This is a genomic window from Streptomyces sp. RGM 3693, assembly GCF_050471125.1.
Taxonomy (GTDB): Bacteria; Actinomycetota; Actinomycetes; order Streptomycetales; family Streptomycetaceae; genus Streptomyces.
The window spans coordinates 1,422,287-1,649,515 of the sequence record NZ_JBMPPQ010000003.1 but is presented as its reverse complement, the minus strand read 5'-3'; the positions used below and the strand labels follow the sequence as shown (position 1 = coordinate 1,649,515).

Annotated in this window: 201 protein-coding genes, 3 rRNA genes, 3 pseudogenes and 1 riboswitch (2 of these 208 only partly in view); of the genes and pseudogenes, 120 read left to right on the top strand and 87 right to left on the bottom strand. The window is 71.5% G+C overall.

The annotated features are described in order from the left end of the window. Together ACO0M4_RS35760 and ACO0M4_RS35755 are read right to left on the bottom strand one after the other, a co-directional pair. Positions 1 to 379, bottom strand: the beginning of a protein-coding gene (locus tag ACO0M4_RS35760; RefSeq protein ID WP_430375238.1) for a hypothetical protein. The gene continues 407 nt to the left of window position 1, outside the view; the window shows 379 of its 786 coding nt (coding positions 1-379); the start codon lies at positions 377 to 379; its stop codon lies beyond the left edge, outside the window. A 46-nt stretch (positions 380 to 425) separates the two neighbouring features. Further along, on the bottom strand, positions 426 to 1,025 hold the full coding sequence (locus ACO0M4_RS35755; RefSeq protein ID WP_430375237.1) for an RNA polymerase sigma factor: 600 nt from the start codon (positions 1,023 to 1,025) through the stop codon (positions 426 to 428). A gap of 366 nt (positions 1,026 to 1,391) precedes the next feature. Between ACO0M4_RS35755 and ACO0M4_RS35750 the strand changes: the two genes are divergently transcribed. Continuing rightward, entirely contained in the window at positions 1,392 to 2,210 is an 819-nt protein-coding gene (locus ACO0M4_RS35750; protein WP_430375236.1) for an SAM-dependent methyltransferase, read from the top strand. A 24-nt stretch (positions 2,211 to 2,234) separates the two neighbouring features. Here ACO0M4_RS35750 and dhaM read toward each other — a convergent pair whose 3' ends face one another. From dhaM to ACO0M4_RS35700, 10 genes are all read right to left on the bottom strand, one after another. Further along, positions 2,235 to 2,648, bottom strand: coding sequence for a dihydroxyacetone kinase phosphoryl donor subunit DhaM (gene dhaM, locus ACO0M4_RS35745; RefSeq protein WP_390017626.1), 414 nt, complete (start codon positions 2,646 to 2,648; stop codon positions 2,235 to 2,237). Then, positions 2,645 to 3,253, bottom strand: a complete 609-nt coding sequence (dhaL, locus tag ACO0M4_RS35740; protein ID WP_430375235.1) for a dihydroxyacetone kinase subunit DhaL — start codon at positions 3,251 to 3,253, stop codon at positions 2,645 to 2,647. Before dhaL ends, dhaM begins: the two co-directional genes overlap by 4 nt. Positions 3,254 to 3,306: 53 nt before the next feature. Beyond that, on the bottom strand, positions 3,307 to 4,299 hold the full coding sequence (gene dhaK / locus ACO0M4_RS35735; protein WP_430375234.1) for a dihydroxyacetone kinase subunit DhaK: 993 nt from the start codon (positions 4,297 to 4,299) through the stop codon (positions 3,307 to 3,309). A 413-nt stretch (positions 4,300 to 4,712) separates the two neighbouring features. Then, on the bottom strand, positions 4,713 to 5,306 hold the full coding sequence (locus tag ACO0M4_RS35730; protein WP_430375233.1) for a YbhB/YbcL family Raf kinase inhibitor-like protein: 594 nt from the start codon (positions 5,304 to 5,306) through the stop codon (positions 4,713 to 4,715). Positions 5,307 to 5,393: 87 nt separating this feature from the next. Continuing rightward, positions 5,394 to 7,241: a glycoside hydrolase family 15 protein gene (locus ACO0M4_RS35725; RefSeq protein WP_430375232.1), complete on the bottom strand. Its 1,848-nt coding sequence runs from the start codon at positions 7,239 to 7,241 to the stop codon at positions 5,394 to 5,396. A 285-nt stretch (positions 7,242 to 7,526) separates the two neighbouring features. Continuing rightward, entirely contained in the window at positions 7,527 to 8,204 is a 678-nt protein-coding gene (locus ACO0M4_RS35720) for a class I SAM-dependent methyltransferase (protein WP_430375231.1), read from the bottom strand. Next, positions 8,201 to 8,704, bottom strand: coding sequence for a hypothetical protein (locus ACO0M4_RS35715; RefSeq protein ID WP_430375230.1), 504 nt, complete (start codon positions 8,702 to 8,704; stop codon positions 8,201 to 8,203). Before ACO0M4_RS35715 ends, ACO0M4_RS35720 begins: the two co-directional genes overlap by 4 nt. 2 nt (positions 8,705 to 8,706) lie before the next feature. Continuing rightward, positions 8,707 to 10,140, bottom strand: a complete 1,434-nt coding sequence (locus tag ACO0M4_RS35710; protein WP_430375229.1) for a molybdopterin-dependent oxidoreductase — start codon at positions 10,138 to 10,140, stop codon at positions 8,707 to 8,709. 365 nt (positions 10,141 to 10,505) lie between these two features. Beyond that, positions 10,506 to 10,946: a DUF3224 domain-containing protein gene (locus ACO0M4_RS35705; RefSeq protein ID WP_430375228.1), complete on the bottom strand. Its 441-nt coding sequence runs from the start codon at positions 10,944 to 10,946 to the stop codon at positions 10,506 to 10,508. An 11-nt stretch (positions 10,947 to 10,957) separates the two neighbouring features. Then, positions 10,958 to 11,611 carry a TetR/AcrR family transcriptional regulator gene (locus ACO0M4_RS35700; protein ID WP_430375227.1) on the bottom strand — a complete coding sequence of 218 codons (654 nt, stop codon included), beginning with the start codon at positions 11,609 to 11,611 and terminating at the stop codon, positions 10,958 to 10,960. Between the two features lie 130 nt (positions 11,612 to 11,741). On the opposite strand from ACO0M4_RS35700, the gene ACO0M4_RS35695 reads away from it, so the two are divergent. Beyond that, entirely contained in the window at positions 11,742 to 12,704 is a 963-nt protein-coding gene (locus tag ACO0M4_RS35695) for an alpha/beta hydrolase (RefSeq protein WP_430375226.1), read from the top strand. Positions 12,705 to 12,881: 177 nt separating this feature from the next. On the opposite strand, the gene ACO0M4_RS35690 is transcribed toward ACO0M4_RS35695, so the two are convergent. After that, entirely contained in the window at positions 12,882 to 13,826 is a 945-nt protein-coding gene (locus ACO0M4_RS35690) for a LysR family transcriptional regulator (RefSeq protein WP_430375225.1), read from the bottom strand. An 89-nt stretch (positions 13,827 to 13,915) separates the two neighbouring features. Here ACO0M4_RS35690 and ACO0M4_RS35685 point away from each other — a divergent pair, with 89 nt between their 5' ends. Next, positions 13,916 to 14,836 (top strand): zinc-binding dehydrogenase, encoded by a 921-nt coding sequence (locus tag ACO0M4_RS35685; protein ID WP_430375223.1) that lies wholly within the window; start codon positions 13,916 to 13,918, stop codon positions 14,834 to 14,836. Next, complete coding sequence (locus tag ACO0M4_RS35680) at positions 14,833 to 15,825, top strand: alpha/beta hydrolase family protein (protein WP_430375222.1); 993 nt, start codon at positions 14,833 to 14,835, stop codon at positions 15,823 to 15,825. Before ACO0M4_RS35685 ends, ACO0M4_RS35680 begins: the two co-directional genes overlap by 4 nt. A 51-nt stretch (positions 15,826 to 15,876) precedes the next feature. Here ACO0M4_RS35680 and ACO0M4_RS35675 read toward each other — a convergent pair. Beyond that, positions 15,877 to 15,987 (bottom strand): annotated as a pseudogene (locus ACO0M4_RS35675) (helix-turn-helix domain-containing protein); the annotation flags it as partial. A 123-nt stretch (positions 15,988 to 16,110) separates the two neighbouring features. Beyond that, positions 16,111 to 17,304 (bottom strand): RNA-guided endonuclease InsQ/TnpB family protein, encoded by a 1,194-nt coding sequence (locus ACO0M4_RS35670; protein WP_430375221.1) that lies wholly within the window; start codon positions 17,302 to 17,304, stop codon positions 16,111 to 16,113. Positions 17,305 to 17,459: 155 nt separating this feature from the next. Between ACO0M4_RS35670 and ACO0M4_RS35665 the strand changes: the two genes are divergently transcribed. The 3 genes from ACO0M4_RS35665 to ACO0M4_RS35655 all read left to right on the top strand — a co-directional run bounded on the left by ACO0M4_RS35665 (position 17,460) and on the right by ACO0M4_RS35655 (position 21,009). Further along, positions 17,460 to 18,431, top strand: coding sequence for an alpha/beta fold hydrolase (locus tag ACO0M4_RS35665; RefSeq protein ID WP_430375219.1), 972 nt, complete (start codon positions 17,460 to 17,462; stop codon positions 18,429 to 18,431). A gap of 155 nt (positions 18,432 to 18,586) precedes the next feature. Continuing rightward, entirely contained in the window at positions 18,587 to 18,916 is a 330-nt protein-coding gene (locus ACO0M4_RS35660) for a HEAT repeat domain-containing protein (protein ID WP_430375218.1), read from the top strand. Between the two features lie 278 nt (positions 18,917 to 19,194). Further along, positions 19,195 to 21,009: a serine/threonine-protein kinase gene (locus tag ACO0M4_RS35655; protein WP_430375217.1), complete on the top strand. Its 1,815-nt coding sequence runs from the start codon at positions 19,195 to 19,197 to the stop codon at positions 21,007 to 21,009. A gap of 93 nt (positions 21,010 to 21,102) precedes the next feature. On the opposite strand, the gene ACO0M4_RS35650 is transcribed toward ACO0M4_RS35655, so the two are convergent. Beyond that, positions 21,103 to 22,131, bottom strand: coding sequence for an NADPH:quinone reductase (locus ACO0M4_RS35650; RefSeq protein ID WP_430375216.1), 1,029 nt, complete (start codon positions 22,129 to 22,131; stop codon positions 21,103 to 21,105). 187 nt (positions 22,132 to 22,318) lie between these two features. Between ACO0M4_RS35650 and ACO0M4_RS35645 the strand changes: the two genes are divergently transcribed. Then, positions 22,319 to 23,326, top strand: a complete 1,008-nt coding sequence (locus ACO0M4_RS35645) for an NADP-dependent oxidoreductase (protein WP_430375215.1) — start codon at positions 22,319 to 22,321, stop codon at positions 23,324 to 23,326. A 20-nt stretch (positions 23,327 to 23,346) separates the two neighbouring features. Here the strand turns inward: ACO0M4_RS35645 and ACO0M4_RS35640 are convergent, their stop codons facing one another. Continuing rightward, entirely contained in the window at positions 23,347 to 23,712 is a 366-nt protein-coding gene (locus ACO0M4_RS35640; protein ID WP_430375214.1) for a DUF6300 family protein, read from the bottom strand. Beyond that, positions 23,709 to 27,305 carry a DNA polymerase III subunit alpha gene (gene dnaE / locus ACO0M4_RS35635; RefSeq protein WP_430375213.1) on the bottom strand — a complete coding sequence of 1,199 codons (3,597 nt, stop codon included), beginning with the start codon at positions 27,303 to 27,305 and terminating at the stop codon, positions 23,709 to 23,711. Before dnaE ends, ACO0M4_RS35640 begins: the two co-directional genes overlap by 4 nt. A gap of 397 nt (positions 27,306 to 27,702) precedes the next feature. Here dnaE and ACO0M4_RS35630 point away from each other — a divergent pair, with 397 nt between their 5' ends. Beyond that, positions 27,703 to 28,650, top strand: a complete 948-nt coding sequence (locus ACO0M4_RS35630; RefSeq protein ID WP_430375212.1) for a LysR family transcriptional regulator — start codon at positions 27,703 to 27,705, stop codon at positions 28,648 to 28,650. Between the two features lie 283 nt (positions 28,651 to 28,933). After that, positions 28,934 to 29,530 carry a hypothetical protein gene (locus ACO0M4_RS35625; protein WP_430375211.1) on the top strand — a complete coding sequence of 199 codons (597 nt, stop codon included), beginning with the start codon at positions 28,934 to 28,936 and terminating at the stop codon, positions 29,528 to 29,530. Positions 29,531 to 29,661: 131 nt separating this feature from the next. Here the strand turns inward: ACO0M4_RS35625 and ACO0M4_RS35620 are convergent. From ACO0M4_RS35620 to ACO0M4_RS35610, 3 genes and pseudogenes are all read right to left on the bottom strand, one after another. Next, positions 29,662 to 29,949 (bottom strand): annotated as a pseudogene (locus ACO0M4_RS35620) (IS5/IS1182 family transposase); the annotation flags it as partial. A gap of 1 nt (position 29,950) precedes the next feature. Next, complete coding sequence (locus tag ACO0M4_RS35615) at positions 29,951 to 30,868, bottom strand: GNAT family N-acetyltransferase (protein WP_430375210.1); 918 nt, start codon at positions 30,866 to 30,868, stop codon at positions 29,951 to 29,953. 9 nt (positions 30,869 to 30,877) lie between these two features. Then, on the bottom strand, positions 30,878 to 31,408 hold the full coding sequence (locus tag ACO0M4_RS35610; protein WP_430375209.1) for a DNA-binding protein: 531 nt from the start codon (positions 31,406 to 31,408) through the stop codon (positions 30,878 to 30,880). 198 nt (positions 31,409 to 31,606) lie between these two features. Here ACO0M4_RS35610 and ACO0M4_RS35605 point away from each other — a divergent pair, with 198 nt between their 5' ends. Next, complete coding sequence (locus tag ACO0M4_RS35605; protein WP_430375208.1) at positions 31,607 to 32,176, top strand: Lrp/AsnC family transcriptional regulator; 570 nt, start codon at positions 31,607 to 31,609, stop codon at positions 32,174 to 32,176. Between the two features lie 195 nt (positions 32,177 to 32,371). Here ACO0M4_RS35605 and ACO0M4_RS35600 read toward each other — a convergent pair whose 3' ends face one another. Then, entirely contained in the window at positions 32,372 to 33,643 is a 1,272-nt protein-coding gene (locus ACO0M4_RS35600) for a LuxR C-terminal-related transcriptional regulator (protein ID WP_430375207.1), read from the bottom strand. A 399-nt stretch (positions 33,644 to 34,042) separates the two neighbouring features. Here ACO0M4_RS35600 and ACO0M4_RS35595 point away from each other — a divergent pair, with 399 nt between their 5' ends. Beyond that, complete coding sequence (locus ACO0M4_RS35595; protein ID WP_430375206.1) at positions 34,043 to 34,957, top strand: NADP-dependent oxidoreductase; 915 nt, start codon at positions 34,043 to 34,045, stop codon at positions 34,955 to 34,957. A 145-nt stretch (positions 34,958 to 35,102) separates the two neighbouring features. Then, the gene (locus ACO0M4_RS35590; RefSeq protein ID WP_430375205.1) at positions 35,103 to 36,710 is read left to right on the top strand and encodes an alpha/beta hydrolase; all 1,608 of its coding nucleotides are present in this window, start codon (positions 35,103 to 35,105) and stop codon (positions 36,708 to 36,710) included. Between the two features lie 34 nt (positions 36,711 to 36,744). Here ACO0M4_RS35590 and ACO0M4_RS35585 read toward each other — a convergent pair whose 3' ends face one another. The 3 genes from ACO0M4_RS35585 to ACO0M4_RS35575 form a co-directional block, all read right to left on the bottom strand. After that, positions 36,745 to 37,848 carry a Ku protein gene (locus ACO0M4_RS35585; protein ID WP_430375204.1) on the bottom strand — a complete coding sequence of 368 codons (1,104 nt, stop codon included), beginning with the start codon at positions 37,846 to 37,848 and terminating at the stop codon, positions 36,745 to 36,747. 198 nt (positions 37,849 to 38,046) lie between these two features. Further along, positions 38,047 to 40,473, bottom strand: a complete 2,427-nt coding sequence (locus tag ACO0M4_RS35580; protein WP_430375203.1) for a phosphoketolase family protein — start codon at positions 40,471 to 40,473, stop codon at positions 38,047 to 38,049. A 196-nt stretch (positions 40,474 to 40,669) separates the two neighbouring features. Continuing rightward, on the bottom strand, positions 40,670 to 40,924 hold the full coding sequence (locus ACO0M4_RS35575) for a DUF5133 domain-containing protein (protein ID WP_430375202.1): 255 nt from the start codon (positions 40,922 to 40,924) through the stop codon (positions 40,670 to 40,672). A gap of 535 nt (positions 40,925 to 41,459) precedes the next feature. Between ACO0M4_RS35575 and ACO0M4_RS35570 the strand changes: the two genes are divergently transcribed. The 6 genes from ACO0M4_RS35570 to ACO0M4_RS35545 all read left to right on the top strand — a co-directional run bounded on the left by ACO0M4_RS35570 (position 41,460) and on the right by ACO0M4_RS35545 (position 48,474). Beyond that, positions 41,460 to 42,635, top strand: coding sequence for an FAD-dependent oxidoreductase (locus ACO0M4_RS35570; RefSeq protein ID WP_430375201.1), 1,176 nt, complete (start codon positions 41,460 to 41,462; stop codon positions 42,633 to 42,635). A gap of 127 nt (positions 42,636 to 42,762) precedes the next feature. Beyond that, a complete protein-coding gene (locus tag ACO0M4_RS35565) occupies positions 42,763 to 43,527 on the top strand; it encodes a VOC family protein (RefSeq protein WP_430375200.1) in 765 nt (254 codons plus the stop codon). Between the two features lie 187 nt (positions 43,528 to 43,714). After that, positions 43,715 to 44,179: an SH3 domain-containing protein gene (locus tag ACO0M4_RS35560; protein WP_430375199.1), complete on the top strand. Its 465-nt coding sequence runs from the start codon at positions 43,715 to 43,717 to the stop codon at positions 44,177 to 44,179. Between the two features lie 218 nt (positions 44,180 to 44,397). Next, positions 44,398 to 45,588, top strand: coding sequence for an acyl-CoA dehydrogenase family protein (locus ACO0M4_RS35555; RefSeq protein WP_430375198.1), 1,191 nt, complete (start codon positions 44,398 to 44,400; stop codon positions 45,586 to 45,588). Between the two features lie 130 nt (positions 45,589 to 45,718). Further along, entirely contained in the window at positions 45,719 to 46,264 is a 546-nt protein-coding gene (locus ACO0M4_RS35550; protein ID WP_430375197.1) for a putative immunity protein, read from the top strand. A 221-nt stretch (positions 46,265 to 46,485) separates the two neighbouring features. Continuing rightward, a complete protein-coding gene (locus tag ACO0M4_RS35545) occupies positions 46,486 to 48,474 on the top strand; it encodes a protein kinase domain-containing protein (protein ID WP_430375196.1) in 1,989 nt (662 codons plus the stop codon). A gap of 32 nt (positions 48,475 to 48,506) precedes the next feature. Here the strand turns inward: ACO0M4_RS35545 and ACO0M4_RS35540 are convergent, their stop codons facing one another. Continuing rightward, positions 48,507 to 49,811, bottom strand: coding sequence for a glycoside hydrolase family 27 protein (locus ACO0M4_RS35540; protein WP_430375195.1), 1,305 nt, complete (start codon positions 49,809 to 49,811; stop codon positions 48,507 to 48,509). A 195-nt stretch (positions 49,812 to 50,006) separates the two neighbouring features. On the opposite strand from ACO0M4_RS35540, the gene ACO0M4_RS35535 reads away from it, so the two are divergent. The 7 genes from ACO0M4_RS35535 to ACO0M4_RS35505 all read left to right on the top strand — a co-directional run bounded on the left by ACO0M4_RS35535 (position 50,007) and on the right by ACO0M4_RS35505 (position 58,749). After that, positions 50,007 to 51,578: a phytoene desaturase family protein gene (locus ACO0M4_RS35535; RefSeq protein WP_430375194.1), complete on the top strand. Its 1,572-nt coding sequence runs from the start codon at positions 50,007 to 50,009 to the stop codon at positions 51,576 to 51,578. A 174-nt stretch (positions 51,579 to 51,752) separates the two neighbouring features. Beyond that, positions 51,753 to 52,856, top strand: a complete 1,104-nt coding sequence (locus tag ACO0M4_RS35530; RefSeq protein ID WP_430375193.1) for an NAD(P)H-dependent flavin oxidoreductase — start codon at positions 51,753 to 51,755, stop codon at positions 52,854 to 52,856. Positions 52,857 to 52,900: 44 nt separating this feature from the next. Then, on the top strand, positions 52,901 to 54,451 hold the full coding sequence (locus ACO0M4_RS35525) for an acyl-CoA synthetase (RefSeq protein WP_430375192.1): 1,551 nt from the start codon (positions 52,901 to 52,903) through the stop codon (positions 54,449 to 54,451). A gap of 209 nt (positions 54,452 to 54,660) precedes the next feature. After that, on the top strand, positions 54,661 to 55,212 hold the full coding sequence (locus ACO0M4_RS35520) for a hypothetical protein (RefSeq protein WP_430375191.1): 552 nt from the start codon (positions 54,661 to 54,663) through the stop codon (positions 55,210 to 55,212). Continuing rightward, a complete protein-coding gene (locus tag ACO0M4_RS35515; RefSeq protein WP_430375190.1) occupies positions 55,202 to 56,224 on the top strand; it encodes a tetratricopeptide repeat protein in 1,023 nt (340 codons plus the stop codon). The genes ACO0M4_RS35520 and ACO0M4_RS35515 overlap by 11 nt, the downstream gene beginning before the upstream one ends. Before the next feature lie 54 nt (positions 56,225 to 56,278). Next, positions 56,279 to 57,868, top strand: coding sequence for an acyl-CoA synthetase (locus ACO0M4_RS35510; protein WP_430375189.1), 1,590 nt, complete (start codon positions 56,279 to 56,281; stop codon positions 57,866 to 57,868). A gap of 80 nt (positions 57,869 to 57,948) precedes the next feature. Then, positions 57,949 to 58,749: a VOC family protein gene (locus tag ACO0M4_RS35505; protein WP_430375188.1), complete on the top strand. Its 801-nt coding sequence runs from the start codon at positions 57,949 to 57,951 to the stop codon at positions 58,747 to 58,749. Between the two features lie 2 nt (positions 58,750 to 58,751). Here ACO0M4_RS35505 and paaK read toward each other — a convergent pair whose 3' ends face one another. Next, positions 58,752 to 60,089 (bottom strand): phenylacetate--CoA ligase PaaK, encoded by a 1,338-nt coding sequence (paaK, locus tag ACO0M4_RS35500; protein WP_430375372.1) that lies wholly within the window; start codon positions 60,087 to 60,089, stop codon positions 58,752 to 58,754. A 121-nt stretch (positions 60,090 to 60,210) separates the two neighbouring features. On the opposite strand from paaK, the gene ACO0M4_RS35495 reads away from it, so the two are divergent. Genes ACO0M4_RS35495 through ACO0M4_RS35485 form a run of 3 tightly spaced genes read left to right on the top strand, consistent with a single transcriptional unit; the run spans position 60,211 to position 62,249 of the window. Further along, positions 60,211 to 60,909, top strand: a complete 699-nt coding sequence (locus ACO0M4_RS35495) for an alpha/beta fold hydrolase (protein ID WP_430375187.1) — start codon at positions 60,211 to 60,213, stop codon at positions 60,907 to 60,909. 44 nt (positions 60,910 to 60,953) lie between these two features. Then, positions 60,954 to 61,379: a Tn3 family transposase gene (locus ACO0M4_RS35490; protein WP_430375186.1), complete on the top strand. Its 426-nt coding sequence runs from the start codon at positions 60,954 to 60,956 to the stop codon at positions 61,377 to 61,379. A 9-nt stretch (positions 61,380 to 61,388) separates the two neighbouring features. Further along, entirely contained in the window at positions 61,389 to 62,249 is an 861-nt protein-coding gene (locus ACO0M4_RS35485; protein ID WP_430375185.1) for a class I SAM-dependent methyltransferase, read from the top strand. Between the two features lie 116 nt (positions 62,250 to 62,365). Here ACO0M4_RS35485 and ACO0M4_RS35480 read toward each other — a convergent pair whose 3' ends face one another. Then, the gene (locus tag ACO0M4_RS35480) at positions 62,366 to 62,875 is read right to left on the bottom strand and encodes a recombinase family protein (RefSeq protein ID WP_430375184.1); all 510 of its coding nucleotides are present in this window, start codon (positions 62,873 to 62,875) and stop codon (positions 62,366 to 62,368) included. Positions 62,876 to 63,229: 354 nt separating this feature from the next. Between ACO0M4_RS35480 and ACO0M4_RS35475 the strand changes: the two genes are divergently transcribed. After that, the gene (locus ACO0M4_RS35475) at positions 63,230 to 63,841 is read left to right on the top strand and encodes a chorismate mutase (RefSeq protein ID WP_430375370.1); all 612 of its coding nucleotides are present in this window, start codon (positions 63,230 to 63,232) and stop codon (positions 63,839 to 63,841) included. Here the strand turns inward: ACO0M4_RS35475 and ACO0M4_RS35470 are convergent. Continuing rightward, complete coding sequence (locus ACO0M4_RS35470; protein WP_430375183.1) at positions 63,838 to 63,969, bottom strand: hypothetical protein; 132 nt, start codon at positions 63,967 to 63,969, stop codon at positions 63,838 to 63,840. The genes ACO0M4_RS35475 and ACO0M4_RS35470 overlap by 4 nt on opposite strands. 15 nt (positions 63,970 to 63,984) lie before the next feature. After that, complete coding sequence (locus tag ACO0M4_RS35465; RefSeq protein ID WP_430375182.1) at positions 63,985 to 65,613, bottom strand: acyl-CoA synthetase; 1,629 nt, start codon at positions 65,611 to 65,613, stop codon at positions 63,985 to 63,987. Positions 65,614 to 65,776: 163 nt separating this feature from the next. On the opposite strand from ACO0M4_RS35465, the gene ACO0M4_RS35460 reads away from it, so the two are divergent. The 5 genes from ACO0M4_RS35460 (at position 65,777) to ACO0M4_RS35440 (ending at position 70,148) form a co-directional block, all read left to right on the top strand. Beyond that, positions 65,777 to 66,622 (top strand): crotonase/enoyl-CoA hydratase family protein, encoded by an 846-nt coding sequence (locus ACO0M4_RS35460; RefSeq protein WP_390017731.1) that lies wholly within the window; start codon positions 65,777 to 65,779, stop codon positions 66,620 to 66,622. A gap of 24 nt (positions 66,623 to 66,646) precedes the next feature. Further along, complete coding sequence (locus ACO0M4_RS35455; protein WP_430375181.1) at positions 66,647 to 67,594, top strand: Zn-ribbon domain-containing OB-fold protein; 948 nt, start codon at positions 66,647 to 66,649, stop codon at positions 67,592 to 67,594. Further along, positions 67,594 to 68,640, top strand: a complete 1,047-nt coding sequence (locus ACO0M4_RS35450) for a thiolase domain-containing protein (protein ID WP_430375180.1) — start codon at positions 67,594 to 67,596, stop codon at positions 68,638 to 68,640. Before ACO0M4_RS35455 ends, ACO0M4_RS35450 begins: the two co-directional genes overlap by 1 nt. Beyond that, entirely contained in the window at positions 68,637 to 69,818 is a 1,182-nt protein-coding gene (locus tag ACO0M4_RS35445; protein WP_430375179.1) for a thiolase domain-containing protein, read from the top strand. The genes ACO0M4_RS35450 and ACO0M4_RS35445 overlap by 4 nt, the downstream gene beginning before the upstream one ends. Before the next feature lie 87 nt (positions 69,819 to 69,905). After that, entirely contained in the window at positions 69,906 to 70,148 is a 243-nt protein-coding gene (locus ACO0M4_RS35440) for a DUF397 domain-containing protein (protein ID WP_430375178.1), read from the top strand. A 59-nt stretch (positions 70,149 to 70,207) separates the two neighbouring features. Here the strand turns inward: ACO0M4_RS35440 and ACO0M4_RS35435 are convergent, their stop codons facing one another. The 3 genes from ACO0M4_RS35435 to ACO0M4_RS35425 are packed head-to-tail and all read right to left on the bottom strand — an operon-like array spanning position 70,208 to position 72,341. Next, entirely contained in the window at positions 70,208 to 70,945 is a 738-nt protein-coding gene (locus ACO0M4_RS35435) for a leucine-rich repeat domain-containing protein (RefSeq protein WP_430375177.1), read from the bottom strand. Continuing rightward, positions 70,942 to 71,697, bottom strand: coding sequence for a maleylpyruvate isomerase family mycothiol-dependent enzyme (locus ACO0M4_RS35430; protein WP_430375175.1), 756 nt, complete (start codon positions 71,695 to 71,697; stop codon positions 70,942 to 70,944). The genes ACO0M4_RS35435 and ACO0M4_RS35430 overlap by 4 nt, the downstream gene beginning before the upstream one ends. After that, complete coding sequence (locus ACO0M4_RS35425; RefSeq protein WP_430375174.1) at positions 71,688 to 72,341, bottom strand: pyridoxine/pyridoxamine 5'-phosphate oxidase; 654 nt, start codon at positions 72,339 to 72,341, stop codon at positions 71,688 to 71,690. Before ACO0M4_RS35425 ends, ACO0M4_RS35430 begins: the two co-directional genes overlap by 10 nt. A gap of 50 nt (positions 72,342 to 72,391) precedes the next feature. Here ACO0M4_RS35425 and ACO0M4_RS35420 point away from each other — a divergent pair, with 50 nt between their 5' ends. Together ACO0M4_RS35420 and ACO0M4_RS35415 are read left to right on the top strand one after the other, a co-directional pair. Further along, complete coding sequence (locus ACO0M4_RS35420) at positions 72,392 to 72,997, top strand: CGNR zinc finger domain-containing protein (protein ID WP_430375173.1); 606 nt, start codon at positions 72,392 to 72,394, stop codon at positions 72,995 to 72,997. A 71-nt stretch (positions 72,998 to 73,068) separates the two neighbouring features. Beyond that, on the top strand, positions 73,069 to 73,569 hold the full coding sequence (locus tag ACO0M4_RS35415; protein ID WP_430375172.1) for a hypothetical protein: 501 nt from the start codon (positions 73,069 to 73,071) through the stop codon (positions 73,567 to 73,569). A 90-nt stretch (positions 73,570 to 73,659) separates the two neighbouring features. Here the strand turns inward: ACO0M4_RS35415 and ACO0M4_RS35410 are convergent, their stop codons facing one another. Together ACO0M4_RS35410 and ACO0M4_RS35405 are read right to left on the bottom strand one after the other, a co-directional pair. Next, complete coding sequence (locus ACO0M4_RS35410) at positions 73,660 to 75,672, bottom strand: N-acetylmuramoyl-L-alanine amidase (RefSeq protein ID WP_430375171.1); 2,013 nt, start codon at positions 75,670 to 75,672, stop codon at positions 73,660 to 73,662. A gap of 341 nt (positions 75,673 to 76,013) precedes the next feature. After that, positions 76,014 to 77,147 (bottom strand): phosphotransferase, encoded by a 1,134-nt coding sequence (locus tag ACO0M4_RS35405; RefSeq protein ID WP_430375170.1) that lies wholly within the window; start codon positions 77,145 to 77,147, stop codon positions 76,014 to 76,016. Between the two features lie 285 nt (positions 77,148 to 77,432). Here ACO0M4_RS35405 and ACO0M4_RS35400 point away from each other — a divergent pair, with 285 nt between their 5' ends. Beyond that, complete coding sequence (locus ACO0M4_RS35400; protein WP_430375169.1) at positions 77,433 to 78,959, top strand: DNA-binding protein NsdB; 1,527 nt, start codon at positions 77,433 to 77,435, stop codon at positions 78,957 to 78,959. A gap of 286 nt (positions 78,960 to 79,245) precedes the next feature. On the opposite strand, the gene ACO0M4_RS35395 is transcribed toward ACO0M4_RS35400, so the two are convergent. Continuing rightward, positions 79,246 to 80,712 carry a PP2C family protein-serine/threonine phosphatase gene (locus tag ACO0M4_RS35395; protein WP_430375168.1) on the bottom strand — a complete coding sequence of 489 codons (1,467 nt, stop codon included), beginning with the start codon at positions 80,710 to 80,712 and terminating at the stop codon, positions 79,246 to 79,248. A gap of 312 nt (positions 80,713 to 81,024) precedes the next feature. On the opposite strand from ACO0M4_RS35395, the gene ACO0M4_RS35390 reads away from it, so the two are divergent. From ACO0M4_RS35390 to ACO0M4_RS35370, 5 genes are all read left to right on the top strand, one after another. Further along, positions 81,025 to 82,449, top strand: a complete 1,425-nt coding sequence (locus ACO0M4_RS35390) for a HEAT repeat domain-containing protein (protein ID WP_430375167.1) — start codon at positions 81,025 to 81,027, stop codon at positions 82,447 to 82,449. Between the two features lie 110 nt (positions 82,450 to 82,559). Further along, entirely contained in the window at positions 82,560 to 83,693 is a 1,134-nt protein-coding gene (locus ACO0M4_RS35385; protein WP_430375166.1) for a glycosyltransferase family 4 protein, read from the top strand. Then, positions 83,690 to 84,925: a glycosyltransferase gene (locus ACO0M4_RS35380; RefSeq protein WP_430375165.1), complete on the top strand. Its 1,236-nt coding sequence runs from the start codon at positions 83,690 to 83,692 to the stop codon at positions 84,923 to 84,925. The genes ACO0M4_RS35385 and ACO0M4_RS35380 overlap by 4 nt, the downstream gene beginning before the upstream one ends. Continuing rightward, positions 84,922 to 85,782, top strand: coding sequence for an SGNH/GDSL hydrolase family protein (locus ACO0M4_RS35375; RefSeq protein ID WP_430375164.1), 861 nt, complete (start codon positions 84,922 to 84,924; stop codon positions 85,780 to 85,782). Before ACO0M4_RS35380 ends, ACO0M4_RS35375 begins: the two co-directional genes overlap by 4 nt. Next, a complete protein-coding gene (locus ACO0M4_RS35370; RefSeq protein ID WP_430375163.1) occupies positions 85,779 to 89,399 on the top strand; it encodes a hydantoinase B/oxoprolinase family protein in 3,621 nt (1,206 codons plus the stop codon). Before ACO0M4_RS35375 ends, ACO0M4_RS35370 begins: the two co-directional genes overlap by 4 nt. Before the next feature lie 60 nt (positions 89,400 to 89,459). Here ACO0M4_RS35370 and ACO0M4_RS35365 read toward each other — a convergent pair whose 3' ends face one another. From ACO0M4_RS35365 to ACO0M4_RS35350, 4 genes are read right to left on the bottom strand one after another with little or no spacing between them, the layout of a single operon-like run. Continuing rightward, positions 89,460 to 89,711, bottom strand: a complete 252-nt coding sequence (locus tag ACO0M4_RS35365) for a hypothetical protein (RefSeq protein ID WP_430375162.1) — start codon at positions 89,709 to 89,711, stop codon at positions 89,460 to 89,462. Beyond that, the gene (locus ACO0M4_RS35360) at positions 89,708 to 90,601 is read right to left on the bottom strand and encodes a biotin-dependent carboxyltransferase family protein (protein ID WP_430375161.1); all 894 of its coding nucleotides are present in this window, start codon (positions 90,599 to 90,601) and stop codon (positions 89,708 to 89,710) included. The genes ACO0M4_RS35365 and ACO0M4_RS35360 overlap by 4 nt, the downstream gene beginning before the upstream one ends. After that, entirely contained in the window at positions 90,598 to 91,284 is a 687-nt protein-coding gene (gene pxpB, locus ACO0M4_RS35355) for a 5-oxoprolinase subunit PxpB (RefSeq protein WP_430375369.1), read from the bottom strand. The genes ACO0M4_RS35360 and pxpB overlap by 4 nt, the downstream gene beginning before the upstream one ends. A gap of 56 nt (positions 91,285 to 91,340) precedes the next feature. Continuing rightward, a complete protein-coding gene (locus ACO0M4_RS35350) occupies positions 91,341 to 92,117 on the bottom strand; it encodes a LamB/YcsF family protein (RefSeq protein WP_430375160.1) in 777 nt (258 codons plus the stop codon). Positions 92,118 to 92,319: 202 nt separating this feature from the next. On the opposite strand from ACO0M4_RS35350, the gene ACO0M4_RS35345 reads away from it, so the two are divergent. The 7 genes from ACO0M4_RS35345 (at position 92,320) to ACO0M4_RS35315 (ending at position 103,052) form a co-directional block, all read left to right on the top strand. After that, a complete protein-coding gene (locus tag ACO0M4_RS35345; RefSeq protein WP_430375159.1) occupies positions 92,320 to 93,063 on the top strand; it encodes a GntR family transcriptional regulator in 744 nt (247 codons plus the stop codon). Between the two features lie 164 nt (positions 93,064 to 93,227). Next, positions 93,228 to 93,938, top strand: coding sequence for a DUF969 domain-containing protein (locus ACO0M4_RS35340; protein ID WP_430375158.1), 711 nt, complete (start codon positions 93,228 to 93,230; stop codon positions 93,936 to 93,938). Then, the gene (locus ACO0M4_RS35335; protein ID WP_430375157.1) at positions 93,935 to 94,903 is read left to right on the top strand and encodes a DUF979 domain-containing protein; all 969 of its coding nucleotides are present in this window, start codon (positions 93,935 to 93,937) and stop codon (positions 94,901 to 94,903) included. The genes ACO0M4_RS35340 and ACO0M4_RS35335 overlap by 4 nt, the downstream gene beginning before the upstream one ends. 46 nt (positions 94,904 to 94,949) lie before the next feature. Further along, complete coding sequence (gene pcp, locus ACO0M4_RS35330) at positions 94,950 to 95,612, top strand: pyroglutamyl-peptidase I (RefSeq protein WP_430375156.1); 663 nt, start codon at positions 94,950 to 94,952, stop codon at positions 95,610 to 95,612. A gap of 132 nt (positions 95,613 to 95,744) precedes the next feature. Beyond that, positions 95,745 to 97,283 carry a hypothetical protein gene (locus tag ACO0M4_RS35325; protein WP_430375155.1) on the top strand — a complete coding sequence of 513 codons (1,539 nt, stop codon included), beginning with the start codon at positions 95,745 to 95,747 and terminating at the stop codon, positions 97,281 to 97,283. Between the two features lie 94 nt (positions 97,284 to 97,377). Then, complete coding sequence (locus ACO0M4_RS35320; protein WP_430375154.1) at positions 97,378 to 98,316, top strand: hypothetical protein; 939 nt, start codon at positions 97,378 to 97,380, stop codon at positions 98,314 to 98,316. 62 nt (positions 98,317 to 98,378) lie between these two features. After that, the gene (locus tag ACO0M4_RS35315) at positions 98,379 to 103,052 is read left to right on the top strand and encodes a hypothetical protein (protein ID WP_430375153.1); all 4,674 of its coding nucleotides are present in this window, start codon (positions 98,379 to 98,381) and stop codon (positions 103,050 to 103,052) included. 49 nt (positions 103,053 to 103,101) lie between these two features. On the opposite strand, the gene ACO0M4_RS35310 is transcribed toward ACO0M4_RS35315, so the two are convergent. After that, a complete protein-coding gene (locus tag ACO0M4_RS35310) occupies positions 103,102 to 103,905 on the bottom strand; it encodes an IclR family transcriptional regulator (RefSeq protein WP_430375152.1) in 804 nt (267 codons plus the stop codon). Positions 103,906 to 104,067: 162 nt separating this feature from the next. Here ACO0M4_RS35310 and ACO0M4_RS35305 point away from each other — a divergent pair, with 162 nt between their 5' ends. Beyond that, a complete protein-coding gene (locus ACO0M4_RS35305) occupies positions 104,068 to 104,397 on the top strand; it encodes a bifunctional 3-phenylpropionate/cinnamic acid dioxygenase ferredoxin subunit (protein WP_390017800.1) in 330 nt (109 codons plus the stop codon). Positions 104,398 to 104,425: 28 nt separating this feature from the next. Here the strand turns inward: ACO0M4_RS35305 and ACO0M4_RS35300 are convergent, their stop codons facing one another. Next, the gene (locus tag ACO0M4_RS35300; protein WP_430375151.1) at positions 104,426 to 104,809 is read right to left on the bottom strand and encodes a hypothetical protein; all 384 of its coding nucleotides are present in this window, start codon (positions 104,807 to 104,809) and stop codon (positions 104,426 to 104,428) included. A gap of 372 nt (positions 104,810 to 105,181) precedes the next feature. On the opposite strand from ACO0M4_RS35300, the gene ACO0M4_RS35295 reads away from it, so the two are divergent. The 5 genes from ACO0M4_RS35295 (at position 105,182) to ACO0M4_RS35275 (ending at position 110,737) form a co-directional block, all read left to right on the top strand. After that, positions 105,182 to 107,965, top strand: coding sequence for a nitrate- and nitrite sensing domain-containing protein (locus ACO0M4_RS35295; RefSeq protein ID WP_430375150.1), 2,784 nt, complete (start codon positions 105,182 to 105,184; stop codon positions 107,963 to 107,965). Then, positions 107,962 to 108,387 carry a roadblock/LC7 domain-containing protein gene (locus ACO0M4_RS35290; protein ID WP_430375149.1) on the top strand — a complete coding sequence of 142 codons (426 nt, stop codon included), beginning with the start codon at positions 107,962 to 107,964 and terminating at the stop codon, positions 108,385 to 108,387. The genes ACO0M4_RS35295 and ACO0M4_RS35290 overlap by 4 nt, the downstream gene beginning before the upstream one ends. Before the next feature lie 31 nt (positions 108,388 to 108,418). After that, entirely contained in the window at positions 108,419 to 108,832 is a 414-nt protein-coding gene (locus tag ACO0M4_RS35285) for a DUF742 domain-containing protein (protein ID WP_430375148.1), read from the top strand. A gap of 202 nt (positions 108,833 to 109,034) precedes the next feature. Then, entirely contained in the window at positions 109,035 to 109,904 is an 870-nt protein-coding gene (locus tag ACO0M4_RS35280) for an alpha/beta fold hydrolase (protein ID WP_430375147.1), read from the top strand. 221 nt (positions 109,905 to 110,125) lie between these two features. Further along, complete coding sequence (locus tag ACO0M4_RS35275) at positions 110,126 to 110,737, top strand: GTP-binding protein (protein WP_430375368.1); 612 nt, start codon at positions 110,126 to 110,128, stop codon at positions 110,735 to 110,737. 143 nt (positions 110,738 to 110,880) lie between these two features. Here ACO0M4_RS35275 and glpK read toward each other — a convergent pair whose 3' ends face one another. From glpK to ACO0M4_RS35250, 5 genes are all read right to left on the bottom strand, one after another. After that, positions 110,881 to 112,440, bottom strand: a complete 1,560-nt coding sequence (gene glpK, locus ACO0M4_RS35270) for a glycerol kinase GlpK (protein WP_430375146.1) — start codon at positions 112,438 to 112,440, stop codon at positions 110,881 to 110,883. 84 nt (positions 112,441 to 112,524) lie between these two features. Next, positions 112,525 to 113,292 carry an MIP/aquaporin family protein gene (locus ACO0M4_RS35265; RefSeq protein WP_430375145.1) on the bottom strand — a complete coding sequence of 256 codons (768 nt, stop codon included), beginning with the start codon at positions 113,290 to 113,292 and terminating at the stop codon, positions 112,525 to 112,527. Between the two features lie 207 nt (positions 113,293 to 113,499). After that, the gene (locus ACO0M4_RS35260; protein WP_430375144.1) at positions 113,500 to 115,263 is read right to left on the bottom strand and encodes an EAL domain-containing protein; all 1,764 of its coding nucleotides are present in this window, start codon (positions 115,261 to 115,263) and stop codon (positions 113,500 to 113,502) included. A 180-nt stretch (positions 115,264 to 115,443) separates the two neighbouring features. Then, a complete protein-coding gene (locus tag ACO0M4_RS35255; protein WP_430375143.1) occupies positions 115,444 to 116,301 on the bottom strand; it encodes a M15 family metallopeptidase in 858 nt (285 codons plus the stop codon). Between the two features lie 108 nt (positions 116,302 to 116,409). Next, on the bottom strand, positions 116,410 to 118,896 hold the full coding sequence (locus ACO0M4_RS35250; protein WP_430375142.1) for a glycoside hydrolase family 31 protein: 2,487 nt from the start codon (positions 118,894 to 118,896) through the stop codon (positions 116,410 to 116,412). Between the two features lie 284 nt (positions 118,897 to 119,180). On the opposite strand from ACO0M4_RS35250, the gene ACO0M4_RS35245 reads away from it, so the two are divergent. Both ACO0M4_RS35245 and ACO0M4_RS35240 read left to right on the top strand, forming a co-directional pair. Then, positions 119,181 to 121,205 carry an acetoacetate--CoA ligase gene (locus ACO0M4_RS35245; protein WP_430375141.1) on the top strand — a complete coding sequence of 675 codons (2,025 nt, stop codon included), beginning with the start codon at positions 119,181 to 119,183 and terminating at the stop codon, positions 121,203 to 121,205. 144 nt (positions 121,206 to 121,349) lie between these two features. Further along, entirely contained in the window at positions 121,350 to 122,258 is a 909-nt protein-coding gene (locus ACO0M4_RS35240) for a hypothetical protein (RefSeq protein ID WP_430375140.1), read from the top strand. Positions 122,259 to 122,358: 100 nt separating this feature from the next. Here ACO0M4_RS35240 and ptsP read toward each other — a convergent pair whose 3' ends face one another. Together ptsP and ACO0M4_RS35230 are read right to left on the bottom strand one after the other, a co-directional pair. Continuing rightward, positions 122,359 to 124,029 (bottom strand): phosphoenolpyruvate--protein phosphotransferase, encoded by a 1,671-nt coding sequence (ptsP, locus tag ACO0M4_RS35235; protein ID WP_430375139.1) that lies wholly within the window; start codon positions 124,027 to 124,029, stop codon positions 122,359 to 122,361. An 81-nt stretch (positions 124,030 to 124,110) separates the two neighbouring features. Then, positions 124,111 to 124,560: a PTS sugar transporter subunit IIA gene (locus tag ACO0M4_RS35230; RefSeq protein WP_430375138.1), complete on the bottom strand. Its 450-nt coding sequence runs from the start codon at positions 124,558 to 124,560 to the stop codon at positions 124,111 to 124,113. Between the two features lie 600 nt (positions 124,561 to 125,160). On the opposite strand from ACO0M4_RS35230, the gene ACO0M4_RS35225 reads away from it, so the two are divergent. From ACO0M4_RS35225 to ACO0M4_RS35165, 13 genes are all read left to right on the top strand, one after another. Further along, positions 125,161 to 126,689 (top strand): 16S ribosomal RNA (locus ACO0M4_RS35225). Between the two features lie 299 nt (positions 126,690 to 126,988). Then, positions 126,989 to 130,110 (top strand): 23S ribosomal RNA (locus ACO0M4_RS35220). A 76-nt stretch (positions 130,111 to 130,186) separates the two neighbouring features. Next, positions 130,187 to 130,303: ribosomal RNA gene (rrf, locus tag ACO0M4_RS35215) — 5S ribosomal RNA — on the top strand. The 16S, 23S and 5S rRNA genes sit together here, the layout of an rRNA operon. A 146-nt stretch (positions 130,304 to 130,449) precedes the next feature. Then, positions 130,450 to 131,058, top strand: a complete 609-nt coding sequence (locus ACO0M4_RS35210; protein WP_430375137.1) for a CDP-alcohol phosphatidyltransferase family protein — start codon at positions 130,450 to 130,452, stop codon at positions 131,056 to 131,058. Between the two features lie 117 nt (positions 131,059 to 131,175). Then, positions 131,176 to 133,671, top strand: a complete 2,496-nt coding sequence (locus tag ACO0M4_RS35205) for a sugar phosphate nucleotidyltransferase (protein WP_430375136.1) — start codon at positions 131,176 to 131,178, stop codon at positions 133,669 to 133,671. An 84-nt stretch (positions 133,672 to 133,755) separates the two neighbouring features. After that, positions 133,756 to 134,679: a DUF881 domain-containing protein gene (locus ACO0M4_RS35200; protein WP_430375135.1), complete on the top strand. Its 924-nt coding sequence runs from the start codon at positions 133,756 to 133,758 to the stop codon at positions 134,677 to 134,679. Then, complete coding sequence (locus ACO0M4_RS35195; protein ID WP_016578706.1) at positions 134,676 to 135,008, top strand: small basic family protein; 333 nt, start codon at positions 134,676 to 134,678, stop codon at positions 135,006 to 135,008. The genes ACO0M4_RS35200 and ACO0M4_RS35195 overlap by 4 nt, the downstream gene beginning before the upstream one ends. Positions 135,009 to 135,013: 5 nt before the next feature. Further along, positions 135,014 to 136,003, top strand: coding sequence for a DUF881 domain-containing protein (locus ACO0M4_RS35190; RefSeq protein ID WP_430375134.1), 990 nt, complete (start codon positions 135,014 to 135,016; stop codon positions 136,001 to 136,003). A gap of 118 nt (positions 136,004 to 136,121) precedes the next feature. Beyond that, positions 136,122 to 136,970 (top strand): FHA domain-containing protein, encoded by an 849-nt coding sequence (locus ACO0M4_RS35185; protein ID WP_430375367.1) that lies wholly within the window; start codon positions 136,122 to 136,124, stop codon positions 136,968 to 136,970. Between the two features lie 16 nt (positions 136,971 to 136,986). After that, complete coding sequence (locus ACO0M4_RS35180; protein ID WP_430375133.1) at positions 136,987 to 137,736, top strand: MerR family transcriptional regulator; 750 nt, start codon at positions 136,987 to 136,989, stop codon at positions 137,734 to 137,736. A 53-nt stretch (positions 137,737 to 137,789) separates the two neighbouring features. Beyond that, the gene (locus ACO0M4_RS35175; RefSeq protein ID WP_016571419.1) at positions 137,790 to 138,260 is read left to right on the top strand and encodes a bifunctional nuclease family protein; all 471 of its coding nucleotides are present in this window, start codon (positions 137,790 to 137,792) and stop codon (positions 138,258 to 138,260) included. 186 nt (positions 138,261 to 138,446) lie between these two features. Then, entirely contained in the window at positions 138,447 to 139,052 is a 606-nt protein-coding gene (locus ACO0M4_RS35170; protein ID WP_390021420.1) for a MerR family transcriptional regulator, read from the top strand. 67 nt (positions 139,053 to 139,119) lie between these two features. Next, a complete protein-coding gene (locus tag ACO0M4_RS35165; RefSeq protein ID WP_430375132.1) occupies positions 139,120 to 140,559 on the top strand; it encodes a DNA polymerase IV in 1,440 nt (479 codons plus the stop codon). Here the strand turns inward: ACO0M4_RS35165 and ACO0M4_RS35160 are convergent. Continuing rightward, positions 140,469 to 140,852 (bottom strand): PRC-barrel domain-containing protein, encoded by a 384-nt coding sequence (locus tag ACO0M4_RS35160; protein WP_430375131.1) that lies wholly within the window; start codon positions 140,850 to 140,852, stop codon positions 140,469 to 140,471. The two genes, ACO0M4_RS35165 and ACO0M4_RS35160, sit on opposite strands and share 91 nt — an antisense overlap. A gap of 114 nt (positions 140,853 to 140,966) precedes the next feature. Then, positions 140,967 to 141,065: riboswitch (glycine riboswitch) on the top strand. Positions 141,066 to 141,253: 188 nt separating this feature from the next. Between ACO0M4_RS35160 and gcvP the strand changes: the two genes are divergently transcribed. Beyond that, positions 141,254 to 144,139, top strand: coding sequence for an aminomethyl-transferring glycine dehydrogenase (gene gcvP, locus ACO0M4_RS35155; RefSeq protein ID WP_430375130.1), 2,886 nt, complete (start codon positions 141,254 to 141,256; stop codon positions 144,137 to 144,139). Positions 144,140 to 144,222: 83 nt separating this feature from the next. Here gcvP and ACO0M4_RS35150 read toward each other — a convergent pair whose 3' ends face one another. Next, a complete protein-coding gene (locus ACO0M4_RS35150; protein ID WP_308303825.1) occupies positions 144,223 to 144,411 on the bottom strand; it encodes a DUF5999 family protein in 189 nt (62 codons plus the stop codon). A 305-nt stretch (positions 144,412 to 144,716) separates the two neighbouring features. After that, the gene (locus tag ACO0M4_RS35145) at positions 144,717 to 145,301 is read right to left on the bottom strand and encodes a hypothetical protein (RefSeq protein WP_430375129.1); all 585 of its coding nucleotides are present in this window, start codon (positions 145,299 to 145,301) and stop codon (positions 144,717 to 144,719) included. Positions 145,302 to 145,861: 560 nt separating this feature from the next. On the opposite strand from ACO0M4_RS35145, the gene ACO0M4_RS35140 reads away from it, so the two are divergent. Further along, positions 145,862 to 147,418: a glutamate-cysteine ligase family protein gene (locus ACO0M4_RS35140; RefSeq protein WP_430375128.1), complete on the top strand. Its 1,557-nt coding sequence runs from the start codon at positions 145,862 to 145,864 to the stop codon at positions 147,416 to 147,418. Between the two features lie 34 nt (positions 147,419 to 147,452). Here ACO0M4_RS35140 and ACO0M4_RS35135 read toward each other — a convergent pair whose 3' ends face one another. Then, on the bottom strand, positions 147,453 to 148,280 hold the full coding sequence (locus ACO0M4_RS35135) for a hypothetical protein (protein ID WP_430375127.1): 828 nt from the start codon (positions 148,278 to 148,280) through the stop codon (positions 147,453 to 147,455). A 106-nt stretch (positions 148,281 to 148,386) separates the two neighbouring features. Then, complete coding sequence (locus ACO0M4_RS35130; RefSeq protein WP_430375125.1) at positions 148,387 to 150,174, bottom strand: substrate-binding and VWA domain-containing protein; 1,788 nt, start codon at positions 150,172 to 150,174, stop codon at positions 148,387 to 148,389. Between the two features lie 254 nt (positions 150,175 to 150,428). Here ACO0M4_RS35130 and ACO0M4_RS35125 point away from each other — a divergent pair, with 254 nt between their 5' ends. Beyond that, a complete protein-coding gene (locus tag ACO0M4_RS35125; protein ID WP_430375366.1) occupies positions 150,429 to 151,205 on the top strand; it encodes a CPBP family intramembrane glutamic endopeptidase in 777 nt (258 codons plus the stop codon). 68 nt (positions 151,206 to 151,273) lie between these two features. Here the strand turns inward: ACO0M4_RS35125 and ACO0M4_RS35120 are convergent, their stop codons facing one another. From ACO0M4_RS35120 to ACO0M4_RS35110, 3 genes are all read right to left on the bottom strand, one after another. Further along, positions 151,274 to 152,095: a PhzF family phenazine biosynthesis protein gene (locus ACO0M4_RS35120; protein ID WP_430375124.1), complete on the bottom strand. Its 822-nt coding sequence runs from the start codon at positions 152,093 to 152,095 to the stop codon at positions 151,274 to 151,276. 233 nt (positions 152,096 to 152,328) lie between these two features. After that, complete coding sequence (locus tag ACO0M4_RS35115) at positions 152,329 to 152,880, bottom strand: SMI1/KNR4 family protein (RefSeq protein ID WP_430375123.1); 552 nt, start codon at positions 152,878 to 152,880, stop codon at positions 152,329 to 152,331. A gap of 358 nt (positions 152,881 to 153,238) precedes the next feature. Next, positions 153,239 to 154,585 carry an IS630 family transposase gene (locus ACO0M4_RS35110; RefSeq protein ID WP_430375122.1) on the bottom strand — a complete coding sequence of 449 codons (1,347 nt, stop codon included), beginning with the start codon at positions 154,583 to 154,585 and terminating at the stop codon, positions 153,239 to 153,241. A 130-nt stretch (positions 154,586 to 154,715) separates the two neighbouring features. On the opposite strand from ACO0M4_RS35110, the gene ACO0M4_RS35105 reads away from it, so the two are divergent. After that, positions 154,716 to 155,093: a nuclear transport factor 2 family protein gene (locus ACO0M4_RS35105; RefSeq protein ID WP_430375121.1), complete on the top strand. Its 378-nt coding sequence runs from the start codon at positions 154,716 to 154,718 to the stop codon at positions 155,091 to 155,093. A gap of 348 nt (positions 155,094 to 155,441) precedes the next feature. Then, complete coding sequence (locus ACO0M4_RS35100) at positions 155,442 to 156,680, top strand: IS701 family transposase (RefSeq protein ID WP_430374045.1); 1,239 nt, start codon at positions 155,442 to 155,444, stop codon at positions 156,678 to 156,680. Between the two features lie 179 nt (positions 156,681 to 156,859). Here the strand turns inward: ACO0M4_RS35100 and ACO0M4_RS35095 are convergent, their stop codons facing one another. Then, positions 156,860 to 157,348 (bottom strand): MarR family winged helix-turn-helix transcriptional regulator, encoded by a 489-nt coding sequence (locus tag ACO0M4_RS35095; protein ID WP_430375120.1) that lies wholly within the window; start codon positions 157,346 to 157,348, stop codon positions 156,860 to 156,862. Between ACO0M4_RS35095 and ACO0M4_RS35090 the strand changes: the two genes are divergently transcribed. Further along, on the top strand, positions 157,341 to 157,793 hold the full coding sequence (locus tag ACO0M4_RS35090) for a tautomerase family protein (RefSeq protein WP_430375119.1): 453 nt from the start codon (positions 157,341 to 157,343) through the stop codon (positions 157,791 to 157,793). The two genes, ACO0M4_RS35095 and ACO0M4_RS35090, sit on opposite strands and share 8 nt — an antisense overlap. 13 nt (positions 157,794 to 157,806) lie before the next feature. Here the strand turns inward: ACO0M4_RS35090 and ACO0M4_RS35085 are convergent, their stop codons facing one another. Next, on the bottom strand, positions 157,807 to 158,844 hold the full coding sequence (locus ACO0M4_RS35085; RefSeq protein WP_430375118.1) for a TniQ family protein: 1,038 nt from the start codon (positions 158,842 to 158,844) through the stop codon (positions 157,807 to 157,809). Between the two features lie 421 nt (positions 158,845 to 159,265). Then, on the bottom strand, positions 159,266 to 159,718 hold the full coding sequence (locus ACO0M4_RS35080) for a TnsA-like heteromeric transposase endonuclease subunit (protein WP_430375117.1): 453 nt from the start codon (positions 159,716 to 159,718) through the stop codon (positions 159,266 to 159,268). A gap of 390 nt (positions 159,719 to 160,108) precedes the next feature. On the opposite strand from ACO0M4_RS35080, the gene ACO0M4_RS35075 reads away from it, so the two are divergent. Continuing rightward, a complete protein-coding gene (locus ACO0M4_RS35075; RefSeq protein WP_430375116.1) occupies positions 160,109 to 160,735 on the top strand; it encodes a PadR family transcriptional regulator in 627 nt (208 codons plus the stop codon). A 48-nt stretch (positions 160,736 to 160,783) separates the two neighbouring features. Here ACO0M4_RS35075 and ACO0M4_RS35070 read toward each other — a convergent pair whose 3' ends face one another. Beyond that, a complete protein-coding gene (locus ACO0M4_RS35070) occupies positions 160,784 to 161,212 on the bottom strand; it encodes a type II toxin-antitoxin system Rv0910 family toxin (RefSeq protein ID WP_430375115.1) in 429 nt (142 codons plus the stop codon). 495 nt (positions 161,213 to 161,707) lie between these two features. Here ACO0M4_RS35070 and ACO0M4_RS35065 point away from each other — a divergent pair, with 495 nt between their 5' ends. The 3 genes from ACO0M4_RS35065 to ACO0M4_RS35055 all read left to right on the top strand — a co-directional run bounded on the left by ACO0M4_RS35065 (position 161,708) and on the right by ACO0M4_RS35055 (position 164,674). After that, on the top strand, positions 161,708 to 162,241 hold the full coding sequence (locus tag ACO0M4_RS35065; RefSeq protein WP_430375114.1) for a Clp protease N-terminal domain-containing protein: 534 nt from the start codon (positions 161,708 to 161,710) through the stop codon (positions 162,239 to 162,241). Positions 162,242 to 162,374: 133 nt separating this feature from the next. Continuing rightward, positions 162,375 to 163,535 carry an EamA family transporter gene (locus ACO0M4_RS35060; protein WP_430375113.1) on the top strand — a complete coding sequence of 387 codons (1,161 nt, stop codon included), beginning with the start codon at positions 162,375 to 162,377 and terminating at the stop codon, positions 163,533 to 163,535. 179 nt (positions 163,536 to 163,714) lie between these two features. Then, the gene (locus ACO0M4_RS35055) at positions 163,715 to 164,674 is read left to right on the top strand and encodes a DMT family transporter (protein WP_430375112.1); all 960 of its coding nucleotides are present in this window, start codon (positions 163,715 to 163,717) and stop codon (positions 164,672 to 164,674) included. 17 nt (positions 164,675 to 164,691) lie between these two features. On the opposite strand, the gene ACO0M4_RS35050 is transcribed toward ACO0M4_RS35055, so the two are convergent. Further along, positions 164,692 to 165,432 (bottom strand): YqeB family protein, encoded by a 741-nt coding sequence (locus ACO0M4_RS35050; RefSeq protein ID WP_430375111.1) that lies wholly within the window; start codon positions 165,430 to 165,432, stop codon positions 164,692 to 164,694. 168 nt (positions 165,433 to 165,600) lie between these two features. Here ACO0M4_RS35050 and ACO0M4_RS35045 point away from each other — a divergent pair, with 168 nt between their 5' ends. After that, positions 165,601 to 166,245 carry a TetR/AcrR family transcriptional regulator gene (locus ACO0M4_RS35045; RefSeq protein ID WP_430375110.1) on the top strand — a complete coding sequence of 215 codons (645 nt, stop codon included), beginning with the start codon at positions 165,601 to 165,603 and terminating at the stop codon, positions 166,243 to 166,245. Between the two features lie 63 nt (positions 166,246 to 166,308). Here the strand turns inward: ACO0M4_RS35045 and ACO0M4_RS35040 are convergent, their stop codons facing one another. Next, positions 166,309 to 166,941, bottom strand: a complete 633-nt coding sequence (locus ACO0M4_RS35040) for a helix-turn-helix domain-containing protein (RefSeq protein ID WP_430375109.1) — start codon at positions 166,939 to 166,941, stop codon at positions 166,309 to 166,311. Between the two features lie 83 nt (positions 166,942 to 167,024). Here ACO0M4_RS35040 and ACO0M4_RS35035 point away from each other — a divergent pair, with 83 nt between their 5' ends. Beyond that, complete coding sequence (locus ACO0M4_RS35035) at positions 167,025 to 168,041, top strand: NAD(P)/FAD-dependent oxidoreductase (protein WP_430375108.1); 1,017 nt, start codon at positions 167,025 to 167,027, stop codon at positions 168,039 to 168,041. Positions 168,042 to 168,175: 134 nt separating this feature from the next. On the opposite strand, the gene ACO0M4_RS35030 is transcribed toward ACO0M4_RS35035, so the two are convergent. Both ACO0M4_RS35030 and ACO0M4_RS35025 read right to left on the bottom strand, forming a co-directional pair. Next, positions 168,176 to 168,853, bottom strand: coding sequence for an FMN-binding negative transcriptional regulator (locus tag ACO0M4_RS35030; RefSeq protein ID WP_430375107.1), 678 nt, complete (start codon positions 168,851 to 168,853; stop codon positions 168,176 to 168,178). A gap of 9 nt (positions 168,854 to 168,862) precedes the next feature. Next, positions 168,863 to 169,531: a pyridoxamine 5'-phosphate oxidase family protein gene (locus ACO0M4_RS35025; RefSeq protein ID WP_430375106.1), complete on the bottom strand. Its 669-nt coding sequence runs from the start codon at positions 169,529 to 169,531 to the stop codon at positions 168,863 to 168,865. A gap of 35 nt (positions 169,532 to 169,566) precedes the next feature. On the opposite strand from ACO0M4_RS35025, the gene ACO0M4_RS35020 reads away from it, so the two are divergent. Beyond that, positions 169,567 to 170,898, top strand: a complete 1,332-nt coding sequence (locus ACO0M4_RS35020; RefSeq protein ID WP_430375105.1) for an aminotransferase class I/II-fold pyridoxal phosphate-dependent enzyme — start codon at positions 169,567 to 169,569, stop codon at positions 170,896 to 170,898. 109 nt (positions 170,899 to 171,007) lie between these two features. Here ACO0M4_RS35020 and ACO0M4_RS35015 read toward each other — a convergent pair whose 3' ends face one another. Beyond that, the gene (locus tag ACO0M4_RS35015) at positions 171,008 to 172,018 is read right to left on the bottom strand and encodes a DMT family transporter (protein ID WP_430375104.1); all 1,011 of its coding nucleotides are present in this window, start codon (positions 172,016 to 172,018) and stop codon (positions 171,008 to 171,010) included. A 75-nt stretch (positions 172,019 to 172,093) separates the two neighbouring features. Between ACO0M4_RS35015 and ACO0M4_RS35010 the strand changes: the two genes are divergently transcribed. Then, positions 172,094 to 173,053 carry a LysR family transcriptional regulator gene (locus ACO0M4_RS35010; protein WP_430375103.1) on the top strand — a complete coding sequence of 320 codons (960 nt, stop codon included), beginning with the start codon at positions 172,094 to 172,096 and terminating at the stop codon, positions 173,051 to 173,053. A gap of 375 nt (positions 173,054 to 173,428) precedes the next feature. Here the strand turns inward: ACO0M4_RS35010 and ACO0M4_RS35005 are convergent, their stop codons facing one another. The 3 genes from ACO0M4_RS35005 to ACO0M4_RS34995 form a co-directional block, all read right to left on the bottom strand. Further along, a complete protein-coding gene (locus ACO0M4_RS35005; RefSeq protein ID WP_430375102.1) occupies positions 173,429 to 174,868 on the bottom strand; it encodes a carboxyl transferase domain-containing protein in 1,440 nt (479 codons plus the stop codon). Beyond that, on the bottom strand, positions 174,861 to 176,366 hold the full coding sequence (locus ACO0M4_RS35000) for an acyl-CoA synthetase (RefSeq protein WP_430375101.1): 1,506 nt from the start codon (positions 176,364 to 176,366) through the stop codon (positions 174,861 to 174,863). The genes ACO0M4_RS35005 and ACO0M4_RS35000 overlap by 8 nt, the downstream gene beginning before the upstream one ends. Positions 176,367 to 176,578: 212 nt before the next feature. After that, positions 176,579 to 177,079: a pyridoxamine 5'-phosphate oxidase family protein gene (locus ACO0M4_RS34995; protein ID WP_430375100.1), complete on the bottom strand. Its 501-nt coding sequence runs from the start codon at positions 177,077 to 177,079 to the stop codon at positions 176,579 to 176,581. Between the two features lie 159 nt (positions 177,080 to 177,238). On the opposite strand from ACO0M4_RS34995, the gene ACO0M4_RS34990 reads away from it, so the two are divergent. Continuing rightward, complete coding sequence (locus ACO0M4_RS34990; protein ID WP_430375099.1) at positions 177,239 to 177,883, top strand: cysteine hydrolase; 645 nt, start codon at positions 177,239 to 177,241, stop codon at positions 177,881 to 177,883. 17 nt (positions 177,884 to 177,900) lie between these two features. Here the strand turns inward: ACO0M4_RS34990 and ACO0M4_RS34985 are convergent, their stop codons facing one another. Together ACO0M4_RS34985 and ACO0M4_RS34980 are read right to left on the bottom strand one after the other, a co-directional pair. After that, on the bottom strand, positions 177,901 to 180,150 hold the full coding sequence (locus tag ACO0M4_RS34985) for a prolyl oligopeptidase family serine peptidase (protein ID WP_430375098.1): 2,250 nt from the start codon (positions 180,148 to 180,150) through the stop codon (positions 177,901 to 177,903). A gap of 457 nt (positions 180,151 to 180,607) precedes the next feature. Beyond that, entirely contained in the window at positions 180,608 to 181,075 is a 468-nt protein-coding gene (locus tag ACO0M4_RS34980; RefSeq protein WP_430375097.1) for a hypothetical protein, read from the bottom strand. A gap of 178 nt (positions 181,076 to 181,253) precedes the next feature. Between ACO0M4_RS34980 and ACO0M4_RS34975 the strand changes: the two genes are divergently transcribed. From ACO0M4_RS34975 to ACO0M4_RS34955, 5 genes are all read left to right on the top strand, one after another. After that, entirely contained in the window at positions 181,254 to 182,498 is a 1,245-nt protein-coding gene (locus tag ACO0M4_RS34975; RefSeq protein WP_430375096.1) for a sensor histidine kinase, read from the top strand. After that, entirely contained in the window at positions 182,495 to 183,133 is a 639-nt protein-coding gene (locus ACO0M4_RS34970) for a response regulator (RefSeq protein WP_430375365.1), read from the top strand. Before ACO0M4_RS34975 ends, ACO0M4_RS34970 begins: the two co-directional genes overlap by 4 nt. 270 nt (positions 183,134 to 183,403) lie before the next feature. Continuing rightward, a complete protein-coding gene (locus ACO0M4_RS34965; protein ID WP_430375095.1) occupies positions 183,404 to 184,066 on the top strand; it encodes an SDR family NAD(P)-dependent oxidoreductase in 663 nt (220 codons plus the stop codon). A gap of 330 nt (positions 184,067 to 184,396) precedes the next feature. Further along, entirely contained in the window at positions 184,397 to 184,864 is a 468-nt protein-coding gene (locus ACO0M4_RS34960) for a hypothetical protein (protein ID WP_430375094.1), read from the top strand. Positions 184,865 to 184,909: 45 nt separating this feature from the next. Further along, entirely contained in the window at positions 184,910 to 186,256 is a 1,347-nt protein-coding gene (locus ACO0M4_RS34955) for an IS630 family transposase (RefSeq protein WP_430369505.1), read from the top strand. Positions 186,257 to 186,570: 314 nt separating this feature from the next. Here the strand turns inward: ACO0M4_RS34955 and ACO0M4_RS34950 are convergent, their stop codons facing one another. Next, positions 186,571 to 187,125 carry a TetR/AcrR family transcriptional regulator gene (locus tag ACO0M4_RS34950; protein WP_430375093.1) on the bottom strand — a complete coding sequence of 185 codons (555 nt, stop codon included), beginning with the start codon at positions 187,123 to 187,125 and terminating at the stop codon, positions 186,571 to 186,573. Between the two features lie 106 nt (positions 187,126 to 187,231). Between ACO0M4_RS34950 and ACO0M4_RS34945 the strand changes: the two genes are divergently transcribed. Beyond that, positions 187,232 to 187,663, top strand: a complete 432-nt coding sequence (locus ACO0M4_RS34945) for a DoxX family protein (protein ID WP_430375092.1) — start codon at positions 187,232 to 187,234, stop codon at positions 187,661 to 187,663. A 29-nt stretch (positions 187,664 to 187,692) separates the two neighbouring features. Here ACO0M4_RS34945 and ACO0M4_RS34940 read toward each other — a convergent pair whose 3' ends face one another. Next, entirely contained in the window at positions 187,693 to 188,022 is a 330-nt protein-coding gene (locus ACO0M4_RS34940; protein ID WP_430375091.1) for a hypothetical protein, read from the bottom strand. Positions 188,023 to 188,070: 48 nt separating this feature from the next. Between ACO0M4_RS34940 and ACO0M4_RS34935 the strand changes: the two genes are divergently transcribed. Then, entirely contained in the window at positions 188,071 to 188,370 is a 300-nt protein-coding gene (locus ACO0M4_RS34935; RefSeq protein ID WP_430375090.1) for a helix-turn-helix domain-containing protein, read from the top strand. Beyond that, complete coding sequence (locus tag ACO0M4_RS34930; protein WP_430375089.1) at positions 188,364 to 189,149, top strand: IS630 family transposase; 786 nt, start codon at positions 188,364 to 188,366, stop codon at positions 189,147 to 189,149. Before ACO0M4_RS34935 ends, ACO0M4_RS34930 begins: the two co-directional genes overlap by 7 nt. Positions 189,150 to 189,205: 56 nt before the next feature. Here ACO0M4_RS34930 and ACO0M4_RS34925 read toward each other — a convergent pair whose 3' ends face one another. From ACO0M4_RS34925 to ACO0M4_RS34915, 3 genes and pseudogenes are all read right to left on the bottom strand, one after another. Then, positions 189,206 to 190,552 (bottom strand): IS630 family transposase, encoded by a 1,347-nt coding sequence (locus ACO0M4_RS34925; protein ID WP_430369505.1) that lies wholly within the window; start codon positions 190,550 to 190,552, stop codon positions 189,206 to 189,208. 67 nt (positions 190,553 to 190,619) lie between these two features. Beyond that, positions 190,620 to 191,325 (bottom strand): annotated as a pseudogene (locus ACO0M4_RS34920) (IS5 family transposase); the annotation flags it as partial. A gap of 88 nt (positions 191,326 to 191,413) precedes the next feature. Beyond that, positions 191,414 to 192,037 (bottom strand): histidine phosphatase family protein, encoded by a 624-nt coding sequence (locus tag ACO0M4_RS34915; RefSeq protein WP_430375364.1) that lies wholly within the window; start codon positions 192,035 to 192,037, stop codon positions 191,414 to 191,416. A 553-nt stretch (positions 192,038 to 192,590) separates the two neighbouring features. Between ACO0M4_RS34915 and ACO0M4_RS34910 the strand changes: the two genes are divergently transcribed. Both ACO0M4_RS34910 and ACO0M4_RS34905 read left to right on the top strand, forming a co-directional pair. Then, a complete protein-coding gene (locus ACO0M4_RS34910; protein ID WP_430375088.1) occupies positions 192,591 to 193,178 on the top strand; it encodes a class I SAM-dependent methyltransferase in 588 nt (195 codons plus the stop codon). 59 nt (positions 193,179 to 193,237) lie between these two features. Beyond that, complete coding sequence (locus ACO0M4_RS34905; RefSeq protein ID WP_430369027.1) at positions 193,238 to 193,774, top strand: hypothetical protein; 537 nt, start codon at positions 193,238 to 193,240, stop codon at positions 193,772 to 193,774. Here the strand turns inward: ACO0M4_RS34905 and ACO0M4_RS34900 are convergent. Then, the gene (locus ACO0M4_RS34900) at positions 193,731 to 194,522 is read right to left on the bottom strand and encodes an IS5 family transposase (protein WP_430369028.1); all 792 of its coding nucleotides are present in this window, start codon (positions 194,520 to 194,522) and stop codon (positions 193,731 to 193,733) included. The genes ACO0M4_RS34905 and ACO0M4_RS34900 overlap by 44 nt on opposite strands. Positions 194,523 to 195,445: 923 nt before the next feature. Here ACO0M4_RS34900 and ACO0M4_RS34895 point away from each other — a divergent pair. Then, positions 195,446 to 196,837: an IS1380 family transposase gene (locus ACO0M4_RS34895; RefSeq protein WP_430371067.1), complete on the top strand. Its 1,392-nt coding sequence runs from the start codon at positions 195,446 to 195,448 to the stop codon at positions 196,835 to 196,837. 158 nt (positions 196,838 to 196,995) lie between these two features. Here the strand turns inward: ACO0M4_RS34895 and ACO0M4_RS34890 are convergent, their stop codons facing one another. Both ACO0M4_RS34890 and ACO0M4_RS34885 read right to left on the bottom strand, forming a co-directional pair. Further along, positions 196,996 to 197,652: a class I SAM-dependent methyltransferase gene (locus tag ACO0M4_RS34890; RefSeq protein ID WP_430375087.1), complete on the bottom strand. Its 657-nt coding sequence runs from the start codon at positions 197,650 to 197,652 to the stop codon at positions 196,996 to 196,998. Positions 197,653 to 197,800: 148 nt separating this feature from the next. Beyond that, positions 197,801 to 198,415: a TetR/AcrR family transcriptional regulator gene (locus ACO0M4_RS34885; RefSeq protein ID WP_430375086.1), complete on the bottom strand. Its 615-nt coding sequence runs from the start codon at positions 198,413 to 198,415 to the stop codon at positions 197,801 to 197,803. A gap of 105 nt (positions 198,416 to 198,520) precedes the next feature. Here ACO0M4_RS34885 and ACO0M4_RS34880 point away from each other — a divergent pair, with 105 nt between their 5' ends. The 3 genes from ACO0M4_RS34880 to ACO0M4_RS34870 all read left to right on the top strand — a co-directional run bounded on the left by ACO0M4_RS34880 (position 198,521) and on the right by ACO0M4_RS34870 (position 200,995). Then, the gene (locus tag ACO0M4_RS34880; protein WP_430375085.1) at positions 198,521 to 199,234 is read left to right on the top strand and encodes a nitroreductase; all 714 of its coding nucleotides are present in this window, start codon (positions 198,521 to 198,523) and stop codon (positions 199,232 to 199,234) included. A 474-nt stretch (positions 199,235 to 199,708) separates the two neighbouring features. After that, positions 199,709 to 200,293, top strand: coding sequence for a TMEM165/GDT1 family protein (locus tag ACO0M4_RS34875; protein ID WP_430375084.1), 585 nt, complete (start codon positions 199,709 to 199,711; stop codon positions 200,291 to 200,293). A gap of 282 nt (positions 200,294 to 200,575) precedes the next feature. Further along, positions 200,576 to 200,995 carry a glyoxalase gene (locus ACO0M4_RS34870; RefSeq protein ID WP_430375083.1) on the top strand — a complete coding sequence of 140 codons (420 nt, stop codon included), beginning with the start codon at positions 200,576 to 200,578 and terminating at the stop codon, positions 200,993 to 200,995. A gap of 405 nt (positions 200,996 to 201,400) precedes the next feature. Here the strand turns inward: ACO0M4_RS34870 and ACO0M4_RS34865 are convergent, their stop codons facing one another. Next, the gene (locus ACO0M4_RS34865) at positions 201,401 to 201,841 is read right to left on the bottom strand and encodes a nitroreductase/quinone reductase family protein (RefSeq protein ID WP_430375082.1); all 441 of its coding nucleotides are present in this window, start codon (positions 201,839 to 201,841) and stop codon (positions 201,401 to 201,403) included. Positions 201,842 to 202,143: 302 nt separating this feature from the next. On the opposite strand from ACO0M4_RS34865, the gene ACO0M4_RS34860 reads away from it, so the two are divergent. Beyond that, the gene (locus ACO0M4_RS34860) at positions 202,144 to 203,007 is read left to right on the top strand and encodes a TetR/AcrR family transcriptional regulator (protein ID WP_430375081.1); all 864 of its coding nucleotides are present in this window, start codon (positions 202,144 to 202,146) and stop codon (positions 203,005 to 203,007) included. Between the two features lie 431 nt (positions 203,008 to 203,438). On the opposite strand, the gene ACO0M4_RS34855 is transcribed toward ACO0M4_RS34860, so the two are convergent. Continuing rightward, entirely contained in the window at positions 203,439 to 203,948 is a 510-nt protein-coding gene (locus tag ACO0M4_RS34855; protein ID WP_430375080.1) for a DUF1269 domain-containing protein, read from the bottom strand. Between the two features lie 431 nt (positions 203,949 to 204,379). After that, positions 204,380 to 205,183 (bottom strand): TSUP family transporter, encoded by an 804-nt coding sequence (locus ACO0M4_RS34850; protein ID WP_430375079.1) that lies wholly within the window; start codon positions 205,181 to 205,183, stop codon positions 204,380 to 204,382. Positions 205,184 to 205,281: 98 nt separating this feature from the next. On the opposite strand from ACO0M4_RS34850, the gene ACO0M4_RS34845 reads away from it, so the two are divergent. Beyond that, complete coding sequence (locus tag ACO0M4_RS34845) at positions 205,282 to 206,085, top strand: AraC family transcriptional regulator (RefSeq protein ID WP_430375078.1); 804 nt, start codon at positions 205,282 to 205,284, stop codon at positions 206,083 to 206,085. Between the two features lie 33 nt (positions 206,086 to 206,118). Here ACO0M4_RS34845 and ACO0M4_RS34840 read toward each other — a convergent pair whose 3' ends face one another. Continuing rightward, positions 206,119 to 206,508 carry a hypothetical protein gene (locus tag ACO0M4_RS34840; protein ID WP_430375077.1) on the bottom strand — a complete coding sequence of 130 codons (390 nt, stop codon included), beginning with the start codon at positions 206,506 to 206,508 and terminating at the stop codon, positions 206,119 to 206,121. Between the two features lie 485 nt (positions 206,509 to 206,993). Next, positions 206,994 to 208,376 (bottom strand): MFS transporter, encoded by a 1,383-nt coding sequence (locus ACO0M4_RS34835; RefSeq protein ID WP_430375076.1) that lies wholly within the window; start codon positions 208,374 to 208,376, stop codon positions 206,994 to 206,996. 198 nt (positions 208,377 to 208,574) lie between these two features. Between ACO0M4_RS34835 and ACO0M4_RS34830 the strand changes: the two genes are divergently transcribed. The 11 genes from ACO0M4_RS34830 to ACO0M4_RS34780 all read left to right on the top strand — a co-directional run bounded on the left by ACO0M4_RS34830 (position 208,575) and on the right by ACO0M4_RS34780 (position 218,623). Next, positions 208,575 to 210,059: an aldehyde dehydrogenase family protein gene (locus tag ACO0M4_RS34830; RefSeq protein ID WP_430375075.1), complete on the top strand. Its 1,485-nt coding sequence runs from the start codon at positions 208,575 to 208,577 to the stop codon at positions 210,057 to 210,059. Between the two features lie 66 nt (positions 210,060 to 210,125). Further along, positions 210,126 to 211,058 (top strand): VOC family protein, encoded by a 933-nt coding sequence (locus ACO0M4_RS34825; RefSeq protein WP_430375074.1) that lies wholly within the window; start codon positions 210,126 to 210,128, stop codon positions 211,056 to 211,058. Next, positions 211,055 to 211,864: an aspartate dehydrogenase domain-containing protein gene (locus tag ACO0M4_RS34820; RefSeq protein WP_430375073.1), complete on the top strand. Its 810-nt coding sequence runs from the start codon at positions 211,055 to 211,057 to the stop codon at positions 211,862 to 211,864. Before ACO0M4_RS34825 ends, ACO0M4_RS34820 begins: the two co-directional genes overlap by 4 nt. After that, positions 211,861 to 212,643, top strand: a complete 783-nt coding sequence (locus tag ACO0M4_RS34815) for an alpha/beta fold hydrolase (protein WP_430375072.1) — start codon at positions 211,861 to 211,863, stop codon at positions 212,641 to 212,643. Before ACO0M4_RS34820 ends, ACO0M4_RS34815 begins: the two co-directional genes overlap by 4 nt. A 9-nt stretch (positions 212,644 to 212,652) precedes the next feature. Then, positions 212,653 to 213,174, top strand: a complete 522-nt coding sequence (locus tag ACO0M4_RS34810; RefSeq protein ID WP_430375071.1) for a cupin domain-containing protein — start codon at positions 212,653 to 212,655, stop codon at positions 213,172 to 213,174. Beyond that, a complete protein-coding gene (locus tag ACO0M4_RS34805) occupies positions 213,167 to 213,931 on the top strand; it encodes an SDR family oxidoreductase (protein WP_430375070.1) in 765 nt (254 codons plus the stop codon). Before ACO0M4_RS34810 ends, ACO0M4_RS34805 begins: the two co-directional genes overlap by 8 nt. Before the next feature lie 33 nt (positions 213,932 to 213,964). Continuing rightward, a complete protein-coding gene (locus ACO0M4_RS34800) occupies positions 213,965 to 214,747 on the top strand; it encodes an SDR family oxidoreductase (RefSeq protein WP_430375069.1) in 783 nt (260 codons plus the stop codon). A gap of 10 nt (positions 214,748 to 214,757) precedes the next feature. Then, positions 214,758 to 216,383 (top strand): thiamine pyrophosphate-binding protein, encoded by a 1,626-nt coding sequence (locus ACO0M4_RS34795; protein ID WP_430375068.1) that lies wholly within the window; start codon positions 214,758 to 214,760, stop codon positions 216,381 to 216,383. Positions 216,384 to 216,396: 13 nt separating this feature from the next. Beyond that, complete coding sequence (locus ACO0M4_RS34790; RefSeq protein WP_430375067.1) at positions 216,397 to 217,332, top strand: PDR/VanB family oxidoreductase; 936 nt, start codon at positions 216,397 to 216,399, stop codon at positions 217,330 to 217,332. Between the two features lie 35 nt (positions 217,333 to 217,367). Beyond that, positions 217,368 to 217,595: a recombinase-like helix-turn-helix domain-containing protein gene (locus ACO0M4_RS34785; protein ID WP_430375066.1), complete on the top strand. Its 228-nt coding sequence runs from the start codon at positions 217,368 to 217,370 to the stop codon at positions 217,593 to 217,595. Between the two features lie 2 nt (positions 217,596 to 217,597). Continuing rightward, the gene (locus ACO0M4_RS34780; RefSeq protein ID WP_430375065.1) at positions 217,598 to 218,623 is read left to right on the top strand and encodes a Rieske 2Fe-2S domain-containing protein; all 1,026 of its coding nucleotides are present in this window, start codon (positions 217,598 to 217,600) and stop codon (positions 218,621 to 218,623) included. A 15-nt stretch (positions 218,624 to 218,638) separates the two neighbouring features. Here the strand turns inward: ACO0M4_RS34780 and ACO0M4_RS34775 are convergent, their stop codons facing one another. Then, positions 218,639 to 219,172, bottom strand: coding sequence for a MarR family winged helix-turn-helix transcriptional regulator (locus tag ACO0M4_RS34775; RefSeq protein WP_430375064.1), 534 nt, complete (start codon positions 219,170 to 219,172; stop codon positions 218,639 to 218,641). Positions 219,173 to 219,553: 381 nt separating this feature from the next. Here ACO0M4_RS34775 and crcB point away from each other — a divergent pair, with 381 nt between their 5' ends. From crcB to ACO0M4_RS34745, 6 genes are all read left to right on the top strand, one after another. After that, the gene (gene crcB, locus ACO0M4_RS34770; RefSeq protein ID WP_430375063.1) at positions 219,554 to 219,928 is read left to right on the top strand and encodes a fluoride efflux transporter CrcB; all 375 of its coding nucleotides are present in this window, start codon (positions 219,554 to 219,556) and stop codon (positions 219,926 to 219,928) included. 47 nt (positions 219,929 to 219,975) lie between these two features. Then, entirely contained in the window at positions 219,976 to 220,419 is a 444-nt protein-coding gene (locus tag ACO0M4_RS34765) for a helix-turn-helix transcriptional regulator (RefSeq protein WP_430375062.1), read from the top strand. Positions 220,420 to 220,429: 10 nt separating this feature from the next. Then, positions 220,430 to 220,840, top strand: a complete 411-nt coding sequence (locus ACO0M4_RS34760; RefSeq protein WP_430375061.1) for a VOC family protein — start codon at positions 220,430 to 220,432, stop codon at positions 220,838 to 220,840. A 194-nt stretch (positions 220,841 to 221,034) separates the two neighbouring features. After that, positions 221,035 to 223,416 (top strand): ATP-binding cassette domain-containing protein, encoded by a 2,382-nt coding sequence (locus ACO0M4_RS34755; protein ID WP_430375060.1) that lies wholly within the window; start codon positions 221,035 to 221,037, stop codon positions 223,414 to 223,416. Between the two features lie 262 nt (positions 223,417 to 223,678). After that, on the top strand, positions 223,679 to 225,043 hold the full coding sequence (locus ACO0M4_RS34750) for an MBL fold metallo-hydrolase (RefSeq protein WP_430375059.1): 1,365 nt from the start codon (positions 223,679 to 223,681) through the stop codon (positions 225,041 to 225,043). A gap of 100 nt (positions 225,044 to 225,143) precedes the next feature. Next, the gene (locus tag ACO0M4_RS34745; RefSeq protein ID WP_430375058.1) at positions 225,144 to 225,890 is read left to right on the top strand and encodes a sulfite exporter TauE/SafE family protein; all 747 of its coding nucleotides are present in this window, start codon (positions 225,144 to 225,146) and stop codon (positions 225,888 to 225,890) included. 21 nt (positions 225,891 to 225,911) lie between these two features. Here ACO0M4_RS34745 and ACO0M4_RS34740 read toward each other — a convergent pair whose 3' ends face one another. Beyond that, the gene (locus tag ACO0M4_RS34740) at positions 225,912 to 226,199 is read right to left on the bottom strand and encodes a metal-sensitive transcriptional regulator (RefSeq protein WP_430375363.1); all 288 of its coding nucleotides are present in this window, start codon (positions 226,197 to 226,199) and stop codon (positions 225,912 to 225,914) included. 80 nt (positions 226,200 to 226,279) lie between these two features. On the opposite strand from ACO0M4_RS34740, the gene ACO0M4_RS34735 reads away from it, so the two are divergent. After that, positions 226,280 to 226,858: a rhodanese-like domain-containing protein gene (locus ACO0M4_RS34735; protein WP_430375057.1), complete on the top strand. Its 579-nt coding sequence runs from the start codon at positions 226,280 to 226,282 to the stop codon at positions 226,856 to 226,858. Positions 226,859 to 226,954: 96 nt separating this feature from the next. Here ACO0M4_RS34735 and ACO0M4_RS34730 read toward each other — a convergent pair whose 3' ends face one another. Continuing rightward, on the bottom strand, positions 226,955 to 227,229 hold the 3' portion of the coding sequence (locus ACO0M4_RS34730; RefSeq protein WP_430375056.1) for a winged helix-turn-helix transcriptional regulator. 178 nt of this gene lie beyond the right edge of the window; 275 of the gene's 453 nt are visible here — the last part of the coding sequence; the start codon falls outside the window, past its right edge; the stop codon is at positions 226,955 to 226,957.

Genomic DNA, 227,229 nt, shown 5'->3' with positions numbered 1-227,229 from the left:
CCCCCTCCGGGTCGATGTGGTGATCGTTCACCAGCCGCTCCAGGCTCGCCGCGGCCGCCGCCGCATTGACCACCAGCGCGCACGCCAACTGGAGTTCCCCGGTGGCCTCGTCCCGCGCGGTGGGATACCCGCTGGGGGCGGCCCGCCCGGGCCGGACCGGCGGCGGCACCACCGCGGGCGGCAGCTCCGCCGTCCGTCCCGCCGCAGCGGCCGGCGCCAGACAGCCCAGCCCGTCGAGGGCCCCCGCGTCGTCCAGCGCGCCGAAGTCCGCCAGCCCGTCGATCCCGGCCACCGCCGCGGCGGCGCTGAGCAGCGTCTCGACGGTCTCCCGCCGCTCGCCCGGAGCCGGATACGCCCTCGTCATCTTCCGATCCCCCATGTTCGACTCCCGCTGATCCCGCTGAGCTGTCCGGCCACCCGGCCGGCTATCCCTGATCGATGCCGAGCGCGGCGGCCAGCTTCCGCTTGCCCCGGCTCGCGTACGAACGCACGGTGACCTCGTCCACCCCGAGCAGCGCGGCGATCTCCCCGTCGCGGTACCCGATGACATGCCGGAGCACGATCACGTCGCACTGCCGCTCCGGCAGCCGCGAGATCGCCGCATAGAGCCCCAACTGGCTCTCCAACATGGCGAACTGCTGCTGACACTCACGCAGCAGGGCATGGGCGACGACGGCGAAGGCGGCGGTCTCGGTGAGCGCGGTCGGCTGCCGACGGTCATAGAGCCACTCCATGACCCGTTCCTTGAGCACCGCCCAGGCGTACGCCTCCACCGACGCCTGCCGCAGCGCGTGCGGCCACACCCGACCGAGCCGCTCGTACGCCGCCAGGGTCACCTCGCGGGCGGCGGCCTCGCTGCCGGTGTGCAGATAGGCGTAGGCCAGCCACTTCCGGGCGTGGGTCGTCAAGAACGCCTGGAAGGTGAGCGTCAACTGGCCGCCCGCTTCCTGCGGGACGGCTATCTCCGGCAGGGCAACACGGTCCGGCCTCCTGGCCGGCAGAAGTCGGTCCCGGTGTGTGCTCACGCGCCGTCCTCGTTCCGATCGCCGTGCACCGCCGCGACGCCACCGAGGACCGGGGGCCGCGCCGGGAGGGCGGTTGCCCTCCCCCTCCAATCAACAGGAAACCTCGCTGATTTGTGGCACCGGACGACAAATAATCCTGCGCTCCGTATGCACATGACTACTCGTGACCGAGAACGATCAGAACCCGCGCACCGACGTCCACGACACGACCACCGGCACCCCGGCGCACGACGACCGGCACCCCGGCGCACGGAGCCGCCCCGGCGCGCATGAACGCGCGCACACCGGGCAGTGCTCTCCGCGACGGCGCGCCCACCGGGGAGCGACCGGCCGGCAAGGTATCCGGCGACGGGGAGGCAGCACGCGATGAAGGACCACGAGCCCGTGGTGGACCTGCAACTGGACCGGGCACACTCGGCCCGTATCTACGACTACATCCTGGGCGGCAAGACCAACTTCCTGGCCGACCGGATGGCCGCCGGCCGCGTCCTGGGCGTCTTCCCCGCCGCCCTGGTGGCCGCCCGCATCAACCGCGAGTTCATGCACCGGGCCACCCGGCACCTCGCCGCCGCCGGCCTCCGCCAGTTCCTGGACATCGGCACCGGCATCCCTACCCCGCCCAACCTCCACGAGATCGCCCAGCGCGCCGCCCCCGACGCCCGCATCGTCTACACCGACAACGACCCCATCGTCCTCGCCCACGCCGCCGCCCTGCTGCGCGGCACCCCCGAAGGCCGCACCGCCTACGTACCGGCCGACGTCACCGACCCCGGCAGCATCCTGACCGCCCCGCAACTCCGCGCCACCCTCGACCTGACCCGGCCGGTCGCGCTGAGCCTCAACGCCCTGATGCATTTCGTCACCGACGCCGGCCACGACCGCGCGCACACCGTCGTGGAAACCCTCAAGGCCGCCCTCCCCAGCGGCAGCACGCTGGCCATGACCCACGCCACCTCGGACTACAGCCCCGACATGATGGACCGGATCATCGGGATCTACCGCGACGCGGGCACCGAGCTGCAGTTCCGCACCCGCGCCGAGTTCCTCCGCTTCTTCGACGGCTGGGACCTGCTCGACCCCGGCGTCACCCTCTCCCACCAGTGGCGCCCCGACCGTCCCGAGGACGCCACCCACGTCACCGACGCCGAGGCCGCCTGCTACGCCGCGGTCGCCCGCAAGCCCTGACCCCACACCCCGGGGACCGGGCCCTCACTCCTTGCGGTACCCGTGCGCCTCTTCGGCCGACGCCACCACCGCGGCCAGATCCGCCCCGGCCGACGCGCTGACCACGGCGGCCACCGCGCCCTCGACGAACGGCGCGTCCACCAGCCGGGCGTCCGCCGGGAGTTCGTCGCCCTCCGCGATCATCGCCTTCACCGTCAGCACCGCGCTGCCGAGGTCCACCAGTACTGCCACCCCCGCGCCGTGGTCCACCTTCCGTGCCGCCGCCGCGATCAGCTCGGAACTCGTCCCCAGCCCGCCGTCCGGCGTCCCGCCGGCCGCGGCCACCGGCACCTTCGCGCCCTGGCCGGCCAGCCCCACCGTCAGCTCCGCGACCGCCTCCGCGACCGCCTTGCTGTGCGACACCAGCACCACGCCCACCAGGGCGTCCGCGCCGCTCATCGCGCCACCTCCGCGAGGGCGGCGAACAGCAGCGCCGAGGACGTCGCGCCCGGGTCCTGGTGCCCGATGCTGCGTTCCCCCAGATAGCTCGCCCGGCCCTTCTTCGCGAGCATCGGCACGGTCGCCCGCGCCCCCTCCTCGGCCGCCGCGGCCGCCGCGTCCAGCGAGGTCTCCAATGCCGCCACGCCCGGCTCCAGCGCATCGATCATGGTCTTGTCCCCGGGCGCGGCACCTCCGAGCTCGCGCACCGACGCCACGCCGGCCCGCAGCCCCGCCTGGAGCTCCGCCACCGTCACCTCGGGCGCCTCGCCGAGGCTCTTCCCGGCCCGCCGCAGCAGCGTCCCGTACAGCGGCCCCGACGCACCGCCCACCGTCGAGATCAGCGCTCGCCCCGCGGCGACCAGCACCGCCCCCGGCGCACCGGGCGGTTCGGCCTCCGCGGTCTTCACCACGGTCGCGAACCCGCGCTGCATATTGGCCCCGTGATCGGCATCGCCGATGGCCGAGTCCAGCTCGGTGAGCCGCTCGGCCTCCCGGTCGATCAGACCGGCCGCCGCGACCATCCACCGCACGAAGAACCCACCGTCAAGCGTTGTGTCCACCACACCATCACCCCTCTGCACGAGCGACACCCACCTACCGTCCACCGCTCTACCGCCTACCGCCCCCACCGCAGTCCGGCCGTCACCACCGGCGCGTCCCACAGTCGCAGCAGTTCCCCGTCGACCTGACACAACGTCACCGAGGCCCCGGCCATGTCCAGCGACGTCACATAGTTCCCCACCAACGTACGGGCCACCGCCACCCCGCGCTCGTCGAGCACCCGGCGTACCTCCGCGCTGAAGCCGTACAACTCCAGCAGCGGAGTCGCCCCCATCCCGTTCACCAGCACCAGCACCGGCAACTGCGGCTGCAGATCCGCCAGGACCGCATCCACCGCGACGTCCGCGATCTCGTGCGAGGTCATCATCGCCCGCCGTTCCCGCCCCGGCTCGCCGTGAATTCCGACTCCCAACTCCAGCTCACCGGGCGGAAGTTCGAACGTCGGGCCGCCCTTGGCGGGCGTCGAGCACGGACTCAGCGCCACCCCGAAACTCCGTGACGAGGCCACCACCCGGCGGGCCACCGCCTCCACCCGCTCCAGCGGCATCCCCTCCTCCGCCGCGGCCCCCGCGATCTTCTCCACGAACAGCGTCGCCCCGGTCCCGCGCCGCCCCGCGGTGAAGGTCGAGTCGCGCACCGCGACATCGTCATCGACCAGCACGCTGGCGACCTGCACCCCCTCGTCCTCCGCCAGCTCCTCCGCCATCTGGAAATTCAGCACGTCACCGGTGTAGTTCTTCACCACGAACAGCACCCCGCGCCCGGAGTCCACCGCCGCCGCGGCCCGCACCATCTGATCCGGCACCGGCGAGGTGAACACCTCGCCCGGACAGGCCGCATCCAGCATCCCCGGCCCCACGAACCCCCCGTGCAACGGCTCGTGCCCGCTCCCGCCGCCGGAGACCAGCGCCACCTTCCCGGCCACCGGCGCGTCCCGCCGCACGACCACCCGGTTCGCCACGTCCACCACCAGCTCCGGGTGCGCCGTGGCCATCCCCCGCAGGGCATCCGCCACCACGGTCTCCGCGACGTTGATCAACATCCTCATGGGTACCTTCCAGGGATCCAAACAAGCACGGCCGCGACCTGGGTCTTCGCAGGTCAGATGTGATTTCGCTGGTTCTCGATCTTGGCGCCTCAGGGTGCCGAACGGCGGCTTCCGGCGGACTGACGCTGACTCCATGCCGACTTTCCTGACGGTTACTCAGCCAATCGGGTGACCTTCCCATGTGACCGCTCCGGTGGATCAAGTATCGGGCCGCGAGGGGCCGGCTGCACCGCTGTCCGCGAGGTTTCTCCATCGCAAAGGGCGCCCGCCGTCCGACGCCCGCCCCTCCCGCTGAACTCCGGCGCTGTCGAAGGCAACCTCACGAGAATCAAGCTCCTCCAGCGCCAGCACTACGGCCGGGCCGGCTTCGCGACGCCCGGGTACGTCGGGTTGCCTGATCGCTGGATCTCGCGTCAGTGGCGTGTGTAGGGGACCACGAGCACCGCCGAGGCAAAGGCTCGCCGCTTGATCTCCTGCAGGGTCCTGGCGGGCGGCGTGCTGCCGTCGAAGGAGGCGGGCATCGGTTCGTGGAGCGCGTACAGCGTCAACTGGTACCTGTGGGTGCTGCCGTGGGGTGGGCACGGTCCGTCGTAGCTGGCCTCCCCGAAGTCGTTGAGTGCCTCACGGGCACCTGGGAGAAGGTGGTGGGCACCGATTCCGGGGGCACTTGGACGGATTCCGAGCTGGAGCCAGTGAATCTTGTGGATATCGAGGTCGACCATGGTCAGGGCGAGTTCCCGGGTTCCGGTCGGCACATTGGTGAAGTTCAGGGCCGGCGAGTAATCCCTTGGATCATCGCAGGTCATGAGCGGGGTGAACGCTCCGGTGCGGTCGAATCCCGGTCCCCGGGTGAGGGTGAGGGGGCCGGCGGGCGCAGTGGTGGTGCGCGTGGTGGCCGTGGAGGACGAATGTGCGCCGGGGGCGGGCTCTGATGTGCCGGAGCAGGAAGCGCACGCCAGCAGTGCCGCCGTGGCCGCGACGGTTGCCAGGGTCGGGTGTCCTCGCATGCCGCCCACTGTAGGGAGGCGGGTGCGCAAGATGCGTCATCCACGCTGGTCCGCCCCCCCGGCGGCGTACGTGCGGCAGTCCCCGATTCATGGCGGGGACCGGTCTTCGATTCCTTGCCAGGGGGGCTGTTGCCCGGCGTCGCGGATGGCACGGGCGGCGTTGATGAGTCCGATGTGGCTGAAGGCTTGGGGGTAGTTGCCGAGGGCTTCTCCCGTGGCGGGGTCCGTCTCCTCGGCGAGCAGGCCGACGTCGTTGGCGTGTGCGAGAGCGGACCGGAACACCTGCCGTGCACGGACGACATGACCGGTCAGGGCGAGAGCGTGGGCGAACCAGAAGGTGCAGAGCAGGAAGGTCCCTTCCGCTTCCTCGATCTCGTCGCCGAGGTAGCGGCGGACCAGGCCGTTGCGGTCGGTGAGCTGGGTGGCGACGGCGAGCACGGTGGACTGGACGCGAGGGTCCTGCGGAGGCAGGAAGCCGACGATGGGCAGCATCAGCGCCGAGGCGTCCAGTTCGTCACTGCCGAACGCCTGGGTGAAGGCGCCCGAACGGGGGCTCCAGCCGTGCTCTTCGATGGCTTGGCGGACGGTGTCTCGCTCGTGGCGCCAGTGGGGTACGCGTTCGTGGGCCTGGAGGGCGGGGGCCATGGTGATGGCGCGGTCCAGGGCGACCCAGCACATCAGTTTCGAGTGCAGGAAGTGTTTGCTCGGTCCGCGCCCCTCCCAGATGCCCTGGTCGGGCTCGGTCCAGCGACGGGCGGCTGCGTCGGCCGCCTGGACCAGGAAGGCGCGGGTGGTCGGGTCCAGGCGCTCCCCGGGTGGGAAGCACTCGTGGGCGGCGTCGAGGAGTTCGCCGTAGACGTCGAGTTGGCGTTGGCGCCAGGCGTCGTTGCCGATCCGAACGGGGCCGCTGTTGCGCCAGCCGGTCAGGTGGGGCAGGAGCCGCTCGCTCAGATCACGTTCCCCGCCGATGCCGTACATGATCTGCAGGTCGGCGCCGCGGTCGAGTTGGGTTGCGGCGGCCCGGGCGAGGAAGCCGAAGAACAGGTTCTTCTCCTTCTCGCAGGCGGCCGTGGCGAGCGCTTGCAGGGTGAAGCTCGCGTCGCGGACCCAGGTGTAGCGGTAGTCCCAGTTGCGCGTCCCGCCCGTTTTCTCGGGCAGGGAGGTGGTGGCCGCGGCAACGATGGCCCCGGTGGGAGCGAAGGTCAGGGCCCGCAGCACGCGTCCGCTGTGTGCCACCTCGTCCTGCCAGGGGCCGACGTAGCCGCGGTGGAGCTTCGACCAGGAGCGCCAGCCTTTGACGGTGTCGGACATGCGGTGCCGGATCCGACCTGCCCGCCAGCCCACCGACTCCCCTTCCCACGCCGGCACGGCGTGCAGGGCGAACCCGAGGCGCTGCCCCGCCGAGAGCGGGATGCGGCCGTGCGCGGTGGAGCCGCTGACTCGCAGGTCGACGGGGCTCGACAGCAGGACGACATGGGCGCCCCCGTACGCCGCGAGCCCGCCGCGCACGGCTGACAGGAGCGGGTGGACGAGTCCGAACTCCGGGCGCGGCGCGTAGGCGATCTCGATGTCCACCCGCCCTTCGGTGCAGGTGATCTGCCGCAGCAGCGTTCCGGGGGAAGCGGTGCCGAGCGCGTGCCCACGTTCGCGCCGTCCCAGGGCGAGGGCATCCCGCAGGACCGCCGTGCCCCCGGCCGTGCGGAAGACCGTCTCCAGAACGAGGGTGTGCTCGATGTAACGGCGGCTGATGTCGACCGGACCGGTGAGAGGGCGGATGGACCAGTGGCCGGCGTCCTCGTCGAGGAGCCGGGCGAAGATCGCCGGGCTGTCGAACCGGGGCAGGCACAGCCAGTCCACCGAGCCGTCGGAGGTCACCAGCGCGGCCGAGCGGCAGTCGGACAGCAGGGCGTGGTCACCGATCGGCCGCGTACTCATGCGTTGCAGCCCGTCCACCTCGGGCCGGACGCGGCCCGGCCGGGACGACGTGAGCCGTCGCCGGCGCCGCAGGTCTCTCCAGGTGCCTGACCGGTGTCATGGATCCCAGCCTCCCTGAACAGCGGATTCACCTCCAGCCAATCAGCGCGATCGGCGGATCGCACGTGCCGGTTGCCGGCAGCTGCCCGACCGGGTGGCGCGGCCTGGTGTCGTGCCCCGCGCTCCGCGTCCGGTCGGCGTACGTGGTGTCTCCCCGCTGCCACGTGGCGGGGCGGCCCCGCGTCATCAGCGAGGCTCCGAGGCCGAGTCCTGACGGCTGAGGGCGAGGAAGCGTCGGTGGCCGTGTTTCCACTGGTCGGTGACGCTGAGGGCAAGGCCCTCGGCGATCCTGTGGAGCGCTGGTGCGCCCAGACGTGCCCAGGGAAACGGCGGGCCCTCGTGGCCGTGGATGTCTTCGAACCGGGCGGTGCAGCGCTCCTCGACATCGTCGGGGTCGACCTCGACGAGGAGCAGCCCCGTCGGGGCGGTCAGCTGGACACAGCGGCCCAGCAGGGCGCGCGGGTCGCCGCCGATGCCGATGTTGCCGTCGATGAGCAGGACGGTCTGCCAGCCTCCCTCGGCCGGTAGCCGGTCGAACACCGATCGGCACAGTGCGATCCCGCCGAGCGCGATGGTGTGGGCCACCGCGCGGGGAGCCACATCGACGCCGAGCGCGAAGACTCCGCGGCCCAGGAGCGCACTGCACAGCCGGCCCGGCCCGCTACCGACGTCGAGAACGGGGCCCACACAGCGTGCCAGTACGGATTCGTCGGCCAGGGCGGGCTGCGCGTACCAGCAGTGCACCGGCATCCGGATCCGGCGCCCGTCCGCCAGTCGCAGGTACACCGGTCCGTGGCCGTTCCGCAGGGCGAGTGCATAGAAGTCTTCCCCGGCGCGGGGCGAGCCGTCCTCGTCGGTCGTCATGACGCAGCGTCGTGACCTGGTGCAGGTCGTTCCTCGTCGGCGCGGGCGGCCCGCCGGACGCGGCGGAGCCTGAGGGCGAAGGCCACGGCGGACGCGGCGAACAGCACGGCGGTGATGGCCAGCCACCGGCCGAGGTAGACGTCCATGGACAACCGGGTGGCACCCGGGTAGGGGGCCGACAAGGCGAAGATGAGGGGGAACCAGACGAGCAGGAGCAGACCGGAGAGAAAGGCGGGCACGCGCAGGTAGTTGATCCACGGTGGGTGTGGCATGCGGGTGGCGCGATGCCGCAGGACAGCGTGTGCCGACAGGTCGGCGAGCGAGTACAGGGGCAGCAGGATCAGGTCGTGCAGGATCGCGGCGCCGACGAACCAGATCGCGACCTCTAGGGGGCGGACGGCGAACAGGCGCACCAGGGCGTAGCCGGTGATGGCGAACGAGGCGATCAGGGCGAGGAGGTGGAGGGGGCTGGAGCCGTACCAGCGGACGAAGCGCGCCATGGTCAGGTCCTGAAGGTGAGCCGGTGGACCCACTTGGTGTTGTTCACGCCGGGGTTGGCCGGGACGATGACGCGGGCCGGGTAGCCGTGGTCGAGGGAGAGGGGCGCGCCGTTGACACGCAGGGCGAGCAGCGCTCGCGGGTCGTGGATCTGGTTGCCCCTCAGTACCACCGAGCTGTAGGGGCCGGGTGGTTGGACGGACTCCACCAGGACGCTTCCGGCGTTGGGGAGGCCCGCCAGGGCGGCGAGGTCGGCCAGCCGAAGGCCGCTCCAGTGCTGGTCGGATGTGGACCATCCCTCCACGCAGGCGATCGGCAGTGCGGCGGCATGCTGGGGCATCGCGAGGAGCTGTGCGCGGGTGAAGACGAGCGTCGGACCGGGGCCGTGGATCTCCAGCCGCCAGCCGGGGCCGATGTGCGCGGGGGTGATACCGACGGAAGCGGCCGTCTTGTTGATCTGGAAGCCGTTCGGGCCGCTGCCCGGAGTGCGGTTGTGCGGAGCGAGGAGGGCGGTGCCGCGCAGCCAGCCGCCGATGCTTTGTCCCGCTGTGGCCACCAGGAGGAGCAGCGATCCGCCCCCCACCAGGGCGAGCGCGCCGCGCCGGGTCATCGTCGGCGGCGCGGGAGCGATCGGGACCAGGCCGTCGGGGTCGGGGGGCTCAGGCCGTGTGTGGGCGAGGTCGGTGCGCAGTTCCGCGGCCAGACTGCGGGAGCGCAGGGCGTGGATCATCCGGCCGAGTCTGAGGCACACGTGGACGACGAACGCGGCGATGAACACCCAGGCGCCGTAGAAGTGCAGGGTGTAGAAGGAGCCGGGAAAGATGTAGAAAAGCTGGATGTTGAGGATGCCGGTGACGAATTCGAAGATCACCCCGCCGACCAGCATGAGCAGGGACAACCGCTCCAGTCCGTGGGCGATGGAGCGGACCGGCAGCCACTCGAACAGCTTCGGGATCACTGACCACAACTTGGCCAGCAGCACAGGCACCAGGACCACGCCGAGCGTCACGTGCACGCCCTGGGTCAGCCGGTACAGCCAGTAAGGATGGGTGGGCCAGGCGAAGAGGTAGAAGCCCAGCAGGCCCTTGTCCGGGGTCTGGTCGTTGATGCGGTCGAGTCCCGGGTTGTAGGAGGCGTAGGAGAGCATCCCGGTGACGAAGATCAGCGGGATGCCGATCAGCAGCACCAGGCCGAACACGGACGTCAGCCAGGGCCCGCGGAGGGGACTGCGCCAGAAGCCGGGACGGAACGGCCCTGGGGGCGGAGGAGTCTGCTCGACCCGCCGCACGAGGGCCCGAGTACGAGCGGCCCCTTTGGTTACCCGCGCCGCCGCGGCAGCACGAACGCGCTCAAGGCGCCCTTGCGCTTGGCCCTCGTCCGACTTCGGGCGTTGCGGCCCGCCGGAGCCTGGGGCCGGCGGCCGTTCGCCACTGTCCATCGGCTGCCTCCTCTGTCCCGGGCCGACTCTCCAAGGGGTGGACCGAACCCCACCGCGGTGTCAGTGCCTGTCAGGTCGTCGGCTACAAGCTGGCACAGATCGGGCCGGCTTTCCGTGTCTGTCGTGCATGCGGGTGGCCGTCGCCAGCCGAACGGTCGAACTGGCGCTCCGCACGGTTCGACGGGGCGCACGGTGGCCTCCGCAGTGCGGCTGCGACATATGGCCCGGTGCCCGCGGCAGCGAGCCACACCCATGGGCCATCCATTGCCACGAGGGCCACGACAGGCAGCGCATGCGGAACTCGATGTCGTCGCGGCCGTCACCGTCGCATCGATCGGCCTCTGGTCAGGGCCCGAGCTGCTGGGCTATTGACCGAGGTCATAGTCGAACCAGATCCGGTGTGTGCCGTCCGGGTCGACGGCAATGCCTCCGACCCCGGTGATCCCGACCAGCTCGCCCGTCCCGCTGCCCGGAACACCGACGGGCACCGCGGTCTCGATCGCCGGGCTCGGCACCGGAGTTGGGGTGAAGTCGGTGACTTTGAATGTTCCTGAAGCTCGCATCCCCGGATCGCATTTCGCACCACTGACAGTCATGTCGGTACGTGGGTCCCCGGTGGTCGTGACCCACGCCGTCAAACAGCTCGCCGCCGAGGCTTCCCCGTCACCGACGAGCTGTTCGCCCGCCTGGTTCCGTGCCAGTTCGGCCACCTCATGCTTGGCAGGTACGCCTTCACCCGGCCGCCGGCACCGGGCCTGCGGCAGTTGCGCGACCCGCCCGGCGACGACGGACCGCTTCGCGCTCATGACCCGGCACGTCAGGGGATCCGGGCCTCGATGTGGGCGAGATGGGCGGCGAGGATCTCTTCGAACGCGGCGCGGCGGTCTGCTCCGAGGGGGCGGACGTCGCGGGCGAAGTGGGACAGGGCGGGGAAGCGTTCGGGGTCGGCGCCGAGCACCGCGACGCGGAACAGCTCCATGCCCTGTTCGTACTCCTTGGGGGAGATGGTGCTGACACCGGCCTCGGAAGCGATCAGTGCGGCGAGGAGGATCACGATGCGGTGGTATCGCGTCGGGACTTCCTCGTCGGGCAGGCCGGATGCGCGCAGGGCTTGCAGCAGCTCCTCCATGACCAACCGGGATCCGGTGCCGCTGGACGCGTAGCGTCCCCAGACCGCGGCTAGTTGGGGTTGCTCGCCGAAGGACTCGCGCAGGCGCAGGGCCAGGCCGGTGATGCGCTGCTTCCAGTCGCCCTCGGGGCGGTAGCCGTCCATGGCGGCCAGGAGGATCCGGTCGGCGACCGCGCGCAGCAGTTCGGTCTTGTTGCGGAAGTGCCGGTAGAGGCTGGAGGAGTCGGTCCCGAGCGCCGCGGCGAGTTTGCGCACGCTGAACGACTCGGCGTCGCTCGTGCGCAGCAGTTCCGCCGCCGTGTCCAGGATCTCCTCGGTCGACCATCGCCTTCGGCCAGTCATCTCGCCCCTCTCGTCCGGACTCAGCCTAACCTATGCACTTGCTGATGCACGCACCGCGTGCATAATCAGGGCAATGCACTGTCCGACCGCAACGGCATACCCGGCATCCGGCCGGGAGGGAGAAGGGGACATGAGCGAGGCCACTGCCACAACGCGGCCGCTGGAACCGGACTTTGAGGCGATCACGGACGAGGAACTGCTCGCCTACCGCGACGCGGAAAACCGCTTCCGGGCCTCCAGCGCAGCGCGGACGATCCTGGGAGAGCCGGACCCCGGCGCCGCGACCGAATGGCAGGAGATCGCGCTGCCCGGCCGCGACCTCCCGGTCCGGGTGTACCGGCCGGCGCCGAACGGAGGCGACGAAGCCTCCGCCCGAACCGACCTGCCGCTCGTGGTCCATGTCCACGGAGGCGGCTTCGTGGGCACAGCGGCGCAGTGCGACTGGACCAACAGCCACCTCGCCGCCCGACTGCCCGCCCTCGTCGTCTCGGTCGAGCACCGCCTCCTCGCCCCGGACAGCCCGCTCGCGCAGGCCGCCGACGACGGCTGGGACGTGCTCGACCACGTGGTGCGGCACGCCGCGCAGTGGGGCATCGACCCGGCGCGCACGGCCGTCTTCGGCGAGAGCTGCGGCGCGCTGATCAGCGCCCTGACGGCCATCCGGGCCCGGGAGGCCGGCCTGGAGCTCAAGGCGCAGGTGCTGGTCAACCCCGTAGTCGACGTGACCGGGACGATGTACGACCACGCCTCGATCGCCGAGCACGCATACAGCCCGACCCGGGCTCTGCCGCAACTGCGGCTCTGCCAGCGGCTCGCCGTCCCACCGGGAACCGACGCCGGCGCGGTCTCGCCGCTGTACGCGGACGACCTGAGCGGGCTCGCCCCCGCGCTCGTGGTGGTGCCCACCCAGGACGCGGTCGCCGACCACGGCCGCCGCTACGCCGAGCGGCTACGCGAGGCGGGGACGCCGGTGCGGCTTTCCGAATACCCGGGCGCGAAGCACGCGTTCCTCACCTTGCCCGGCGTGGAACCACAGGCCGAGGCCGCCCAGGCGGAGATTCTCCAGTTCCTCCGCGCGGCCCTGGCAAAGTGACGGAGGAACAATGCACCCCACCCTTGGACCCGACGGCCCGACGGTCTCCAGGGGGCCCGGACCTCATCGATCCGTCACCTCGTCCTCCAAGCCCCGGCCCCCGTCATACCCGAGGCCCTCGGTCACCACGACAAGACCGCGACCCGTCCGGACACCGAGGCCGGAGGCACCTGGGCGCTATTCGGTGGAGCACCGACGCTGGGGATTCGTGGGCGGTTCGGGCAGCCAGTCGCGTGCCGGGTCGTACTCCAGCCATCGGCTTTGCCCTGCTTCCGCGGCGCAGGCGGCGGTGAGGCCGTCCAGGCCAGGGGGCCTGTTGCCGGTGCGCCACAGCAGCGACCAGGCGTACAGGGGTGTGGGGTTGACCAGCGGGACGGAGCGCAGCCCGGGGACCTCCGGCAACGGCACGTCGGCGGGTAGCAGCGAGAAGCGTTGTGGGTCTCGCGCCACCTCGGCGAGGAAGTGTGCGAGGCCCAGGTTGACGCTCGCGGCCCGGTCCCGGATGTCGAATCGGTCGGCGAACTGGTGGAGGAAGTCAAGCCGGTCCCAGGCCCCGGGCGCCCACAGCACGCTGCCGCGCAACTGGTCGGGCCGTAGCGCCGGTTCGGCTGCGAGCGGATGGTCCGCGCTCAGTACGGCGTCCACCGGTTCGAGGCGGACGAGGCGGTGTGCAAGATCGGCGTGCAGCGGGGGGTGGACCCGACCGAAGGCCGCGTCGATGTCGCCGTGCAGCAGTGCCGCCGTCACCGACGGCAGATCGCGCCCGTGCCCCAGCGCCAGATCCCCGGCCCGTCCCGCGACCTGGGCCAGCGTCCGCATCGGTGCGTAGAGGTGTCCCCAGACGTCGACGCGTAGCGGGCGGTCCCTCCCGAGCGCCGCGGCGATTGCGGCATCGGCGGCGGCAAGGGTCTGCCGGGCCGGCGGGAGAAATCGCCGTCCGGCCTCGGTGAGGCTCACCCCGGTGCCGCGCCGGAACAGCTTGACGCCGAGCAGGGATTCCAGCCGCGCGATCCTCTTGGACAGCGCCTGCTGGGAGATGGCGAGTGTCCCGGCCGCCCGCCCGAAGTGCAGTTCCTCGGCGACGCGCACGAAGGCACGTACCTGCGCCACGTCGAAGTCCATGGCTCCCACCATAGGCGACAACCGAAAGTTGTCGATCTTGCTTGGTCGTTGTTGGACCGCCGGGTGGCCGCGGAGGTTGCATCCTGGGCATGCAAAGACTGATTCCCACGGGGGAAGCGGCGCGCCCGGTCGCCTTCGCCGAGGCCCCTCAGCCCGTCCCGGAGCCCAGTGAGGCGCTCATCAAGGTCGAGGCGTTCGCGCCGAACCGGGGCGAGACGTTCCTCCTCGAACACCCACGCCCAGGGCTGCTGCCCGGCAAGGACATCGCAGGGCTCGTCGTCCAGGCCGCGGCCGACGGCTCGGGCCCCGGCATCGGCACCCGGGTGGTCGGGCATCCGGCGCAGGGCGGCTGGGCCGAGTACGCCGCCGTGCCCACGCATTCTCTCGCGGTGCTCCCGGACGGCATCGACAGCGCACGGGCGGCGGCCCTGCCCCTGGCCGGGATCACCGCACTGCGGCTGCTGCGTACGGCCGGTTCCCTGGCCGGCCGACGGGTGCTGCTGACCGGCGCCTCGGGCGGGGTCGGCCACTACGTCACCGAGCTGGCCGTGGGGGCCGGAGCCGAGCTGACCGCGGTCACGGCCACACCGGTGCGCGGCGAGCGGCTCGCAGAGCTGGGCGCCAAGTTGGTGCACGAACTCCCGGCGGCCCAGGGGCCGTTCGACGTCGTGTTGGAGTCCACCGGCGGGCCGGATCTGCAACTCGCCCTCTCCAAGGTGCGCCCGGGCGGCATCCTCGTCTGGTTCGGCCAGGCGAGCCGCACCCCGGCAACCCTCGACTTCTTCCACCTGCTGGGCGGGCCCGAGCGCGTCACGATCCAACACTTCCACTACGCCGGCGCCCCGTACGGCCCCGATCTGGAGGCCCTGGTGAGCCTCGTGGAACGGAGGCGACTGCATCCGGAGATCGGCCGCATCGCCGACTGGACCCAGACCGCCGACACACTGGTCGACCTGCGAGAGCGCCGGATCCGCGGCAAGGCCGTCCTGCTGACGGGAGGAGCACGATGAGCGTCCCCGACTTCGCCGACGCCCAGTGGACACGCGCCATCGGCGCGGGCGTCGACCCCCACGAATACCGGCGCGTCACCGCCGGCCTCACCTCCGTCGCCGACTGGGGACCGTCCTTCCTGCGCACCGGACACGCCTACCTGGAGCGCGCGGAGAACGCCGGATCGCCCCTCTCGGCCGGTGAGTACCTGCTGACGGCGGCCCGGTGGTTCCACCTCGCTACGCTCGCGCCGTACCCAGCGGCACGCCTGGCCGCCGTCGAGGCGGACCGTGCCTTGAGCAGGGCGCTCACTGCACTGGAGCCCGGTGCACGGCGCGTGAGCGGCGAGGGGTTCACCGGTTGGCTGCGCGGCCCCTCCGACGCGCCCGGCACCGTGGTCGTCGTCCCCGGCCTGGACTCGGCCAAGGAGGAGTTCCTCGATCTGGTGTCCGCACTGCTGGCCAGGGGACTGGCGGTGTTCGCCATGGACGGCCCCGGGCAGGGCGTGCTCGCGGCCACGACGACCCTCAGGCCGGACTACGAGCAGGTCGTGGGCCGGGTCATCGACACCCTCGGCGTCGCACGCATCGGACTCGTCGGCCTCAGCCTGGGCGGCTACTTCGCGGCCCGGACCGCGGCCATGGAGCCACGCGTGGTGGCGGCCGCCACCGTCAGCGGCCCGTTCCGCCTCGACTGGGAGGAACTGCCCCCGCCGGTGAGGGACATCATGGCCCAACGCGCCGGAGGAGCCGACGCCGCCCGCGAGTTCGCCCACCACGTGGACCTTGCCACCCTGGCACCCCGCATCGCGGCCCCCCTCCTGGTCGTGGACGGTGACCTGGACGTCATTCCCGGCGTGACGAACGGCGAGCCCCTGGCCCGCCTGGCACCGCACGGCACCTACCTGTCCGTCCCGCACGGCGACCACCTCCTCGGCAACGCACGACCCGACTGGCTGCCCCACCTCAGCGACCACCTCACGCGCACGGTGACGGAAGCGCCGGAATGACCGGTTCACCTGTCCCGCGGCGGCCGGAGCATTGAGGTGCTTGCCGGTTTTGCGGCGGATCGCGTCGAGCGTCGTGCACCGCACGGCCTTCGCGCGACCGTTCTTCAGCACGGCGATGTCGGGGGGCGTGCTGCCGGCGGCGGCGAACTCACCGCCCGACAGGGCCCCGTCGGGCGAGTTGGGTAGAGCTCAAGGACGGACCCGGGGCCTCGGCCCGCCCGCCGGTCCGACGTCTCATGGAGGGAGCACAAGGTTGACTCTCCCCCTCGTTAACGAGGGGGATTCTCACGGCTTGCGCCGTGATGCTTTCTGTTTCGTCGCCGACTGCCCGCCCGGAGTTCTCCGTTGAGGTCTTACACCAGCTCCACAGACAGACACCGAAAGTCCTTCGGCCAGAATGTTGCGTGCCGCGTTCACGTCCCGGTCGTGGGTCGTGCCGCAGTCGCACGTCCAGGTGCGGACGTTGAGCGGCATCTTCGATGCGAGGGTGCCGCAGACGGAGCACAGCCTGGAGGAGGGGAAGAAACGGTCGACCGCGATCACCTCGCGGCCGTACCAGGCGGCCTTGTACTCCAGCAGGCTCCGGAACTCCGACCACGCCGCATCGCTGATGGCGCGGGCCAGAGTGTGGTTCTTGACCATGTTGCGCACGGTCAGATCCTCGATCACGATCGTTTGGTTTTCACGAACGAGTCGAGTGGTGAGCTTGTGGAGCCGGTCACGACGGGAGTCCGCGATCCGGGCGTGGATCTTCGCGACCCTTTGCCGGGCCTTGGCCCGGTTGTTCGACCCCTTGTCCTTCTTCGCGAGAGCGCGTTGGGCCTTCGCGAGCCGGGCACGGTGCTTACGCTCATGCTTCGGGTTGGTGATCTTCTCGCCGGTCGAGAGGGTCAGCAGACGGTCCAGACCGGTATCGATCCCGACGGTCGTGTCGGTGGCGGGGAGCGGCTTCACGCTGGGGTCGTCACAAAGCATCGAGACGAACCAGCGGCCCGCCGCATCGCGGGACACGGTCACCGTCGAGGGCTTCGCGTCCCGCGGGAGAGGGCGGGACCACACAATCGCCAGCGGCTCGGCCATCTTCGCGAGCGTGAGCTTCCCGTCCCGGAACCGGAACGCGGAGGATGTGTACTCGGCCGAGGCGCGGGCCTTCTTCTTCGACTTGAAACGCGGGTAGCGGGCGCGCTTGGCGAAGAAGTTGGTGTACGCGGCTTGCAGGTGCCGAAGGCACTGCTGGAGCGGCACGGAGGAGACCTCGTTGAGGAACGCCAGCTCTTCGGTCTTCTTCCACACGGTCAGCATCGCCGACGTGGTGTTGTAGTTGACCCGCTCCTGACGCAGCGTCCACGCCTCGGTACGCGCCTGGAGCGCCATGTTGTAGACCTTGCGCACGCATCCGAACGTGCGCGACAGCTCCGCTGCCTGCGCATCCGTCGGAGAGAAGCGGTACTTGAACGCCCGCTTCACGTGAGTGGACATAGCTCACACACTAACGCGACAACTAGTGGCCTGCTGCGGGCTGTTGGTGGTGAACGACGAATCGCCCGACGGCGATTCGTCTCTCCTTGCCCTGCTCCGCAGGGGCTCCGCTTCCTCCCCCACGTAAACGTGGGGGTATCCACGAAGGAGACAGGATGACGACGGCCATCAAGCACTGCCACGTCGTGGTCAACGGAGTGCGGCTGCACATCGCCGAACAGGGGGAGGGGCCACTGGTCGTGCTGCTGCACGGCTTTCCCGAGTGCTGGTACTCCTGGCGGCACCAGTTCGCACCGCTCGCCGCCGCCGGGTACCGGGTCGTCGCCCCCGACCAGCGCGGCTTCGCCCGCAGCGAGCGTCCCAAGGACCCGTCCTCGTACACCATCCACCACCTCACCGGCGACGTCGTCGCACTGATCCATGCGCTGGGGGAGTCCCGGGCCTTCCTGGTCGGTCACGACTGGGGCGCACCGGTCGCCTGGACGACCGCGCAGCTCCGTCCCGACCTGGTGCGCGGCGTCGCCGGCCTCAGCGTGCCGCCGTTCCCACGCGGCCCACAGTCCATGGTGGCTGGCTTCCGGGAACGGCTCGGTGAGCGCTACTACTTCGTCTACTTCCAGGAACCGGGCCGCGTCGACGCCGAGTTGGCGCAGGACATCCGTTCCACCTTCCGGCGGACCCTGGCCGGGCTTCCCACGGAAGACGGCAGCAGGCTCTGGTCGGCCCCACCCGGCGGGCGACTCCTCGACGCGCTCGCGGAGCCCGAGCACCTGCCGGACTGGCTGACCGAGGCCGACATCGACGCCTTCGTCGCGGAGTACGCACCGCACGGCGCCGAGGCGTTCACCGGCGGCCTCAACTGGTACCGCGCCACGGATCTCAACTGGGAACTGACCGCCGCACTGGACGGGCTGCCGCTCACCGTGCCCGCACTGTTCCTCGCCGGCGAACAGGACCTCGTCACCGCCCTCCCCGGGGCGCGGGACTTCATCGCCGCCCTGCCACAGGTGTTGCCCCGACTGCACCGCAGCGAACTGTTCCCGGACTGCGGCCACTGGACGCAGCAGGAACGCCCCGATGACGTCAACGCGGCACTGTTGGACTTCTTCGGCAGCGTCGGGGCCTGAAGTCCGGCGGGCCGGGGTCCGGTGGTCGTCGGGGCGCGCGGGTGCCGGTGTCGGGCCCGCCCCGGCGGTCGCCCGAAAAGGTGTTGCCGGGCCCCGCCTCCCGGTTCGAGGCTGGGGTCATGCAGGGATTCGTCAGAACCGACAATCAAGCCCTCGTGACGTGCTTGGGCGATCCGCAGCGCGCCGCAGCGGCCTACCGTGGGCTGCTGCGGCGCGGGGCGAACGCGGTGGTCGCCGTCCGCGCCGGCCTGCACCACGAGGATCCGGCCGTCCGTGAGGGCTGCTGCCGCCTCCTCGACCACCTGGTCGACCCCGAGTCCATGGACCAGCTCATCGGCATGACCGGCGACCCCGACCCGCATGTCCGGGCGATGGCAGCCGAGTTGGTGGGCAAGTTCGTCCATACCAATGCGGGTGCCGTCGCCGCCCTGCGGGCGTCCCACGCCCAGGACCCGAGCCCGGCCGTCCGGAAGAAGGCGGGCTGATTCACGCCGGGCGGGGCCATCTACGAACGGACCGTCCCCCGCGCGCCCAGGTGAGGCGGAGAGCCGGACGTACCGCCGAGCCGCGGCGACGCCCCGTGGAGGCGGCCGGTGCCGTCTCCGGGGCGGCCGCGCGTCACCCGCCGGCGGTCTCCTGCCCCGCCGTAAGCTCGGCGACGTCCCGGCATTCACCTGACCTACCGTCAACTCTCGTGTGAGGAACCGGGGTTCGACGGCATGCGTCAGTACCACCAGGGGAAGCAGCACAGGGGGGTGCCGCTGTGACAGAGCCGTTCGAGATGGGCGTGTTCGCACTGAGTGGTGAGGTGCGTCGACTCGGTCCGTACCGGCTGCTCGGTCAGCTGGCCACCGGCGGGATGGGAGTGATCTACCTCGGGCGGGATCCCCGCTCCGGCCGGATCGCCGCCGTCAAGACCCTGCTGGCCCCGGGGGGCGTCAGCGCGGAGGCCCGCAAGCGTTTCGACCGCGAGGTCCGGCTCGCCCGCCGCGTCACGAGCACCAACACCGCCCGCGTGCTGGACTCCGACGTCGAGGCCGATCGGCCGTGGATGGCGATGGAATACGTGCCGGCGCCCTCGTTGGAGGCGCTGGTCGTACAGCAACGGCCACTGGGTGACGAGCGCGCGGTGCGCTGGATCGGCGCCGGGGTGGTGCGGGCGCTGGCCGAACTGCACGGCAAGGGCATCGTGCACCGGGACGTCAAGCCGCTGAACATCCTGCTGCCCGCCGACGGTCCGAAGGTCATCGACTTCGGCATCTCCCACGCCAGCGATCTCACCAGCACCCGGCTCACCCTGGGGACCATCGCCTTCGCCGCGCCGGAACAGGCCGAGGGGCAGCCCAGCACCCCGGCCTCGGACGTCTACGCGCTGGGCATCACGCTGTACTACGTGGCGTGCGGGAAACTGCCCTACCCCGAGACCCACGAGCCGCTCCAGCAGCTCAACTACGTGCGACGGGCCGCCACCAGCCTGGACGGGTTGCCCACGGGCCTCACCGGGGTGATCGGCGACTGTCTCGCGGTGCGGCCCGCCGACCGGCCGACCGCCGAGCAGCTGACCCGGCGCTTCGCCAAGGGCGCCACCCGGATCCTGCCGCCCGGCTGGACGTCGTTGATCGGCCAGTACGCCGAAGAGGGCCGCCGGCTCCAGCGCGCCGCCGACCAGGCGGAGGCCGAGACGGTCACCCGCGGCTGGACCTCGGACCTGCCGGGCCGGACCAAGCTCCTCACCCAGGAGCGGCCGGACCGGGCACGGGCACCGGAGCCGGCGCCGCGCCCGGAGCCGAAGAAGAGCGATCCGCCGCCGAAGCCGGCAGGAGGCGGGAAGAAGGAGGGCACGGTCGACTGGGGCGCGATATGCGGGGCGGTGCTCCTCGTTCTGGGCATCATCTGGCTGGTCCAGCACAACGTGGACCGGTCGACGGACACTTCGGCCGGAACGCCGACGAGCAGTGCAACGACGCCCAGCAGCGGCGGCCGGGACCTTAGCGCCGGCACGTCCAGCGGAGGCGGCAGGGGCGGAGCGGGCATCGACGCCAGCCCCACGCCATACAGCCCCAGCCCCACTCCGTACAGTCCCAGTCCCACGCCGCCCAGTGCCGAGGACCTCGCCTTCGGCCGCGTTTCCACTGGCGAATGCCTGGACAACTACCGTGGCACGGGCCTGGATTGGACCCCGTCCACCCCGACGGTGACCAGCTGCTCCGGCAGCGACGCCTATTACCGCGTGGCGTCGATCGGGCAGTCCGGGGGGTGCACCTCGGACGATATGACGTGGTTCCACAGCAACCGCGACGGCACCGACACCAACCTCTGCTTGAATCGCAACTACGCCGACGGCCAGTGCATGTTCGCCGAGGCCAAGGGCCAGACGCTCTCCGTCTACATGAACGCCGTCACCCCGTGCGGCGCCGGCATCCCGAACAAGTACCAATACACCGTGCAGGTCACGAAGGTGTACCCCAATGGTGCGCCGAACGACGCCTGCGGGAGCGACCGCCTCTGGAAGGCCGACAGCGGCACCGTCTACTGCGGCAAGGCCATCTGGAAGCGCCACGGTCTGCCCAGCATGTAGCGGAGCGGCATGCGGGCCTGCGCTCGCGGCCCGCTCGCCTATCCGCCTACCGCCTACCGCCTACGCGTACGTGGCCGCGCCGCAGCCGCTGCGTCACCCGGTGGCCACCTCCACCAGCACCTTGCCGACGAGGCTGTGCTCCACCGCGGCCTGCGCGTCGCCGGCCTTCTCCAGGGGGAAGCGGTGCAGCGGTAGTCCGGCGTCCTCCCCCACGTGCAGTGCGCCGTCCGCGACGGCTGCCGTGACGGCGGCGACGGCGTCGGCCTTCGCCGCTTCGGGGAGCGTGTAGACCAGTACCCCCTGCCACCGCAGGTTGGCGAACAAGAAGGGGCGTACGGGGATGCCGAGGGTGTCGCCACCGGTGTCGGCGTAGCAGGCGATGGTGGCGTGGGGCGCCGCGACGTGGTGGTTGAGGGCGGCGTTCACCGCGGGGGCCACCTCGACGATGAGGTCGACGCCGTCCGGGGCCAGCTCGCGGATCGTCGAAGCCGCGTCGTCCGTGCGGTAGTTGACCACGTGGTGGGCCCCGGCCGCCCTGGCCAAGGTGGCCTTGTGCGGGCTGCTGACGGTCGTCACGACCGTGGCGTCGGCCCATCGGCTCAGTTGTATCGCCGCGTTGCCCACGGCGCCGGCGCCGCCCGCGACGAGCACGGTCCGACCCGCGAGTGCGCCGGGAGCGAGGCGCTGCGGGCCGTCTTCGGCGACGGTCAGGCAGCGGTGGGCGGTGAGCGCGGGGATGCCCAGGCTCGCGCCGAGCTCGAACGAGGCGTGGTCGGGCAGGGCGACGGCCTGGGCCTGCGGAAGGACCACGTATTCCTGGGCGGTGCCGTTCGCGCGCTGCCAGGCGGCCTCCCAGATCCAGACCCGTTCGCCGATCCGGTCGGTGGGCACCCCCGCGCCGACCGCATCGATCGTTCCGGCGCCGTCCTGGTGGGGCACCTGGCCCTGACCGTCCGCGGGGAGTCCGGAGACCGAGACCGTACGGGCCTTCCAGTCGGTCGGGTTGACCCCGGAGAGGTGGATCCTGACCCGGACCTCGCCGGGACCGGGTGTGGGAACCGGCCGCTCTTCCAGGCCGAGGACGTCGGGGCCGCCGTGCTGTCGGTAAACAATCGCCTTCATGTGACGGTACAAGTCGCCGGTCGGCGGATTTCTTCCCAGCGCGGGCCAACGCCGCCTCCACATGGCCGTGCTGAGCACCCTTTCCGTGCGTGCGTCCGGCCACTGTTGCCCGCCGACGTCCCTCAGGTGCAGGGTGACGGGACTGCATCGATCATGGATCAGAAGGATGTTGGGGGAGAGGCTTCGCATGACGCACACCGTCCAGGAATGGCATCTGACCGCACGCCCCGTGGGGCGCCCGGATCCCGGCGACTTCCGCCTCGTGGAGCGGGAGTTGGGCTCTCCGGCCGAGGGTGAGGCGCTGGTCCGTCACACCTTCCTCTCGGTGGACCCCTACATGCGGGTGCTGATGGGCGCCCCGCAGCCGGGTGTGCCCGGCTACCCGTTGAACCGGCCGCTGACCGGCGGGGCGGTCGGTGTGGTCGTGGAGTCCCGGGCCGCGGGTCTGGTCCCCGGCGATCTGGTGCTCAGCGATCTCGGCTGGCGCACCGCGGCAGTCGCCCCCGCCCGGCATTTCACCAGGCTGGAGCGGGTGGCGGGGGTGCCGGACTCGGCGTTCCTCGGCGTACTGGGGATGCCCGGGCTGAGCGCGTACGTCGGGCTGACCGAGATCGCCGGGTTGCAGGCGGGGGAGCGGGTGTTCATCTCCGGTGCGGCCGGTGCGGTGGGCAGCCTGGCCGGTCAGATCGCCCGGCTGCTCGGGGCGGAAGCGGTGATCGGCAGTGCCGGATCCGCGGACAAGGTGGCGTATCTGACCGAGGAACTGGGCTTCACCGCCGCTTTCGACTACAAGGCCGGTGACGTGCGCGGATCGCTGGCCCGGGCCGCTCCCGGCGGTATCGAGGTGTACTTCGACAACGTGGGCGGCGACCATCTTGAGGCCGCCATCGACGCCCTCACCGTGGACGGCCGGGTCGCGCTGTGCGGAGCGATCTCCGGCTACCAGCTCAGCGAGCCGCCGCCGGGGCCGCGCAACATGATCGAGTTGGTGAAGAAGCGGCTCACGCTCCGCGGCTTCGAGGTCGGCGACCACATGGGCCGTCACCCGCACTTCGCCCGGTTGATGGGTGCCTGGCTGGCCGACGGGAGGATCAAGTACCGGGAGACCGTCCAGGAGGGCATCGCCGGCACCGTGGACGCCTTCCTGGGTCTCCTGGACGGCCGCAACACCGGGAAGGCCGTGGTCCGCGTCTGAAACGTCCGGCCCGTCGCCCGCTACAGATCGCCGGCCCGCCACCGGGCCTCCTCGGCGTCCAGGTCGGCGCTGCGGGGCGTGCGGTGGCGCACGGCGGCCAGCCAGGTGTGCAGGTGCGGGCCGAGCGCCTCGGGGGTGGTCGGGGTCGGGTGACCGCCGTCGGCGAACAGTGCGAGGAGTCCGGCCGCCGCCGGGTCGTCCGGGTCGCAGGAGCCGCAGAGCACGGACTCCTTGAGGCCGTGGACCGGCTGGCCGGAACGGTTGTGCCAGGTGTGGGGGTAGCGCGCGACCAGCAGTACCGGGGTCCGGCAGCGCGGGCAGGGCGGGGAAGCGGGGCCGGCGGTCCGTAGCGCTATGAGGTCCGGTCGGTCGGGGGTGGGCTTCATACGAGGCCCGCCCAGGCTTCCGCGCCGAACGCGCCCTTGACGTCGGAGGCGAGGGTGGTGGCGTTCACCGTGGCGGGCAGGGCGTAGACGGTGGTCTTGGCCGTGCCGCGGACGCTGAGGTGGACGGGGTTGTCGCCGGGGTGGTCGGCGAGGAGGCGCTTCAGTTCGCGCACCCCTCCCTCGGTGATCCGGTGGGCGGGGAACGCCAGCCGCACCGGAGGCCGCCCGCCGTGCTCGGCCGCGGAGACGTCCAGTACGGCCAGTTCCCGGCCGAAGACGTTCAGGGTGCCGTCGCGGTCCTCGATCCTGCCCCGGACGCAGATCACGGTGTCTTCGGACAGGGCGTGTTGTACGAGTTGGTAGGAGGCCGGAAAGAACAGCACCTCGACGGCGGCATCCCGGTCCGCGAGGGTGACGATGGCCCAGGCGTTGCCCTGTTTGGTCACCTTGCGCTGGATGCCGGTGATCAGCCCGGACAGTTGTACCTCCCTGGCGGTCCGCCCGGAGGCGAGCAGCTCGGCGAGCGAGCAGTCCCGCGCGCCGGCGAGGATGTGTTCGGCCCCGTCCAGCGGGTGGGCGGAGACGTACAGGCCCAGCATCTCGCGTTCGGTGGACAGCAGTTGACGACGCGGCCACTCCTCCTCGTCGAGGGGGAGGGCCAGCCCGAAGGCCGGTCCGCCGCCGTCCCCGCCGCCCAGTTCGGCGAAGAGGTCGTCCTGGCCGAAGCTCGCCGCCTTCTTCACCGGGATGATCGCGTCGATGGCGTCCTCGTGGATGGTCGTCAGGCCCTTGCGGGAGTGGCCCAGCGAATCGAAGGCACCGGCTTTGATGAGGGATTCCACGGCCCGTTTGTTCAGCGCGGGCAGCTCGACCTTGTCCACGAAGTCGGGGAAGGAGGTGAACTTCCCCTTCCGGCGGCGGGCGTCGACGACGGCTTCGATGACGGCGTCGCCGACGTTGCGGACGGAGCGCAGCCCGAACCGCACGTCGTCCCCGATCGCGGTGAACTCCGCGACGGACTCGTTGACATCGGGCTGGAGGACCCGGACGCCGTTCTTGCGGGCGTCGGCGAGGTAGACGGCGGCCTTGTCCTTGTCGTCGCCGACCGAGGTGAGCAGCGCGGCCATGTACTCGGCCGGGTAGTTGGCCTTGAGGTAGGCGGTCCAGTACGAGACGAGGCCGTAGCCGGCGGTGTGGGACTTGTTGAACGCGTAACCGGAGAACGGCAGCATCACGTCCCACAGGGCCCGGATCGCCTCGTCGGAGTATCCGTTGCCCCGCATTCCGCCGTGGAACGTCTCCCACTCCGCAGCCAGCACCTCCGGCTTCTTCTTGCCCATCGCGCGGCGCAGCATGTCGGCGCCGCCCAGGGTGTAGCCGGCCAACTGCCGGGCGATGGCCATGATCTGCTCCTGGAAGATGAGCAGGTGGTGGGTGGAGCCGAGGATCGGCTCCAGGGCGTCCTTGAGCTCCGGGTGGATCGGGGTGGGGTCCTGTTTGCCGTTCTGGCGCAGTGCGTAGTTGGTGTGGGCGTTGGCGGCCATCGGGCCCGGCCGATAGAGGGCGTTGGCCGCGGCGATGTCCTCGAAGCGGGTGGGTTCCATCAGCTTGAGCAGGGCCCGCATGCCGCCGCCGTCGAGCTGGAAGACGCCGAAGGTGTTGCCCGCGGCCAGCAAGCGGTACGTCCGGGCGTCGTCCAGTGGGATCACGACGGTGGAGGGGTCGTCGTCCAGGGGGTCCACGGTGGCCAGGTTGACGCCCCGGTTCTCGCGGATGTTCGCCAGCGCCTGATCGATGACGCCCAGGTTCCGCAGCCCCAGGAAGTCCATCTTGATCAGGCCCATCGCCTCGCACGACGGGTAGTCGAACCCGGTGATCCTCGTGCCGTCCGCGGCCCGCATGTGCAGCGGGATCCGGTCGGTCAGCCGGGTCTTGGACAGGATCACCGCCGCGGCGTGCACCCCGGTGCCGCGGGTCAGGCCCTCCACTCCGCGGGCGGTGTCGATCACCTGTTGCACGTCCGGCTCGGTGGCGTACAGCTGCCGGATCTCGCCGGCCTCGGCGTACCGCTCGTGCGCGGGGTCGAAGAGGGCGGCGAGCGGGGCCGACTTGCCGTTCTGGTCCGGCGGGAGCGCCTTGGTGATCCGTTCGCCGTGCGAGAAGGGGTAGCCCAGGATCCGTGCGGAGTCCTTGATGGCGTTCTTGGCCTTGATCTTGCCGAAGGTGTTGACCAGGGCGGTGAACGCGTCGCCGTACTTCTCGGTGACGTAGCGGACCATCCGGTCGCGCTGGCGGTCGTCGAAGTCGAGGTCGACGTCCGGCGGGTTGATGCGCTCGGGGTTCAGGAACCGTTCGAAGAGCAGGCCGTGTTCCAGCGGGCACAGTTCGGTGATGCGGGTCGCGTAGGCCACGAGGGAGCCGGTGGCCGAGCCGCGGCCCGGACCGATGGGGATCTTGTTGTCCCGGGCGTACCGGCAGATGTCCGCCACGACCAGGAAGTAGGAGCTGAAGCCCATCGGCCCGATGACCGCCATCTCGGTCTCGAACCGGTCCATGACCGATGGGGGGACCGGGTCCCCGTAGCGCATGGTCAGGCCCTTGAGGACCTCCTTGCGCAGCCAGGACTCCTGGGTCTCGCCTTCGGGTACGTCGGGGAACTGCGGCATCTCGTCCACGTAGTCGAAGACCGCGTCGTAGGGCTCGATGCGCTCGGCGATCAGCAGTGTGTGGTCGCAGGCTTCCGGGAGTTCGGAGAAGAGGCGGCGCATCTCGGCGGCCGACTTGAGGTAGTAGCCGGAGCCGTTGAAGCGGAACCGGCCGGGGTCGTTCTTGTTCTTGCCGACGCCGATGCACAGCAGGTTGTCGTGGGCGTCGGCCTGGTCCTCGGTGACGTAGTGCGCGTCATTGGTGGCCAGGAGCGGGATGGCCAGCTCCTTGGCGAGGCGCAGCAGGCCGTCGCGGACGGTGCGCTCGATGTCCAGTCCGTGGTCCATCAGCTCCAGGAAGTAGTTCTCCGGTCCGAAGATCTCCTGGTAGGCGCCGGCCGCGGCCCGCGCCTCCGGGTACTGGTTGAGCCGCAGGCGGGTCTGGATCTCGCCGGAGGGGCAGCCGGTGGTGGCGATGATGCCGTCCGGTCGCTGCGCGATCAGCTCGCGGTCCATCCGCGGCTTGCCGGCCGGGAACTGGCCCTCGTAACTGGCCTGTGTGGAGAGCCAGAACAGGTTCCGCAGGCCCTGGACGTCGCGCGCCCACATCGTCATGTGGGTGAAGCGACCGCCTCCGGAGACGTCCTTCGACCCCTCGCCGTCGTTGCTGACGGCGCGCCGGCCCCCCGGTCCCCAGAACTCCTGCTTCCGGGCGAAGCGGGACGACGGCGCCACGTACGCCTCGATGCCGATGATCGGCCTGACACCGTCGAAGCCCTTCGCGACCTGCGCGAACTCATAGGCCCCGAACATGTTCCCGTGGTCGCTCATGGCGATCGCCGGCATCTGCTGCCGGGCGACCTCGGCGAACATCGGCTTCAGCTTCTGTGCGCCGTCCAGCATCGAGTATTCGGTGTGGTTGTGCAGGTGCACGAAGGAGTCCGGCACGGTTGCGTCACCTCCGGGACGGGTGGGCGGCCCCACCCGGCCGGAGCCGCGGTGGTGGCCTTACGAGTGGCCGACGGCGTCAACGGAGCCGGACGGAGCGGAGCGGTCCGACGGCGCCAAGGGCGCGGACGCCTCGGATCGCCGTGACACCTCGGACAACCATGTGTTGTCCGCTATGCTGCCGGGCTCCACTGCGCCTCCGGTCGGCGCACGCCGACCGTGGCCTCGTCCGATGCCGGCCGGCACCGGGCTGACCGGCCATGTCCTGTACAAATCCGGGGAGTCCGAGCCAGGCCCCCGTTGACGCCCGCCATCAAAGCCGCCATCCGGCTGGCAGATCAAACAACCGCAACATCGGCGCGTCACAACGAAGAGTTGTGGCGATAGCCTAGGGGGCGTGGACCTCAACGCTGTGCGCACCTTCGTCGCGGTCGCGGAGACCGGGCAGTTCCAAAAGGCCGCCCTGGACCTCTCGCTCACCCAGCAGGCCGTCTCCAAGCGCATCGGCGCCCTGGAGGACGCCCTCGGCGTGCGGTTGTTCACGCGTACGGCGCGGGGCGCCGGTCTCACCATCGACGGGCAGGCGTTCCTGCCGCACGCCCGCGCCCTCCTCCAGGCCGAGGAGCGGGCAGTCGCCTCCGTCCGGCCGGGCAGCCGCGCGCTCCGCGTCGACGTCGTAGGCCGGCGGCTCGCGACGGCCGGCCTGCTGCGCGACTTCCACCGTGCGCACCCCCAGATCGCACTCGACGTGGTCACGCTCTTCGACGCCGACGAGGCCGCCGCCGCCGTCCGGGCCGGTACGATCGACGCCGCCTTCCGCGCCGTCACCAGGCCCGGCGGGCAGTTGCCCGACGACGTCCGGGCCACCCCGGTCTTCGACGAGGCCCTCCATCTCTGCGTCGGCCCGACCCACGAGTTCGCCGCCGCTCCCGCGATCACCCCCGCCGAGCTCGCCGGGCACCGGATCTGGATGCCCGGCAACGCCCCCGGCACGGAGTGGCGGGCCTACTATGACGATTTGGCCGCCGCCTTCGGCCTCACCATCGACACGATCGGACCCGACTTCGGCGTCGAGGCCCTCCTGGACACCCTTGCGGACTCCGCGACGCTGGCGACCTTCTTCGGCCACCGAACGCCCCTGGTCTGGCCCGCCGGCCACGACCTGCGGCGGATCCCGCTCCACCATCCGACCCCGGTGTACCCGCACTCGCTGCTCTGGCGCAGCGACAACCCGCATCCCGGGCTCACCGCACTCCGCGACCACCTCGGCGCCCTGCCCCCCAACCACCCCGACACCGAGACCTGGCGGCCGAGTTGGGCCCAACGCCCCGCGCCACCCCGCTAGGGCGTGTCCGATGGGATATGCGCAATACCGATGTGGTCCAAGCTTCGTGGGATCACGAGACGCCGATCCCGCACACCCCGGCGGGCCCCTGAAAGAGGTGGGGCAGGCCCTACATCGGGTCTTCACCGCACGCGGTGAAGACCCGGAGTTCCCGGCGGGTTGAGCGCGCGGATGCCGAGAGCGGAATGAACCGTTTCTTGAACTTCCGTCCCCTATTCGCCTGTTCGCTCGCCTGTCAGGGTTCTCGTGCGTACCACTGAGGTACGGGGAGAGAGGACTCTCGGTGAACTTGAAGGTGAGATCGGCACTGGTGGCCGGCGCGCTGACGGCTGCGGCAGTGGCGGGAACAACGGGCACCGCCCAAGCGAACACCTACCAGTACAACGTGATGCTCCAGGACTACGCCACCGGATACTGCCTGGACTCCAACGGCGGCGATGTCTACACCAATCCGTGCCAGCCCGGTAATCCGTGGCAGCGGTGGAACGTCGTGTCCTACGACAGCAACGTCGGTGGCTACTACGACCGGGTGCAGATCGTCCATCGCAAGGAGGGCAACTGCCTGCGAGTCCAGTGGTCGCGGGGCATCCCGGAAGCCGATGGCTGGTTCGCAACCCGCGCGGCCGGCTGCAATTCGAGCGACTACCACGACCAGTGGAACATGACCTGGGTCGGTAACAGTTCCGGCAACCCTCGCAACAGTTGGCAGTTCGCCAACTACCAGCCGGACTTCAACGATGTGCTCTGCCTTGATCGCGGGCAGGACGGACACCGGAATCAGCTGCTGTGGGACCAGGGCCTCCCGCAGGGCGCCCCGGTCGCCAAGACCACCTGCTACAACCACACCAACCGGTACCAGATGTGGAACATGGTCCATTAGGCCACGTCAAGACCCAGCTCGGTGCCCGGCCGGCAGAAATCGCAGGGGGCGATGTTCGGGTCCTGTAGGAGTGCGCTTCTGCTGGACGACGAACCCGACTTGGGGTTGCGCCGTAAGGACTGTCCGGCGGATCACGAGCGAAGCCACAGGCGAATAGCCGCGACGGCCACCGTGCCATGGAAGACATACGCTCTTTTGTCGAAGCGCGTGGCTACGGCGCGGAAGCCTTTGAGCGCGTTGATCGTTCGCTCGACTTCGTTGTGGCGCTTGTAGATCGTCTGGTCGAAGCCGGTGGGCCGGCCGCCCGCGCTAGCGCGGCGCTGGCGGTTGGCCCGCTGATCCTCGCGTTCGGGAAGGGTGTGCTTGATCTGCGGACGCCGCAGATGCCGGCGGTTCCGCCGGGACGAGTAGGCGGGGTCGTCAGTCGTCCGTCAGGGCCTTCCGGTGGACCGTGGAGCTGTGGCGGACCGTCATGCCCACGCGCAGGTACAAGGCGAGCGCGCCGGTGTCCGAGTGGGTCCACAGGGTGCAGGTCCGCCGGCCCTGCCGGTGGAAGGCGCGGAAGGCGTGGCGCAGCAGCAGGCGGGCGATGCCCTGGTTGCGGTGGTCGGGGTGGACCGCTACCTGCTCGATGTAGCCTTCGCCCGCCTCCGGGAGGTCCAACGACATGACCGCGCCGATGAGTTGGTCGCCGCTGTGGGCCAGTGCCGACAGGGCGGGGGCGAAGGCGGGCCGGTCGACGGTGTGCCGGGCCCACTCCTCGTAGGACTTGCGGCGCGGCTGCCACTCGTCGAACGCGTCCTCGATGAGGTGGTGGGCGGCGGGCCCGTCGCCGGAGCGGAACGGCCGGACGGTGAGGCCCGCGGGCGGTGCGGGCACCGTCGGCTCGTCGGGCATGGCGAACTCCAGCTGCCAGGCCGTCACCAGCGGCTGGTACCCGCGGGACCGCACGAGCGCGACGGCGTGGGTGTCGTCGTCCGGCACGGTCTGCACGATCCCCTCGCTCCCCGCCTGGCGGGCCCGGGCCTCGACCCAGTCCAGCAGTGCGGTGCCCAGGCCGCGGCCCCGGTGCGCGGGGTGGACGTCCACTTCGGAGCGTCGGTTCACCCAGGCCCGGGCGGCCAGTTGCCCCGCCCGGTCGTGGACCAGCAGGGTGTCCCGCTGCGGGTCCAGGCCCGGTCGGTCGAGGTCCGCTGCGATACCGCCGGGATCGGCCTGCACCCGGCCGTACAGCGCGCGCTCGCAGGCGGCGACCAGGCGGTGGATCGCGGTCACGTCGTCGGCCGTGGTCGGTCGCCCCTCGTAACCCGCGGGCAGCGTCGGTAGGAGAACAGGCATCGGCGGAGACTACTGCTGGTTCGGGGAACCCGCCACGGCCCCTTGGGCGGTGTCCGCTTCGGCGTCGATGGTGGTGCGGCCCACCAGGCGTTCGTAGCGCTGCCGGGCGGCCTGCGGGGTGCCGAGGCCGAGGCCGAAGGAGATCTCCTGCCAGGTCATGCCGCGGCCGCGGGCCATCTGGAGGAGTCCGGCCTCCAGCTCGTCCATCTCCCCGCGCACCACCGGGATCAGGCTCAGGGCGGCGGTGACGTCGGCGCGGTCCACCTCCGGTTCGCCGTCCTGGAGGAGGGCGGCCCCGCTGAGCAGGAACGAGACGAGGCGGACGGCTTCGTGGGGGCCGACGAAGGCGGGGTGCACCTGGCGCCGGCGCTGCTCGTCGGTGGCCGCGTGCCGTTCGGCGATCCGGAAGAGGGCGGCATGGGCGCGGTGTGCGCGGGCCTGGCCGGGGTCCGGGGGAGTGAACGGGTCGGTGGACTCGGCGGTTTGGTCGGATTGGGCAGTGGGGGTGGGCTGTTGGGGCTGTCCCGAAGTCGCTGACATGGTGTCAGGGTGCCGGGTTGTGCCCCCCCGTTGTTAATAGAGTGTTGTGAACGGATCGTTCAAGGGGAGAGGGTTGGGAGTGCGGGTGGCTGGGTGCGCTGCGGGCTCGGTGTGCAGGTGGCTGGGATTTGCCTACCCCCTGGGGGTATTGACTGGCTAGGCTTCCGAATGCCCGGCGGGAGTATGCGGGACGGGTGTTTGTGGGCCAGCTCCGCCCGACTCGCCCCCGAACGGGGCGCGCTGCTCACCCCGCCGACCGCGGACGACACGACCGCGGCGGACGCGGACTCCCCGGGGGCCGAGGGGGCCGGGCTCGCCATCGGGCCGGTGGACCGGCAGCTGTTGGAGGCGCTGTCCCGGGACGGCCGGGCCGGTCATACCGAACTCGCCGCCGCGGCCGGGGTGTCGGAGTCGACCGTGCGCCGCCGCCTGACCGTGCTGCGCCGGGCCGGGGTGCTCGTCTTCCTCGTCGACGTCCCGCCCGCCGCCCTCGGCTTCCGCACCGAGGCCCGCCTGTGGATGTCCGTACGCCCCTCCCGGCTCACGGCCGTTGCCGCGGCGATGGCCGGGCACCCCGAGGCGTCCTTCGTCGCCATGACCACCGGACCGACCAACCTGCTGGCCGCCGTCACCTGCCGGGACCCTCTCGACCTCGCCCGCTACCTGACCGAGCGGATCGCGTCGTTGGACGCCATCCGGACGATGGAGACCGCCCCGGTCATCCGCACCGTGAAACGCGCCGGGGCGCTGCTGCCGCTGCCCCGGTGAGCCGCTGCCCCGGTGAGCCGTTGAGCCGATGACCCGCTGCCGTGGTGACCCGGTCGCGGCAGCACGCCCGGTCGTGTCAGCGTCAACCCGGCCCCGGCCCCGGCCCCGGCCCCGGCCCCGGCCCCGGCCCCGGCCCCGGCCCCGGCCCCGGCCCCGGCCCCGGCCCCGGCCCCGGCCCCGGCCCACGCCCCGGCGCTACGCCGCCGCGTGGAAGAGGGCCGCCGCTTCCCCGCGGGAGCCGACGCCCAGTTTGGTGAGGATGTTGGCGACGTGGAACTTCACCGTGGACTGGCTGATGTGCAGTTCCTCGGCGATCATCCGGTTGCGGTGGCCGAGCGCGAGGTGCGCCAGCACCTGCAACTCCCGCTCGCCCAGGGCGGTCAACGGGTCCGGCGCCGGATCCTGGAAGGCGCGCAACGGGATGGCCGCCGTCACCGTGGTGCCCCACCCGGGGACCGCGTCGATGTCCAGGTGGCCGTCGAGGACGTCGAGCCGTTCCCGGACCCGGGCGGGGGCGAGGTCGTGCGCGGTGAGCGTGCCGGGGCCGTCGTCCCGCACCGTTGCGCGCAGTGCGTCGTCGGTGAGCTCCCAGGTGACCCGGACCCGGCGCACCGCGTCCTGTTCCAGCGCCACCAACAGGACCGCCCGGACGACGGCCCGCGCGGTGTGGGCGACATCGGCGGCCACGCTGCGCGGCGAGTCCGGCGGGCCGAACTCCAGCCGGACCGAGCGGTAGCGGACCAGTGGCCGCAGCGACTCGGTGAGCAGGGCGAACGCCTGGTCGGCCGGCTCCTCGGCGATCTGCTGGTCGCGCTCGGCCGCCGTCCGCAACTCCACCAGGGCGGTGGCGGCCAGATCGGTCGCCGCGGCGCGGGCCCCGGCGTCGTCCAGACTGCGGCTGCGCAGCACGCTCAACAGCCCGGTGAGCGCCGCCGTATGCGCCTCGCCCAGCTCGGTGATCACCCGCGCCCGGGTCCCGGCGGCGGTCCGGGACCGGGCCAGCGCGCCCGGTACCGCCTCCGCGGCCATCCGGTCGAAGTGGCTGGTGACGACGTTCCACAGGGCCTGGACGACGGCGGTGACGGAGTCGTCCAACGGGGCGGCGGGGCCGTCCTCCGGGACCGTGCGCACCAGGAGCAGCACCGCGCCGCGCGGGGTGGCGTCGCTGGTGACGGCGAGTACGGGGTGGTCGGCGCCGGCGAGCGGGAGGGTGCCCTGCCACGGCCGGCCCGGGTCGCCCGAGTCCAGTAGCGGGGCCAGGTCCGCGGCCGTCAGGCGCCGGGTGAGCGCCGGGTCGCCGTGCGTCTTGAACGGCGTGTGGGCGCAGTGCGTGGTGAGTTCGGCCGCCGCCCGGTGCGGGACCAGGTCGGCCAGGATCGCGGACAACCGCGGCAGGATCTGCCCCAGGGGGGTGCGGATCACCTCGTAGGCGGCGCTCAGGGCGGGCACGGGGCCGGTCAACTCCATGGAGGGCAGCGTAGCCAGCGGTGGCCGGGTGCGGCCTGGCCATCGGGACAGGTGGGACTGTCCCGATGGCTGGGCACGGTGGTTCCGGCCGTCCGTGAGGCTGAGGGCGGCAGGCCGCGGCCCCCGGGTGACCGGCGCCGGCACGGCCCTGTCGCGGCCACTCCTTCACGGACGGACCACTTCGTGCCAACCAGGTCCGAGTCCAAGAAGCGAGAAGCGAGAAGCGAGAAGCGAGAAGCGAGAAGCGAGATGCGAGATACGAGACGCGAGATGTGAGACGCGAGATGTGAGCGGCAAGAAGTCGCCAAGTCAAGAAGTCAAGAAAGCAAGCAAGAAGCAAGAAGCAAGAAGCAAGCAAGAAGCAAGCCCAAGATCGTGATCACGGGGAGTGGGTTCACTATGCGAGCGATTGTTTACTACCGGTTCGGCGGGCCCGAGGTGCTGAGCCTTGGGGACATCGAGAAGCCGGTGCCGGCGGCCGGCGAGGTCCGGGTCAAGGTGGTGTCCGTGGGGGTCAATCCCCTTGACTACAAACGGCGTTACGGCCTGGTCGAGCAGCACTACCCGACGACCTTCCCCGCCGTACCGGGCCTGGAGATCGCCGGGGTCGTGGACGCGGTCGGCGACGGCGTCACCGCGTTCGCCGTCGGCGACGAGGTCTTCGGCTGGTCCAGGACGGGCGCCTACGCCGAGTACGTCATCGCCGACACCCTTGTGCACAAGCCCGCCGAGTTGAGCTTCGAGGCCGCCGCGACGCTGCCGGTCGCCGTGGCGACCACCGACCGGGTACTGCGCGAACTCGGCCTGAAGGACGGGGAGACGCTGCTGCTGCACGGCGCCGCCGGTGCCGTGGGCCAGGCCGCCGTACAACTCGCGGTCGCCGCCGGGGCCACGGTGATCGGCACCGCCTCCCCGGCCAACCACGACTTCCTGCGCACGCTGGGCGCGATCCCGGTGGCGTACGGGGCGGGCCTTGAGGAGAGGGTGCGGGCGGTCGCCCCGCAGGGCGTGGACGCGGTCTTCGACTCGGCCGGGCAGGACGCCCTGCCGGTCTCGATCGCGCTGCGTGGCGGCACCACCGACCGGATCGTCACCATCGCCGATATGAACGCGGCCGCCCACGGCGTCCCGTTCTCCGGGGTCGCCGACCAGCCGGAGGTGATCCGGGAGGGTCTGGTCCGGCACGCCCGGCTCGCCGTCGAGGGCCGGCTGGTCGTCCCGGTCGTGCGGACCTTCCCGCTCGCCGAGGCGGCCGCCGCCCAGCAGTTGAGCGAGGAGGGGCACGTCCGCGGCAAGTTGATCATCACGGTGTGAGCGGGCGGGCCCGGCCGGGCCGGTGCGGGGCCCGGGCCGCCGCCCCGATTGCGGGGCGCGGCCGGGCCCCGGTTGCGGCCGGGCGGGCCCGTTGGTAGCACAGCGTCCGGATGCTCCTCCAGGGCCGCGGCCCTACCCTCGGGGTATGCCGGGTCTTCGCGGAGCCCTCGCGGTGCTGGCGTCGGGTGCGCTGGCCGGCGCCCTGGCAGGGATTCCGGCCCCGGCGCTGGCCGCTGGCCCGGGGCCTTCCGCCGGCCCGGACCTCACGCGCTTCGCCGCCCAGCGGCCGGACTGGCAGCCCTGCCCGGTGGGCTTTCCCGGCGCCGGCCCGTCCGGCCACGGCTCGCCACCGCCATCAACGCCCGGCACCGCGCCGTCGTCCGCCGCCGCGGGCCGCTTCCAGTGCGCCCGGCTGGAGGTCCCGCGCGACTACCGCCACCCGGAGCGCGGCACGCTGCGCGTCCAACTGGTCCGGCTGCCCGCCACCGGGCCCGGGAAGCGGCTGGGCTCGCTGGTCATCAACCCCGGCGGCCCCGGTGATTCAGGCGTCAACTACCTCATGGGCAACAGTGACGCCTTCGCTCACCTCGGACAGCGCTACGACCTGGTGAGCTTCGACCCGCGCGGCACCGGCCACACCGACCCGATCTCCTGCGGCACCAGCTACACCCCCGCCGGCGGCAGCGGCGCGGCCGGCCTCGCCGCCAACGAGAAGCGCATCAACGAAGCCTGCGGCCGGTACTCCGGCGCGCTACTGCCCTGGGTCGGCACCCCCGACGTCGCCCGGGACATGGACGTCCTGCGGTCAGCCGTCGGCGACCGCAAACTCAACTACCTCGGCTTCTCCTACGGCACCCGGCTCGGCGCGAACTACCTCCACGCCTTCCCCCGGAACGCCGGCCGGCTGGTCCTGGACAGCGTCGAGGACCCGACCAAGAACACCTGGCAGACCGCGCTCGCCCAGGCGCGCAGCTTCCAACGGGTGCTCGACGACTTCGCCACCGACTGCGTCCACACCAGCGGCTGCCCGCTCGGCGCGGACACCACCACCGCCCGACAGCAACTCACCTCCTGGTACCAGAAGTTGACGGACCATCCGATCTCCGCGCAGGGCACGGACGTGAACGGCACGACCTACGTCTACGCGCTGCGGGAGGCCCTTTACAGCCGGGCGAGCTGGCCCTCGCTGCGGGACGCGTTGGCGCAACTGCGCCACGGGGACGCCACCGGGATCCTGCAACTGAGCGGCGGCGGCAGCGGTGGCAGCGGCACCGGACGGGCCGGCCGGGACGGCGGCGGCAGCCCGGCGCGCGGCCTGACCGAGGCGATGCCCTCCCAGGACCAACTGGCCCTCCGGGCGATCAGCTGCCGGGACACCTCCGAGCGCTACGGTCCCGCCGACTACCCGCGCGCCGCGAGCGAACTCACCCAAGCGTCCCCGCTCTTCGGCCCGGACATCGCCCCGACGCTGCTGGACTGCTACGGCTGGCCCGTCCCGGGCGACGACTCCTCCCGCGACGTGGCCGCCCACGACGCCCCGCCCGCCCTGCTCGTGGCCACCACCGACGACCCGGCCACGCCGTACGAGGGCGCCGCGCACATGGCCCGGGCGTTGGGCAACGCCAGCGTGGTGCTGACGTACCACGGTGAGGGACACGCCGCGTACGCCTCCGGCAACCCGTGCGTACGGCAGAAGGTGGACGCGTTCCTGATGGACGGTGTGCTGCCGGTGGGCGGCACCGGCTGCCGCTGACGGCCCGGGCGCCAGCCGCCCCCCCCCGTGGGGCTCAGCCCGCCTTCCGCCCGCGGCCGGCGGTCTGCTTCGCCGCGGCCGTCTTCCGGGCCGCGCCCGCCGTCTTCTTCGCGCCGGTGCCCGTCGCCGCCGCGGACTTCTTCCCCGTCGCCGACCCGCCGGTCGCCGACCCGCCCTTCGTCCCCTTCGTCGCGCCCGCCGCGGTCGACTTCGCGGGCTGCCGCTCGGCGGTCTTCCGGGCGGCACCGGTCTTGCGGGCCGCGGTCTTCGTCGCCGTACGGCCCGATGGCCGCGCTCCGCCGCCCGCCCCGGTGGCCCCGCCCGCTCCGTCCGCCTCGTCCGCCTCGACGGTCTCGCCGCGGGCCCGCTGCGCGGCCCGCACGCTGTCCTGGAGGGCCGCCATCAGGTCCATGACCTGCCCCGCCGGCTGCTCCTCGCCCGCCTCGAACTCCGGCTCGCGGTGCGCGAGCTTGGCCGCCACGATCTCCTCCAACGCCTCCCGGTAGTGGTCGTGCACGTCCTCCTCGGACAGCTCGCCGAAGGAGTCCATCAGCGTCTCGGCGGCCCGCACCTCATTGGCGGCGACCTTCACCTCCCGCTCCGGGAGGACGCCGGTCATCGGGCGGATCTGATGCGGCCACAGCAACACCTGCATGACCAGCACGTCCTCCACCGGCCGGATCATCGCCAGGCTCTCCCGGCCGTGCAGCGCGATCTTGCCCAGCCCCACCCGCCGGTGCCGCTCCATCGCGTCCCGCAGCAGGGCGTACGGCTTCGCCGCCGCCGGGCCGTCGACGCCCAGGTAGTAGCCCTTGCCCAGCTGGAGCGGATCGATGTCACCGCCCGCGACGAAGGCCAGGATGGTCAGGGTCTTGGCGGTGGGCAGCGGCAGCGCGTCCAGGTCGTCGTCGGTCAGCGGGACGAGGGTGTCGTCGTCGGTCCGGTAGCCGCGGCCGATCTCGTCGGGGGAGACCTCGGTGCCTTCGAGGGAGCAGACCGGCTGGTTGCGTACCCGCCCGCCGTCCGCCGTGTGGAGCCGCACGAAGCTGACCGAGGCGGTGGTGTCCGTGGCGTTGTAGGCGGCCACCGGGATCGTGACCAGGCCGAAGCTGATGGAGAACTTCGCGGTGGGGCGCATGGGGGAGCCGCCTTCGTGGTGCGGTTCGGTGCCCTCTCATGCTAGGAGGCCGGGCCCCCGCCCACCTCCCGAGCCGGTCCGCACGGGCCGGCGCCGCCCACGCCACACGGCCACCGCGCACACCGGCACGGGAGCCGGCCTCTGGCTGACGCTTTGTCAGCTATGCGACGGGCGACGGGTGCGGGGCGACGGCGGTGATCATCCGGTCCAGGTCCACTCCGCGACCTCCGGCAGATCCGTGCCGTGCTCCCGGATCCAGGCGTGGTGCCGGGTCCGGGCGTCCGCCATCGCCTGCCGCAACGCCACCGCGCGGACGCCCAGCCCCGGCACCCGGTCCACTACGTCCATCACCAGCCGGAACCGGTCGAGGTCGTTGCGGACGACCATGTCGAACGGTGTGGTGGTGGTGCCCTCCTCCTTGTAGCCGCGGACGTGCAGCTGCTGGTGACCGGCGCGGCGGTAGCAGAGCCGGTGGATCAGCCAGGGATAGCCGTGGTACGCGAAGATGATCGGCCGGTCCCGGGTGAACAGGGCGTCGAACTCGGCGTCCGGCATCCCGTGCGGGTGGACGCCGGCCGGCAGCAGCCGGGCCAGGTCCACGACGTTGACCACCCGCACCGCCAGCCGCGGCAGATGGCGACGCAGCAGGTCGGCGGCGGCCAGCGTCTCCTGCGTCGGCACGTCCCCGGCGCAGGCCAGCACCACGTCGGGGGCGCGGTCGCCGTCCTCGGACCCCGCCCACTCCCAGGCGCCGGCACCACGGGCGCAGTGCGCCCGCGCCTGGTCGAGGGTGAGCCAGTCGAAGCAGGGCTGCTTGCCGGCCACGATCACATTGACGTAGTCGCGGCTGCGCAGCGCGTGGTCGGCCACCGACAGCAGGGTGTTGGTGTCCGGCGGCAGGTAGACCCGGACGACCTCGGGGCTCTTGTCGAGGACGTGGTCGACGAAGCCGGGGTCCTGGTGCGAGAAGCCGTTGTGGTCCTGCCGCCAGACGTGCGAGGTGAGCAGGTAGTTGAGGGAGGCGATCGGGCGCCGCCAGGGCAGCCGGCGGGCGGTCCGCAGCCACTTGATGTGCTGGTTGACCATCGAGTCGACGATATGGGCGAACGCCTCGTAGCTGGAGAACAGCCCGTGCCGCCCGGTGAGCAGATAGCCCTCCAGCCACCCCTGACAGAGGTGCTCGGAGAGCACCTCCATCACCCGGCCGCCGGGCGCCAGGTGCTCGTCGGTGGGGAGCGTCGTCGCCTGCCACGCCTTGGCGGTGGCTTCGTACACGGCGTCCAGCCGGTTCGAGGCGGTCTCGTCCGGGCCGACGAGCCGGAAGTCGCGCCGCTCGGCCGTCGCCGCCATGACGTCGGTCAGCAGTCGGCCGAGCACCCGGGTCGGCTCGTGCAGGGCGGTGCCGGGCTTGTCGACCTCGACGGCGTGCCGCTCCAGCGGGGGCAGCGGCAGGTCGCGCAGCAGCAGACCGCCGTTGGCGTGCGGGGAGGCGCCCAGCCGACGCCGGCCCTCGGGCACGCACTCCAGCACCTCCGGGCGCGGCCGCCCCGCCTCGTCGAACAGTTCCTCCGGCCGGTACGAGCGCAGCCACTGCACCAGCTGGTGCCGGTGGTCGGCGTGGTCGCGGACCCCGGACAGCGGGACCTGGTGGGCGCGCCAGGTGCCCTCGACGGGTTGCCCGTCCACCTCGTGCGGGCCGGTCCAGCCCTTGGGGGTGCGCAGCACGATCATCGGCCAGTGCGGGCGCCCGGTGTCGCCGTCCGTGCGGGCCCGGCGGTGGATCGCCGCGATCTGGTCCAACGCCCGGTCCATGGCCGCGGCCAGTGCCTGGTGCACCGCGGCCGGGTCGTCGCCGGCGACGTGCAGCGGCTCGTGGCCGTAGCCGCGCAGCAGCGCGTCGAGCTCGTCCTCCGGGATGCGGGCCAGCACCGTCGGATTGGCGATCTTGTAGCCGTTGAGGTGCAGGATCGGCAGCACCGCTCCGTCGTGCACCGGGTCGAGGAACTTGGTGGCGTGCCAGGACGCGGCGAGCGGCCCGGTCTCCGCCTCCCCGTCGCCGATCACGCAGGCGACCAGCAGCTCCGGGTTGTCGAAGGCGGCACCGTACGCGTGGGTGAGGGAGTAGCCCAGCTCACCCCCCTCGTGGAGGGAGCCGGGGGTCTCCGGTGCGACGTGGCTGGGCACCCCGCCGGGGAACGAGAACTGGCGGAACAGCCGCGCCATCCCGGCCCCGTCCCGGGTCACGTCCGGATACGTCTCGGTGTACGTCCCGTCCAGCCAGGAGTTGGCCAGGACGGCCGGTCCGCCGTGCCCCGGCCCCCAGACGCACAGCGCGTCCAGGCTCCGGGCCTTGATCACCCGGTTGAGGTGGGTGTGCACGAGGTTCAGGCCGGGGGAGGTGCCCCAGTGGCCGAGCAGCCGGGGCTTGATGTGCTCCGGGCGCAGCGGCTCGGTCAGCAACGGGTTGGCCATCAGGTAGATCTGTCCGGCGGCGAGGTAGTTGGCGGCCCGCCAGTACGCGTCGAGGGCGGTCAGCTCGGCCGGGCCGAGTGGGGCGGCCGCGTCCGCCGCCCCGGCCGCCGAGGGGGCCGGGGCCGTGGTCGTCGGGGTTCCGGGGTGTCCCACGGTCTGCTCCTCTGTGTTGCGCGGCGCGGACGGTGACACCGCTGCGGTTCGCGCTGACTGTTGCGCTGGGGCCGGGCCGGGCCGGGCCGGTGGGTCGGGACCGGACGGGCGCTGGGGCCGGTCCGGTGGGTCACGGCAGGTCCGCGGCCGGTCCGACCCTGACCCACCGGACCGGCTAGGGCGCTTCTGACGCGCCCTAGCCGTTGCGCCGGTCGGCGGTCCGGGGCACGGTCCGGCCGGTCGCGAGGTAGCGCTCGGCCTCGATGATCGCCTCGTGGACGGTGCGTCGGCCCATCAGCACGCACAGCGTGTAGGCCAGGTCCTCCAACTGGCGCCGGGCCGCCGGATCGTGCGGATCGGCGAGCACCACCCGCTCCCAGACGCGGTAGCGCCGCAGCAGTGAGGTGAGTACGGACTTGTCCGGCAGCAGCATGCCGTCTTCTCCCGACATCGGCTCGGCGTCCCAGGGGCGGCTGACCGGCGCGCCGGGGCGCGCCCGAACCCGAGTGGCTCCCACCTTGCGCCGACCGTGCGGCCCCTGCAACCGGACGGTCCACCGCGGCCGGCGTACCGGGCTGTCGGGCGGGTTCAATCGGGTGGCTCGGGCGCCGGGTGGTCGCCGGGCTCCGACGGCTTCGACGGGGGGCGCACTGCGGCCGCCCCGGGTCCCTCGTCGCTACGCGGAGCACACCCGCGGGGCGTGCTCCGCGTAGCGCCTCGTCGACGCGCCGCGCCGCGTCCCGGCCCGCTCCGCCGACGCCCTGCACCGCGATCTGGCCGACGACACCTGGGACGCCCGTCACGGCACCCGGCGCGAACAGCCCGTCCTGGAGGGTTCGTTGATCCTGCTCCGCGCCCTGCCGGCGTGCCCCCGGCCGGGCCGGCGGTCGGCACCGATCGCACTTTCGGGGCCGCTGTGCTCCTCTGGTAGCGAGGCCCGTCCCGGCCGGAGGACGGACCGCGGACCACCCGAGGAGCGCCGCGCCATGCCTCCCATCACCTTCCGCATCGCGATCATCGGGGCCGGCCCCGGCGGGCTGGTCTGCGCCCGGGTGCTCCAGCGGTACGGGGTGCCGGTGACCGTCTTCGAACGGGACCTCAGCCCCGTGGGGGCCGGGCCGGGCAGGCCCCTGGAACTGCGCGCGGCGACCGGGCAGGCGGCGCTGCGGTCGGCCGGCCTGGAGAAGGCGTTCCGCGCCGCGTCCCGGCCCGCCGGCCAAGAGGTCCGGCTGCTCGACCGCACCGGCGCGGTGCTCCACCAGGACGCCCCCGAGCCCGGAGAGGCCGCCGAACGCCCCGAGATCGACCGGCGCGAGCTGCGCCGCCTGCTGGTGGACTCGCTCGCGCCCGGCACCATCCGGTGGGGCAGCTACCTGCGGACGCTGCACCCGCGCGGCGGCGGCCGCCACCAGGCCGTCTTCGACGACGGCGGGACCGCCACCTTCGACCTGGTGATCGGCGCCGACGGCATCTGGTCCCGGGTCCGGTCGCTGCTGTCCGAGGGGGTGCCGCACTACTCCGGTGTGACCTTCGTCGAGACCGGCCTCGACGACGTCGACACCCGGCACCCGGAGCTCGCCCGGCTGGTCGGCCGCGGCACCATGATGGCGCTGTCCGGGGGCAAGGGACTGCTCGCCCGGCGCGACGGCCGCGGCCGGGTCAGGGTCTACGCGGCCTTCCGGGGATCCGAGGACTGGGCGCGGGCGGCCGGGGTGAGCACCGCGGACACCGAGGCGGTCCGGGCCGCCCTGCTGGCCGGGTTCGACGGCTGGCACGACCGGCTGCTGGCGCTGCTCCGCGACAGCGACGGCGGGTTCGCCAACCGTCCACTGTTCGCGCTGCCGGTGCCGCACACCTGGCCGCACACCTCGGGCCTGACGCTGCTCGGCGACGCCGCGCACGTGATGACGCCACTCTCCGGCCCGGGCGCCGACCTGGCCCTACAGGACGGCTGTGAACTCGCCCAGCACCTCGCCGAGGCGCACACCTGGCAGACCGACCCGGACCAGGCGGTCCGCGCGTACGAGGCGGCGCTCTTCCCCCGCTCGACCACCGCCGCCGAGGCGGCCGCCCGCGACCTGGACACCGCCCTCGCCCCGGACACCGCGCGCATCCGCCACCGCCTGTCCCGCCGCCGGCAGCTGCACCCGCACCAGCCCTGACCCCGCCCGCCGCGCCGGGTTGCGGGCCCGCACCACCCGTCGGACGATCGGCAGCACGGGGAGGTCGGGGGCGGCGCGGTCCGGTGCGTCGTTCGCCCCGCCGTGGCGCCGAGGGACGGAGCAGCGCGTGAAGATCACCGAGCCGATGCCCGGTGCGCCGTGTTGGGTGGAGCTGGGCACTTCGGACGTGGCCTCGGCCGCGGTCTACTACCGCGAGGTCTTCGGCTGGCACGCCACGACCGACCAGCGGGCCGGGGCCGGCGGCTACACGGTCTTCTCCGTGGGCGACGCCCAGGTCGCCGCGGCCACCCCGCTGTACGCGCCGGGCCAGCCGACCGCCTGGACCGTCACCTTCGCCACCGGGGACGTCGAGGCGCTGGCCACGGCCGTGTCCGAGGCCGGCGGCAGTGTGCTGGTGGACCCGCGGGACGTCTTCGATCTGGGCCGGTTCGCGGTGCTGGCCGATCCGGCGGGCGCGGCCTTCGCGGTCTGGCAGGCCCGGTCCTTCGCCGGCGCCGAGCTGCTGAACGCGCCCGGTGCGCTCGGCTGGGTGGAGTTGGCCACCGACGACGCCGAGACCGCGGTGGCCTTCTACTCCCGGACCTTCGGATGGACCGTCAGGGCCCACGGCACGTACACCCAGTGGGGGATCGAGGGCGCCGACTTCGGCGGCATGAGCACCGTGGAGGCGCGCGACCGGGAGGACGTCCGGCCGCACTGGCTGCCGTACTTCGCGGTCGAGTCGGTCGACGGGACCGCGGCGCGGGCCGCCGATTCCGGGGGGATGTTGCTGATGGCGCCGACGGACGTCCCGGACGGGCCGCGGATCGCGATGGTGCGCGATCCGCAGGGCGCCGTCTTCGGCATCCACCAGGCGGGTACGGAAGGCTGACGGCGCGCACCGGCGCGCCGAGGGACGAGTGATTTCCTTCGCCCACCGGCCCCACACGACGTCACACGATCGGCCCCGCGGTCGTCGTTTCACCACACCGCATGGGGTATTTGCGCGTAATGTCCGCAGCGCACCAATGGGTGGCATTGCGCGGCATGGCATCGCGCGTCAAGAACAGGAGACCCCTATGTCCACGACCGACGTCCTCGTGGCCCGAGGCACGAAGCTCGCAGCGGGTGCGGGTGCACTGACCACGGCTGTCGCCCTGGGGGCGACGCTGCTCGTAGCGGCTCCGGCCCAGGCGGACCCCCAGCCCCAGCCCCGCCCCCAGTCGCAGCCCAGCCTCCAGAAGCAGACCGGTCCGTCCTCCTCGTACGGCACCGTCACCGCCGCCCGTGGGATGAACGAGCGCGAGTACCCGAGCACGGACTCCGCGTCGAAGGGTGATCTTCGCAACGGCGCCCGGGTCTACCTGGTCTGCAAGGTCCGCGCCCAGAACATCCGCGGCAACGAGCTCTGGTACCTGATCCGCGGCAGCCGGCGGACCTGGATCTCGGCCAAGCACGTGACGAACACCGGCTTCGTCAAGTACTGCAAGGACGGATACCGCGACCGCGCCCAGCCGGGCGACTCCGCCAAGCGCGAGGGCTGAGGCCGCTCGCGGAGCGGCGGTTCCGGAACGGGCCCGGCGCGGCACCCCTCCAGGGGCCGCGCTGGGCCCTTCGCGCGCCCGCGCAAGGCCGGTCCCCACCCTTCCGAATTACTGGAACGCGTTCTACTGTGCCCCCGACCCCGGAAACCGACGGGCCGTCAGTACCCGGGCGGCCGCCGGCGACGGGACGACCCGACCGGACGACTGGTGGAGGGGCCGTGCACCTGGAATACACCCCGGAACAGCAGCGGTTGCGCGCCGAACTGCGGACGTACTTCGCCGCGTTGGTACCGGACAACGCCTACGCCCGGTACGCCGACCCGGCCGCTCAGAAGCGCTTCTACCGCGACACGGTGCGGCGGCTCGGGACCGATGGCTGGCTGGGCGTCGGCTGGCCCACGGAGTACGGCGGGCGCGGGATGACGCCCATGGAGCAGTTCATCTTCTTCGACGAGGCGGCCCAGGCCGGGGTGCCGCTGCCGCTGATGGCGCTGAACACCGTCGGCCCCACCCTCATGCGGTTCGGCACCGACGAACAGAAGGCGTACTTTCTGCCCCGGATCCTCTCCGGGGAACTCGACTTCGCGATCGGCTACAGCGAACCGGACGCCGGCACCGACCTCGCGGCCCTGAAGACCCGCGCGGTGCGCGAAGGCGACGAGGAGACCGGCCACTACGTCGTCAACGGCCAGAAGATCTGGACCACCAACGGCGACACCGCCGACTGGGTCTGGCTGGCGGTCCGCACCGACCCGAACGCCCCGCCCCACAAGGGCATCACCATGCTCCTGGTCCCCACCAGTGACCCCGGCTACTCCTGCACCCTCATCAACACCCTCGCCTCGCACGACACCACCGCCAGCTACTACGAGAACATCACCGTCCCCGCCACCCGCCGCGTCGGCCAGGAGAACCAGGGCTGGCGGATCATCACCAACCAGCTCAACCACGAACGGGTCACCCTCGCCGCACACGGCACCATGGCCATCCGCGCCCTCCACGACGTCCAGCGCTGGGCCGCCGGCACCAAACTCGCCGACGGCCGCCGGGTCATCGACCTGGGCTGGGTACGCGGACGACTGGCCCGCACCCACACCAGACTGGAGGCCATGAAGCTCCTGAACTGGCGGATGGTCGACGCGCTCCAACAGGGCACCCTCACCCCCCAGGACGCCTCCGCGGTCAAGGTCTACGGCTCCGAGGCCCGCCGGGACGCCTACGCCTGGCTGATGGAGGTGGCCGGCGCGGCCGGACCGCTGACGGAGGGCTCGGCGGGCGCGGTGCTCCACGGCGAACTGGAACGCGGCTACCGCTCCGCGGTCATCTTCACCTTCGGCGGCGGAAACAACGAGATCCAGCGCGAGATCATCTCGTGGATCGGCCTCGGCATGCCACGCGTACGGCGCTGATCCGGTGCGACCAGGCATGTCCGTCGGCACAAGGGCGGGAGGGCAGCCGACTTCGCCGCTCCGCCGGGTACGGACGGCCCGGAGCCGCCCCGCCGCCTCGCTGTCCAGCGCGGTGGTCGACCATGGAGCCATGGCAGGAGAAGCGGGCGAGATCGTTCTGAGCAAGCAGGATCTTCGTGAGGTCACCGGGTTCGCCGCGGCCTGTGCGGAGGCGGTGATCGAGATGTTCGAGGCCGATCGGCCGGACGACTCGCGGCCTCGACACGCGATCGACGCCGCGTGGGAGTTCGCTCGGGGCGGCGAGCGGGGGAAGGCCCTGCGCGACACGGCGTGGGCGGCGCTCAAGGCAGCCAAGAGCGCGGACACCGCGGCTGCGCGCGAGGCGGCGTGGGCGGCGATGTCCGCGGCCGGCGCCGCCTACCTGCATCCGTTGGCCAAGGCCACCCAGGTCAAGCACCTTCTCGGCGCGGGCGCCCACGCGGCCAGAGCGGCCGAGCTCGTCGCCGGTGACGAGCCGACCGTTGGTGCCGAACACGTTGCACACGTGGCGCTGCGCGCGACACCGGGCGTCGTTGACGTGCTCAACCGCTTTCCGGCGGCTCCGGGTGGCGGTGGACGGGTGGGGGAGTTGCTCCGCATGCTGGACGCCGCGCTTCGCCACCCGGGCAGGCCCTGACCGCCACGGGGCAACCGGGGAGGGCGGACCACCGCCGCGAAAGCCGGCGCGCGTCCCCTCGTGACGATCCGCCGCAGCACGCCCCGCGGGCACCGGCGCGGCGCGGACCCGGGCACGTGGCAGGGGACCTTCAAGCTCCGCGACTCCGCCGCCATACTGGATGGGCACGACACACAGGGGGATCCACGCGGCTGAACGCGGGAGCGGGGGCGGCGACAGGGATGGCGGAGCACAGGCTGATTCAGGGACGTTACCGCCTGCTCGAAACCATCGGGCGGGGCGGCATGGGAGAGGTGTGGCGGGCCCGGGACGAGGCGCTGGGCCGGCTGGTCGCGGTCAAGTGCCTCAAGCCCATGGGGCAGCAGCAGGAGCCGGGGTTCCTACGGGTGCTGCGGGAGCGGTTCCGCCGCGAGGCCCGGGTGGCCGCGGCGCTCCAGCACCGCGGGATCACCGTGGTGCACGACTTCGGGGAGGACCACGGCATCCTCTTCATCGTCATGGAGCTACTGAACGGCCGTAACCTCAGTCAGCTGCTGGACGACAACCGGCGCCAGCCGCTCCCCGTCCCGGACGTGATCGAGGTCGCCGAACAGATCGCCGCGGCCCTCGCCTACACCCACGAACAGGCCGTGGTGCACCGCGACCTGAAACCGGCCAACATCGTCCGGACCACCGACGGCACGGTCAAGATCTGCGACTTCGGCATCGCCCGTCTCGGCCACGACATCGGCTTCACCGCCCGGCTCACCGGCACCGGCATCGCCATGGGCAGCCCGCACTACATGTCGCCCGAGCAGATCGGCGGCGGCACCGTCGACCACCGCAGCGACCTGTACTCCCTCGGCTGCGTGCTCTACGAGGTCGCCACCGGCGCCCCGCCGTTCGCCCAGGGCGACGCCTGGGCGGTCCTGGTCGGCCACCGCGACACCGCCCCGGACCCGCTCCGGGCGACCCGCCCCGACCTGCCCGAGGCGTACGAGCGGATCGTCCTCGACCTGCTCGCCAAGGACCCGGACGACCGGCCGCGGGACGCCGACGAACTGGCCAAACGGCTCGCCGACGCCCGCCACCGCCGCACCCCCCGGGGCACCGGCCCGGCGCCGGACGACCTGACGGTGCCCACCCCGCGGCTGCCCTCCTGGACCCGCGACATCACCGCCGGCGCCCCGGCCGTCGGCAGCCGGCCGCCGCGTCGCACCCCGGCGGACCGGGCCGTCGCGGTCCTCACCGACGTCTGGACCGGCGTCGGCGACCCGCTGCGCGGCGAGGCGTCACCGGCCCTCGGCCCCGACCGGCCGGCCCCGCCCGGCGACCACCACGCCCGGCTCGGCGCGCTCACCGGACGGTTGGCGAACGCCCACGCACTGACCCGGGCCGGCCGGCACTTCGAGGCCCAGGAACTCCTCACCGAGGTGCTGGCCGGCCGGGAACGGCTGCTCGGCCCCGACCACCCCGACACGCTCGGCTGCCGCCACCACCTCGCCGTCGGGCTCGGCCGGCTGGGCCGCCTGGAGGAGTGTCGGACCACCGTCCGCGAGGTCGCCGAGGCGCGCACCCGGGTGCTCGGCCTCCATCACCCCGACACCCTCGACACCCGCTGGCAACATGCCGTCGTATCCGGTCAGTTGGGCAGGTGGGCGGAGGCCCTGACGGCCTATCAGGGAGTGGCGGCGGGGCGCACCGCGGCGCTCGGCCCGGACCACCCGGACACCCTCGCCGCCCGCTACGAGACCGGGGTCGCCCTGGGCCGGCTGGGCCGCAGCGCGGAGGCACTGGCCCACTACCGCGACCTGGTCGCGGCCCGCACCCGCGCGCAGGGCCCCGACGCCCCCGAGACCCTGCGCGCCCGGCACGGCCTGGGCGTCAACTACGGCCGCCTGAACCGCTGGCCGGAGGCGCTCACCGAGGCCCGCGAGATCGCCGCGGCCCGGGCCCGGGTGCTCGGCGCCGACCACCCGGACACCCTGGCCAGCCGCCGGGAGATCGCCGTGGCGCTGGGCCGCCTCGGTCGCTGGGCCGACGCGCTGGACGCCTACCGCGAGGTCGCCGACGCCCGCGAACGGACCCTGGGCGCGGCCCACCTCGACGCGCTGGCCAGCCGCGGCGAACAGGCCCAGTGCCTGGCGCGGCTGGGGCGGACCGACGAGGCGGACGCCCTGCACCGCCGGGTCGCGGCGCTGCGCCGGGAGCGCGCCGGACACCGGCGGTAACGGCCGGCCCTACGGGCTGCCGGGACGGCGGATCAGCGTTCCGGTCGGACCCGGTAGAGCACCGTGGCGTGCGGCGGGACGTTCCGGGCGATCAGGGTCCGGGCGGTCCGCCCGTTCCGTCCGGTGACCAGGTCACGCAGCCGGTAGGAGTGGGCCGCCGGCAGCCCGGCCGCGCCCGCCGTGATCGACAGCGTCCGGGTGGTGCTGCCTCCGTTGAACAGCGCGATCGCCCGGTCGCCGTTGCGCAGCGGCTTGGACAGCACCGCCGCGTCCCCGTCCTGCTGCACGATGTGGCCCTGGACGCCCAGCGGGTCCTGGTTGACCGCGATCACCTCGCGGTTCCCCAGGATCGCCAGCGCCTCCGGGGACAGCTTGCCGAGGTCCGTGCTGGAGATCAGCGGGGCGGCCATCACCGACCACAGCGACATCTGGCTCTGCATCTCGTCCCGGCGCAGACCGGAGTCGCCGACCAGCAGGAAGTCGGGGTCGTTCCAGCGTCCGGGGCGCTGGAGTTCGGCGAGGTTGGCGTTGTAGCGGAAGTTTCCGGCGATGGACGCCCACTTCGCGGCCGGGGTGCTCTGCTGCACCGCGATGTCCGCCCCGCCGCGCCACAGGTTGCCCAGCTCCGCGGACCACTTGATGACCCGGTGCCAGACCGCGTCGCCGGCGAACTGGAAGTAGGCGGGCGCGGAGATCGAGAAGGTGATGGGTCGCCCGGTCGCCCGCAGCGCCCGGCTCTGCTGCGCGTACAGGTCGTGGTACGCCTGCTCCTTGCTCTGCCCCTTGGGCACCGGGACGTTGCAGCCGTCCGCCTTGAGGTAGTCCACCCCCCAGCTCGCGAAGAGCTTGGCGTCCTGCTCGAAGTGGCCGAGGCTGCCCGGGTACTTCCCGCAGGTCAGCGTGCCGACGTCCTCGTAGATGCCGAACTTCAGGCCCATCTTGTGGAGTTCCTGCCCGACGTGGGCCATACCGTGCGGGAACTTCGCCGGGTCGACGACCAGCTCGCCCTTGGGGCCGCGCTGTTTGGTCATCCAGCAGTCGTCGATGGTGACGGTGCGGTAGCCCTTGTGCGCCAGCCCGCTGCGGACCAGCGCCCGGGCGTTGTCCAGGACGACCTGCTCGTTGAGGCCGCCGCACTGGTAGTACGACCAGTTGTTCCAGCCCATCGGGGGCGTCGGCGCCAGGTTCGGGTACCCGGAGTCGTACCGGGCGCCGGGGGCGCGGGAGGGGGTGGCGGAGGCGGGAGCGGTGGCCGAGAGCAGTCCCGCCGAACAGGCGGTGACGGCGGTGAGTCCGGCGAGGGTGCGGCCGATGCGGGATACCGACGGATGGGACACGAGTCACCTCACGTGGTAGGTGGGTCGGCCGGGAAGAACGGCCGACGGGGCGGTTCCAGGGCGCGCACGGCCGGACGCTAGAAGCAGCCTGACGACTGGTCAAGAAGACGCACCGTCCGGAACAAACGATTCATTCCGCTGCCGCCGCGCGTTTCCCATCTGGCGACCACCGGCCCCCCGTGCTACTCAAGGGGCATGCCGGAACGGACTTCGTACGACGTCGTCATCGTCGGTGGCGGCCACAACGGCCTGGTGGCCGCCGCCTATCTCGCCCGCGCCGGACGGAGCGTGCTGGTGCTGGAGAGGTTGGACCACACCGGCGGCGCGGCCGTCTCCACCCGCGCGTTCACCGGGGTCGACGCCCGACTGTCCCGCTACTCCTACCTCGTCAGCCTGCTGCCCCCGAAGATCGTCCGGGACCTCGGGCTCCGCTTCGCGGTCCGCAAGCGCACCGTCTCCTCGTACACCCCCGCCGTGCGCGACGGCCACCCGACCGGCCTGCTGGTCGGCGGCGGCGAGGCCCGCACCCGCGCCTCCTTCGCGCAACTGACCGGATCGGACCGGGAGTACGCCGCCTGGGAGGACTTCTACGGCACCACCCGCAGGCTCGCCGAGAAGGTCTTCCCCACCCTCACCGAACCGCTCCCCACCCGCGCCGCGCTCCGCGCCCGGATCGCCGACGACGCCACCTGGCACGCCCTCTTCGAACGCCCCCTGGGCGAAGTGATCGAGGCGACCTTCCGCGACGACCTGGTGCGCGGCGTGGTCCTCACCGACGGGCTGATCGGCACCTTCGCCACCGCCCACGACCCGACGCTCCGTCAGAATTGCTGCTTCCTCTACCACGTGATCGGCGGCGGCACCGGCGACTGGGACGTCCCCCTCGGCGGTATGGGCGCCCTCACCGACGCGCTCGCCGACGCCGCCCGCCGGGCCGGCGCCGAACTCGTCACCGGCTGCCCGGTCACCGCCCTCGCCACCGACGGCCGCACCGCGGAGGTCACCACCGAAGGACGCGGCACGATCGGCGCCCGCCACGTCCTGGTCAACGCCGCGCCCCGCGAACTGGCCCGGCTGCTCGGCGAGCCCGCCCCGCCGCCCGCCGAAGGCGCCCAGCTCAAGGTGAACATGCTGCTCACCCGGCTACCCCGGCTCCGCGACCCGCGCACCGACCCGCGCGAGGCGTTCTCCGGCACCTTCCACATCGCCGAGGGATACGCCCAGTTGGAGACCGCCCACCGGGAGGCCGCGGCCGGCCGGCTGCCCGCCGCGCCCCCGTCGGAGATCTACTGCCACTCCCTGACTGACCCCTCCATCCTCGGCCCCGACCTCGTCCGCCGGGGCTACCACACCCTCACCCTCTTCGGACTGCACACGCCCGCCCGGCTGTTCGCCGCCGACACCGCCGAGAGACCAGCCACCCGCGACCGCCTGCTGGCCGCCACCCTCGCCCAGCTGGACGCCCACCTCGCCGAACCGCTCGCCGACTGCCTGGCCCGGGACGCCGACGGCCGCCCCTGCGTCGAGGCCCGCACCCCCCTCGACCTCGACCGTGAACTGGGGCTCCCGGGCGGCAACATCTTCCACCGCGAGCTGGCCTTCCCCTACGTCGACGACGCGGACGCCCTCACCACCACCGCCGCCCGCTGGGGCGTCGCCACCGGCCACGCCAACGTCCTGCTGTGCGGCGCGGGCGCGCTCCGCGGCGGCGGGGTGAGCGGCATCCCCGGCCACAACGCGGCGATGGCGGTACTGGGGGAGGGGTGAGGGGTGAGCGCGGTGGGCGGTGGGGAGCGAGGCCCTGTTCGCGGTCTGCTCACCCGGCACCCGACACCCGGCACCCGACACCCGGCACCCGACACTCGGCCTCCGGCGGCGAGTTTCTGACGTAGCATCAGAAAATCTCTTCCCTCGTGCGGCACGCTGCGGCATCCTGCGCCCATGCAGACGGAGCTGAGCAACGCGCTGGGAGTCGAGCACGCCGTCTTCGGGTTCACGCCCTTTCCCGCGGTCGCCGCGGCCATCACCCGGGCCGGCGGCTTCGGGGTGCTCGGCGCGGTCCGCTACACCGCGCCCGCCGAACTGGCCCGGGACCTCGACTGGATGCAGCGGCACACCGACGGGCTGCCCTACGGCCTCGACGTCGTCATGCCCGCCACGAAGGTGGAGGGCGTCAGCGAGGCCGACGTCGAGGCGATGATCCCCGACGAGCACCGCCGGTACGTCGAGGCGCTCTTGGGCAAGTACGACGTGCCGCCGCTCGCCCCCGGCGAGGCGTCCGGCTGGCGGATCACCGGCTGGATGGAACAGGTCGCCCGCACCCAGCTCGACGTGGCCTTCGACTACCCGATCAAGCTGCTCGCCAACGCCCTCGGCTCCCCGCCCCCCGACGTCGTCGCCCGCGCCCACGACCACGGCATCCGGGTCGCCGCGCTGGCCGGCAGCCCGCGCCACGCACTGCACCACAAGGCCGCCGGTATCGACGTCGTGGTGGCCCAGGGGTACGAGGCCGGCGGCCACACCGGGGAGATCGCCACCATGGTGCTCACCCCGGAAGTGGTCGCCGCCGTCGACCCGTTGCCGGTGCTCGCCGCCGGCGGGATCGGCACCGGCGAGCAGATCGCCGCCGGACTCGCCCTGGGCGCCCAGGGCGTCTGGCTCGGCTCGATCTGGCTCACCACCGAGGAGGCCGACCTGCACTCCCGGCGGCTGACCGCGAAACTCCTCGCCGCCGGCCCCGGCGACACCGTCCGCTCCCGCGCCCTGACCGGCAAACCCGCCCGCCAACTGCGCACCGCCTGGACCGACGCCTGGGACGACCCCAGCGGCCCCGGCACCCTCCCGATGCCGCTCCAGGGCCTGCTGGTCGCCGAAGCCAACTCCCGCATCCAACGGCACGAGGTCGAGCCGCTGCTCGGCACCCCGGTCGGCCAGATCGTCGGCCGGATGACCAGCGAACGCAGCGTCCAGGCCGTCTTCGACGACCTCACCCGCGGCTTCGAGCGCGCCATCGACCGCATCAACCGCATCGCCGGCCGCGCCTGACCCGCCGACCCGCCGATGTGCCACCGCCTGAGGAGGACACGACCATGACCGACACCCCCAACGGCTTCTGGGCCCAGGCCACCGCCGACCCCGGCCGGACGGTCCTGATCGCGCCGGACGGCGAGGAGTGGACCGCCGGCCGGCTGCACGCCGCCACCAACCGGCTGGTCCACGGGCTGCGCGCGGCCGGACTGGAACGCGGCGACGCCTTCGCCGTGGTCCTCCCCAACGGCGTGGAGTTCTTCACCGCCTACCTCGCCGCCTCCCAGGCAGGCTTCTACCTCGTCCCGGTCAACCACCACCTGGTCGGCCCGGAGATCGCCTGGATCGTCGCCGACTCCGGCGCCAAGGTGCTGATCGCCCACGAGCGGTTCGGTGACGCGGCCCGGCAGGCAGCCGACGGGGCGGGCCTGGCGGCCGAGGCGCGCTACGCCGTCGGCACCGTCGCCGGCTTCCGCCCCTACCCCCAACTCCTCGACGACCAGCCGGAGTCCGCGCCCGCCGACCGGACCCTGGGCTGGGTGATGAACTACACCTCCGGCACCACCGGCCGCCCCCGCGGCATCCGCCGCCCGCTGCCCGGTAAACCCCCCGAGGAGACCCACCTCGGCGGCTTCCTCGGCATCTTCGGCATCCGGCCGTTCGACGACAACGTCCACCTGGTCTGCTCGCCGCTCTACCACACCGCCGTCCTGCAATTCGCCGGCGCCTCCCTGCACATCGGCCACCGCGTCGTCCTGATGGACAAGTGGACCCCACAGGAGATGCTGCGCCTGATGGAGCGGCACCGGTGCACCCACACCCACATGGTCCCCACCCAGTTCCACCGCCTCCTCGCCCTCCCCGAGGACGTCCGGAGCGGCTACGACGTCGCGTCGATGCGGCACGCCATTCACGGCGCCGCACCCTGCCCCGACCACGTCAAACGCGCCATGATCGACTGGTGGGGCGGCTGCGTCGAGGAGTACTACGCGGCCAGCGAGGGCGGCGGCGCCTTCGCCACCGCCGAGGACTGGCTGAAGAAGCCCGGCACGGTCGGCCGGGCCTGGCCGATCAGCGAACTCGCGGTCTTCGACGACGACGGCAACCGCCTGCCGGCCGGCCAACTCGGCACCGTCTACATGAAGATGACCACCGGCGGCTTCGCCTACCACAAGGACGCGGACAAGACCCGGAAGAACCGCATCGGCGACTTCTTCACCGTCGGCGACCTCGGCTACCTCGACGAGGACGGCTACCTCTTCCTCCGCGACCGCAAGATCGACATGATCATCTCCGGTGGGGTCAACATCTACCCCGCCGAGATCGAGTCGGTGCTCCTCGCCCACCCGGCCGTCGCCGACGCCGCCGCCTTCGGCATCCCGCACGACGACTGGGGCGAGGAGGTCAAGGCCGTCATCGAGCCCGCCGACGGCCACCGGGCCGGACCGGAACTGGCCACCGAGATCCTCGACCACTGCGCCCGCCAACTGGCCGCCTACAAACGCCCCCGCTCCGTCGACTTCACCACCGCCCTGCCCCGCGACCCCAACGGCAAGCTCTACAAGCGGCGGCTCCGCGACCCGTATTGGGAGGGCCGGGAGCGCGCCGTGTGACCCACCGCCGCACCGGACGCCGCACCCCTAAGGCAACGGGAACGGCCCCGGCCGCAACGGCTAGCCTGGACCCCTAACGCGGCTCGTGCCGAGGAATCTCATCGGAGCGCACGCACGGTCCTCAGGGGGAAGTCGAACAGGTGGAGCAAGGGGCAGAAGACCTCGGGGGTGAGCTGCGGCAGCTGTACCGGGGGGCCGGAAGTCCGGCCGTGGACAAGCTCGTCGAGCTGTCCCAGGTGCGGCTGCCGGTCAGCCAGTGGCCGACCCCGTCGACCGTCCACGGCTGGTTCCACGACGGTGCGGCACCCGCCTCGTGCGCGGTCCTGCTGGTCTTCGTCGAGCTGTTGGACGGCTTCGCCCGACAGGCCAGCGACGGCGCCCACCTGCCGCGCTCCGCCCAGTGGTGGGAACTGCTGTGGTACCGCACCACCCGGCCGCCGTCGAACACCCCGGACGGCACCGGCGGAACCGCTCCGACGGTCGGGACCAGCGACAACGTCGTCGAGGGCCACGCCCTCCTCGGCCCCACGGTGCAGGCCGGGGCAATCAACGGCGGTGTGCACGTCCACCCGCCGGCCGACCCCGGCGCCGTGCCGCCCCCGCCCGGCCTACCGCCGCAGCGGGACCCCCGGGTCGTCATCCGGGTGCAACGGGGCACGGAGACGATCGAGTTCTACGATGAGGGGCTGGCCCGCATCTGGATCACCGCGGTGCTCGACCAGCGGCACACCGAAGACGGGAGGCGGGACGATGAGCACTGACCACGGGATCGATCCGGCGACCGCACTGCGGGCCGCGGAAATCTTGGAATCCCCGCGCCGGCTGCACCAGGGGCTGGAGGAGACGGACGACGCGATCGCCACCCTGGACAAGGTCCTCACCGCCACCCCTCCGGGACCGCTGCGCATCACCATCCTGTCCAACCTGGGCCTGATCCGCATGGTCCGGTTCCAACTCACCTCCTCCCTGGCCGACCTCGACGCCGCCATCCACTGCTTCCGGGAAGCGCAGACGGCACACACCGCCCACCTCCCGGAGGGCAGCCACCCCGAGCTGAGCGCCACCATCCCGAACCTGATCGGCGCCCTGCACGCCCGGGCCGAATACACCGGCAACTGGGACGACCTCGACGAAGCGATCGTCGTCGGCCGCGAGGCGGCGGTCCGTATCCCGCCCGGTCTGCCCCAGCGCTCCGCGGCGCTCGCCAGCCTCAGCAGCGCCCTGCGCATCCGCTACGAACGCGACGGCTACGAGGGCGATCTGACGGAGGCCATCGACCTGGGCCGGCAGGCCAGCACGGACCTGCCCGTGGACCACCCGCGGCAGGGCGCGGTGCTGTCCAACCTCGGCAGTTCCCTCCTGGCGGCGGGGCTGCTGGCGGACGCCGTCCGCGCCTACGAGCAGGCCGTCGCACGGTTCGAGGCGGCGGGCAACCGCCACGGCCGGGCCCGTACCCTCACCAACCTCGCCGCGGCGCTGGCCCAGGCCGGCCGCATCGACGCGGCGCTGGAGGTGTCCTGGCAGGCCCTGGCGGGATTCCGGGACCTCGGGGACGCGTCCGGCGAGGCTCGGGTGAAGAAGAACGTCGCCTCGTTCCTGGCCGGGTGGGAGGAGTCCGCCGAGCGGGACGCGCGGCAGACCCGGGCCGTGTACGAGCGCGTCATCGAGGACTGCGTGCGGATCCTGGGGGCGGACGACGCCACCACCCGGAGCCTGACGGACCGCCTGACCGCGCTGCCGCCCGGCGCGGCACCCGCCGGCGACCTGCCCTGACCCGCCCGGGTCCGGTGCCTTGACCGGCTCCCGGACACGCCCCAGGATCGCCGCATGACGGATGCCACGGATGCAACGGGCGCGCGGCGCAACACGGTCGACGGGGTCCTGCGGCGCAGCGCGCGCCGGGTACCGGAGCGGACGGCGGTCCGGTACGCCGGACGGAGCTGGAGCTACCGCGCACTGGACGACGCGGTGACCGCCGCCGCGCGGGTACTGCTGGCCGAGGGCCTGAGCCCCGGCGACCGGGTGGCGTCCTACGGGCACAACTCCGACGCCTACCTGATCGGATTCCTGGCCTGCGCCCGCGCCGGCCTGGTGCACGTACCGGTCAACCACGGCCTGACCGGCGAGGAACTGCACTACATCCTGACGCAGTCCGGCAGCGCCCTGGTGCTCACCGACCTCGCCCTGGCGTCCCGGCTGCCGGACACGGTACGGGCGGTGCCGCTGCACGGCGCGCCGGACGGGCTGCTGGAGCGGCTGGCGCAGCAGCCGGCGGAACCCGGGGATCCGACCGGTGCCGGCGCACTTCCCGAGGCGTCCGACGACACCCTCGTCCAGTTGCTCTACACCTCCGGGACCACCGCCCTCCCCAAGGGCGCGATGATGACCCACCGGGCCCTGGTGCACGAGTACACCAGCGCGATCGTCGCCCTCGACCTGAAGGAGAGCGACCATCCGGTCCACTCGCTGCCGCTCTACCACTCCGCGCAGCTGCACGTCTTCCTGCTGCCCTATCTGGCGGTCGGGGCGGAGAACACCATCGTGGACGGACCCGATCCGGAGCGGATCTTTGCGCTGGTGGAAGCGGGCCGGGCGGACAGCCTGTTCGCCCCGCCCACGGTCTGGATCGCGCTCGCCAACCACCCCGGCTTCGGCGACCGGGACCTGACCGGGCTGCGCAAGGCGTACTACGGCGCCTCGATCATGCCGGTGCCCGTACTGGAACGGCTCCGCGCCCGGCTGCCGCGGCTGGCCTTCTACAACTGCTTCGGACAGAGCGAGATCGGCCCGCTGGCCACCGTCCTGGGCCCGGACGAGCACGCCGGCCGGATGGACTCCTGCGGGCGCCCGGTGCTGTTCGTCGAGGCACGGGTGGTGGACGAGGACGGCCGGGAGGTGCCGGACGGCACCCGGGGCGAGGTCGTCTACCGCTCGCCGCAGCTGTGCGCCGGGTACTGGGACAAGCCGGAGGAGACCGCGGAGGCGTTCCGGGACGGCTGGTTCCACTCCGGCGACCTGGCCGTCCGGGACGCGGCCGGCTACTTCACGGTGGTGGACCGGGTCAAGGACGTCATCAACTCCGGTGGTGTCCTGGTCGCCTCGCGCCAGGTGGAGGACGTGCTCTACGCGCATCCGCAGGTCGCCGAGGTCGCGGTCATCGGGTTGCCGGACGAGCGGTGGATCGAGGCGGTGACCGCGGTGGTGGTCCGGCGCGCCGACGGCGCGGGCGAGGCGGGCCGGGCGGACGACGCGGACGGGCACGGCGTGGTGGGGGAGGCGGAGCTGATCGCCGCGGCGCGGGAGCGGTTGGCGCCGTTCAAGGTGCCCAAGCGGGTGGTGTTCGTGGACGCGCTGCCCCGCAACGCCAGCGGCAAGGTCCTCAAGCGTGCGCTGCGCGAGCGGTTCGGCACCCGCTGAGCGGCGCGCGGACGGCGACTGTCAGTGCCCCCTGCCATGCTGGGAATCGCCATTGACCACCGTGTGATCGGAGCTCCCTCATGCTGACGACCCACTACGTCCCGGGCGCGCCCAACTGGCTCGACCTCGGCGCCCCCGACGTCGACGCCGCCGCTGCTTTCTATGCCGCGGTCCTCGGCTGGACCTTCCAGTCGGCCGGCCCCGAGAGCGGTGGCTACGGCTTCTTCCAGCTCGACGGCAAGACGGTGGGCGCGGTCGGCCCGCTGACGGAGGAGGGTGCCGGCTCGGCCTGGACCGCGTACTTCCACACCGCGGACGCGGACGCCACCTGCAAGGCGGTGGAGGAGGCCGGCGGCCGGGTCCGGGTCGCCCCGATGGACGTCTTCACCGCCGGCCGGCTGGCCATGCTCACCGACCCGACCGGCGCCGACTTCGCCGTCTGGCAGCCGGGCGACGTCAACGGCCTGGACGCCGTCATGGAGCCGAACACCCTGTGTTGGACGGAGCTCTACACCACCGACGCCGCCGCGGCCAGGGAGTTCTACCGCACGGTGTTCTCGTGGGGCTACCAGGACATGCCGATGGGTGGCGACCTGGTCTACAGCATCGCCTCCGCCCCCGGCGCCGGTCAGGGCGAGGACACCGCGCACGGCGGCATCCTGCAGCTCCAGCAGGACAACCTGGACGCCGGCTCGACCTCCGAGTGGCACCCGTACTTCGGCGTCACCGACTGCGACGCCACGTACAACGCCGCCCTTGAGCACGGCGCCACCACCCTCATCCCGCCGATGGACACCCCCGGCGTCGGCCGGTTGGCCATGGTGACGGACCCGGCCGGTGCTCCTTTCGCGCTGATCAAGGGGGACCCGTCGATGACCTGACGTCACCCGTCCCGGCGGGCGTCCACGATGCGCTTGAACTTCCCGACCGAGCGCTCCAGGGTCTCCGGATCGACGATCTCGACGCCGACGGTGACCCCGATGCCGTCCTTGACGCCGCGGGCGATCCGGTCGACGGCGGCCGTCCGGTCGTCCGCCGTGGCGTCCGGCCGGGCCTCGGCGCGGACGGTCAGCTGGTCCAGCCGTCCCTCGCGGGTCAGCCGCAGCTGGAAGTGGGGGGCGACCCCAGGGGTGCGCAGCACGATCTCCTCGATCTGCGCCGGGAAGAGATTGACCCCGCGCAGGATGATCAGGTCGTCGCTGCGCCCGGTGATCTTCTCCATCCGGCGGAAGGCCGGGCGGGCGGTGCCGGGCAGCAGCCGGGTCAGGTCCCGGGTGCGGTAGCGGATGACCGGCATGGCCTCCTTGGTGAGGGAGGTGAGGACCAGTTCGCCGTGCGCACCGTCCGGCAGCACCTCCCCGGTGATCGGGTCGACCACCTCCGGATAGAAGTGGTCCTCCCAGATGTGCAGCCCGTCCTTGGTCTCCACGCACTCCTGCGCCACGCCCGGGCCCATCACCTCCGACAGGCCGTAGATGTCCACGGCGTCGATGGCGAACCGCTCCTCGATCTCCCGGCGCATCTCCTGTGTCCAGGGTTCGGCGCCGAAGATGCCGATCTTCAGCGAGGTCGAGCGGGGATCGACGCCCTGCCGCTCGAACTCGTCGAGCAGGGTGAGCATGTACGACGGGGTCACCATGATGATCTCGGGACGGAAGTCCTGGATCAGCTGCACCTGACGGCTGGTCATCCCGCCGGACGCCGGGACGACCGTACAACCGAGCCGCTCCGCGCCGTAGTGCGCGCCGAGCCCGCCGGTGAACAGCCCGTAACCGTAGGCGATGTGGACGGTGTGCCCGGGCCGGCCGCCCGCCGCGCGGATCGACCGGGCCACCAGGTCCGCCCAGTTCGAGAGGTCCCGCTCGGTGTAGCCGACGACCGTGGGCCGCCCGGTGGTGCCGCTGGAGGCGTGCAGGCGCCGCACCCGCTCCTTGGGCACGGCGAACATCCCGAACGGGTAGTGCGCCCGCAGATCGTCCTTCGCCGTGAAGGGGAAGCGGGCCAGGTCCGCCATCGAGCGGCAGTCCTCGGGCCGCACGCCTGCCCCGTCGAACGCCTCCCGGTAGAAGGGGACGTGTTCGTAGGCGTGTTGCAACGCGGCGCGCAGCCGGGTGACTTGGAGTGTGTGCAGGGCGTCTGCCGAGAGCCGCTCCGCGTCGTCGCACCAGTCGGCCCCGCAGGCCCCGCCGATCGTCCCGCTGTCCGTCGCCACTTCCGGCATGGATCTCACCGCCTCGTCTCCCTACCGATCATTCGGTAGCTGCGTGCGGCTCCAAGTAATCAGCGCGCGGCGAACACGTCAAGGGGCGTGCCGCGGACGGCCCACGAGTAACGTCGGGCGCATGGGTGACGTGCAGAAGGTGCAGGTTGATGACGTCCGGTTGGCATACCGCGTCTGGGGCGAGGCGGACGCGCCGCCGGCGGTACTGCTGCACAGCCTCGGGGAGGACGGTGAGGACTGGCGCGGCGTGGCCGGCCGACTGGCCGTCACGCACCGGGTCTTCGCCCTCGACCAGCGCGGTCACGGCCGCAGCGACTGGCCGGGGGAGTACGGCTTCGAGCGCTGGCGCGACGATGCGATCGGCTTCGTCCAGTCGCTCGACCTCGGCCCCGTCACGCTCATCGGCCACTCGCTGGGCGCCACCGCCGCCCTACTACTGGCCGCCCACCGCCCGGACCTGGTCTCCCAGCTGATCGTGGAGGAGCCCGCCCCGCCGGTCCCCGCCGACCCGCCGCAGCAGGTCCCGCCCCCGCCGCCCGGTCCCGCTGCCTTCGACTGGCAGGCCAAGATCGCCGTCGTGGCCGAGCGGAACGCCCCCGCTCCGCACTGGCGCGAGGCGCTGCCCGCGATCACCGCCCCCACCCTCGTCATCGCCGGCGGTCCCACCAGCCACATCCCCCAGCAGCACCTCGCCGAGCTGACCGAGGCCATCCCCACCGCCCGCCTGGTCACCATCGGGGACGCCGGCCACCTCGTTCACGAGGAACGCCCGGGGGAGTACCTGGCGGCGGTGACGTCGTTCCTGGCCGGAAGTCGGTGAGGGGGTGGGGCCGGAATACGAGCGAAAGGTGCCACGTCCTTGTTTTGACGCTTCTTCGATACCTGTCCGAGCCCGAGCTGCGTGTCCAGATCACCGCGATCACCAACCGCGCGGAGGCGTTCCACGGCTCCGCTACGCGTCTGATGATCGGCGGACGGCTGATCGGCCACAACGACCCGGACTACCAGGAGCGAGTCGTCACATTCAACGAGCTGATCGCCAACTGTGCGATCTACTCCACCGCGCTGGACATTACCGATGCGGCCAACACCCTCGTCGCCGAGGGCCAGCTCGTGGACCCCGACGACCTGGCCACCGTCAGCCCGCTGATCACGCGCACCATAACGCCGCTTCGACGACTGGCACTTGGACCTCACCCCGCCCAAGGACGTCGTCGCCACCAGGTTGGACCTGGCCCCCGGAGCGCCGTTTCCCACCGCGCCGGTGTGACGCCCCGGCGGCCTGGCTAGGCTGAACGCATGACTGATGCGGCGGGACGGGTCGAGCCGTCCGGGGTGTGGGCCACAGCCGTGGGCGTGGCCCGGGTGAGGGCGATGGAGACGGCACGCGAGCAGCCGCTGTTCCGGGACCCGCTGGCGCTGGCCTTCGCCACGGCCGGCGGGAGAGGCGCCGGGACGCCGCCGCCCCCGCGCGCGGACGAGGCGGCGCGGCGCCGCTGGCTCGGTGTGGCCTTCTCGATCGTCATCCGGACGAAGTTCCTGGACGACCTGCTGGACCGGGCGGTCGCGTCCGGCGTCCGGCAGGTCGTGCTGCTCGGAGCCGGGATGGACAGCAGGGCCTTCCGGATGGACTGGCCTGCGGGGACCCGGCTGTTCGAGGTCGACACGGCCGAACCGCTGGGCTTCAAGGCCGCGGTGCTGCGTCAGGAGCGGGCCGTTCCGCGCTGCGAGCGGATCACCGTCTCGGTCGACCTGCGCGAGGACTGGCCCGGCGCCCTGGCCGCGGCCGGGCACGATCCGGCGCAGCCGACGGTGTGGATCGCCGAGGGACTGCTGATCTATCTGCCCGAGGACGCGGTGCAGTTGCTGCTCGAACGGGTCGGCGCGCTGTCCGCTGCAGGCAGCAGGATGGGCCTGACACTGGGCTCGCGCGGTGTGGTCGAACGCTTCCGCGGGGACGCCGCTCCGGGATCGGCAGCGTCGATGTGGGTCTGGGAGATGCCGGAGGACCCGGTCGGCTGGCTGGACGGCCTCGGCTGGGAGGCGGAGACCTTCACCCTGCGTGAGCGCGCCGAGGCATACGGGCGTCCGGTGCTCACCCCGCCGCAGCAGGACGAGGGCGCCGGCGGACTGGTCTCGGCGGTCCGCGCGGCGCACTGAGCACGACGAAGGCCGGCCCCCGCGTGTGGCGGGCGCCGGCCTTCGGCTGTGCGTCCCTGCCGTCCGCTAGGCCGGCCCCGAAGTCCCAGCCCGGAGACCAGGGAACAAGTGACCCATCAGTAGCTTTCGCGGCTCGCGACTCCTTGCGCGTTCTCTGGCGTTGCGGCCTGTTCGTCGTGTTCGCGCAGCATCCGCATCACGGTGGCGGGTGAGGGGTGTTGGCCCTTCTTCGTGCCGGTGGTGATGACGAGCCGCTTGGCGATGTCGCGCAGGCTCATCTCTTGGTCGCGCAGGTGGAGGGCCGTGGACAGCATGGATTCGTCGGTGACGCCCGCGCCGCCGATGGTCTTGCCGCGCTTGCGGGCGGACTCGTGGCCTTCGAGGGTGCGGTCGCGGACGTACTCGCGTTCCCTGCCGGACATGGCGGCGAGCACGGTGAACACCATGCCGGACGGGTCGTGTGAGCCCTTCAGTTCTCCGGTGAGGAACGCCAGGTCGACGTCGCTCGCCTTCAGTTCCTCGGCGAGCGTGGCGAGTTCGATGCCGACCGGTTCGGCGCCGGCGCTCGCAGGCCGGGGCAGCTCGGTCCACACCGAACCCGGCTTGCAAACGGCAGGGGTCGGCACGCTGAAAACCTCACGACCCTGGACTGCTTCATGACGTACTGGCCGCTGGCGTGTGGCACGTTTCGCTCGTATTCCGGTCCCACCTCGTGAGGGCTCGACGGCGGGTCGAGCATCGAATTTGACGGTACGTCAGAGGCGAGCGGCGGGGTGTCGGGCGGGCTCCGGCGGAGGGTCGAGCCGCGCCCCGGCGGGGCGTGGAGCGGTGCGCCGGCACGGTGTTGAGCGGTACCTGCCGGGGAGTGGGTGTCGGTGGGGTCGGGCCCGGCCGTAAGCTCCCAGCGTCCGTAACCCTCCCGCGGCCTGCGCGCCGGGCCGCGGTTTCGAGAAAGGCTCGATGTGCAGGTGACCACCACGATGCGCCGTGCGCTGCTCGCCGGGACCGCCGCGGCGGTGCTGTTCGCCGGGGCCGGGAGCGCCGTCGCGGCGCCGTCCGCCGGGCCCGAGCGGCCGCAAACCGGGTCGGTCGGCGCCGCGCCCGCGCCGGTCGGGCAGCTCCGGCCGCTGGCCGCGTTCTCCGCCGAGCGGCTGGCCACCGCAGACCTGGTGGCCGCGGCGAAGTGGGGGACCGGCAGCCCGATCGACGACCCGGTCCGGGAGCGCGAGGTGCTGGACGCGGTGGCGGCCCAGGCCCGCCAACTGGGCGCCGACCCGGAGGCGACGGTACGGATCTTCCGGGACCAGATCGAGGCGAACAAGCTCGTCCAGCGCGGGCTGTACCGCCGCTGGACGGCGGACCCGACGCAGGCGCCCACCACCCGGCCGGATCTCGCCCGGGTCCGCGCGGAGATCAACCGGATCAACGGGGAACTGGTCCGGGCCATCGCCGCGTCCCCGCAGGCCCGTAGGGCGCCGGGCTGTGTGCCGTGGCTGACGGTGTCCGCGCTGCGGGTGGGTCAGGAGCGGCATCTGGACGTGCTGCACGCGGCGGGGTTGGCCCGGTCGCTGCGCTCGGTCTGCGGGGGCTAGCCGGCGGACGGCAGTGGCGGCTCGGCGGGCGGGCGGGCGGCCGGGCGGGCGGCGACCAGGCCGGGCGAGCCGGAGCGACGCACCGGGCCGCACTGGGCTGCGCCGGCGATCCCGCCGACCCCACTCACCCGCCCACCCGCGGCTCACGCCTCCCGTTCGCCCGTCGCCACCGCCTTCGCCCAGCGGTAGTCCGCCTTGCCGCTGGGCGACCGCTGGATGCGGTCGGTGAAGACGACCTGGCGCGGGACCTTGTAGCCGGCCAGTCGCGTCCGGCAGTGTGACTGGAGGTCCGTGAGATCCAACGGACGTGCATCCGAGCGGAGTTGGACCACGGCGGCGACCCGGTTGCCCCAGCGGCCGTCCGGGACGCCGGCCACCAGCGCGTCGTAGACGTCCGGATGCGCCTTGAGCGCCTGCTCGACCTCCTCCGGATAGATCTTCTCCCCGCCGGAGTTGATGCACTGCGAACCCCGCCCCAGCACGGTGACCACACCGTCGGCGTCGACGGTCGCCATGTCGCCGAGCAGCACCCACCGGTCGCCGTCCGCCTCGAAGAAGGTCTCGGCGGTCTTCGCCGGGTCGTTGTAGTAGCCGAGCGGGACGTGCCCGCGCAGTGCGAGGCGGCCCGCCGCGCCGACCTCCGCCGGCCGGAGCGTGGCCGGATCCACCACCGCCATGCGCGGGTTGACGTTCAGCCGGAAGCCCTTGTCCGGGCCGGAGTCGTCGGTGGCGGTGCCGTTGAAACCGGACTCCGAGGAGCCGAAGTTGTTCAGCAGCAGCGCGTTCGGGACCAGCGCGCTGAACTGGGCGCGGACCGTGTCGGAGAGGATCGCCCCGGAGCTGCTGACACTGAACAGGGACGAGCAGTCGGTCCCCTTGAGCGGGCCGCCGAGCGCATCCACCAGCGGCCGCAACATCGCATCGCCCACCAGGGAGACGCTGGTGACCCGCTCCCGCTCGATGGTGCGCAGCACCTCTTCCGGCGCGAACTTGCTGTGCAGGACGACCTTCTGGCCGAAGTGGAAGGCGATGAACGCGGTGAGCGTCGAGGTGCCGTGCATCAGCGGGGGCGTCGGGAAGAAGACCAGGCCCTCGCCGCCGGCCGCCACCCGCTCGGCCAGTTCCTGCGGGCGGCCGACCGGCTCACCGGTCGGTGCGCCGCCGCCCATCCCGGAGAAGAAGATGTCCTCGTGGCGCCACATCACGCCCTTGGGCATGCCGGTGGTCCCGCCGGTGTAGATGACGATCCGGTCGTCGGCGGAGCGTGGCCCGAATCCGCGGGCGGGGGAGCTGGCCGCCGCGGCCTCCGTCAGCGGTACCGGCGCGATCCGCGGCTCGGCGACCCCGGCGGGCGGGGCGTCGACCCGTACCAGGTGCCGTAGCTTCGGTGCCTGCGGCAGGGCGCCGGCCACCCGCCCGGTGAACTCCGCGTCGAAGACCAGTGCCACCAGGTCGGCGTCCCGGTAGAGGTAGACCAACTCCTCCTCGACGTACCGGTAGTTGACGTTGACCGGGACGGCGCGGATCTTCAGGCAGGCGTAGACGGACTGGAGGTACTCGACGCCGTTGTAGAGGTGCAGTCCGACGTGGTCGCCGGGGCCGATGCCCTGGTCGGCGAGGTGGTGGGCCAGCCGGTTGGCGGCGCGGTCCAGCTCGGCGTAGGTGAGTCGCCGCTCGGCGCCGGTGCCCGGATGGTCGAGGTGCACCAGCGCCTCGCGGTCGGGAACGGTGTCGACGATCGACTCGAAGAGGTCGGCGAGGTTGTACTCCATGGCTCCTCCAGACCGGGCGGGCGTCGGCTCGGCCGTCATTAGAGCGCCGTCGCCAAGCGCAGGGAAGGGCCCCGACCAAGAAAACTGACTGGTCGTCAGAAAAGCCTTGAACTCGTCGTGCGGCTACTGCAACCTGTTCTACGTCGTGAGACGGGAGGACGGAATGGGCGGGACCGAACACGCCGCGACCGCACCGGCTCGGCCGGAGGACGCGGGCACCGAACACCTCACCGTGACGCGCACCGGCGCGACACTGGTGCTCACCCTCAACCGGCCGGAGGCCAAGAACGCACTGTCCCTGCCGATGCTGGTCGGCCTCCACGACGGTTGGCTCGCCGCCGATGCCGACGACGGCATCCGGTCGATCGTGCTGACCGGCGCCGGCGGCTCCTTCTGCGCCGGCATGGACCTCAAGGCGCTGGCCGGGGGCGGGATGGCCGGCGAGGAGTACCGGGAACGGCTGCGCGCCGATCCCGATCTGCACTGGAAGGCGATGCTGCGCCACCACCGCCCGCGCAAACCGGTGATCGCCGCCGTCGAGGGCCACTGCGTCGCCGGCGGCACGGAGATCCTCCAGGGCACCGACATCCGGGTCGCCGGCGAGAGCGCCACCTTCGGGCTCTATGAGGTCCGCCGCGGCCTGTTCCCCATCGGTGGCTCCACCGTGCGCCTGGCCCGCCAGATCCCCCGCACCCACGCCCTGGAGATGCTGCTCACAGGCCGCCCCTACCCGGCACCCGAGGCGGCCCGGATCGGCCTGATCGGCCAGGTCGTCCCCGACGGCACCGCGCTGGCGAAGGCCCTGGAGATCGCCGAGCGGATCAACGCCTGCGGCCCGCTCGCCGTCGAAGCGGTCAAGGCGTCCGTCTACGAGACCGCCGACCTGACCGAGGCCGACGGGCTCGCCGCCGAACTCGCCCGCGGCTGGCCGATCTTCGACACCGCCGACGCCAAGGAGGGCTCCCGGGCCTTCGCCGAGAAGCGCCCACCGGTCTTCCGGCGCGCCTGACCCCACCCGACCGAGGAGTCCGCCATGTCAGAGGTCCTCACCGCGCCGCTCGTCGTCGAATTCCCCTTCACCCGCTCGCTCGGCCCGGTCCAGAGCGCCTTCCTCACTGGGCTGCGCGAACGCACCGTCCTCGGGGTCCGGGCCCGCGACGGCCGGGTGGTGGTGCCGCCCGTCGAGTACGACCCGGTCACCGCCGACGAACTCCGCGACCTGGTCGAGGTCGCCCCGACCGGCACCGTCACCACCTGGGCCTGGAACCCGTCCCCGCGCCGCGGCCAGCCGCTCGACACCCCCTTCGCCTGGGCCCTGGTCCGGTTCGACGGCGCCGACACCGCCCTCCTGCACGCCCTGGACGCACCCGATCCGGACGCCGTGCACACCGGTATGCGGGTCCGCGTCCGCTGGGCGGCCGAACGCACCGGCGCGATCACCGACATCGCCTGCTTCGAACCCGCCGACAGTGAAGTGACGGAACGTCAAGTTCGCCCATACAGCGGCGAGTTCGCCGAACCAGTCACCGGAATCACCGCCCCGGCCCGGCTCGACTACACCTACGCACCCGGCCGCACCCAGTCCCGCTACCTCCAGGCACTCGCCGAACGGAAGACCGTCGGCGAACGCTGCCCGGCCTGCCGCAAGGTCTACGTCCCGCCCCGCGGCGCCTGCCCCACCTGCGGGGTCGCGACCGGCGAGCCGGTCGAGGTCGGCCCCCGCGGCACCGTCACCACCTACTGCATCGTCAACATCAAGGCCCGCAACCTCGACATCGAGGTGCCCTACGTCTACGCCCACATCGCCCTGGACGGCGCCGACCTGGCACTGCACGCCCGGATCGGCGGCATCCCCTACGACCAGGTGCGGATGGGGCTACGAGTGGAACCCGTCTGGACCGACGGCGCCCGCCACCCCGACCACTACCGCCCCACCGGCGAGCCCGACGCCGACTACGACAGCTACAAGGAGCTGATCTGATGCCCGAGCCAGTGCGCGGCCCGGTGCGCGAGGTCGCCATCGTCGCCTTCGGGCAGAGCGAACACCTCCCGGACAGCGCGGCGACCTCCGAGGTCGAGATGGTGATGCCGGTCCTGCACGACGTGCTCGCGCAGACCGGCCTGGCGGCCCGGGACATCGGCTTCACCTGCTCCGGCTCCTCCGACTACCTCGCCGGCCGCGCCTTCTCCTTCACCATGGCCCTGGACGGCGTCGGCGCCTGGCCGCCGATCTCCGAATCCCACGTCGAGATGGACGGCGCCTGGGCCCTGTACGAAGCCTGGGTCAAGATCCTCACCGGCGAGGCCGACACCGCGTTGGTCTACGCGTACGGCAAGTCCTCGCCCGGCGACGTCCGCGAGGTCCTCACCCGCCAACTCGACCCCTACTACGTCGCCCCGCTCTGGCCCGACTCCGTGGCGCTCGCCGCCCTCCAGGCCCAGGCACTCCTCGACGCCGGACACACCGACGCACGCGAACTGGCCGCGATCGGCGCGCGCAGCCGCGGCGGGGCGGACGCTGCCCCCGGCCGGCAGGTCGTCGGCCCGCTGCGCACCGGCGACTGCCCGCCGGTGGTGGACGGCGCCGCCGCGGTGATCCTCGCCGCCGGCGACACCGCCCGCCGCCTCACCGACCGGCCTGCCTGGATCCGCGGCCTGGACCACCGCATCGAGGCGCACAGCCTGGGCGTCCGCGACCTCACCGACTCGCCCTCGACCCGGCTCGCCGCCGAACGCGCCGGGGCCTTCGACGCGCCGGTGGACACCGCCGAACTGCACGCCCCGTTCAGCTCCCAGGAGGTCGTGCTGCGCCGCGCCCTGCGGCTCGACGCACCCGGCAGCACGGTCCGCATCAACCCGTCCGGCGGTGCCCTGGCCGCCAACCCCGTGATGGCCGCCGGGCTGATCCGCCTCGGCGAGGCCGCCGCCGCCATCCAGCGCGGCGAGGCGGACCGCGCCCTGGCGCACGCCACCTCGGGGCCGTGCCTACAGCAGAACCTGGTCGCCGTCCTGGAGGGGGAGCGATGAGCAACGCAGCGACCGCGAAGGAGCCGGTGGCCGTCGTCGGCATCGGCCAGACCAAGCACGTCGCCGCCCGGCGCGACGTCTCGATCGCCGGACTCGTCCGCGAGGCCGCCCAACGGGCCCTGGAAGACGCCGAGTTGACCTGGGCGGAGATCGACGCGGTGGTGATCGGCAAGGCCCCCGACTTCTTCGAGGGGGTGATGATGCCGGAGCTCTACCTCGCCGACGCGCTCGGCGCCGTCGGCAAACCGATGCTCCGGGTGCACACCGCCGGCTCGGTCGGCGGCTCCACCGCCCTGGTCGCGACCAACCTCGTCGCCGCCCGCGTGCACCGCACGGTCCTCACCCTCGCCTTCGAGAAGCAGTCCGAGTCCAACGCCATGTGGGGCCTGTCCCTGCCGATCCCCTTCCAACAGCCCCTGCTGGCCGGCGCCGGCGGATTCTTCGCCCCCCACGTCCGGGCCTACATGCGGCGCACCGGCGCCCCCGACACCATCGGCTCCCTGGTCGCCTACAAGGACCGCCGCAACGCACTGAAGAACCCCTACGCCCACCTCCACGAGCACGACCTCACCCTGGAGAAGGTCCAGTCCTCGCCGATGCTCTGGGACCCGATCCGCTACTCCGAGACCTGCCCCTCCTCCGACGGTGCCTGCGCCATGGTCCTCACCGACCGGGCCGGCGCCGCCCGCTCCCCGCGCCCGCCGGCCTGGGTGCACGGCGGGGCGATGCGCAGCGAACCCACCCTCTTCGCCGGCAAGGACTTCGTCTCCCCGCAGGCCGGCAAGGACTGCGCCGCGGACGTCTACCGGCAGGCCGGGATCACCGACCCGCGCCGCCAGATCGACGCCGTCGAGATGTACGTCCCGTTCTCCTGGTACGAGCCGATGTGGCTGGAGAACCTCGGCTTCGCCGACGAGGGCGAGGGTTGGAAGCTCACCGAGTCCCAGGTCACCGAACTCGACGGCGACCTGCCCGTCAACCCCTCCGGCGGGGTGCTCTCCACCAACCCCATCGGCGCCTCCGGAATGATCCGCTTCGCCGAGGCCGCCCTCCAGGTGCGCGGCCAGGCAGGCGACCACCAAATCGACGGCGCTCGGCGGGCGTTGGGGCACGCCTACGGCGGTGGCGCACAGTTCTTCTCGATGTGGTTGGTGGGCGCCGAAACCCCGGCGAGCTGACCCTCCGGCGCCCGCCGGACGTCCCCCTGTCCGTCCCCGGGCGCAGTCGTTACCTGACCACGGACGACGACCGGGAGGAGCGATCACGTGGCCGAGGGCATCACCGACCAGCGGCTCGCGGGCGGGCCCAGGCCCGAACTCGACCTGACCCACGCGGACTGGCATACGAGCACGCGGGGCGTCGGCGGAGACGTCCAGATCGCCTTCGTCGAGGGCTACGTCGCGATGCGCAACGGCCGCAGCCCGGAGATACCGGCACTGATCTTCACCCCCGCCGAGTGGCGCGGCTTCGTCCTCGGCGCCCGCGAGGGCGAATTCGACCTGACCTGACGGATATTGACGTAGCGTCACCGAAGGCCCGCCCCCGCCCCGCGGCGGGGGCGGACCCGTCAGGTGAGCACCACGCACCCCCGCGCCCGCAGGGCCCGGACCGGCGCGGCCGCGTCGTCCACCGCGTTCCAGCGCAGATCCAACTTCTCCAGCGCCGGCAGGTCGGCGACCCACGCCGGCAGGTCACCGATCCGATTGCCGCGCAGATCCAGCCACCGCAGCAGCGGCAGCCCCCGCAGCGCCCCGGGGACCTGTGGCAGCGCATTGTCGCGCAGCTCCAGCACGCGCAGCGCGCCGAGCCCCGCGACCCCGTCCGGCAACGCGGTCAGCGCATTGCCGCCCAGCCACAGTTCACGGAGCCGGCGCAGCCGCCCCACCGACGCCGGCAAAACCGTCAACTCGGCCCGCTGCACACGGAGTTCGACCAACCCCACCATCGCCCCGATCCCCTCAGGCAGCCGTCCGAGCGGATTGTCCCCGGCATTGAGGTAGCCCAGCCGGTCCAGCCGGCAGAGCGCGTCCGGCAGGGCGGTGAGGCGGTTGTCGTGGACATAGAGGTAGCGGGTCAGGCACCCGGCCAACGCACCGAGCTCCGCGGGGAGCGACGCCAGCGCGTTGTGACCGAGGTCGAGGGTGTGCAGGCGGCGCAGTCGACCGAGCGCGGCGGGGACCTCGGTGAGGTCGTTGTCCGCCAGGATCAGCACCGCGCAGTCCTGGTTCCGCCACACCTCACTCGGCACGGAACTCAGGCCGGCCTGCCAGTAGTTGAGGTGATCCGACGGCGGTCGCGCGGTCACGGCCACGGATCCAGCTCGGGCAGCGGACCGGCGACCCCCGCGCGCTCACCCACCAGCGGGGCGTGCGGGGTGCGGCCCGCCCACCAGGCCGCGAGCGCGGTGAGCGGACCGCGCACGGTCACCACCGGACCGTCGGCGGGACCGTACCGGCGCACCGCCGCCGGATCGTCCGTCGGTGCCAGGACGAGCCGGACGCCCTCGGGTGCCCGCGGCGCCAGATGGTCCAGGAGGTGGTGGCACAGTTCCCGCGGCCACTGGTCGGCGCCGGGGCCGAGTCCGGCGTCCGTCGTGTGGATCGTCAGCTCCCGCCACCAGGCCAGCAGCGCGTCGCGCAACGCGCCGTTGCGGTAGCCCACCGGACGGGACCAGTCCTCCGGACCGACCGCCGCCCAGGCCGCGGACGCCTCCGTCAGCGCGTCCTCGACCGCCGCCCGCAGGGCCGCGGCAGTGCGCCGGGAGCCCTCCTCGATGGCGGCGGCGCGAGCCGGCCAGCCACCGTCGTACGGCTCGATCAGCGCACCGCGCAGGGCGTAGCGGGCCTGGCGGGCCATCGCCAGGCCGATGCCCTCGATATGCGCGAGGACATGGGCGCGGGACCAGTCCGGCAGGGCGCTGGGCTCCCGCACCACGGCGTCGGTCAGGCCGGGCAGCAGCGCCCGCAACTGCGCGTGCCCGGTCTCGACCGCCTCGCGTACGGCCTCGGCGGTCGGCTCCGCCAGCGGCGTCACGGCGGCGTCGTTCGTCAGGGCCACAGCAGTTCCTTCGTCCAGGTGGTGCCGGCGCGGCGGTATGCCAGCCGGGTGTGGTTGCGGTCCTTGGCGCCCTGCCAGAACTCCACCGACTCCGCCCGAACGGTGTGCAGCGTCCACGCGGCCGGCACCAGTCCGGGATCGTCGGCCAGTCGCTCGGCGGCGCCGGCCATCGCGGTGTCCCGTTCGGCCAGGGACGTCAGTGGTTGGCTCTGCCGGCCGAGCAGTGCCTCGGCACGTGCCCCGGCGCTCCGGGCCAGGAAGTCGGCGGCGGACCGCTCCGCGCCCTCCCGCACCACTGGGCCCCGCACCCGCACCTGGCGGGCGAGCGGCTGCCAGTAGAAGGTCAGCGCCGCATACGGGCGGGCGGCCAGCTCACGGCCCTTGACGCTGCCGTCGTGCGCCGCGAAGCGCCAGCCCGCCGCGTCGACGTCCTTGAGGATCAGGGTGCGCGCGGACGGCGTGCCGTCGGCGTCGGCGGTGGCGAGTGTCATCGCGTGCGGCTCGGGGACCTGCGCCCGGATGGCGCCGAGCAGCCATCGGGTGAACAACTCCACCGGATCGTCGGGCGTCGCCGCCGGGTCGAAGACCGGCAGCTCACCCCCGAACACCGGCAGATCGCGGAGCAGTTGACGGAGATCGGCCATGCCTCCCCCTCAGGTAGCTAATGGTTGAGCGTGACCGTACCATTAGCCGCATGGAAGCAACGCGGCTCGCCCTCGATCTCGCCGTCACCATCCGGCACGACGGACACGGCGGCGTCGCCGACGACCTGACCGACACCGCCGGGCTCACGGCCTGGGTGCGCGACCGCGCCACCGCACTGGACTGCGCCGAGGACGGCCCGCCCGCCGCGGACCAGGCACTGCTCACCGCCGTACGGGAGCTGCGCGCCGCGGTCCGCTCGCTGTTCGCCCGCGCCGTACGCCCGGGCCCGCCCAGCTCCGCCGACGCCCACCGACTGCTCCCCGAGGACCAGGCGCTGGCCCGCCTGAACGCCGCCGCGGCCCGGGTCCCGACCGCACCCCGGCTCCTCTGGGAGCCGGACGCACCCCCCGTGCTGCGCGACCTCCCGCTCGGCTCCCCGCCCGCCGCCGACCGGCTCACCGCCGCACTGGCCCGGGCCGCCCTCGCCTTCCTCGGCGGCCCGGACCGCGAACAGCTGCGGGCCTGCCCGGCCCCGCGCTGCGTCCGCTACTTCGTGAAGGACCACGCCCGCCAGGAGTGGTGCACACCGTCCTGCGGCAACCGCGCCCGGGTCGCCCGCCACCACGCCCGGCGCCACCAGACGGAGGGCGGCTGAGGACGCCGCCGACCTGCACCGGAGGCGGGCATCCGGGCGGCGCGCCGGGTCGGGCCACGTACGATGGCGGCATGTCCTTCCTCCGCCGCCGCAGCGCAGCCACGCCCGCCGGTCCAGACTTCGACGTACTCGCCATGGACCCGGGGGACTGGCCCGGCAATCTCGGGGCCGGGCTGCTGCCCGCGCCCGACGGGAGCTGCCAGGGCGTCTTCCTCCGTTACGACCTGTTCGGCGGCCGCGGCCCGGCGATGATCATCGGCAACCTGCCGGAGGGCTCCCCGGCCCGCGAGGTCGAGGAGGGGCAGGTGCCCTTCGAGGTGGCCCAACTGCTCGCGGCGCTCGACAACGACGAGCCGGTGACGGTCGTCGAGACCGAGGACACCCCCGTGATGCACCAGGACAACCTCCTGATCGTCAAGCGCATCAAGTGTTCCGAGAGCCGCATCTCCTGCGTGCAGTTCGACCGCAGTGACGGTGTGCTGGTGACCATCGCCAGCTGGGACCGCCCGATCACCGACGATCTCTACGCCCTGCTCAAGCCGCTGCCCGCGGAGCTGTTCCAGCAGGGCTGACCCGGCGGACCGGTCGCTGCACGCAGCACGCGCCCGGTGGACGGCTTCGGGCCGCCACCGGGCGCGTCGCGTTCCCGCACCACCCGAGGGCTACGACCCCGAGGACCGCACGTCCACGTCGGCCGCCCGCACGTAGCCGACCCGGTGCCCGAGCTGGATCTCGTAGTACACGTCGTCGCCCCGGACCACCGCGTGCTTGGTGATGTCGAAGGTTGGCGAGTAGAAGTACTCCGACCGCACCCGCCCGCCGACCGCGTACTCCTGCCCGGCGAGCAGGGTGTACGGCAGCGGGGTCACCGCCTGCACCGGCACCTGCGACGGGTACGCCTCCTTCTCCGGGTACGCCCGCCCGTAGACCGGGATCGCCGCCCGGCCCGCCTTCGGCGTGGCCACCTGACCCTTGGCGTCCACCGCCGTCGGGTGCGAGCGCGGGTTGTGGAACCACGCCTGCTGCCCGAGGTACCAGATCGCCGTCCAGTCACCGGACCTGCCGGCCACCGCGAACCGCTGCCCGGTCGTGGCCCGCGCGGCGGTGTCGTTCACCCCGGTCGTGGTGGCGGAGCCGTCCGGGTGCAGCCCGATGTCCTGGATCAGCGGCGCGCTCTCGCTGGGCGCGGTGTGCAGCCGGACGGCGGTGGAACCGTGCGCCGCGCAGGGCTGCCCGGCCTTCTCGCACCCGGTGTAGACCGGCCGGTTGCGGTTGTAGGACGGACGGATGGTGACCAGGCCGCCGTGCGGGCCCGCGGTCCGGGTGAACGGCTTGCCCAGCAGGGTGAAGTAGTGCGCCCAGTCCCAGTACGGGCCGGGGTCGGTGTGCATACCGGGGATCGTCGACGGGAGCGTCCCGGGCACGTTGTCGTGGCCCAGGATGTGTTGCCGGTCCAGCGGGATGTCGTACTCCTTCGCCAGGTACTTCACCAGCCGGGCCGAGGTGCGGTACATCGCCTCCGTGTACCAGGCGTCCGGCGCGGCCAGGAACCCCTCGTGCTCGATGCCGATCGAGTGCGCATTGACGTACCAGTTGCCCGCGTGCCAGGCGACGTCCTTGGTCGGCACGTGCTGTGCGATCAGCCCGTCCGAGGAGCGGATGGTGTAGTGCCAGGACACGTACTTGGGGTCCTTGATCAGCCGCAGCGTGGTCTCCCACGACCCCTCGGTGTCATGGATGACGATGCTGTCGATCCGCTGGTCCTTGGGCCGGTCGGCCAGGTCGTGGTTGCCGTAGTTGGTCCCGTTGTCGTACTGCTCGTACGGCGCCGGCCAGGATTCGCACGCCACCGACCAGGGGCATTCCAGCGCCCCGCCGGCTCCGGGCGCCGAGGCACGCCGGGTGGTTGCGGCCTTGCCGAGACGTTTCTGCTGACCGGCGTCGGCAGCCAGCCGCGGCGCGGCGGTCAGCGCCACCCGCTGCCCCGCGTCGGTGGTGCGGCGCTGCCCCTGCCGCATCACCTCGAAGACGTCCCGGGCGAACGCCGCGCCACTACGCGGATCGTCCGCACTCCCGTAGCGCGCCACCGCCGCGTACCACTTGGCCGGATCGCCGCTGGTCGGCAGCCCCAGCGCGCGCTGGGCGGCGGCGAGCAGTGCGGCGCCGCCCAGCACGTTCGCGGACGGGTCGGACCGCAGCTTCGCGGCCGACAGTCCGGTCAGCTTCGCCGCGGTCGGCAACGTCCGCAACCGGGCCGGGAGTTCGGTGGGCAACACCGCCCGCCGTGCCTGCAAGGCCGTCCGCAGGGGCCGCGCGGTGTCGCCGCGGGCGTCCTCGTCGTCCCTGCTGAACTCAGGCGCCCGCGCCACCGCCGTCCGGGCGTCGGTCAGGTGCATCGGCCCGTAGCCCCCGGAGACGCTCGGTGCGCCACCGTGGCTGTCCCAACGGGACTCCAGGAAGGAGACGCCCAGCAGCACGCTGCGCGGGATGTGGTAGCGCGCGGCGGCGTCGCTGAAGGCCCGCTGAAGGCTGCCGGACGGGGGCTGCCCGGCCCCCGCGGACGGGGCCGCCGCGACCAGCGGCACTAGCAGCGCCGCCGCGGCGACGGCGGTGACCGATCTGCGCAGGGCGGGACGGCGGGTTCTCGACGCGTCTTCCGGTGCGGATCCTCGCAAAACAGCCTCCTCAAGCCGGCCCGAGCCGGGGCGGTGTGACGGTGGTGTGCCAGGGCCTGCCCGGTGGAGCGTGCACCGGCCAGGCCACGGCCGCGCGGGAGAACCCGAGACTAAGGCCCAGGTCGGCCGAGAACCATAGCTGTGCCGACGCGCCGTCAATCACCCTTCCCACTCGGGATTTCGCATGTCAGGGCATCACCGCCAGGAGTCTTCCCGGAGCGGGCCCGGGACCTGCGGGGCATCAGTGGAATGGACCAATGCATGGGTGAGCGGCGCGGCCCGGGTACGGGCGCGCCGCTCACAGATTTCCCCTCGGGGGTGCCGCCCGGCACCCCCGGCGATCAGCGGGTGCCGACCGCCGCCCGCACCGCCCGCCGCGCCATCTGCGCGTCGTCGTGCAGCCTGCGCAGCAGCAGCCGCTGCTCCTCGCCCGCCGCGGACGCCCCGGGTGCTCCGGTACCCGGAGTGGTGGCCGGCGCGGGTTCGCGCATGGTCCGCTGGACCGCGGTCTCGTAGCGCCGGATCTCGCGGGTCAGCACCAGCATCAGGTTCACCAGGAAGGCGTCCCGGGCCGTGGTGCCCGGCGCCTGGGCGAGTTGGCTGATGTGCCGGCGGGCCACCGGCGCGTCGCCGAGCACCGTCCACAGCGTCGCCAGGTCGTAGCCCGGCAGGTACCAGCCCGCGTTGTCCCAGTCCAGCAGCACCGGGCCGGCCGGCGAGAGCAGGACGTTGTTCAACAGCGCGTCGCCGTGGCAGAACTGGCCCTGGGTGTGCGCGAGGCCGTGCAGCAGCTTCTGCAGGTCACCCAGGTCGCGGTCGGTGAGCAGCCCCAGGCCGTGGTACCGCCCGATCCGGCCCGCGTAGTCCAGCGGGGCGTCGAACAGCCCGGCAGGGGGGCGCCAGGCGTTGACCCGGCAGATCGCCCCGAGCGCGGCCCGCACGTCGGCCCGCGGCGGCGCCTCGGCGGGGTGGCGCGTCAGGGCCGCGACCCGGCCCGGCATGCGCTCCACCACCAGCGTGCAGTTCTCGGGGTCGGCCGCCACCAGCCGCGGCACTCGAACCGGCGGACGGTGCCGGACGAATGCGCGGTATGCACTTATTTCCTGCCGGAAGCTCTCGACCCACGCGGGGGAGTGGTCCAGTAAACACTTCGCGACCGCGCTCATCCGACCGGTCGTCCCCAGGAGCAGTACGGACTTCCCGCCGCGACGCAGCACCTGGACCGGGTTGAACTCCGGACAGATGCGGTGCACCGAGGCGACGGCGGCGCGCAGCTGGGCGCCCTGGGGGCCGGACAAGTCGAGTCTCCCGCTGAGCGGTTGGGTGCCCATCCCCTGTGCCCGCCGGTTCCGGCCGCCGGGGAGACCGGTCACCGCCCCCACGGAAGGGGAGGGATCGAGATACGGCCCGCTGCCGCCAGGGTGCGGGCGGTACGTCCGGGTGGGGGCGGTCACGGCGGACGATGCTGCATACATGGGTGAGACAGATCCCTTCGTGCGCCGACGAGTTGCGTGCGCTCCCGGCCAGGTGGCGGGTACCCGTGAACGGGCCCCGTACAGGCGGCCGATCCTCAGGTCCCCGTGCAGGGCACGCACCCTGGGGAATGCGGTCCCGCCACCGGGCCGGGGGCTGCACACCTACCGAACACGCGGCTGTGGGTGGCAGACCATCTGGCGCACCCTGGCGAACCCTGGCGAATGCTCGCAGCGCATGTCACCGGCCGTTACTGTCAACTCAGTCGAGGAACCTGGGGGCTTGACGTGAGCAGGGAGCCGAACACCCGTCTCGCGGACCTTTTCGGCCTGGCCGGCTGGTCCAAGGGAGAACTCGCGAGGCTGGTCAACCGGCAGGCGGCGGCCATGGGCCATCCGCAGCTGGCGACCGACACCTCGCGGGTCCGGCGCTGGATCGACATGGGCGAGACGCCCCGGGACCCGGTGCCCAAGGTCCTCGCCTCCCTCTTCACCGAGCGCCTCGGCCGTGTCGTAACCATCGAGGACCTCGGGTTCGCCCGGACCGGTCGCGCGGGGAAGCGGCAGGCCATGGACGGTCTGCCGTGGGCGCCCGAGCGGACCGCAGCGGTCCTCACGGAATTCACGGGAATGGACCTCATGCTCAATCGACGCGGCTTGGTGGGGGCGGGCGCGGCGCTCGCCGCGGGCTCCGCACTCACCGGCGCCATGCACGACTGGCTGCACACCGACCCCGCCCCGATCGCCCTCCGCCACGACGATCCGCTCGCCCACGAATCCCTGCACGAACTCGACCAGATCGGCCTCGACCGCTACGAGGCGGCCCCCGTGGGGTCACAGGAGATCGACGCCCTGGAGCACTCCGTCGACGTGTTCCGTCGATGGGACGCGGCCCGCGGCGGCGGCCTCCAGCGCAAGGCCGTGGTGGGCCAGCTCAACGAGGTCGGCGGGATGCTCGCCTACCGCCACCCCGACCACCTCCAGCGCCGCCTCTGGGGCGTGGCCGCCAACCTCGCGGTGCTGGCCGGCTGGATGTCCCACGACGTGGGCCTGGAGCCCACCGCGCAGAAGTACTTCATCATCGCCGCCCATGCGGCCCGCGAGGGCGGCGACCGCCCGCGCGCCGGCGAGGCACTCTCCCGCGCCGCCCGCCAGATGGTCCACCTGGGCCGCCCGGACGACGCCCTCGACCTGATGAAGCTGGCCCAGTCCGGTTCCGGCCAGGAGACCCTGCCGCGCACCCGCGCCATGCTGCACACCATCGAGGCCTGGGCCCACGCGTCCAAGGGGCACGGCCAGGCGATGCGCCGCACCCTCGGCGAGGCCGAGGACCTGTTCGTCTCCGACAAGGGCGACGTGCCGCCGCCAGCCTGGATGCAGATGTTCGACGAGGCGGATCTGCACGGCATGGAGGCGCTGGCGTTCCGCACCCTCGCCGAGCATGACCCGTCCGCCGCCAAGATCGCCCAGGGCCACGCCAAGCAGGCGCTGCAACTCCGCAACAGCGGTCATCAGCGGTCCCAGATCTTCGACTACATCTCGATGGCCTCGGCCTGTTTCCTCGGTGACGAACCCGAACAGGCCGACCGCTACGCCCGGCTGGCGCTGGTCTCCATCGGGGAGAACTCCTCGCACCGCACCTGGGACCGGCTACGGGAGATGTTCCGGCTCACCGGCCAGTACGCCGGGTGCGGCAAGATCCAGGACCTCCGCGAGGAGCTCCAGCAGGTCCTGCCGAAACCGAGGCCCAAGGGGAAGGGAACGGCCCTCGGGCCGGGCCTCGGGCCGGATCTGGGGCCGAACTTCTCGGTCTGAGGGCCGTCCGGCGCCCCCGCGTCCCGCCGGGGCGGGCCCACGCCCGCGCCCGCGAGCACGGCGACGACGGTGCGCCCCGCACCTTCGACCGACCGAGCGCCGAACCGGCCCCGCCATCGATGCCGACAGTCACTACCCAACATCCGATGCCCAGTGGAACACCCTGCCGACATGCCCGCCAACTGACCTGCATCAGCGCGATATGACATACCGTCAGTAAATTCCGAGTCACCCGGGGTGGCCGGCGCCCCCGCAGCCGGTCCGCCCTCGACGGTCGCGCCGTGCGTCAGTCGCCGACCTTGGCGATCAGCACACAGGCGTCGTCCTCCCGCTCGGTGGTGCCGAACTCCTCGACCACGATACGGACGCTCTCCTGGGCGCTGCGTGCCGCGCCGAACCGCGGCGCCAGGGCCAGGAGGCGCTCGGTGCCCTCATGGGCGCTGTCCGGTCCGTGGGTGCGGCGCGGGACCAGTCCATCGGTGTGCAGCACTAGCAGGTCGCCCGGCTCCAGCCGCTCGGCGTGCTGGCCGTAGCGGGCGCCCGTCGTGGCGCCGAGCAGCACGCCCGCCGGCGGGTCCAGGGCGCGCCCCGTGCCGCCGCGGAACAGCAGCGGTGCGGGGTGCCCGGCCTGGGCCCACTCCAGCGCCCGCGTCGCCGGATCGAACTGGCAGCAGACCGCACTGCCCAGCGCCGGCTGGGTGGCGCTGTCCAGCAACTGGTTGAGGAATCCCATCAGCTGCCCGGGGCGGTGTCCCGCCACGGCCATTCCGCGCAGCGCGCCGAGCACCATCGCCATACCGGACGTCGCCGCGACGCCGTGCCCGGTGAGGTCGCCGACGCTCAACAACGTGCGCCCGTCGGGGAGTTGGAGCGCGTCGTACCAGTCGCCGCCGATCAGGGCGGAGGTGCCGGCCGGCAGATAGCGCCCGGCCAGGTCCAGGGTGACCGGGCCGCCCTCGGGGAAGCGCAGCGAGCCGCGCCAGGGGGGGAGTACGGCCTCTTGCAGCTCGACCGCGAGCCGGTGCTCGGTCTGCGCGAGGTGCCGCTGGCGCTGGAGCGAGTCACCGGTCTCGCGCACCGCCATCTGGCTGCGGCGCAGCTCGCTGACGTCGCGGAGGACGGCCCACATGCAGGCGGTGCTGCCGTCGGCGTCGAGCACCGGTTCGCCGACCATGTGGACCGTGCGGACGACGGAGTCGGTGCGCACGATGCGGAACTCGCCGTCGATCGGTCGGCCGTCCACCAGACAGTCCGTGACCATCACGGCCAGCTTCTCCTGGTCGTCGGCGTGCACCAGGGACGGCAGCTCGTCCAGGGTCAGCGGGCCGTCGGCCGGCTCCCGGCCGAACATCGCGAAGAGCTCATCGGACCAGGTCGCGTCGTCGGTGAGCAGATTCCACTCGGCGCTGCCCACCCGGCGCAGCAGTGCGCCCCGCTCGGGCGCCTCGGGGCGGGGTGGGGCCGCAGGCAGCTCGACGTGCGGCTCCGGGCCCTCGGCGAGCTCGGCGGGCAGGCCCTCTCTGAGCTGGTCGAGGTGACCGCCGAGGTCGTCCAGGTGGTGGACGGCGAGGTCGCACAGTGCCCGCTGCCAGCGCAGCTGCGGGTCGGCGGCGAGGTCACCGGCCACCGAGGACTCTCTGCGTACTGCGTCGAGACCACCGCGCAGGGTGCGGGCCTGCGAGATGAGTGCCTCGACCGCGTCACGCTCAGGGGTCCGATCGGCTGGGTGATCCGCGAAGAGAGGGGGCGGCATGACGTACTCCGTGATCAGGCGGCGCCGGAACGTATGGGCCGGTTACGACTCTTGCACAGGCTGCGACGGAGCGTAAGGGATTTGGCACTACCCGATACGGTGGTGCACCTGTCATATGCCGTCGGCCTCCTTGTGGCAACCGGGCCCGAATCGGCGGAATGAAGGGTTCCACGCTAGGCTGCGGCCGCCGTACAGCTGTCTACCCCACCGATCCATGGTGGGAACGACGCATAGGGCCCGCGGTCACCGGCAAGAATGCCGGTCAGCGGAAATCCCGTTGCCAGCCTGTCCCCTGCACCGGATGCTGACCTCATGTTCGATCCAGACATAGCGCCCAGTGGCACCCTGCTCGGCCTCCTCCAGCGAGGCCGCGGCGACGGGACCCTGCATGCCCTCGCGGCGCCGCGGGCCGAGGCGCTCGCGGCACTCAACGACAGTGTGCTGCGCGATGCGCGCCGGGACTGGCAGGTGGAGAACCGCTCGCTCTACTACGCGCGCCTCTACATGCAGCTCGACGGCGGCCTGGAGGAGATCGAACGACACCTCTTCCACCCCGACGACCTCACCGACACCAGCGAGGAGCGCACCGGCCTCGCCCTCTCCGTCCTCGGCCACCTCGCCGCGTACGGCAGGGACGCCGCCCGGCTGCTGCTGCGCAGCTACGCCGCCGTCGGTAGCAACTGGCGCTGGGCCCTCGACGAGCTCGCGCTGCGTGACGACGATGCCGGGTTGATCGGCCTGGCGCCCGCCGTCCTGGCCCGCTTTCCCGAGACCCCGGAGGGCGACGCCCTGCTGGCCGCCACCGTGCGCGACGCCTTCGAGCCCCGGCCCTGGCGGCTGTGGGCCGAGGACGACCGTTACGGCACGCGGCTGGCCGCCGCCGATGAGCAGGGTTCCTTCGACCGCTGGCAGCGGCAGCTCCGACCGCGCGGCCCGCGCCCCGGCTGGAGCGTGGCCGAGGTGCTGGAATGGGCCCAACAGGAGCTCGAACCGCGTCCCGGGGAGCACCGCTACATCGCCGCCGCCCGCTGCCTGAGCGCCGTCGCCGGTCCCGAGGACCGCGCCGAGCTGCTGCGGGCCGGCCGCGGCGGACCCGACGCGGCGCGCGCCGCGGTCCTGCACCATCTCGCCGAGCGTGGCGACCCGGAGGTCCTCGATCTCATCGAGGCCGCCGCCACCGACCCGCTCTCCGGCGAGCCGCTGGTCGCCGCCGGGCTCTCCGCCTACGAGCGGATGCGCAGCGTGGCGGCCGTCGAGCGGGCCCGGATCTGGGCCGCGCGCACTGACCGGCTGGGGGCGTCCGCCGCCGCGGTGCTGGCCCGGCGCGGCGCCCGCCGCGACGCCGATCTGGTGCTGGCCGCGCTGCGCCGCACCGTGCGGGAAGAGGGGCCGGACGCCTGCGCCCTGTGGGAGCTGGCGGACGGCGCTGGCCGTCTCGGGATCGCCTGTGCCGCCCCCGTGCTGCGCCACCTCTATCGCGAGACCTCCTCCTCCCACCTGCGCGGTCGGGCCGCCGCCGCGCTCGCCGTCACCGACCCCGGGTTCGCGGCCGGCTTCGCCGTCGAGTGTCTGTGGGACTGCGAGGAGACCACCCGGGAACTGGCCGCCCGGCACGCGGCCACCGGCGACGACCGGGTCGTCGAACAGCTCCGCCGCCTCGCCGCCGACCCGGCCGAGGAGGCCGAGGTACAGACCGCTGTACGTGCCCGGTTCGGACCGGACGCCTCGGCGGTGTGAGGCGGCCCGGGCCCGCCTGACCGGGCGGATGGGCGAACGCTCATGGGACGTTCGCCGGTTGGAAAGATCCCTTTGGCCCGGTCCACGTTCGGTGCGCCGACAACAGCGGTATGCGTGTCGCCCTCGTCACCGAGTCCTTCCCGCCCGACGTCAACGGCGTCGCGCACTGCGCCCTGGAGACTGCCCGCCACCTCGTTCGGCGCGGGCACGAGCCGCTGGTCATCGCACCGCTGGCGAACTCCGCACCGGCCGCCGCCAGGCATGCGCAGGAGAGCCCGTGCCCGGTGGTGCGGGTGCCCTCGATGCCACTGCCCGGATACCCGCAGGTGCGGATCGCGCTGCCCGGGCGGCGGCTGTCCGCGGCGCTGGACGGGCACCGGCCCGATCTCGTGCACCTGGCCAGCCCGTTCGTCCTCGGGGCGCGGGGCATGGCGGCCGCGGCCCGGCGGGGGGTGCCGGCGGTCGCGGTCTACCAGACGGACATGGCGCGGTACGCGCGCACCTACCTGGGGCGCGGCGGAGCGGCGGCCTGGCGGCGGATCCGGGCGGTGCACGCCGCCGCCGACCTCACCCTGGCCCCGTCGAGTGCGGCGCTGCTGGACCTGACCGATCACGGAGTGCCGCGGGTGCGGCTGTGGCCGCGCGGGGTCGACTCGGCGCGGTTCCACCCCGGGCGGCGGGACGCGGTGCTGCGCAGCTCACTGCTGGCGGGGCGGGAGTTGCTGGTGGGATACGTGGGGCGGCTGGCGCCGGAGAAGGACGTGGGGCTGCTGGCCGCGACCTCCCGGCTCCCCGGGGTCCGCACCGTGGTCATCGGGGAGGGACCCAGCGCCGCCGCCCTGCGGGCGCAGCTGCCGGAGGTGCGGTTCCTCGGGCGGCGGACCGGCGATGAACTGGCGCGCCTGTGCGCCTCGTTGGACGTGTTCGTGCACACCGGGCCGTACGAGACCTTCTGCCAGACCGTGCAGGAGGCGATGGCGTCCGGCGTCCCGGTGGTCGCGCCGGCCGCCGGTGGGCCGCTGGACCTCGTCGACCACGGGCGGACCGGGCTGCTGGTCCCGCCCGGGGACGGCGGCGCGCTCCGGGACGCGGTCCGGACGCTGGGCGGCAACGCGGAGCTGCGGGTGCGGTACGGCGCCGCCGGGCGGCAGGCGGTCGTGAGCCGCACCTGGGAGGCGGTCGGCGATCAACTACTGGGCTACTACGAGGACGTGCTGGCTCACCGGACGGCGGTGGCGGCGTGACCGCCCGCCGGATCCGGGACGCCCGGACAGGACTACGGATCGTCCGGATCGCCAATTTCGTCACCCCGACGTCCGGCGGGCTGCGCACCGCGCTGCGCGAGCTCGGCGCCGGCTACCGGGCTGCCGGCCACGAGCCGGTGCTCGTCGTGCCGGGCCCGCCGGACGAGGTGGGCCCGCGCGGCATCCGGGACGAGGAGACCGCGCAGGGCCGGGTGCTCACCCTCCCCGGGCCGCTGGTGCCCGGCACCGGCGGCTACCGGGCGCTGACCGACCGCCGCCGGCTGCAACGACTGCTGGCCGAACTGGCCCCGGACCGGCTGGAGGTCTCGGACCGGACGACGCTGCGCTGGACGGGGGAGTGGGCGCGTCGGGCCCGGGTGCCCGCGGTGATGGTCTCGCACGAGAGCGTGGACGCGGTGCTGCGCACCTGGGGCGTGCCGAGCCCGTTGGCCCGCACGGTCGCCGACCGGGCCAACGCCCGTACCGCGTACGCCTACAGCCGAGTGGTGTGCACCACCGAGTGGGCGGCGGCGGAGTTCCTGCGGGCCGGGGCGCGGAACGTGGTGCGGGCGCCGCTCGGGGTCGATCTCGCCGCCCGGCACCCGGGCCTGCGGAGCGCCGACCTGCGCGGCCGGTACGCCGGACGGGCCGCCGTCCTGCTGCTGATGTGCTCCCGGCTGTCGACCGAGAAGCGGCCCGGCCGGGCCCTGGACGCGCTCGTCGAGCTGCGCCGGCGGGGTGTCGACGCGGCGCTGGTGGTGGCCGGCGACGGGCCGCTGCGGGCCCGACTGGAGAGCCGGGCGCGGGCCGCGCGGCTGCCGGTGACGTTCCTCGGGCACCTCGCCGACCGGACCGGGCTGGCGGCGCTCCAGGCCAGTGCAGACCTGGTGCTGGCGCCCGGCCCGGCGGAGACGTTCGGGCTCGCCGCGCTGGAGGCGCTGGCCTGCGGCACTCCGGTGGTCGCCAGTGCGGCCTCGGCGCTGGCCGGACTGGTGGACGACGGCGGGGACACCGCCCTCGACGACGGCCCGTCCTTCGCGGACGCGGTGCAGCGGGTGCTGGCCCGGCCCGAGCCGGTCCGCCGGGCCGCCGCCCGGCGGCGCGCCGAGGCGTACGGCTGGCAGCCGGCGGTGGCCGCGTTCCTGGCGGCCCACGACGCACCCAGGCCGGCCGGTGGGCGGCGGCCGGTCACCGTGGCCGAGCCGCCGGTGGGCCCCTGGAGCCGGCGGTGACGCCCCCGTTCGTGGCCCTCGGGGACTCGCTCACCGAAGGGCTCGGCGACCCGGTGGCGGGCGGCGGCTGGCGGGGCTGGGCGCCGCTGCTGGCCGACGCGCTGGGGGAGCGGCCGGGCGACGTCCCCCTGGTGAACCTGGCGCGCAGCGGAGCCCTGGCGGCCGAGGTGGCGCAGGAGCAACTGCCACAGGCCCGGGCGCTCGCCCCGCGCTTCGCGTCCGTCCTGGTCGGGGCCAACGACACGCTGCGCGCCGGGTTCGCCGTCGAGCGGGTGGCCGCGGCACTGGACCGGACGCACGGCACCCTGAGCGCCGGCGGGACGGTGGTGCTGACGGCGTGCCTGCCCGACCCCGGCCGGATGCTGGGGCTGCCCGCGCCACTGGCCCGCCCGTTGGCCCGCCGGATGCGTGCCGTCAACACCGTCGTGCACGCGGTCTGCGCGCGCTACGACGGCGTCCACGTCCATCTCGCCGACCACCCCTGGGTGGCCGACCGGGCCACCTGGAGCGTGGACCGGCTGCACCCCAGCGAGCGCGGCCACCGGCTGCTCGCCCGCGGTTTCCACACCGCGCTCGCCGCCCGCGGACTGACCGCCGGGCCACCGCCCCCGCTCACCCTCGACGGCCCGCCGCCGACCCGGACCGGCTCGGTGGTGTGGATGGCGACCCGCGGCACCCGGTGGGTGGCCGACCGGTGCACCGACCTGTTGCCGGGCCTGCTGGTGCTGGCCGTACGGGAGTGCCGGTACGGCCTGGCCGGGTCCGGGCGGCTGTTGGACGCCGCCGCCGAACGGGCCACCCGTAGCGCCCTCGCGGCCCTGTCGGAACCGGGCGGCGCTGCCACAATGGCGGGATGACCGGGCGCTGGGAGTTCTGGATCGACCGCGGCGGCACCTTCACCGATGTGGTGGGCAGACGGCCGGACGGGCGCCTGGTCACCGGCAAGCTGCTCTCCCACCACCCCGAGCGCTACCGGGACGCCGCGGTCGCCGGGATCCGGATGATGCTGGGGCTCGGCCCGGACGAACCGGTGCCCGCCGAGCGGGTCTCGGTCGTCCGGATGGGCACCACCGTCGCCACCAACGCCCTCCTGGAGCGCACCGGCGAGCCGACGGTGCTGCTGACCACCGAAGGTTTCCGGGACGCGCTGCGGATCGCGTACCAGAACCGGCCGCGGATCTTCGACCGGCGGATCGTGCTGCCCGAGGCGCTCTACGACCGGGTGATCGAGGTGCCGGAACGGGTCGGCGCCCACGGCGAGCCGGTCCGGCCGCTCGACCGGGAGCCCGTCCGCCGGGAGCTGCGGCGGGCCCGCGCGGACGGCCTGCGCAGCGCCGCCGTGGTGCTGTTGCACGGCTACCGGCACCCCGCGCACGAACGGGCGGTCGCCGAGCTGGCCAGGGAGGCGGGCTTCACCCAGGTCAGCTGCTCGCACGAGGTCAGTCCGCTGATGAAGCTGGTGCCGCGCGGGGACACCACGGTCGTCGACGCGTATCTCTCGCCGATCCTGCGACGGTACGTCGACGAGATCGCGGCCCAACTCCCCGGGATCCGGCTGCTGTTCATGCAGTCCAACGGCGGGCTGCGGGAGGCCACCCACTTCCGGGGCAAGGACGCGGTGCTGTCCGGTCCGGCGGGCGGGGTGGTCGGCATGGTGCGCACGGCCGCGGAGGCCGGTGGGCCGGGTCCGGGCGGCGGCGCGGGCCGGGTGATCGGCTTCGACATGGGCGGCACCTCCACCGACGTGTCGCACTACGCCGGCGAGTTCGAGCGGATCTACGGCAGCGAGGTCGCCGGGGTCCGGATGCGCGCCCCGATGATGAACATCCACACCGTCGCGGCCGGCGGCGGCTCCGTGCTGCACTTCGACGGCCGCCGCTACCGGGTCGGCCCCGACTCCGCCGGCGCGGACCCCGGACCGGCCTGCTACCGCCGCGGCGGCCCGCTCACCGTCACCGACGCCAACGTGATGCTCGGCCGCATCCAACCGGAGTACTTCCCGGCGGTGTTCGGGCCGGCCGGCGACCAGCGACTGGACGCCGCGACGGTCCGCACCCGGTTCGCGGAGCTGGCCGCGCGGGCCGCCGCCGCGACCGGGGACGACCGCGGGCCCGAGGACGTCGCCGCCGGCTTCCTGGACATCGCGGTGCTCAACATGGCCAACGCGGTCAAGAAGATCTCCGTCCAGCGCGGTCGGGACATCACCCGCTACGCCCTGGTCGGCTTCGGCGGCGCGGGCGGCCAGCACGCCTGCGCGGTCGCCGACGCCCTGGGCATCGCCACCGTCGTGGTACCGCCGCTGGCCGGGGTGCTGTCCGCGTACGGCATCGGGGTCGCCGACGCCACCGCGATGCGGGAACAGGCCGTCGAGGAGCGGTTCGAGGAACCGGGGGCGATGGACCGGGTCCGGGCGGTGTGCGACGGCCTCGCCGTTCAGACCCGGCAGGAACTCCTGGACGACGGCGTGCCGGCGGCCTCGCTCACCACCCGCGCCCGGGTCCTGGTCCGCTACGCCGGGACCGACGCCACCCTCGGCGTCCCGCTCGCCGACGCCGCCACCATGGCCGCGGAGTTCGTCCGGGCGCACCGCGAACGGTACGCCTTCACCATGGACAAGCCGCTGGTCGCCGAGGCGGTGTCGGTGGAGGTGCTCGGTGCGGCCGGCGGCGCGGCCGACTACGCCGTCCAACTGGTCGCGCGCGAAGGGGAGTTGGCGGCGGTGGCGACCGTCCGGATGTACGCCGGTGGGCGCTGGCGGGACACCGCGCTGTACCGCCGCAGCGACCTGCGGCCCGGCGACACCCTCACCGGTCCGGCGATCATCGCCGAGGACGACGCCACGACCGTCCTCGACCCCGACTGGCGGGCCGCCGTCGGTGCGCGCGGCCACCTGCTGCTCACCCGGGCCCGGCCGCGCCCCGGGCGGACCGCCGTCGGCACCGCGGCGGACCCGGTGATGCTGGAGGTCTTCAACAGCCTCTTCATGGCCATCGCCGAGCAGATGGGCGTCCGGCTGGAGAACACCGCGCACTCCGTCAACATCAAGGAGCGGCTGGACTTCTCCTGCGCACTGTTCGACGCCGAGGGCAATCTGATCGCCAACGCACCGCACATTCCCGTGCACTTGGGCTCGATGGGGGAGTCGATCAAAGAGGTGCTGCGGCGGCGGGGCGACGCGCTGCGGCCGGGCGACGTGTACGCGATCAACGACCCGTACCACGGGGGGACGCATCTGCCGGACGTCACCGTCGTCACCCCGGTGTTCGATCCCGACGGGAGCGAGCTGCTGTTCCTGGTCGCGTCCCGTGGGCACCACGCCGAGATCGGCGGCATCACACCGGGTTCGATGCCCGCGTTCAGCAGCACCATCCAGGAGGAGGGCGTGCTCTTCGACAACTGGCTGCTGGTGCGCGACGGCCGGCTGCGCGAGCGGGAGACCCGCGACCTGCTCACCTCCGGGCCGTACCCGTCCCGTGCCCCGGAGGTCAACCTCGCCGATCTACGCGCCCAGATCGCCGCGAACGAGAAGGGCATTCACGAACTGCGGCGGATGACCGAGCAGTTCGGGCTGGACGTCGTCCGGGCGTACATGGGCCACGTCCAGGACAACGCCGAGGAGTCGGTGCGGCGGATCCTCGGCCGGCTGTCGGACGGGAGCTACCGCTACGAGACGGACGGCGGGGCGCAGATCCGGGTCGCGCTGACCGTCGACCGGGCGGCCCGCAGCGCCGTACTGGACTTCGCCGGCACGTCACCGCAGCAGCCCGGCAACGCCAACGCGCCCAGTTCGGTGGTGATGGCGGCGGTGCTGTACGTGCTGCGGACCCTGGTCGCCGAGGACATCCCGCTCAACAGCGGCTGCCTCAAGCCCGTCGAGGTCCGCATTCCGGAGGGCTCGATGCTGGCGCCCGTCTACCCGGCGGCCACCGTCGCGGGCAACGTGGAGACCTCCCAGGCGGTCACCGGGGCGCTCTACGCGGCGCTGGGCATCCAGGCCGAGGGCTCGGGCACGATGAACAACCTCACCTTCGGCAACGAGCGAGTGCAGTACTACGAGACGGTCGCCAGTGGCTCGGGCGCCGGCGACGGCTTCGACGGGGCGGACGCCGTGCAGACCCATATGACCAACTCCCGACTGACCGACCCCGAAGTCCTGGAATGGCGCTATCCCGTCCGGGTCGACGGCTTCGCCCTCCGCGACGGCAGCGGGGGGACCGGCCGTTGGCACGGGGGCCGCGGGGTGGAGCGCCGACTGCGGTTCCTGGAGCCGATGACGATCGCCCTGCTCTCCAACCACCGGCGGGTCGCGCCGTACGGCATGGCCGGTGGCGGGCCGGGCGCGCTCGGCGTCAACTTCCTTGAGCGGGCCGATGGTTCGTGCGAACGGCTGCGGGGCTGTGACGCGGCGGAGGTCGGGGTGGACGACGTGCTGGTGATCCGGACGCCGGGGGGCGGGGGGTACGGGGTGGCGTGACCGGCGCCTGGCCGCGGACAGCGCCGGGTCCACGGCCGGGCGCGTCGGTGCGGCCGCCGTCTACTCCTCCTCTGCCGCGCGGTGACACGCCTCGTAGGCGATCACCGCGGGGACGTAGTCCCGCCGCAGTTCGACGTAGCAGGCCCGGACGCCCTCGGGGCCGCCCTCGGCGCCGCGGAGGCAGGCCCGTTCGACCACTTCAGGGTTGGCCTCGGGGTGCTGTTCCAGGACGGTGTAGAAGCAGGCTTGCGGGGTGGCGTGGGCGGCCGGGGCGAGGGGTGCACTTCGGGCGGTGGTGCGCGCCGCCGTCACCGGGCGTGCGTCGACCGGCCCGACCGCCGACCGATGCGCACGAACCGGACCGGAGTCCCCGGTGCCGCCTGGGCCGCCGGCGCCAGGAAACGCTCCGGGACCACGCCGACGACCGGGTAGCCGCCGGTGGTGGGGTGATCGTGCAGGAACAACACCGGCAGACCGTTCGGCGGGACCTGGAGGGCGCCCAACGGCATCCCCTCGCTGGGGAGTTCACCGTCCTGGGCGCGCTCCAGGGCCGGGCCCTCGGTGCGCAGCCCGATCCGGTTGGTCGCCGCGGAGACCCGGAACCGGCCGGTGGTCAGGGTGCGCAGCCCGTCGGCGGTGAACCAGGCGTCGCGCGGACCGGGCAGGAACGGCAGCACCAACTCGGCCGCCGGGCCGGCGTGCGGGACCGCGTCGGCGCCCACCGACGGCCCGTACGGGACCCCCAGGGGGAGCACCGCGTGGTCCGCGAGCGGGTCCGGGCCCAGGCCGGAGAGCAGGTCGGCGGCGCGGCTGCCGAGCACCGGCTCGGTGGCGATGCCGCCGGCGAAGGCGAGGTAGCAGCGCACTCCGTGGGTGGCCGGACCGGCCTCCAGCACGGCACCGGCCAGCACGTGCAGCGGGGCGCCCCAGGGGACGGGGCGGCCGTCCACCGTCACCGGGCAGGCGGCGCCGGTGACCGCGACGGTGGTGGCGGCGCGCAGTCGGACGGCGCAGCCGGTGAGGGTGGTCTCCAGGGTGGCCGCCGACGCGGGGTTGCCCACCAGGCGGTTGGCGAGTCGGTGCGCGGGCTCGTCCAGGGCTCCGGAGCGCGGCACTCCGAGGTGGGCGTGGCCGGGTCGGCCGAGGTCCTGGACGGTGGTGAGCGCACCGGCCCGGACCACCGAGAGGGCGCGGTCGGTCATCGGGCGGGCTCCTCGGGGACGCGGTCGGGGCGGGACGGGGCGGTGCGCGGGGTCGGTACGGGGGCGTCCGCGGGGACGAAGCGGACGGGGGTGCCGGGGGCCAGCAGGGCCGCCGGTTCGCGCCGCGGGTCCCACAGGACGGCGTCGGTGCGGCCGATCAACTGCCAGCCGCCGGGGGAGGAGCGCGGATAGACGCCGGTGTACGGGCCGGCCAGGCCGACCGCGCCGACCGGGACCCGGGTGCGGGGGGCCGCCCGGCGCGGGACGTGCAGCCGCTCCGGAAGCCCCGTCAGATAGCCGAAGCCGGGCGCGAATCCGCAGAACGCGACCCGGAAGGTGGTGCCGGAGTGCACCCGGACCACCTCGTCGGGGGTGACGCCCCACAGGGCGGCGACCTCGGCCAGGTCGGGCCCGTCGTAGCGGACCGGGAGCTCGACGGCCGGGCGGTAGGCGGCGGTCAGCGGCGGGATCCGCCAGCCGGCCAGCTCCGCGCCCAGCGCCCGGGGGTCGGTCAGGCCGTCGAGGAAGACCGTCCGGGCGGCCGGCACCATCTCGCGGACCGCCGGGAGCGTGCCGGCCGCGGCGCGGCGCAGCAACTCAGCGTGGAGCGCCTCGACGTCCTCGGCACTGGCCAGCTCGATCAGCAGCCCCTGGTCGCCGACCGGCAACGCACGCAGCGGCAGCGGCCCGGCGGCGCCCGGCGCGCCGCCGTCCGGTGTGGTGCGCGCCGGGTCCGGCGTCACACGAAGCTCCGGACGGGGACGCCGGCCGCGGTCAGCTCGGCCCGCACCCGCCGCGCCAGCTCCGCCGCGCCCGGGGTGTCGCCGTGCAGGCAGAGGGAGCGCGCGGCAACCGTGATCCGGGTGCCGTCGCGGGAGGTGACCGCGCGGTCGCGGGCCAGGCCCACCGCGCGCTTGACCACCGCGTCGGGGTCGTGGACGACCGCGCCCGGTTCCCGGCGCGGGACCAGGGTGCCCCGGTCGGTGTAGGCGCGGTCGGCGAACGCCTCGCCGACGACGGGGAGTTCGGCCCCCTCGGCGGCCTGGTGCAGCCTGGAGCCGGGCAGGCCGAGGACGGGCAGTCGGCCGCCCGCGGCGCGGATCCCGGCGACCACCGCGGCGGCCTGTTCGGCGTCGTGGACGCAGCGGTTGTAGAGCGCGCCGTGCGGTTTGACGTAGCCGACGCGGGCGCCAGCGGCGCGGGCGAAGACCTCCAACGCGCCGATCTGGTACGTGATCTCGTCGGCCAGTTCCTCGGGCGGTACGTCCATGGCGCGGCGTCCGAAGCCGGCCAGATCGCGGTAGGAGACCTGGGCGCCGATCACCACCCCGCGCTCGGCGGCCAGGGCGCAGACCCGGCGCATGGTGGACGGGTCACCGGCGTGGAAGCCGCAGGCCACGTTGGCGCTGGTGACGACGGAGAGCAGGGCCTCGTCGTCGGTGAGGTGCCAGCGGCCGAACCCTTCCCCGAGGTCGGCGTTGAGGTCGATGGGGGGAGGGGCCGCCGGGTTGCTCATGGATGTCCGTTCCGGGTGCGGGGTGCAGTGCGGATGCGGGAAGTGGCCGCGGGGATGCCGAAGCGCAAGCCAACGTACAGATTGTTGAACGATCCGACAAGAGATGTGTTGTCCCGTCCCGTCATCTGGGATTGACTGCGGCTGACATCGCAGTGGGGCGGGCCTGGTCGGTCCGTCCGAACCGGACGGAGCGGACAGCGGTATGGCCGGCGGAGTGGCGAAGAACGATCAACGGCGGCTCGCCGAGGTCGCGGGACTGGAACGGGACCGCGCCCTGCTCGGCCGCGCCAGCACGGCCGAACGGGTCGCCGACATCCTGCGGGACCGGATCACCGAGGGCTACTTCTCGCCCGGCGCGCGGCTGTCCGAGGAGAGCATCGGCGGTGCGCTGGGCGTCTCCCGCAACACCCTCCGCGAGTCGTTCCGGCTGCTCACCCACGAGCGGCTGTTGGAGCACCGGCTCAACCGCGGGGTCTTCGTGCGGATGGTGACCGTCGAGGACCTCGACGACATCTTCCGGGTGCGGATGCTGGTGGAGTGCGCCGCGGTGCGCGGGCTGGGGCAGGGCCCGTACGACGCGGCCACCGACGCGTCGGTGGCCGCGATCGAGGAGGCGGTGCGGGCCGGCGAGGAGGCCGCCGCGGCGCGGGTCTGGGAGGAGCTCTCGACCGCCAACATCCGCTTCCACCAGGCCGTCGTGGCGCTGGCCGGCAGCCCGCGGACCGACGAGTTGATGCGCGGCGTGCTGGCCGAACTCCGACTGGTCTTCCACGTGATGGACGATCCGCAGCGCTTCTACGCGCCCTACCTGGTCCGCAACCGGCAGATCGCGGAATCGCTGGTGGCCGGCGACGCGGCCGCGGCCGAGCGACTGCTGCGCGCCTATTTGGAGGACTCGCGCGGCCAATTGTCGGCGGCGTACGCCCAGCGCATCGCCGAGAGGTAGTCGCGCTCCCGTTTCGTCGCCACCGACCCCTTGTCGGATCGTTGAACAATCGCATAGCCTCCGCAGCAATCTCCTGAGCAACCCCTCATCGCTCCCCAGGTACCTGCGGCCCGTCGATCCGTGGCACGCACCCGTTGGGGAACCCGTACGCGGAAGGCGGATCCATGATCGTGCTCCTCGGCGTGCTCGTGGTCGTGATCGGCTTCGCCACGAAACGCAATGCCCTGCTGGTCGTCGCGGTGGCCGGGATCGTCACCGGCCTCCTCGGCGGCCTCTCGCCCACGAAGGTGCTGGCCGCCTTCGGCGAGGGCTTCGCCGGCAGCCGGGCGGTAACCATCTTCGCCATCACCCTCCCGGTCATCGGCCTCCTGGAGCGCTACGGCCTCCAGGAACAGGCCCGCACCCTCATCGCCCGGTTCGGGCGCCTCACCACCGGGCGCTTCCTCGCGCTCTACCTGGGCATGCGGCAGATCGGCGCCGCCGTCGGACTGACCAACGTCTTCGGACACGCCCAGACCGTCCGCCCGCTCGCCGTCCCGATGGCGGAGGGCGCCGCCGAGCGCCGTTATGGCCCGCTCCCCGCCCGCACCCGGGAGAAGATCCGCTCGTTCGCGGCCGGCGCGGACAACGTCGGCCTCTTCTTCGGGGAGGACGTCTTCCTCGCCGTCGGCTCGATCCTGCTGATCACCGGCTTCGTCAACACCACCTACGGGACCCACCTCGAACCGCTGCAGCTGGCGCTGTGGGCGATCCCCACCGCGCTGTGCGCCTTCGTCGTCCACGGCTGGCGGCTGCTGCGCCTGGACCGTCAGTTGGAGCGCGAACTGCTCACCGCCAACGCCCGCCCCTCCACCGCAGCGGAGACCACCCGATGATCAAGGCAGAGTGGTTTTACTGGCTCGTCGGCCTCAGCTTCCTGGTGATGGCCGCCCAGATGGTCACCGACCGCGGCAACCCCAAGCGCTTCGGCACCGGCGCCTTCTGGGGCCTGATCGGCGCCGGGTTCATCTACAGCAGCTGGGTGGTCACCAAGCAGGCGCCGGCCGAGCCACTGGGCGCCGCCGTGCTCGTCATGGCCGCCCTGGCCGGCTTCGGCTTCACCGGGCGCGGCACCCCGCGCACCACCACCCCGCAGGAGCGCACCGCGAGCGCCGCCCGCCTGGGCAACAAGCTCTTCATCCCGGCCCTGACCATCCCGGTCGTCGCGATGGCCTGCGCCATCGGCGTCAAGCACCTCTCCTTCGGGGGTGAACCGGTCCTCCAGCAGGGCAGCGAGACCATCCTCGGCCTCGGTATCGGCGCGGTCGTCGCGCTCGTCGTCGGCATGGTGATGCTGCGCGAGAAGCGACTCTCGGTGCCCGTCCAGTCCGGCCGCAGCATGCTGGAGGCGATGGGCTGGGCGATGCTGCTGCCGCAGATGCTGGCCACGCTCGGCGCCATCTTCCAGGTCTCCGGCGTCGGCGGCCAGGTCGGCAAGCTCGCCACCGCCGTGCTGCCCAAGGACTCCCTCTACGTTGCCGTCGCCGTCTACTGCCTGGGCATGTTCGCCTTCACGCTCATCATGGGCAACGCCTTCGCCGCCTTCCCCGTGATGACCGCCGCGGTCGGCTGGCCCGTCCTCATCGGGCACTTTCACGGCAATCCGGCCGCCGTCCTGGCCCTCGGCATGCTCGCCGGCTTCTGCGGGACGCTGGTCACCCCGATGGCCGCCAACTTCAACATCGTCCCGGCGGCGCTGCTGGAACTGAAGGACCAGTACGGGCCCATCAAGGCACAGTTGCCGACCGCCGGCATCCTGCTGGGCTGCAACATCGTGATCATGGCGCTGTTCGCGTTCTGACCGGCCCGCCCGCCGCCCCCACCCGAGTCGCTCCGAGAGGGACCCCATGACGTCCACCACCGCGCCGACCCGCGTCCTGTTCACCGGATTCGCACCGTTCGGCGGCGAAGCCACCAACCCCTCCTGGCAGGCGGTGCGCGCCGCGGCGGCCGCCCCGCTCGCCGGGCTCGCGCTGCACGCCGTCGAACTGCCCTGCGTCTACGGCGCCGCACTGACCGCCCTGCGCACCGCGATCGACGCGACGTGTCCCGACATCGTGGTATCCGTCGGGCAGGCGGGTGGGCGCCCGGACATCACCGTCGAGCGGGTCGCCCTCAACGTCGACGACGCCCGCATCCCCGACAACGCGGGCGCCGAACCGATCGACGAACCGATCGTGCCGGGCGGGCCCGCCGCGTACTTCTCCACCCTCCCCCTCAAGGCGTGCGTGGCGGCCGTCCGCGCCGCCGGCCTGCCGGCCTCGGTCTCCAACACCGCCGGGACCTTCGTCTGCAACCACGTCTTCTACGGGCTCGCCCACCTCATCGCCACCGAACTCCCCCACGTGCGCGGCGGATTCGTGCACATCCCGTACGCGCCCGAGCAGGTCACCGACCGCGCCCAGCCGTCGCTGCCGGTCGACGCGGTCGCCACCGCACTGCGGGAGATCGCCGCCACCACCGCACGGACGCGCACCGACCTCCGGGTCGCGGAGGGGGCCACGCACTGACCCGCAGGCGCCGCCGGTAAAATGATCAGCCGGCCGGCCCACGGCAGCGTCAGGGGACCTGGGCGTGGTCCGCCGCCGAGGCGATCCGCGCCGTTTCGTCCGTTGTCGGTGCCAGCGCCTACTCTGTGCGACGTGACTTTTTCCGCCCCGGGGGCCGCTGCGCCCCAGCTCAACGGCCACAGCCGGCCCGCGCCGGGCCCGGCCGCCGACGAAGGACTGGCCCGCCGGCTGCGCGCGCTCGCGTGCACCGCGCCGCTGCACGACCTCGATGCGCGCAAGGCCAACCTCGCGGGCGAGTACGGGGTCTACGCGATGGCGGAGGTGGCGCTCGCCGTCATCGACCTGGTCACCCTGAACATGGACTTCGACACCGGCGCCGACCACGAGGAGATAGTGGCCAAGGTCCTGCCGCGGGTCGCCGCCCAGGCCCCGGACCGCCCCTCGGCGGAGCACGAGCGGGTGGCCCGCTGGGTGCTGGAGAACCTGATCAACGTCGGCAGCGTCGACCGCGGCTTCCGCGCCGTCTACGGCACCTTCACCACCGACGGCGCGTACGTCCGCCGCGACTACGACTTCAAGCTCGTCGAAGAGGTCCCCGGCCCCGGCGGCACCGTCTACCTCCGCGCCACCGACGAGGCGGTCAACGTCCTCGTCGGCGCCCTCGACACGGACGTCACCAGCGCCCAGATCGCCGCCGAGGTCAAGCTGGAGGTGCTGATCAGCCGCGGCCGGCTGGCCGATGCCCAGCTCGCCGCCGAGCAGGCCCGCTACCGCACCGTCCAGTACGCCGAGACCCTCCGCAAGACCCTGGAGGCCACCCGGCGCAACGTCCGCTCGGTCGACTGGCTGCGCACCGTCCCCGACATGATCAACGAGGCGCTGGACCACGTGGCGGACCGCTACCGCCACGAGAACGCCATCCTCACCAACATCCGCAAGGCCCGCGACGAGGCCGAGGCCGTCGACGCGAAGACCAGCGAGCACAAGCGGCGCGCCGCCGAACTGGTCGACATCGTCAAGGACTGCATCCGCCGGCACACCCAGCTCCAGTCCCGGCTCCTGGAGGCCGGCCCGCTCTTCCGCGCCGAGCAGGACCGCCAGGCGTTCGCCGCCCCCGCCGCCCGCACCGGCCTAGACCTCTACGGCCAGCTCGTCGCCCCGGTCCTCCCGCTCCCCGTCGAGCAGGCCACCCGGGTCACCGACGCCTTCTTCGCCCGCGGTACGGGGCTGCGCACCCCCGCCGCCGTCCGGGTAGCCGACCTCGTCGAGGTGCTGCTCACCCCGCCCACGGAGCGCGAGCACCTGGGCGCCGAGATGCCCGAGCCCGACCTGGTGGCCACGCCCGACGACAGCCGCTTCAGCGAGGCTCAGCTCGACGCCGCGATGGCCCTGCTCACCCTGCCCGCCGACGCCCCCCGCCGGCTCTCCGGCCTGCTCGCCGAGGCCCGCCGCAGCGACCCCGAACTCCCGTACCTGGTGGCCCTGTTGGCCGTACACGCCGCCAGCCCCCCGGTCGGCACCGCCTACCGCCAGGGCGAGCAGCAGCTGCTCTTCGCCGTCGACGACGGCACCGAGCTGACCGACCCCGAGTTCGGCGGCGCCGACCTCATCGTCGGCACCGCCCTGCTGGACGCGGCCGGGATGGCCGCCGACCGCTCGGAGGTGGCCTGATGCCCGCCGCGCGGCACCGCCGCCGGATAGCGGCCGGACCGCCCCCGCCCCCCTACGAGATACCCCCGACCGTCCCCCGCAAGGAGCTCCTCCCGTGACCCAGTACGACGCCGACGAGGTGCCGCAGCCCGACCCGGCGCCCGGCACCGGCGAAACGGCCTGGGGCGCACCCGCCGACGCCCCCGAGCCGGCCCCGGCCGGCCCCTCGCCGGTCACCCCCGCCGACGCCGCCGACGCCGCCCGGCTGGTCTCCTTCGGCCTCCAACCCAAGCTGCTGCCGGCCCGGGACGCCGAATACGCCGAACTCCTGCGCCGCTATCGGGACGAGCCCCCCTTCGCCCGACTCGCCGACGCCGTCGCCGGCGGCCTCGGGCTGATCGTCTTGGAGGTCTCCACCCGCGCCGGGATGGCCGTCACCGCCGCCGAGGACTCCGTCTTCGCGGTCCGGATGGGCGACTACGCCCGCCGCGCCTCCGCCGACTCCGCCGACCGCTTCCTGCACGGCCTGGCCCACCTGGCCATCGCCGCCATGTCCTTCCCGCGCCCCGAGGACCTCGCCGACGACGGCTACATCGGCCGGATCACCGTCAACGGCGTCGACGCCTTCGTCCGGCAGGCGTGCCGCCGCCTCACGGAGCAGGCCGAACAGGACGGCGAGAACACCGACCCGGCCACCGAAGCCCCCGGCCTGGAGTCCGCCTGGCGGGTCTACGCCCGGCGCAGCGCCACCGGGGCCACCAAGGACGCCCGGCGGCTGGCCGGTTCGACCACTGGCATCATCGCCAAGGCCGTCACCTTCCTCGTCGACTCCGGTTTCCTCCAGCGCACCGGCGACGACGCCGGCGGCGCCTACCGCACCACCGCCCGCTACCAACTCCAGGTCCGCGACATGGCCGGCACCGCCGCCATGGCCGAACTGCTGGAGCTGGGCATCGTCCCGGTCTCCGACGGCAGCGCCTCGCTGCTGCCCGGCGAGGAGTCCGACGACCTCGACCTGGTCGCCGAGGCCGGCCTGCCCTTCCACTCCGGCTGACCGCCCGCACGCCCCGCCCATCCCCGCCCACCGACCCACCCACACACCAACGAGAGTCCGCCATGTACGAGCTGTCCCGGGTCCGCCTCTACTCCATCGGGCCGGCCGGTGCGCGCTACGCCGACACCGTCCTGGACCTGCGCGGGGTCGGCGCGCCGGTGCCCCAGCCGGCCCCGGCCCAGGCGGACTTCTTCGAGGACGAACCGGTCGGCCCGCCGCGCCGCCCGGCCCCCGCCGGCGTGCTCTTCCTGGAGAACGGCGGCGGCAAGTCCGTCCTGCTCAAGCTGATCTTCTCGGTCATGCTGCCCGGCCACCGCAACACCCTCGGCGGCGCCAGCTCCGGCGTGCTCCGCAAGTTCCTGCTCGCCGACGACTGCGGCCATGTCGCCCTGGAATGGCAGCACGTCGTCACGGGCGAGACCGTCGTGGTCGGCAAGGTCAGCGAATGGCGCGGCCGCCAGGTCTCCAACGACCCCCGCAAGTTCGCCGAAGCCTGGTACAGTTTCCGGCCCGGCCCCGGCATGAGCCTGGACTCCCTCCCCGTCGCCGAGGCCACCCTCGTCCGCCCCCGGACGGAGAACGGCGAGGGAGCCTCCGGCGCGCACGGCCGCCGCCGCACCATGAAGGGCTTCCGCGACGCCCTCACCGAGGCCGGCAAGAGCTACCCCAACCTCGACGTGATCTGGGAAGAGGTCCACGAGCGCTGGAACGAACACCTCGGCGACCTCGGCCTGGACCCCGAACTCTTCCGCTACCAGCGGGAGATGAACGCCGACGAGGGCGAGGCGGCCGGCCTCTTCGCGGTCAAGAACGACTCTGACTTCACCGACCTGCTACTGCGCGCCGTCACCGACACCCGGGACACCGACGGCCTCGCCGACCTCGTCCACGGCTTCGCCCACAAGCTCGGCCGCCGCGCCGAGCTCACCGCCGAACGCGACTTCACCTCCGGCTCACTGGACCTGCTCTCCCGCATCGCCGAGGCCGCCGAGACCCGCGAACGGGCCCGTGAGGTGCACGCCGGCGCCGAGCGCCGCACCCGCGGCCTGGCCCAGCGGCTGCACGCCCGCGGCACCGAGGAGCGCGGCCGGGCCGCCGAACTCGCCGAGGCGGTCGCCGCCGCCGCGCACCGGGTCACCGACGCCGACCGCGGCCGCGAGCGCCGCGCCCTGGTCTCCGCCGAACTCGCCTACCGGCACGCCTCGTTGGCGCTGGCCGCCGCCGAGAAGGGCGCCGCCGCCCAGCGCCGCGAGCTGAACGACGCCCGGACGCTGCACAGCGCCTGGCAGGCCGCCGAGATCGCCCTGCGGCACCGCGCCGCCGCCGACCGCTCCGCGCGGGTCGCCGCCGCCATCCGGGAGGCCGAGCGGGACGCCGCCCCGGCGCTCTCCGCCCGCGCCACCGCCGCCGCCGACCTGGTGCGCGCGCTGCACAGCGCCGCCGAAGCCAGCGAAGGTCTCGCCAACCAGGAGGAGGAGCGGTCCGCCGCCCTCCAGGACACCGGCGAGTCCGCGCACCGCGACGCCACCACGGCCGCCACCCGCGCCCAGCGCGCCCGCAGCGAGTCCGACCACCTCAAGCAGCGGCTCGCCGAGGTCGCCGAGGAGACCGCGGAGGCGGTCCGGGCCGGCTGGCTCGACGACGCCGCGCCGGACGCCGACCCGGCCCGTGCCGCGCTCGCCGCCTCCGACGCCGAGAAGACCGCCGTCGAGGCGTGGGACGTGGCCCGTGAGACCGCCCGGCAGGCCACCGACCGGGCCCGCGAGACCGCGGCGCGGCACTCCGCCGCCGAACTCGCCGCGGCCCGCGCCGAGGACGCCGCACAGGCCGCCGAGCGCGCCCACGACGCCGAGCGGCGGGCCGCCGAATCGATCGGCGCCGAGCAGCGGCTCACCGAACTCCTCGGCCTCCCCGAGGCGCCGACGCTCGCCCTGCCCGGCCCCCGTACGGCCGACGGCGCCGGATCCGCCGCCCCGCGCCGCGCCGCCGGCCCGCTCACCGCCGAGGAACTGGACCGCAGCGCCGACGCCCTGCACGAGCTGCTGGAGGGGGGCGTAGCCGCCGCCGAGCGCCAGCTGTTCGACCTGCGGACGGCCGCCGCCGACGACTCCCGGATCCTGGGCGCGCTGGGCGACGGCGGCCTGCTGCCGCCGGGCCCCGACGTGCTGGCCGCGGTGGAGTATCTGGGCGAGCACGGCGTGCCCGCACTGCCCGGCTGGCGCTACCTCGCCCAGTCCGTCGACCCCGCCGACCACGCCCGGGTGCTGGCCGCCCGCCCGGAGCTGGTCGACGGTGTGATCATCACCGACCCGGACACCCACGCCCGGGCCCGCGAGGTCCTCTCGCAGGCCGCGCTGCTGCCCCGCTCCGCCGTCGCGGTGGGCACCGCCGCCGCGCTGCTGGCCCCCACCCCGGACCCCGGCGCCCAGGACAGCAGCGTCTCCGGCGTCTTTCTCGTCCCGCCGAACCCGGCCATGCACGACGAGTCCGCCGCCGACGAGGAGCGCCGCGCACTGCGCGCCCGCGCCACCGAGCGCGACGAGGAGATCCGGACGCTGGCCGCCCGGCTCGCCGGGGACCGGGCGCTCGCCGCCCGCCTCGGCTCCTGGCGCGCCGGCTGCCCGGCCGGCCGGCTCGCCGAGCTCGCCGAGACCGCGGAGAGTGCCCGGACCGCCGCGGAGGAGGCCGCCGCGGAGCTGTCCGAGGCCCGGACGGCCCGCGCCGAGGCCGACGAGGTCGCCACCGAGGCCACCCGGGTGCGCGACGAGCGACAGGAGGCCGCCCAGCGCGCCCGGCGCGCCGCCGACCTCCTCGCCGGCCTCGCCCACCGGCTCCGGGAGCGCGCCGGCTGGCAGTCCCGGATGCGGGAACTCGCCGACGAGGCAGCGGAGTTCGAGGCCCGCGCCGAGGAGTGCGTGGACCGCGCCCGGGCCGCCGACGAGGACCGCCGGGCCGCCCAGCGGGCCGCCGACGACGCCCGCCGCACCGCCCGCGCGCTGCGCGCCGAACGCGCCGAGATCGCCGGCGTCCCCGACGACCTGGGCGAGTCCCCGCAGCAGCCGACCACCTCGCTGCCCGCGCTCCGCGAGGCGTACCGCGCCGCCTCCCAGCTCTACGAGAAGGTCGGCGTCGGCGCCGACCTCCGCGCCGAACAGGCCCGCGCCGAGGGCGACGAATCCGCCGCCCTGGCCGAGCTGAACCGCCTCACCAACAAGGTCCGCACCCGCGCCGAGCAGCTGTTGCAGAGCCCGGACGCCGCCGACGGCCCGTCCCGCCAGGCCGCCGCGGGCCGCGCCGAATCGCTGGTGCAGATGCTGGACACCCGCGCCTCGGCCGCCAGCGAGCAGCTGGGCCGGCTGCGCGGCGAGGCGGAGCGGCTGGCGCCCACCGAGGGTGAGGCGCACACCGAACTGCCGGACGGCATGGTGCCGACCGATGCGGACCGGGCCAAGGAACTGCTGCGCACCGCCAACGCCGAACTGGCCACCGCCACCGAGGCCCTTGAGGCCGCCCGCGCCGAGCACGAGGAGCTGCTGCGCGCCCACCGCGGCGCCGAGGACGCGGCCGGCGGCTTCGACGAGACCGCCGCCCTGCTGCGGGATCTGCTGCGGGACCACCAGGACGCCGAGGAGAGCGAGGACGCGTCGATCGAGCCGTACGCCGGCGGCCTCGCCGAGGCCCGGCAGGCCGCCGCGGAGTCCCGCCGCTCGCTGCGCGGCTGTGCCGCCGACCTCTCCGCCGCCGAGGCCGCAGTCCGCGAGGCTTCCGACGTCCTCGTCCGGCACGCCAACTCCACCCGCTACGAGCAGGTGCGCACCCCCGCCCGGCAGCAGATCCGGGAGCTGCCCGCCGCGGCGCTGCCGGACCACGCCGCCAAGTGGGCGGAGGCGTTCGCGCCCCGCCTACGGGTGCTCACCGACGAACTCGCCCAGCTGGAGCGCAACCGCGGTTCCATCGTCGACCGGCTCCGCGGTCTGGTGGAGTCATCGTTGACCACGCTGCGCTCCGCCCAGCGGCTGTCCCGACTGCCCGAGGGACTGGGGGAGTGGTCCGGCCAGGAGTTCCTGCGGATCCGCTTCGAGGACCCGGACCAGGCCACGCTCACCGAGCGGCTGGGCGAGGTCATCGACGAGGCGACCCGCGCGGCGGTCAAGAAGAACAGCGACCTGCGCCGGGACGGGATGTCCCTGCTGCTGCGCGGGGTGCAGGCCGCGCTCCAGCCGCGCGGGGTGGCGGTGGAGATCCTCAAGCCGGACGCGGTGCTGCGCGCCGAGCGGGTCCCGGTGGGGCAGATGGGCGACGTCTTCTCCGGCGGCCAGCTGCTGACCGCCGCCATCGCCCTGTACTGCACCATGGCGGCGCTGCGCAGCAACGACCGGGGCCGCGACAAGCAGCGGCACGCCGGCACGCTGTTCCTCGACAACCCCATCGGCCGCGCCAACGCCACCTATCTGCTGGAGCTCCAGCGCGCCGTCGCCGACGCCCTGGGCGTCCAACTCCTCTACACCACCGGCCTGTTCGACACCACCGCACTCGCGGAGTTCCCGCTGGTGATCCGGCTGCGGAACGACGCGGACCTGCGGGCGGGCCTGAAGTACATCAGCGTCGAGGAGCATCTGCGCCCTGGCCTGCCGCAGGCGGACCCGTCCGGCGAGCCGGTGCACGGGCAGATCACGGCGACGCGGATGTACCGCCGCCCGGAGGAGGCGGCGGGGGCGGAGCGGGCCGCCGGCTGAGTGGCCCGTCCGGACGGCCCGCCCGGACGGGGCGGCCACCGCGCCGGGCTCAGCCGCCGTACCCCATGCGGCGGGAGAGCTCGGCCGCGGCCTTCACGGCCGCCTTCGCCAGCTCCGGGAGGTGTTCGCGGGCCATGCGGTAGGCGGGCCCGGAGACCCCGAGCGCCCCGATGACCGTCCCGTCGTAGGCGTGGACGGGCGCCGCGACGGCGTTCAGCCCGGTCTCGAACTCCTCGGTGGTGCAGGCGAATCCGTCCTCACGGGCGGCCGCCAGCTGTTCCCGCACGGCGGCCGGGGTGGTCAGGGTGCCGTCGGTGAACCGCGGCAGCTTGCGGCCCAGCAGTGCCTCCCGGCGCTCCCGGGGCAGGTGGGCCAGCAGGACCTTGCCGCTGGCGGTGGCGTGCAACGGGGTGCGCCGGCCCAGCCAGTTGAAGGCCGTCACCGCGGCGGAGCCCCGGGCCTGCATGATGTTGACCGCGGCATCGCCGTCCAGCACCGCGATGTTGGCGGTCTCCCCGGTCTCGTCGGCCAGCGCCCGGCACACCGGCTGGCCCTCCTGCGAGATGTCCAGCCGGATCGCCGCGGCGCCGGCCAGCCGCAGCACCCCGGCGCCCAGGAAGTACTTGCCGCGCTCCTTCTGCTGTTCGACCAGGCCGCGGTTCTCCAGGACGCCCAGGATCCGGAAGGCGGTCGACTTGTGGACGCCCAGTTCGTCGGCGAGTTCGGTGACCCCAGCCTCGCCCAGCCGGGCCAGGCTCTCCAATACGCTCACCGCGCGGTCCACGGACTGGACGGAGCTCGCCCCGCGTCGGTCCTCGGCGCGCTGGTCCGCCGCGTCTTTCGTGTTCGCCATGGCTTTTCGCCTCACCACCCGTTGCCCCCGACGGGCACGTCCTGGGGCTGCTCTCCGGGGAGCCCTTGACGGGGCGCTCCCCGGCTTGGATTCTGTTGCGCATCGCGAGATGCAATGCGCGATTCACAACGCCATGATACCGATCAGCGCGAGGGGGGCCAGATGTTTCCCGTCTGCCGCATCGAGGACCTGCCAGTCGGCGAGTCCGTCCGGATCGAGATCGACGACACCACACCCGCCATCGCCGTCTTCCACACCGAGGACGGGCTCTACGCCGTCGACGACACCTGCAGCCACCAGGACGCCTCCCTCTCCGAGGGCTGGGTCGAGGGCTGCTTCGTCGAATGCCCGCTGCACGCCGCCCTGTTCGACCTGCGCACCGGAGCGCCGACCTGCCTGCCCGCCCGCCGCGCCGTGCGCACCCACGAGGTCGGCGTCCTGGACGGGATGATCCACGTCCGGCCCGCCGTGCGCGAGGAGGCGGTGGCCTGACCGCGGACCTGGCCGGGGCCCCGGCCCGTCAGGCCGCCGCGCGGTCCGTCCGCGACGGCTCCTCCGACGGCCGCCGGCGCCCCTGCCGACGGGCCACCCGGCGCTCCCGGCGCAGTTGCCGGGCGGTGCTGCTCGGCTCGGACCGGACCCCGTGACGCTGGACCCAGACCTGGCGGGTCACCCACACGTCCAGCACCGCCCAGGTCGCGACGATCGTGCTGGCGACCGTGCACAGGACCGCGGGGAACGCGAACCAGGACCCGGCGAGCGTGCACAGGAAGGCCACCATGGCCTGGATCAGGGTGACCGCCACGATGATCACGGCGCGCACCGCCGCCGTGCGCACCGGGTCGGCCATCCGACGCCGGGTCACCGGTTCCTCCTGCCACAAAGGACGCCTGCCGCGGTCCATCGCGTCACACTCCCCGTACTCTCCCCGAACCCCCGCCCCGGCTGTCCGACTCCTTGGTGGCTGCCCGGGTTTCACCGGATACATGCCACACGGACCGGGCTGCTGTCCACTCCACGTCCCCCTCCGTCACCACACAACGGGGCGCACGGACGTATCCGGGCGGGGGCGGAGCCGGCCGCACGCCCGGGTGGCCATAGCCACACTCAGCGGCCGACCGTCCGGGCATCGCCGGACAACTCGTGACGATCCCGCCCCTCCCGCGCCCCCCACTGCCCCGCTGGGCCTACGGATCGGTCCCCCGACAGTAGTAGGCTCACGCCGCTGTTGACGGAACACCGCCCCCGTACGCGCGGGGTTGACGTAGGGGAGGCCATGCGCTTTCGCGGGAGGTCGGTCCGCCGGAAGATCGTGGCGCTGCTGCTCGTGCCGCTGGTGTCCCTGACGCTGATGTGGAGCATCACGACGTACGTCACCGGCCGCCAGGCCAACCAGCTCCTCGACGTCGGCACCGTCGTCCGGAACCTCGGCTACCCGGTCGAGGACACCATCCAGGCCGTCCAGCGGGAACGTCGCCAGAGCCTGCTCTACCTCGCCGACCGCCGCGGCGCCAACGCGCTCAGCGAACTCCACAACCAGACCCGGGCCACCGACGACGCCGTGAACCGGCTGCACGACAACGTGGACACCCCGGACGTCCGCGCGGACCTGGCCGGTTCGGCGGTCAGCCGGCTCGACGAGCTCGTCAAGGGCCTCGACGGCCTGGAGGCGCTGCGCACCCAGGTCGAGGACAACCGGCTCAGCCGCGACGAAGCCATGGAGTCCTACAACGCCCTGATCGACCCCGGCTACGACCTGCTCGCCGCGCTCCACGCCCTGGAGAACGTCGAGATGGACAAGCAGGGCCGGGCGTTGGTCAACCTCACCCGGGCCCGCGAGGCGTTCTCCCGCGAGGACGCCCTGATGTCCGCGATCCTCACCTCCGGCAGCATCAGCAAGCGCGACCAGCGCGCCCTCTCCGACCGGGTCGCCGAGCGCCGCATCCTCTACAGCACCAACCTCCCGTTGCTGCCCGCCACCGACCGCGGCACCTTCGAGGACTACTGGCACTCCGCCGGCGCCCGCGAACTCACCTCCTACGAGGACCGGGTGATCGCCGCCGACCCCGCGAGCGCCGCACACGCGGTCAACGCCGACCGCTGGAACACCGCCGCGGAGAAGGTCCTCGGCGACCTCGGCCGGTTGGGCAGGGACGCCGGCGACCGCTACCAGGAGCGGGTCGCCCCGATCGCCAGCCGGATCGTCCTCAAGGCCGTCGCCACCGGCGTCCTCGGCTTCGTCGCGCTGCTCGTCTCGGTCATCGTCTCGCTGCGGATCGGCCGCCGGCACGTCCGGGACCTGACCCGGCTCCGCAAGACCGCCCACGAGGTCTCCGGCGTCCGGCTGCCGAGCGTGATGCGCCGACTGGCGGCCGGCGAGCAGGTCGACGTGGAAACCGAGGCGCCCCGGCTGGAGTTCGGCCCGGAGGAGACCGGCCAGGTCGGGCAGGCGCTCAACACCCTCCAGCGGGCCGCCGTCGAAGCCGCCGTCAAACAGGCCGACATGCGCCGCGGCGTCTCCGAGGTGTTCGTCAACCTCGCCCGCCGCAACCAGGTCCTGCTGCACCGCCAGCTGACGCTCCTGGACGCCATGGAGCGGCGTACCGAGGACACCGACGAACTCGCCGACCTGTTCCGGCTCGACCACATGACGACCCGCATGCGCCGGCACGCCGAGGGCCTGGTCATCCTCTCCGGCGCGGCCCCCTCCCGGCAGTGGCGCAAACCGGTCCAGTTGATGGACGTGGTGCGTGCGGCGGTCGCCGAGGTCGAGGACTACGAGCGCATCGAGGTCCGCCGGCTGCCCCGGCTCGCCGTGGACGGACCCGCGGTCTCCGACCTCACCCACCTGATCGCCGAACTCCTGGAGAACGCCACCGTCTTCTCCCCGCCGCACACCGCCGTGCAGGTACTGGGCGAACGGGTCTCCAACGGCTACACCCTGGAGATCCACGACCGCGGCCTGGGCATGGCCCCCGACCAACTGCTGGACGCCAACCTCCGGCTCGCCGAGACCCCCGAGTTCGAACTGTCCGACACCGACCGGCTCGGCCTCTTCGTCGTCAGCCGGCTCGCCCAGCGGCAGGGCGTCCGGGTCTCCCTCCAACCCTCCCCGTACGGCGGCACCACCGCCGTGGTCCTCGTTCCCGGCGCGCTCCTCACCGACACCGGTGAGGGCGCCCGCGACGCCGGACGGGCCGTCGCCGACACTGCGGCCGGGCCCGAAGACCCCGGAAAGCCCGAGAACCCCGGGAGCCCCGAGAACCCTGCGGCCACGGCCCTCGACCCGCTCGCCCAGGTACCGGTGCCGCTGCCCCAGCGCACCCGGCGGGACCTCCTCGACGGCCCGGTCGAATTGGAGGCGCCGCTGTCGCCGGTCGAACGGGACGCGGCGGACCTCGTCGACGAGGAGGGGAACGTGTTCCGCGACCGGGTGCGCAGCCGCGTGAGTCGGGCACCGGCCACCGCGCCCGGCGGCCCCCGGATCGTCCCGGAGCCCGCCGCCGACCCGTCCGGCGAACAGCACCAGCAGGCCGGCGACCAGGCGCCGACCGGCCGGCTCGCCCCGCTGCCGCGCCGCCCCCGCACACCGGTCCTGGTCTCCGACCACGGTCGGACCGTGGACGGCGCCCGGACACCGGACGCCCCGCGCGGCAAGGACAGCCCGGCGGAGCCCGCCGAACCGCCGGCCACCGCGCCGCGCACCCCCAAGGACACACCCAAGGACACCCCGGCCGGCGGCACCCCCGCCCCGACCACCACTCCCAAGGGCCTGCCCCGCCGGGTGCGCCAGGCCAGCATCGCCCCCCAACTCAAGGCCGACCAGGCCGCCGAGCCCCCGGCGGAGCGACCGGCCGCGGCGACCGCACCGGCCGCTGACGACCGGGACGCCGAGGCGGTCCGGGCCCGGATGGCCTCGCTCCAGCGCGGCTGGCAGCGCGGTCGCCGGGAGAACGGCGAGGCCCCCCACACCCCCACACCCCCGGACCCGGAGACCGGAGACGGTCCCGCCGGGGGCGCAACAGCACCACGAACCACATCGGGAGAGGACGGTCCATGACCGCACCGAAGGCATCCGCTTCCACCGCAGTCTCGCCGCACGGATCCGGGGAGCTGAACTGGCTCCTGGACGAGCTGGTCGAGCGGGTCGGCAGCATCCGCAAGGCACTGGTCCTCTCCAGCGACGGCCTGGCCACCGGCGCCTCCAAGGACCTCACCCGCGAGGACAGCGAGCACCTGGCCGCGGTCGCCTCCGGCTTCCACAGCCTCGCCAAGGGCGTCGGCCGGCACTTCGACGCCGGACAGGTCCGGCAGACCCTGGTCGAGCTGGACGACGCGTTCCTCTTCGTCAGCGCGGCCGGCGACGGCAGCTGCCTGGCGGTCCTTGCCGACGCCGACTCCGACGTCGGGCTGGTCGCCTACGAAATGACCCTGCTCGTCAAGCGCGTGGGCACACACCTGGGCACCGCGCCCCGGTCCTGACCAGCCGGCCGAGTACGACTACGGTGACGCCATGACCGATCAGGAGGGCCGACCGACCCCGGAACGGCATCCGGCCCGTTGGTTCGACGATGAGGCAGGCCCGGTCGTCCGCCCGTACGCGATGACGCGCGGGCGCACCCGCACGGCCGCCGAGGGGCGGCTGGACCTGATCGCGCTGGTGATCGCGGAGAGCCGGGGAGGGGAGCCGATCGCGGATCAGACGCTCTCCCCGGAGCACGTCGACATCGTCGAGCTGTGCCGGGAGGAGCCGCAGTCGGTCGCCGAGCTGGCGGCCGAGTTCGACCTGCCGGTCGGCGTGGTCCGGGTCCTCATCGGCGACCTGCTGGACGCCGGGCTGGTCCACGTGACCCGCCCGGTTCCCCCGGCCGAACTGCCGGACGAACACGTGCTGCGCGAGGTCATCGACGGCCTGCGCGCACTGTGACGGCCCGGCCGCCCGCCGCCGCGGACCACCTTGCCGCCCGCCCCCTTCCCGGGCGGGCGGCAGCCGTCCCCGGCCCCGCGCCACCGTGTTGAGCGGGCGCTCACCGCCCGACTACGGTGGCAGTTGATCACCCGTCACCCAGCGCCGGCCGGCACTCCGTGCCCCGTGCCGTGGCCGGCCCCCGGACCCGAGGAGCCCCACCATGGCCGCCGACGCCGCCCCCTTCGAACGCCTGCGGATCACCGCCGGCCCGTACACCTTCGACGCCCTGGCCAGCGGCCCGGCCGACGGCGAGGTCGTCCTGCTGCTGCACGGCTGGCCCGAGTTCGCCGACTGCTGGCACGCCGTCCTGCCCGCCCTGGGCGCCGCCGGCTACCGCGCGCTCGCCGTCGACCAGCGCGGCTACTCCCCGGACGCCCGCCCGCCGCGGATCGCCGACTACGCCGTCCCCGAACTCGTCGCCGACGCCCTCGCCTTCGCCGACGCCCAGGGCGCCGACCGCTTCCACGTCGTCGCCCACGACTGGGGCGGCATGGTCGCCTGGGCCCTGGCCAGCGCCCACCCCGAGCGGCTGGCGTCGCTGACCGTGCTCGCCACCCCGCACCCCGAGGCGCTCAACCGCGCCGCCGCCGGCGACCCCGAACAGCACCACCGGCTGGACTACGTCCGCTTCTTCCGCCGCCCGGACGGCGCCGCCGAGTCCGCCCTGCTCGCCGACGCCGCGGCCCGCCTGCGTGCCGTCTACGGCGGCAAGGTCCCCGCCGAGCTGGTCGAGGCCAACGTCCGACGGCTCGCCGAACCCGGCGCGCTGACCGCGACCCTGAACTGGTACCGCGCCCCCGAGGCGGTGGTCTCCGTCCCCGCCGGGCGGATCGCGGTGCCCACCCTCTTCCTGTGGGGCAGCGAGGACGTCGCCCTGGGGCGCGGTGCGGCCGAGTCGACGGGGGAGTGGGTGGACGGCCCCTACCGTTTCGAGGCCCTGGAGGGCGCCAGCCACTGGCTGCCCGAAGAGGTGCCCGCCCTGGTCACCCCGAAGATCCTCGGCCATCTCGCCGCCCACCGGCAGGACTGATCCGCCTGTAGGCAGCGCCGATCCGCCCGCCGCACGGTCCTTTTGGGCCGGTTGGCGGCCTCTGCCCGGGGGGCCCGCACGATCGAGCCGCACCTCAAGTGGGCGCCGTACGAAGCACGTTGTACGGTGCACTGCGACCACCGTCGGTGGTCGCCCGCACACGGGACACCTCACGCTGCCCTCGTGTGCCCCGCATCCTCGGCAACCAGGAGAAGGAACCCATGGTCTTCGGGCGTTCTGAGCGCCGTAGCCGGCCCACCCCGGCCGAGCCGGTGACGCTCAAGATCCTCGTCGCGGGCGGCTTCGGCGTCGGCAAGACCACCCTGGTGGGCGCGGTCAGCGAGATCCGGCCGCTGCGGACCGAGGAGCGGCTGACCGAGGCCGGCCGCCCGGTCGACGACCTCCACGGCGTCGAGGCCAAGTCCACCACCACCGTCGCGATGGACTTCGGCCGGATCACCGTCCACGACGCACTGGTCCTCTACCTCTTCGGCACCCCCGGCCAGGACCGCTTCTGGTTCCTGTGGGACGAGTTGGCCCGCGGTGCGCTGGGCGCGGTCGTGCTCGCCGACACCCGCCGCCTGGCGGACAGCTTCGCCGCCATCGACTACTTCGAGCGCCGCGGCCTGCCCTTCGTCGTCGCCGTCAACTGCTTCGACGGCGCCGACCGCTACCCCGCCGACAGCGTCAAGGACGCCCTGGACCTCGACCCCGCGGTCCCGGTGGTGCTCTGCGACGCCCGCGAGCGGGACTCCGCGCGGGACGTGCTGGTCGCCGTCGTCGAGCACGCGATGCGGCGCGGCGCCCAGCGACGGGAACCCGCCCTGCCCTGACCGGCGCCCCCGGCCCGCGCCCGCACGGCGCCGCGCGGCCCCGGCCCGCGCCGCCCGGACCCGCGCTTCCCTGACAGGGCGCGGAAGTACGGCCCGTACCCCGCCGCCCGGGGTGCGGGCCGTACGCCTGCCGGCCCACCGACTCAGGACGGGCTGCCGCCGTCCTCCGCCAGCCAGCCGAAGCTCCGCCGCACCGCCCGCCGCCAGTTGCCGTACTCGCGCTCCCGGGCCGCCGCGTCCAACCGCGGCGTCCATTCGGTGTCGGGCTGCCAGTGGGACCGCAGCTCGTCCAGGTCCTGCCAGACGCCGGTGGCGAGCCCGGCCGCGTACGCGGCGCCCAGACAGGTCGTCTCCGGGACCACCGGGCGGATCACCGGTACCCCCAGCACATCCGCCTGATGCTGCATCAGCAGATGGTTGGCGGTCATCCCGCCGTCGGCCTTCAGCCGGGTGATCCGCACCCCCGAGTCCTGGAACATCGCGTCCACCACCTCGCGGGTCTGCCAACTGGTCGCCTCCAGCACCGCCCGCGCCAGGTGGGCCTTGGTGACGTAACCGGTCAACCCGGTGATCACCCCGCGTGCGTCGGCCCGCCAGTACGGCGCGAACAGCCCCGAGAACGCCGGGACGACGTAGGCGCCGCCGTTGTCCGGGACGCTCGCCGCCAGCTCCTCGATCTCGGCCGCCGACCCGATCAGCCCGAGCTGGTCGCGGAACCACTGCACCAGCGCGCCCGTGATGGCGATCGAGCCCTCCAGGCAGTAGACCGGCGGCTCCCCGCCGAGCTGGTAGCCGAGGGTCGTCAGCAGCCCGTTCTTCGAGGTCACCGGCCGGTTGCCGGTGTTCAGCAGGAGGAACGAGCCGGTGCCGTAGGTGTTCTTGGCCTCGCCGACGCCGTAGCAGGTCTGCCCGAAGACCGCCGCCTGCTGATCGCCCAGTGCCGATGCCACCGGGACCCCGGCCAACTGCCCCACCGCCGTCCCGTACACCTCGGCCGACGACCTGATCTCCGGCAGCATGGCCGCCGGCACCCGCATCGCGGACAGGATCGCCGGATCCCACTGGAGGGTGGCCAGGTCCATCAGCAGGGTGCGGCTGGCGTTGGTGACGTCCGTGACGTGCACCCCGCCGTCGGTGCCGCCGGTCAGGTTCCAGATCAGCCAGGAGTCGATGGTGCCGAACGCGATCTCGCCGCGCTCGGCGCGGGCCCGCAGCCCCGGCACCTCGTCCAGCAACCAGGCCGCCTTCGGCCCGGAGAAGTAGCTCGCCAACGGCAGCCCGGTGGTCTCCCGGAAGCGGTCCTGGCCGGCCGCGCCGCCCAGTTCGGCGCAGAGCCGGTCGGTACGGGTGTCCTGCCAGACCACCGCGTGGTGCACCGGCCGGCCGGTGGCCCGGTCCCACAGGACGGTGGTCTCCCGCTGGTTGGTGATGCCCAGCGCACTCAACTGGTCGGCCCGCAGCCCCGCCTTGGCCAGCGCCCCCGCCACCACGTCCTGCACCTTCGCCCAGATCTCGGTGGCGTCGTGCTCCACCCAGCCGGGTCTGGGGAAGATCTGGCGGTGTTCCCGCTGGTCGATGGCGACCACCGCGCCGGCGCGGTTGAAGATGATGCAGCGGCTCGACGTGGTGCCCTGGTCGATCGCGGCAACGTACGCCCCGTCCGCCCCGTGCCGCCCGGCCGTTCCGGTGTGCTGGCTGGTCATCCGTGCCGCCTCCCGAAGTCGTGGCTGGTCCTGGCCGATGCCGGCCCACTGTCCGGTGCACCCGCGCCCGGGTGCCGTCCGCCGTCAGAACACCGCCGTGTACACCAGCCCCGACAGCACCGCGCCCAGCAGCGGCCCGGCCACCGGTATCCACGCGTAACCCCAGTCGGACGGGCCCTTGTTGGGGATCGGCAGCACCGCGTGGGCGATCCGCGGGCCCAGGTCGCGGGCGGGGTTGATGGCGTACCCGGTGGGCCCGCCGAGCGACAGGCCGATGCCGACCACGAGCAGCGCCACCAGCAGCACGTTGATCCCGGAACCGTAGACGCCCACCCGTGCACCCGGCACCTGGCCGAGCCCGATGCCCTGGTTCCGGCCGAAGAACAACAGCGGCAGCACCAGCCCGACGGTGGCGATCACCTCGGTGACGAGGTTGGCGACCGGCCGGCGGATCTCCGGGGTGGTGGCGAAGACCCCCAACGTCGGCTGGGCCTTGCCCGGCTCGGCGTTGGCGGCGAACTGCGCGAAGTACAGCGCCCAGGCCAGTACCGCCCCGAGCACCGCCCCGACCAGCTGCGCCAGCACGTACAGCGGCACCTTCGCCCACGGAGTGCCGCCGGCCACCGCCGAGCCCAGCGTCACCGCCGGGTTCAGGTGCCCGCCGGACAGCGGCGCCGCGGTGTACGCGCCGGCCAGCACGCCCAGGCCCCAGCCGAAGGCGATCACCACCCAGCCCGCGCCCTTGGCCTTCGAGTGGTGCAGGGTGACCGCGGCGCACACCCCGGACCCGAACAGGATCAGGACCGCGGTACCGATCACTTCACCGACGACGATGTCCCCATTGGCATACAAGGCGGCTCCTCGGCCCTTGCCCGGGGCGGGCCCCGGTCCTCCGTGCAGGGTGCGTGCCGTGCCTGGCCACGGCGGTGCCCGCGGGCATCCGGCGACCGGCAACCGGAAGTGTTCTCCGCGGCTGAGTGACCGTCAAGGTCGCGTGCACGAAGGGAGTTGGAGGTTCCGGAGGTTCCGCCGGCTGGTTGTCGGACGGGGTCCGGCGGGTCAGCCGCGGGCCCGTACTCCCTCCTGTCCGGCGGGCGCACCGCCCCCGGCGTCCGACGCCTCCGCGGCCTCCGCCGAGGCCACCGCCCCGGGCGGTTCCGGCACCCGTGCGTGCGCCCCCCGCCGGACCTCCGTACGTGCCGACCCCGGCCGCCCGACCACCCAGCTCGCCCCCGGCAGCTCCTTGGCGGCCTTCTTCAACGGCGCCAGCGCGGCCGCCGCCGGACCGTGCCCGGTGACACTGCCGGGCGAACAGACCACCGTCGCCAGCGACAGCGTCACCGGCATCTCACCCGCCGACCAGCCCACGTCCAGCAGTGCCTTCGCGAACGGCGCCAGCCCGTCCGGCTCGGCCAGCACCAGGAAGTCGTCCCCGCCGATGTGCCCCACCCGACTGGCCGGCTCGTCCGCCGCCACCTCCGCCAGGGTCCGGCCCACCGCCCGGATCAGCTCGTCGCCCGCCGCGAACCCGGCCCCGTCGTTGACCTGCTTGAAGCCGTCCACGTCCAGCCAACTCAGCGCGAACTCCCGGCCCTCGGCGATCCGCCGGTCCACCTCGGCGTTGACCGCGTCCGAACCGGGCAGCCGAGTCAGCGGATTGAGCCGGGCCGCCTCCTCCACCCGGCTCTCGGCCAGCGCCCGCAGGATGTCGGCGAGGTGCACCACCCCGATGCAGCGGCCGTGCTCGTCCACCACCGCCACGTCGTCGCCGGTACGATCCCGCTCCCCGTCGGCGATCATGTCCAGCACCTGCCAGGCGGTGGCGTCCGCACCCACCGTCCGCGGCCGGTCCGCCAGCCGCAGCGCCGGCCGGTCCGCATACAGCGCGTGCCCGTAGCGACCGGAGAGCGACAACAGGAAACGGTCCCGGTCGATCGCCCGCACCGGCACCCCGTCCGCGTCCACCAGCAGCACCCCCGACACCTCCGGGAACCCGGTCAGATGGCTGCGCACCGCCCCCGCCGACGCCGACATCGGCAGCAGCGCCGCGGGTTGCAGGAACTGCGCCACCGGCGGCCCCGACGGCGGCCGCTCGACGACCGGCCGGCCGCTCGCCACCGGCGGATGCGCGGCCGGCACGTACACCTCCGTCACCACCCGCCGGGACGGCGGCGCGAACAGATGCCCCTGCGCCAACTGCACCCCGGCCTCCCGCACCGCGGCGTACTGCCGCTCGGTCTCCACCCCCTCGATCGCCAGCAGCCCGCCCACCCGCTCGCACAGCTGCCGCATCGCGGCCACCGCCGCCTGCCGCCCCGGATCGCGATCCAGCCGCGTACACAGCGAACGGTCCAGCTTGACCAGGTCCGGCCTCAGCTCACCCAGCAACCGCAGCGGCAGATCGCCGTCCCCGACCCCGTCCGCGCAGATCCGGTAGCCCTCGTCCCGCAGCCCCGCCACCGCCGCCAACAACTCCCGCTCCGGGACCGGGGCGAACGGCCCCACCAGATCCAGGGTGATCTCCCACGGCCGCCGGCCCGCGTCCCGCACCGCCTTGCCCAGCGACGTCAGCTCCGGCCGCTGTGCGACCGTCCCCGCGAACACGTTGACGTGCAGCGGTAGCAGCGTCTCCTGCTCCGCCGCGGCCCGTACGGCGAGCGCGGCCAGCTCGGCGTCCAGATCGGGGCAGCGGCGCGCGCAGGTCAGCACGTCGACCTCGCCGTCCTCGGGTCTGGCGAGGGGCTCCAGCGCGGCGACCGAGCCGGTCGCGAGGTTCACCACGGGCTGGAATGCGAAGCGGAGCTGGTTCGTCCAGGCAGGCACGAGCAGCAGGATGCCGCTCCCGGGGCACCGACGGCGCCTCGTTCACGCACTGTTCATGCACCCTTCCGGAGCGTACGGCGGCGAAGGCCGCAACCCGAGCCGCTGAAACGGTCCCTGACGGTCCATCAGGAGCGTGTGTCTCCGCCCGCTACGACCGCGCCCGGGACCGGCACCCGGCCTTCAGTGCCGCACCAGCGAACTCCGCGCGATCGGGAAATCGAAATAGGTGTCCGGAAACGTCTCCGGCGAGAACGTGTAATGCCACCACTCGTCCGCGTAATTCACGAACCCGGCCCGCTCCAGCCCCTCCTTCAACAGCAGCCGATGGGCCCGCTGCTTCCCCTCGATCCGCGGATCGAGAGTGTGCGCGAGGGTGTCGAAACAGTCGAAGCCGGTCCCCATGTCCAGCGAATTGTCCGGGAAACGGCTCGCCTTGGGCCCAAAGCACGACGTCAACGGCTCCCCGGGCACATACGGCCGGGTCGGCACCGCCGGCAACCGGACCAGCGTCAGATCGACCGTACTGCCTCGGCTGTGCCCCGACTTCTCCGCGATGTACCCGTCCCGGAACAGCACCGACTTGTCCACCCGCGGATAGAACTCCGCCTTCATCCGCTGGTCGGACAGGTCCTTCGCCCAGGCCACGAAGTGATTCACCGCCCGCTGCGGTCGATAACAGTCATAGACCTTGAGGGAATAGCCGCGCCGCAGGAAAGCGACCTGCGCCCGGTGCAACGCCCGCGCCGCATCCCGGGTCAGAATGCACATCGGCTCGCGATAGCCCGTCACCGGAACGCCCATGAAATCGTGCGGAGTGGCGTAGCGGATCTCCTGAATGATCGTGGGATCGACATCGCGCAGCGCCACGAACTCCTTCGGCGCCTTGGGATCGTCGACCCCCGCGCCACCAACGGCGCCACGCGAGCGCGACGGCGCCGTGGCGGTGCCCGCCACGGCGCTCGACGGGACGACGGTGACGGTGAGCAGGGCGGCGGCAGCGGCGACCAGGCCGCGCCAGACAGCAGTAAGTCTCGGCATGCCACCTCGTCTACCAGGCGCGGCGGGTACGGGGAACCCCCTCGCCGGCCACCCGTATACCACCGCACCCCCACATCACACCCCCAACAGGCCCACCCCGCCGCCCCGTTACCCGTCCACCGGCCCCGCCCCCTCCCCGGCCAGCCCCCGCACCCGCACCGGATACCCCGCAGGACCCCCGCCCCGCCGCTCCACGACCACCCGACCGCCCTCCCACCGGCTGGTGAACCGCTCCACCTCCGGCCGGCGCCAGCCGTCCCCACCGTCCGGCACCACCACCCCACCGCCCGTACGCCCGACCGCCGGCGCCCACACCTCCAGCTCCGTCCCGCCGTCCGCACCCACCACCGGCAGCACCGCACCGGCCCGCGCCAACACCGGAATACGGGACAGCGGCGCCTCCACCCACACCCGGCCCGGCCCGCCGTACGCCCGCCCGGTCGCGGTGTCGTACCACCGGCCGCGCGGCAACCGCACCGCCCGCCGCACCGCCCCCGCCTCCAACACCGGCGCCACCAACAACGAGTCCCCCAACAAGAACGCGTCCTCACAGTCCCGCAGCGCCCGGTCCCGCGGGGCACTCCACCACACCGGACGCACATACGGCGCCCCCGACAGCCGCGCCAACTGCCCCAACGTCACGAAATACGGCACCAACCGGGTCCGCTCCCGCAGCGCCGCCCGCGCATGCTCCAGCACCTCGTCCCCGTACTCCCACGGCTCCCGCCGCCCCGCCCACAGCGCCGAATGCGTACGGAACAACGGCAGGTACGCCCCCAACTGGAACCACCGCAGATACAACTCCGGCGACGGCACCCCCGAGAACCCGCCCACATCCGGCCCGCTGTACGGCACCCCGCACAGCCCCAGCCCCAGCACCAGCGCCAACGACGCCCGCAGCCCCGGCCACCCGGTCGCCACGTCCCCCGACCACGTCCCCCCGTACCGCTGCAGCCCCGCCCAACCCGACCGGGAGAACAAGAACGGCCGCTCCCCGGGCCGCAGTTCGCACAGCCCCTCGAAGGCCGCCTGCGCCATCGCCAACCCGTAGACGTTGTGCGCCTCCCGGTGGTCACCACCGCGGCCCTCCAGGTCGTGCCGCGCCGACCGGGGCAACGTCGACTCCCCGAACGCCGCGAACGACACCGGCTCGTTCATGTCGTGCCACACCCCCGCGAACCCCTGCGCCAACCGCTCCGCGTACAGCGCCCCCCACCACTTACGCACCCGCGCATCGGTGAAGTCCGGGTACACCGACTCGCCCGGCCACACCACCCCCCGCACCGCCTGACCCCGCGCGTCCCGCACGAACGCGTCCGCCGCCACCCCGCTGTCGTACACCGCGTTCCCCGGCTCCGCCTTCACCGCCGGATCCACGATCGACACCAACCGCACCCCCGCGGCCCGCAACTCCCCGGCCAACCCCGGCAGATCCGGAAACCGCTCCCGGTCCACGGTGAACACCCGGTGCCCGTCGTAGTGGTCGATGTCCAAATGGAGCGCCGACAGCGGCAACCCCCGCTCCCGATAGCCCGCCACCACCCGCCGCACCTCATCCGCACCACCGAACCCCCACCGGGCGTGCTGGTACCCCAGCGCCCAACGGGGCGGCAGCGCCGGCGCACCCGTCAGCACCGCCCACCCCAGCAACACCCGGGCCGGCGTTCCCGCCACCACCCAATAGCGCAGCGGCCCACCGTCCATCCGCAGCTCACAGGTGCCCGGCCGATCGTGCCCCGAACCGGCGCCCTCCACGCCCTCGTGCAACGACACCCGGCCGTCCCAGGAGTTGTCGTGGAACACCAGGTGCGTCCCCGCGTCCGCCACCACCAACTGCACCGGCATCGTCAGGTACAGCGGATCGTCCCCGGGCCCGAACGCGCCACCCGGATCGGTGTTCCACAGCCGATACACCCCGTCCCGCAACCGCGGACCGGCCGACCGGCCACCCAGCCCGAAGAACCGCGCGTCCGCCGCCACCTCCGACCGCTGCACCCACCGCGACGCCACCACCCCCGCGGGCCGCCCGTCCCCATCGGCACCGAAGTCCTCCACACCGCCCCCGGCCACACCGACCGCGCCGTCCACCGCGCCGTCCACCACGCTGTCTCCCGCGGCGTCCTCAGCTCGGTGCCACCAACGCGGCGGCAACTCCCGCCGCAGCAGCGCACCACCCGGCGTCCGCACCTCCACCGCACCGAACCGGGACACCACCACCAGAACCCGCTCCGAAACGATCCGCCAGCCACCCTCCTTATCCGGCTCCAGCACCACCCGCGGATCCACCGCCGGACACGCCCCGGCCAACGCGTACGACGGCTCCGGCCCGGCCCCGTCCCAACCGCAGAACACCGCACCGCCCGCCGCGACCCGCACCCGCAACGACGACCGCGCGAAACGGATCACCCCGCCGCCCGGCAACGGCTCCGCCCCACGCGCCTCACCCGGCACCCGCGCCCGCTCCGCCCCCCGGCGCGGCAACGCCCGCGCATCCGCTCTGCTCCGCCGCCACGCCGCACGCACCGACCGCAGCCCCTGCGCCGGCCCGACCGCCTTGACCATCCGTACCGACCGCACCAGATCACGCCCGTCCATGCCGGTCAGCCTGCCATTGACGAGCCCCCGGGCGGGAACCGTTCAACTGCCGTTCACCTGCACAGGGACAACCAGACACCCGACGCCCCCCGGCCCCGTCACCCCACTGGCCGGAACCCCCCTCACCTATGGCGGCCCCCACCACCCCCGAATGTGCGGATCCACCCTGGTGCACAAGTCGATCACATGGCATCGTCCAGGCAAGCCGGTCACGCGCACCGCCGGGGGACCCCCACCTCGCGCGCGGCCGCCGCCCACGACGCGTACCTGCCAGGAGCCGCATCATGACCACCGCACCGCACTCCGCCGCCCAACCGGCACCGGAACCCCTCTGGCAGCCCGGCCCGGACCGGATCGCCGGCGCACAGGTCACCCGCTTCCACACCTGGGCCGCCACCCACCACGGCGCACCCGCCCCCACCCCCGGCGACCCCGCGGCCAGCTACGCCGCCCTGCACCGCTGGTCCGTCGACCACCTCCCGACCTTCTGGCAAGCCGTCGCTGCATGGTTCGACGTCCGCTTCGGCACGCCCTACGACACCGTCCTCGCCGACCGCACCATGCCCGGCGCCCGCTGGTTCCCCGGCGCCACCCTCAATTACGCCGAACACGCCCTACGCGCCGCCGAGGACCCCGCCCGCGCCGACACCCCCGCACTGCTCCACGTCGACGAGCGCCACCAACCCGCCCCCGTCACCTGGGCCGAGCTCCGCACCCAGGTCGGCTCACTGGCCGCCGCCCTCCGCCGCCTCGGCGTCCGCCCCGGCGACCGCGTCAGCGGCTACCTCCCCAACGTCCCGCAGGCCGTGATCGCCCTCCTCGCCACCGCCGCGGTCGGCGCCGTCTGGACCTCCTGCGCCCCCGACTTCGGCGCCCGCAGCGTCCTGGACCGCTTCCAGCAGGTCGAACCGGTCGTCCTGTTCACCGTCGACGGCTACCGCTACGGCGGAAAGGAACACGACCGCCGCGACACCGTCGCCGAACTCCGCGCCGAACTCCCCACCCTGCGCGCCGTCGTCCACGTCCCCCTGCTCGACACCCCCGCACCCGAAGGCGCCCTCAACTGGTCCGACCTGACCTCGGACCCCACCGCACCGGTCTTCGAGCAGGTCCCCTTCGACCACCCGCTGTGGGTCCTGTACTCCTCCGGCACCACCGGCCTCCCCAAGGCCATCGTCCAGTCCCAGGGCGGCATCCTCCTCGAACACCTCAAACAGACCGGCCTGCACTGCGACCTCGGCCCCGACGACCGCTTCTTCTGGTACACCTCCACCGGCTGGATGATGTGGAACTTCCTCGTCGGCGGCCTCCTCGCCGGATCCACCATCGTCCTGTACGACGGCAGCCCCGGACACCCCGACACCAGCGCCCAGTGGCAGGTCGCCGCCGCCACCCGCACCACCGTCTTCGGCACCTCCGCCGCCTACGTCATGGCCTGCCGCAAGGCCGGCCTGCACCCCGCCCGCGACCTCGACCTCTCCACCGTCACCTGCGTCGCCACCACCGGCTCCCCGCTCCCGCCCGACGGCTTCCGCTGGCTGCACGACAGCTTCGCGGAGAGCGGCGCCGACCTGTGGACCGCCTCGGTCAGCGGCGGCACCGACGTCTGCAGCTGCTTCGCCGGCGCCGTGCCCACCCTCCCCGTCCACATCGGCGAACTCCAGGCCGCCTGTCTGGGCACCGACCTCCAGGCATGGGACCCCCAGGGCGAACCCGTCATCGACGAGGTCGGCGAACTGGTCGTCACCAACCCCATGCCGTCCATGCCCACCCGCTTCTGGAACGACCCCGACGGCGCCCGCTACCACGACAGCTACTTCGACATGTACCCCGGCGTCTGGCGGCACGGCGACTGGATCACCCTCACCTCCCGCGGCAGCGTCGTCATCCACGGCCGCTCCGACTCCACCCTCAACCGCCAGGGCGTCCGGATGGGCTCCGCCGACATCTACGAGGTCGTCGAACGCCTCCCCGAGATCCGCGAATCCCTCGTCATCGGCCTCGAACTCCCCGACGGCGACTACTGGATGCCCCTCTTCGTCCACCTCGCCCCCGGCGCCACCCTGGACGACGCCCTGCGCGACCGCATCAAGCGGACCATCCGCGCACAACTCTCCCCCCGCCACGTCCCCGACGAGATCATCGAAGCCCCCGGCGTCCCCCACACCCTCACCGGCAAGCGCATCGAGGTCCCGATCAAACGCCTCCTGGCCGGCACCCCCCTCGAAAAGGCCGTCAACCCCGGCTCCGTCGACAACCTCGAACTCCTCCACTTCTACGAGCAGATCGCCGCCGACCGCGCCAAGTGACCCCGCCACGGCGCCGGCGGCCCCCCGCCCCGGCGCCGGACCCCCCACCGCCGACCGCCCCCACCGGCGCAGCCCCGCCGATGTCAGACCCCCCGATTACTCTCGGTGACAAGTGACGACCAGCGCACACACCGAGGGGGAGCCATGACACCCACCACCCGCCCCACCCACCACCCCGCCGGCCATCCACTCCGCCGCGACCTCCCCAGCACCGCGGCCGTCCTCGCCGACGCCCGGGACTTCGCCGCCATGCGCCGCTACCGCACCTTCCCGTTCGACGACCACCGCGGCTACCTCCAACAGCTCGACACCCTGCTGCGCACCCTCGCCGCCCAGGGCGTGCACACCACCCTCTGCCTCTTCGACCCCGCCGCCTACGCGCACTACTGCACCGACCACGGCCTCGACCCCGACGACCCCGGCAGCCGCAGCCGGTACACCGCCGCCGTCGCCTGCACCGGCGCCACCCTCGCCTACGACGGCACCCCGCTCGACCGGCTCCTCCCACTCCTCACCGAGGAAGCCGCCCGCCGAGCCTCCTGGGACCGCGCCACCGCCCTCCTCGCCCGCGCCGGCCGCTGCCCGGAGTGCGGCCAGGACCTCGCCCACGCGGCCTTCACCCGCGCCAACACCGCCCTCCAACACCTGCTGACGGCCCTGGGGGAGGGCACCCACCACCTCGTCTGCACCCTCCCCGACACCACCGGCTCACTCCGCGCCTACGTCCAGGCCACCGCCGCCCCCGACGGCACCCCACCCCGCCTCCCCGAATCCGAGACCCTCATCTTCTGCACGGTCCTCGCCGCCGCCCTGGCCCGACCCACCACCGGCGCCCTCGTCTGCCGCACCACACCCGCCACCGACGCCCCCACCGCCACCGTCCGCGGCTGGCGCCTCCGCGACGCCTGGGCGGACCCCATCAGCGCCGCCGAAATCTTCAACGCCTACTGCACCGACCCCGCCACCGACGAACCCATCCCACCCGAACACCGCGTCGACTACGCCCCCGGCCTGCCCCTCCCACCCCCACCAGGCCCGCACTGCCACCCCTGACCCCCACCGCCCGGGCCCCGCACCCATGCGAACGGCCGCCCCGCCATCAGGCGGGACGGCCGTCCCCACTCACCTCACAAGGCGCCGCGCGCCCGCCGGATCACTCCCCGGAGAGCACCGCCTGCGCGGCCGCCCGGGCATCCGTGGCGGTGTCCGCGGCCCGCGCCGCGGCCGCCGCCCGCTCACACTGAGCCAGCGTGTGCTTGGCCAGCGTCGCCCGCACATACGGAATCGACGCCGCACCCATCGACAGGCTGGTGACCCCAAGACCCGTCAGCACGCACGCCAACAGCGGATCGGAGGCCGCCTCACCACACACGCCACAGCTCTTGCCCTCAGCCTTCGCCGCCTCGGCCGAAGCCGCCACGAGGTCCAACAGCGCCGGCTGCCAAGGGTCCTGGAGCCGCGACACCGCGCCCACCTGCCGGTCCGCCGCAAAGGTGTACTGCGCCAGGTCGTTGGTCCCCAGGGAAAGGAACTCCACCTCCTGGAGGATCGACCGCGCCCGCAGCGCTGCCGACGGAATCTCCACCATCGCGCCGAACTTCGCCCGCAGCCCGGCCTCCCGGCAGGCATCCGCGAACGCCTTGGCGTCGATCCGGTCCGCCACCATCGGGGCCATGACCTCAAGGTAGACCGGCAGCCCCTCGGCGGCTTTCGCCAGCGCCCGGAGCTGCGTCCGCAGCACCTCGGGGTGGTCCAGCAGGCTCCGCAGACCCCGCACCCCCAGCGCCGGATTCGGCTCGTCCGCCGGCGTCAGGAACTCCAGCGGCTTGTCCGCCCCGGCGTCCAGCACGCGCACCACCACGCGCCCCTCCGGGAAGGCTTCCAGCACCTTCCGGTACGCCTCGACCTGCTTCTCCTCCGACGGAGCCTGCTTGCTGTCGTCCAGGAACAGGAACTCCGTACGGAACAGCCCGACGCCCTCCGCACCGGCCTCCACCGCCGCCGGCACATCCGCCGGCCCACCGACGTTCGCCAGCAGCGGCACCTTGTGCCCGTCCGACGTGGCGCCCGGACCGGACGACGCCGACAGCGCCGCCTTCCGCGCCTCGGCAGCCGCGGTCAGCTCAGCCCGCTTCTCCTCACTCGGGTTGACGAAGACCTCACCCGTGCTGCCGTCCACGGCGATCACGGTGCCCTCGACAAGCTCACCCGCACCCGGCAGCGCCACCACGGCCGGCACTCCCAGCGCCCGCGCGAGAATCGCACTGTGGCTGGTCGGCCCGCCCTCCTCGGTCACGAACCCGAGCACCAGCGTCGGGTCCAGCAACGCCGTATCGGCCGGCGCCAGGTCCCGAGCGATCAGCACGTACGGCTCATCGCTGTCCGGCACGCCCGGCATCGGCACACCCAGCAGCCGCGCAACGATCCGGTTCCGCACGTCATCGAGGTCGGCCACCCGGCCCGCCAGGTACTCACCCGCCCCGGCCAGCAGCGCCCGATAGGCCGCGAACGCGTCGTACACCGCGCGCTCGGCCGTGCTGCCCACGACGATCCGCCGCTCGACATCGGCCATCAGCTCGGGGTCCTGGGCCATCATGGCCTGGGCTTCCAGCACGTGCTGTGCCTCGCCGCCCGCCAGATTGCCCCGCGCGATCAAGTCGGCAGCCACAGCTTCCACGGCCTGGCGCGCGCGCCCCTGTTCGCGCTCCGCCTCCTCCGTCGGAATCTGCTTGGCCGGCGGCTCCAGCACCGCCGTCCCCATATGCCGCACCTCGCCGATGGCCACGCCGTGGCTCACCCCGACGCCCCGCAGCGTTGTCTCCATGTCACCCGTCTCCGGTCGTTGCGGCGGGCCCGGCCGCCGCGGTGGATGTCGTACCTGCCGTCTCGCAACGGCGTCCGGCTGCTACTGCCAGGAGAAGAGCGCGTCGCCGGTCTTGAGGGCGCCGTCCTCGCGCACATCGCCGAGCGAGTCCGCAGTGGCCTCCAGCGCAACGACCGGGCACACCGGCGACTTACCGGCCTCCTCGACCGCGGCCGGGTCCCAGCGCACGACGGCCTGCCCGCGAGTAACGGTGTCGCCCTTGTTCACCAGCAGCTCGAAGCCCTCGCCATTGAGCTGCACGGTGTCGATGCCGAGGTGCGTCAGTACGCCGTGCCCCTCAGCGTCCACAACGACGAACGCGTGCGGATGCAGCGAGACGATGACGCCGTCCACGGGCGAAACCGCCGCCGACGGCTCACGGACCGGGTCAATGGCGGTACCGGGACCCACCATCGCGCCGGAGAAGACCGGGTCCGGCACTGCCGCGAGCCCGATTGCGCGTCCTGCAAGAGGGGACGTCACGGTGGTCATGGGAAACCTCCCAGGGGTGAAGATTCATCAGGTCGCCGTCACTACCTGTCCTGGACGGCGCACCGTTGAGAAGCGTAAGTCATAAGAACTGACGGTTCCGCATGACAGAGCCCAGTTGTGCCCCACCCCGGTGCGGAATCGATTTGCCTCGCCCACCCGCCCCCTGTACTGTCTGAGATCTGCCCCGGACAGACAGAAGCGTTTCGACGCAACCGACTGAGTGGGCGGCACTCCTTCAGAGTCATGATCCAGATTCTCGAATCATGCGCTTCTGCATGCTTGCAGAAAAGCGGTGGTCCGAAAGCCGGAAAAGCCCTGATAGAGTGTGAAACACCGAAGGGAAGCGCCCGGAGGAAACCCGAGAGGGAATCCAAAGGAAGCGTCCGTTCCTTGAGAACTCAACAGCGTGCCAAAAGTCAACGCCAGATATGTTGATACCCCGTCTCCATCATGGAGATGAGGTTCCTTTGAAAGTCCTTCCAAGTTTTTGGGAGGCGCACAGCGAGGACGCTGTGAACCGTGAGGATTATTCCTCCTCGTGGTTCCGCTCAACGCGAGTGTCACACCGGCAGTTTTTCATTAAACGCAGGCCGGAAAACATTCACGGAGAGTTTGATCCTGGCTCAGGACGAACGCTGGCGGCGTGCTTAACACATGCAAGTCGAACGATGAACCTCTTTCGGGAGGGGATTAGTGGCGAACGGGTGAGTAACACGTGGGCAATCTGCCCTTCACTCTGGGACAAGCCCTGGAAACGGGGTCTAATACCGGATATGACACACGGAGGCATCTTCTGTGTGTGGAAAGCTCCGGCGGTGAAGGATGAGCCCGCGGCCTATCAGCTTGTTGGTGAGGTAATGGCTCACCAAGGCGACGACGGGTAGCCGGCCTGAGAGGGCGACCGGCCACACTGGGACTGAGACACGGCCCAGACTCCTACGGGAGGCAGCAGTGGGGAATATTGCACAATGGGCGAAAGCCTGATGCAGCGACGCCGCGTGAGGGATGACGGCCTTCGGGTTGTAAACCTCTTTCAGCAGGGAAGAAGCGAGAGTGACGGTACCTGCAGAAGAAGCGCCGGCTAACTACGTGCCAGCAGCCGCGGTAATACGTAGGGCGCGAGCGTTGTCCGGAATTATTGGGCGTAAAGAGCTCGTAGGCGGCTTGTCACGTCGGATGTGAAAGCCCGGGGCTTAACCCCGGGTCTGCATTCGATACGGGCAGGCTAGAGTTCGGTAGGGGAGATCGGAATTCCTGGTGTAGCGGTGAAATGCGCAGATATCAGGAGGAACACCGGTGGCGAAGGCGGATCTCTGGGCCGATACTGACGCTGAGGAGCGAAAGCGTGGGGAGCGAACAGGATTAGATACCCTGGTAGTCCACGCCGTAAACGTTGGGAACTAGGTGTGGGCGACATTCCACGTCGTCCGTGCCGCAGCTAACGCATTAAGTTCCCCGCCTGGGGAGTACGGCCGCAAGGCTAAAACTCAAAGGAATTGACGGGGGCCCGCACAAGCAGCGGAGCATGTGGCTTAATTCGACGCAACGCGAAGAACCTTACCAAGGCTTGACATACGCCGGAAAGCGCTAGAGATAGTGCCCCCCTTGTGGTCGGTGTACAGGTGGTGCATGGCTGTCGTCAGCTCGTGTCGTGAGATGTTGGGTTAAGTCCCGCAACGAGCGCAACCCTTGTTCTGTGTTGCCAGCATGCCTTTCGGGGTGATGGGGACTCACAGGAGACTGCCGGGGTCAACTCGGAGGAAGGTGGGGACGACGTCAAGTCATCATGCCCCTTATGTCTTGGGCTGCACACGTGCTACAATGGCCGGTACAATGAGCTGCGATACCGCGAGGTGGAGCGAATCTCAAAAAGCCGGTCTCAGTTCGGATTGGGGTCTGCAACTCGACCCCATGAAGTCGGAGTTGCTAGTAATCGCAGATCAGCATTGCTGCGGTGAATACGTTCCCGGGCCTTGTACACACCGCCCGTCACGTCACGAAAGTCGGTAACACCCGAAGCCGGTGGCCCAACCCCTTGTGGGAGGGAATCGTCGAAGGTGGGACTGGCGATTGGGACGAAGTCGTAACAAGGTAGCCGTACCGGAAGGTGCGGCTGGATCACCTCCTTTCTAAGGAGCATCTAGACGGTCGTAAGATTGTCCAGAGCCACTACGTCGGCGAATGTTCGACGGTGGTTAGCTCATGGGTGGAACGTTGACTATTCGGCACGATGGGTTGGGTTTGTTAGTACTGCTTCGGCGTGGAACGCAAGTTTTGACTGGTCGTGTTGGGCGCGCTGTTGGGTGTCTGAGGGTACGGACTGTGGTCTGGACCTTCGCGATGCCGGCCCCGGTGAAGCATCCTTTGTGGGTGTGTGACGGGTGGCTGGTCGTTGCTTGAGAACTGCACAGTGGACGCGAGCATCTGTGGCCAAGTTTTTAAGGGCGCACGGTGGATGCCTTGGCACCAGGAACCGATGAAGGACGTGGGAGGCCACGATAGGCCCCGGGGAGCTGTCAACCAAGCTTTGATCCGGGGGTGTCCGAATGGGGAAACCCGGCAGTCGTCATGGGCTGTCACCCGCTGCTGAACACATAGGCAGTGTGGAGGGAACGCGGGGAAGTGAAACATCTCAGTACCCGCAGGAAGAGAAAACAACCGTGATTCCGGGAGTAGTGGCGAGCGAAACTGGATGAGGCCAAACCAGTCACGTGTGATACCCGGCAGGGGTTGCGTGGTTGGGGTTGTGGGAGTTCTTTTGATCGGTCTGCCGGCCGGTCGGCGAGTCAGAAACCGTTGATGTAGGCGAAGGACATGCGAAAGGTCCGGCGTAGAGGGTAAGACCCCCGTAGCTGAAACATTAGCGGCTTGCTTAAGAACCACCCAAGTAGCACGGGGCCCGAGAAATCCCGTGTGAATCTGGCGGGACCACCCGTTAAGCCTAAATATTCCCTGGTGACCGATAGCGGATAGTACCGTGAGGGAATGGTGAAAAGTACCGCGGGAGCGGAGTGAAATAGTACCTGAAACCGTGTGCCTACAAGCCGTGGGAGCGTCGCGCATCAAGCTTGCTTGGTGCGTCGTGACTGCGTGCCTTTTGAAGAATGAGCCTGCGAGTTTGCGGTATGTTGCGAGGTTAACCCGTGTGGGGAAGCCGTAGCGAAAGCGAGTCCGAATAGGGCGTGGAGTAGCATGCTCAAGACCCGAAGCGGAGTGATCTAGCCATGGGCAGGTTGAAGCGGAGGTAAGACTTCGTGGAGGACCGAACCCACCAGGGTTGAAAACCTGGGGGATGACCTGTGGTTAGGGGTGAAAGGCCAATCAAACTCCGTGATAGCTGGTTCTCCCCGAAATGCATTTAGGTGCAGCGTCGTGTGTTTCTTGCCGGAGGTAGAGCACTGGATAGGCGATGGGCCCTACCGGGTTACTGACCTTAGCCAAACTCCGAATGCCGGTAAGTGAGAGCGCGGCAGTGAGACTGTGGGGGATAAGCTCCATGGTCGAGAGGGAAACAGCCCAGAGCATCGACTAAGGCCCCTAAGCGTGTGCTAAGTGGGAAAGGATGTGGAGTCGCAGAGACAACCAGGAGGTTGGCTTAGAAGCAGCCACCCTTGAAAGAGTGCGTAATAGCTCACTGGTCAAGTGATTCCGCGCCGACAATGTAGCGGGGCTCAAGTACACCGCCGAAGTCGTGTCATTGCGATATTACCCCCAACGGGGATCGTGATGGGTAGGGGAGCGTCGTGTGCCGGGTGAAGCAGCCGTGGAAACGAGTTGTGGACGGTTCACGAGTGAGAATGCAGGCATGAGTAGCGATACAAGAGTGGGAAACTCTTGCGCCGATTGACTAAGGGTTCCTGGGTCAAGCTGATCTGCCCAGGGTAAGTCGGGACCTAAGGCGAGGCCGACAGGCGTAGTCGATGGACAACCGGTTGATATTCCGGTACCCGCTTTGAAACGCCCAATATCGAATCCATTAATGCTAAAGCCGTGAAGCCGGCCTGGAGTCTTCGGACAAAGGGACGTGGTGGAGCCGTTGACCCAAGGTGGTAGTAGGTAAGCGATGGGGTGACGCAGGAAGGTAGTCCAGCCCGGGCGGTGGTTGTCCCGGGGTAAGGGTGTAGGCCGTGTGGTAGGTAAATCCGTCACACGTTAAGGCTGAGACCTGATGCCGAGCCGATTGTGGTGAAGTGGATGATCCTATGCTGTCGAGAAAAGCCTCTAGCGAGTTTCATGGCGGCCCGTACCCTAAACCGACTCAGGTGGTCAGGTAGAGAATACCGAGGCGTTCGGGTGAACTATGGTTAAGGAACTCGGCAAAATGCCCCCGTAACTTCGGGAGAAGGGGGGCCATTTCTGGTGAGGGAACTTGCTTCCTGAGCTGGGGGTGGCCGCAGAGACCAGCGAGAAGCGACTGTTTACTAAAAACACAGGTCCGTGCGAAGCCGTAAGGCGATGTATACGGACTGACGCCTGCCCGGTGCTGGAACGTTAAGGGGACCGGTTAGCTCCATTTCGGTGGGGCGAAGCTGAGAACTTAAGCGCCAGTAAACGGCGGTGGTAACTATAACCATCCTAAGGTAGCGAAATTCCTTGTCGGGTAAGTTCCGACCTGCACGAATGGCGTAACGACTTCTCGACTGTCTCAACCATAGGCCCGGTGAAATTGCATTACGAGTAAAGATGCTCGTTTCGCGCAGCAGGACGGAAAGACCCCGGGACCTTTACTATAGCTTGATATTGGTGTTCGGTTCGGCTTGTGTAGGATAGGTGGGAGACTTTGAAGCGCCAACGCCAGTTGGTGTGGAGTCGTTGTTGAAATACCACTCTGGTCGTGCTGGATGTCTAACCTGGGTCCGTGATCCGGATCAGGGACAGTGTCTGGTGGGTAGTTTAACTGGGGCGGTTGCCTCCTAAAGAGTAACGGAGGCGCCCAAAGGTTCCCTCAGCCTGGTTGGTAATCAGGTGTTGAGTGTAAGTGCACAAGGGAGCTTGACTGTGAGACTGACGGGTCGAGCAGGTACGAAAGTAGGGACTAGTGATCCGGCGGTGGCTTGTGGAAGCGCCGTCGCTCAACGGATAAAAGGTACCCCGGGGATAACAGGCTGATCTTCCCCAAGAGTCCATATCGACGGGATGGTTTGGCACCTCGATGTCGGCTCGTCGCATCCTGGGGCTGGAGTCGGTCCCAAGGGTTGGGCTGTTCGCCCATTAAAGCGGTACGCGAGCTGGGTTTAGAACGTCGTGAGACAGTTCGGTCCCTATCCGCTGCGCGCGTAGGAGTCTTGAGAAGGGCTGTCCCTAGTACGAGAGGACCGGGACGGACGGACCTCTGGTGTGCCAGTTGTTCTGCCAAGGGCATGGCTGGTTGGCTACGTTCGGAAAGGATAACCGCTGAAAGCATCTAAGCGGGAAGCCTGCTTCGAGATGAGGGCTCCCTCCCACTTGATGGGGTAAGGCTCCCAGTAGATGACTGGGTTGATAGGCCAGATATGGAAGCGCCGTAAGGTGTGGAGTTGACTGGTACTAATAGGCCGAGGGCTTGTCCTCAGTTGCTCGCGTCCACTGTGTAGGTTCTGAAGTAACGACTGTTGAGTCATGCTCCGGTTGGTTATCTTCATAGTGTTTCGGTGGTTTTAGCGTTAGGGAAACGCCCGGTTACATTTCGAACCCGGAAGCTAAGCCTTTCAGCGCCGATGGTACTGCAGGGGGGACCCTGTGGGAGAGTAGGACGCCGCCGAACAAATTTTAATAAAGCCTCGTTGGGAACTTCGGTTCCCAACGAGGCTTTCTTGCGTTCTGCGACGGGGCCCCACGGCGCGGCGCGGCCGGCGGGCCAGGTAAAGTCGGGGGCATCATCGGCATATTTTTCCCACAGGAGGCTTCCGCGTGGAGGTCCAGGAGACGCGGATCCAAACAGATCGTGTCCTCACCATCCCGAATATTCTGAGCATGGCGCGCCTGGTCGGCGTGCCAGTGTTCCTGTGGCTGATCCTCTGGCCGGAATTCGGCGGCCCGAGGGCCGATGGCTGGGCGCTGCTGGTTCTCGCGTTCAGCGGTGTCAGCGATTACCTCGACGGCAAGCTGGCCCGGCGCTGGAACCAGATCAGCAGCCTGGGACGGATCCTCGATCCGGCTGCCGACCGGCTCTACATCCTCTCGACCCTCGTTGGTCTGACCTGGCGGGAGATCCTCCCGGTCTGGCTCACCGCGGCGCTGCTCGCCCGTGAGTTGATGTTGCTGATCGCGGTCGGGGTCCTCGGACGCCACGGGTACGGTCCGCCCCAGGTGAACTTCCTGGGCAAAGCGGCTACGTTCAACTTGATGTACGCCTTCCCGTTGCTGCTGCTCAGTGACGGAAGTGGCTGGCTTCACTCACTCGCTGCTATTTTCGGATGGGCGTTCGCCGGATGGGGTACAGCGCTGTACTGGTGGGCAGGGATCCTCTACGTGGTCCAGGTCCGCAGGATCATCAGGGCGGACGCCACGGCCGACTGAGCTCGCCGAAGCGGCAGATCGCGCCAAGGCCCAGCGCCCGCGACGGGGGATACAGCGGGCGCTCTTGACAAGTGAAGTCGGCAAGACCGTCGTCTCTTCGAGGAGGACGCTTCCGACATGAAGGCCGTTGTGATGGCCGGCGGCGAAGGAACACGCCTTCGCCCCATGACGTCCAGCATGCCCAAGCCGCTGCTCCCCGTGGCCAATAGGCCGATCATGGAGCATGTACTGCGGCTGTTGAAAAGGCATGGTCTCACCGAGACCGTCGTGACCGTGCAATTCCTGGCCTCGCTCGTCCGGAACTATTTCGGCGACGGGGAAGAGCTCGGAATGGAGCTCACGTATGCCAATGAGGAAAAGCCACTCGGCACCGCCGGGAGCGTGAAGAACGCCGAGGAGGCCCTCAAGGACGATGCCTTCCTGGTCATCTCCGGTGATGCCCTCACCGACTTCGACCTCACCGATCTCATCCGGTTCCACAAGGAAAAGGGTGCCCTCGTCACGGTCTGCCTCACGCGGGTGCCCAATCCGCTGGAGTTCGGCATCACCATCGTCGACGAGGGCGGTCAGGTCGAACGATTCCTGGAAAAGCCTACTTGGGGTCAGGTCTTCTCGGACACGGTCAACACCGGTATCTATGTGATGGAGCCGGAGGTGTTCGACTACGTCGATCCCGATGTTCCGGTGGACTGGTCCGGTGACGTCTTCCCTCAGTTGATGAAGGAAGGCAAGCCCATCTATGGCTATGTCGCCGAGGGCTACTGGGAGGACGTCGGTACGCACGAAAGCTATGTGAAGGCCCAGGCCGATGTGCTCGAAGGCAAGGTCGATGTCGATATCGACGGTTTCGAGATCTCACCGGGAGTGTGGGTCGCCGAAGGCGCCGAAGTGCACCCGGATGCGGTGTTGCGCGGCCCGTTGTACATCGGTGACTACGCCAAGGTCGAGGCGGACGTGGAGATCCGCGAGCACACCGTCGTCGGCTCCAACGTCGTCGTCAAGAGCGGTGCGTTCCTCCACCGCGCAGTCGTGCACGACAACGTCTACATCGGTCAGCAGAGCAATCTGCGCGGCTGTGTGATCGGCAAGAACACCGACATCATGCGGTCCGCGCGGATCGAGGACGGCGCGGTCATCGGCGATGAGTGCCTCATCGGTGAGGAGTCGATCGTCCAGGGCAATGTGCGGGTCTATCCCTTCAAGACGATCGAGGCCGGTGCGTTCGTCAACACCTCGGTCATCTGGGAATCCCGCGGGCAGGCGCACCTCTTCGGGGCGCGCGGGGTGTCGGGGATCCTCAACGTCGAGATCACCCCGGAACTCGCCGTGCGGCTCGCCGGTGCGTACGCCACCACGTTGAAGAAGGGCTCGACGGTCACCACGGCACGCGACCACTCCCGTGGTGCCCGGGCCCTGAAGCGCGCGGTGATCTCCGCGTTGCAGGCGAGTGCCATCGACGTCCGCGACCTGGAGAACGTGCCCTTGCCGGTCGCCCGGCAACAGACCGCGCGGGGCAGCGCCGGCGGGATCATGGTGCGGACCACGCCGGGGGTGCCGGACTCCGTCGACATCATGTTCTTCGACGAGCGGGGCGCGGACCTCTCGCAGGCCGGGCAGCGCAAGCTCGACCGGGTCTATGCCCGGCAGGAGTACCGACGGGCCTTCCCCGGTGAGATCGGTGATCTCCAATTTCCGTCCAGCATCTTCGACTCCTATACGGGAGCGCTGCTGCGGGCGGTGGACACCACGGGCATCAGCGATTCCGGTCTGAAGGTCGTGGTGGACGCCTCGAACGGCAGCGCCGGTCTGGTGTTGCCGAGCCTCCTGGGCCGGCTCGGCGTCGACTCGTTGACCATCAATCCCGGTCTCGACGAGTCCCGGCCGACCGAGACCGCCGATGCCCGCCGCTCCGGTCTGGTCCGGCTCGGTGAGATCGTGGCTTCGGCCCGGGCGGCGTTCGGCGTGCGCTTCGATCCGGTCGGCGAGCGGCTCTCCTTGGTGGACGAGCGCGGCCGGATCATCGAGGACGACCGTGCGCTGCTGGTGATGCTGGACCTGGTCGCCGCAGAGCGGCGCAGCGGCCGGGTGGCGCTACCGGTGACCACGACCCGGATCGCCGAGCAGGTGGCGGCGTACCACGGCACGCAGGTCGAATGGACGACGACCTCGCCGGACGACCTCACTCGGGTGGGGCGGTCGGACGGCACGGTGTTCGGTGGTGACGGGATGGGCGGTTTCATCATTCCGGAGTTCAGCAGTGTCTTCGACGGCGCCGCGGCGTTCGTCCGGCTGATCGGGCTGGTGGCCCGTACGCAGCTCACGCTGAGCCAGATCGACGCGCGGATCCCGAGGGCGCACGTTCAGCGGCGTGACCTGGCGACGCCGTGGGCGGTCAAGGGCCTGGTGATGCGGCACGTCGTGGAGGCGGCCGGCGACCGGGACGTGGACACCACCGACGGCGTGCGGATCGTGGAGGCCGACGGGCGCTGGGTGCTGGTGCTGCCCGACCCGGCCGAGGCGGTCACCCATCTCTGGGCGGAAGGCCCGGACGACGTCTCCGCCCAGCAGCTGCTGGACGAGTGGGCGGCCGTAGTGGACAGCGCCGGACGCTGACCTCTCCCCATCGGCGTGCCGCCCGATCGGCACGCCGGTGGGGCCATTGGGAGACCTTGGCGCCGACGTGCGACGATGTGCGGCATGTCGCCGCAGCGCCCCGATCGGAGCAACCCCCACCCCTCGGCGGGGCGTCCCGACGCGTCCATGTCGCTGCTGACCAACGTGATGGACCACAGCCTCGACGACGGTTACGCCGAGGCTGCTGCGCGGAAGTCCGCCGAGGGCGTCAGCGGCCTGCCGCGCACGCTGCGGGCGAAGTTGGGCCTGGCGGCCGGTCTGGTACTGGCGGCGCTGGTGGTGACCGTAGGGGCGGCACAGGCTCGGGTGTCGGCGCCGACACTGGCCAAGGAACGCGAGGAGCTGATCCACCGCATCCAGAAGGGCACCGCCGAAGCGGACACCCAGCAGCAGCGGGTGGACACGACCCGGGACGCGGTGGACCGGATGCAGCGCGAGGCGCTGAAGCAGCACGGTGACGGCAAGGCCGAACTGTTGGCGCTGCTGGCCGGTTCCACCCAGGTCACCGGACCGGGCGTGAAGCTCGTCGTGGACGACGCCAAGGGGTCGGAGGCCGGGACCGGGGGCCCTCGCGAGAGCAGCGATTTCTCGGACACCGGGCGGGTACGCGACCGTGACATGCAGCGTGTCGTCAACGGCCTCTGGCAGTCCGGTGCGGAGGCCATCTCCGTCAATGGGCAGCGGCTTACGTCGCTCTCGGCGATCAGAGCCGCGGGAGACGCCATACTGGTCGACAACAAGCCACTGGTGCCGCCCTATACGGTGCTGGCGGTGGGGAACGGGCAGCGGCTGAGCACCGAGTTCCAGGACAGTGCCGACGGCCAGTATCTGCACGTGCTGCAGGAGAACTACGGCGTGCGCGCCAGGATTTCCGTGGAGAGCGAGGTCACGCTGCCGCCCGCGCCCAGTTTGACCGTACGTACTGCAAAGCCGAAGGCCGGTGCCGCGAAGGCGGACGGCGCCGACACAGGGAAGGGCACATCGTGATCGCCGTACTGGGCCTCATCGTGGGAGTCGTGGTCGGAATTGTCGTCCGACCCGTGGTGCCGACGGTGGTCGAGCCCTACTTGCCGATCGCTGTCGTCGCCGCTTTGGACGCCGTGTTCGGCGGTCTGCGGGCGATGCTGGACGGCATCTTCGACGACAAGGTCTTCGTCGTCTCCTTCCTGTCGAACGTCGTGGTTGCCGCCCTGATCGTCTTCCTCGGCGACAAGCTGGGCGTCGGCGCTCAACTTTCCACCGGCGTCGTCGTGGTGCTCGGCATCCGCATCTTCTCCAACGCTGCCGCGATCCGCCGGCACGTCTTCCGGGCGTGAGGCCGATGGCAGCGGACGAGACCCCGGAGCCGGAGCGCACGCCCGAGGAGCGGTCGGAGCGGAAGCCCGGCCCGGCGCAGGACGGTTCTCAGGAGCACCCGGCCGAGCGGCGGCCGATGCCGCCCGAGCGACCCCGTAGGCCCGGATGGGCGGAGGAGCGGACCGGCGGGCCGGAACCGGAGCGCGAAGAGCCGGAAGCAGGGCAGAACGGGACGGAACCGGCAGTTGGTGCCGACACGGATGCGGCGACGGACGAGGAAGCCGTGCCGTCTCCGGCGACCGGTCGGCAGCGGCTGCGGGCCAGTCTGTGGCCGCCGCGACTGACCCGGGCTCAACTGATCGTCGCGTTGCTCCTGTTCATTCTCGGCCTCGGCCTCGCGATTCAGGTACGTTCCACGAGTGACAGCAGTGCGCTGCGGGGTGCACGCCAAGAGGACTTGGTGCGCATCCTGGATGAACTGGACAATCGCTCCCAGCGGTTGACGGATGAGCAGCGGCGCCTGGAAGGGCAGAAGACCGAGCTGGAGAACAGCTCGGACCAGGCTGAGGAGGCCCGTAAGCAGACCGTGGAGAAGGAACAGCAGCTGGGCGTACTGGCCGGGACCGTCGCGGCGCAAGGCCCCGGCATAAACCTGACCATCGACGATCCCCACCACTCCGTGGAAGCGGACAAACTGCTGGACACCATCCAGGAACTGCGGGCGGCCGGCGCCGAGGCCATCCAGGTCAATGACGTTCGCGTCGTCGCGAACACCTCTCTCTCGGACCTCCGGGGCGGGGTGGAGATCGACGGCAAGCGCGTCACGCCGCCGTACCGGTTCAAGGTCATCGGGAAGCCGGAGGACCTGGAGCCGGCGCTCAACATCCCTGGCGGAGTGGTCCAGACGCTGGAAAAGGAGCAGGCCAAGGTGTCTGTGACCCGTGAACAGAAGATCATTGTGGACGCCTTGCGGGAGGCGAAGCGGCCTGACTACGCTCGGTCGTCATCCCAGTGAGGCATCTACGTATGGTGATGGCCCGGCGAGGGCATGAGGTAGCGGGGGGTCGACGCACCGTGCGTGTGGTGTGTGGTGGAAACTGTCTGAAGGCCACGGACGTTCACAGGATGTCCGGATCGGCCATTGTGTGCATCGAGGGTTCGTCCTGCCCCACGGGCGGGTCTGTGTCGTACAAGGGGAATCGCCCGTGAAGTTGTTTGGAAAGCTGTTCGGCAAGAGCGCGCGCCAGGAAGGCGACGGCGGCTCGGCGCGGCATCGCGCCCCGCGCCGGCCGGAGGAAGAAGGTGCGTCCGAGAACCGTCCGCTCTTCCGTGATGAGGTTGGCGGTCCGTCCGGGGGGCACGGCGCGGGTTCTGTTGACCCCTCCGGTGCTGGCCGCATAGGTTCCCAGGAACCATCAGCCGCACACACGGGTGGAGGGTCGACCTTGCCGGTTTGTACGAGGTGTGGGCACCGGAACGCCGAGGCGAGCCGGTTCTGCTCCAACTGCGGCGCGCCGCTGCGTGCTGGCGCCCAGCCCGAGCGGGCCTCCGAGACGACCTCGACGATCTCCATCTCGGGGATCGAGGCGTACGACGCGGAGGCGACCGGGCAGAACCTCTCGCCCGCGCTCTCCCCGGAGGCCCAGGCGGCCGTCGACGCCCTCCCGATGGGCTCGGCGCTGCTGGTCGTCCGCCGGGGTCCGAACGCCGGCAGCCGCTTCCTCCTGGACGGTGAGCTGACGACGGCGGGCCGGCACCCGCAGGGCGACATCTTCCTCGACGACGTGACGGTCTCCCGCAGCCACGTGGAGTTCCGCCGCGGTTCGGACGGTCGCTTCACGGTCACCGACGTCGGCAGCCTCAACGGCACCTACGTCAACCGCGAGCCGATCGACTCCGCGGTCCTCTCCAACGGCGACGAGGTACAGATCGGCAAGTACCGCCTGGTCTTCTACGCGAGCCAGCGGGGCGTCGGTATCTGACCGCCAGGGAAGGCATATGCGCCACACACCGACAGGCGGTGCCGGTTCGTCCGGCGCCGCCTCCTTGGACCGCAAACCGATGAGCATCGGCACCGTGCTCAACGTGCTGCGCGAGGAGTTCCCCGAGGTCACCATCTCCAAGATCCGGTTCCTGGAGGCCGAGGGGTTGGTCGAACCGCAGCGCACGCCTTCCGGGTACCGCAAGTTCACCGCGGCCGACGTCGAGCGACTGGCCGGCGTGCTGCGGATGCAGCGGGACCACTACCTCCCCCTGAAGGTCATCAAGGAGCATCTCGACGCCCTGGAGCGGGGCGAGCAGGTGCAACTGCCCGCTCCGGCGGCGCCGCCCCGGGATCTGGTCGAGGGCGCGCCGGACCCGGACGAGGAGCACCCGACGGCCGCTCGGATCGGCCGGGCGGAGCTGCTGGCCGCCACCGAGGTGGACGAGGCGACGTTCGCCGACTGGGAGTCGTACGGACTCATCGTGCCCCACGAGGGCGGGGGGTACGACATCGAAGCCGTCACCGTCGCCAAACTCGTGGCGGACCTCGGCCGCTTCGGTCTGGAGCCGCGGCACCTGCGTGCCGTGAAGGCGGCCGCGGAGCGCGAGGCGGGGCTGGTCGAGCAGGTCGTTGCACCCCTTCGGCGGCACCGCAATCCGCAGACCCGGGCCCATGCCGAGGCCACCGCCAGGGAGCTGGCCATGCTGTCGGTGCGGCTGCACGCGGCGCTGTTGCAGAGCGCCCTTCGCGTCCGTCTGCCGTGAGCAAACGAGTGCCCGACTACCCAAACCTGCCGGGCACGGCCTAGGGTTGCTGTGTGAACGAGCTCGACGTCGTGGGTGTCCGGGTGGAGATGCCTTCCAGCCAACCGATCGTGCTGCTGCGGGAGGTGGGAGGCGACCGTTACCTGCCCATTTGGATCGGGCCGGGAGAGGCCACCGCCATTGCGTTCGCCCAGCAGGGCATGGTCCCTGCCAGGCCGCTGACACATGACCTCTTCAAGGACGTGCTGGAAGCCGTGGGGCAGGAGCTCACGCAGGTCCGGATCACGGATCTGCGTGAAGGGGTCTTCTACGCCGAACTGGTCTTCGCCAGTGGCGTCGAGGTCAGTGCCCGGCCGTCGGACGCGATAGCGCTGGCGCTGCGCACCGGGACGCCGATCTTCGGTACCGACGGTGTGTTGGACGATGCGGGGATCGCCATCCCGGACGAGCAGGAGGACGAGGTGGAGAAGTTCCGCGAGTTCCTCGACCAGATCTCGCCCGAGGACTTCGGCACTAACCAGTGAACCGGCCAGGTGAACCACCTGTTTCCGGCCAACCTGTAATCCCTTCCCCGTGACAAGTCACGAGAAACCACTCGTAGGGTGATTATCACTCGGCGTGGCGAGCGCGGCGATCGTTGACGCACCCCGAGCGACTGCATACCGTCGATATGGCAGGTCCCGTCCGGGACGTGAAGGACGGAGGGCGGCGTGGCAATCACCGGCGACGGTACGGCGGCGGAAGGGGCATTGCCGCTCCACGCGGGCGCGGCGACGAACCGCAGCCCGGTACAGGCCGCTGCGATGTCGGGGGACCGCGAGGCGGAGAGCATCGGCTACCGCGGACCGACCGCATGCGCGGCGGCGGGCATCACCTACCGACAGCTGGACTACTGGGCGCGGACGGGCCTCGTGGAGCCCAGTATCCGGCCGGCCTACGGGTCCGGGACCCAGCGGCTCTACAGCTTCCGGGACGTCGTCGTCCTGAAGATCGTCAAGCGGTTGTTGGACACCGGGGTGTCGCTGCAGAACATCCGCGCCGCCGTCCAGCATCTGCGGGCGCGGGGGCTGGACGACCTGACGCGGATGACGCTGATGAGCGATGGCGCGACGGTCTACGAGTGCACCTCGCCCGACCAGGTCGTGGATCTGCTCCAGGGCGGCCAGGGCGTCTTCGGGATCGCCGTGGGCGTGGTGTGGCGGGACGTGGAGGGTGCGCTGTCACAGCTCCACGGGGAGCGGGTGGACACCGGCGAGACGCTGATCGGGAAGAACCCGCACGACGAGTTGGCGCGGCGCCGCAACCGGGCCGGCTGACGGCTCCCGGGCGGTTCCCGGCCCGGGACCGGGTCGATTGTCAGTGGTGTGCGGCAGCATCAGTGGTGTGAGACGTGCGCCGACGATCCTGCATCTGGACATGGATGCGTTCTATGCGGCCGCCGAGCAGGCGGCCAAGCCGAGCCTGCGGGGAAAACCCGTGGTCGTCGGCGGGATCGGGCCGCGCGGTGTGGTCGCCACCGCCTCGTACGAGGCGCGGGTCTTCGGGGTACGTTCGGCGATGCCGACGGCGCAGGCGCGCCGACTGTGCCCCAATGCCGCTTATCTCAATCCCCGGTTCACGCTGTACCGCCAGGTGAGTGAATCGGTCATGGAGCTGCTGCGGGCGTTGTCACCGCTCGTGGAGCCGCTGAGCCTGGACGAGGCCTTCGTGGACCTGGAGGCCGGCGGGGTGGCGGCGGAGACTGCCGCGGTGCGAGCCGTGGGGGAGCAGCTGCGGCGCGATATCCGGGCGGCCACCGGGCTGACCGGTTCGGTGGGGCTGGCCGGCGCCAAGATGCTCGCCAAGATCGCGTCCGAGGCGGCGAAACCGGACGGCCTGGTGGTCATCGAGCCGGGCACCGAGCGGGAACTGCTGGGGCCGATGCCGGTGCGGACGCTGCCCGGGGTGGGGCCGGCGACGGCCGAGACGCTGCGCCGGGCCGGGATCCACACCGTCGCGGAGACCGCGGAGGCCGGCGAGGCGGAGCTGGTGCGGTTGCTCGGCAAGGCGCACGGCACCGGGCTGTACGGGATGGCGCTGGGCCGGGACGAGCGGCCGGTGGTGGCCGAGCGGGATGCGAAGTCGGTGTCGGTGGAGGACACCTTCGAGGTCGACCTGACTGACCGGACGCGGGTGCGGACCGAGGTGCTGCGGCTGGCCGATCGGTGTGTGGTGCGACTGCGGGCGGCCGGGCGGTCCGGGCGCACGGTGGTGCTCAAGGTGCGGAACTACGACTTCTCGACGCTGACCCGGTCGGAGACCCTGCGCGGGCCGACCGACGACCCGGCGGTCGTCCGGGAGGCCGCCGTGCGGCTGCTGGAGACGGTGGACACCACGGGTGGGGTGCGGCTGCTGGGCGTGGGGGTGAGCGGGCTGGCCGACTTCACGCAGGAGGACCTGTTCGCCCAGCTGGCCACGGAGCGGGAGGCGGCGGAGCAGGCGGCGGGCGGGACGGCGGAACCGGAAGCGGCGGGGGTGCCGGAGTCCGGTGCGGAGCTGCCGCGGCGCTGGCACCCGGGGCTGGACGTGGTCCACGAGGAGTTCGGTGCCGGATGGGTGCAGGGCAGTGGCGTGGGGAGGGTGACCGTGCGGTTCGAGACGCCGTGGTCCGCACCGGGGCGGGTGCGGACCTTCGCCGTCGACGATCCGGCGTTGCGGCCGGGCGAGCCCCTGCCGCTGCCGGGCGAACCGGATCAGTCGTCCGCGCCGGCGATCCGCCCGAAGTCGGCGTCGCCGGCCGACGAGGCGGAGTCCGCGGCCGGTGCGGAGATATCCAGGCGGTAGTGGTGGTAGAGCTGGAGTTCCTGCTCGGGGGAGAGGTGCCGGCCGACGCCGAAGTCCGGGGCATCCTTGATCAGCTTGCGGTCGTAGGGGATGTGCAGGCTGTCGCCGACCATCTTGCTCGGTTCCAGGGGAACGAACGCATCCCGACTGAACAGGCCGGTGCGGACGGCCGCCCATTCCGGTTCGCCCGTCGCGTCGTCGAGGTAGACCTCGTCGACGGTCCCTATTTTCGCGCCGTTCCGGTCGAACGCTTTGCGGCCGATGAGGCTCCGGGGATCGATATCGGTTTGCACGGTCCCTCCAATTGGTCGCAACTGCCTTGTGACAACTACGAAACGGCACATTTCATGCCTCGGCCACTCGAAGGATCGTTCCGGCAGTGCGCTGGTAGGCTGGCGAATGGCCGTCGACCCCATGCGGGAGAGTCCTTTGTCGTTCGCGACCAGGGGCGCCGAAGGAGCAAATCCTCCCCGGAATCTCTCAGGCACACGTACCGCATGGATGAGGTCACTCTGGAAAGCAGGGCGGGCCACGGGCAGGTACATGCCGGAACCCTTCCTCACCGACGGTGAAAGCCGGACCGCAGCGCGCGGGCCGGTGAAGCTCTCAGGTTGAGATGACAGAGGGGGAGGCCGTCCGGGCACCAGCGCCGTGGTGCCCCTCGTAGGTCGTACTGACCAGGAGGCCCCCGCAGATGACCACCAACCGCATCTCCCTGACCGAACTGGAGCGCGGCACTCCGTTCGAGCGCCGGCACATCGGGCCCGACCACGAGGCGCAGGCCAAGATGCTCGCGCAGGTCGGCTTCGGATCGCTGGACGAGCTCACCGCCACCGCCGTCCCCGACGTGATCAAGAGCGCCGAGGCGCTCGGCCTGCCGCAGGCCCGTACCGAGGCCGAGGTCCTGGCGGAGCTGCACGCGCTCGCCGACCGCAACCAGGTCCTGTCGTCCATGATCGGACTCGGCTACTACGGCACGTTCACCCCGCCGGTGATCCTGCGCAACGTCATGGAGAACCCGTCCTGGTACACGGCCTACACGCCCTACCAGCCGGAGATCTCGCAGGGCCGCCTGGAGGCCCTGCTGAACTTCCAGACCGTGGTCGCCGACCTGACCGGACTGCCCACCTCCGGTGCGTCCCTCCTGGACGAGGGCACCGCCGCCGCCGAGGCGATGGCGCTCGCCCGCCGGGTCGGCAAGGTCAAGCAGGGCGTCTTCCTGGTCGACGCGGACTGTCTGCCGCAGACCGTCGCCGTCATCCAGACCCGCGCCGAACCGACCGGCGTGGAGGTCGTGGTCGCCGACCTCACCGACGGCATCCCGGACGAGATCGCCGAGCGCGGTGTCTTCGGCGTACTGCTCCAGTACCCTGGCGCGTCCGGCGCCGTGCGCGACCCGCGGGCGGTGATCGAGCGGGCGCACGAGCTGGGCGCGATCGTCACCGTCGCCGCCGATCTGCTGGCGCTGACGCTGCTCACCTCGCCCGGCGAGCTCGGCGCCGACATCGCGATCGGCACCAGCCAGCGCTTCGGTGTCCCGATGGGCTTCGGCGGGCCGCACGCCGGCTACATGGCCGTCCGCGAGCAGTACGCCCGCAGCCTGCCCGGCCGCCTGGTGGGCGTCTCCGTCGACGCCGACGGCAACAAGGCCTACCGCCTGGCACTGCAGACCCGCGAGCAGCACATCCGCCGTGAGAAGGCCACCAGCAACATCTGCACCGCGCAGGTGCTGCTCGCCGTCATGGCCGGGATGTACGCCGTGTACCACGGCCCCGACGGGCTGCGCACCATCGCCCGCCGCACCCACCGGTACGCCGCGATCCTGGCCGAGGGCCTCAAGGCCGGCGGCGTCGAGCTGCTCCACGACGGCTACTTCGACACCCTGACCGCCCGGGTGCCCGGCCGGGCCGCCGAGGTCGTCGCCGCGGCCCGCGAGGCCGGCGTCAACCTCCGCCAGGTCGACGCCGACCTGGTCGGCATCGCCTGCGACGAGACCACCGGGCGCGCCCAGCTGGCCGGCGTCTGGGGCGCGTTCGGGGTCCACGGCGACATCGACGCGCTGGACGCGGCCGCCGCCGACGCCCTTCCGCAGTCGCTGCAGCGCACCGACGACTACCTCGGCCACCCGGTCTTCCACCAGCACCGCTCCGAGACCGCGATGCTGCGCTACCTGCGCACCCTCGCCGACAAGGACTACGCGCTGGACCGCGGCATGATCCCGCTCGGCTCCTGCACGATGAAGCTGAACGCCACCACCGAGATGGAGCCGGTCACCTGGCCCGAGTTCGGCCAGCTGCACCCCTTCGCCCCGGCCGACCAGGCCGAGGGCTACCTCACGCTCATCCGGGAGTTGGAGGAGCGGCTCGCCGCGGTCACCGGCTACGACAAGGTGTCCATCCAGCCCAACGCCGGCTCCCAGGGCGAGCTGGCCGGTCTGCTCGCCGTCCGCGCCTACCACCGTGCCAACGGGGACGAGCAGCGCACCGTCTGCCTGATCCCGTCGTCGGCGCACGGCACCAACGCCGCCAGCGCCGTGATGGCCGGTATGAAGGTCGTCGTCGTCAAGACCGGTGAGGACGGCGAGGTCGACGCCGACGACCTGCACGCCAAGATCGAGAAGCACCGGGACGAACTGGCCGTCCTGATGGTCACCTACCCGTCCACGCACGGCGTGTTCGAGGAGCACATCACCCAGATCTGCGCCGCGGTGCACGAGGCCGGCGGTCAGGTCTACGTGGACGGCGCGAACCTCAACGCCCTGGTCGGCCTCGCCGAGCCGGGGAAGTTCGGCGGCGACGTCTCGCACCTCAACCTGCACAAGACGTTCTGCATCCCGCACGGCGGCGGTGGCCCCGGCGTCGGCCCGGTCGGCGTCCGCGCCCACCTGGCGCCGTACCTGCCCAACCACCCGCTACAGCCCACCGCGGGTCCGGAGACCGGCGTCGGTCCGATCTCCGCGGCCCCCTGGGGCTCGGCCGGCATCCTGCCGATCTCGTGGGCGTACGTCCGCCTGATGGGTGGCGAGGGCCTCAAGCGCGCCACCCAGGTCGCGGTGCTCAGCGCCAACTACGTCGCCAAGCGCCTGGAGCCGCACTACCCGGTGCTCTACACCGGTCCCGGCGGGTTGGTCGCCCACGAGTGCATCATCGACGTCCGGCCGCTGACCAAGGCGACCGGCGTGAGCATCGACGACGTCGCCAAGCGGCTCATCGACTACGGCTTCCACGCGCCGACGATGTCCTTCCCCGTGGCCGGCACGCTGATGATCGAGCCGACCGAGAGCGAGGACCTCGCCGAGCTGGACCGGTTCTGCGACGCGATGATCGCCATCCGCGCCGAGATCGACAAGGTCGGCTCGGGGGAGTGGGACAAGGACGACAACCCGCTGCGCAACGCCCCGCACACCGCGGCCGCGCTCGGCGGCGAGTGGACCCACCCGTACACCCGCGCGGAGGCCGTCTTCCCGGCCGGGGGCGCCGCCGCGGAGAAGTACTGGCCGCCGGTGCGCCGGATCGACGGCGCCTTCGGTGACCGCAACCTCGTCTGCTCCTGCCCGCCGCTGGACGAGTACGACGCCTGATCCCCTCGGCCACCGGTGGCAACATCAAGGGCCCTCGGCTGCTGCGCCGGGGGCCCTGGTGTACGTGCCGGGTGGCCGCGGGATCAAGCGGCGGCGGTGACCCGGGTCGGGGCGATGACCTGCCCGTCCGGCAGCAGCTCACCGGTGTCCTCGAAGAGCAGGACGCCGTTGCACAGCAGGCTCCAGCCCTGCTCCGGGTGGTGCGCCACCAGGTGCGCGGCCTCCCGGTCGGTGGAGTCGGCTGACGGGCATGGCGGTTGATGCTGGCACATGGAAGTTGTCTTTCGCTGCGGAGTGGTGAACGTCGTGCGGCTCGACGAGGTGGTCATGGCCGCTCCCCCGTTTCCTGTCGGTCCCAGTCTTGCCCTACGGACGGGATTCCGCAGGGATTTCGCAGCAGCGGTACACACTCGATAGTGACGCGTCACCCGTGCGGGCGGTTGCTCCCAATTGAGCGTGTGCCCCCGGGGGTTGGCGCGCCACCGGCGCACGGGGGCGGACACGGCGGTGCGCCCCGCGGTCGAGGAGTCCACGGGGCGCATCGGCGCAGGGCGGGCGTGCGGGTGAGGGGCGCCCGTCAGGCTGGTTCGCGGAGCAGGGGCGCCGGGCCCAGGCGGAGGGTCAGGCGGGGCAGCAGATCGGCGACCCGCTGCGGGAGGTGGGAGGCGATCCCGGGCGGGGCGGGCGCCAGCGGCACCAGGAGGTCACCGGTGGTGGGCATCCCGTCGGCGCCGTCCGCGGTGAGGTCGTGGTGCAGCCACAGGGTCAGCATGTACAGCTCCGGCACGGACAGCAGCCGCGGCTGGTAGGGCGCGGTGAGGGACTCGGCCTGTTGCAGGGCCCGCTCCGTGGCGGCGACGTAGGGGCCGTCGCAGAAATGCGAGAACGTCCAGCCGTCGGCCGTGAGCCGGGCCTCGGCGGCGGCCACGGCGCGCTCTCCGCCGCGGACCAGGAAACGCCAGCCGGCGAGGCGGGTGCGCGGCGGACCGGCCTGGCTGACGTCGTCCCAGACGTGCACCGGCAGCGGGTGGTCGGGGCTCAGCGGCCCCTGATGGGTACGGAGCGCGGAGGCCGGGGCCTCGCGGACCGCGGTGGGGGAGCCGAGGGCGCTGAGGACGCTGCGCAGGGCGGGCGCAGGGGCGGGAGGAACGTGCAGCGGCATGGCGGGTCGCCTCTCACTTAGGAGACACGGTGGAGCGTGGCAGTGCGGACGGCGCTGTCTGCGGGCGGGTCAGAGCCTGGCTGACCGGAGCTGCGGACCGGGTGGGTCGGCAGCGGTGCCGGGCACCGATGGGGGCACCGCCACGCTGACGCCAAATCTCTGCCTCGTCTGCGAAGTTTATACGACACATGTTCTGGAAGTGTTTCGGCTACTCGCCTTGTGGATTTCCGGCAAGGTGGAATTCGGCCCGGTGCACGGGGTGATTTCCGCCGCTTTGTGCGGGGGGTAGGGGAGGTCACCTCGTAATTCTGCGACGGAGCGGTAGGCCGGAACCCGTCGGTGTTTTTTACGAGCGAATTGCGGACGGCGCTGGCCATCGAGATATGCCGGTGGAAAATGCCCCGTGCTCGTCTCCGCGAGAGTAACGGTACCGGCATGCCCTTGAGGCGTTATCGATCAGATTGCCGGGGCATCATCGACCGTAGCCCGTGCTCGGGGTGCCGGGGGCGGCGTCCCGCAGCCCGTGGTCGCCAGCCGTTCACTCTAGGAGGGACCCGCCGATGGGGGAGAAGGTCACCGCGGACGGGATCGACCTGGCGGACCGGGAGCGCTATCGAAGAAAGCTGCACGACTGTCTGGAGGGATTGCACCGGCTCCTGGCGGAGAAGCGGTTCGACCGCCCCAAGAATCTCATGGGGCTGGAGATCGAACTCAATCTCGCAGGCGCCGACGGACTCCCCCGCATGCTGAACTCACAGGTCCTCGAAAGGATCGCCAGCGGCGATTTCCAGACCGAACTCGCCCAGTGCAATCTAGAGGTCAACATCACCCCGCACCGATTGTCCGGCCGCGTTCTGGACCAGCTCTCCGAAGAACTCCGCACCGGACTCGGCTACGCGGAGCGAAAGGCCCGCGAAGTCGCCGCCCGCATCGTCATGATCGGCATTCTGCCGACCCTGAACGCCGACGACCTCACCGTCGCCAGCCTCTCCGCCAACGACCGCTACGTCCTGCTCAACGATCAGATGAGGGCCGCCCGCGGCGAGGACTTCGCCATCGACATCCAGGGCGTCGAGCGCCTGGTCACCCGGTCGCCGTCGATCGCCCCCGAAGCCGCCTGCACCTCCGTCCAACTGCACCTCCAGGTGACGCCCGGTCGGTTCGCCGCCGTCTGGAACGCTGCCCAGGCGATCGCCGCCGTCCAGATAGCCGTCGGCGCCAACTCGCCGTTCCTGTTCGGGCGGGAGCTCTGGCGCGAATCGCGGCCGCCGGTCTTCCAGCAGGCCACCGACACCCGCGCCCCCGAACTCCAGGCCCAGGGAGTGCGCCCGCGCACCTGGTTCGGCGAGCGCTGGGTGGACTCCGCGTACGACCTGTTCGAGGAGAACCTGCGTTTCTTCCCGCCGCTGCTACCGCTGTGCGGACCCCAGGATCCGCTGCGCGTCCTCGATGCGGGCGGGGTGCCCGACCTCGCCGAACTGATCCTGCACAACGGCACGATCTACCGCTGGAACCGACCCGTCTACGCGGTCGCCGACGGCGTCCCGCACCTCCGCGTGGAGAACCGGGTCCTGCCGGCCGGTCCCACCGTCGCCGACGTCATGGCCAACACCGCCTTCTACTACGGCCTGGTGCGCGCCCTGGCCGAACAGCCGCGCCCCGTGTGGACCCGACTTCCGTTCAGTGCCGCGGCCAGCAACTTCGACACCGCCTGTCGGCACGGCATCGACGCCACCCTCCGCTGGCCCCGACCCGGCCGCGCCGGCGGCCTCGCGGAGGTCCCCGCGGTACGCCTCGTCCAACAGGAACTGCTGCCGCTGGCGGCCGCCGGGCTGGACGCCTGGGGCATCGAACCGGCCGACCGGGACCACTATCTGGGCATCATCGAGGCCCGCTGCGCGCGCCGGACCAACGGGGCGGCCTGGCAGGCCGCGGCGTTCCACCACGCGTTGCGGCAGGGCCTGCCCCGGGACGCCGCGCTGGCCGCGATGACCCGGCGCTACAGCGAGCTGATGCACACCGGGGAGCCGGTGCACACCTGGCCGGTGGCGTGGCCGGTCGGCGGGGCCGTCGTACCGGCGCAGCGGCGGACGGCGCCCGAGGGGAGCGTCTCGTAGCACCGCCACGCGGCGCGTCCGGCGGAGCCGTCCGTCAGCTGACGCCGGTGCCGCAGTCGGTGCGGATCCGGGGGCTCGCCGCCGGGGAGTCGTCGACGGTGAGGCCCGCCACCTCGACCGTGACGGCCAGCCGGTAGGCGTACGTGCCGACCCGGCCGCGGGGGCAGGACGCCGCGACCGGGCCGCCGGACTGGTCCTGGGCGGGCGTCCACGGCGTGTAGCCGCGTTCGCCATAGGGGCGCCAGCCCGACCAGCTGTCCCGTTGGATCTCGTAGTGCTGCCGCATCCGCGCGGTCCGGCCCGCGCAGTGGGTGCGGAAGCCGGCAGAGTGGATCCGGGCGCGCGGCCGGGCACCGCCGACCACGATCTCGCCGTCCTGGACGGTGCGGGAGACCGTGGTGGTGCACCACCAGCCGTGCACTGTGAGGATCTTGACGTTGGCGCAGTCCGTCCGGCTGTCCGGAGCGCGGTAGTCGGCCCGGCGCACCGTCCGGGGGTCCTTCGGGGCGGCGTCGATGTCGCCGACCGTGGTGCGCAGGGAACCGTCGGGCAGTTCCTCGGAGCGCCAGGCCAGCCTGGTCAGGATCGGGTCCGGTGCGGGGCTGGGGGCAGGGGTCACGGATGCGCAGGGGGTGGCGTTCTCCGGGAGGGCGGCGGGGTGCCGGGCGCCCTGGGGGTCGGGTTGGTCCTGTGCTCCTGGTTGGCAGGCGGTGAGGGTGAGCAGGCCGGCCAGGGCCGTGGCGGCGAGCGGCCGGGGCCGGCGCCGGAGCCGGGGCTGGCTGATGGTCGGGTGGGTGGTCGAAGTCCCGTTGACTTTCGGTGACTTGCTTGCTGGTCGTTTGGTGAACGGTCGGCTGGTCATGAGAATTCCCCCGTGCGGAATGCGGAGCCGGTGCGGCCGTCGTGCGGCGGCGCGGTGCCGTGGAGCGGGACGCGGAGCGCGCCAACCGGCATCGCCCTGGTCCGGGTTAGCGGGGGCCGTGGCTGCCGGCCGCCATGATGGCCTTGAGGATCACCTCGCGGATCTGCGACGGGTCGTTGACCTGGTGCGCGGAGCCACCGGTGGGGGCCACGATCCGGTCCAGTGCCGCCCGGTCCGCCTGCGGGCCGATCGCGATGGCGATCAGCGGCACCGGCCGCTTGGGGTCGGCGAGCCGCTTGAGGTCGGCGGCCAGGGAATCCAGGTCGATGCTGCCGACGTCGTCGTTGGCACCGTCGGTCACGATCACCAGCGTGTTGAACTTCCCGGTGGTGTACGTCGCGGTCGCCCGCTGATAGGCGGCGAGGGTGGTGTCGTAGAGGCCGGTGGCGCTCTGTGGCACGGGGGCCAGCGAGTTGAAGGCGGCGGTGAGCTCATCGCGGTGGGTGCCGCCGTCCGCGCCGCGGTTGCCGAGCCGGCTGGTCGGCGACAGTTCCACGTAGTCCCGGTCGCCGTCCAGGTGGGTGGCGAACTTCCACAGTCCGATCTCGTCCTCGGGCGTGAACGTGGACAGCGCCTGGAGGAGAGAGTTCTTCGCGAGGTCCATACGGGACCGGCCGCCCTGCCCGGGGACCGACACGGCCATCGAGGGCGAGGCGTCCACGGCGGTGGTGATCCGGGCGCTCTGCACCGTGATGGTCCACATGCCCAGCAGCGCCTGGAGTTCCTTGGCCGACGGCAGGTCGGCGGGCGCGGCGGTGTACGGCTGTGGTGCGCGACCGCCGGCCGTACTGGTCAGCTTCGGGTCGGCACTGCCGTTGCCGGCCCGGAAGCCGTGGTCGTGCAGGGTCTCCTGCCCTGAGGTGTCGTCCAGCAGGGTCATGAAGCGGTTGGCGGCGCGGCTCTGGTCGGCGTTCAGGGCATTGTCGTCGACGAGGGTGTACGGGTAGGTGAGCTGCGCGGTGCCGTCCGTCGGGTAGAAGAGGTCGAGCGGGGGGCCGCCGTCCCCACTGGTGTTGTGGGCGTACGCGGCCTGTTCGGAGAGGAGCACCGCCTGGTTGCGCCGCGGATTGCCCTGTTCGGCACCGGAGTCGTTGCGCGGCAGCGTGGCCAGCACCTGGTCGTCGCCGTCCGCGACCCGCTCGTAGAGGAGTTTGGCGGTGGCGGCGGTGCGGGTGGCGGCCTCGTCGCCGGTCTCGGCCTCCTTGTGGTGGGCGGCGTTGATGCGCGCCAGGGAGAGCAGACCGGTGGCGCTGCGGGCCGGGTCGGCGACGCCCAGGCGCAGTGTCCCGTCGGTGGTCGCGGTCCGGGTCAGCGCGGTCCAGGAGTAGGTCTTCCCCGGCCAGCCGAGGGTCTGGGCGGCGTTGCGGACCACGCCCAGGGCGATCGGCGAGGAGGCGAGGGTGCCGACGGACGTCAGGGACGAGCCCCGCTCGTCGGTGACCCGGTCCACCCACAGGTCGGAGTCCGGTACCCATACCTGGAACTCGGGGTTGGCGGGCCGTTGGGCGAGCGAGTCGGCGACCTCGGAGGAAGGCTGCGCGTTGATCTTGACGTCCAGGCACTTGCCGTCGGTGCGGACCGCGTCCTTGCGGGCCTCGTCCGCCACCGCCTCCAGCGCCGGGGCGATGTCGGGCGAGGCGACCACGGAGAGCTGTACGGCGTCGCCGCCGCACGGCTTGCCGAAGGGGAGGAGCCCGCCGCGCACCGCCACGATGGAGCCGGCGGCGGCCGCGACGACGACGACGGTGGCGAGGACGACCGTCCGCCGGCGGCGCGGGCGGGGGGACCCCGTGCCCGGTGGTGCGGAGTCGTCAGGCAAGCTGTGACGTCCCATGCGGTAGCGCCTCTCCTGATACTCGGAGGTCCGGAGCCCCGGACCCCCATCGGGATCGATGCGGACGGGAACACCCCACATGGAGGGCGCCCGTCCCCGGCCTGTCGCGAGCGATCTTCGTACCTGCTTTCGAGACCCTAGCGGTGCGACGGTGGTGAAGAGGCGGTATTGCGGAAGTGGAGGAACCTTTGCAATCGGATACAAGTCCCGTGTCGGACGCGGACGTTCCGGGCGCGGGGAACGGCTCGGGGCGGCTGCTGGAGGCGGCCGGGGAGCCCGCCCGGAGCGTGCTGCGGAACGAAACACTGATCGTCCTGGCGCTCTCCCTAGGGGCCAGCGCGGTCTCCGCGCTCATCAGCTTCCTCGGGGCGCTGACCAAACCCGGCGGTCTCAAGCACCAGGCGGCGACGCTCAACGCCTCGCACGCACCCGGCCGACCCTGGCTGGATCTCGCCTGGCAACTGTTCGGGATTGCAACCGCGCTGGTGCCGGTGCTGCTGGTGGCCCATCTGCTGCTGCGCGAACGGGCCGGCGGGCTGCGCGCGATCGGCTTCGACCGGCGGCGGCCCGGCTTCGACCTGGGGATGGGCACCGCACTGGCGGCGATCATCGGGGGGAGCGGCCTGCTGCTCTATCTGGGCGCGCGGGCGGCCGGGTTCAACCTGACGGTGGTGCCCGAGGCGCTGCCCGAGGTGTGGTGGAAGGTCCCGGTATTGATCGCTTCCGCGGTGCAGAACGCCGTCCTGGAGGAGGTCATCGTCGTCGGGTATCTGCTGCGCCGGCTGGGGCAGCTGGGGTGGACACCGTGGGCGGCGGTGGCGGCCAGTTCGGTGCTGCGCGGTTCGTACCACCTCTACCAGGGCATCGGCGGGTTCTTCGGCAACATGGTGATGGGCGTGATCTTCGCCCTGGTGTACCGGCGCTGGGGGCGGGTGGGGCCGCTGGTCGCCGCGCACGCCCTGATCGACATCGTCGCGTTCCTGGGTTACGCGCTGCTCGCGGGGCGGGTGCCCTGGTTGCCCATGGCGTGAGGCACGGCATCCGGTGGTGCGGGGCGGGTGGCCTGGTGGCCCCCGCCTCTTGCCGTACCAGGGTGGTGTCAGGGGGCGGCGAGCAGTTCGCCGTCGATGACGGTCACCGCCGAACCGGACAGCAGTGTGCGGTCGCCGCGCAGCTCGGTCCGGACGAATCCGGTCCGGGCGCCGCCCTGGAGGCCGACCAGGGTGTCGCGGCCCAGGCGTGCCGACCAGAAGGGGGCGAGCGCGGTGTGCGCGCTGCCGGTCACCGGGTCCTCGGCGATGCCGAGCGCGGGGAAGAAGCCGCGGGAGACGAAGTCGTAGCCGCCGTCGGGGTCTTCGGCGCGGGCGGTGGCGATCACGCCCCGGCCGCCGTGCCCGGCGAGCAGCGCGAAGTCCGGTGACAGGTCCCGCACGGCCTTCTCGTCGGCCAGCTCGATCAGCAGGTCGCCGACGTTGGGCCCGGTGTCGTGGGCGGAACGGATCTCGACGCCGAGCGCCCGGGTGACGGCGTCGGGCACGTCCACGGGGGTCAGCGGGGCGGTGGGGAAGTCCATCGTGATCGAGCCGCCGTCGTCGGCGGTGGTGATCAACACGCCGCTGCGGGTGCGGAAGCGGACGGTGCCGGTGGCGGTGCCCGTGGTGTGCAGTACGTGCGCGGTGGCCAGGGTGGCGTGCCCGCACATGTTGACCTCGGCGGCCGGGGTGAGCCAGCGCAGTGCCCAGTCGGCGTCGCCGCCCGGGGGCAGCGGGTGCGCGAAGGCGGTTTCGGAGAGATTGACCTCGGTGGCGACGTGCTGGAGCCAGGCGTCCTCGGGGAACGCGAGGGAGTCGAACAGCACGACCCCGGCGGGGTTGCCGGCGAACGGGCGCTCGGTGAAGGCGTCGACGATGCGGATCCTCATGGCCGGAGCGTAGGTGCGGCGCAAAGCCGCAGGCCAAGGCCAATCCCAGGAAACTGGACCCGGATGTCCTGGGCGCCCGGTGCGGATTGCGCGGATGCCGTCCACGGGTGAGCGGCTCGGGCTACTCACCCATGAGGGGACGTCATCGAAGGGCGGCGGGTCGGTTCGGACGGTGGCTCATGAACGACTGCGGCCGTGGGCCGTGGGTGAAGTAAGGCTGGCGCGAGGCGTGTTCACGTGCGCTGTAGCCACTCGGTGTACCAGGCGCGGAAACCGGAGCTCCTCGGGACGAAGCCGCCCCAGTCCGGGTCCAAGCACCAGACCTCACCCGCTCGTGGGCCGTTCAGGATCAGCCGGAGGTAGCTGCCGCAGCCCTCTTCGGCCAGCATGAGTGTGCCCCGGGTCAGTTCGTCGGCCGGTGCGCCGATGCGGCCGGGCCGGGGTTCGGTGAGGGGAAACGGTTCGGTGAGCCGGCCCGGCAGCCGGTCTTCTGCCCACTCGTCATCCACGGCCCACTCCTCGCCGCCCTCCGCACGGGGGGCGGTCAACGGCATCAACCCGTGACCGGGACCGGCGGGGCCGTTACCCACCTGCGCGACGAAGGACCGGTACTCCGCCGGCAGATCGATGCCGTGAGCCGCCTCGAACGCCTTGATCTCCGCCTCCGGAAGCGCCGGCGCCAACGCGTACCGGTGCGTGTCCGCCCCGAATCGCTCCCGCCCCGGGTCCCCTGCCGCCATCTGCCGTATCCGAAGGCGTACGCCGCCCTCATCCCAGCTCTCCATCCGGCGACCGTAACAACGACCGGGGTGCCTGGCCCCCCCGCGCCTTGGCGCTAGTCGGCTGCCGGTGGCGGCGCCCCCGGGGGCACCGGTGGCGTCCGGCCCGGGCCTCTGACCAGCGCGCTCACGTTCGGAGGCACGGACTCGCCGCCGGCAAGGCTTCGGTGCCACGTGGTCAGGTGGGTCGGTGGCACGCGCTCAGGTGGGTCGGTGCCACAGGGCAGGACGCCGGTGGCCTGTCGCAAATGATCTGGTCTCGGGTCAGTGCTGTGACCTGCGACGACCAGATCTGTTGAGACGTGGGGAAGTCGAAAATCTCAGCTGATGTGGTCCCTAGTGCGATGCGCCAGAAATCCCGAGCTTAAGTTTCTTGTTGGTTGTTGGTGTCTGGAGGAGTGATCCTTGTGAGGTAGTCGGCGAGGGATTTGAGGATCTCGTCGGCGGTTTTGGTCCACTTGAAGGATCTGGGGTTCTCGTTCCAGGTGTCGATCCAGGCCCTGATGTCGGCTTCAAGGGCTTTGACGGAGGTGTGGACGCCGCGGCGGATGAGCTTGTCGGTCAGCAGTGCAAACCAGCGCTCAACCTGGTTGATCCAGGAGGAACCGGTCGGGGTGAAGTGGATATGGAAGCGCGGATGCCTTCCCAACCATGCCTTGATCTCGGGGGTGTTGTGGGTTGCGTAGTTGTCACATACGAGGTGCACGTCGAGTCCGGTGGGGACCGCCTTGTCTATCGTGATCAGGAACTTCTTGAACTCAATGGCCCGGTGACGGCGGTGGAGTTCGCCAATGATGGTGCCGTCGGCGATGTTGAACGCGGCGAACAGGCTGGTAATGCCGTGCCGCAGGTAGTCGTGTGTGCGGCGTTCGGGCATCCCAGGCATCATCGGCAGGACCGGCTGGGACCGGTCCAGTGCCTGAATCTGGGCCTTCTCGTCCACGCATAACACCACGGCTTTCTCGGGCGGGTTGTGATACAGGCCGACGACATCGACGACCTTCGCGACGAACTGCGGGTCGGTGGAGAGCTTGAAGGAGTCCTGCAGGTGAGGTTTGAGGTCGAACCTCTTCCAGATCCGACCGATGGTGGACTTTGACAGTCCGGTGTGGGCGGCCATGGAGGCACGTGACCAGTGCGTGTCCTTGCCTGGCGTGGACTCCAGGGTCGCCACGACGACGTCTTCGACCTGGTCGAGCAGGATCGACGGTGGCCGGCCCACCCTGGGCTCATCGACCAGCCCGTCCAGCCGATGGGCGATAAAGCGGGCTCGCCATCGGTTCACCGTCTGGTGGCCGACGCCGAGTTCGGCAGCGACCTGCTTGTTGGTCCCGCCCTCCGCACACCGCAGCACGATCTTCGCCCGCAGAGCCAGGAATTGAGCGGTCTTCGCCCGCCGCGACCAGCGCGTCAGCTGGGCCCGCTCGGCCTCGCTGAGCACCAACTCCGCCTTGCGTCGACCTGGCCGCGACTCATCTGCAAGTCCTGCCATCCGCTGGGCGGCAAACCGTGAACGCCACTTCCTCACGGTGTCTGTGGTGACCTTGAACTTTGCTGCTACGCGCGCATTGGGCATCCCGTCCGCACAGGCAAGGACGATGCGCGCTCGTTCAGCAAGACGCGGCACGACCGCTCCGCCCGTCCAACGCAGCAACTCCGCGCGTTCCCTACCGGACAGCGCAACTTCGACAGCACGAGGTCCTCGAGACATAAAAACAGGCTACATACTTAAGCTCAGGATTTCTGGCGCATCGCACTAGTGCTGTGACCGGGAAGGTTCACCGTGATCGGAAGGCGGCTCGTGGGACGAGCGCACGCGAAACGGCTGGTATTACTGGGGCATGCAGGAAGAGACCGCACGCTCCGCGATCGACACGTTCATCTCCGCGTTCAACGCCTCGGACGACAGCTATGTGACTGCCCTGCTCTCCCAGGCCCTGACCTCAGACGTAGTCTTCTGGGGGCCGTTGGGTCGCAGCGAAGGAATCGGGGCGGTCGAGCGGTTCGTGCTGGACATCCGACGCCATCCGGCGGGGACCGGCACGATGGTGCGCTGCTCAGCGGTGGACATGCCTGGCGAATGGGCCCGATACCAGTGGGTCTTCACCACGCCTGATGGAGGCCCCCGCCTGGCGGGAACGGATGTCGTCCATCTGCGACGGAGCCTCATCGACCAGGTCATCGTCTTCGCGGGGGAGATCGAGCCGTTCGCCTCCTGAGTCATCCTTCTGTCGCTGTCCTTCTGTCGCTGTCCTTCTCCTGAACTTGCCCCGTCGGCGTTCGGGGGCTGCGGTTCGCGGTTGGTCAGGCTGCGGTGTTGAGGGGGCGTCCGCCCCAGCGGATGCCCTTTTCGCTGCGGGTGCGGGCGCGTTCCTCCGAGCGACCGCCCGTTCTGTACGCCGTAAGAACCAGATCACTTGAGACCACAAGCGAACCGGACCAGATCACCTGAGACACGGGCCAGGTCGACGAAGGCAGGACGCCGGTGTCCTGTCTCAATGAAGTTAGTACTCCAGCAGCGGTTCGTGTCCTGAGCTGTAGTTCATCGTTGACTGGGCATGGTGGGGATGACGGATGGTGCGGCCTGGGCCGCTGAGTTGGAGTCGGTGTTTGCTCGGGTGGCGGGTCGGTTCGCTCGGGCGGATCTGCGGTGGCGGATGCGGGACTACCTGCGTGGACTGCTGGCTCCGGTGGCCCGCAAGAACGGCTGGCAGCTGGCTGAATACGCAGGTCACCGTAGCCCGGACGGATTCCAGCGGCTTTTGAACTCGAGCGTCTGGGACGCGGATGAGATCCGTGACGATGTGCGGGACTACGTTGCCGGGAAGCTCGGCCCCGGCGGTGTGCTCATCCTCGACGACACCGGATTCATCAAGAAAGGCACCACGTCCGCGGGCGTGGGACGGCAATACACCGGCACATCCGGAAAGATCGACAACTGCCAGATCGGAGTCTTCGCCGCCTACGCCACCGAGCATGGACGGGCCTTGGTGGACCGGGAGTTGTATCTCCCCAAAGCCTGGACGAGTGACCGGGAACGCTGCCGGGCGGCGAAGATCCCTGACGAGAGAGGGTTCGCAACCAAGGGCGAGCTTGCGAAGTCGATCGTGATCCGTACCTTGGCAGCGGGCCTGCCTGCCCAGTGGGTAACGGCGGACGAGGCATACGGCCAGGAGTGGAAGTTCCGGCGCTTACTTGAGGAACTCGGTGTCGGCTATGTGGTCGCGGTGCCCAAGTCGCAGCAGGTCAAGTCCCTGGCGGGCTCCTGGAGGATCGACGAGCTCATCAGGCAGGCTCCGGAGGATGCCTGGCAGCGGCTCTCCTGCGGCAACGGTGCAAAAGGCCCGCGCCGTTACGACTGGGCGAGTGCCAGACTTCCGGCCATCAGCTTCTTCGACGGTGATGAGCCCACCCATCACCGCTGGGTCCTGGCCCGCCGAAGCCTGACCCGCCCGGACGAGATCGCCTACTACTTCGCCTACGCCCCAGTCGTCTGCACTGTCGCTGATCTGGCCCGGGTCGCCGGTATGCGTTGGACGATCGAGGAGTGCTTCCAGGCCGCGAAGAACGAATGCGGCCTGGACGAGTACGAAGTCCGCCGCTACGTGGGCTGGTACCGCCACGTCACCCTGGCCATGCTCGCCCACGCCTTTCTCGCCGGCCTCGCCGCCGACGCCTCAAAAGGGGCTGCAGAAACGACCCCACCAGCAGAACCATCCCACTCACCGTGGCGGAGATCCGCCGGCTCCTGGAACATCTCCTGCCCCACCGAACACCACACCGCCATCCACGAGATCACGCACTGACCTGGTCCCACTGGCGCAGACACCGCCAGGCAACCGCCCAACACTGCCACTACAAAAGAAGAAGCAGCTCAGGACACGAACCGCTGCTGGAGTATTAGTCGTCCACCTCTGCGCTGACCTGCGTGGACTGGATTGGGTGAGACGCGGGGACTCGCTTCGTTGAGACAAATCTCGGCTCGCTAAAGCATCTGCGCGTTCCGATGCTGGTCGCCCGCCTGCTCCAAGGCGGCCTCGTAGGCGTGCAGGGCGGCGATGACTGTGGCGCGTTCCGCGGGGTCGAGACCGCGCATGACGCATTCCCAGGCGGAGGCGCTGGCAGAAAGCCATTCGCCGATCGGTGCGGCGTAGGCGGGGGCGATGGCGATGATGCGGCGGCGGCGGTCGGCGGGATCGGCAGTGCGCTGCAGGACGCCCGGCCGTGACAGCTCGCTGACCATGAGGCTGACGGTCGTCGGGGCCAGCTCCAGCCGAGCGGCCAGCTCGTTGATGCTGGTGGGGCCGTCGTACTCCAGGTGGGCCAGCAGCGCGAGGTGTCGCGGTGCCAGGTCCAGACTCTGGAGCGCCGGAGGTATGGGCAGGCGTTTGGCGCGGCCCACGAGCCGTGGCATGAGCAACAGCAGGGTGCGGACAGCCTCATTGACGGCTGGACCGTCCGATTCCGTGGACATCGGCGACCTCTTCCAGATACCTTTAAAAGCAAAGGCTTTGGATTCAAAGGGAACGAGGTCCACTATGCCGCATCTGACCGTCCACCTTCCAGAGAACAGGCTGACCGGGAACGAACCCATGCTCGTCGCCGCACTGACCGACGCTGTCGTCGACGTCTATGGTGAATGGGCCCGCGACCTCGTAAGCGTCCGCCTGGCGGGAGTCCCCGCAGGCCGTTTCGCGCAGGGTGGCAAGGCCGTGGACACAAACGCCTCGGTGATCTTGGGCGTCCGCGCTAGCGTCTTCGACCGCCCCGACGCCGCCCAGATCACCGCGCGCCTCGGCAGCGCGCTCACCGACGCGATCACGCGCGTTGTCGGCGATGACCTCCGCGCCGGCACCATGGTCGAACTCGTGGCGTCACCGTCAGAACGTACCTTTGTCGGCGGCACCCTCACCGTGTGACCCTCCATCTGGGTCACCTCACGACCCGGCCGTACTCAGGCTCAGCAGCGGCAGTAGGGGGGAACGGGCTCCACCGTGCTTCCGCGTCGGCTTCATCGGGCCGGCGCGGTGGCGGGATGGTTTCGCGGGGGAAGAACGCGTCGTAGATCCTCGGGCTTCGGTGGAAGGCGACGAACTTGTGGGTGGAGAAATGCCGCTCAACCCACTGGATCAGAGGGTCTTTGCGCTCCTTGGGGACGTAGCCGAGAAGGATGTTGCGGACGGTGATCTGTTCGACGAGCCAGGCGACGTGGCCGGTGGCGACAGCGCGGCGTTCCCACTCCCGGCCGGCAAGAAGTCCGGCGAGCGTCACGACTTGAGGGTGGAAGCACATTGTGAGCGTCAGGTCGGGAGAGGGGAGTTTCCCGGTGCCGTCGGTGAGGGTGCGGCGTGCGGTGTCGAGCAGATCGAACGGGTCAGCGGACTGTTGCAGCCAGGCGAAGTACATCTTTCGCGCATCCGGATAGGCGTTGCGAACCCAGCGGCGGCCGTGGCGGGCCATCAGATTTCGGTGGTGTCTCTGGGCTCGTAGCGTGTCGGGGAGCCTGCTGACGTCGACTTGCTCGTCGGCGTCGGCGTCGGCGTTGGCGATGCCGTCGCCGATCCAGAGGCGGTGGCGGAGACAGACGTTGCGGTCATGAGTGGTCCAGCAGGTCACGGTCATGGTGATGCCTGCGGCGTGAGTGCAACGGCGGCAGGCGGGACGCTGAATGGCGGTGTGCAGGGCTGAGCGCGGACGGCCGATGGCGCCGGGCTTGTCGATGGTGTCGACGTCGGCGTCGAGGAATTCAGGCAGGGCCAGTTCCAGGGCGCGTTGGCGGACTCCGGCCGCGACCGCGAGAGGTTCAAGGAGTGTTTTCGCCGGGGTCTTCTTGGTGCGGCGGATCACCAAGAGGGGCAGCAACTGGTCGGCCGGAAGGTGGTTGGCGGCGGCGAGCCTGTGGAGGAAGGAGTCCAGGGTCTCGTTGTGAAAGAGGGGGACGGTGCGCGGAAGCGGCTGTCTCGGTGGCACTACTCGTCGCGTTCCCGCAGATGGAGAAGGTCGGGGAGGGCTCTGAGGCGTTCACGGTGGACCGCTGCGCGGCAAAGACGGGAACACCACACCGGCTGGCACTGACTTCCGCGTGAGGAGCTTGTCTTCTGCTGCAGATCCTGCCCGCAGTGTCCGCACTGCCCCCTGGCCCACCGGGCTTCGTAGGAGGCTTGCCTGCAAGGTTCGGAACACCAGCGAAAAGGGCGGTTGCGTTCGACGACGGTGCCGCAGTAGGCGCAGGGTGCTCTGTGGACGGTGTGCCGGCGGGCACCTTGGGGCGAGAGCGGGACGCGCTTGCGGCGGGCGATCACGAGGCAGCGGTCGGAACACCATCGTGCTGGTCGGCCCTTGACCCTCCGCGAGCGCAGGGGCTGGAAACAGTTGCCGCATCGCGTGTCGATCAGTGCTCGTTGCAGGTCGGTAAGGGGGCGTCCCGTGACCGCGGCCACTTTCTCGACGAGAGGCGGGCCGACGGAGCCCACCGCGCAGAGGTGGGAGCGCAGATCAGCCGCTCGAACCTCCACCCGACCTGGGCGCAGAGCAGCCGCGTCACCTCGAACGCCTCGGTGTCCTTCGGCTCGATCCGATCGTCCGCACGAACATCGACGACCACCGCCGAGCCGTCCGCGCGGCGCACGAAGTAATCCGGGGCGTGCCGACGCTCCCGCTCACCGTCGTGCCAGTGCAGCCAGAACGGCTGCGAGCCGATCCCCACCACGCTCGGATCGAAGTCCATCAGCAGCAGCCGGTCCCGCTCCAGCCACGATTCGAAGCCGACGTGCCGCCCGGTCGTCGCCGCCCAGTACCAGCCCGGGAAGTGACGCTCACCGCGCGACCAGCGAAACGTACGCACGGGTTCGACATCCTCGAACCGGCCCGTCACGCAGTCCCGCAGCGGACGCCGACGACGCCCGTGCACCGCGTCCACGTACGACAACTCGACGCACGGACCCGCGTGATCCACCCCAGCCGGTACAGCCATCCAGCACCCCCAGCGCCCTCAGTCGCGCGACTAGGTTCGCTGAGACAGAAGCCCGAACGGCTCGGTTCGTTGAGACAGAAGCACGAACGGCTCGGTTCGTTGAGAAAACGACTCGATTGAGTGAGACAGGACAGCCGGAAGGTGTGGGCGGACCCTTGTCTGCCGAACAGTTCCGATATATCGTTGACGCATCGCGATCGATCAACGATTGCGAGCGATAGTGCATACGTGATGCACCGACGATGAGAAGGAGGACGCACTATGCGTTCCCAGGGATACGAGTACGGACCTGAGCGCCGGCACGAGCACTACGGCCCCGGGCACCGCGGCGGCCGCGGCGAGTTCGGCGGCGGATTCGAGCGCCGGCGGGCGGCCTTCGGTGGATTCGGCCCGCCTTTCGGAGGCCCGCCCTTCGGGGGTGGTCGAGGGCGAGGCGGGCCGCGCGGCCGGGCCCGGCGCGGCGATGTGCGCGCCTCGATACTGGCGCTGCTCAAGGACCGACCGATGCACGGGTACGAGATGATCCAGGAGATCGCCGAGCGCAGTGGCGGGGCGTGGAAACCCAGCCCCGGCTCGGTCTACCCCACCCTCCAACTGCTGGAGGACGAGGGGCTGATCGCCAGCGCCAGCGAGGGCGGCAAGAAGCTGTTCTCGCTGACCGACGCCGGTCGCGCCGAAGCCGACAGTGGCTCCGACGCCCCCTGGGAGGACGCCGGTCGTGGCGTCGACTGGGAGGCCATGAACGAGATACGGAAGGCGGGCGGCGGTCTGGTCGAGGCGTTCCGTCAGGTGTGGGCCACCGGCAGTCCCGAGCAGCGGGAGAAGGCCATGGCGGTGGTCAACAAGGCCCGCAAGGAGCTGTATCTGATCCTCGCCGAGGAGGACTGAGGTAGTCGGCCGGGGCGGCGGTGCCGAACGGTGCCGCCGCCCCGGCGCTCAGGTCACCAGGCCGGCGAGCCTGCGCAGGGACTCGTCCAGTGCGGTGCTCGCCGAGTCCTTCAGCTTGGCCGCCATCAGGGAGACCGCGGCGCCGGTGAAGGACCCGTCGATCTGGACCGTGGTGGCCCCGCCGTCGGGCGTCAACTGGTAGCGCATGTCGAGGTTGACGCCCATCGGGCCCTTGCCCTTGACGGCGAGCAGTCGGCCCGGTTCCAGCTCCTGCACGGTCCAACTCACCTCGGCGGGGAAGCCCATCAGCTTCATGTTCTCCGCGTAGGCCGCGCCCACCTGGAGGGGCTGCGGGCCGCCGTGCGGGAAATTGGTGTGGGTGGCGTTCCACTGCCCGTAGGAGTCGAAGTCGGTGAGCCGGCCCCAGACCTTCTCGGTCGGTGCCTCGATCCGGGTCTGGGCGGTGACATCGGCCATGCGAGCACCCCTTCGGTGACGGCGTCCTGGCTGGTGCGCGGAACGTAGTCGCACCGGGGCGAAGGTTCAATACCGATGACCTGGATTTGCTGATGGATCGTCAGTTGTGGGTGGGGGTGGGACCGTGGTTGGTAGGTCGGTAGGCGGTCCGCGTGATGCCGGCGCAGCCCGTACGCCGGATCCGCCGGTGTCAGAGGTCGGTCCGGCCGTCGACGGCTGCGCCACGCCAAGCTGTCCGGCGTCACGTCGGAGACTCAGGGGAACGGGTGTCGGTCCGCGTCGCGGAACAGTGGCGCCCACTTCCGGGTCCGCGGGTTTTTCCGAGGCCGGGCGGACGAGAGTGCACCCGTTTGCGATGGATGCCTGGCCTTCACGATCTCTCCGCATATCCTCCGTAAGGATGAGATCGTGTGTGGGCTTCCCCAACCAAGGTGGGATGCGTAAATGCTTCCCGCCGGGGATGCTCCGGCCTTTCAGGACTGGTGGGGTGGGGCTGTGCAAAACCGTACTGCGTACAGCGGCGGGGAACGCTCCGCCCAGGAAGACCTCGACAGTCAGCTCACCGTAGAGCTGGCGTCGGTGGTTTCCGCTGCCCGCAGACGAGCCACCCGCGACGGCGACCGCCAGGTCGACACCGCACACCTCCTCCACGGACTCCTGGAGTGGGACCCCGCGGTCCGCGAGGTTTTTGACGGCGGCCACCAGATCGCCCGACTGCTCGGCTACCTCGTCCAACGCAGCATCGGCTACGGACTCCAATGGCATGGCACCGTCGAGGACTCCGGCGCGGTCCCCATGGTCGCCGAAGGCGGCGTCCCCGGCTGGTCGCCCGCCGCTGCCGCCGCCATGGACGGCGCCCTCGACCGCGCGCACGCCCGCTATGCCACCCGCGCCGGCTGCCTCGACCTGCTCGCCGCACTGGTCGACGACCCCGAATCCCGAGCCGTCGAAGTCCTGCGCCGCGCCTCCGTCGACACCACCCGCCTCGCCGCCCGCCTCGACGGCGAACAGCGCCCCGGACCGGACTGACCAGGCTGTTGCGCACCGCCCCGGACTCGACTGACCAGGCCGCCGCGCATCGCGCCGGCCCGGCCGCGTATCGCCTGGTGAGACAGGAGCTTCGGGGGGTGACGCTGCTGACCGCGGCTGTCATGATGACCCGATGCACGCCTCATCGGGGAGCCAGGCAGGTCACACGACCAGCCCGGCCCAGGGAATCTCCGGGTCCAGGGGGACCCAGCAGCCGGCCGCCCTCGGCCCGGACAACGCCCGGCGCTCCGGACGCGGCGCCGGGCTCGGGCTCGCTCTGATCTCCGCGCTCGCCTTCGGCGGTTCCGGAGTCGCCGCCAAACCCCTGATAGCCGCCGGCCTCGAACCGCTGCACGTCACCTGGCTGCGCGTCACCGGCGCCGCACTGGTCATGCTCCCCGTCGCCTGGCGCCACCGGGACCTGCCCCGCCGCCGGCCCGCACTGCTCGCCGGCTTCGGACTGCTGGCCGTCGCCGGCGTCCAAGCCTGCTACTTCGCCGCGATCTCCCGCATCCCCGTCGGCGTCGCGCTCCTCATCGAATACCTCGCCCCCGCCCTCGTCCTGGGCTGGGTGCGCTTCGTCCAGAAACGCCCCGTCACCCGCGCCGCCGCCGTCGGCGTGGTGCTGGCCGTCGGCGGACTGGCCTGTGTCGTCGAGGTGTGGAGCGGCCTCACCTTCGACGCCATCGGCCTGGCCCTCGCGCTCGGCGCGGCCTGCTGCCAAGTCGGCTACTTCGTCCTCTCCGACCACGGCGGCGACGACACGGGCGACGCGGCACCGGACCCCCTGGGGGTCATCGCCTACGGCCTGCTGATCGGCGCGGTCATCCTCACCCTCATCGCCCGCCCCTGGGCCATGAACTGGTCGGTACTGGGCGGCACCGCGGACCTGAACGGCGTCGGCGTCCCCGCCCTGCTGCTGCTCGCCTGGATCGTGCTGGTCGCCACGGTGACCGCGTACCTCACCGGCGTGGTGTCGATCCGCCGACTCTCCCCGCAGGTCGCCGGAGTCGTCGCCTGCCTGGAAGCGGTGATCGCCACCGTGCTCGCCTGGGTTCTGCTCGGCGAACACCTCTCCGCACCCCAGATCGCCGGCGGCGCGATCGTCCTGATCGGCGCGTTCATCGCCCAGTCGGCCAAACCGCCAACCGAACCGGGGGAGGCCGGCACTGTCATCGCGGCCGGCGGAGGAGCGCCCGCCATGGACGCCCACGAGTCCCAAAACGGGCCGCGGAACGACCGCTGCGCGGCACCGTCCGATAGTGACTTGTCGACCGGTTCGCCCACGACATAGGTTGACGATCATGCATTCGACTGTGCTTCCCCCTCCCGCCGCGTAAGGCGGGCGGCGACCTCCGAGGAAAATCCCGGCCCGGGCGGAGTCCCGAGCTGGTCGACGCTGCCCGCACACGGGACCACGCGACCACTCCACGGCGCACCGCGCCGTCCTGGATTTCCCGGAGTACACCTCCCATGCACAGCGCACCCCACCCCGCCCTGCCCGTGGGCCGGGGACTCGTCTACGTCTCCCTCGCCGCCACCGCCTGGGGCACCGCCGGCGCGGCCGCCGCCCTCCTCTACCAGGGCAGCGGACTCGGCCCCGTCGCCCTCACCTTCTGGCGCACCTTCGGCAGCCTGCTGCTCCTGCTCGCCGTACGGGCGGCGCGGCGGCACCGCACCGGCCGCACCGCCAGGACCAGCCCGCTCCCGGCCGAGACGCCGCGTCGCCGCGCCACGCGGGTCGCGGTCACCGGTATCGCCCTCGCCGTCTTCCAGGCCGCCTACTTCGCCTCCGTCGAAGCCACCGGCCTGGCCGTCGGCACCGTCATCACCATGGGAGCCGGCCCCGTCCTCATCGCCATCGGGGCACGCCTCACCATGGGTGAACGGCTCGGCGCCGGCGGCGTCCTGGCCGTCGGCGGGGCACTGAGTGGTCTGCTCGTCCTCGTCCTCGGCGACGGCGCCGCCACGGTTCGCCCGGCCGGCGTCGGCTACGCCCTGCTCTCCGCCGCCGCCTGCGCCGTGATGACCCTCGCCACCCGCCGCTTCGGCCGGGGCGGCAGCAGCGACCCGTACGCCTCGACCGTCAGCGCGTTCGCGGTCGGGACACTGTGCCTGCTGCCGCTCGCCGCGGCCGAGGGCCTCTGGCCGCACCTCCACGACCTGGGCCGCAGCCTGGTCCTCCTCGCGTACATCGCCGCCATCCCCACCGCCCTCGCCTACGGCCTCTACTTCGCCGGACTGGCCGCCGTCCGGGCCGCGACCGCCTCCGTGATCTCCCTGATTGAACCGGTCTCGGCGGCGGCCATCGCGGTGCTGTTCCTCGGCGAACACCTCACCACGTCGACGGCGGCCGGCACCGCGGTCCTGCTCACGGCCGTCGCGGCGCTGGCGGTAACGGAGGCACGCAGCCGCGGCCGCCAACTCGGGTAGCCGCACGGCGGCTGGTCCTACGGGACCAGCCGCCAGAACTGCCGCTTGTCCTTGTCCCGGACGACGACGCCCAGCCGGGCCAGCTCGTCCCTCAGCTCCCGAGCGTCCTCGGCCGTCCCCGACTTGCCGAGGGCCCGCTCGCGAGCGGTGAACAGGGCGTTCGCGCCGACCGGCAGTCCCGGGGTGTCGGGGACCCAGCGCCGGAACTCGTCCTCGTGCGGATCGCCGTCTGCCCAGGCGTAACCGTGCGCGCGGAACGCCTCGGCGAGACGCTGGGCGTTCAGGCTGCAGCCCTCCCGCGCGAGTTCGGCAGTGTCCGCGGCGAGCAGGACCAGCTCCTTGCCGTCCCGGAACACCCGGTGGACCGCCTCGCGCGAGAACGCCCGCGGCTTCGCCCGCCGGGTGAGGACCACCTCGTCGTCGGAGACGCTGACGGCGAGCTCCTCGTGCTGCCCGAAGAGCGCCACCGCCAACCCCAGCGCCGCACCCACGCTCAGCACACCGATCGTCAGCCAGGGCTCCGGGATCGCGGTCAGCAGCCTGGCCGGGCCCTGCCAGGGCGCGTGCTCCAGCGTCACCAGCCACTTCGCGAGCAGCCGCACCAGCCAGCCGAGGCAGGCGCCGACCGCCGCGAACAGCACACAGACGGTGGCCACGACCGCGGGCGAGTCGGCGAGGACCGTGGGACGGGCCGGCTGCCCGGGCTCTGCACGAGGTCCGGCGGGGCTCCCAGTGGGCTGCGGCTTCTCGATGTCCAAGTGGCGGCTCCCCCTGGTGGAATGCGGACCGTGCGTGGCCACAATAATAAACCGAGTACGCGGTCTATTATTGCGCGGCGGGGACGGCCGACGCGACCCGAGCGAGGGCACCGGACCGCCGGGCGAAGCAACCGGACGCAAAGCCAATGGACGAAGGGCGGCAGCGGCATGAGGAAGATCGACCCGGCGAAGCACCGGGCCCGGCGCCAACACATCCTGCACACCGCAGCCCAACTCTTCGCCGCCAAAGGCTTCGAGCGCACCACCACGGCGGAGATCTGCAAGGCAGCCGGTATGAGCTCCGGCAACCTGTTCCACTACTTCCCCAACAAGCGCGCCATCTTCCACGCCATCTTCGAGGACGACGGCGGGGAAGAAGGGGAGAGCAAGGCCGAGCGACTCGCCCGCGCACAGGCGAGCGACGACCCCTGGGGAGCGCTGCTGGAGGTCGTGGATCTCCTCACCGTCGACGCGATGGACCCCGTGGCCCCGCCGCTGGTCATGGAGGCCGTCGTGCAGGCCCACCGCGACCCCGAACTCGATGCGCTGCTCGGCCGGGACAGCGCCCAGGAGCACGCCGCCGTCACGACCCTGCTCACCAGGGCCGCGGCCGCCGGCCAGATCGACGCCGCACTGGACCCGCACGACGCCGCGGCCTGGGTGCTGGCCCTGATCGGCTCGCTCTACACCAGCGCGGCCACCGACCCGACGTTCCGGCCCGCCGAACAACTACCCGTCCTGCGCCTCATCCTCCAGCGCTTCCTCCAGGCCCCACCGCGCGATGTGCACCCGCCGCACCCGCCGCAGGTGTAAGCAGGTGTAACAGGCGCAAGGGGCACAACGGGTTTACCGGGGCGCGGACTCGGCGTTCACCGTTTAGCGCTCGTCGGCGTCGGCGTCGGCGTCGGTGTCGTCGGCACGCGACCGAGGCTTGGCCCGCACATGGATGCGCTCACCCTGCCGACCGAAGAGACTGAGGACCTCCACCGGGCCGTCGCCCGTACTCCCGAACCAGTGCGGCAACCGCGTGTCGAACTCGGCCGCCTCGCCCGCCCCCATGACCAGATCACGGTCGGCCAGCACCAGCCGCAGCCGCCCGGCGAGCACATACAGCCACTCGTACCCCTCGTGCGTACAGACATCAGGCGTGCTCCGGGTCGCCGGAATCACCATCTTGAAGGTCTGCAACGGGCCCGGATGACGGGTCAGCGGCAGCACCGTGGCGCCGTGCAGGTGCCGCGGTTTGAGCCGGACCCGCGGATCACCGACCTCAGGAGCCCCGACCAACTCGTCCAGTGGCACCTGATGGGCCTGCGCGATCGGGAGCAACAACTCCAGACTCGGACGGCGCTGCCCGGACTCCAGGCGGGACAAGGTGCTCTTGGAGATTCCCGTGACCTCGGCGAGCGCGGACAACGTGACCCCCCGGTCGGTCCGCAGCCGCTTCAGACGCGGACCGACCTCGGCGAGGGCATGGGAAATGGCGGCTGAGTGTTCCACACCCGCCATTGCACCGTGCCGTTCCCGGATTCGGCAACAAAGATTGCTGAGAATGCGACGGATCGCGCAGCCTGCGGGCGGAGGTGATCGCGATGAGCGAAACGAACAACGGCCCCGACAGTGGGGCCGAGAACCCTGCGCACGGCGCTTCCATGCACCACGCCGGCAACCCGGCCCGCGACACGGAGTGGGACGTCGTGGTCGTCGGAGCCGGCGCGGCCGGACTGAACGCGGCCCTGGTCCTGGCCCGCGCCCGCCGACGCGTGGTGGTGATCGACGGCGGAGCGCCCCGCAACGCACCGGCCGACCGGATGCACGGCTTCCTCTCCCGGGACGGGATGCCACCGGCAGCCCTCCTGGAGGTCGGCCGAGCCGAACTGGCCACCTACGGAGCCGAACTGCTCACCGGCCAGGCGACCGAGATCACGCCCGCCCTCGGCGTACGCCTCGCGGGCGGCCCCGAGCTCCGCGCCCGCCGCGTCCTGGTGGCCACCGGCCTGCGCGACGAACTCCCCGCGATCCCCGGCCTACGGGAGCGATGGGGCCGGGACCTCCTGCACTGCCCCTACTGCCACGGCTACGAGGTCCGCGACCAGCCGCTCGGCGTGCTCGGCACCCACCCGGGCTCGGTCCACCACGCCCTCTTGCTGCGACAGTGGTCGCCCGACGTCGTCTTCTTCCCGCACACCATGGACCCGACCGACGACGAACGGGAACGGCTGACGGCGCGCGGCGTGCGGATCGCCGAAGGCACCGTCACCCGCCTGGTGACCGAGGGCGACCGGCTGCGCGGGGTCGAACTGGCCGACGGACGCGTGGTGCCGCGCGCCGCGGTCTTCGTCGTCCCGCGGATGGTGCCGCACGACGCCCTGCTCACCGCACTGGGCTGTGCCCGGAACGAGGACGGCTGGGTGAGCACCGACCCCTCGGGCCGGACCAGCGTGCCCGGGGTGTGGGCCGCGGGGAACGTGGTCGATCCACGGGCGCAGGTGGTGACGGCCGCCGGCATGGGGGCGGCCGCCGCCTTCGCCCTCAACCTCGATCTGGTGGCGGAGGAGGTCGAGCAGGCCGTCGCGGAACACCGCGCACCGGCGGGAGCGGACCGCTGACCAGGGCCGCGAGCGGGCCGCTGGCCCGCGGCCACGGGCGAGCCGCCGACCCGCGGCCATAAGCGACGCAACGCACCGGAGGCAACCGCACTCCGACCTCCGGTGCCCCGCTCCCCGGGCGCGGGCCGAGCCGCCTACCGCCGCCCGCTCCACCGGCTGGCGGACGGCGCGGAACCGCCGCCAGCCGCCAGCCGGCGCTGCTGGTGCCGGCGCGCCGCGGCATCACCAGGACCGCCCCGCTCCGCGAGCCGCTCCGAAATACGGTGCTGGACCGTCTCGGACCGCTTCCCGCCGTACTTGAACTTGGCCCGTACGTCGTGCACTTCGAGGCGCAGCCCACGGATACCGGACAGCTGCCGCCCGTACGGGGCCGCGCCGGCCACGATCGGGGCCGATCCGCCGGCCGGCTGGAAGTGCGTCATCTGGCGCTGGAGCAACTCGGCCTTGGCCTCCGGATCGTCCACCACATGCGCCGTACAGACGAGCTGAACCGCGGCGTAGAAGCTGGTGGGGACCCCGTGCTCGGGCGGCTGGCCCTCGTCCGCCTGCCAGGGGCCGGGGATGAAGGTGTAGTCGTCGACCACGCTCAGCAGGACCGTCGGTCGATCCTCCAATGCGGGCCACAGGGGATTGGGGCGGGCGAGATGGGTGACGGCCTCGCGGCGCGCGGGGTCGTAGGCGAAGTGCAGCGGCTGCACCCACGGGGGGTCGCCGGGGGAGCCGTTGACGGCGAGCTGTCCGAAGTCGTGGGCGGTGAGCCACTCCTGCCATTCGGCGTCGTCGGTGGGGGCGTCCCAGGGATGGATGAGCATCGGCGATCCTCAGCGGGCGGAGAGGTAGGCCGGCGCGGAGATGCCGGGAGCGAGGTCGTCGGCCGGTATCGGAGCGCCGTACACGGGAGAGACGGGCAGCACGCCGCTCCAGTGCGGGAGGGCGAGGTCCTCGAGCTCGTCGTTGGGGCCGCCGGTGCGGATCTTCGCGGAGACCTCGTGCAGATCGAGGCGGAGCACGGCCGTGGCGGCCAACTCCTTGACGTTGGCGGGCCGGGAGTCCGCGGCGCGGCCGGGCAGCACGTGGTTGACGAGGGCATCCAGAGCGGCCGTCTTCTCGTCCTCGTCGGTGACCTGGTGGGCGGTGCCGTGGACCACGACGCTGCGGTAGTTGATGGAGTGGTGGAACGCGGACTTGGCGAGGACCAGGCCGTCGACGTGGGTCACCGTGAGGCAGACCGCCAGACCGGGGTCCGCGCTCTGCTCGCCGGCCATCCGCAGCGGGCGCGAACCGGTCGAACCGTGCACATAGAGACGGTTGCCGACCCGGCCGTAGAGCGTCGGCAGGACGACCGGGGCGCCGTCGCGCACGAAGCCGAGGTGACAGACGTAGCCCTCGTCGAGGATCGCGTGCACCGTCGCCTCGTCATAGCGGGCGCGCTCCCGGGACCGGGTGGGGGTGGTGCGCTCCGTCGCGGCAAAAGACGTACCCTCAGCCATTGCGAACTCCATTGCACTAGTACATAATCAACTTTGTGCTAGGAGAATATCGGATCGAAGGGCGGCGCGCATCGGACATTGCCGCAAGTGTGGAGCGAGCCGTCGGTGCGGGCGAGCTCCAGCCAGGCGAAGTCCTGCCCCCGCTAAGGGAGTTGGCTGTCTATCTGGAGGTGAATCCCAATACGGTCGCAGCCGCATACCGCACGCTCCGCGACCGCGGAGTGATCGAAACGGCCGGCCGGCGCGGCAGCCGGGTCCGCCCCAGGCCCGCCAGCACCTCACGTGAAGCACTGAGAGCGGTGGCACCACCCGGCGTACGGAACGTCGCGGACGGCAACCCCGACCCGACCCTGCTCCCCTCACTGGAAGAGGCACTGGCCGAGGCCGCCGCACGCAACACCCGACGCCCCGTCCTCTACGGCATGCCCGCCGTCGACGACGACCTCGAAGCGCTCGCCCGAGCCGCCTTCACCCGCGACGGCGTGCCAGAAGGCCCCATCGCCGTCGCCAGCGGATCACTCGACGCCATCGAGCGCGTCCTCGCGGCACACCTGCGCCCCGGGGATGCCGTGGCGGTCGAAGACCCCGGCTGGGGCAGCCTGCTGGACCTCATCCCCGCCCTCGGCCTTCGCCCCGTACCCGTCGGCGTGGACGACGACGGCCCGATCCCCGAGCGCATGGCGGCGGCACTCAACGACGGAGCCCGCGCGGTCGTCGTCACCGACCGCGCACAGAACCCCACCGGCGCCGCCCTCAGCGGCCCCCGCGCCGTCGAACTCCGCACCCTCCTGAGCCACCACCCCGGAGTGCTCCTCATTGAGGACGACCACGGCCACGGCATAGTCGACCTCCCACTGCACCCGCTCTCCGGCGTCACCGACCACTGGGTACTCGTCCGCTCGACGGCCAAGGCCTACGGACCCGACCTACGCCTCGCGGTACTCACCGGCGACACCGTCACCATCGACCGGGTCGGCGGCCGCCAACGCCTCGGCCCCGGCTGGGTCAGCCACCTGATCCAACACGCGGTCGCACACCTCTGGAGAACGACCGCAATCGACCCCAAGGCCATCGCCGGCGCATACGGCGAGCGACGGGACGCCCTGATACAGGCCCTGAAAGAACGCGGAGTCCCGGCGCGCGGCCGCAGCGGAATGAACGTCTGGGTACCGGTCCCGGACGAGACCGGCACGGTCGCCCTCCTCGTGCACTACGGCTGGGCCGTCGCCCCCGGCGCGCGCTTCCGCATGCAATCCCCGCAAGGCATCCGGATCACCGTCTCCGGCCTCACCGCCGATGACATCAACCCCCTGGCCGACGCGGTAGCCGAGGCGAGGGGGAGGGGGGAGGCGCGGAGGTATGAGTGAGGGGTGGGGGTGTAAGGGAGGGGAGGGGAGGGGAGACAGAGCCTTCTGGCGCTCGGCTTCAGCTTCGGCTTTGGCTTCGGTGGTGCGGTGGACGGGTGGTTGTGGGTGGCTACGGGGTACGCGGCTTGCTCTGGGTGAGTGCGGCGCCGGCCAGGACGATGAGGGCGCCCAGAGGGGTGTTCCAGGTGAGGTGCTCATTGAGGAGGGCCACGCCGGACACGGTGGCGATGACGGGGATGAAGTAGGTGACCATCTGAGCGGTGGTGGGGCCGACTTCCGCGACCATGCCGTACTGCAGGAGGAAGGCGACGCCGGTGCCGAGGGCGCCGAGGGCGAAGACAGCAAGCAGTGGCATGAGGGGGAACGAGGTCGGCATCGGGGTGAACAGCGCAGTGACCACGGCCAGTTGGAGAGTGGCGAGCAGCAACTGGGTACTGGACATGGCGAGGTGTGAGTGCTTGTCCCGGGCGAGGGTGCGGCGGACGTAGATCCAGCCGATGGGGTAGCTCAGCGAGGCGCCCAGTGCCATGGCGGTGCCCGTCAGGTCGGTGCCGGAGAAGCCCTGCCAGGCGCCGAGGACGGTGAGTACGCCCAGGAATCCGATGCCGAGCCCCGCGACCCGGCGCCGGGTGGGGCGGTCTTCCGAGAGGGCCACGACCGACAGTGCCATGCCCCACAGTGGCGAGGTGGCGTTACAGATGCTGGCCAGGATGGAGGGGATCGTCAGCTCGGAGTACGCGAAGAGCGAGAACGGTAGTGCGTTGAGGAGGAACGCGGCGACCGTGAGGTGGCCCCAGGTCCGCGCCGAGCGCGGGAGCCGTTCCCGTTTGATCACGAGGAACACCAGCAGCACCAGCGCGCCGAAGGCCACCCGCCCCAACGTGACCTGCAACGGCGCGAACCCCTCGGTCCCCACCTTGATGAAGAGGAAGCTGAATCCCCAGACCAGGCAGAGGACGGCGAACCGGATCTGCCAGGCGAAGGTGCGGCGCGCGGGCCCGTCCTGGGTGGAGCCAGAGACGACCGAGGCCCTGTCGGCGAGTGCTGGCGCCGGCGTAGGCCCGGGGGCGGGGGCGTCGATGGAGGTGGCGGGCGCGGTGGCCGCGTCGGTGGTGCTCATGGCGTCTACGATGCAGCGATTCAAATTTGTAGCACAAGTGATAATTAATGGCAGGTATCGCTTAGCATTGCTTATATGTTGAACCTTGATCGGCTACGGGCACTGTCTGCGATCGCTCGGCACGGTTCGGTCAGTGCGGCCGCCGAGGGGCTGCATGTGACGACGTCGGCGGTCTCCCAGCAGATCGCCAAGCTGGAACGCGAGACGGGGCAGCAACTGCTGGCGAAGAACGGGAGGGGTATCCGGCTGACCGACGCCGGACGACTGCTTGCCGACCATGCGGCTCGGATCCTCTCCCAGGTGGAGCTGGCGCAGGCCGAGCTGGAAGCTCATCGTGGTCGGCCGGTGGGTGAGCTGAGGATGGGTGCCTTTCCGACCGCGGTGCGCGGACTGTTCCCCACTGCACTCGCCGCACTGCGCGCCGAACACCCCAAGCTCCGCCCGCGGTTGCACGAGATGGAGCCGGACGACTCGGTGCGCGGCGTGGTCCGCGGTGACCTCGATGTGGCCGTCGTACTGGACTGGTACAACCGGCCGTTGTCACTGCCCGACGGGTTGGCGAAGGCACCGTTGCTGGACGATCCGTCCGATGTGGCGATGCCGTCGGACCATCCGTTGGCCGGGCGGCAGTTCGTCGAGCTGGAGGAGTTCGCGGATGATGAATGGATCTCCTGGCCGCGGGCGGAGTTCTGTCATGACTGGCTGATGTTCACCCTGCGCAGTAAGGGTGTGGAGCCCCGTATTGCGCATATGGCCGAGGAGCATCAAACCCAGCTCGCTCTGATCGCTGCGGGGGTGGGCATCGCGGTGTCGCCGCGGCTGGGGCGGGGGCCGGTGCCGGAGGGCGTGAGCGTGGTGCCCGTACGCCATCCCATGCGGCGCCACGTTTACGCCATCTGGCGCGCGGATGCCGACCGTAGGCCCTCGATCCGGGCAGCCGTGGCGGAGCTTCGGAAGGCCGCGGAGGCGGTGGATGCCGTGGACGCCGGGAGGGCAATGGGGGACGGCCAACCGCCGAGTGGGGGAGGCGGCTGAGGGGTTGGGGGTGATTGACGGGGCGGGACAGGGAGGCGGGCTGTGGGCGGTGGCTCTTGGGTCCCGCTGGTCTCGCTTCGCCTCCCCCTCCCCCCGCCCCACCGCCCCCCGCCCCTCCCCACCACCATCCCTGGACTCCCTCTCCCGCAAGGCAGCGTCATCTGCCGTGCCCAGGCCGTGCGCAGAAAACCCCTCCGGTCCGTGTCTGGCGCGCCCCGCCCGCCCCAGCGCCGTAGCAACCCCCTCCAGCCCCTGCCATCCCCCCACTCCGCGCCTGGCCGCATGCAGTGCTGATTCCCCTGCCGGCAGTACGAGTTCACCTCCAGCCCGTACCGGCAACCTCAACCAGGCCAGCGCCGCCCCCCGGAACGCCCTTCACCCAGTTGCGGAGTCCGGGCGGGCGATGTCCTGGATGATTCCTAGTTTGAGCAAGTCCTGCGGTCGGATGTGGAGTTGGTCGGCGGTGTGATGGATTTCGTCCGGGCCGCGTTTGAGGATGGCGGCGGCCATTTCCGGGGCGATCACGGAGAAGTAGCTGTCGGGGGTGGCCCAGAGCCGGTTCGGGGCGGCCAGGGCCAGTGCGCCGCCCGAGCCACCTTCACCGATGAGGAGCGAGGTGACCGGGACGCGGGCGGCGGCGAGCGCGGCGAAGGTGTCGGCGATGGCTGCGCCGGCGCCTGCGCGTTCGGCATCAGCGTCGTTGGCGGCGCCCGGGGTGTCCACGAGGGTGAGGACCGGGATGCCGAGCCGGTCCGCGAGTCGTATCAGCCTGGTCGCGGTGCGGAAGCCGGCCGGGCGGGTGGCCGTGCCGCACTGGGCCGCGAAGGCGATGGTGCGGCCGTCACGGTGGCCGAAACCGCAGCGCATTCCGGGGTCGCGCCCGCCGCACCGGTCGCCGCTGATCTCCTCCCAGTCGTCGAAGTACGCGCGCAGATACGCCTCGGCGCGCGGGCGCCGGGCGTCGCGGGCCCGCTCCACCGCGTCCCAGCCGGTTTCCGGCAGACCGGTGGTGCCCAGCGCGGACGGAACGGGGGCCGGGTGGGGTGGTTCGGCCAGTGGTGTGGGAGCGGCGCCGAGTAGGTGGAGCCAGCGCTGGAGTGCGGCGCGGAGTGCGTCGGCGGGGACGACGGCGTCGACCTGGCCGGCCGCGAACTGTCCCTCGGCGGAGTATGCGTGGGGATCGGCGTCCGGGGGACGTACGCGTGAGCCGGCGAAGCCGACTTGGGCCTTGGGGAGCGCGAGGATCACATCGGCTCCAGCGCCCAGCGTCGCCCAACCCCCGCCGGTGGTCGGGTCGCGGAGCACCGCGATCTGCGGTAGTCCCGCGGCGCGGTTGAGCGCGGACTGTCGGGCCACCCGCTGCAGTTGCGACAGGGCCCGCATGCCTTCTTGCATCCGGCTGCCGCCCGTGGCGATCAGCGATACGAGGGGTAGGCGCCGCTCGCGTGCTTCGGTGTAGGCGGCCTCCAGCCGGTCGCCGGTGCGTTCGCCGAGGGAACCGCCGAGGAAGCCGAACTCGAAGGACACCACCACGGCTTCGGTGTCGCCGATCGTGGCGAGCGCGGTGAGCACCGACTCCTCCTCGCCGGTCCGGTCGCGGGCGCGCTGCCGGGAGGCGTCGTAACCGCGCCAGCCGAGCGGGCCGTCGGGGGGAGGGGACGGGACGCCCGGTGCGTGTGAGGGTGTGGGGGGCTCTCCTGGGGCGGTGGTGGGGGTGAATTCGGTGTAGGAGTCGGTGACGGCCGCGATGGCTTGACGGGCCGTCAGGCGAAGGCTGGGCAGCGGGGCCGCGTCGCGCGGCGGGTGCTCATGCATCGCCGGCTCCTGCCGGGGGCGCTGCGGCCCGCAGGTCCCGCTTGAGGATCTTGCCCATGTCGTTGCGCGGGAGCGCGTCGAGGAAGTGCACGATGCGCGGCCGTTTGTGGGGAGCCAACTGGTGGGCGACGTGGTCGGTCAGCTCCTGGGCGGAGGGGGGCGGGCCGACGGTGGGGCCGGCCTCGGGCACGATCCAGGCGACGATCCGCTCGCCCAGGTCCTCGTCGGGCTCACCGGTGACGGCCGCCTCGGCGACACCGGGGTGTGCCAGGAGGGCGTTCTCGATCTCGCCGGCGCCGATCTTGTAGCCGCCGCTCTTGATGAGGTCGGTGGCCTTACGGCCGACGATGCGGTAGTTCCCTGAGGGGTCCCGCACGGCCATGTCGCCGGTGCGGAACCAGCCGCCGTCGAAGGCCGCGGCGGTGGCGTCGGGGCGGTTGAGGTACTCGGAGAAGAGATTGGGGCCCCGCACCTGGATCTCGCCGACCGATTCGCCGTCGCTTGCCTCGATGGCCTGGCCCGCGTCGTCGACGAGGCGGACATAGACCCCGGGGAGGGGGACGCCGACCGTGCCGGTGGCGTCGGGGCCGTCCGCGCGCACGCTGGTGTTCATCAGCGTCTCGGTCATGCCGTAGCGTTCGATCACTCGGCGGCCGGTGGCCGCCGTGAGCCGCTCGTGGTCGGTGAGGGGCAGTGCGGCGGAGCCGGAGACCAGCAGCCGGGCGCGGCTCAGCGCCTTGGCGAGGGCCGGATTCTCGCCGGCGTCCAGGGCGAGGCGGTGGTACATCGTCGGTACGCCGAAGAGCATCGTGCCGTCCGCGGACAGCTCCCGGGCGACCGCTTCGGTGCTGAAGCGGCCCAGGTGGTGGACGCTTCCGCCGCGGCGCAGTGGGCCGAGGACGCCGAGGATCAGGCCGTGGACGTGGAACAGCGGCAGAGCGTGGACCAGCACGTCGTCGGCCGTCCACTGCCAGGCGTCCTCCAGTGCGTCGAGGGTGCGGGCGAGGGCACGCCGGGGGAGGACGACGCCCTTCGGCGGGCCGGTTGTCCCGGAGGTGTAGACGATCAGGGCGGGGGACTCGTCGCCCGGCTCCAGGGGGAGCGGAGCGGGCACCGGCTCCTCGGCGGGCGCGGTGACCTCCACGTCGATGCGGGGGAGTGCGGCCAGCGGGCCCGGCAGGGTGGTGCCCGGCTCGGCCAAGACCAGCGAGGGGGCGCTGTCCGTCACGATGTGCGTCAGCTCACGCTCACCGATCTTCGGGTTCAGCGGCACCGCGGCCACCCCGGCGAGCAGTGCGGCGACCACTCCGACGGACGTCTCCAGCGTCGGCGTCGCCCAGACTGCGATCCGGGGCGCGCTGCCGGGGGCGAGTGCGCCGATCCGTTCGGCGAGCGGGCCGGCCACCGCGGCCAGTTGGCGATGGGTGAGGGCACGGTCACCGAAGCGCAGCGCGGGTGCGGGCGAGCCGTCGTGCAGGGCGGGGAAGAGCACGTTCACCGGGTCTCCTTCGTTCGTGTCGGCTGCCGGCCGGATGGGCCGGAGCTGTCCCGATCCCGCACGCGCCGCCGCGCGGAACGGGCTGACGAAGACCACTCTCGCAGAGACCGCCGACGTTGTGATCGACGCGCCGCTTGCCTGTGGATAACTCGGCTTGCGTGACGGGCCGGGGCGCGTGCCGGCGGCGGTCGCGTGAGGCGAAGTGTCGGTGCTCAGTTCGGGATCTTGCGGAAGTCCCAGGACACCACCGACTCGGGCGTCAGGCGCAGCCAGGCGTGCCGGCCGTCGTGCGGCATTTCCTTGAGCCCGAAGTTCTTCTCCGCGAACAGCCTTTCCGGAGTGAGTAGTTCCGGGCAGGTCCTTCCCGTGCGCGGCGCCTCGCCGACGAACTCCGCACGGCCGGTGAGTTCGACGCCGCGCAGTTCCGCGTACTCGTGCCCGTCGTCCACCACCACCGCGATCCGTGGGTCCTTGCGCAGCTGCGCCCACCGCTTGCTCCGGGTGATCGAGTACAGCCAGAGCGCCGTCCCGTCCCAGACGAACCACAGTGCGCCCACGTGCGGCGTGCCGTCCGCATCGACCGTGGCGACCCGGCAGGTCCGCTGCGCGGCCAGAAAGGCGTCGAGCTCCGACGGGGTCATCATGATCCGGCGGCCGCGCCGCTGGGGCGCTGCCGTCCGGGGCGTGCCAGCCGTGCGCGGTGTCTCGGTCATCCTCGCAGCCCTTTCCCCAAGTCTGATGGAGTGTCAGAAATCATGGGGGCTCTTCCTGCCGGACGCAATGGTCGGTACCCTCGCGCCTCCCGACCCGCCGCCCCGGCGCCCGCCCGTAGTGCGCGGACGCCGGGGCGTCTTCCATAGAGGAGAACGCTGATGCCTTCGGATGCCCGGCTCGTCGAGCAGCTGGACCCGGCCACGACCGTGCTGCTCACCGTCGAATGCCAGCGCGGCGTGGTCGGCACCGACAGTGCACTGCCCGAACTGGCCGAAGCGGCCCGCAGCTCAGGGGCGCTGATGCGGATCGCCCGCCTGGTGTCGGCAGCTCACGACACCGGTGTCCAGGTCCTGCACGCGATCGCCGAACGGCGCCCCGACGGCCGCGGCGCCAACCGCAACGCCCGGATCTTCCATGCGGCCGAGCGGCTGCCGGTGCGCCAGACCATCGGGTCGACCGCGGTCCGCGTCGCCGACCCCATACCGGTGTCGGAGCACGACCTGGTGGTGCGCAGACTGCACGGCCTCTCGCCGATCGCCGGCACCGACGTGGACGCACTGCTGCGCAACTTCGGGTGCCGCACGCTCGTCATCACCGGAGTCTCGGCGAACGTGGCGATCCCGAATGCCGTGTTCGACGCCGTCAACCTCGGCTACACGGCGGTCGTTCCGGCCGACGCCATCGCGGGGGTGCCCGCCGATTACACCCCCGCGATGGTCCGCAACACCCTGGCCCTGGTGGCCACCGTGACGACCACTGAAGACGTCCTCACCTGCTGGCAGCACCCACGGCGCGCCCGCTGACCACGCGGCGGGACGGGTCAGCGTCCGGTGGGGTCCTCCTCGGGGGCGGGCAGCGCGCCCATGAGGAAGTCCCGCTGGACGCGCAGCAGATTGGCGTTGACCGCGTCGTCGGCGGGGAGGTGCGTGGCACCGGGCAGCGGCAGCACGGTGTGCGGCCGGCCCGCCGCCAGCAGCTCCGCGGAGAAGCGCAGGGTGTGCGCAACGGCGACGTTGTCGTCCGCCAACCCGTGGACGAGCATCAGCGGGCGGCGCAACAGATGGCCGTGGCCGGTCAGAGAGGAGCGCGCGTAGTTCTCCGGCTGCTCATCGGGGTGGCCCAGGAACCGCTCCTTCCAATGGGTGTCGTACATCCGCTGGTCGGTGGGCGGGGCACCGGCGACCGCGGCGTGGAAGACGTCCGGGCGGTGCAGGACCGCCGCCGCGGCCAGGAACCCACCGAACGACCAGCCGCGGATCGCCACCCTCCCCAGGTCCAGGTCCGGGAAGCGCTCCCCGGCCGCGCGTACCGCGTCCACCTGGTCCTCCAGCGCGGGCCCCATGAGGTCGCCGTACACGGCCTTCTCCCAGACGGGCCCCCGCCCCGGAGTGCCGCGCCCGTCCGTCACCAGGACCGCGAAGCCCTGTTCGGCGAACCACTGGGACACACAGCTGGTCCACCCCCGCGCCCGTATGGCGAGCTGCAACGACGGGCCCCCGTACGGGTCGAGCAGCACCGGCAGCTTCCCTGTGCCCTGCCGGTACCAGGACGGGAAATACAGCACCGCCCGCAACTGCCGTTCCCCGAGGGTGAGGTGGATCTGCTGCGGAACGACCACCGGTTCCTCGGCGAGCGAGGCAATGCCCAGAGAGGAGGGCTGCGCCGGCCCGTGGTCGTCCTGGACGACGTGCACCTCGTGCCCCCGTGGAGTGAGGCCCGCCAGGATGGTCGTCCCACCGCGCCCGACACCGGTCCAGACACCAGGATCTCCGCTCAGTCGGCGGCACCCGGCAGCGGGCTCGTGGCGCCACACATGGGTCTCCGTCGGATCCTCGCTCGCCGTGAACAGCACTCGTTCGCCCTCGACACCCAGGACCGCGCGCAGTTGTAGCCCCTCGGGCGTGACCCGCCGCCCGTCCACGGTCAGCCAACGGGTGTCGCCGTCGTCCTCCGGGAGCACCAGGGCACCGGAGGCCGTCCGGGCCGGGGTGCCGGGCACCAGTTCCACCCAGGTGGGATCGGTTCGCTCGTGCCGCACCTCGGTGGCGCCGGTCACCGGATCGACCGCGAGCGTCCGCAGTACCCGCTGGTCCCGGCTCTGCACGGCCACGAACGGGCCATGCGCATCCCAACCCGCGTCGACGACGTACTCGTACCCGGCGCGGTCCCAGGACACCTCGGTGCGGCCGCCGTCCAGGGTGAGCAGATGCAGCGTCACCTCCGCGTTGGCGGTGCCCGCCGACGGGTAGCGGATCACCTGCGGCGGCCGGGCCGGGTCCGCCGGATCGCTGAGGTAGCGCCGCGCCACCGATGCGGTGTCGGCCCGCGCCACCAGGAGGCCACGGCCGTCCGGGGCCCACCAGTAGCCGCGCGACCGGCTCATCGACTCGGCGGCGATGTACTCGGCGAGCCCGTAGGAGACCTCCGGCCCCTCCGGGCGCGCCAGCTGCCGGTCGTCGCCGTCCAGCCCGACGACGTGCAGCGCACGCCCGCTCACGTACGCGACGTACCGCCCGTCCGGCGACGGCCGGGGATCGACCACCGGCCCGGCCGTCGGCACGGTGAACGGTGCACCACCATCCGTCCGCACCACCCACAGCGCACCGGACAGCGCGAACGCCACCACCCGCACCGCGTCATCGGTCGCGTACCCCACCACGCCGACCGAACGCTCCCGCGCCCGCTCCCGACGCAGCCGTTCCTCCTCGGGGACGTCCTCGGAACCCCCACCCACCAGGAGCAACGGATCGGCCAACAACCGCTCCTCACCTCCCGCGTACTGCCACAGCCGCCCTACGGGATCGCTGCCCGACCCGGTACGCACGAACAGCACCCGTCGCCCGTCGGGAGAGAGGCTGAACTGCCTGGGCACACCGAGGGAGAAGCGCCGGGTGCGAGCGAACTGCTCAGGAAATGGGTCGGAGTTGGCGGCATCGGCGGTGTCGTCCGTGCCTACGGGAGCGTTGGGGGAGTCGCCCGCGACGGTGCCGGTGGTGTGCTTGGTCAGCTTGGTGCGCGTGGTGTCGTCGGTGCCTGGGGTGTTCTCGGTGTGCTCGGTCTGTCGTTTCACGGTGGTGTCCTCCATGGGGTGCAGCAAAGACGGCAGCCGCATACCTGGACAGGTGTGCGTGGTGTGTGGTGAGCGTGGTGCAGAGTGTGCGCATGCCGTAGTCAGGCGTCGCCAGGTGGGTGAACGTGCGACCCGGCTACAGGGCCGGGTAAGTCGCTGCCAGGACGCAGCGGATGATCCGGGAACCCGAAGCCGCTGAGGGCTCGTTGTCGTCCTGCCGGGCGTCTGCGCGGGGACGACGGCGGCCTGCGGTGATCGCAGAGGCGACGGTCGAACGGAGCCAACGGATCATACCCGGACGCCGGCAGCGGGCGCAGGCGAAGGTGAGAATCGCAGCGTCGACCGCATCCAGGTGACGTTGACGATGCGCGTTCCGCGCCGTCGGTAGACCGCAGTGCAGCGAAAGTGCCGTCAATGGCGACCAGCCATACGCGGCGGACGCCGGCCCGGCCGGTCGTCAGGGTGCCTCGTCGCCCGCTCCCATGGTGCCCTGGGCCGGCCGCGACGCAAGCCAGGCGCACAGGGCGGCCAGGGGAAGTTCGGCCGCGACGGCCATGGCCGCCGCGGCCGCCAGCTCCGGGCCCGGGGCGGCGGTGATGAGGTCGACGCAGGCGTCGGCGAGGAGGAGCACGGCCGCGGCGGCCGCAGGAGCGCGGTGGCGGACGTCGGCGCGCAGCAGGCGGGTGCCGGCGGCGAGCAGGGCGGCGGCCTCCAGCGCGTCGAGGGTGACCCAGGCGGCCGCCTCGGCGGGTGGCAGGGTGCTGGCGAGGTAACCGAGCCACGGCAGCAGGGCCAGACCGGAGGCCGCCAGTATGCGGCCCTGCCAGCGGTGCGCGCGGCCGAGGTGCACTGGTCCGCCACGGCCGACGCCGGTCTCTGCGCAACGTCCGTCGTCCGCAAGCGGGCTGAAGGCGAGGAGGGCCATGGCGGAGGAGGTCCTTCCGGTGTCACGAACCCGACGTTCGGGCTCGTGATCAACGCTCCACTCTCCACCGGCCCCAGTCAGTAACACCGCTGTCCGACTTGGGGTGGCACTAGCTACACCCTCGTTCCGGACGCAGGCGTGATAGCCCCTGCTGACCTGGGCGTTTACCGTCGTACCCATGACCCGACCCGACGTGCGGCCACGCCGCCTGGCCCGCATACGAGCGCAGATCGCCTTCCTGTACACCGGCGTCCTGCTGCACGGTGCCGCCCTCCTGCTGTGGGTGTGGTTCAGCGTCACCGTCGCCTACGCCCCCGGTGGTGCCGTGGTGGCGTTGGCCTTCGCTACCGTCGGCGCGACGGCCGTGACCTGGCTCCAGCGCCGCCGCTTCGCGGCGTACGCGGACACCGGCATCCCCCGCACCCCACCCGTGAAGGGTCGCAACGACCTCCAACGCGCCTGGCGCCGGCTGCGCACCGGCCCGTACTGGCGCCAGCTCGGCTACCACCAGCTCGCCGGGCCGGTACTGGGCGTTGTTGAAGCTGTGGTGCTCGCCCTATGGGTGGGCAGCATCGGCGGCATCACCTTCTATGGCTGGTACTGGGTGTTTCCACAGGAGTGGGCTTTCATACAGTGGGCCAACGTAGACGGTTGGCTCCTGGCCGTGGCCGGGCTGTCCGTGCTGCCGTTCCTGCCGCGGCTGACCGGTTCCGTGGTCCGGTTGGAGTCGTTGATCGCCCGGCGGCTGCTCGGGCCCAGCCGGGCCGAGGAGTTGGAGCGGCGGGTCGAGGACCTGGCCGAACGCCGGGCCGAGACGCTGGCCGCCGCCGACGCCGAACGCCGCCGCATCGAACACGATCTGCACGACGGTGCCCAACAGCGGCTGGTGTCCCTGGCCGTCAACCTGGGCCTGGCCCGGGCCACCCTCACCGACCTGCCGCCCGAGGCCCGTGCGGTCATCGGCGAGGCGCACCGCGAGGCGAAGGAGGCCCTTGAGGATCTCAACCACCTGGTGCGCGGCCTGCACCCGCACGTCCTGGACGACCGCGGGCTGGACGCGGCACTCTCCGGCATCGCCGCCCGCGCGCCCCTGCCCGTCCAGGTCGCCGTCGACGTGGCCGAGCGGGCCGCGCCCGCCGTGGAGGCGGTGGCCTACTTCGTCGTCTCCGAGGCACTGGCGAACGTCACCAAGCACGCACGGGCGAGCCGCGCCGAGGTCGCGGCCATACGGGCCGGTGACACGCTGCGGGTGCGGGTCACCGATGATGGCAGGGGAGGGGTGGACCCCTCCGGGGGAACCGGCCTGACCGGGCTCGCGCACCGCGTGGCCTCTGTGGACGGCACCCTCGCCATTGACAGCCCCGCAGGGGGCCCGACCGTCATCACCGTGGAGCTGCCGTGCACGCTGAGAAGCGCGCTGTGATCGCCGAGGATTCCGTTCTGCTCAGGATCGGGGTGGTCCGCGTCCTGGAGACGGCCGGGTTCGAGGTGGTGGCCGAGGCCGGGGACGCGGAGGGGCTGCTGCGGGCCGTGGAGGAACACCGCCCGGACATCGCCGTCGTCGACGTCCGCATGCCGCCCGGCTTCACCGACGAGGGGGTGCGGGCCGCGCTGGTCATCCGGCAACAGTGGCCGGACACCGCCGTCCTGATGCTGTCCCAGTACGTCGAGGAACGCTACGCCGCCGAACTGCTCGCCGCGAACACCAGCGGCGTCGGCTACCTCCTCAAGCAACGGGTCGCCGATGTCGAGGAGTTCATCGAGGCGCTGCGCCGGGTCGCGGCCGGCGGCACGGCCCTGGACCCGCAGGTGGTGGCCCAGCTGCTGGTACGGCGCCCCAGCGACCCGTTGGAGCGGCTGACCGAGCGCGAGCGCGAGGTGCTGGCACTGATGGCCGAAGGCCGCTCCAACGCGGGGATCGCCGGCCAACTGGTGGTCAGCGAAAGCGCGGTGGCCAAGCACATCAACAGCATCCTGGCGAAACTGGACCTGCCCAAGGCGGAGGGCGACCACCGGAGGGTACTGGCCGTACTGCGCTTCATGGGGGTGGGCGGGTAGGGGGTGGTTGGGCGCGAACCGGGCATGGGGGCGAGATGTGTGGTGGGGAGTCGGGCGTAGCGGTGATCGCGTCGTTCGACGGTGTTCCGCTGCCTGTGCGCCTCGGCGTCAAAACCGGGCGGCTGACCTGCGGCGCGGTCTCGTCAGCAAGCCCGGGCAACTGCGCTGCGGAATACGGAATATGGAGCATGGCGGCCGCGGTTACCCCTTCAACCGCACCGGTCGGCGGCAGTCGATCGACCGGTGCCACCGAAAGGACGATGACCGACCATGGCTGGAACCTTCGTGATCGGTGCGGAGCCAGGCATCGGCCAGGCCGTGGCTCGCCGGTTCGCCCGTGAGGGCTCGTCGGTCGCAGTGCTGGCCCGCTCCCGGTCCACCGTCGACGGCGCCGTCGCGGCGGTCGAGGAGGTCGGAGGCAAGGCGCTCGGCCTGCTGGCCGACGCAGCCGACGAGATATCGCTGCGGTCCGGGCTGGACGCCGCCGTCGAGCGGCTCGGCGTCCCGGAGGTGTTGGTGTACAACGCCGCATGGGTCCGCTACGACCGCCCCGGCGAACTGTCAGCCACGGAGCTGGCGGCGACTCTACGGGTCAACGTGGTCGGCGCGGTGAGCGCGGTGACGCACCTGGCTCCGCGCATGGCCTCCGCCGGCGGAGGCACCGTCCTGCTCACCTCCGGTATGCCGACCGCCCGCGTCACGGCAACCAGTTTGTCCATAGGCAAGGCCGGGCTGCGCGCGGCCCGCGCGGTGCTCGCTGACGAGTTCGGACCGCAAGGGGTGCACATCGCCACCGTCACCGTCGGCGGGCCGGTTTCCCCGGGCTCTCCCCTCGTCCCCGACCGGATCGCCGAGCACTACGTACGGCTCGCCCGGCAGCCGGCCGACCAATGGGAGAGTGACGTCCTGATCGACGGCGAAACGGTCAACTAGCAGCCCGGCGTGGTCAATGCCGCCGCCGTGCTCTCCGCCAGCGCGGGGCGATCCGAAGGGTTTGGCGTCCGGCCGCAGGTACGGGAGGGCTGGTACCCGTACGCGCCGGCCTGAGACGCCTTCTTGCTGAGACGCCTTTCTTGGCCACCTCGGCTGCGCCTGGTGACAGATGAAGCAGTGACCAACCGCGCGCGGAGGGCCCGAGAAGCGGGAACTTCCCGCTGTGGCGGAACGTGTTGTGGGGGAGAGCCGCGAAGGCAGCCGCCTGCGGGCGCGGATGGTGAGCGGACGGGCATACCGAGCGGATGGGCGAGCGGGGAAGGGGCCGGGATGGTGGAGGAAGCGCTGACGGCGGTGGCCGCGGCAGGCGGTACCGCGGTGGTGCAGGCGGCAGGCACGGAGGCGTGGGCCGGTCTCCGGCAGGCAGCGGCCCGATGGTTCGGACGCGGAGACGCGCGACGTGAGCGTACGGAGCTGGAACGGCTGGACCGCAGTGCGGCCGAACTCACCGGAGACGGTGCGGACGAGCAGGTGCGGGTTCGCCAGGTGGCGGTGTGGCAGACCCGTTTCGAGGCGGCGCTGGAGGCACTGGACGAGGCCGAACAGGCCGCGGCCGTAAACGGGTTGCGGGCGCTGCTGGACGAGCACGCTCCGGCTCCAGGTATGTCGGCCGACCGCGGTGGCGTGGCCGCGGGCGGGAACGTGACCATCCGGGCCACTCACGGCTCCGCCGCCGCGATACGGATGGGCAACGTGACGCTGGGAAACCCTCCGGCTTCGGGGGCGGAGCAGGGCTAGTGTGATGCGCCAGAAATCCTGAGCTTAAGTCTGTAGCCTGTTTTTATGTCTCGAGGACCTCGTGCTGTCGAAGTTGCGCTGTCCGGTAGGGAACGCGCGGAGTTGCTGCGTTGGGCGGGCGGAGCGGTCGTGCCGCGTCTTGCTGAACGAGCGCGCATCGTCCTTGCCTGTGCGGACGGGATGCCCAATGCGCGCGTAGCAGCAAAGTTCAAGGTCACCACAGACACCGTGAGGAAGTGGCGTTCACGGTTTGCCGCCCAGCGGATGGCAGGACTTGCAGATGAGTCGCGGCCAGGTCGACGCAAGGCGGAGTTGGTGCTCAGCGAGGCCGAGCGGGCCCAGCTGACGCGCTGGTCGCGGCGGGCGAAGACCGCTCAATTCCTGGCTCTGCGGGCGAAGATCGTGCTGCGGTGTGCGGAGGGCGGGACCAACAAGCAGGTCGCTGCCGAACTCGGCGTCGGCCACCAGACGGTGAACCGATGGCGAGCCCGCTTTATCGCCCATCGGCTGGACGGGCTGGTCGATGAGCCCAGGGTGGGCCGGCCACCGTCGATCCTGCTCGACCAGGTCGAAGACGTCGTCGTGGCGACCCTGGAGTCCACGCCAGGCAAGGACACGCACTGGTCACGTGCCTCCATGGCCGCCCACACCGGACTGTCAAAGTCCACCATCGGTCGGATCTGGAAGAGGTTCGACCTCAAACCTCACCTGCAGGACTCCTTCAAGCTCTCCACCGACCCGCAGTTCGTCGCGAAGGTCGTCGATGTCGTCGGCCTGTATCACAACCCGCCCGAGAAAGCCGTGGTGTTATGCGTGGACGAGAAGGCCCAGATTCAGGCACTGGACCGGTCCCAGCCGGTCCTGCCGATGATGCCTGGGATGCCCGAACGCCGCACACACGACTACCTGCGGCACGGCATTACCAGCCTGTTCGCCGCGTTCAACATCGCCGACGGCACCATCATTGGCGAACTCCACCGCCGTCACCGGGCCATTGAGTTCAAGAAGTTCCTGATCACGATAGACAAGGCGGTCCCCGCCGGACTCGACGTGCACCTCGTATGTGACAACTACGCAACCCACAACACCCCCGAGATCAAGGCATGGTTGGGAAGGCATCCGCGCTTCCATATCCACTTCACCCCGACCGGTTCCTCCTGGATCAACCAGGTTGAGCGCTGGTTTGCACTGCTGACCGACAAGCTCATCCGCCGCGGCGTCCACACCTCCGTCAAAGCCCTTGAAGCCGACATCAGGGCCTGGATCGACACCTGGAACGAGAACCCCAGATCCTTCAAGTGGACCAAAACCGCCGACGAGATCCTCAAATCCCTCGCCGACTACCTCACCAGGATCACTCCTCCAGACACCAACAACCAACAAGAAACTTAAGCTCGGGATTTCTGGCGCATCGCACTAGTGCTGTTTCGCGGAAGTTCGTGGAGGGGTGTTGATCAGATCGCGGGTCCGCTGAGATAGAGGTCGCCTGCGCAGTTGAGGGCTTCTTCTGGGGAGCCAGCAGGAAGTCCCGTCGGCAGGTGTTGTCCTGGTAGCTGGCGCTGGTCTGCGTCCGGCTGGCGCTGCACCCGCTGGCGCCGGCGGTGGCACGCTGGTCCCCGTGGTGGCGCTGGCCTGAGCACGCGCCCTGCCGGTCGACGGCAGGGCGCGCTCCTCTGGCGGGTCGTCACCGCCCGCCGCCTGAACCGTCAGGCCTGGAGGAACTTGCTGATCACGGCGCGGGCGGCCGTTTCGGGGTCGTCCTCGGGCCGGCCAGTCACGTACCCGTTGTTCCACAGGTGGGCGAAGCCGTGGACGATTGACCAGGCCGCCAGCTTGAACTCGCGGTCCTCACCGTGCGCGGGGACGGTCGCCGAGAGGGCGTCGGAGAGGGCCCGGTCGGAGCGGGCCCGCGCGGCGGACAGCTCCGGGTCGTCCGGGTGGTAGAGGCCGGGTTGGAACATCACCGTGAAGTGGGCACGGTGCCCGACGGCGAAGCGGATGTAGGCGATCCCGGCCTCCAACAGGGCCGGCCCGGCGGCGCGTACGGCGTCGGCGAGGAGGTCGTAGCTCTGGGTGGCGAGTGCGGTGAGCAGTCCTGCCTTGTCGCCGAAGTGGTGGGCGGGGGCGGCGTGGGAGACGCCTGCGCGGCGGGCTAGTTCTCGCAGGCTGAGCGCGGCGGGCCCATTCTGCTCGATGGCCTCGACGGCGGCAGCGAGCAGGGCATTCCTCAGGTCGCCGTGGTGATAGGGCTGGGCTGGCATGCCCCGATCGTAACTTGCCATTGACAAGATCCACGACTGTCGATAACTTGACGATGTCAAGATTCCCTGCAAGCAGGGCGGCACACCTGCCCTGCCGGAGGCTGAGATGGAACCCCTGATCGCACTCGTCGCCGGTTTTCTGGCGGCCCGCCTGGCCGGCCTGGCCGGCGTCGAGGCGCTCGACGGCTGGAACGCCGCACTGAAGGTCGGCGTCGCGCTGATGTTCCTGCTCACCTCTTTCGCCCACTTCTTCCCGGTGCTGCGCGCCAAGCTGGTCGCGATGGTCCCGCCCGGCCTGCCCCAGCCGGAGCTGCTGGTCACCCTGACCGGCGTGCTGGAGCTCGCGGGCGCTGTCCTGATCCTCGTTCCGGCGACGGCCGTCTGGGCTGCGGCCGGGCTCGTCCTGATGATGCTCGCCATGTTCCCGGCCAACGTCTCGGCCGCCCGGCGGCAGCTGCCCGGCGCCACCGCCCTGGGGCTGCGCACCGCTCTGCAGGTGGTATTCATCGCAGCCGCCGCGCTGACCCTCGCGGGCTGACGCCTTCCTGGTTCCGCAGAGGGGGTTGATCAGATAGCAGATTCGCCGAGATAGAGGTCGCCTGCGCAGTCGAGGGCTTCTTCGGGGGAGCCGACGGGCACTCCGCTGGGCAGGATGTTGTCCTTGTAGCTGTCGCTGCTGGCCAGGTAGAGGGCGAAGCCCCAGGTGTGCAGCACGCCGGTGAAGCGCAGGCGGCACAGCGGCAGTCTGTCCCCGCCGCTCGATTCGGCTGCCACGTAAGCGAATCCGGCACGGAAGCGGACCGTGATGGCATCCACGTGCGGCCAGCGTTCGTGGGCGTGGCGGTTCAGACGCTGGCGCAAGTGGTGTTGCATCGATTCCGCGGGGTTCTTCGGCAAGGGCCCATCCTGCCGGGTGCGACGGGCGGTCTGCCATGATCCTTGGCCGTGCGTAGTGAGCGGTGGGCGGGGACGGCGGTTGCGGTGTCGATCGATCGGCAGGTCCGCGAGCGGCTGGTAAAGACGGTGGCGTCGGCGAAGTCCGAGGTGCGGGCGGTGCTGCGGGCCAAGATTGTGCTCGCGGCAGCGGACGGGCTGGCCAACGGTGCGATCGCCCGGGAGCTGGAGATCAGTGTGAATACGGTGCGCAAGTGGCGGGGGCGGTTCGCCGCCCTGGGCCCGGAGGGCCTGCGGGACGCCGAGCGGCCGGGGCGGCCGAAGGCATATGGGCCCGGGCGCGCGTGGTGATTGTGGCCATCGCGACCAGCGTGCCGCCGTATCCGGAGGCGACCTGGTCGCACCGAGCCATCGCCCAGCGGGTGGCTGGCACCGGCTTGGCTCCGATCTCGGCCTCCCCGGTCGGCCGGATCCTGGCCGGTCTGGATCTGAAGCCGCACAAGGTCCGTGGCTGGCTCACCCGCCGGGACACCCCCGACTTCTGGCAGCGAGCCGCCGGGGTGTGCGCCCTCTACCTCGATCCACCCGAGGGGGCGGTAGTGCTCTCGATCGACGAGAAGACCGCGATCGCCGCGCGTTCGCGTCGCCATCCCGGGCGTCCCGCCCGCCCCGGGGAACTCGCCCGGCAGGAGTTCGTGTACCGGTGGCACGGCACCGCCTCTCTCGTCGCCGCCCTCGATGTGCGCACCGGTGAGGTGCTCACCGAGGTGATCACCCGCAACGACGCGGTGACCTTCACGGCTTTCCTGGACCAGCTCGACCGGTCGATCGCACCCTGCCAGGAGATCCACGTCGTGCTCGACAACGCTTCCTCCCACACAGCCGGGCACACCAGGGCATGGCTGGCGGCGCGCCCGCGCTGGCACGTCCGCTGGACCCCTCCGCACGCCTCCTGGCTCAACCAGGTCGAGCTGTTCTTCTCTACCCTGACCCGCCGGGTCGTGCGGTATGGCGACTTCGCCAGCCGCAACGACCTCATCGACAAGCTGGAGGCATACGTCATCGGGCACAACGAGACCGCCAAGCCCTACCGATGGACCTACGAAGGCACCCCACTCAAGGCTGCCTGACCCCTCCACGAACTTGCGCGGGGCAGCACTAGTGCGATGCGCCAGAAATCCCGAGCTTAAGTTTCTTGTTGGTTGTTGGTGTCTGGAGGAGTGATCCTGGTGAGGTAGTCGGCGAGGGATTTGAGGATCTCGTCGGCGGTTTTGGTCCACTTGAAGGATCTGGGGTTCTCGTTCCAGGTGTCGATCCAGGCCCTGATGTCGGCTTCAAGGGCTTTGACGGAGGTGTGGACGCCGCGGCGGATGAGCTTGTCGGTCAGCAGTGCAAACCAGCGCTCAACCTGGTTGATCCAGGAGGAACCGGTCGGGGTGAAGTGGATATGGAAGCGCGGATGCCTTCCCAACCATGCCTTGATCTCGGGGGTGTTGTGGGTTGCGTAGTTGTCACATACGAGGTGCACGTCGAGTCCGGCGGGGACCGCCTTGTCTATCGTGATCAGGAACTTCTTGAACTCAATGGCCCGGTGACGGCGGTGGAGTTCGCCAATGATGGTGCCGTCGGCGATGTTGAACGCGGCGAACAGGCTGGTAATGCCGTGCCGCAGGTAGTCGTGTGTGCGGCGTTCGGGCATCCCAGGCATCATCGGCAGGACCGGCTGGGACCGGTCCAGTGCCTGAATCTGGGCCTTCTCGTCCACGCATAACACCACGGCTTTCTCGGGCGGGTTGTGATACAGGCCGACGACATCGACGACCTTCGCGACGAACTGCGGGTCGGTGGAGAGCTTGAAGGAGTCCTGCAGGTGAGGTTTGAGGTCGAACCTCTTCCAGATCCGACCGATGGTGGACTTTGACAGTCCGGTGTGGGCGGCCATGGAGGCACGTGACCAGTGCGTGTCCTTGCCTGGCGTGGACTCCAGGGTCGCCACGACGACGTCTTCGACCTGGTCGAGCAGGATCGACGGTGGCCGGCCCACCCTGGGCTCATCGACCAGCCCGTCCAGCCGATGGGCGATAAAGCGGGCTCGCCATCGGTTCACCGTCTGGTGGCCGACGCCGAGTTCGGCAGCGACCTGCTTGTTGGTCCCGCCCTCCGCACACCGCAGCACGATCTTCGCCCGCAGAGCCAGGAATTGAGCGGTCTTCGCCCGCCGCGACCAGCGCGTCAGCTGGGCCCGCTCGGCCTCGCTGAGCACCAACTCCGCCTTGCGTCGACCTGGCCGCGACTCATCTGCAAGTCCTGCCATCCGCTGGGCGGCAAACCGTGAACGCCACTTCCTCACGGTGTCTGTGGTGACCTTGAACTTTGCTGCTACGCGCGCATTGGGCATCCCGTCCGCACAGGCAAGGACGATGCGCGCTCGTTCAGCAAGACGCGGCACGACCGCTCCGCCCGCCCAACGCAGCAACTCCGCGCGTTCCCTACCGGACAGCGCAACTTCGACAGCACGAGGTCCTCGAGACATAAAAACAGGCTACATACTTAAGCTCAGGATTTCTGGCGCATCGCACTAGGTTTGCGCTGGGTTGCGGGCCGCGTCGTAGCCGGTTGCGGATCTGGTCCGCCGACTGCGGGATGACCGCCCGGATGTGTCGTTGGTGTAGGTGGGAGCGGATTGTGCGAGAGGAGTACGACCGGTCCGCGATCACCATGTCGGGTCCGGTCCGGTCCGGTCCGGTCCGGTCCGGTGCGAGGGCGCCCGGGGCCGCCTTGGGGGCACGCGGAGCGCGGCCATCACGGCGGTGAACTCCGGTGCGTCACCCGCCTGCCCGGCGGTGACCCTGATCGCCAGGGGCCGGGCATGCGTGTCGCTGGCGCCGTGGACTTTCGTGCTCAGGCAGTCACGGGAGCGTCCCAGGGCATGGCCGGTGGGCTCGCCTGGGACGGCATTCCCCTTGCAGGCTCCGGCAGCATGCTGGTGGGCCCTGCAGACGTTGGAGTCCACTGAGGCGCTTCAACCGATGTCGTCATCCGCATCCGCCGCGGCCAGGATGGCGGCGAAGATCTTCTCCCAGGCTCCGTCGATAGCCCGCCGCAACAGCCACTTGTGCGCTGTCTTGAAGGAACCGAGCTCCACGGGGAGGTCGCGCCAGGGTGAGCAGGCGCGGTACTTCCACGCGAGGGCCTCGATCGTGCGGCGGTGATCCGCTCACCGCCGGCCACGAACCGGATCGGTCGGCATCAACGGCTCGATTCGGCGTGCCACATCGCATCAGTGATCACTAATCGGGCAACCACTTTCGATCAACCGGCAAGACTGTGAGGGTGTGCTTGACAACGCCTTCGCCTGGCGCAATGAGCCATGGAAATGGCCCGACGGGTGCCCTCAGATGTGCAGCTCGGGGGGAAACCCAGTCCAGCGCAGCTCGACGGGCAGATGCCGCATGTCATTGGAGATGAGGACTGAGGCGGATCGCCCCGGCGCGTAGCGGATGACTGTGAGTGCCGCGTTGCAGTGGTTGAGGCCGAGCCAACGCCACTTCGGCGCATGCATGGCGTCTCGGACGAGCCAGGCGACAAGGAAGTTGCGGGTGACGACCAATTCATGCCGGTCTTCTTCGCCGTCCACCGGCCCGGTGAACAGATCCAGCGCCTGGCTGGCCAGCACAGGCCCGTGATTCCGCTCCTCAGCGGTGGTACCAGCGAGGAAGCGGAGGTAGAAGTCTGCCGATTCGGCCGGGAGCTCGTCCTTTTCCGGTACGTAGGGCACGTAGTCACCGGCGACGTCCGAGACGTGCAGAGGGACGTTCTTGAGTTGGTCGCCGATCAGGCGCGCGGACTGCTCTGCCCGCGGCAGCGGACCGTGGTGGACAGATGTAAAGGCGATGTTCCGGAGGCGTTGGCCGAGCAGCGTGGCTTGCCGCCGGCCGGCCCCTGCCAGTCCGCTCTCGTCAGCCGTCGCCTCACCGTGCCGGACGAGATAGAGGTAACGGGTGGCCGTGCCAGTCATCTCAAGCTCCTCTGCACCCACTGCGCTCTTGTGCATCAACGGACGCTGCCTCACTGGGGCCGGTTCCCTCGATTCGCCAAAGAGAAGACAAGCCCCAGGAGGATCCCGCATTCTGATGCGGGATCCGATCGATCGCGTCCCGCTGCTCATTCGGAGCCCGGGTGTCCTCCCGCAGCTTCTGAGCCGACACAACGGGCCTGCCGACCCGCGGTTCTGGTCGGTGTACTCCCGCGTCGGTGAGAGGTAGGTGAAATCTGCCGCGTAGGGCGCCGGGACGTCGAAATGCGTCGATTCCGGGCCGCTGAGTGCTGTGCTGGTTCCCAGCCGCACCACATTTCAGGGCGGCTCACCATGAGGAATGGCCACAAGTAGGGGTCGCAAGGAGGAACTTGCAAGCAAGGGTCACAAGCAAGCGCCACAAGCAAAGACCACAAGCAAAGACCACAAGCAAGGTTCACAAACAAAGGCCACAAGCAGGGCTCACAAGCCGGGAGTGATCTTGACTGACCGTATATCGACTCAACCCTCTGCGTGGCGTCGCGGGAAGTATGGCGTGGATGCGCCGTATGTTCCGATGCTGTACGGCGTTGCGGGCATCGGACTGCTGTCCTGGGGTGTCGTTTCCCTGGCTGTGGACGGCCTTACCCCCGCGCCCTGGGCGTTCTTCTTCGGCTGCTTGGCGCTAGTTTCTGCCGGCCTGTACATGTACGCGACCAGGCGCGGCAAGTTCGTCGTCTGGGAGAAACTCCTCGACGAACTGGCGCTACGCGGGGACGAGCGCATCCTCGACCTGGGCTGTGGGCGAGGCGCGGTACTCCTGGCGGCTACCCGCCGTCTTCCCGAAGGCCGGGCGCACGGCGTCGACCTATGGCGCAGCCAGGATCAGAGCGGCAATGCCCCGGTTGTCACCGAGTGCAACGCGCAGGCAGAAGGGGTGGGAAGTCGAATCGAGCTGCACACTGCCGATATGACCCAGCTCCCTTTCGAGCGCGATCAGTTCGACGTCGTGGTCAGTAGCCTGGCAATCCACAACATCTCCGGCGCCGCCGGTCGTACCTTGGCAATCGAGGAGGCGGTGCGAGTGCTCAGAAGCTGTTGTCTTTTCGCGCTTGAGGACGGCGTTTTCGCTGGTCGGGCATAGCAGTGGCGGTCCGGTGGGAGTGGTGGCGTGTCGTGTCATTGCTCCTTGGGAGGTTGTGGATGCCGTCGGTCGTCGGACTGCTGGAACAGCAAGAGGCCGCCGCTCGCCGTCGAGTCGACGGGCTGCGTGAGGAGGCCGACCGCATCCAGGCCGAACTCGCCGCGGCCGAAGTGGAATGGCAGGAGTGGGTGATCGCCCGCAGGCGGGTCGATACGGTGCTGGCTCCGGATGGCGGCAGCATCGCCGGCATGGAGGTCACCCCGGATCCACAGAATGCGGACGCGCCGCCGACGCCCCGGGATGCGGCGAAGGCAAAGTCGCAGGTGCCGGTGTGGCACCAAGGGCTGGCCTGGTCGGCGCTGTCCGTGGACTACCAGCGCATCCTGCAGACTCTCACGGACCGGCACCGGCTCGGCCAAGGGCCGCTGACCTGCCAGGAGATGACCCAAGCGTTCGGCATGGACGTGGTGCCGGCGCGGGTGGAGGCACTACGGTCGAAGGCGAAACGCCTGGTCGCGCGCGGCTGGCTGGCCGAGCCGGCGCCGGGCCGCTTCACCCTCGCGCAGGGCGTGGCCTCGCCAGGCGACGGGTCATGAGCAGGATCATCGACCAGTAGACCATCGCCTCGGCGCTGGTGGTGCGCCGCTCGAAGTCGCGCACCAGGCGGCGGGTGCGCATCAGGTGGGCGAAGAGGCGCTCGACGATCCACCGCTTGGGCAACACCACGAAGCCACGCATGTCATCGCTGCGCTTGACGATCGCCAGCACCAGGGCCAGCGCGGCCAGGCAGTACTCGACGAGGCTGCCGGTGTAGCCGCCGTCAGCCCAGACCAGGGCCAGCCGGTGGTGCGCGGCGGTCACCTGCTCAAGCAGCACCTGGGCGGCGGCGCGGTCGCCGGTGTCCGCGGCGGTGACCATCACGCCGAGCACAAGCCCGAGCGTGTCGACCACGACGTGCCGCTTGCGCCCGTTGATCAGCTTCCCGCCGTCAAAGCCGCGACTGTCCGAGCCGACGACAGCGTCCGCCTTGACCGACTGCGAGTCGATCACCCCGGCGGTCGGCTCGGCATCCCGGCCCAATGTCTCGCGCAGGCGATCCCGCAGCCGGTCGTGGAACTCCGTGACCAGCACGTGGTCGCGCCAGCGACGGAAGAACGCATACACACGGTCCCACGGCGGGAAGTCGGCCGGCATCGCGCGCCACTTGATGCCGTTGTCCACGAGATAGCGAACCGCGTCCAGCATCGTCCTATGACAGTACGCCTCTGGCCGACCGCCCCGGCCACGCATCCAGCCCGGCACCGGCAGCAGTGGCCGGATGGCCGCCCACTCCGCGTCCGTCATGTCCGTCGGATACCGGCGCCGCCGCTCGGATCGGTCAGCCGCGTTGCCGTACACGTGCGCGAGGCAATCACACGACAGAGCAGCCGAGTTGGACTGCCCGGCCAACGACACGGAAGACTGCGGCACCGGGGCCTCCTGATGCTCTATGGATTCGACACCCACGAGCTGTTCAGGAGGCCCTACCTTCATGCTCTCGCCACGGCAGGATCACCCAACCGGGAACCCGAGTTCGACCAGCACTGCTCAAGATCGAAAAGACAACAGCTACTCAGACCCGGCGGCCGCATCGTCGTTGCTGATATCCGCAACACCCGCGAGTACGGAGCTGATCTGCAGCGGCTGGGTTTGCGTAACATCACCCGTCGCGGTGTGGGAGCGCGGATGTGGTGGAGTGGCCCCTGGATGCCGACCACGGTTGTGTCCGCCACCAAGCCGGGATGAGCTCGGGATGAGTTCGGGATATGAGTTTGGGATGAGCTACCTTCCGGGCCTCAACGACAGCGATTGCGGTGGTCGCGATGATCACGGTGATCACGGTGCTCTGTGGGAATTCGGCGAAATCGTGGCGGATCGAGGCTAGTCGCAGGTCACTGGTGCGCGTGTCCGATGGGTGCGGGAGGAAATTCCCGACTGAGTGGCCGGTTCGGCGTGGTTGACTGCCTGCGTGACTGATTTTGACACGGCACGGGTCTTTTGTGGTCCCGATGGCCGCTACGGAAACGTGCTTGGTTTTGTTCGGGACGGTGCCGCTGTCCCCACGGAGAGCGAGCGGCTGGCCTTCGCCGGAGAGCTCGGCCTCAGCCCCGATCCACCGGTCGGTGATCGAGGCGGGCGGGGGCCGGGAACGAGGAAGTGCCTTGTGACCTGCGATGATGGGAGTTCTTGAGGCTTCCACCACGCACGATCGACAAGGCACTTCCGGGATGCGATCTTCTCACAGCACGGCGAGGGTTTCCGCACGGTTCGATGATCCGAATCTGGTCGCGTACGGTGGGCTGGCCCCGGTGGTGCGCCTGGCGGAGCGGTGCGGGTTGCCTCGGCTGGCCGGGCAGTTGATCCGGCTGCCGAAGAACCGGGACGGCACCGGTGCGTTCGCCGCGGCGAAGCTGATGACGCTGATCGCCGGGATGGTGGCCGGGGCGGACAGCATCGATGACATGGACCGGTTGCGGCACGGTGCGATGGGGAAGCTCTTCGGCGGGGTGCGTGCGCCCTCGACGCTGGGCAGCTTCCTGCGGTCCTTCACTCACGGGCATGTGAAGCAACTGCACGCGGTGGCACGGCGGTTCCTGCCCGAACTGGCCGCGCACACCCCGCTGCTGCTCGGCATCGACACGGTGGCCTACGTCGACCTGGACGACACCATCAAGCGCACCTACGGCTACGCGAAGCAGGGCACCGGTTACGGCTACAACAAGGTCAAGGGGCTCAACGCGCTGCTGGCAGTAGTCTCCACGCCGATGGCCGCCCCGGTGATCGCGGCCAGCAGGCTGCGCAAGGGCGCGACCAACTCGGTGCGTGGTGCGGCTTCGTTCGCCGCTGAGGCGATCCGCGCTGCGAGGGCCTGCGGCGCCGGTGGTCTGGTGGTACTGCGGGCGGATTCCGCGTTCTACGCCGCCGAGGTGATCGCCGCCTGCCGGTCCCTGGGCGCGAAGTTCTCCATCACGGTGCGGATGAACGCCTCCGTCAAGAAGGCGATCGCGACGATCGACGAGGACGCCTGGAGGCCGATCAAGTACCCGAAGGCGGTGTGGGACCAGGAGGAGCAGTGCTGGATCTCGGACGCCGAGATCGCTGAGGTCACCTACACCGCGTTCACCTCGAAACCGAAGAAGCAGCAGGTCACCGCCCGTCTCATCGTCCGCCGTGTCAAGCGCCTCAACCCGGACGCGGCCCCGCAGGGCCAGGGTGAGCTGTTCACGCTCTACCGCTACCACGCCGCGTTTACCGACTCCCCGCTGCCGCTTGTGGAGGCCGAAGCCGATCACCGGCGGCACGCTGTCGTCGAGCAGGTGATCGCCGATGTCAAGGGCGGGCCGTTCGCGCACGCACCCTCCGGCGACTTCCAGGCGAACGCCGCCTGGCTGGCGCTGGCCGCCTGCGCCTTCAACCTGACCCGCGCCGCGGGCACCCTGGCCGGCACCTTCCACGCCAAGGCGACCACCACCACCCTGCGCGACCACCTGATCAACGCCCCGGCCCGGCTGGCGCGTTCAGCCCGCAAGCTGACGCTGCACCTGCCCGAACACTGGCCCTGGAAGGAGGCGTTCGACAATCTCTTCGCCGCCGTGCACGCCCCACCCCAAGCGGCCTGACGCCCCATCCGACCCGCCCGCGAGGGCCCGACACCTGTGGACATGTGGAAAAGCTGGGCAGACCAGCGGACACCCCACACCCTCCACCGGATCAACCAACCTCAAGGACCCGAACCCACCGAAACGATCACTCCGGAATCAAGCCGGTGGATCGGGGTTCAGCGGTCGCGCCATACGAGTGTGTAGCGCCAGAACAGTCGGCGGCGCACTCGCGCGTTGGGGAGGACCGCACGGGCCTCGCGGACGATGTCGGGGAAGGACATGTCCGCTGGCCGGGTCAAGGCGGTCATCGAGACCGGGCGGGGTGCCGTGCGGCCCTTGTTCTTGAGCCAGCCGATGGTGGCGTTGAGCGGGCTGGCCGCGGCTCCGAGCAGGTAGTCGGTGGGAGTTGTAGGGCGGGACAGCCCGACAAGCACAAGGGTTCCTCCGGGAGCCAGGTGCTGGCGGAACACCGTGAGAGCCTCGACGAACGGCAGGTGGTGGATCGCGGCGACGCAGGTGATGACGTCGTACGTGCTGGCCGGGAGCCCGGTCAGGGCGTCTTGGGTCGTGAAGGTCACCGGCGTTGCCGGAGCAGTCAACGTGCGCGCCTGGGCGATGATCGTCGGGTCGGAGTCGATTCCGTGCACCTCGTTGGCGCGCGTGGCCAAGAGTCTGGCCAGGTCGCCACTGCCGGAGCCGACGTCCAGGGCGGTGTCGCAGTGCCTGGGGAGCTGTCGCAGGATCCAGCGGTGGTAGTGGGCGTTGTGGTCCCAGGGGTGGGCGGTATTGAAGCGATCGAGCGCCCGAAGGATGCGGTGCGGCAGAGACGTCATGTCAGCACTTCACCAAATTCCTGGTGTCCCAGTCCTGGGTTCCTCAGTCCTGGTGCCCCAGTCTTGGTTCCTCAGTCCTGGTTCCTCCGACACCGTAATCGAATAAGGGCGGAAGGTCGGCGCCTCCGACCGGACCGGGAGTAGGCGTCTACCGACCCGCCGGTCCGGTCAACTCGCCTCGGCGCAAGGCGTGTTCGAGGAGCGTCTGCGCGGCCGCGCGCGCATGCCGGCCGTAGTCCGCCTGGTTCAGCACCATGGCGCGGCTGGCCGCCCCGTCCGCGAGGGTCACCAACTGCTCGGCGAGCGCTTCGGGTTGGGCGCATCCCAGTTCCGCCACCAATGCGGTGACCAGTCGCACCATCAGCAGCTTCTGCTCGCGGGCGTAGGCGTGGATCGGGTTCTGCGGGTCGGGGAACTCCGCGGCGGCGTCGATGAACGGGCACCCGCGTACCGAAGTGCCGTCCGCGGTGGGCTGGTCGAACAGTCGAAGGATCCGCTCCCGAGGGCTGAGCTCCTCAAGGGTCAGCACGCCCTCCAGGGTCTTCCCTGACGTCGCGAGCGCCTGCAAGTGGGCGAGCACGAGGTCGCTCTTGGCCCGGAAGTGGGCGTAGAGCGTGCGCTTGGACACCGGCGCTTCCTCCGCGACCTGTTCCATGCCGGTCGCGGTGATGCCCTGGTGCGCGAACAACCGGTCGGCGGCAGCCAGGATGCGCTCCCGCGCGCCCCGCCCTCGCCGTTGCGTCGTCTCCTTCGCCGTACCCATGACGGAAGTGTACGCCTGCGTTTACTTCAGGTGCGGCGGCTGGTTAGAGTCGGTGCCACTTTGGTAAACGGATCCGTTTACTTCGATCATCGTGAGGAGAGCTCCATGAGTCCGTCCGTGCGCGCGTCCACGAGTCCGTCTGGACGTCCCGAGTTGAGCGGCTACGCGGAGGAGTTGATCCGCGGCCGGCGCGCCGTGCGGGCGTTCCGGGGCGACGTCGTGGCCCAGGAGACGATGCGCGCGATCTTCTCGCTGGCCGGCGCCGCGCCGTCCAACTCCAACGCGCAGCCGTGGCAGGTGGAGGTGGTCAGCGGCGCATTGCGCGATCGCCTGGCGGACTCCCTCCAGGCGGCCCACGCCGCGCGCCGGGTCTCCGTCGACTTCCCGTACAGCGAGGACATGTACTCGCCCGTGCAACAGGGGCGACGGACCGACTTCGGTGCCCGGCTCTACGGCGCACTGGGCATCGGCCGCGACGATCATGCGGCACGCGGCGCCTACGATGCCGAGAGCCTGCGGTTCTACGGGGCGCCACACGTCGCGTTCCTCTTCGTCTCCGACCGTGCCGATGCCCGGCTGGCCGCGGACGTCGGCGCCTATCTGCAAACGCTGCTCCTGGCGATGACCGCGTACGGCGTGGACAGCTGCCCGCAGGGGCTGCTGAGCTTCTATGCCGACACCGTGCGCGACGAACTCGGCATCAGTACGGGGAAATTGCTCGTGGGGGTCTCGTTCGGCTACGCGGATGCCGCCGCGCCGGTGAACCAGGTCGCCGCCGAACGGGCCGCGCTGGAGGCGACGACGACATTCCACGGCTAGGCCGTGTTCCTGGCGGGTCGGCCGGCCGCCGAGGCATGGTGCCGTGTCGGCCGTGTCGGGCCGTCCTGTCCACCGGATCGCCTTCGCTGCCCGCTGCCCGCTGCCCGCTGCCCGCTGCCCGCTGCCCGCTACTCGGTACTCGGTACTCGGTACTCGGAGGATCGTCCGGACCTGGAGTGACGGGTGCCACCCGGCGCTCGCTTTGCCGCCCCAATGCCTACCGTTTACAGTGGTCGGCGGCGAAGGGGAGTAGTCCCGAAACACCGCTGGTCGACACACTGGATGCTCCACGGGGTATCCCGGCCACCGGGCCGGCCGCAGATGACGGCCGGTGGACGAGACCTTCGGCCACGGCATGACCTGGCTCGCACAGACGGTGCGGGCCGCACCATCATGCCGGGCCGGAAGGGTTCTCCCGTCACCTCGCTGGGTGCCGTACGAGCCGACGGCCCGGCCCCAGTAGAAAGCACCCGGATGACTCTCGACCCCCTGGCGATCGTCACCGCCTTCGGGCTGATCTTCCTCGCCGAGCTCCCCGACAAGACCATGTTTGCCTCACTGGCCATGGGCACCCGCATGCGTCCGCTGTACGTGTGGTTCGGCACCTCCACCGCGTTCATCGTGCACGTCGCCATCGCCGTCGGCGCCGGCAGCCTGATCGGGCTGCTGCCCACCGTCGCGGTCAAGCTCGTCTCCGCCGCCCTGTTCGCCTTCGGTGCCCTTGTCCTGCTGCGCAGCGGAGGCGACGACGATGATGACGAGGCGGGCACCAAGACCGTCACGGGATTCTGGCCCGTGTACACCACCGCCTTCATGGCCGTCTTCATCAGCGAGTGGGGCGACCTCACCCAGATCACCACCGCCAACCTCGCCGCCACCAGCGGTTGGCTGTCCACCGCAATCGGCTCTGCCGCCGCCCTGATGTCCGTCTCCGCGCTCGCGCTGCTCGTGGGTCGGTTCATCGCCAAGCGCGTCCCGCTGACGACCGTGCAGCGCATAGGCGGTGTCTGCATGGCCGCCCTGGCGATCTGGACCCTCATCGAAGCCTTCACCAGCTGATGTGAATCGAACCGGGGGAGCGCCCCGGTCCGCGCCCAACGGCCTGCTGTCCCGGGCGCGGCGCTGATGCGGTGCGCTGCTGTGGTGCGTGGATGCGGTGGTGCGGTGGTGCGGTGATCTGGATGGTGGTTGAGGTTTGGTGAGGGTGCTGTGGATGGTCACCGTGATCCGGGTCGCGTCGCGTGGCGTTGTGTCGCGTCGTGCCGCATCCGTGCGAAGGGCCGCGCGTTTCCTGTGCCAGGCCGACGCTCCTTGCCAGGCTCGACCGACCTCATTATCTTGATGTCAAGATTCCTTGGAGGGGGAGACGTGGCTCAGGAGAATCTCGGATACACCTTGGGTGGCCTGCATCATGTGCAGCTTGCGATTCCTCCAGGCGCGGAAGGGCTCTGCCGCGAGTTCTGGGGAGACGTTCTCGGTATGACGGAGCTTGAGAAACCGCCGACGCTGGCAGCCCGTGGCGGGTGCTGGTTTCGAGGTGGCGGCCTGGAGGTCCATCTGGGAGTGGAGGAGGACTTCCACCCGAGTCGGAAGGCGCACCCCGGGATCCTCGTGGCCTCGCTCAAGTTCCTCGCCAAGCGGTTGGAAGCCCACGGAGTGAGCGTCATCTGGGACGACGACTTCCCCGGGCACCATCGCTTCTACGCCTGCGACAAGTTGGGCAACCGGCTTGAGTTCCTCGAACCTGTTCGCGACTGCTGAAGGCGGAGCCGGATCGAGACTGTCGCCCGCTGGGCGGGCGTGAGGTTGTCGCGGCGATCCGCAGCACCGGATGAGGGCGCTGCCGGTACGTGCCCCGGGCCGTGGCGTGGAAGGAACGGCCTGGCCGATCGGATATGACCATGAAGCAACTCCGGTCCTGCGGACGGGAGTCGCGCGTCTGTGGTCCAAGGCAAGACGTACCAATCGGTGGGAGGTGCAGGTGCAAGGCCTGCCAGGCGCTCCGCTGAAGGGTCCTTCCTCAAGAGGAAGGGCCCTTTCTGTTGCCCTGCCAGCGGCTTGCGGAGCCCGGTGACGTTGAGGTGTCGGGGCGTTGAGCATCCGCGCGGTGTTGCCGAAGGGGAGTTTGCGCTCGGCCAGTTGCTCGGTCAATTGCCCGGTCAGTGCTCAGGACTCGGTGATCCGGAAGACGGGGTGGCGGGGGGCGGCGGCGATGAACTCCTCGTTGGTGGAGTCCGCGGTGAGGCCGCCGAAGTACGCCTTCACCTCCCAGCCCCAGCGATCGAGGTAGGTGCGCAGCAGCTCCGGGGTCTCGGCGGGCGGCAGTTCGACCGCGATGAAGGGGCGGGAGCGGCGGCCGACGCGGAGTTCGCCGCCGCCGGCCGCCCGCATGTTGCGTACCCACTCGGATTCGCCGCGCGTCGAGACGAGGTAGCGGGAACCCTCGTACGCCATGGGGTTGACCGGTACGCGCCGCCATTCGCCGCTCTTGCGGCCGCGGACGGCGAGGTCGGCGGAGCCGGCGAGGCTGATGCCGCGACGGGCGAGCCAGCCGATCGTGCCGTTGAGTCGGAGGGCGAGACGGCGCGGCTTCAGGTAGTGGGACATGGGGGCCTCGGTTTCGGTGTGGTGTTGGGCGGGGTTGCTGCGGGGTTGGGCGGGGCTGGTGTCGTGCGCGGTGTGGTGGCCGGTGGGCGCTCGGCGGGGGTTGCATGTTGTGCTGCCAGCCGGACTGTGGATCTTCGGGCCGGCGGACCTGTGGGTCTACGGATCTACGGATCTGTGGATCTGTGTTCTGGGTCGAGAGCGGTGCTCTCGCTTAGGAGCAGTGTGCACGTGAATGGCGCACTAAAGCAAGAGCGGTGCTCTCGTTTTTGTTCGGCGCTCTGGGAGCTGTCACACTGCTCTTCATGACAGTGATTCGAGGAGCCAGGGAACGGGCCCGTAGTGAAATCACCGAGGCCATCAAGGAAGAGGCGCGCAAACAGCTCGCTGCCGAGGGGGCTGCCAAGCTCTCCCTTCGGGCCGTCGCGCGAGCGCTCGGCATGGCCTCATCCGCGCTCTACCGCTACTTCCCCAGCCGAGATGACCTGCTCACCGCCTTGATCGTCGACGCCTACGACGCGCTCGGCGCGGCGGCCGAGCACGCCCGTGACGCGCACCCCACATCCGCCGCCGAGCCGCCCGCCGCCCCCCGCCGGACCGAGGGCCAGCCGGAGAGCCAGCCCGAGGGCCAACCCGAAAGCCGGACCGAGAGTCGGCGCGAGCGCCTGCCTGCCGGCACCGGACACAGTGCCGCCCGCGCTCGCGCCGCCGAGCGTGCCACCGCCCAGTGGTGCGCCATCTGCACGGCGGTGCGCGACTGGGCCCTGGCCCATCCGCACGAGTACGCGCTGATTTACGGATCGCCCGTCCCCGGTTATCACGCGCCGCGCACGACGACGGAGCCGGCCGCCCGAGTCGGGCTCACGCTCATCGGCGTCGCCCGGGACGCGTACGCCGCCGGCCTGCTGAAGGAGCCCGCGGAGCCGTTGCCCGATGCGGTGGTGGCCGATGCGCTGACGCTCGGCGCGGAACTGGGTGTCGAACTGCCGCCCGCCGTAGTGGCCCGTCTGGTCGGGGCCTGGGCGCAACTCTTCGGCCTGCTGAGTTTCGAGCTCTTCGGCCAGTTCAACCGGGTCGTCGAGGCCCGTAGCGCCTTCTTCGAGCAGGCCGTACTGCAGCTCGCCAGCAGCGTTGGCCTCACCGGCGCGGGCCCCAGCACCTCGGCCTGAACCCTCGTCACCCACTGACTGGCACCCGCCGTCGCACGAGGGCGCGTTGGCGGTGCGGTGCCGGCTTCCGTGTCGGTTCGGTGCTGACCGAGCGGCCACGTCCGCGCGTTGGGCCAGCGCGTCCGTCATGGGCGCCGTGTGTCCCGGCCGTCATCCGTCATCCGTCATGCCGTAGCCGGTTCGATGGCTTCGGGTGCCGGCTACGACCGCGGGCGGACGATGTACTCCTCGACTGGTTCGAGGGGCGTCGATCTGGCGTCGCTCGCCGAGGCGCCCGGGGTCGAGCACCCGGCCGACGTGGCGATCTTGCTGCCCGCGGCGTGCCGCCGCCTGCTCGGACAGCGAAGCGCCTGGGAGCGGAGTGCCAGGGAGTGCAGTGCCTGGGAGTGCAGTGTCTGGGAAGTGCAATGCCCGGGTGTGCAGCGTGCCTGTCAGGCTGCCTGCGGGCTCCTCCCGACGAGTTGCTGCGCCAGTTCGTGTTCGTCGGATTGCGACAGTGACGTCTTCAGTACCGTTCCGCCCAACGGCTGTAGGGCGGCGGCGAATTGGTCCTCCCTGAGCTGTGTGGTCATGATGACGACGGCGGCCTTGCCTGGTTCGAGCAACTCGTGGGCGCGGTCGCGGAACCGCTTGTCGAGACCGGACTGGCTGAGCTTGCCTGCCAGCCCGCCCAGCGCGGCGCCCAGCAGTCCGAGGGCCGGCATGAGGAACAGCATGCCGATGACCAGTCCCCACAGCGCTCCCGCGGTAGCCGAGGTGGCGACGGCTCGCCGCGGGATGTCGTCGTGTGTGTCGACGTATGTGTGTCCGTTGGCGTCGGAGGTGACCACGGCCAGGCCGGTGAGGGTGACGACGTGCTGGCGTTCGAGGTCCTGGATGCGTCTTTCGGCCTGCCTGGCCTTCTCCGTGTTCTCGTACCCGATGATGATCAAGTCGGACATGGGTGCCTCCCTCGCCTCAGAAGGCGACCGGCTCACGAGTGACCGGACACGTCATGCGGTGTCGGCGCCTGGCGTCCACGGTCGGGCGTGCTCGCCTCCTCCCTCTTCAAGCTAGACCTCGCCTACCGCCGTGTGCACTTCATGCGCGCGGCGTGGACCGCCGAGGACTATCCGTGTCGGCCTCGCCTTGCGGACTCGGTGTGAGGGCCTGTCCGATAGGTCGCCGTGCACGACCGCCGCCCCACCGCTGCGTCATGCGGATCGGTGTGGGCCGCGGGCCGACCACGTTGGCCGTGCCGCCGGTTGGTCCGCCTCCCGAGCGGGGCCGGCGGGCTGCCCTCCCCGTGACCTGTCGGACAGGTCGTACGTGGGCGCGTGTCCCGTTGTGATCAAGCTGCGGAGTCCGAGGAGTGGGTGGCAGACGCCGTGCCCTAGCCGGACAGCAGCATCGCCACCCCCACCAGGGCGAGCAGTCCGACGTAGGCGCGGGCGTAGATCCGGTCGGGGATGCGTGGTGGGCGCCGCCGCAGTACCGCGATCACCGGCAGGGCCCCCACGAGCAGCGCCGCGGCGGCGGTGAGGTCGATGAGACCCACCAGGTGCACGTGCCCGGCGCCGGCGGTCGGGAGCGCGGCGCCGCCCAGGGAGGCCGCGGTGGCCGGGAGCGCGATGGCCAGGGTGAGGGGGTTGGCCAGCGCGGTTGCCACGTGCATCGGGTGCCCGGCCCGCCGTACCGCGGGCACGGTCATGACGCTGCCGCCGACGCCGAGGAAGGCCGCGACCGCACCGATGGGTGCGCCGAGCAGGGCCGGTAGCGGCCGTGGCGCGGCGGGGGCCGCCTCGGCCTGTGCGCGCGGGCGCAGGAAGCCGGGGCGTACGAGCAGGTCGACGACGGTGAGTGCGACGTACCCGATGAACGCCCAGCGGACCAGGGTGGCCGGGGCGAGGCGGGTGGCGAGCGCGCCGGCCGCGGCGCCGGCCGCCAGGAGGAGGAGCAGTCGGCCGCTGCCGCGGAGGGCGGCGAGCACCCGCCGCGGTGTGACGGCGGTGGCGAACCCCGCGTTCACCACCATCACCAGGGCCGAGGTGGCCGTTGCCACCCGCATCGCGTCCGCGCCGAGCGCGGCATCCGCCCAGACCACCACCGGGACCGCGACGAACCCGCCGCCGAACCCGAACAACACGGTGGTCACCCCGGTGAGGAGTCCGATTCCGATCAATGCCACAACGTCCATGGGGCCACCCCACCAGCTCCCTCGGCCTTCTCGCATGCGAAGGTCAGCACCAAACCTTCGCGTCTCGGCCACTGGTACCCGGCCATTACCGTGGCCGGGTGAAGAACGTCTCCTTGGACGCCGTCGACCACGTGGACCGGGCGGTCCTCCCGATCGGCACCGACTACCCACCCGGCCACGTACTGGACTGGCACGAGCACCGCCGCGCGCAGTTCCTCTACGGCGCCACCGGCGTCATGGTCGTCGACACCGCCGAGGGCACCTGGACCGTTCCGCCCGAGCGTGCCGTGCTGATTCCGGCCGCCACCCAGCACCGGGTCCGCATGTTGGGGGTGAGCACCCGGAGCCTGTACATCGAGCCGGACGCCGTCCCCTGGTGGCCCGCCACCTGCACGGTCGTGGACGTGCCGCCGCTGCTGCGGGAACTGCTGCTGAGCGCCGTCGAGTTCGAGGTCGACTACGGCCTGTCCGGGCGGGAGGGGTGCATCGCCACGCTCCTCCTGCACGAGATCGCCGCGCGCACCCCCCTCCCGTTCCACGTCGCGATCCCCGCCTCCGACGATCTGGCGGCGCTCTGCCGCGGGTACCTGGCCGCCCCGGACGTCGGCGTCACCAACGCCGGGTGGGCCGGCCGGGTGGCCATGAGCGAACGGGCCTTCACCCGTCGCTTCCGTGCCGAGACCGGTGAGAGTCCCGCCGTCTGGCGCGGCCGCGCCCGCCTGCTCGCGGCCGTTCCGCTGCTGCGCACCGCGTCCGTCAGCGAGGTCGCCGGCCGCCTCGGCTATGCCTCGCCGGCCGCGTTCACCGCGGCCTTCACCCGCGCGTTCGGCCTGCCGCCGTCCCGTTTCACCGCGGCCCACCAGGACGGCGATCCCAGCCGCACCCGCCGTGCCGCGCCCTGACCCCCGGATGACGCGCGGTCCCCGTGCCCGGTGTCACACCAGTGCCAGCGCGGTCACGAACGGCACCGGCAGCAATCCGGCCGCGCCGAGCCACCACCCCAACCGCCCGCCCCGCCGCAGCGGCAACAGCACATCCACGACCGCCACCAGCACCAGCAGGAACAGCCCCGACACCGCCAGCAGGAACAGCACCCCATCCGCGTGATCGATGGTGCTGTAGTTGCAGTTGGTGAGCCCGGGCCTGGCTGCCTCGGCCACCGTCCGGCAATCCATGGGCAGGTACTCGATCACCAGCCACCGCGCCAGGAAGAGCGGGACCATCGCCGGCACCCCGAGGAGCAGATTCACCAGGGCCGGCCACCACAGGCCACCCCGCACCTTCCGGTCCTCACCGCTCCGCACATCCGTCCTCACCACAGTCACCGCCGCCCCTCCGTGCCTGGCACTCCCTCCAGTGGATCATCCTGCATTCCGCCCGGGCACCTGACCACCAGCCAACCCACCGGCCCGGTGCGCGGCGTCGCCGCAGGGGGTGCAGGTCCTGGGGTGCCGGTACGGCTTCGCCGCCACGGTCGGCGTCGAATGGACCGAAGGGGCATCCGCGCCCTGGCGGACTTCCGGCGGACTTCGAGCAGCTCGACGCGGTCGACCTCCGGTACAACGGCATCGGCGCGGACGGTGCCGAGGCCCTGCTCGCCGCCCCGTTCACCGGTTCGCTCAAGCGCCTGGTGCCGTACCGCGAGGACGTATCCGCCGACGCGACGGTGTAGGGAAGTTGGCGTACGTTGCCCAGTTGCCCAGTTGCCCAGTTGCCCAGCTGCCCAGCTGCCCAACGCCCTGCGCAGTACTGGGGGAGCACGTGACCTCAGCACTCCGCGACCGCTTCTTCGCCCGTCGACCGGCGTGGTTCAGGCGTTGAGTTGCTCCAGGGTTTTGCCCTTCGTTTCGACGGCGAACAGGGCGATCACCGCGCCCACCGCGGCCAGGCACGCCAGTTGGGTGAAGACCAGCGTCAGGCTGCCGCCGGCTCCCAGGATCGTGCCGACGACGATCGGTCCGAGGATGACGCCGGCCCGGTTCCAGAGTCCGCCGAAGGCCGCGCCTTTGGCGCGGTTGCGCGTCGGGTACAGCTCGGGGGAGTAGAGGTAGAGCCCGGCGTTGATCGCGTAGACGAAGAACGTCGTGCCGGACGCGAACACCGCGACCTGAGCGCCGGAGACGGCTCCGGCCAGGGCGAGGGTCGCCAGTGCCAGTGCGGTGCCGCCGAACGCGGCGACCATGGCCGGGCGCCGGCCGACGCGGTCGATCACGAGCGCGACCACCAGCGTGCCGAGCAGACCGGTGACATTGCTGAGCAGCGTGTAGACCAGCGCGGTGGTCAGGTCCAGGCCGAAATTCTTGGTGTAGAGGGACGGCAGCCAGGTGGAGATACCGTGATTGACGTAGTAGGCGACGAACCAGAGGCCCGAGACGACTACGGTGCGGCGCAGGTAGCGCCCCTGGAACAGTTCGCGTACGCGTCCCTGGCCGACCTCGTCGGGTGTGGCCGGGGTGGCGGTGGCCGGTTCCGGAAGGGGTGCGGCGGTGGCCCGTGTCACCTCCGCCTCGATCCGGGCGAGGACCTCTTCGGCCTCTGCCGTGCGCCCGCGTGCCAGGAGCCAGCGCGGGGACTCGGCGACCTGCCGGGGGAGGACGGCGGCGAGCAGTGCCGGCAGTGCGCCGATCACGAACATCGCCCGCCAGCCGAGGTGCGGCACCACCCACACGGCGACCAGGGACGCGGCGGCCAGGCCGGCCGGGAAGATCATCTCGTAGAGCAGGACGAAGCGGCCGCGCCGGTCCGAGCGTGCGATCTCGTTGATGTAGGTGGCGGCGACGGGGACGACGCCGCCGATGCCCAGGCCCTGGACGAACCGGAAGAGCGCGAAGGTCTCGATGCCGTGGGCGAGGGCCACGGCGAGGCTGGCGAGTGCGGTGACGGCGACGCCCAGTGCGACGGTCCGCACCCGCCCGATCCGGTCGCCCAGGGAGCCGGCCGCCAGGGCGCCCAGGAGCATGCCGATCGAGCCGGCGGTCACCGCGAAGGTGGCCTGGCCGGTGGTCAGGTGCCAGTCCCGTACCAGGACGGGGAGTGCGGAGGCGGCCATCAGCTGGTCGAACGCCTCGAAGAAGGTGACGGCGCCGATCAGGCAGCGGACCTTGACGTGCCAGCGGGAGTGCGGCAGTCGTTCGAGCCGTGCGGCGATTGATCCCGCTGGTCCGGCGGCGGGTCGGCCGGCCACAGTCGTCATGGAGGGGTTCCTTCCGCGAACAGAGAAGTTGCGGAGACAGTAGGAACAGTTGCCTAAGCGGTCAATGGTTAAGGGCAAAGTTATTTTCCGGTGTTCCGGGTCTTGCCGGCGAGATATTTAAGCCCTTAGGTTTCTAGCGCTCGGAGTCGCCAGCGCTCGGAGCGACACCCATCCGCTGACCGGTCCGGGAGGTCCGTCGTGCCGCGTTTCTCCACCGACATCCTGATCGGAGGGCAGTGGCGCCCGGGTGCGGGCGCCCCGCTGACGACCGTGGACCCGGCCACCGGCCAGGTCCTCGCCGTCCTCCGCGCGGCCTCGGTGGACGAGGTGGACGAAGCCGCCCGGGCCGGTGCGCGCGCCGCCGCCGACCCGGCCTGGCGCGCCCTGCTGCCCCACCAGCGCGCCCGACTGCTGCACCGCATCGCCGAGTTGATCGAGGAGGCGGCGGACGAACTGTCCGCGGTCCAGACCGCAGACACCGGTAAGACCCGCACCGAGACCCGGGCCCTCGCCCTGAGCGCCGCCGCCACCTTCCGCTACACCGCGGCCGCGCTGGAGACGGCACAGGACGCACTCACCCCGTCGCGCGGCGCGTACGTCACGATGAGCGTGTACGAGCCGATCGGCGTGGTCGCGGCGATCAACCCGTGGAACTCGCCGGTCGCCAGCGACGCACAGAAGATCGCCCCCGCGCTCGCCGCCGGCAACGCGGTCCTCCTCAAGCCCGCCGCCTGGACGCCGCTGGTCTCCCTCGTCCTCGGTCGCCTGATCACCCGCGCCCTGGACGAACTGGGCCTGCCGGCCGGGCTGTTGTCGGTACTGCCGGGCAGCGGTCGGGTGGTCGGCGAGGCGCTCGCCGGTCATCCCCTGGTCGGCCGGATCGGCTTCACCGGCGGGACGGACACCGGCCGGGCCATCGCGGCGGTCGCGGCCGCCAAGCTGATCCCCGCCTCGCTCGAACTGGGCGGCAAGTCACCCACCATCGTGCGCGCCGACGCGGACCTCGAACAGGCCCTGGCCGGGGTGATGTTCGGAATTTTCTCGTCCAGTGGCCAGTCGTGCATCGCCGGGTCGCGACTGTTCGTGGCGCGGGACGTCTACGACACGTTCGTCGACGAACTCGTGGAACGGGTACGGAAGTTGCGCGTCGGGCCGGGCGCCGATCCCGGCACCCAGGTCGGTCCGCTCGTCCACCACCGGCACCGGGACGCCGTCGCCGCGTACGTGGATCTGGCCCGCGCGGAGGGCGGCCGGGTGCGGTGCGGCGGCGCCGTGCCCGCGGGTGACGCGTACCGGGACGGCGCCTACTACCTGCCGACGGTCATCGACCGACTCCCCAACTCCGCCCGGGCGTGCCAGGAGGAGATCTTCGGCCCGGTGCTGATCGCCCTGCCCTACGAGGACGAGGACGACCTGGTCCGCCAGGCCAACGACTCGGTGTACGGACTGGCGTGCGGCATCTGGACCCGCGATCACCGGGCCGCCTGGCGCCTGGCGCGCCGCATCGACGCCGGCACCGTCTGGATCAACACCTACAAGCAGTTCAGCATCTCCACCCCCTTCAGCGGACGGAAGGACAGCGGTCTGGGCACCGAGAAGGGCCGCGACGCGATCCGCGCCTACCAGCGGCAAAAGTCCCTGTACTGGGGCACCTCCGACGCGCCCCTGCCCTGGGCCGGCTGACCCTCCCTGCGGCCCGCTGCTCGTCCCCAACTCCCCAGCCCCTGAACCCAGTTGCCGGAGAAGCTCATGCCTCAACCCCCCGTTGCCCGACTGCGCGCCCTGCGCTCGGTCGAACTGCTCACACCCACCCTCGGCCAAGCCGCCGACTTCTACGCCGAGGCGTGGGGGCTCGCGGTCGTCGAGTCCGAGCATGACGCCGTGTGGCTGCGCGGCACCGGCGAGGAGCACCACGCGCTCCACCTGACCCGCTCCCACCGCATCGGCCTCGGCCGGATCTCCTTCGCGGTCGGCACCCCCGCCGAGGTGGACGAGGCGGCCCGCCGCCTGCTCGCCCGCGGCATCACACCGGTCGCCGGGCCCGGCCGCCTCGACCAGGTCGGCGGCGGCTACGGCCTGCGCTTCACCGACCACGAGGGGCGCCTGGTCGAACTGTCCGCCGAGACCTGGGCCGTCCGGCCCGGCGGCCGGGACGAGGCGGTCCCGGTCGGGGTCACCCACGCCGTGTTGAACACCACCGACATCGACGCGTCCGTCGCCTTCTACTGCGACGTCCTCGGCCTGCGCGTCTCCGACTGGTCCGAACGCCAGATGGCCTTCCTGCGCTGCAACGCGGACCACCACTGCATCGCCTTCAACCAGGCCGAGTGGGCCTCGCTCAACCACGTCGCCTACGAGCTGCGGTCGATCGACCACTTCATGCGGGGCCTGGGCCGCCTGCGCCACCACGGCATCACCCCCCAGTGGGGGCCCGGCCGGCACGGCCCCGGCGACAACACCTTCTCCTACTTCACCGACCCGACCGGCCTGGTCTGCGAGTACACCTCCGAGGTCGCGCAGGTGGTGGAGGACCGCTGGATCGCCAAGGTGTGGCGGCGCACCCCCGAACTCTCCGACCTGTGGGGCACGGCGGGCCCGCCCTCCCCGGAGATCCGCCGCCACATGGCGGGCACCCCCGACCCCGGCCCGCTCGCCGCACCCGCCGAGGAGGCAACCGCATGACCGCCCGTACCCCTCGGACCCGCCAGGTCGGCCTGGTCGGCTGGGGCGCCATCGGCCGCGTAGTCGGCACGGCCCTCGCCGCACACCGCGTCCCCGGCGCCGCGTTGGCGTGCCTGGTCGACAACCGCCCCCTCGGCGACAGCGCACCCGCGCCGCAAGTCACCTTCGAGGAGGCCCTGCAACGCTGCGACCTGATCGTGGAAGCGGCCGGCCAGGGCGTCGTCCGTGCCTGGGGCGAGCGGGTCCTCACCGCCGGCACCGACCTGCTGATCGCCTCCACCGGCGCACTGACCGACGAGGACCTGGCCGAGCGGCTGCTCGCGGCCGGACCGGGCCGGGTGTACTTCACCGGCGGCGCCGTCGGCGGCCTCGACCTCCTCCAGGCCGTACGCGCCCTCGGGCCATTGCACGAGGTCCGGCTCACCACCACCAAACTGCCCACCACCCTCGAACAGCCGTGGATGGACCGGGAGTTGCTGACCCTACTGCGCACCGCGACCGGGCCGGTCGAGGTCATGACGGGCACCGCCCGCGACATCCCGGTGAAGTTCCCCAAGTCGACGAACGTCGCCGCCTCGGTCGCCCTGGCCGTCGGTGACCTGGACACCGTCCGGGTCCGGGTCGTCGCCGACCCCGGCGCCCACCACACCCGGCACGTCATCGAGGCGTCCGGGCCGCACGGGACGTACCGCTTCGACGTCGCGCACCTGCCCGACCCGGGCAACCCGGCGACCAGCCAGGTCGTGCCCCATGCCGTGTTGCGCAGCCTCGCCGCCCTGGCCGGACGGACGGGACAGATCCTATGACCGCCGCCGTCCACCTCGACGAGGCCGGCGACCGGGGACCGCTGCTGCTGTGCCTGCACGGCATCGGCTCCTCGTCGGCCGCGTTCGCCCCACAGCTCGCGGAACTGGGACGGTACGCCCGGGTCGTCGCCTGGGACGCCCCCGGATACGGCAAGTCACCCGACCCCGAAGGCCCGTTGACCCTCGACGACTACGCCGACACGGCAGCCGGCCTGATCCGTGCGCGGGGCGGGAACGCCCACGTCCTGGGCGTGTCCTGGGGCGGTGTGATCGCACTGCGGCTCGCCGTCCGCCATCCCGAACTCGTCGCGTCCCTCATCGTCGCCGACTCCAGCCCGGGCTCCGGGACGGACCCGGCAAAGGCCGCCGCCATGCGGGCCCGGGCCACGGAGCTGGCAGAGGTAGGGCCCCGGGCGTTCGCCGAACGGCGCGCACCCCGCCTGGTCTCCGCCCAGGCACCCGCCGCACTGGTCCGGCGGGTGACCGACACCATGGCGGAAGCCGTCCGGCTGCCCGGCTACGGATCCGCCGCCGCGTCGATGGCCGCCGCCGACCTGCGCGGCGAACTCGCCCGGATCACCGCGCCCACCCTCGTCCTCTGCGGCGACCAGGACCGCGTCACCGGCCCCGACGCCTCCCAGGCGATCGCCGGTGCCGTCCACAAGAGCGCCTACGTGATCGTCAAGGACGCCGGTCACCTGGCCAACCAGGAGCAACCCGCGCGCTTCAACGCCTGGGTGCTCTCCCACCTCCGCATCACCGCCCGCATCCCCGATTAGGAGTGCACCATGCCGCTGACCACCACCGACTACGACAACGGCAAAGACCTCGCCGCGTACACCGACTCGCTCATCGCGACCAAGGACTCCCGCGAACCCGACTGGAACACCCTCGCCTTCCAGGCCAAGGCCGGGGACCAGTACCGCCGCGCCCAGATCCGCTACGTCGGCTCCGGCGCCACCGGCAACCACGAGGGCGACAAGGGGATACTCCCGTCCGGCGGGTTCACCTTCTCCAACATGCTGCTGCCGCCGGGCGCCGAGGGCCCCGAGCACACCCACCACGACGTCGAGGAAGCCTTCTTCGTCCTGGAGGGCCGGGTGCGGGTCGGCATCCACCGCGGCAAGGACGAGGTGGAGTACCGCACCCTCGGCTACCGCGACATGATCGTCGTCCCGGCGGGGGTGGCCCGTTCCCTGAAGAACGAGGGCGACACCGACGCGCTGTTCTGCGTCGTCATCGGCACGCAGAAGCCGCAGGTGCCGACCTACCCCGAGCACTCGCCGATGCACGGCGTCACCCGTGACTGAGCAGCGGGCGACCGGCGGCCGGACCGTCGTCGTCACCGGGGCGGGCCGTGGCCTGGGACTGGCCATGGCCCGCCGGGCCGGGCAGGACGGCTTCCGGGTCGCCCTCGCCGAGGTGGACGAGGAGCGGGGCCGGGCCGCGCAGGCGTCGCTGCGCGACGAGGGCATCGACGCCCACTTCACGCACTGCGACGTTGCCGAGCCGGACTCGGTGCAGCAACTCGCTGCATTCACCGGCCAGTTGGGACCCATGTACGGACTGGTCAACAATGCGGCGCTCGCCAACGGCGTGGGCGGCAAGGAGTTCCAGGACATCGACGTCGCGGACTGGGACCGGCTGATGACGGTCAACGCACGCGGCCCCTGGTTGGTGGCCAAGGCACTGCTGCCGCAGCTCCTCGCCCACGGCGGACCGGGCCGGATCGTCAACCTCGCCTCCGACGCGGCCCTGTACGGCTCGCCGCGCCTGGCCCACTACATCGCCTCCAAGGGCGCCGTGATCGCACTGACCCGGGCCATGGCCCGCGAACTCGGCGACAAGGGCATCACCGTCAACGCGGTCGCCCCCGGCCTGACCGAGTGCGAGGCCACCGAGTCCGTGCCCACCGAACGGCACGAGCTCTACCGCGCCAACCGGGCGATCTCCCGCCCCCAGCAGCCCGACGACCTCATCGGCACGGTCGCCTTCCTCCTGGGCGAGGAGTCCCGCTATCTGACCGGACAGGTGATCGCCGTCAACGGCGGCTTCACCATGCACTGACCACGGTGCACCGAGCAACAGGAGACAACTGACATGGATCTGGGCCTCGCCGACCGCACCATCGTGGTCACCGGCGGCAGCTCGGGCGTCGGCCTGGCCACGGTCCGCGCCCTCCTCGACGAAGGCGCGCAGGTCGCCACCTGCGGGCGCGACGCCGACCGCCTCGCCCGGGCGGCGGCCAGCCTCGACGGCGACCGCCTGCTGACCGCCGTCTGCGACGTCCGGGACCCGGACGCGGTACGCGCGTTCACCGAGCACGCCGCCGGCGCGTTCGGAGGCATCGACGGACTCGTCAACAACGCCGGCCAGTCCCGGATGGCGGGCCTGGACGAGTCCACCGCCGACGACTGGCGCGACGAACTGGACCTGAAGTTCTTCGGCGTCCTCAACCCGCTGCACGCGGCCCGCCCGTACCTGACGGCGGCGCCCGCACCGAGCGTCGTCAACGTCAACGCCGTCCTCGCCAAGCAGCCCGAGCCCCGCCTGATCACCACCAGCGCCGCCCGGGCCGGCATCCTCAACCTCTCCAAGTCCCTGTCCGTCGAACTCGCCACCGACGGCATCCGGGTCAACTCCGTGTGCCTGGGCCTGATCGACACCGGCCAGTGGACCCGCCGCCACGCCGCAGCGGACTCGGGCCGGAGCTACTCGGACTGGCAGGCGCAACTCGCTGCCGACCGCGGGATCGCGCTCGGCCGGCTCGGCCGCGCCGAGGAGGTCGCCTACGCGATCGTCACGCTGCTGTCGCCCCGCGCCTCGTACATCACCGGCACCAGCATCGACGTCTGCGGCGGCGTCGGCCGCTCCATCCTCTGAGGAGACCCCCATGCGTTACGACAACGGAGGCGATCTCCTCGTCGCCGTCCTACGGGAACTCGACATAGACACCGTCTTCGGCATCGTCAGCGTGCACAACCTGCCGCTGGTCGAAGCCGTCGACCGGGAGCTGCGGTTCGTCCCGGTACGCCACGAGGCGACCGCGGTGAACGCCGCTGACGCCTACGGGCGGGCCCGCGGCGGCATCGGCTGCGCCCTCACCTCCACCGGCACCGGCGCGGGCAACGCCGCCGGATCACTGATCGAGGCGCTCAGCGCGGGCACCGCCGTGCTGCACGTCACCGGACAGGTGGAGAGCCGGTACCTGGGCGGCGGCCGCGGCTACATCCACGAGACCAAGGACCAACTGGGCATGCTGACGGCGGTCTCCGCATACGCCGCAACCGTGCCGTCCGCCGCCGACGCGGGCCGGGTCCTGCGCCGGGCGGCGCACACCGCACGCACCGCACCCGGCGGACCCGCGAGCGTCGAGTGGCCGATCGACCTCCAGTACGCGGCCCAGACCGACGCGGCGGCGGAGCGGACCGCACCCGCCGTGCCGACCCCCGCGGCGGACCAACTAGCCGCTGCCGGGGCCCTGTTGACATCGTCCCGCCGACCCCTGATCTGGGCCGGCGGGGGAGCGACCCGGGCCCGGACCGCACTCGCCGACCTGCTGGCCGCGACCGGCGCGGGACTGCTCACCTCGAACTCCGGGCGCGGCGCGGTGCCCGAGGACCACCCCCAGGTCATCGGCAACTTCGCCACCACCCCGCCGGCGCGCGCCCTGCTCGCCGACGCCGATCTGCTGCTGACCATCGGCACCCACTTCCGTTTCAACGAGACCGCCGACTACACACTCGAACTCCCCGCCGCCCACGTCCAGATCGACCTCGACGCCGCCGCACTGGGCCGGGTATACGCCACCCGGCACCCGCTGAACGGCGACGCGGCCGACGTCCTCGCGGCGCTGCTGCCGCACGCGGCACCGGCCGAGCCGGCCTGGACGGACCGGGTCGCCGCGGTCCGCGCACAGGTGCGGGCCACGCTCCACGACGCCATCGGCCCACAAGCGGCGCTCTGCGACGCGCTCCGCGCCGCACTGCCCCGCGCGGCCGTCGTCGCCCGCGACGTCACCATCCCGTCCAGCAGCTGGGGCAACCGACTGCTGGAGCTCTACGACCCGCGCGACAACGTCTTCCCGCGCGGCGGCGGCATCGGGCAGGGCCTCGGCATGGGCATCGGCGCCGCCCTCGCCCGACCGGAGAACCCCACCGTCGTCCTCGCCGGCGACGGCGGCCTCGCCGTCCACCTCGGCGAACTCCTCACCCTCGCCCAGGAACGGCCCCGGCTCACCCTGCTGGTCTTCAACGACGGCGGCTACGGTGTCCTGCGGAACATGCAGGACGCCCACCGCGAACGCCGCTCCGGGGTGGACCTCACCACCCCCGACTTCGAACGGCTGGCCGGCGCCTGCGGGCTGCCGTACCTGCGGATCGCCGCCGAGGAGCACGCCGCGCCCGTGCTGGCCGAGGCCGTCGGGTCGGACGGGCCGGTGCTCGTCGAGGTCGACCTGACGGCACTGGGCCCGATGAAGAACCCGTTCACCCCACCCGTGAAGATCCCGGGCCAGTGAGGAGCCAGCCGAGATGAGCGAGACGCCCGTGCACCTGATCGTGCGTCGGATGACCTGGGAGGCCGACGGGGTCCTCTCCGTCGAACTGGCCCACCCCGACGGCAAACCCCTCCCCGCCTGGACCCCCGGCGCCCACATCGACGTCGAGGTTGGCGGCCGGATCCGCCAGTACAGCCTGTGCGGCGACCCGCGCTCCGCCACGACGTACCGGATCGGCGTGCTCAACGAACCAGCCTCCCGCGGCGGTTCGCGCCACGTCCACACCCGGCTGCGCCCCGGCCAGACCGTCCGGGTCTCCCCGCCCCGCAACCACTTCGCCCTGGAGGACGCCCCCGGCTACGTGTTCGTCGCCGGCGGCATCGGCATCACCCCGCTGCTCGCCATGGCCCGCGAGGCCGCCCGGCGCGGCACCGCCTGGCGGATGGTGTACGGCGGCCGCAGCCGCGCCTCGATGGCCTTCACCGACGAACTGGCCGCACTGGGCGGCAAGGTGGCGATCGTCCCGCAGGACGAACGCGGACACCTCGACCTGGCGGCCGCGCTCGCCGACCTGCCCGCCGGCACCCTCGTCTACTGCTGCGGACCGGAGCAGCTGCTGGCCGCGATCGAGCGACTGTGCCCCGCCGACCGCCTGCGGGTGGAACGCTTCGCGGCGCCCGTGGTGCAGCGAACCGGCGCGGACCAGGCGTTCGAAGTCGAGTGCCGCGCCTCCGGCCGCACCCTCACCGTCGGCGCCGACACCTCCGTCTTGCAGGCCGTGGAGGACGCGGGCATCCTCGTCAACAGCTCCTGCCGGGACGGCATTTGCGGCTCCTGCGAGACCCGGGTGCTCGCCGGCACCCCCGACCACCGCGACGCCCTGCTGAGCGAGGCTGAGCGCAGCGCGAACGCGACCATGATGATCTGCGTCTCGCGCTGCGCGACCGACCGCCTCGTCCTCGATCTGTGACCCGACGCCCCGTGCCCCGACCGTTGGAGGCCCCGATGACCACCACCCCCTGGCCGTACCTGGACCCCCACCAGTCCCGTACGCGCGAACCCACCCCCTACGAGTACAAACTGGCCGCCACCCTCGAAGAGGTCTTCACCAAGGACGGCCACGAACTCGCGGACGTCATCCGTGGATTGAATGACCGTCAGGTCCACGCCCCGGACGGCACCCCCTGGACCGAGGAGTCCTTCCGCGCCGAGATGCACCGCTTGGGAGCCTGACCATGACCCTGTCGACCACCGACACCGCCGAGCACATCTACGCCAACGGCCTGCGCAACCAGTGGCGCCCCGTCGTCCCTTCGTCGTTCGTCGCCCCCGGCGCGATGCGCAAGGTGACCGCACTCGGCGAACAGTGGCTGCTGTTCCGCCGCTCCGACGGCACCCTGGCCCTGCTCGCCGACCGCTGCCCGCACCGCGGCGCCCCGCTGTCCCTGGGCAAGCACCTCGGGGACCGGGTGGCCTGCTGGTACCACGGCGTCGAGGTCGCGCCGGACGGCACCGTCGTGTCCGTACCCGGCCTGCCCGGGTGCGCCCTCGAAGGGAAGAAGCTCGTCACCTCGCTGCCGGTCCGCGAGGTCGCCGGCGCGGTCCTCGCCTACTTCGGGGACGACCGGCACCCCGAACCGGCCGAACTGACCCTCCCCGACCCCCTCGACGACCCCGACATCGAGCCGATCCTCTGCTACGCCGAGTGGGAGGTCCCCTGGCGGTACGCCATGGAGAACCTCCTCGACCCGATGCACGGCGCGTTCCTGCACCGCGAGTCGCACACCATGTACGACGGGGACACCACGGCCAAGTTCCGCATCCGCGAAACCGATCGGGGCTACTTCTTCGAGAAGACCGACCAGCGGGGCGTCAACTTCGACTGGGTCGAGCTGTGCCGCACCGGTGTCGACTGGGTGGACCTGTCCATTCCGTACCCGCCCTCCGCGGGCCCCGGCGGCGCCTTCGGGATCGTCGGCATGGTCTGCCCGGTCGACGCCGGACGCACCGGCGTCTTCTTCTGGCGCTACCGCCGCGTGCAGGGTTGGCAGCGCGACACCTGGCGGTTCCTCTACAAGACCCTCATCGAGGCGCGGCACTGGGAGGTCCTGGAACAGGACCGCGTCATGCTGGAGGCCATGCCGGCCGACGCCGACCAGCGCGAGAACCTCTACCAGCACGACCTGGGCGTGGTGCGGCTCCGCCGCCTGCTCCGCTCCCAGGCCGAGCGGCAGACCGCGACGACCACCCCCGCGGGGTGATCCGACCCCGCGACCTCAGCCGGCGGGCTCCTCGTCCGACGCCAGGATCGAGTGCTCCAGCTTGCCCAACAGCCGTGCGAGCTGGCGGCATTCGGCCGGGGACATCCCGCCGAGCATCCGACGCTCGTTGTCGAGATGCTCGGCGAACACCTTGTCCACCTTGGCCAGCCCCTCGTCGGTGAGCCGCGAGTACACCACCCGGCGGTCCTCGGCGTCCCGCTCCCGCACGATCAGCCCGTCCTTCTCCAACCGGTCGATCCGCAGGGTGACCCCGGCGGACGAGACCAGTCCCGAGTCGGCGAGCTGTCCGGCCGTCAGTCGGTACGGCCGACCGGACCGCCGCAGTGCGGTCAGCACGTCGAAACCGGCCACCGAGAGGCCGTGGCGCTCGATGGACGTCGTCAGACGGGTGCTGTAACGGAGGAACGAGCGGTGCAGCCGGGCCAGGACCTCCAGCGGAGCGGTGTCCAGCTCGGGCCGCTCCCGCGCCCAGTCCTCGATGACCATCGCCACCGCGTCCCGCTCCGCGGTCGCCCTGCGCTCCGCCATCCCCGTCCCCTCGTCAGACCCGCGGGACCGCGCCGTCGCAGGTCAGCCGGCAACGCACAGGTCCCTCACCCCTGAAAATCCTACCCCTGAGGCGCTGGACCCGTCAGTCGCGATGACGGGTCCACGTCAACAGGGGGCCCGTGTACGCTGTCGCGGCAGCGGCCGTCGCACCGGACATCTGGTTCCGGACACCCGGACGGTCGCGCGGCGGTGGGGCCCGCCGTACCCGAACCGCGGCAGTCCGTGCCGCCAACGGTCCCTACTTGCGATGTGGCGTACCCGCCTCGGTGCGGGCGCCTGGCGAGTAGGAGACGTGTACCGAATGAGGACCTCGAAGGCGCCGGCCGAGGAACCCATAAACCGCGACAAGGAACCCACGAAGTGAACTGGCTGCTCGTCACAGCCGGCGCCGCCGTCGGCGCGCCCCTGCGCTACCTGACCGACCGCGCCGTCCAGAAACGGCACGACACCGTGTTCCCCTGGGGGACCTTCACCGTCAACGTCGTCGGCTGCTTCGTGCTGGGCGCCCTGACCGGCGCCGTCACCCGCGGCGCCGCCCCGCACTCCCGCCAACTGCTCCTGGGCACCGGCCTGTGCGGGGCGCTGACCACGTACTCCACGTTCTCCTACGAGACGATGCGCCTGGTGGAGTCCGGGGCGGGGCGCTACGCGACTGCCAACGTCGTCGGCAGCATCCTCGCGGGGCTCGGCGCGGCCTTCGCCGGTGGCGCGCTGGTGGCGGTGCTCGGGCACTGACCTGGGCGTTCGACCGCCGTTGCGGGTCGTGTGGCACGATTTTTCAGGTGACCGGCAACCCGCCCTCCGCGCAGCACCTGCGCGACCTCGCACTGCTGCGACGCGTCCGCGACCGGATCGACCGGGAGTACGCGCAGCCGCTGGACGTCGAGGCGCTCGCCCGTGGCGTGCACATGTCGGCCGGGCACCTCAGCCGCCAGTTCCGGCTCGCCTACGGCGAGTCGCCGTACAGCTACCTCATGACCCGACGCATCGAGCGCGCCATGGCGCTGCTGCGTCGCGGCGACCTCAGCGTCACCGAGGTCTGCTTCGCGGTCGGCTGTGCGTCCCTGGGCACCTTCAGCACGCGCTTCACCGAACTGGTCGGCATGCCGCCCAGTGCCTACCGGCGACTGGCGGCACAGGCGACCGCGGGCATCCCGTCCTGCGTGGCGAAGCAGGTGACCAGACCGATCAGGAATCGAGAAGCGCCGCCTGCGGGCCGCGGCTAGCGTTTCGGCCATGGACATCACCATTCACCTCAGCTCCCTCCCGCACGACGATCCGGACGCCTCCCTGGCCTTCTACCGCGACATCCTCGGCTTCGAGGTCCGCAACGACGTCGGCCAGGGCAAGATGCGCTGGATCACGGTCGGCCCCGCCGGCCAGCCCGACACCTCCATCCTCCTGGCGCCGCCGGCCGCCGACCCCGGCATCACCGACGACGAGCGCCGTACCATCGCCGAGATGATGGCCAAGGGCACCTACGGCTGGATCCTGCTGGCCACCCGGAACCTCGATGACACCTTCGAGAAGGTGCAGGCCAGCGACGCCGAGGTCGTCCAGGAGCCGACCGAGCAGCCGTACGGCGTCCGCGACTGCGCCTTCCGCGACCCTGCCGGCAACCTGATCCGGATCCAGGAACTGCGCTGAACCGTCCCGCGATCACGGCGACGACCTGCACGAGGCCCGGGGCCGCCGGCCACGCCGTACCGCTGGTTCCGTAGTCACCTCGCGCCGCCGCCAGGCCCGGCGCGCGGTGAACCAGCCGCCCGACCGGTCCCGCCCACGCCCTCGGAGAGCGCGTGGGCGGCCCCTCGCAACGCACAGATGGAGACACGAAGAGCATGGCCAAGAGGACGGATCCGCGGACGCCCGCGCGGCACGCGGCTGACAGTCACGACCTGATCCGCGTGCACGGTGCGCGCGAGAACAACCTCAAGGACGTCAGCATCGAGATCCCCAAGCGCCGGCTGTCGGTGTTCACCGGAGTCTCCGGCTCGGGCAAGAGCTCGCTGGTGTTCGACACGATCGCCGCGGAGTCACAGCGGTTGATCAACGAGACCTACAGCGCCTTCGTACAGGGCTTCATGCCGACCCTGGCGCGGCCCGAGGTCGACGTCCTCGAAGGACTGACCACCGTGATCACCGTCGACCAGCAGCGGATGGGCGCCGACCCCCGCTCCACGGTCGGCACCGCCACCGATGCCAACGCCATGCTGCGCATCCTCTTCAGCCGGCTCGGGAAGCCGCACATCGGCCCGCCCAGCGCGTACGCCTTCAACGTCCCCTCGGTCCGGGCGGCCGGCGCGATCACCGTCGAGCGCGGCAACAGGAAGGCGGTCAAGGCGACCTTCAACCGCACCGGCGGCATGTGCCCGCGCTGCGAGGGCCGCGGCTCGGTCACCGATCTCGACCTCACTCAGCTCTACGACGACGCCAAGTCGCTCGCCGAGGGCGCGCTCGCCGTCCCCGGCTACAACGCGGGCGGCTGGAACTACCGGCTCTACAGCGAGTCGGGCTTCTTCGACCCGGACAAGCCGATCCGCAAGTACACCAAGAAGGAACTGCACGACTTCCTCCACCGCGAGCCGACCAGGATGAAGATCGCGGGCATCAACATGACCTACGAGGGTCTGATCCCGCGGATCCAGAAGTCGATGCTCGCCAAGGACAAGGAGGCGATGCAGCCGCACATCCGGGCGTTCGTGGAGCAGGCGGTCGCCTTCACCACCTGCCCCGAGTGCGACGGCACCCGGCTCAGCGAGGGCGCCCGGGCCTCGAAGATCAAGCGGATCAGCATCGCGGACGCCTGCGCGATGGAGATCAGGGACCTGGCCACATGGGTCCGCGGCCTCAAGGAGCCGTCGGTGGCGCCGCTGCTCACGGCGCTCCAGCACACCCTTGAGTCGTTCGTGGAGATCGGCCTCGGCTACCTCTCGCTCGACCGGCCCGCGAGCACGCTGTCCGGTGGCGAGGCGCAGCGCGTCAAGATGATCCGCCACCTCGGCTCCTCGCTCACCGACACCACGTACGTCTTCGACGAGCCGACCACCGGCCTGCACCCGCACGACATCCGGCGGATGAACGACCTGCTGCTGCGGCTGCGCGACAAGGGCAACACGGTGCTCGTCGTGGAGCACAAGCCGGAGACGATCACGATCGCCGACCACGTCGTCGACCTCGGCCCCGGCGCCGGTTCGGGCGGCGGCAGCGTCTGTTTCGAGGGCACCGTCGAGGCGCTGCGGGCGAGCGACACCGTCACCGGCCGCCACTTCGACGACCGCGCCACCCTCAAGGACACGGTGCGCAAGCCCACCGGCACGCTCCAGATCCGCGGTGCCTCGGCGCACAACCTGCGCGACGTCGATGTCGACATCCCGCTCGGTGTGCTCGCCGTCGTCACGGGCGTCGCCGGCTCCGGCAAGAGCTCGCTCGTGCACGGTTCGATCCCGGCCGGCGAGGGGGTCGTCTCGGTCGACCAGAGCCCCATCCGCGGCTCCCGGCGCAGCAACCCGGCGACGTACACCGGACTGCTCGACCCGATCCGCAAGGCGTTCGCCAAGGCCAACGACGTGAAGCCGGCCCTGTTCAGCGCCAACTCCGAGGGTGCCTGCCCGACGTGCAACGGCGCCGGGGTCATCTACACCGACCTGGCGATGATGGCCGGGGTCGCCACCACCTGCGAGGACTGCGAGGGCAAGCGGTTCGACGCGTCGGTCCTCGAATACCACCTGGGCGGCCGCGACATCAGCGAGGTGCTGGAGATGTCGGTGGCCGAGGCCGAGGAGTTCTTCGGCGACGGTGCGGCGCGCACCCCGGCCGCGCACAGGATCGTCGAGCGGCTCGCCGACGTCGGGCTCGGCTACCTCAAGCTCGGGCAGCCGCTCACCACGCTGTCCGGCGGTGAGCGGCAGCGCCTGAAGCTGGCCACGCACATGGCCGAGAAGGGCGGCGTCTACGTCCTCGACGAGCCGACCGCCGGCCTGCACCTCGCCGACGTCGAGCACCTGCTCGGCTTGCTCGACCGGCTCGTCGACGCCGGCAAGTCGGTGATCGTCGTCGAGCACCACCAGGCGGTCATGGCACACGCCGACTGGATCATCGACCTCGGCCCCGGCGCCGGCCACGACGGCGGCACGGTCGTTTTCGAGGGCCCGCCCGCGGACCTCGTCGCCGCCCGCTCGACCCTCACCGGCGAGCACCTCGCGGAGTACGTGGGGGCCTGACGGGGGCTGCGGGGCTCATGCCTGAGGCGGCCCGGAGCCTGCCGCCCCGCTGACCGGAACCACCGCGACCCGCCGCGGCACGCCATTGCGTGCCGCGGCGGGTCGCTCAGTGGTGCCCCGGAAGGGACGCCCGCACGACGCCGGCACTGCTGCGGCAGGTGTTTCCCGCTCGGCTGCCCCGCCTCAAAAATACCCCCCGGGGTACTCGTGTTACCGTCGAAACATACCCCGGGGGGTAATTTTCCACGGATCGGAGTAGCGCATGTTCTTCGTCGACACGATCGAGGTGGCCGGGCTCGGTAACCGCAGCTACCTGGCCGGGGGCCGGCGGACCGCGGTGGCGGTCGACCCGCCCCGCGACATCGACCGGGTGCTGGCGGCGGCGGCGCGCCGCGGGGTGCGGATATCCCACGTGGTCGAGACGCATGTCCACAACGACTACGTCACGGGCGGCCTGGCGCTGGCCCGCGTCACGGGCGCCGCCTACCTCGTCCCCGCCGCGGCCCGGGTCGCCTACCCGCGCGTGCCGGTGCACGACGGCGACCGCTGCGAGGTCGACACCACGGCCGGCCTGACCCTGCGCGCACTGGCGACGCCCGGCCACACCCCGCACCACACCTCCTACGCGCTGGAGGAGAACGGCACGGCCGTCGCGGTGTTCACCGGCGGCTCGCTGCTGATCGGCACCGTGGGCCGGCCCGACCTGGTCGAACCACGGCTGACGGAAGAACTGGCCCGCGCCCAGCACGCCTCCGCGCACCGACTGGCCAAGGAGCTGCCGGACGATACGGCGGTGCTGCCCACGCACGGATTCGGCAGCTTCTGCTCGTCCAGTCAGGCGCAGGGCGAGTCCACCACGATCGGCAAGGAGAAGACCTCCAACGAGGCACTCACCCGCGACGTCGACGGCTTCGTCGCCAACCTGCTGGCCGTCCTGGACGACATTCCCGCGTACTACGCGCACATGAGTCCCGCCAACGCGGCGGGACCCGCGCCGGTCGACCTGACCCCGCCCGCCGTCGCGGACGCCGAGGAGATCGCCGCCCGGCTGGCCGCCGGGGAGTGGGTGGTGGACCTGCGCAACCGGGTCGCCTTCGCCGAAGGGCACGTGGCGGGTGCGTTCAACTTCGAGGCCGAGGGGCAGCTCGCCACCTACCTGGCCTGGTTGATCCCGTGGGGCAAGCCGGTGACCCTGCTCGCCGAGTCACCTGAACAACTCGCCGCAGCACAGCGGGAGTTGGTGCGAGTCGGCATCGACCGCCCGGCCGCCGCGGCCACCGGCCAGCCGTCCAACTGGGCACGCAGGGGCGAGGCCCTCGCCTCCTTCCCGCGCGCCACGTTCGCCGATCTCGCGAAGCACCACAAGGACGGCGTCGTCGTCCTCGACGTGCGTCGGGACGCCGAACGGGCGTCGGGCCACGTGGACGGCTCGGTCCACATCCCCGTCCACACGCTGCACCGCCGCCTCCACGAGGTTCCCCAGGGGCAGGTGTGGGTGCACTGCGCCGGCGGCATGCGGGCCGCCATCGCCGCCTCCCTGCTGGATGCGGCGGGGCGCGACGTCGTCGCTGTCGACGACGGTTTCGACTCGGCCGAGAAGGCCGGACTTCCGGTCCGCACGCACTGATGACAGCCGCCGCAGAACACCGACCGGGAAAGCGAACAGGAACGAGAACCACCATGAGCCTGCCGGTCGTGGCCACGCGGCGCGGGAACGGGGCCGTCGCGTGAGCGCAGCGATACTCGCCCTGATAACCGGTGCCGTCATCGGCCTGGCGCTCGGAGCGCTCGGCGGCGGAGGGAGCGTACTGGCCGTCCCCGCCCTGATCTACCTGCTCGGCTTCCCACCCGTCGCCGCCGCCACCGCCAGCTTGGTCATCGTCACCGTCACCTCCGCCACCGCCCTGTTCGCGCACGCCCGCGACGGGCACGTCGTCTGGCGTACGGGGCTGCTGTTCGCGGCCACCGGAATCGGTCCGGCGATGCTGGGCGGCGCACTCGCTGGGCGCCTCCCGCCAGCCGTGCTGACCGTCGCCTTCGCCGCGGTCGCGGCCGCTGCCGCGATCCGCATGCTCAAGCCCCGCAACTCCTCGGCGGGCACCATTCGGGTACGGCCGGGCCGCGCGGCGGCGGCCGGCGCCGGACTGGGCGCGGTCACCGGCGTCCTCGGCGTCGGCGGCGGCTTCCTCGCCGTTCCCGCGCTGGTCAACGTCCTCGGTATGCGGATGCGGGCGGCGGTGGGCACCAGCCTGCTGGTAATCACCGTCAACTCGCTGGCAGCGCTGGCGATGCGGGCCGGTACGGCCGACGGCCTGGACTGGGCCGTCATAGGGCCGTTCGCCGGGGCGGCGATCCTGGGTGCCTGGGACGGTAAGCGCCTGTCGGCGAAACTGTCCGGACACACCCTTCAACGGGCGTTCGCGCTGGTCCTGTTGGCGGTGGCCGGGGGCATGTTGCTGGACGCGGTGGTGTGATGGCCACCCGCTGGGAACGCCTTACGCCAGCGACAGGAACAGCTTCTCCAGGCGCGCGCGCATCGCCTCGGTGTCCTCACCGTTCTTACGGCCCGATTCGATGTCGGCCACGCACTGCTGCAGGCCGGTGGCGATGATCGCGAAACCGGCCCGGTCGAGTGCCCGTGAGGCGGCGGCCAACTGCGTGACGACGTCCTCGCAGTCCCGTCCTTCCTCGATCATCCGGATCACGCCGGAGATCTGCCCCTGCGCGCGCCGCAGCCGGTTCAGCACGGCCTTCAGGGACGCGCCTTCAAGATCCAGTTCCACGATCACTCCTCGAAAATACCCCTAGGGGTACTGTACGTCCCGGTTCGGGACGGCGGCGACCGACAAGGATCACGACTGCCATGACCACTCCCCTCACCCTCGACACCGACCAGGCCCGCGCCCGGCTGCACGACCTCACCGTCATCGACGTACGCACTCCCGGCGAATACGCCTCCGGCCATCTGCCCGGCGCCTTCAACGTCCCTCTGGGCCGGATCCACCACACGTTCCCCGAAATGCGGCACGCGGCCGACCGTGGCGACGTCCTCGTGGTGTGCGCCTCCGGCGCCCGCTCGGAGAAAGCCTGCAAGCTCCTCGCGGAACAGGGCATCCCGACCGCCACCCTCAACGGCGGCACCCACGCGTGGGCGGCCGAAGGACACGACCTGCACGAGCCCGTCGCGTGCGACACCCGTGCCGGCTGGGTCATGGAGCGTCAGGTGCGCTTCACCGCAGGCACGCTCGTACTCCTGGGGCTGCTCCTGGGGCAGCTCGTGCACCCGGCCTGCCAGATCCTCTCCGCAGTCATCGCCGGCGGCCTGGTGTTCTCCGCGCTCACCGACACCTGCGGTATGGCCGCCATGCTGGCCAAGCTGCCGCACAACCGTCCCCGGCCGGCCGACCTCGCCATGACGCTCGCCGCTTTGCGCCGCGGCTGACCACCGCCCTGACGGGTGCCCCTTCGCGTCGTTCCTCGCGCCCGGCCTCGGAATCATCGGCAGAGCGGCGTATCGGCGCCGGGGCTCCGGCTCGGATCACTGGGCGGAGAGCTTGTGGACGGTGGTGTCGTCGGGGGTCAGCGGTCGCCCGTCCGCAGACAGCACTTCCAGTGCGCGGAGGCGATAGCCCTGCCGGCGGTCGACCAACTGTGAGTGCGGTTCGTCGGGGGCGAAGAAGTTCTGTTCGCCCCACTGCCGCAGCGCCACGATGACGGGGAAGAGCGCCTTGCCCTTCGGGGTCAGTGCGTACTCGCGGTAGGCGCTGCCGTCCGAGGCGGGGACGGATTCGAGGACACCGCCGGCGACCAGGG

Excerpts from the sequence above, each read along its gene's own strand:
- ACO0M4_RS35750 (WP_430375236.1), top strand. The coding sequence starts at position 1,392 with ATGAAGGACCACGAGCCCGTGGTGGACCTGCAACTGGACCGGGCACAC.
- dhaM (WP_390017626.1), bottom strand. The coding sequence starts at position 2,648 with ATGAGCGGCGCGGACGCCCTGGTGGGCGTGGTGCTGGTGTCGCACAGC.
- dhaK (WP_430375234.1), bottom strand. The coding sequence starts at position 4,299 with ATGAGGATGTTGATCAACGTCGCGGAGACCGTGGTGGCGGATGCCCTG.
- ACO0M4_RS35730 (WP_430375233.1), bottom strand. The coding sequence starts at position 5,306 with ATGCGAGGACACCCGACCCTGGCAACCGTCGCGGCCACGGCGGCACTG.
- ACO0M4_RS35725 (WP_430375232.1), bottom strand. The coding sequence starts at position 7,241 with ATGAGTACGCGGCCGATCGGTGACCACGCCCTGCTGTCCGACTGCCGC.
- ACO0M4_RS35720 (WP_430375231.1), bottom strand. The coding sequence starts at position 8,204 with ATGACGACCGACGAGGACGGCTCGCCCCGCGCCGGGGAAGACTTCTAT.
- ACO0M4_RS35715 (WP_430375230.1), bottom strand. The coding sequence starts at position 8,704 with ATGGCGCGCTTCGTCCGCTGGTACGGCTCCAGCCCCCTCCACCTCCTC.
- ACO0M4_RS35710 (WP_430375229.1), bottom strand. The coding sequence starts at position 10,140 with ATGGACAGTGGCGAACGGCCGCCGGCCCCAGGCTCCGGCGGGCCGCAA.
- ACO0M4_RS35705 (WP_430375228.1), bottom strand. The coding sequence starts at position 10,946 with ATGAGCGCGAAGCGGTCCGTCGTCGCCGGGCGGGTCGCGCAACTGCCG.
- ACO0M4_RS35700 (WP_430375227.1), bottom strand. The coding sequence starts at position 11,611 with ATGACTGGCCGAAGGCGATGGTCGACCGAGGAGATCCTGGACACGGCG.
- ACO0M4_RS35695 (WP_430375226.1), top strand. The coding sequence starts at position 11,742 with ATGAGCGAGGCCACTGCCACAACGCGGCCGCTGGAACCGGACTTTGAG.
- ACO0M4_RS35690 (WP_430375225.1), bottom strand. The coding sequence starts at position 13,826 with ATGGACTTCGACGTGGCGCAGGTACGTGCCTTCGTGCGCGTCGCCGAG.
- ACO0M4_RS35685 (WP_430375223.1), top strand. The coding sequence starts at position 13,916 with ATGCAAAGACTGATTCCCACGGGGGAAGCGGCGCGCCCGGTCGCCTTC.
- ACO0M4_RS35680 (WP_430375222.1), top strand. The coding sequence starts at position 14,833 with ATGAGCGTCCCCGACTTCGCCGACGCCCAGTGGACACGCGCCATCGGC.
- ACO0M4_RS35670 (WP_430375221.1), bottom strand. The coding sequence starts at position 17,304 with ATGTCCACTCACGTGAAGCGGGCGTTCAAGTACCGCTTCTCTCCGACG.
- ACO0M4_RS35665 (WP_430375219.1), top strand. The coding sequence starts at position 17,460 with ATGACGACGGCCATCAAGCACTGCCACGTCGTGGTCAACGGAGTGCGG.
- ACO0M4_RS35650 (WP_430375216.1), bottom strand. The coding sequence starts at position 22,131 with ATGAAGGCGATTGTTTACCGACAGCACGGCGGCCCCGACGTCCTCGGC.
- ACO0M4_RS35645 (WP_430375215.1), top strand. The coding sequence starts at position 22,319 with ATGACGCACACCGTCCAGGAATGGCATCTGACCGCACGCCCCGTGGGG.
- ACO0M4_RS35640 (WP_430375214.1), bottom strand. The coding sequence starts at position 23,712 with ATGAAGCCCACCCCCGACCGACCGGACCTCATAGCGCTACGGACCGCC.
- ACO0M4_RS35615 (WP_430375210.1), bottom strand. The coding sequence starts at position 30,868 with ATGCCTGTTCTCCTACCGACGCTGCCCGCGGGTTACGAGGGGCGACCG.
- ACO0M4_RS35610 (WP_430375209.1), bottom strand. The coding sequence starts at position 31,408 with ATGTCAGCGACTTCGGGACAGCCCCAACAGCCCACCCCCACTGCCCAA.
- ACO0M4_RS35600 (WP_430375207.1), bottom strand. The coding sequence starts at position 33,643 with ATGGAGTTGACCGGCCCCGTGCCCGCCCTGAGCGCCGCCTACGAGGTG.
- ACO0M4_RS35595 (WP_430375206.1), top strand. The coding sequence starts at position 34,043 with ATGCGAGCGATTGTTTACTACCGGTTCGGCGGGCCCGAGGTGCTGAGC.
- ACO0M4_RS35590 (WP_430375205.1), top strand. The coding sequence starts at position 35,103 with ATGCCGGGTCTTCGCGGAGCCCTCGCGGTGCTGGCGTCGGGTGCGCTG.
- ACO0M4_RS35585 (WP_430375204.1), bottom strand. The coding sequence starts at position 37,848 with ATGCGCCCCACCGCGAAGTTCTCCATCAGCTTCGGCCTGGTCACGATC.
- ACO0M4_RS35575 (WP_430375202.1), bottom strand. The coding sequence starts at position 40,924 with ATGTCGGGAGAAGACGGCATGCTGCTGCCGGACAAGTCCGTACTCACC.
- ACO0M4_RS35570 (WP_430375201.1), top strand. The coding sequence starts at position 41,460 with ATGCCTCCCATCACCTTCCGCATCGCGATCATCGGGGCCGGCCCCGGC.
- ACO0M4_RS35560 (WP_430375199.1), top strand. The coding sequence starts at position 43,715 with ATGTCCACGACCGACGTCCTCGTGGCCCGAGGCACGAAGCTCGCAGCG.
- ACO0M4_RS35550 (WP_430375197.1), top strand. The coding sequence starts at position 45,719 with ATGGCAGGAGAAGCGGGCGAGATCGTTCTGAGCAAGCAGGATCTTCGT.
- ACO0M4_RS35545 (WP_430375196.1), top strand. The coding sequence starts at position 46,486 with ATGGCGGAGCACAGGCTGATTCAGGGACGTTACCGCCTGCTCGAAACC.
- ACO0M4_RS35535 (WP_430375194.1), top strand. The coding sequence starts at position 50,007 with ATGCCGGAACGGACTTCGTACGACGTCGTCATCGTCGGTGGCGGCCAC.
- ACO0M4_RS35530 (WP_430375193.1), top strand. The coding sequence starts at position 51,753 with ATGCAGACGGAGCTGAGCAACGCGCTGGGAGTCGAGCACGCCGTCTTC.
- ACO0M4_RS35525 (WP_430375192.1), top strand. The coding sequence starts at position 52,901 with ATGACCGACACCCCCAACGGCTTCTGGGCCCAGGCCACCGCCGACCCC.
- ACO0M4_RS35515 (WP_430375190.1), top strand. The coding sequence starts at position 55,202 with ATGAGCACTGACCACGGGATCGATCCGGCGACCGCACTGCGGGCCGCG.
- ACO0M4_RS35510 (WP_430375189.1), top strand. The coding sequence starts at position 56,279 with ATGACGGATGCCACGGATGCAACGGGCGCGCGGCGCAACACGGTCGAC.
- ACO0M4_RS35505 (WP_430375188.1), top strand. The coding sequence starts at position 57,949 with ATGCTGACGACCCACTACGTCCCGGGCGCGCCCAACTGGCTCGACCTC.
- paaK (WP_430375372.1), bottom strand. The coding sequence starts at position 60,089 with ATGCCGGAAGTGGCGACGGACAGCGGGACGATCGGCGGGGCCTGCGGG.
- ACO0M4_RS35495 (WP_430375187.1), top strand. The coding sequence starts at position 60,211 with ATGGGTGACGTGCAGAAGGTGCAGGTTGATGACGTCCGGTTGGCATAC.
- ACO0M4_RS35485 (WP_430375185.1), top strand. The coding sequence starts at position 61,389 with ATGACTGATGCGGCGGGACGGGTCGAGCCGTCCGGGGTGTGGGCCACA.
- ACO0M4_RS35475 (WP_430375370.1), top strand. The coding sequence starts at position 63,230 with ATGCGCCGTGCGCTGCTCGCCGGGACCGCCGCGGCGGTGCTGTTCGCC.
- ACO0M4_RS35465 (WP_430375182.1), bottom strand. The coding sequence starts at position 65,613 with ATGGAGTACAACCTCGCCGACCTCTTCGAGTCGATCGTCGACACCGTT.
- ACO0M4_RS35460 (WP_390017731.1), top strand. The coding sequence starts at position 65,777 with ATGGGCGGGACCGAACACGCCGCGACCGCACCGGCTCGGCCGGAGGAC.
- ACO0M4_RS35455 (WP_430375181.1), top strand. The coding sequence starts at position 66,647 with ATGTCAGAGGTCCTCACCGCGCCGCTCGTCGTCGAATTCCCCTTCACC.
- ACO0M4_RS35450 (WP_430375180.1), top strand. The coding sequence starts at position 67,594 with ATGCCCGAGCCAGTGCGCGGCCCGGTGCGCGAGGTCGCCATCGTCGCC.
- ACO0M4_RS35445 (WP_430375179.1), top strand. The coding sequence starts at position 68,637 with ATGAGCAACGCAGCGACCGCGAAGGAGCCGGTGGCCGTCGTCGGCATC.
- ACO0M4_RS35425 (WP_430375174.1), bottom strand. The coding sequence starts at position 72,341 with ATGGCCGATCTCCGTCAACTGCTCCGCGATCTGCCGGTGTTCGGGGGT.
- ACO0M4_RS35420 (WP_430375173.1), top strand. The coding sequence starts at position 72,392 with ATGGAAGCAACGCGGCTCGCCCTCGATCTCGCCGTCACCATCCGGCAC.
- ACO0M4_RS35415 (WP_430375172.1), top strand. The coding sequence starts at position 73,069 with ATGTCCTTCCTCCGCCGCCGCAGCGCAGCCACGCCCGCCGGTCCAGAC.
- ACO0M4_RS35405 (WP_430375170.1), bottom strand. The coding sequence starts at position 77,147 with ATGTATGCAGCATCGTCCGCCGTGACCGCCCCCACCCGGACGTACCGC.
- ACO0M4_RS35395 (WP_430375168.1), bottom strand. The coding sequence starts at position 80,712 with ATGCCGCCCCCTCTCTTCGCGGATCACCCAGCCGATCGGACCCCTGAG.
- ACO0M4_RS35390 (WP_430375167.1), top strand. The coding sequence starts at position 81,025 with ATGTTCGATCCAGACATAGCGCCCAGTGGCACCCTGCTCGGCCTCCTC.
- ACO0M4_RS35385 (WP_430375166.1), top strand. The coding sequence starts at position 82,560 with ATGCGTGTCGCCCTCGTCACCGAGTCCTTCCCGCCCGACGTCAACGGC.
- ACO0M4_RS35370 (WP_430375163.1), top strand. The coding sequence starts at position 85,779 with ATGACCGGGCGCTGGGAGTTCTGGATCGACCGCGGCGGCACCTTCACC.
- ACO0M4_RS35360 (WP_430375161.1), bottom strand. The coding sequence starts at position 90,601 with ATGACCGACCGCGCCCTCTCGGTGGTCCGGGCCGGTGCGCTCACCACC.
- ACO0M4_RS35350 (WP_430375160.1), bottom strand. The coding sequence starts at position 92,117 with ATGAGCAACCCGGCGGCCCCTCCCCCCATCGACCTCAACGCCGACCTC.
- ACO0M4_RS35345 (WP_430375159.1), top strand. The coding sequence starts at position 92,320 with ATGGCCGGCGGAGTGGCGAAGAACGATCAACGGCGGCTCGCCGAGGTC.
- ACO0M4_RS35340 (WP_430375158.1), top strand. The coding sequence starts at position 93,228 with ATGATCGTGCTCCTCGGCGTGCTCGTGGTCGTGATCGGCTTCGCCACG.
- ACO0M4_RS35335 (WP_430375157.1), top strand. The coding sequence starts at position 93,935 with ATGATCAAGGCAGAGTGGTTTTACTGGCTCGTCGGCCTCAGCTTCCTG.
- pcp (WP_430375156.1), top strand. The coding sequence starts at position 94,950 with ATGACGTCCACCACCGCGCCGACCCGCGTCCTGTTCACCGGATTCGCA.
- ACO0M4_RS35315 (WP_430375153.1), top strand. The coding sequence starts at position 98,379 with ATGTACGAGCTGTCCCGGGTCCGCCTCTACTCCATCGGGCCGGCCGGT.
- ACO0M4_RS35310 (WP_430375152.1), bottom strand. The coding sequence starts at position 103,905 with ATGGCGAACACGAAAGACGCGGCGGACCAGCGCGCCGAGGACCGACGC.
- ACO0M4_RS35305 (WP_390017800.1), top strand. The coding sequence starts at position 104,068 with ATGTTTCCCGTCTGCCGCATCGAGGACCTGCCAGTCGGCGAGTCCGTC.
- ACO0M4_RS35300 (WP_430375151.1), bottom strand. The coding sequence starts at position 104,809 with ATGGACCGCGGCAGGCGTCCTTTGTGGCAGGAGGAACCGGTGACCCGG.
- ACO0M4_RS35295 (WP_430375150.1), top strand. The coding sequence starts at position 105,182 with ATGCGCTTTCGCGGGAGGTCGGTCCGCCGGAAGATCGTGGCGCTGCTG.
- ACO0M4_RS35290 (WP_430375149.1), top strand. The coding sequence starts at position 107,962 with ATGACCGCACCGAAGGCATCCGCTTCCACCGCAGTCTCGCCGCACGGA.
- ACO0M4_RS35285 (WP_430375148.1), top strand. The coding sequence starts at position 108,419 with ATGACCGATCAGGAGGGCCGACCGACCCCGGAACGGCATCCGGCCCGT.
- ACO0M4_RS35280 (WP_430375147.1), top strand. The coding sequence starts at position 109,035 with ATGGCCGCCGACGCCGCCCCCTTCGAACGCCTGCGGATCACCGCCGGC.
- ACO0M4_RS35275 (WP_430375368.1), top strand. The coding sequence starts at position 110,126 with ATGGTCTTCGGGCGTTCTGAGCGCCGTAGCCGGCCCACCCCGGCCGAG.
- glpK (WP_430375146.1), bottom strand. The coding sequence starts at position 112,440 with ATGACCAGCCAGCACACCGGAACGGCCGGGCGGCACGGGGCGGACGGG.
- ACO0M4_RS35255 (WP_430375143.1), bottom strand. The coding sequence starts at position 116,301 with ATGCCGAGACTTACTGCTGTCTGGCGCGGCCTGGTCGCCGCTGCCGCC.
- ACO0M4_RS35250 (WP_430375142.1), bottom strand. The coding sequence starts at position 118,896 with ATGGACGGGCGTGATCTGGTGCGGTCGGTACGGATGGTCAAGGCGGTC.
- ACO0M4_RS35245 (WP_430375141.1), top strand. The coding sequence starts at position 119,181 with ATGACCACCGCACCGCACTCCGCCGCCCAACCGGCACCGGAACCCCTC.
- ACO0M4_RS35240 (WP_430375140.1), top strand. The coding sequence starts at position 121,350 with ATGACACCCACCACCCGCCCCACCCACCACCCCGCCGGCCATCCACTC.
- ptsP (WP_430375139.1), bottom strand. The coding sequence starts at position 124,029 with ATGGAGACAACGCTGCGGGGCGTCGGGGTGAGCCACGGCGTGGCCATC.
- ACO0M4_RS35230 (WP_430375138.1), bottom strand. The coding sequence starts at position 124,560 with ATGACCACCGTGACGTCCCCTCTTGCAGGACGCGCAATCGGGCTCGCG.
- ACO0M4_RS35205 (WP_430375136.1), top strand. The coding sequence starts at position 131,176 with ATGAAGGCCGTTGTGATGGCCGGCGGCGAAGGAACACGCCTTCGCCCC.
- ACO0M4_RS35200 (WP_430375135.1), top strand. The coding sequence starts at position 133,756 with ATGTCGCCGCAGCGCCCCGATCGGAGCAACCCCCACCCCTCGGCGGGG.
- ACO0M4_RS35190 (WP_430375134.1), top strand. The coding sequence starts at position 135,014 with ATGGCAGCGGACGAGACCCCGGAGCCGGAGCGCACGCCCGAGGAGCGG.
- ACO0M4_RS35180 (WP_430375133.1), top strand. The coding sequence starts at position 136,987 with ATGCGCCACACACCGACAGGCGGTGCCGGTTCGTCCGGCGCCGCCTCC.
- gcvP (WP_430375130.1), top strand. The coding sequence starts at position 141,254 with ATGACCACCAACCGCATCTCCCTGACCGAACTGGAGCGCGGCACTCCG.
- ACO0M4_RS35150 (WP_308303825.1), bottom strand. The coding sequence starts at position 144,411 with ATGTGCCAGCATCAACCGCCATGCCCGTCAGCCGACTCCACCGACCGG.
- ACO0M4_RS35145 (WP_430375129.1), bottom strand. The coding sequence starts at position 145,301 with ATGCCGCTGCACGTTCCTCCCGCCCCTGCGCCCGCCCTGCGCAGCGTC.
- ACO0M4_RS35140 (WP_430375128.1), top strand. The coding sequence starts at position 145,862 with ATGGGGGAGAAGGTCACCGCGGACGGGATCGACCTGGCGGACCGGGAG.
- ACO0M4_RS35135 (WP_430375127.1), bottom strand. The coding sequence starts at position 148,280 with ATGACCAGCCGACCGTTCACCAAACGACCAGCAAGCAAGTCACCGAAA.
- ACO0M4_RS35130 (WP_430375125.1), bottom strand. The coding sequence starts at position 150,174 with ATGGGACGTCACAGCTTGCCTGACGACTCCGCACCACCGGGCACGGGG.
- ACO0M4_RS35120 (WP_430375124.1), bottom strand. The coding sequence starts at position 152,095 with ATGAGGATCCGCATCGTCGACGCCTTCACCGAGCGCCCGTTCGCCGGC.
- ACO0M4_RS35115 (WP_430375123.1), bottom strand. The coding sequence starts at position 152,880 with ATGGAGAGCTGGGATGAGGGCGGCGTACGCCTTCGGATACGGCAGATG.
- ACO0M4_RS35110 (WP_430375122.1), bottom strand. The coding sequence starts at position 154,585 with ATGTCTCGAGGACCTCGTGCTGTCGAAGTTGCGCTGTCCGGTAGGGAA.
- ACO0M4_RS35105 (WP_430375121.1), top strand. The coding sequence starts at position 154,716 with ATGCAGGAAGAGACCGCACGCTCCGCGATCGACACGTTCATCTCCGCG.
- ACO0M4_RS35100 (WP_430374045.1), top strand. The coding sequence starts at position 155,442 with ATGACGGATGGTGCGGCCTGGGCCGCTGAGTTGGAGTCGGTGTTTGCT.
- ACO0M4_RS35095 (WP_430375120.1), bottom strand. The coding sequence starts at position 157,348 with ATGTCCACGGAATCGGACGGTCCAGCCGTCAATGAGGCTGTCCGCACC.
- ACO0M4_RS35075 (WP_430375116.1), top strand. The coding sequence starts at position 160,109 with ATGCGTTCCCAGGGATACGAGTACGGACCTGAGCGCCGGCACGAGCAC.
- ACO0M4_RS35070 (WP_430375115.1), bottom strand. The coding sequence starts at position 161,212 with ATGGCCGATGTCACCGCCCAGACCCGGATCGAGGCACCGACCGAGAAG.
- ACO0M4_RS35060 (WP_430375113.1), top strand. The coding sequence starts at position 162,375 with ATGCACGCCTCATCGGGGAGCCAGGCAGGTCACACGACCAGCCCGGCC.
- ACO0M4_RS35055 (WP_430375112.1), top strand. The coding sequence starts at position 163,715 with ATGCACAGCGCACCCCACCCCGCCCTGCCCGTGGGCCGGGGACTCGTC.
- ACO0M4_RS35045 (WP_430375110.1), top strand. The coding sequence starts at position 165,601 with ATGAGGAAGATCGACCCGGCGAAGCACCGGGCCCGGCGCCAACACATC.
- ACO0M4_RS35040 (WP_430375109.1), bottom strand. The coding sequence starts at position 166,941 with ATGGCGGGTGTGGAACACTCAGCCGCCATTTCCCATGCCCTCGCCGAG.
- ACO0M4_RS35035 (WP_430375108.1), top strand. The coding sequence starts at position 167,025 with ATGAGCGAAACGAACAACGGCCCCGACAGTGGGGCCGAGAACCCTGCG.
- ACO0M4_RS35030 (WP_430375107.1), bottom strand. The coding sequence starts at position 168,853 with ATGCTCATCCATCCCTGGGACGCCCCCACCGACGACGCCGAATGGCAG.
- ACO0M4_RS35025 (WP_430375106.1), bottom strand. The coding sequence starts at position 169,531 with ATGGCTGAGGGTACGTCTTTTGCCGCGACGGAGCGCACCACCCCCACC.
- ACO0M4_RS35015 (WP_430375104.1), bottom strand. The coding sequence starts at position 172,018 with ATGAGCACCACCGACGCGGCCACCGCGCCCGCCACCTCCATCGACGCC.
- ACO0M4_RS35010 (WP_430375103.1), top strand. The coding sequence starts at position 172,094 with ATGTTGAACCTTGATCGGCTACGGGCACTGTCTGCGATCGCTCGGCAC.
- ACO0M4_RS35005 (WP_430375102.1), bottom strand. The coding sequence starts at position 174,868 with ATGCATGAGCACCCGCCGCGCGACGCGGCCCCGCTGCCCAGCCTTCGC.
- ACO0M4_RS34995 (WP_430375100.1), bottom strand. The coding sequence starts at position 177,079 with ATGACCGAGACACCGCGCACGGCTGGCACGCCCCGGACGGCAGCGCCC.
- ACO0M4_RS34990 (WP_430375099.1), top strand. The coding sequence starts at position 177,239 with ATGCCTTCGGATGCCCGGCTCGTCGAGCAGCTGGACCCGGCCACGACC.
- ACO0M4_RS34980 (WP_430375097.1), bottom strand. The coding sequence starts at position 181,075 with ATGGCCCTCCTCGCCTTCAGCCCGCTTGCGGACGACGGACGTTGCGCA.
- ACO0M4_RS34975 (WP_430375096.1), top strand. The coding sequence starts at position 181,254 with ATGACCCGACCCGACGTGCGGCCACGCCGCCTGGCCCGCATACGAGCG.
- ACO0M4_RS34965 (WP_430375095.1), top strand. The coding sequence starts at position 183,404 with ATGGCTGGAACCTTCGTGATCGGTGCGGAGCCAGGCATCGGCCAGGCC.
- ACO0M4_RS34960 (WP_430375094.1), top strand. The coding sequence starts at position 184,397 with ATGGTGGAGGAAGCGCTGACGGCGGTGGCCGCGGCAGGCGGTACCGCG.
- ACO0M4_RS34955 (WP_430369505.1), top strand. The coding sequence starts at position 184,910 with ATGTCTCGAGGACCTCGTGCTGTCGAAGTTGCGCTGTCCGGTAGGGAA.
- ACO0M4_RS34950 (WP_430375093.1), bottom strand. The coding sequence starts at position 187,125 with ATGCCAGCCCAGCCCTATCACCACGGCGACCTGAGGAATGCCCTGCTC.
- ACO0M4_RS34945 (WP_430375092.1), top strand. The coding sequence starts at position 187,232 with ATGGAACCCCTGATCGCACTCGTCGCCGGTTTTCTGGCGGCCCGCCTG.
- ACO0M4_RS34925 (WP_430369505.1), bottom strand. The coding sequence starts at position 190,552 with ATGTCTCGAGGACCTCGTGCTGTCGAAGTTGCGCTGTCCGGTAGGGAA.
- ACO0M4_RS34915 (WP_430375364.1), bottom strand. The coding sequence starts at position 192,037 with ATGACTGGCACGGCCACCCGTTACCTCTATCTCGTCCGGCACGGTGAG.
- ACO0M4_RS34905 (WP_430369027.1), top strand. The coding sequence starts at position 193,238 with ATGCCGTCGGTCGTCGGACTGCTGGAACAGCAAGAGGCCGCCGCTCGC.
- ACO0M4_RS34900 (WP_430369028.1), bottom strand. The coding sequence starts at position 194,522 with ATGACGGACGCGGAGTGGGCGGCCATCCGGCCACTGCTGCCGGTGCCG.
- ACO0M4_RS34895 (WP_430371067.1), top strand. The coding sequence starts at position 195,446 with ATGCGATCTTCTCACAGCACGGCGAGGGTTTCCGCACGGTTCGATGAT.
- ACO0M4_RS34890 (WP_430375087.1), bottom strand. The coding sequence starts at position 197,652 with ATGACGTCTCTGCCGCACCGCATCCTTCGGGCGCTCGATCGCTTCAAT.
- ACO0M4_RS34885 (WP_430375086.1), bottom strand. The coding sequence starts at position 198,415 with ATGGGTACGGCGAAGGAGACGACGCAACGGCGAGGGCGGGGCGCGCGG.
- ACO0M4_RS34880 (WP_430375085.1), top strand. The coding sequence starts at position 198,521 with ATGAGTCCGTCCGTGCGCGCGTCCACGAGTCCGTCTGGACGTCCCGAG.
- ACO0M4_RS34875 (WP_430375084.1), top strand. The coding sequence starts at position 199,709 with ATGACTCTCGACCCCCTGGCGATCGTCACCGCCTTCGGGCTGATCTTC.
- ACO0M4_RS34870 (WP_430375083.1), top strand. The coding sequence starts at position 200,576 with ATGTCAAGATTCCTTGGAGGGGGAGACGTGGCTCAGGAGAATCTCGGA.
- ACO0M4_RS34865 (WP_430375082.1), bottom strand. The coding sequence starts at position 201,841 with ATGTCCCACTACCTGAAGCCGCGCCGTCTCGCCCTCCGACTCAACGGC.
- ACO0M4_RS34860 (WP_430375081.1), top strand. The coding sequence starts at position 202,144 with ATGACAGTGATTCGAGGAGCCAGGGAACGGGCCCGTAGTGAAATCACC.
- ACO0M4_RS34855 (WP_430375080.1), bottom strand. The coding sequence starts at position 203,948 with ATGTCCGACTTGATCATCATCGGGTACGAGAACACGGAGAAGGCCAGG.
- ACO0M4_RS34850 (WP_430375079.1), bottom strand. The coding sequence starts at position 205,183 with ATGGACGTTGTGGCATTGATCGGAATCGGACTCCTCACCGGGGTGACC.
- ACO0M4_RS34835 (WP_430375076.1), bottom strand. The coding sequence starts at position 208,376 with ATGACGACTGTGGCCGGCCGACCCGCCGCCGGACCAGCGGGATCAATC.
- ACO0M4_RS34825 (WP_430375074.1), top strand. The coding sequence starts at position 210,126 with ATGCCTCAACCCCCCGTTGCCCGACTGCGCGCCCTGCGCTCGGTCGAA.
- ACO0M4_RS34820 (WP_430375073.1), top strand. The coding sequence starts at position 211,055 with ATGACCGCCCGTACCCCTCGGACCCGCCAGGTCGGCCTGGTCGGCTGG.
- ACO0M4_RS34815 (WP_430375072.1), top strand. The coding sequence starts at position 211,861 with ATGACCGCCGCCGTCCACCTCGACGAGGCCGGCGACCGGGGACCGCTG.
- ACO0M4_RS34810 (WP_430375071.1), top strand. The coding sequence starts at position 212,653 with ATGCCGCTGACCACCACCGACTACGACAACGGCAAAGACCTCGCCGCG.
- ACO0M4_RS34800 (WP_430375069.1), top strand. The coding sequence starts at position 213,965 with ATGGATCTGGGCCTCGCCGACCGCACCATCGTGGTCACCGGCGGCAGC.
- ACO0M4_RS34795 (WP_430375068.1), top strand. The coding sequence starts at position 214,758 with ATGCGTTACGACAACGGAGGCGATCTCCTCGTCGCCGTCCTACGGGAA.
- ACO0M4_RS34790 (WP_430375067.1), top strand. The coding sequence starts at position 216,397 with ATGAGCGAGACGCCCGTGCACCTGATCGTGCGTCGGATGACCTGGGAG.
- ACO0M4_RS34785 (WP_430375066.1), top strand. The coding sequence starts at position 217,368 with ATGACCACCACCCCCTGGCCGTACCTGGACCCCCACCAGTCCCGTACG.
- ACO0M4_RS34780 (WP_430375065.1), top strand. The coding sequence starts at position 217,598 with ATGACCCTGTCGACCACCGACACCGCCGAGCACATCTACGCCAACGGC.
- ACO0M4_RS34775 (WP_430375064.1), bottom strand. The coding sequence starts at position 219,172 with ATGGCGGAGCGCAGGGCGACCGCGGAGCGGGACGCGGTGGCGATGGTC.
- ACO0M4_RS34760 (WP_430375061.1), top strand. The coding sequence starts at position 220,430 with ATGGACATCACCATTCACCTCAGCTCCCTCCCGCACGACGATCCGGAC.
- ACO0M4_RS34755 (WP_430375060.1), top strand. The coding sequence starts at position 221,035 with ATGGCCAAGAGGACGGATCCGCGGACGCCCGCGCGGCACGCGGCTGAC.
- ACO0M4_RS34750 (WP_430375059.1), top strand. The coding sequence starts at position 223,679 with ATGTTCTTCGTCGACACGATCGAGGTGGCCGGGCTCGGTAACCGCAGC.
- ACO0M4_RS34735 (WP_430375057.1), top strand. The coding sequence starts at position 226,280 with ATGACCACTCCCCTCACCCTCGACACCGACCAGGCCCGCGCCCGGCTG.